The organism is Aeromonas sp. FDAARGOS 1411, from assembly GCF_019047125.1.
Classification (GTDB): domain Bacteria; phylum Pseudomonadota; class Gammaproteobacteria; order Enterobacterales; family Aeromonadaceae; genus Aeromonas; species Aeromonas veronii.
Genome location: NZ_CP077214.1, coordinates 57672 through 288357 on the forward strand (window position 1 = coordinate 57672; position 230686 = coordinate 288357).

A 230686-nucleotide genomic window follows, 5' to 3' on the forward strand; every position below is an offset into this window, starting at 1 on the left:
TAAGGGAACGGCGGGTGGAATGAGGGTCTCCTTACTGACGCTGTTGCCGTTTTTTTCGTCACTCAGTGGCGCCGCACGGCATATGCGCGGCCCGCTTTTTAGGGTATTCTGAGCCCGTTTTTTTCTATCCGCAGGATCCTGACATGAAAGTAGCTCCTCTGAGCGTGGTTACGCTGGAATACACAGTCACCGACGAGCACGGTGAAGTCATCGACAGCACTGTCGGCAAAGAGCCGCTGGTCTATCTGCACGGCACCCGTTACCTGGTCTCAGGCCTGGAAGCCGAGTTGGAAGGTCGCGCGGTAGGTGAAGCCTTCGAAGTGACCCTGACCCCGAGCCAGGCCTACGGCGAATATGACGAGACATTGGTACAAGAAGTACCGGGCGAACTGTTCGACGGCATGGAAGTCTCCGAAGGGGATACTTTTGTGGCTGAAACCGACGATGGCCACCGTCCGGTGACCGTGGTTGAAGTGTCCGAAGAGTTCGTCAAAGTGGATGGCAACCATCCGCTGGCTGGCGTAACCCTGGGCTTCAAGGTCGAGATCAAGGACGTGCGTGCCGCCACTGCCGAAGAGCTGGCCCACGGCCACGTTCACGGTGCCGGTGGTTGCGGTCACGATCACGGTCATGACCACGATCACGGCGGCTGCTGTGGCGGTCATGGTCACGACCACGATGAGGATCACGGCCACGGCGGTTGCTGCGGTGGTGCTGGCCACGGTCACGATCATGGCCACGACCACGGTGATGACCATGGTCACGGCGGCTGCTGCGGTGGCGGCGGTTGTGGTGGCAAGGGCCATCACCACTGATCACGGCCATGCCGATGATAAAAAATCTGCCGTAGGAGTCATACCGAGCAATTAATGCTCATTAATTGCTCCTCCTTCGATGATGAAATCCGAAGCCGGTTGTTCTGGCTTCGGATTTTTTATGTCTGTCAAATAGGCTCGCGGCTTTTCCCAAGCTAACAGGGCTGCTTATTTTTGGTTAATGCTCAACATTATTCCCTCTCGGGTCCGCGATGGGGCTTTTGTACGGAGCGCAAACGTCATCTGCAAACGAGTCATCAAATCGGTGTCATCATCAGCACAATATGACCAAGTTACTTCATGCCCCAACAGCTATAACGAGCCAGCGTCAGTCTCTATTTGGTCTCGTTGTGCCCTATAAAAAAAGCCAGTCAGGCTTAACTGACTGGCTATTGTGTCTAGTGACTAACTGATTGGCGTGAAGCCTTACAGCTGCTCGATACCGACGATATGCCAGGGGGCATTGTTCTTGGCCAGATCGCGCTCGAGGTGCCACACCTCTTTGATGTCTTCTTCGACCTGCTCCTGACGGTCCATGTAGCGGCCGCTGAAGCGCACGCTCACCTGGGCCCAGTCGCTGCCATAGTCAGCACGTACCAGCTGGGTGTCGACATACATTACTTCTGTGTGCTGGTCGCCAGTCAGTTCGGCGCGCTCGGCTTTAAGCTGCTCAAACAGCTCGGGGCTGACGTACTCGCGCACCTTTTCCAGATCGTTCTTGTTCCACGCATCTTGCAGGGTGCGATAGTGATCGCGGGCACCGGCCAGGAAGCTGTTCATGTCAAAGCCCGGCGGCAGGCGGAACGGCACGTCGCTGTCGGCAAAGCCGGTGGCTTGCGGTGCGCTGTTGCTCTGCTCAAACTGTTGCGGGGCCGCGGATTGCGGTGGCTGATAGCCCGCATAGGCCGCCTGTTGTGGCTGTGGCGTCGCGACCTTGCCCTTGCGCAGGGTTCGGATCAGGAACACGGCACCCAGCGCCAGCAGGGCGATCAGCAGGAAGTCCATTCCTTGCAGACCTTCAAAGGCACCGCTGCCCAGCAGGTAGGCAAACAGGCCACCGGCCAGCAGGCCGCCCAGCAGGCCGCCCATCATGCCGCTCTTTTTCGGCGGAGTCTGGGCATTCAGTGTCGGATTCTTGTTGTCGACCGGTTTGGCCGCAGGCTGGGCCGGCGCAGTTTTGTAACTTTTACCAAAGGATTTGCCGCCGCCAAATTTCTTGGCTTCGGCGTGAGGTGCCCCCAGGCCAATGGCCAGGATCACGGCAAACAGGGTCAGCATCTTTTTCATTTTGACTCTTTTCACTCTCGTCTGTGGGTGGGGCATGCTCCGCTTTGGCAAGCTCAGCAAGGCGCATGGCAGGCTGCCTGTCCCTAATTGTGTCGCAGCTTGTATTCATCAATATCACCTCTGGCATGAATTATTCATGAACGAGGTTGCCGCGATGCGGCGTCAAACAAGAGGAGTAAACCGGATGAAAAGCAGAAGATTGAGTCGCAAGGAGCGCAAAATGCGAAGCAAAATCAAAATGGTCAAGGTAGAGCAGACTCTGGTTTGGCCGTTTATGATGGTATGAGCCGCCAGATAGGGCTCGCCGTAGTTGGCTTTCTTTTGTAAAATTCCCGTCCCCTTCCCGCTGCGGTTTTTATGTGTATGGCAGAGCAAGTGACGGCGAAAAAAGACGCCAAGACACAACAGCTGAAAGTTCCTCCCCACTCTTTTGAGGCCGAACAGTCCGTACTGGGCGGCCTGATGCTGGATAACGATGCTTGGGATCGGGTTGCCGAACGGGTGATCGATCAGGATTTCTACAGCCGTCCGCACCGGTTGATCTTCCAGGCCATGACCCGCCTCTCCAACGCGGGCAACCCCATCGACCTCATCACCCTGCAGGAGGAGCTGGAACGCTCCGAACAGCTGGAAGAGGCGGGTGGCTTCGCCTATCTGGTGGAGATCGCCAAGAACACCCCGAGTGCCGCCAACATCAACGCCTACGCCGAAATCGTGCGCGAGCGGGCGGTGGTGCGGGAGATGATCTCGGTCGCCAACGAGATAGTCGAAGCAGGCTACGAGCCACAGGGCCGTACCTCCGGCGATCTGCTGGATCTTGCCGAGAGCAAGGTATTCAAGATTGCCGAGCAGCGCACCAGCGCCAACGAGGGGCCCCAGCCCCTGAAGCTCATCCTCGAGCAGACCGTCGACAAGATTGAAGAGTTGTTCAAGACCCCGCACAACGGGGTGACCGGGGTATCGAGCGGTTACAACGATCTGGACAAGATGACCGCCGGTTTGCAGCGTTCGGACTTGATCATCGTGGCAGCCCGTCCCTCCATGGGCAAGACCACCTTTGCCATGAACCTCTGCGAGCACGCGGCGCTCACCGCCGACAAGCCGGTGCTTATCTTCTCGCTGGAGATGCCCTCCGAGCAGATCATCATGCGTATGCTCGCCTCGGTCGGTCGCATCGATCAGACCAAGGTGCGTACCGGTCAGCTCGACGACGAGGATTGGGCCCGTCTCTCCTCCACCATGGGATTGCTGCTGGAGAAGGGCAAGATGTATATCGATGACGCTTCCGGCCTCACCCCGACCGATGTGCGCTCGCGCGCTCGTCGGGTGGCGCGCGAGCATGGTGGCCTATCCATGATCATGGTGGACTACCTGCAGCTGATGCGGGTACCGGCGCTCTCCGATAACCGTACCCTGGAGATCGGTGAAATCTCCCGTTCCCTCAAGGCCTTGGCGAAAGAGCTGCAGTGCCCGGTGGTGGCGCTCTCTCAGCTGAACCGAAGCTTGGAACAGCGGGCCGACAAGCGCCCGGTCAACTCGGATCTTCGTGAATCGGGCTCCATCGAGCAGGATGCGGATTTGATCATGTTTATCTATCGTGATGAGGTTTATCACGATGACAGCCCGGACAAGGGGATTGCCGAGATCATTATCGGCAAGCAGCGTAACGGCCCTATCGGCCGGGTGCGCCTCACCTTTCAGGGTCAGTTCTCCCGGTTCGACAACTATGCCGGTCCGGCGTTTGATGACGATTATTGATAAGTAACAATCAGGGCAATCCTGTGGTCAGGATTGTCACTACCGCTCTGACCCGTTTGCCATTTATTGAGAGGCAGCCCGTCAGAGCATGTTTTCCCGGTTCGACAATTATGCCGGTCCGGCCTTCGACGACGATAAGTGAGTGGCGGTCTTCTGCCCGATGAGGGGGAGACCATTTGTGCCCTCGTAAGGGAAAACCATGAAAGCGGCTACTGCCCAAATCAACACTGCGGCCTTGCGCCACAACCTCGCCGTGGTCAAGCGCCACGCCCCCGCTTGCAAGATCATCGCTGTGGTCAAGGCCAACGCCTATGGCCACGGACTGCTGCCGGTCGCCCGCACCCTGGTGGATGCGGATGCCTATGCGGTGGCCCGTATCGAAGAGGCGCTGATGCTGCGCTCCTGCGCCGTGGTCAAGCCCATTGTGCTGCTGGAGGGCTTCTTCTCCGCCGACGATCTGCCGGTGCTGGCGGCCAACAATCTGCAGACGGCGGTTCACACCTGGGAGCAGCTCGAAGCGCTGGAGCAGGCCGAGCTGCCAGCCCCCGTGGTGGCCTGGCTCAAGCTCGACACTGGTATGCACCGGCTCGGGGTACGTGCCGACGAGATGCCCGCCTTTATCGAACGACTCGGCAAGTGCAAGAACGTGGTGCAGCCGTTCAACATCATGACCCACTTCAGCCGCTCCGATGAGCTGGAGCAGCCCACTACCCGCGAGCAGATCGATCTCTTTAGTCGCCTGACGGCGCCGCTGGCGGGCGAGCGGGCCATGGCCAACTCGGCGGGCATTCTGGCCTGGCCAGACTCCCACTGCGACTGGGTTCGCCCCGGTGTCATCCTCTATGGCGTGTCGCCCTTCCCCAACACGGTGGCGGCCGATTACGACCTGCAGCCGGTGATGACCTTGAAAACCCAGCTGATTGCTGTGCGGGATCACAAGGCGGGAGAGCCGGTGGGCTATGGCGCCAACTGGGTGTCGGATCGCGATACTCGGCTCGGGGTGATCGCCATCGGCTACGGTGACGGTTATCCGCGCATGGCGCCCAATGGCACTTCCGTGCTGATCAACGGCCGCATCGTGCCGCTGGTGGGGCGTGTCTCCATGGATATGAGCACCGTCGATCTGGGCCCGGGCGCGACCGACAAGCCCGGCGACGAGGCGGTACTGTGGGGCGAGGGGTTGCCGGTGGAGCGGGTGGCCGATGAGATTGGCACCATCCCCTACGAGCTCATCACCAAGCTAACCTCCCGCGTCTTTATGGAGTACGTCTGATGTGGCAGCAGTGCCTGCTGACGTTGAAGCCCCGTTCGCGGGGCTTTCATCTGGTGACGGACGAGCTGGTGGCCAAGCTGCCGATGCTGGCCGATTACCGGATCGGCATGGCGCACCTGCTGCTGCAACACACCTCCGCCTCGCTCACCCTCAACGAAAACTGCGATCCGAGCGTGCGCAGCGATATGGAGGCCCATCTGCACCGGCTGGCGCCGGAGGATGCCCCCTACTATCGCCACACCTGTGAGGGGCCGGATGACATGCCCGCCCACATCAAATCCTCCCTGCTCGGGGTGAGCCTGCTGCTGCCAGTTCGCGATGGTCAGCTGGCGCTCGGCACCTGGCAGGGGATCTGGCTTGGCGAACATCGCGTCGATGGCGGTGCCCGCAAGGTACTGGTGACCCTGCAGGGTGAGTAATCAGGCTGCAACCAGCTGAAAGATGACGACAAAAAGAGGGATGGCATTGAGCCATCCCTCTTTTTTTGCGCTTTCGCGAGCTATCCGCTTGCCAGTGGCACGGCGCTCTGCGTGGCTCAGCTGACCTTGAAGGGGGTCAGCTTGGCCAGCGGGGCGGCGTCCATAAAGGCTTGCGGCTCCTGACCGTGTTTGAAGATCTTGAAGTCCTGCTCGCGGGCGCTCCAGTACTCCAGATGCTCGCTGCCGTTTTCTCCGGTGATTTGCAGCAGGCTCGCTTCGCGCAGGGCCACCACGTGCTCGCTCGGGTTGATGGCGCAGAACTCGGCCAGACGTTCGTCGCGGGTCTCGCCCATGTGGCCGCTGATGCTGGCGTCCAGATAGTGCGGGTTGATCTGCAGCGGGAACAGGCCCAGCGCGGGCAGCACGGCGGCGCTGCAAACCGGCATGTCGTTGGTGGTGCGGATGCTCGGGGTCGCCACGTTGCAACCGGCGCTCCAGCCCACATAGGGGACGCCCCGCTCGCGCACGGCACGCTGGATCGGCACGATCAGGCCGTTTTCATGCAACATCTGGTTGAGGCGCCAGGTGTTGCCGCCACTGATAAAGATGGCATCGGCCTGATTGACGGCCTCGACCGGATCATCGAAGTGATGAATGCTGATGGTCTCGATCCCGAGGCTCTCGGTAAGTTCGTTGGCGCGGGCATCCCAGTCGCTGCGGATCACCGCGTAGGGGATGAGCAGGATGCGCTTGACCTGTTTGCGCGCGAGCAGGCTTTGAACCCGATCGCGGGCCCAGCCGAGCAGACCCGGAAATTCGTTGGCTTTACCGTTGCTAAGCAGAAGCAGTTCCATCAGATACGTCCTCAAAAAGTGAAAGCGGAGGAGGGAGGGCCACCGGAGCCGCCGTGCGGCCGGATGGCAAGAGGAGGCATGCTACCACCATTGGCGCGGCGGTTCTGTGATCGCGAGGCCCATTCAACGGCCATGGAGGAGTTATGGATGGATAACTCAATGCCAAGCGGTGGATTAATGGGCCGTGGTCAACTCGCCACCCATTGCCAATAAAAGACCCCGCCGCAGCGGGGTCATGGCAGAGTTAGTCGAGTTTGAGATCGACCCACACCATGCGGTGATCCGAACTGACTCCCTTGGCGATGCCGAGTTTCGCATCATAGACCAGGTGATAACCGGCCTCGAAGCTGGCAGGCCAGTAGACACCGCTCTTCACCGCGTTGAGGTTGGCGGAGGGTATGACGTGATCCAGCTGCAGCACGCTGGAGTTGGTGATGCGTTCCGGGTTGGGGCGAGTGAGGTTGCGTTTGCAGTCGGTCCCCTTGCTGACACACTCCGAGCCCCCTTCGCTGACCGGGATCAGGGTGCCATTGGTGATGGCCTGATTCATCAGCGGGTTGTTTAGCAGATCCTGAATGGCGGTCAGGTCGCCGTCACCGGTGAGCGGATCGGCGTTGAGATCACCCGCGATAACAAACTTGGCGTTTTTGGCCAGCCCACCCTTGGTGCCCTTGTCATCGGTCATGTAGTTGAGACCCTTGACGTAGTCATTCCAGAAGGCGATCTCGGCGCGGTTGTGTTTGACGGTGTGGCGCGCCGCATTGGCAAAGATTGGCGGGGTCGGGTGGGAGATCAGGAAGTGGATCACCTCTTCCCCCTTCTCGGTCTTGATCCGTACCGGCACATCGGCGTGGTTCTTGGAGGAGAGCGGGTACTGCTGCCAGGCTGCGTCTGAATACCAGGCATCGCCACACTGGCGGCTGGCCGGGATCTTGACCTTGGGATTGTTGCAGTCATCGATGATGGGGTTCTGCTCGCCCGGCATATCCTTCCACTTGAAGTTCTGGAAGGTGCGGATCTGCTTGGTGTCGATGGGGTATTTGGACATTACCGCAAAGGCGTACTGGCCGTGGTAGTTGCCAAAGCCCCAGGCATCGTCGGGGCCGCTGTTGACCTTGCCATCCAGATTGAGGTCATAACCGCTCATCAGGCCGGTGTTGGTGGCGAAGTTCTGCATCACCGGATAGCTGATGGCGGTCACTTCGGCGTGCTGGGCGTGAGCCAGATAGTTGTCGTTGAAGGCTTTCAGATCGGCGGTGCTCTCGCCTTTGCCGTCGTTGTCGAACTCGTTGAGCAGGAACACATCCGGACGGGTGCGCTGGATGATCTCCGCCACGTTGCGGATCTGCTGCACGTTCTTGGCTTTGGTTTCAGTGGCGCCGCTCAGGCTCCCTTCGGCGAGGCGGGCCAGAAGGGCATCCTGCTCGGTGCGGGTCAGCGCCAGCTCACCGGTCAGCATACCGGCGGCAGTGCGGTCAAAAGAGAGGTTGAAGGTGGCAAAACGAACCATGGGATCAGCTGCCTTTGAGTCGTTGTCGCTGTTGCAGCCAGCCAGCATCCCGAGGGAAATTGCGGCAGCCAGTAGGGTCTTGTTGATATTCTTCATTGTAATTATTCCGTAGCATCAATGAGTTATGCCTTCTGTGAGGCGGCGTCATTATAAGTAGACGGTGATGCTGCGGGGGTTTTGCCTGAGCAAAGTGTGAGGATATTCACACCACATATCTGGCGATGATGAATGTTAGCAGGGCGATATGGGGTGTGAAAAACCGATTTATACGCTGCAGTTTTCGGGATGAATAGCGCGCGCTGCCAACCATTACCGCACTCTGAATTTGTCACACCACCATCGGCAGGCCGCTCTCGGGGTGGTGGATCACCTGTGCCGGATAGTCATAGAGACGGGCGATGAGCTCAGGGGTGAGCACCTCGGCAGGTGTGCCATCGGCCATCAGCTTGCCCCGTTCCAGCATCACCAGCCGATCGGCATAGCGCGCCGCCAGATTGAGGTCGTGCAGCACCACCAGCACAGCTGTATTGCGGCTGGCCAGGGCGCGCGCCATGGTGAGCAGCTGATGCTGGTATTTCAGATCCAGCGCCGAGGTGGGTTCGTCGAGCAGCAGCAGGCGGGGTTGCTCGGCTTGCTCGGTCGGGGAGGGGGCCTGCCAGATCTGCGCCAGCACTCGGGCAAACTGCACTCGCTGCCGCTCGCCGCCGGAGAGTCCGGGATAGAGCCGTTTGGCCAGATGCTCGACCCCGGCATGGGTCATGGCCGCCGCCACAATCTCGTCACGCCGCGCCGCCGGTTCACTGTGGGGCAAGCGCCCCATGGCGACCACCTCCTCGCAGAGAAAGGGGAAGTTGAGGGAGGAGCTTTGCGGCAATACCCCGAGCCGGTGGGCCAGCAGGCTGCTGTCCCACTGCTGGCGATCCGCGCCAAACAGGGTGATGGCGCCCTCATATTCCAGCTCGCCGGTCAGGCACTTGAGCAGCGAGCTCTTGCCCGCCCCGTTGGGGCCGAGCAGCGCGGTGAGGGTGCCGCTCTCGAGACTAAGATCGAGCCCATCCAGGATCTGGCGCTGGCCACGGCGCAGGCTGAGTCGGCTGCAGCTCAACAGGGGGGCGGAGAGTGAGGATGAGAGTGGTTGCATAACAGTCCGTATCACAGGGCGCGGCGGCCTTTTACCAGCAGCCAGATGAAGAAGGGGGCGCCGAGCAGGGCGGTGATGATGCCCACCGGCAGCTCGGCAGGGGCCAGCAGGGTGCGTGCCAGCATATCGGCTGCCAGCAGCAGGGCGGCGCCAAGCAGGGCCGAGAGCGGCAGCAACCTGACATGGTTGGGGCCCGCCAGCAGGCGCACCAGATGGGGCACTACCAGCCCGACGAAGCCGATCATCCCCGATACCGCCACCGCCACCCCGACGCCTGCGGCGGTGAGCAGAATCAGACGACGTTTGAGGGATTGCACATTGACCCCCAGATGACGAGCCTCCCCTTCACCCAGCAGCAGGGCGTTGAGGGGATTGGCATCGCGCATAAAGAGCCACAGCAGGGCCGCCAGGGTGAGCAGGGCCAGCGCCACATCGGCCGGTTTGCCTGCCGCCAGCGTTCCCATCTGCCACAGGCTCAGGTTGCGCAACATCTGATCGTCCGCCAGATAGGTGAGCAGGCCGATCACCGCACCGGAGAGCGCCGTGATGGCGACCCCGGCCAGCAGCATGACAGTGACCGAGGTGCCCCCCTCACGGGTGCCGAGCAGATAGACCAGGGTGGTGGTGAGCGCGCCGCCGAGAAAGGCGAGCAGCGGCAGCAGACCAACCCCGATGGTGGCTTGCAGCTGCTGGCCGAGGGGGGCCAGCAGCACGATGGCGAGCGCCGCGCCGAGCGCCGCACCGCCGGAGACACCTATGATGCCTGGGTCAGCCAGGGGGTTGCGAAACAGTCCCTGCATCACGGCGCCACAGAGCCCGAGGATCCCCCCCACTGCGATGCAGAGCAGGGTGCGCGGCAGGCGAATTTCCTGAACGATCAGCAGCTTGTGTGACTCAATCCCGCTCTCCTGCCCGGCAAACAGCGCCCGCAGACTCTCGCCCAGGGTGAGGGTCATGGGGCCGGTTGCCAGCGAACCGAGCAGCAACAGCGCCAGTGCGGCCGTGGTGAAGGCCAGCAGCCAGGAGAGGGGCAAGCGCATCATGACCCCTGCTTGATCCACTGGGCGATCTGGTTCGCCTGTTGCAGGGAGTTGAGGCTCAGGCCCCCTTGCAGGGCGTGACCGTCGATAGCGTGAATGGCGTTGCGCTTGCCTGCCGGGGTAGCCGCCAGGGCGGGCACTTCGGCCAGCACCTTGGCCGGGTCGGCATACTGCTGCCAGTCACGACCGCTGACCAGCACCAGATCGGGCTGCATCTCGATGAGGGATTCGGCGGATACCGGCTTGTAGTTGCGCAACTCGGCGACCGGATTGATGCCGCCCGCCAGCGAAATCAGCGCGCTGGCGGTGGTGTCCCCTCCGGCGATGCTGGTGGGTTGCCCCTTGTGCAGCAGCAGGAAGGCGACCTTGAGCGGTTTGTTCTGTTTGGCTTGCGCCGCCAGCTGATCGGTCTGAGCCTGGATCTCTGCCTTCAGGCGATCGCCAGCGGCTTTATCGCCCAGCAGGCTGGAGAGGGTGTCGATGCGCTGATTGAGGTTGGCGAGGGTCGGCGCGGTATCCAGCACCTCCACCTTGACCCCGGCACGACGCAGCTGATCCAGGGTCGGGGCCGGGCCCATCTCGTCGCTGCCCACCAGTCGGGTGGGGGAGAGGCTCAGGATCCCTTCGGCGGCCAGCGCCCGGTGATAGCCCACCTTGGGCAACCCTTTTGGCAAGGGGCTGCTGACATCGGTGGCGATCAGGCTCGATTCACCGCCAAGGGCCAGAATGAGTTCTGTGGTGGCCGGGCCGATACTGACGATACGCTCTTTCTGTCCGTCGGCGGCAACGGCAGAGAAGGGAGAGAGTGAACTGCAGAGCAGGGTGATGGCGAGGGCAAGACGACGGCCCATGCTAACCTCCGAAGGGGTGAATGAAACGGGTGTGCCGCCGAGAATATCAAGGCTTTGGAAAAAATGCACTGATAATGATAGCAATTATCAATTGCATTGGTTTCGGTGCTTTATTAGAGTAGCCGCCATGATAAACAGCGGGACAAGATGGTCCCGCAGAGGGAGAAAACATGAGCATTGCACAACGCATTCACGCGCTGCTGGAGCAGGATCCCGGCGCTCATCCGTCCACCCTGGCGGCCCAGCTTGCCATCAGCGAATGGGAGGTGGTTCGCCATCTGCCCTCCGAGCTGGTGACCCTGCTACCCGCCGATCGCGCACAAGGTCTGCTGGAAGATCTGGCCGACTGGGGCCCGGTGACCACCATCGTCGAATCAGAAGGTTCCATCTTCGAGGTAAAAGCCCCCTTCCCGAAAGGCAAGGACGCACGCGGTTACTACAACCTGATGGGCCGCGACGGTGAGCTGCATGGTCACCTCAAGCTCGACAACGTGGCGGGGATTGCGCTGGTCAGCAAGCTGTTCATGGGCAAGGAGGGGCACTCCTTCCAGTTCTTCGGTCACTCCGGCCGCTGCATTTTCAAGGTCTATCTGGGTCGCGACGAGAAACGCCAGCTGCTGGCCGATCAGGTCACCCGTTTCATGGCGCTGCGCCACAACTCTCAAGAGGAAGTCAAAGCATGAGTGAACGTCAGGAGCGTCTGCAGAACCGCCTGCAACCGGAGATCCGCGAGTTTCGCGACAGCTGCCGTACCCTGCAGCTCGCCACCGTCGATGGCGAAGGCAATCCCAACGCCAGCTATGCCCCGTTCGTGCTGCAGGAAGATGGCTACTATGTGCTGATCTCCGAGATCGCCCGCCACGCCCGCAACCTGCAACAGGTGCCGCGGGTATCCCTGATGCTGATCGAGGATGAGAGCGGTGCCCGCGAGCTGTTTGCCCGCAAGCGCTTGACCTTCGATGCGGTGGCTGAAGTGGTGGCCCGTGACGACGCCCGCTGGAGCAAGGCGGTGGCGGCGCTGGAGGGGCGTTTTGGCGAGATCATCAAGGGTCTCTCCAACCTCAAGGATTTCAAACTGTTCCGCCTCAAGCCGGAACAGGGGCTGTTCGTCAAGGGCTTCGGACAGGCGTTCGCGGTTTCCGGTGACGAGCTGGTGGATTTCGTCCATCTGGTGGAAGGGCACAAGCGCATCGACAACGGTGCCGAGCTCACCAGCCCGGCCGATGCGCCGGTCTGACGATCCCTGTCGACCACGACAGCCGTCATAACAAAACGGGCAGCCAATTGGCTGCCCGTTTTTATTGCGTTATCTCATCCGGCCTGTTCAATCCTGCCAGCTGGCCTTGTTGGGAAAAGCGCGACGATCGGCGTCGGTGGCCGTTTCGTTGCACTCCCCCCGCACCTTCCAGGAGGTCTGGCTTAGCACTATGTAGCCCTGGCGGCAATACTGCTTGGTCGCCAGGGTCTCGGTCAGCAGGTTCTCCTGCAACGCCTCCCGCTGTTCCAGCAGCCGCTGGCTCTGGGCCGCCGAGAGGCCGCGCGGCAAGGTTTCGTTGGGCGCGGCTTCAAAGGTGAAGCGCTTGCTTCCCTCCTCGTTGATGTGGGTCAGAAACAGAGGTTCCGGCCCGTCATACTTCTGTCCGGGCAAGCTGGAGCAGGCCGACAGCAGGGGAACAATCAACAACAGGGTGGCAGACAACAGGCGCACGACAGACTCCAGTGAGAAACGAGGCGAGGTTCGCAGATTAGCACGGCTGCAGGGCGGGTGTTACTGCCAGCAGCTCGTCGGTGGTGAGCAGGGTCACACTGCGCCCCTCCGGCAGGCTGAGGTGGCGCCACATCCAGTGATGGTGCTCGGTGATCTGGGCCGCGCTAAGGTGGGGGCGATCGGCGGTGGTGTGACCATCGCTCAACACCAGCACCTCGTACCCATGGGAGGCTGCACTGCGCACTGTGGTGTCGACGCAAAAATCGGTGGCGCAGCCACAGAGAATGAGTCGATCGACCGGCTGCTCGGCCAGCAGGAAGGCAAGCTCGGTATCGAGAAAGCTGTCACAGGCCGTTTTGCGCACCCGGCTCTCTCCCTTGGCCGGTTGCAGCGCACTGTGCAACTGCCAACCCGGGGTGCCCGGTTCCAGTTCGGTACCGGGGGGCGAGTCATGCTGGATATAGATGACCCGTCCCTGTTGCTGCCTGACATGGGCCGCAGCCCGATTGATATTGGCCAGCACTTGCTCCTGGCGGTAACGGGGCTCGTTGAACAAGCCTTGCTGCACATCGATGATCAGTAACACATCCATTTTCTTACCCGCCGTTTCCTTGAAGATTAGGGTTGCAGCCACTGGCTGCAGTCACGACTGCGGGATTGATGCAGCGCGCCCATATCTTGCTTCATCTCGTCACTGTTTTGCCAGCGCTTAGGCAGCGGCATGATGGTTACCTGCACATCGGCTGCGGGATCTGCAACAGAGGTCTCATCTGTGCGGGGCACCACCAGCGCCACCTTGAGGGCAGGATTGCGGCTGGCGATGCGACTGGCGAGTCCAAGCCCCCCCTCGACGTGGAAATTGCCGGCGATATGCATGATCTGCTGGCCCGGGTGCTTGGCGAGATAATCCACCATGCTCTCGGCCATGGTGTCATCCCAACTGGTCTGGGCGGCGAAGCGGCGGGCGTTGCTGTCGGCATCGCCATGGTGCATGGAGGCCATAAATTTCTGTTTATAGGGATCATCCCCTAGCGTCAGTTGGCGGGCTAGCTGGCTGCGGCGCGACGCGGGCAGTTTGTCGAGCCACTCAGCCCCCTCCTGACCGACACAGCTCACCAGCGGTTTGGGGGCGTTGGCGGCGATCACCAGCATCTGGTGCGCTTTGGCAAACTCCACCAGCGGGCGGTAGTCGCTCGGATAGTTGGGCCAGGCGTTGCCTTCGCGGATCAAGGCCGCTTCACCAATCTGGTTCGCCAGATAGGCATCCAGCGTCTTCTGATCGGCGCGGCTGAACTGCTCCATGGAGAGGGCCAATGGCCGACCGTGCTGCTGACCTGCGGTGTAGAGCCCGCTCAGCAGGCGCGATTGCAACAGATGCACGGCGGGATGGCTGTGCAGCTCACCCACCAGAATGATGTCGGCGTCGGCAATGCGCGCGATTGCTTGCTCCAGCGTCAGGTCTGCGTCTCCCTCGCTGCTTAGCCGGTAGTCATAGAGCGTCTGCAACTGTGATGACTGGGTCGGTTGGGGGGGGGTGGCACAGGCTGCCAGTAGCAGCGGCAGGGCGAGCAGGGGAAGTCGTCTAATCATGGGATCTCACGGCTGATATGCCCGGATGCCGGTGCATCTCGGGGGGCTAATAGAGAATAAGGGCAACACAGGGCGACAGTGTAAAACCAATTTGGTTCAAAACAAATGAGAATGATTTCGTTTCTTGTTGATCTTTGTCAGGAGCTGGGTAATATGCGGCCTGTTTGATAACAGTTCTCAATAAGGATTCGCTGTGACCCATCATAACGCACTCTCTCTGGTTGCCCTCGCCGTGGCAGCCGGTCTCTCTTCCCAGGTCTTTGCTGCCACCCAGAAGGCGGATGAAGTCGTGGTCGTCAGCGGCTCACGGATGGAGCAAAAACTGGAAGATGTCTCCGGCCCCATCTCGGTGATCACCGCCAAGCAGATTGAAGAGCAGGTCGTCACCAACGTTGCCGACCTGTTCCGCTACGAACCCGGTGTGACTGTGCTCGGCGGTCAGGGGGATGCGCAGACCTTCATCATCCGCGGCATGGGGGAAAACCGGGTCAAGGTGGTGCGCGACGGTGTGCGCCAGAACGATGCCTACAGCAAGGGCGGGGTTGGCCAGAGCTACTTCGATACCGACATGATCAAGCAGGTCGAAGTGGCCAAGGGGCCGGCGTCTGCCGCCTACGGCTCCGATGCGCTGGGTGGCGTGATTGCCATCACCACCAAGGATGCCAGCGACTTCCTCAAGGGCAAGGATAGTTATCTGGACGTGACCAGCGGTTACGCCTCCAGCAGCCACCAGAAGATGGCGGGCTTTACCGGCGCCTTGCGCACTGGTGAAGTGGAGAACCTGCTGCGCTACACCTGGCGCGATGGCGGTGTGACCCAGAATTTCGATTCCACCAAAAACGACTTCGATATCGGTACCCACGCCCTGCTGCTCAAGAGCAAATGGAACCTCTCCGATGAGCAGTTCCTCAAGCTGACCGTTGACTACCTGACCGATGGCGAGGAGCCGGATGCGGTCAAGCTCAACAAGGTCGGTACCGGCACTGCCCGTGTCTTTGATCAGCCCATCACCGACAAGCAGACCGACAACCTCTCGCTGGTGCTGGATCACGGCATCGCGCTGAATCAAGGCTGGGCCGATCGGATGGATAGCAAGGTTTACTTCTCCCGCACCAAGCAGACGCTGGATCAGTACGCCTCATCCAAGTATCCGGTCAGCCCCGGCAACCCTTATGTGACCAAAAACTCGCTGGATCACAACGTGTTCGATCAGAAGAACATCGGCGCCCAGCTGCAGTTCCACAAGGCGGTCGCCAACCACCGCCTGGCCTGGGGGGCTGAATACGAGCACACCGACAACGAACGTACCCGTTACAAGGGGCCGACGACTCCCGGTGATTTTGTCGGCTACAACGAGCTGAGCTTCCCGGCTACCACCAGCGAGCGCAGCGCCCTGTGGGCCTTTGACGAGATCAAGTTTGGCGAGCGCTGGGTATTGACCCCGGGTGCCCGTTATGACTACTACCGGATGACCCCGGACAACGATCCGGCCTACACAGGCGACAAGCTGCACAAGTTCTCCGAAGGGGAGTTGTCACCAAAGCTGGGTCTGGTGTTCAAGGCCCACGAGGCGGCCAACCTGTTCGCCCAGTACAGCCACGGCTTCAAGGCTCCCATGTATGACAGTGCCTTCTCCACCCTGAACCATCAGGCGTACGGCTATCGCATCGAGCCCAACCCGAACCTCAATCCGGAGAGCAGCGACGGCATCGATCTCGGCGTGCGTGGCAGCAGCAACGGCTTCAGCTATGAAGTAGCCAGCTTCTACAACAAGTTCGAAGATTTCATCGAGATGGTGGAAGTGGGCAAAGAGGGGCGCACCGCCGTCTACCAGTACCAGAACCTGAGCAAGGCGACCACCAAAGGGGTCGAAGCCAAGGCGGATTACTGGCTCAACGACATCGTCAATGTCTGGGGCAACCTCGCCTACATCGAAGGCAAGGATGGGGATGGCAACTACATCAACAGCCTGAGCCCGCTGAACGGCTCCGTCGGTGTGCGTCTGGAACAGGCCCAATGGAACTTCAACACAGCGCTGCGCTTTGCTGACGACATGGACAAAGTCCGTAAAGACAGCAAAGGCAACGATTACGTGAAGAGCGCCGGTTGGGGTGTGGTGGATATGTACGCCCAGTTCAACCCGATGACCGACCTGCAGCTCAACGTCGGGGTCTTCAACCTGTTTGACAAGGAGTACACCAGCTATGAGCGTATCGCCGGTCGTGCCGAGGGCTCCGATAACAGCATGATGACCGAACCGGGCCGCAACCTGAGTGCACGGGTCAAATACGTATTCTAAAGAGCAAACAACAGACGCAGATGATCAAAGGGGCTTCGGCCCCTTTTTTGTCGCCGCCATGTTGTGACGATGGAGCAGAGCAAATGTTTGCCTAAAAAAGAAACCCGCCATGGGCGGGTGGAAGGATTGCAACACTAACCAGGAGGAGGTGTTATCAAGTAGACCCCGCTTCTTCGGTAATAGTTCAATTTTATTGAAGTTTTTTCGATTTCTTCGCGGGGTTTCCATCGGGATCTGCGGGGGAGGATAGGTTATCATTCTGCTCCAGTCATCCGGTTGCAGAGGATCTATGCCCGCGTTCTCCTGGTTAGCGCTCTTTTTCGGCGCCTTCTATTTTGTCTACGGCGCTTACTTGCCGTTCTGGTCGCTCTGGCTGGAGGGGGTGGGCGTCAGTGCCGAGATGATTGGTCTCCTGCTGGGGGCGGGGATGGCGATCCGCTTTGCCGGCAACCTGATGGTGATGGGGCAGATCAAGGGGGCGGGCCATCTGCTGCCGGTTACCCGGTTGCTCTCCCTGCTCAGTCTGCTGGCGTTTCTCGGTTTCTATCTCAGTCATAACCTCTGGTGGCTGGTGGGTTTGACCCTGCTGGCGAACTTTATCTATCCGACCCTGATGCCGGTGGGAGAGGCGCTGGCGACCCGCATGGTGGTGCAGGCGCACCTCGATTACGGCAAGGTGCGGCTGTGCGGCTCCTTTGCCTTTATTGTCGCCTCGACCTTGGTGGGGGCGCTGGTGGGGAATTTTGGTAGCGACTGGATTTTGCACACCATGGTAGCGGGGCTGGTGCTGATGCTGCTGCTCAGCTGGCTGCCGCTCTATCCGGCGCCACAGGATAGTCAGGGCGAGCGGGCCAAGGCCTCTTTGCTGGCGACTCTGCGCAGCGCACCGGTGCGCCGTTTCCTGCTGCTGACAGCTCTGCTGCAGGGGAGCCACGCCGCCTATTACGGTTTCAGCGCCATCTACTGGAAGGCGCAAGGATATAGCGGCACCATCATCGGCTATCTCTGGGCGCTCGGGGTGGTGGCGGAGATCTGTATGTTCGCCGCCGACAAGCGTTTCTTGCAGCGCTTTGGCGCCCAGAGTCTCTTTATCGCCGGTGCCATCGGTTGTGTGGTGCGCTGGGTATTGCTGGGTGCCTCGACCGAGTTGTGGGTGCTGGTACTGGGGCAGTTGCTCCACTCGGTGACGTTCGGTATGAGCCATCTGGGGGCGGTGCGCTTTATGACCCGTCAGCTACCGGCCGAGCAGTTGATCCCGACTCAGGCGCTCTATGCGGCCCTTGGCCTCGGCATGACGGTGGCGGCCCTGATGGCACTTTGCGGCGTGCTGTTCGAGCCTCTCGGCGGTGGCATCTTCTTCCTGATGGTGCTGGTGGTCTTGCCGGTGTTCTTCCTGCGGCTGCGCCCCTTTGCGCCCTCTACGCAGGAGAGTGCTCCAGCCTGATATTTGTCTATTTGAATCATCACCTAACAAAAGGGAGAGCCACGGCTCTCCCTTTTTCGTTGCTGCGGTTTGCGGCGTTACTGCTGCTCGCCAAGATAGAGGCGGCTGAGGCGGCGCCAGGTATCCGAGCCGATGGTGCCGGCAAGCAGTTCATTGGAGGCAGCATCAAAGCGGCCATCCGGCAGCCAGCCCAGTTGGGGCAGCAGTTGCGCCAGCGTCACGTCATTGTGTTGCAGCTCCCGCTCCAGCGCTTCCCAGAAGGCGCTCCCCTTGACGTAAAAGAGCGGGTAGTAGGAGCGATCGCCCGCCAGCACCTCGCGAGCTGCCCGATAGAGGCCGCTATCGCTATGGGGCAGCTGGTTGCCCCGTTCGGCCAGCTCGTTGACCGCCGTGACTTGATGCAGCCGAAAGCGGCGCAGCGCCTTGATGGCAAGGTATTCGGCGAGGCTCTCGTTGACCCAGGTGGGTTGTGGAGCAGAGTGGCGAGCGCTGAGGATATGCACCGCCTCGTGGGCCGAGGTGCGCAGCAGGCGCAAGGGGGCCTGTGGCGTCGGTTTGCCAGCCTCGGTGGGGTAGTTGGCGACAAACACCTGATCTCCGGCGGCACCGCCGAGGGAGCGGGTTGCCACATCCCGCCCCAGCCACACCAGTTGCCACGGGTGAGTGGGCGGATCCACATCGAGCTGGAAGGCCAGATAGTCGATGATCTCATTCAGTTGCTGCTGCAAGGCCGGCAGATCGAGCTGGTTGGCGGTCTCGTCATGGCTCAGCACCAGCCGCGGATCCGGCTTGGTGACGGGCACTGTGTCCAGACCAAACGGCAGGATCAGCGGCGGTTGGTTGACATCCGGCAGCGGTTGGCAGCTGCCATCCGGCAGACACACCTTCCCTTGGCGGCTCCCCTGCTGGCGCACAAAATTACCCCACTCGGTCAATAGCCACTGGTTGGGAGCGAACAGCAGCGACTGTTGGGCCGAGGCATCAGCACCCACTGTCGGAGCCGGTGTGAGCGTGATCTGCCAGCCGATCTCCTTGCAAGAGAAGGGCTGGTTGAGGGCAACCGGCTGGTTGTCTGCAAGGCAGATCAGCGCGGGGGAAACCGGCGCGGCACTGCCCGGCAACTGGCGTGCGGGGAGCAGGGTAAAAGGGGGCTTGCCCTGCATGGTGAGGCGCACTTGCAGCACATTGGCGCTGGCGCCCTGCTCGATATGGTAGCGGGGGCCGTTCGCGTCATTGCCAGCGCAGGCCCACAGCGGCAGCAGCCACAGGGCAAACAGGGTGATATGACGACTCATAAGAGGGTTAGCGCTCCTGCTCGTAGCCCAGCAGATCGCCGGGCTGGCATTTGAGTTCACGGCAGATGGCCTCCAGAGTGGAGAAGCGCACCGCCTTGGCGTGGCCATTCTTGAGGATCGAGAGGTTGGCCTCGGTGATGTCGATGCGCTGGGCCAGCTCGCGGGCGGTCATTTTGCGCTCGGCCAGCAGGGCATCGAGGCGGATGATAATGGGCATACGTTCCTCACACCGTCAGTTGCTGTTCATCGGCCAACAGTTTGGCCTCGCGCATGACCAGCGCCAGCGCCAGTACGATCAGTCCCGCCAGCAGTACCCGAAAATCTGAGGTACTCAGCGCTATGGTACCGAGTACTTCCGGGCCTCTCATGGTGAGCACCGTATCCAGCAAGGGGGTCAGGATCAATTCGACCAGGAAGGTTGTACAGAGCAGCAGTCCGATCTGCCGATAGCGGCGGATCTGCTCGAAGGTGAAGAGCAGACCGGCGCGGTAGCCACGAAACAGCTGACGCAGTTGCCAGAGCATCATCATAAAGACCAGATCCGGCAACAGCTGCACCAGGGTGCCGAGCAGCCGAGTGGAGAAGTGAAGGGGATAGTCGGCAGGATTGATGCCGGGGTGGCTCAAGATGGTGTTGAGCTTTTCCTGCAGAAAATCGGCACCACCGAAGGGGGTCCACACCTCCAGCAAGGTGATCAAAGGGGTAGCCAGCAGTGCCAGCAGCAGCAGCCATTCGATCAGCATGCTCGAGCGTTCGAGTTTGTTGGAGATCATCTCATTCCTCACTGTGATGGTTTTATCTGAAAGGTAAAGTTTATCGTTTATCAATATTCACACCATAATGTTTATTGTTTTGCGATATACAGTCAAGATAAAACTTATTGAAAAACGATAATTTCAATCTGTCCGAAGGGGATGACTTTTGGCTGCTGCCTCTCTAGACTGGCGAGGCTGTATACAAAAACTCAACATGGACAAGGAGTTATCGATGCACCAGGGATGGCTGCTGATCGGATTGTCGCTCACCTATCTGGGGCTGCTGTTTCTGATCGCCTTCGTGGCAGACAAGCACAAACGGCACCGTCTCAAGGGGCAACCGCTGCTCTACAGCCTGTCGCTGGCTGTCTACTGCACCTCCTGGACCTTCTTCGGCACCGTGGGGCAGGCGAGTGAATCCCCCTGGTCGCCGGTGCCCATCTACCTTGGCCCCATGCTGGTCTTTCTGTTTGGCTGGCGGCTGCTGGCCCGCCTTATTCTGGTGGCCAAGCGCGAGCACATCACCTCCATCGCCGACTTTATCGCCGCCCGTTACGGCAAATCCCAGCGGCTTGCCATGGTGATCGCCCTCATCGCCATCATGGGGATCCTCCCCTATCTGGTGTTGCAGCTCAAAGCCATCGTCACCGGGCTGGATCTGCTGATGGTCAACAGTGGCGGCATCAGCCCGACCAGCAACACCAGCGAGTTGGCGCTCGGGGTCACCCTGCTGCTGGCGCTGTTCAGCATCCTGTTCGGCACCCGCCATCTCGATGCCACCGAGCACCACAGGGGGATGGTGGTGGCCATCGCTTTCGAGTCGGTGGTCAAATTGCTGGCCTTTATCGCGGTGGGGGGCTTTGCCCTCTGGCTGATCCTGAGCAAACCGGGCGAGACTCACGAGCTGGTGACCCGCGACTTCTTTGCACAGGTGGTGGCGGTGAGCCCCGGCAACCTGTTGGAGCTTGCCATCTATACGGTGTTGGCGATGTGCGCCGTCATCTGCCTGCCGCGCCAGTTTCATGTGACCGTGGTGGAGAACAATCAGGGGCAGGATCTGCACTGGGCGCGCTGGATCTTCCCGCTCTACCTGTTCGTGATGGGGCTCTTTATCTGGCCGTTGGCGCTGGCGGGCAAGCAGTGGGTGGGGGCCGACATGGCCTCCGACACCTATGTGATCAGTTTGCCGATGGCCCTCGGGTTCGATGGCATGGCGATGCTGGCGTTTCTCGGCGGCACCTCGGCGGCTACCGGCATGGTGATCGTCTGCACCATAGCGCTGGCGATCATGGTGAGCAACGATCTGGTGCTGCCAGTGTTGCTGCGCCGCTTCTGGCGGCAGGGACGCGACGAGCGGCTGGTGCGGCTGCTGTTGCAGGTGCGCCGTGGCGCCATCCTGCTGATCTTGCTGGCGGCCTGGGGGCTCTACCTGTGGCTCGGCGATCTCACCAGCTTGTCGCGCATCGGCTATCTCTCCTTTGGCGCGGTGGCCCAGTTTGCGCCAGCCCTGCTGCTCGGCCTCTACTGGCGCCACGGCAATCGCAAGGGGGTCTATCTTGGGTTGAGCCTCGGAGTGAGCCTCTGGTTCGTCACCCTGCTGGTGGAGAGTGGCTTGCTGGCGGGCTCGCCCTTGGCCGAGCTGCTGGCGCCGCCGGACTGGCCCGCGTTTCGCGAGCTGAGTCTCGGGGCCTGGTGCATCTTCCTGAGCCTGCTCTTCAACCTGCTCGGCTATGTGGCTGGTTCCTTGCTATCGCGCCCTGCGGTGAGCGAGCGGCTGCAGGCGGCCAACTTTGTCGGCAAGCCGAGCCGCGATACCGCCGCCCTCTATCAGGCGCGGGTCTCGGTCAAGGAGCTGGAGATGCTGGCGGCCCGCTTTGTCGGCTCAAGCCGGGTCAAACGCGCCTTTGGTCGCTTCGCCGGTGAGCGCGGCGGCACCCTGGCGCCCCAGATGCAGGCCTCGGCCGAGCTGATTGCCCACACCGAGCGGCTGCTGGCGGGGGTGTTTGGCACCTCGTCGGCACGGCTGGTGCTCGCCTCTGCCCTGCAGGGGCGCAACATGCAGCTCGAGGAGATCGCCACCATAGTCGATGAGGCCTCCGACGTGTTTCGTTTCAACCGCGGCCTGCTGCAGGGGGCGATCGAGCATATCGGACAGGGGATCTCGGTGGTGGACAGGGAGCTTCGGCTGGTGGCCTGGAACCGCCGTTACATCGAGCTGTTCCACTATCCGCCGGGGCTTATTCAGGCAGGGCGTCCCATCGAGGAGATCATCCGCTACAACGCCCAGCAGGGGCTCTGTGGCCCCGGCGATATCGAGGATCACGTGGCGCGGCGCGTCGCCTTTATGAAACGCGGCAGCGCCCATATCTCGGCGCGGGAGCGCCCGGACGGGCGGGTGATCGAGATGCAGGGCAACCCCATGCCCGCCGGTGGTTTCGTCATGACCTTTACCGACATCACTCCGTTTCGCGATGCGGAGCGGGTGTTGCGCGAAGCGAACGAACATCTGGAGGCGCGGGTGGCCGAGCGCACCCGTGAGCTCTCCGAACTCAACCGCCAACTGCTGCTGGTGAACCAGCAGGTGGAGCGGGCCAATCAATCCAAGAGCCGTTTTCTGGCGGCGGTCAGCCACGATCTGACCCAGCCCCTCAATGCCGCCAAGCTGTTTACCTCCTCCCTGCTGGAGATGTTGCCCGATGCTGGCGAGCAGGCGCGCATCGCCCGCCATATTGACGATGCGCTGGGGGCGACCGAGGATCTCATCACCGATCTGCTCGATATCTCGCGGCTCGAAGCGGGCAAGTTCAAAGCCAAGAAGCTCGACTTTGCCCTGCGCGATCTGCTCGACAACCTCAAGGCTGAGTTTGGCGTGTTGGCGCAGGCGGGGGGGATCCACTTCTCGGTGGTGGAGAGCAAGCACGCGGTACACAGCGATGTGCGGCTGCTGCGTCGGGTGCTGCAGAACTTCCTCACCAATGCGTTTCGCTACAACCCGGGGGGCCGGGTGCTGCTCGGTTGTCGCCGGATGGGGGAGAAGATCCGCATCGAGGTGTGGGACAACGGCCCCGGCATCCCGCAGGACAAGCAGGAGGCTATTTTTGACGAGTTCTCCCGTCTCGATCACTCCCGTACCGCCAAGGAGCAGGGGCTGGGTCTGGGGCTTGCCATCGCCCGCGGCATCTCGCAGGTGCTCGGTCATCAGCTCACATTGCAGAGCTGGCCGGGCAAGGGATCGGTCTTTGCGGTGACCCTCAATCTGGCGACCCGGCCGGTCACGGCCCATCAGCTGGCGGCGCCGGTGGTGCGTGACAGCCAGCTGGAGGGGGTAGCCGTGCTCTGTATCGACAACGAGCGGGACATTCTGACCGCCATGAGCACCCTGCTCGGCCGTTGGGGCTGCGAGGTGCGCTGCGCCGTCGATCTGGCCGAAGCCGAGGAGCTGGTGGCACAAGGGTTTGTGCCGAGACTGGTGCTCTCTGACTACCACCTCGACGACGGCAAGACCGGGTTGGAGGCGCTCGCTGCCCTGCAACGAGTGTGTGGCGACGAGCTGGGAGGCATCATCATCAGCGCCGATCGCAAGAGCGAGCTGCAGGCGCAGATCCGCGAGCGGGGGTATGGCTACATCAGCAAACCGGTCAAACCGCTCAAACTGCGGGCCCTGATGAACAGCCTGCTGCTGCGCTAGCCGCAGCCGGGGCGGCTAGCCGTGAACCGGCTCACAAAACCGCGCAATGATCCCGTGGACCCTGGTCATGGATGAATGCCGAAAACAGAGATTTATTGGCGAAGATCTCTTCATCTTCCCGCGCAATCGCCGCCAGTTACAGTATTGGCTTGCCACTGTCGGTGAACGCCGACAGTGGCAGACCGGATTGGCTCACTCTATAGTCGGGATGCGATTTTTTGCATCGCAAATGAAGTAACCGAAGGGCAAACCGATCGCAAGATCGGGACGCAAAGCTTCCGGTCCAGGGATGAGCCGTACTTGAGATAGCGGGGCCACCACAGGTTGTTGTGCACCTTTGCCAAGAGGCCGCACTGCCGTCTGCGTTACCTGTCAGGGCGTAGCCCTTTTCGTTGCCAACATAACGAAATAGGGAAATATAAAAATGCTAAGTCCAAAGCCTACCATGCTGGCCCTTGCGGTCGGTCTGTGCTGCGCCTCGTCCGCTTATGCTGCGGCACCCGGCAAGCCGACCATCGGATGGGGCCCCACCAAGTTTTCCATCGTTGAAGTCGATCAGGCGGCCACTGCCTACAACAATCTGGTCAAGGTAAAGGATGCCGCCGATGTGGAGGTGAACTGGAACCTCTGGAGCGGTGATCTGGGCCAGAGTGCCAAGGTGCTGCTCAATGGTCAGGAGGTGTGGTCCGGTCCCTCGGCTGCGGCGGGCAGCGCCAAATTCAAGGTGAAGAAAGGGGGGCGCTACCAGATGCAGGTGGCGCTGTGCAACACCGATGGCTGTACCCTCTCTGATGCCAAGGAGATCGTGGTGGCCGATACCGACGGCAGCCATCTGGCGCCACTCAAGGCGCCGCTGCAGGAGAACAACAAGCCCTACGCCAACAAGTCCGGCAAGGTGGTGGGGACTTACTATGTGGAGTGGGGGGTCTATGGCCGCAAGTTTACGGTTGACAAGATCCCGGCCCAGAACCTGACCCATATCCTCTATGGTTTCACCCCCATCTGCGGCGGGGATGGCCTCAACGACAGCCTCAAGGAGATCGAAGGGAGCTTCCAGGCGCTGCAACGGGCGTGTGCCGGCCGCGCCGACTTCAAGGTGGCGATGCACGATCCCTGGGCCGCCATCCAGATGCCGCAAGGCAACCTCACTGCCCATGACGAGCCCTACAAGGGCAACTTTGGCGCCCTGATGGCGCTCAAGCAGGCCTATCCGAACCTCAAGATCCTCCCCTCGGTCGGCGGTTGGACCCTCTCCGACCCCTTCTACTTCCTCGGTGACAAAACCAAGCGTGACGTGTTTGTCGGCTCGGTGAAAGAGTTCCTGCAGACCTGGAAGTTCTTCGACGGTGTGGATATCGACTGGGAGTATCCGGGCGGACAGGGTGCCAACCCGAAACTGGGTAGCCCGAGTGATGGTGCCACTTATGTGGCCCTGATGAAGGAGCTGCGTGCCATGCTCGACGAGCTGGAGGCCGAGACCGGTCGCCAGTATGAGCTCACCTCGGCCATCGGGGCGGGGGGCGACAAGATCCAGGATGTGGACTACAAGGCGGCCCAGCCCTACATGGACCACATCTTCATGATGACCTATGACTACAACGGCGCATGGAGCAACACCGAGCTGGGCCACCAGACCAACCTCTATGCGGCGAGCTGGGACCCCGATACCAAGTACACCACCGACAAGGCGGTGAATCAGCTGCTGGCGCAGGGGGTTGAACCGGGCAAGCTGGTGGTCGGGGCCGCCATGTATGGCCGTGGCTGGACCGGGGTGAGCGGTTATCAGGGCAACAACCCCTTCACCGGCAAGGCGACCGGCAAGGTGAAAGGCACCTGGGAGGACGGGGTGGTGGATTACCGCGACATCGTCAACAACCGAATGGGGGCGGGCTGGGAGAAGGGCTACGACGAGGTGGCCGAGGCGCCCTATCTGTTCAAGGCGGCGACCGGCGATCTCATCACCTATGACAACGAGCGCTCGGTCAAGGCCAAGGGGCAGTATGTGCTGGCCAACAAGCTCGGTGGCCTCTTCTCCTGGGAGATCGACGCCGACAACGGCGACATCCTCAATGCCATGCACGAGGGTCTGGGTCACGGCGAGGGAACCACTCCACCAGCCAACAAGCCGCCGGTGGCCAACGCGGGCAGTGACCTCAAGGTGACCGGCCCGACCGAGGTGACGCTGGATGGGTCGGCCTCCCACGATCCGGAAAACAGCGCGCTCAGCTACAGCTGGAAGCAGATCTCCGGCCCGCAGGCTGCCCTGCTCGATGCCACTCAGGCCAAGGCCCGCGTGGTGCTGGATGCTGTGACTGCCGACATCAATCTGGTGTTCGAGCTGACGGTGACCGATGACCAGCTGTTGAGTGCCAAGGATCAGGTGGTGGTGACCAACAAGGCGCCGCAGGCCAATCTGGCGCCGGTGGTGAGTGTACCTGCCACGGCCTCTGTGGAGGCGGGCAAGCAGGTGACCATCAAGGCGACTGCCTCTGATCCGAATGGTGATCCGTTGACCTATCAGTGGAGCGTGCCGGCAGGCATCACCGCAACGGGCCAGAACAGCGCCACCCTGGTGGTGACTGGCCCGAACGTCACCAGCGACACCGGCTATGACCTGAGCGTCACCGTCTCCGACGGCGGGCTGGATGCCAGCGCGGCAACCCGTCTGACGGTCAAACCGGCCAGCAGCGGCGGTGGTTGCACGGCGACCGATCCGGATGCGGCCAACTGGCCAGTCTGGCAAGCGGCCAGCACCTATAACAGCGGCGACAAGGTGAGCCACAACCAGCTGGTGTGGCAGGCCAAGTACTGGACCCAGGGCAACGAGCCTAGCCGCACCGCGGATCAGTGGTTGCTGGTGAGCAAGGTGCAACTGGGTTGGGATGCCAATGTGGCCTACAACGGTGGCGAGCTCACCACCCATAACGGCCGTCAGTGGAAGGCGCAGTACTGGACCAAGGGCAATGAGCCCGGCAAACACGACGTCTGGCAGGATGTGGGGGCCGCCAGCTGTAAATAAGCATTGAATGGTGGCGGGGCATGCCAGTCATGCCCCGTTTTTTCTCCCCGCTTCGCCACATTCTGGCGGGTCTGCCAATCGGTTTCCCCACCCAGATTCTCTTTTGTGCCTGCAAAGCAGCCCTTCCGGGCTAGTGATTAATGCTCTCCCCGATAGCTGGCATCTGTGCCGCACGTTGCTCTTTGTGGTGCCGCTTGTGTTGGTACATGTCGGCATCGGCTCTGGCAAACGCGGCGGCAAAGTCGCCGCGATAGGGGGCCATCCCCATGCTGCACGAGATAGTGGGGGAGGCGCTGGCCAGCATGGTGGTCAGCCTGGCCATCGCCTGTTGCAGTTCGGTCAGTGTCAGAGTGGTGAGCAGCACAAACTCATCCCCGCCGAAGCGGGCGGCAATCACCCCCTGACCGAAGTGCTGGCGTATGCCGTCTGCGATAAGGCGCAGGGCCTGATCACCCGCCAAATGGCCACTGCTGTCATTGAGCTGTTTGAGATTATCCATGTCGATCAGCAGCAGGGTGCCTTCCGGCTGCCCCTGCATAGCGAGTTCGAATTGCTGGCGATTGGCGAGCCCGGTCAGCTGGTCGGTATTGGCCAGCTGATAGATGCGGCGGGACTGCTGATAGATGGTGATGGCGTGGCGAATATCCCGCGCCAGGATCGCCATCAGGTGGCTGTCATAGCGGGTAAAGGCATTACGTTTGCTGCTGTCCATATTGATCATGCCGTAGAGCTGACCATCGATATGGATCGGGGTCGCCAGCGTGGCCTGGATGGGCAGGTCGGTGCAGTTGACCAGCAGCTCTCTGTCCTGCTCGGACAGGGGCATGGTGGCATTTATCTTCGACAGGTCGTTGATCAGCAGTGTTTTGTTGCAGCGCCCCTGAGTCAGCTTGTACTGAAAGGTGTGCTCCAGCGGCAGATTGATCCGCCGCAGTTTCACCAGATCCATGCCGATGGCGGCTTCATACCTCAACATGCCTGTGCCCGGCAGCAGCTTGATCAGGCAGCCCATCTCGGCTCCTGGGATCAACATCACTGCTCGTCTGAGCAGATCCTCCAGAAAGGCCTCTTCGGTCTGGTATTGCGCCGAGTTGCGGGCCAGTTCGGCGGTGGTTTCGTTGATCTTGAGCGCCTCACTCAGATGCTGCCACTGGCGGTGCAGATGGTAGCGGTAGTGGCGATAGAGCCAGAAGGTGCAGATAAGGTAGCTCTGGACTAGCAAGGTGCTGGCAAGCGGCGCCCTTTGCCAACCATTGAGGCTGTTGATAAGCCAGATCATCCCGGCCAGTGGCAAGGCATAAATCGTCAAACGAACAAATTTGTCGTATCTGGATAACCGGGTGCGTGAGGGCAATTCGCTGGGCATGAAGACACCTGCTGGCCATGCAAAGCGGCGATTATAAATTCATTAGTTGCGATACAGATGGGTCTTTTGTCGCATATTGTTCTTACTCATTGATTTTTCTCAATTTGGTGTGATGCAGATCAAAAAAATGGTGTGAGGTATCTGGTTGGAGGTGATGAGATTAGGTCTGCATATCCGGCTGTTTTTTAAACATTAATTTCTTGAAAGTGGGTAATTGTCGGGGTTGGTAACCGGTGGGCTGGCAATGGTCCGATTTGCTTACTTATCAGAATTACCCTACAGTCAATCGACGATTATTTATCGCCAGAAATAACGTTGTGACAAGGGCAAACCGATTGAAAAGTCGGGACGCAAAGCTTCCGGTCTAAGGGTCAAGACGACCTAGGATAGCGGGGCCACCACAGTAGAATGCAGGCTGCCTTTGCCAAGGGGTGGCCGTTTTTGTGTCACCTGTCGTGTTGCGTTGCCCTTTCGTTTTTCCCATAACGAAACGAAAAGGAAAGCAATATGCTAAGTCCAAAACCTGCACTGCTGGCCATGATGGTCGGCACCCTGCTCGCCTCCTCCGCCGCTTATGCGGCAGCTCCCGGCAAACCCGCCATCGGTTGGGGCCCCACCAAGTTTGCCATCGTCGAAGTCAACCAGTCCGCGACCGCTTATAACGAGCTGGTCAAGGTGAAGGATGGCGCCGATGTGACCGTCACCTGGAATCTCTGGAACGGCGATATTGGCCAGAGTGCCAAGGTGTTACTGGATGGCAAGGAGGTGTGGTCCGGTCCCTCTTCCGCCGCGGGTACCGCCACCTTCAAGGTGCACAAGGGGGGCCGCTATCAGATGCAGGTCGCGCTGTGCAACGGCGATGGCTGCACCCTGTCTGATGCCAAGGAGATCGTGGTCGCCGATACCGACGGCAGCCACCTCGCACCGCTCAAGCCAGCCTTGCAGGAGCACAACAAGCCTTACGTCAACAAATCCGGTAAGGTGGTAGGTACCTACTATGTGGAGTGGGGGGTCTATGATCGCAACTTCACCGTGGACAAGCTGCCAGCCCAGAACCTGACCCATATCCTCTATGGCTTCACCCCGATCTGTGGCGGTGATGGTCTCAACGACAGCCTCAAAGAGATTGCTGGCAGTTTCCAAGCGCTGCAACGAGCCTGTGCCGGGCGTAAGGATTTCCAGGTCGCCATTCACGATCCCTGGGCCGCGCTGCAAAAAGGGCAGGGGTCACTGGTTGCCTGGGATGAGCCCTACAAGGGCAACTTCGGCAATCTGATGGCTCTCAAGCAGGCTTATCCGGACCTGAAGATCCTCCCCTCAGTCGGTGGCTGGACCCTCTCCGACCCCTTCTTCTTCATGCATGACAAGGCCAAGCGTGACGTGTTCGTCGCCTCGGTCAAAGAGTTCCTGCAGACCTGGAAGTTCTTCGACGGTGTCGATATCGACTATGAATTCCCGGGCGGCGACGGTGCCAACCCCAATCTGGGGGACAAGACCAAAGATGGGGAAACCTATGTGCTGATCATGAAGGATCTGCGCGCCATGCTCGACGAGCTGGAGGCCGAGACCGGTCGCACCTATCAGCTCACCTCCGCCATCGGTGCCGGTTACGACAAGATTGAGGATGTGGATTACAAGGCTGCCCAGCAGTACATGGATCACCTCTTCGTGATGAGTTACGACTACAACGGTGCCTGGAGCAATACCTCCCTGGGTCATCAGGCCAACCTCTATCAGGCTACCAACGGCTCGGCCAGCAAGCGCTACAACACTGATGCAGCGGTGCAGCAACTGCTGGCGCAGGGGGTCGACTCCGGGAAGCTGGTGATCGGTGCCGCCGCCTACGGTCGCGGCTGGAAAGGGGTGAGCGGCTATCAGGGCAACGATCCCTTCACCGGCACCGCCACCGGCAAGATCAAGGGCACCTGGGAAGATGGCGTGCTGGATTATCGCCACATCGTCAACAGCCATATGGGCTCAGGCTGGGAGTACAACTACGACGAGACTGCCGAAGCGGCCACCCTGTTCAAGCCCTCCACCGGCGAGCTGATCACCTATGACGACGAGCGCTCGGTCAAGGCGAAAGGCCAATACGTGCTGGCCAACAAGCTGGGCGGGCTCTTTTCCTGGGAGATCGATGCCGACAACGGTGACATCCTCAACGCCATGCATGAAGGCCTCGGTCACGGCGAAGGGGTCACTCCGCCCGCCAACAAGCCGCCGGTCGCCAATGCGGGCAGCGATCTGAGTGTCACCGGCCCGACCGAGGTGACGCTGAACGGCTCCGCCTCCCACGACCCGGAAAATGGCACCCTAACCTATAGCTGGAAGCAGGTCTCCGGCCCGCAAGCCACCCTGCATGATGCGACTCAGGCCAAGGCTCGGGTTGTACTCGATGCCGTGTCCGCCGACATCAATCTGGTGTTCGAGCTGACGGTGACCGATGACCACAACCTCACCGCCCGCGATCAGGTGGTGGTGACCAACAAGGCGCCGCAGCCCAACCTGCCTCCGGTGGTGACTTTGCCTGCCAGCGTCAAGGTGGAAGAGGGCAAGCAGGTGACCATCACTGCCAAGGCATCCGACCCCAACGACGACGAGCTGATCTATCAATGGCAAGTGCCTGCCGGTATCACGGCGACCGGCCAGAACAGCGCCACCCTGGTGGTCACCGGCCCGGCGGTGGATACCGAAACCGGTTATGACCTCTCTGTGACCGTCTCCGATGGCGCACTCGATGCCAACGCGGCCACCCGTCTCACCGTCACGCCAGTCAACGAAGGCGGTGAGGGGGGGTCTTGCAACACCACAGATCCGGAAGCGGCCAACGTTCCCGCATGGCAGGCCAGCAAGGTCTACAACGGCGGTGACAAGGTGAGCCATAACCAGCTGGTATGGCAGGCCAAGTTCTGGACTCAGGGCAATGAGCCGAGCCGCGCCGCCGATCAGTGGGCGCTGGTGAGTCAGGTTGATCTGGGCTGGAACGCAGCCGTTGCCTACAACGGCGGGGATCTCACCAACCACAACGGCCGTCAGTGGAAGGCCAAGTGGTGGACTCAAGGCAACGAGCCGGGCAAGCACGATGTCTGGCTGGATATCGGGGCAGCAAGCTGTAACTGAGGCCTCCTCACCGATGACGGGGCATGGCGACATGCCCCTCATTCCCGGTAGCAATATGAACGAGAACCCGACAATGACCACAAATGTGACCCGAATCGCTGCCCTCATCATGGCAACCCTGGCGGCTGGCCCCCTGTCTGCCGCCACCTCGCCCCTGATATTCAATGACACGACACCGCAAAGCGATCTGGCGGGTAGCCTGGCTGCCAGAGTGCAGTTTGCCCAGAGCCAGATCCTGCCATCCCATCCCAAGGAGGGGGATCGCCAACCCATCCTGACCAGCCTGCGCAAGAGCCTGCTGCTGGTGAAACCGCTCCAGGCCGACGGGGTGACCCCGATGACGGTGGAGGCCCGTGACGGCAGCGGCAAGCTGCTTGGCACCCTGACCTTGTCACCGCCATCGGTGCTGCCCGAGACGGTCTACCACCTCGCGGGGGTTCCCGAAGGGGGAGTGAGCTTCGTCCCGGAGAGCGGCACCACTGCCGTCATCAGCAGCAGTGCTGATTTGGCCAAACTGAGCGACAAGAGCGGCTCCTTCCTCAAGGACCGGCTGACTGGTCGCGCGCTGGTGGAGATCCAGACCGCCGACGGCCGCTGGGTTCGGGATATCTACCTGCCCGTGAGCCCGGAGCTGGAGGGCAAGATGGTGCGGATCCGCTCCAGCGCCGGTTATAACTCGACGGCCTTCTATGGCGAGCGACAGGTGACCGTCTCCCGTGGCCAGACCCTGCAGTTCAAGTTTGCCAATGGGCAGTGGTTCCGCGAGGGGGAGCTGGAGAACAACCGCATCACCTATGCAGCGGATACCTGGAGCGGCGAGCTGCCCGCCGGGTGGATCCAGTCAGGATTGAATCTCTCCGTTCGTCAGGGCAATCTCAGTGGTGAACTGCGTGACATCAAGGTCGGCGCCCCCGGCGAGCTGCTGCTGCACACCATCGACATCGGCATGCTCACCACACCACGGGATCGCTTTGCCTTTGCCAATGACAAGGAGGCCCATCGCGAATACTTCCAGACCATTCCGGCCAGCCGGATGATTGTCAGTCAGTATGCACCGCTCTCCCTGCCTGAGGTGATGCTGCCCAATGGCATCTTGCTGACCGATTTTGACCCGAGCGAGGGGGGTTGGCATGGCGGCACCATGCGCCAGCGCATCGGCAAGGAGCTTATCTCCCACGGCATCGACAATGCTAACTACGGCATCAACAGCAGTGCCGGTGAAGGGGAGGGGAGCCATCCCTTTGTGGTGGCCCAGCTGACGGCGCACAACAGCCGCGGCAAATATGCCAATGGGGTTCAGGTGCACGGTGGCTCCGGCGGCGGTGGCATCGTCACGCTGGACAGCTCCCTTGGCAACGAGTTCAGCCACGAAGTGGGCCATAACTTCGGCCTTGGCCACTATGTGGATGGTTTCCGCGGCTCGGTTCATCGCAGTGCCGATCAGCTCAACTCCAGCTGGGGCTGGGACAGTGACAAATACCGTTTCATCCCCAACTTCTCCCCGACCCGCACCAATGAGGATGCCTGTCTGGATGGCCAGTGCCAGCCACCGTTCGATGGCCGCAAGTTTGGCTACGATGCGATGGCGGGCGGCAGCCCTCTCTCCGGTGCCAACCGTTTCACCCTCTATACCCCCAATTCCGCCGCCATCATCCAGCGTTTTCTGGAGAGCAAGGCGGTGTTCGATGCCAACTCGGCCACCGGCTTTAGCAAGTGGAACAGTGCGACGGCCAGGATGGAGCCCTATCAGCACACAATCGAGGGGATCGAGAAGGTCGATGCACCCATGGATGCCCTGAGCGAGGCCGGACTGAGTGCCCTGCTGGCGGATTACGGCTTGGTCAGGGTCGCCATGTGGGACGGTCGCTGGACTCGTGATATCCGGGTGCCGGTTGCCTCTGCGGACAACCGGGGGCGCAGTCTGACCATCGATCATGGGGCCGGTTACAACAGTCGCCTCTTTATCAACGGCAAGGAAATTGTGGTGAACCGGGGCTTCAAGAAGAGCTTCACCTCGGATGGCCAGAGCTGGGTGGAGGTCTCCCTCATCGATACCAAGGTTGCGCGCAAGCCCGAGCAATTCGGAGTGCCGGTGACCACTCTGGTGGGCTATTACGACCCGCAGGGGAGTCTGCCCAGCTACATCTATCCGGCGCTGCATGGCGCCTACGGCTTCACCTACCCGGATGACAGCAACACCCTGTCCGGCAATGACTGCCAGTTGCAGGTAGAGACTCGCGATGGTCTGCAGCGCTTCAGGCTGGCCAATCACAGAGCGGCCAGCAGCGTCATGAACAAGTTCCACATCAACCTGCCCACCGCCAGCGAGCCCGGTCGCGCCACTATCCAGTGTCGTGACCAGACACTGGTACAGCAGATCTTGTTGCCACCGCAGCAGACCCTCTCCTTTACCGTCAACGGGCGGCCGCTGGAGCAGGGCGTGGTGGAGAACCAGCCTCCGGTGGTGACCGTGCCGGCGCAGCTTGGCGGCATCGGCGGTGAGTGGCTGACTATCACCGCCGAGGCGAGGGATCCCGAGGGCGATGCGCTGAGCTACCGCTGGCACTTCCCGGCGGGCTGGCAGGCGGAAGGCGAGACCAGCGCCAACCTGCGTCTGTTACCGCCGGTTGTCACCACCAGCGAGCAGCATGAGCTGAGTGTGAGTGTCTCGGACGGGGTACACCAGAGCGAAGGGCGCGTCGTGCTGACGCTGGCGCCCGTGGTCGACGGCTCTTGCAACACCACAGATCCGGAAGCGGCGAATGTTCCCGCATGGCAGGCCAGCAAGGTCTACAACGGCGGCGACAAGGTGAGCCACAACCAGCTGGTATGGCGTGCCAAGTATTGGACTCAGGGCAATGAACCGAGCCGCGCCGCCGATCAGTGGGCGCTGGCGAGTCAGGTTGATCTGGGCTGGAGCGCGACCGTTGCCTACAGCGGCGGGGAGCTGACCAACCACAATGGCCGTCAGTGGAAGGCCAAGTGGTGGACTCAAGGCAACGAGCCGGGTAAGCACGATGTCTGGCTGGATGTCGGGGCGGCAAGCTGCCCCTAGGTTGAGTCCATGATGAAGATGGCGGAGTCTGTTCAGGCGGGTTCTGCCTTTTGCCACAAAACCATAGAGAGCAACAATAATGAAAAAAAACCGCATCACCCTTCTGCTTGCCAGCATGATGCTGAGCGGCCACCTGTGGGCGGCCGAGGCATACGACATCAACAAATCCTATCCGGGCGGCAGCCAGGTCAATTACAACGGCCAGGTTTTTGAGGCCAAGTGGTGGGTCAACCCGGGTCAGACTCCGGGCATGGCGGCCGCCAATAAGTGGGATACCCCGTGGAAGCTTGTCGGCGAAGGGGAAGTGACCCCGCCGGATACCGGCGGCGATGACAAGCCCAATCCGCCGACGCCTACCCCGCCGGATGGCAGCACTACCCCCGTCTATATGAGCCAGGCCGAGCTGGATGCCAAAGAGAAGGCGCTGACCAACTTCCCGGCGATGGAAGCGGTCAAGGCCTCCATCGCTACCCGGGACAATCTGGTGGTCGAGGCGGTGCTGCCGGGCCGTGCCGACAACCCTGGCAACGTCAAGCGGGTCGAAAGCCTGCTGAGCGAGAGCCAGTTCAACTACCTCTTCCCGCTGCGCGCCCCCGAGTACACCTATCGTGGCCTGTTGCAGGCGGCGGCCAAGTTCCCGGCCCTGTGCAGCGACTACAGCGACGGCCGCGATGCTGACGCCATCTGCCGCAAGACTCTGGCGACCATGTTCGCTCACTTCGCTCAGGAGACCGGCGGCCATGAAAACTGGCGCCCGGAAGCCGAGTGGCGTCAGGCGCTGGTCTACGTGCGCGAGATGGGATGGAATGAGACCATGCGCGGCGGTTACAACGCCGAGTGCCGTCCCGATGTGTGGCAGGGTCAGCAGTGGCCGTGCGGTACGTTCGACAATGGCGAGTTCAAGAGCTATTTTGGCCGCGGCGCCAAACAGCTCTCCTACAACTACAACTACGGCCCCTTCTCCGAGGCGATGTTCGGCACGGTGCGCACCCTGCTCGACCGCCCCGATCTGGTGGCCGACACCTGGCTGAACCTCGCCAGTGCGGTGTTCTTCTATACCTATCCGCAGCCGCCCAAGCCCTCCATGCTCCATGTCATCGATGGTACCTGGCAGCCGAATGACCATGACAAGCAGAACGGTCTGGTACCGGGCTTCGGGGTCACCACTCAGATCATCAATGGCGGGGTGGAGTGCGGCGGCCCGGTCGAGCATGCCCAGTCCCAGAATCGCATCAACTACTACCGCGAGTTTGCCAACTACCTCGGAGTGGCGGTGCCATCCGACGAGGTGCTGGGTTGCAAGAATATGAAGGTGTTTGATGACAATGGCGCCGGTGCCTTGCCCATCTATTGGGAGCAGGACTGGAGCTATGTGGCAGAGAACCCCAACGGTGGCAAGAGCTATGCGTGCAAGCTGGTGGGCTACCAGACCCGTTTCAGCGCCTTCAAGGCAGGGGATTACAGCCGCTGCGTTCAGCACTTCTATCCGGAGGTGGTGATCGAGGATAACGGCGGTGGCACCAACCTGCCGCCGGTGGCCAATATCACTGGCCCGGCGCAGGCCGAAGGTGGCAGCAAGGTGACTCTCTCTGGCCAGCACTCTAGCGATCCGGAAGGCCAGCCGCTCTCCTATGCCTGGACTATCCCGGCTGGAGCCTCTGCCCCGGCACTGGATCAGGTCACTCTGGAGTTGACCCTGCCCAAGCCGGCCAGCGATACCAAGCTGGAGATCAAACTGACGGTCACAGATGAAGGTAATCTGAGCCGCAGCACCCCCCATAGCCTGCTGGTGAAAGGAGAGGAGGGGGGCGTAACGCCGCCTGACTATCCGGCCTATAAAGAGGGGACTCCCTACAAGGCGGGCGAGCGGGTCAGCAACGGCGGTGCCAGCTACGAGTGCAAACCGCACCCCTACACCGGCTGGTGTGCAGGTGCTGCCTGGGCTTATGAGCCGGGCAAGGGTACGGCCTGGGCCGATGCCTGGATCAAGCTCTGAGCCGTTTCAGGGTTACAAGGCTTGCCGACAAGCCAGCGCACTATTCAGTGCAATGACAATCCGGAGCAATAAAAGATGGGGCCTGCGGGCCCCATTCTTGTTTGGTGGAGTTCAGGTTTGGCCGTGGAACATCTGGCCCGGACAGGACAGCGCCTCGAAAGGGCTGTGTGATGATGTGTGTTGTTTTTTTATTACATTTTCCGTGAAAGGCTTTCAGCAATTACTTGCCGTAGCGGAAGTAGTATTCACGGGTGGAGGGGGCATAGGCATCTTTCTCTACAACGCCGTTCTTGGTAGTTGCACCGCGCAGGTGGAACAGGACTGCCAGATTCTCAAACATGGTTTACCTCATCGCTCTGTCATTTATGGTTATGGTGTGTGACCTGGGTCACGGTTTGATCCTATGGTCATTTGTGAGCCAGATCAACTTTCTGTGTTGTAAATTTACAAAAATCATGGAAAGGGTTTTCAAATGCAATGCCCTTTATGGAAAGGCTTTCCCGAGGTGACGGGGGAGAAGCTGATTACCAGCCAGCATAGAGAGGTCTGAGAGCGGGGGGCGTTGCACGGGGAAAGGGGCTTGCTGCACGGCCTCTCCTTTATAGGTGCTTGAGCTGATTTGTGACATAAAACAGAGAGATAGCACGCGCCTTGCTGGTAAAAACAGCGAACTGCTGCAATTTTGACTAAACGAATCAGTCGCGGTTATTTTAGGGTTGACAGCAAAGCGGGTGATGCCTATCATGCGCCTCCGTTGCCGGAGATAACTTCGGTGGCGCCGAGGTGAGTTGGGGTTATAGCTCAGCTGGGAGAGCGCTTGCATGGCATGCAAGAGGTCCGCGGTTCGATCCCGCGTAGCTCCACCAAATTCTCCTCGAACAATCTGGAATCAAAGGGGTTATAGCTCAGCTGGGAGAGCGCTTGCATGGCATGCAAGAGGTCCGCGGTTCGATCCCGCGTAGCTCCACCAGATTCTTGATTGACATGAAGTACCCAGGGCAGTGTGGTGTGTATCACCCAGGCCGACCTTTGTGGGGTTATAGCTCAGCTGGGAGAGCGCTTGCATGGCATGCAAGAGGTCCGCGGTTCGATCCCGCGTAGCTCCACCATTATTTAGGATGAATGGCCGCCAGAACCATTCATTCAGTACCGAATTTGGGGTTATAGCTCAGCTGGGAGAGCGCTTGCATGGCATGCAAGAGGTCCGCGGTTCGATCCCGCGTAGCTCCACCAAATTCAGAATGACTACCGGTCATTCACAAAAATCGGGGTTATAGCTCAGCTGGGAGAGCGCTTGCATGGCATGCAAGAGGTCCGCGGTTCGATCCCGCGTAGCTCCACCAAATTCTTGTTACAAGAAGCAAAAAGGCCACCGCATCGCGGTGGCCTTTTTGCTTTCTCCATCATTTATTTTCTCCATACGTCCGCGCCTTTCATTTGTAAATCCAATGACCTGAATGAAAAAGCCCGCGAGACTCGCGGGCTTTGCTTGCACGATTCAGATACGCCAGTGGTTAACGGCGACGTCGCCAGGCCAGTGGCAACAGGGCCAGCAGGCCGAGTCCCAGTGCACCACCGCCTGAGGAGGTGTCCGGTTTGGTGGCATCGCTCTCCAGTCTCAGGTCGACGATGATGGGGTCATGGTCGGAGGCACTGAAGGGGTTGTCAGACTTGAGCAGGGAGCCGGTGTACTGGCTTCCGTACTCGAACAGGGAGCTTTCGAAGGAGTTGATGTGCCAGTCGGCGACACCTGCCACCTTGCTGGCCAGCGCCGGGTTGGCCAGGGCATAGTCCAGGGTGCCCAGCTCCCCGTCGTAGCTGTAGGAGATGGCTTTCTCCTTGTTGAATTTGACGTTGAGATCGATCAGGCCGTAGCTGCGAGTCACTTCGCGACCGAGCTGTTCATAGGACTGCTCACCGATAAAGGTGTGGGAGGCTGATACGATCTTCCGCTCGCTGGTGGCCGGGTTGTAGTCGGTCAGTACCCGGATCGGATCTTCCTTGGCGTAGGAGTTGAAGTCGCCCACCAGCAGCACCTGGCCCGGCAGTTTGCTGACCGCTTCACCCAGCACCTTGGCGGCAGAGACTCGGAACTCGGTGCACTTGCCCTGCAGATCGGCCGGTTCTGTCTTGCCATCGCCATTTTCGTAGCAGCCTGACCCCTTGGATTTGAGGTGGTTGACCACCAGCGTCAGCGGCTCCTTGCTCTTGGCGAGGGTGAAGGTCTGAACCAGAGAATCGCGCTGACCGGCTGTCTTGGCCACACCACCAGTGGTGTAGCGTTGCTCCGGCAGCTTGATGACGCTGGCATCTCCGCTGGGGGTGAGCAGGGCAGGACGGTAGATCATCGCCACCATGATGGCGTCGCCGCCGAAGAACTTGCCATTGGTAAGGGCAGTGACCGGCAGACGCACATAGGCGTAGTGTTTGCTCGCATCCTTCTGCTGTTCGTTGAGGCGGGTCACCAGATTGTGGAGGGCCGAGTTATCCTCGAAGCCGTTGTTCTCCATCTCCATCAGGCCGAGCAGATCGGCATCCATTGCGGTGATGGCATTGACGATCTTGGTGCGCTGTTTCTCGAACTCGGGCTGGCTCTTGGCACCCCGGTTGCAACCTTTGGCGTTGTCGGCATCCGCCTGATCCTTGCACAGGATATTGAGTGCGCCGCCGATGCTGGAGTGACTGGTGAAGTAGTTGAGTACGTTGAAGCTGCCGATCCGCAGATCGCTGCCAGCGAGGCGAGCCGGCGCGTCTTGACGATCCTCTTCAGGGCTGCGCAGCAGAGCACCGGCAGTCAGGGTGATATCGCTCGGTACCACCAGACGGAAGGCATCCTTGTTGTATACGATCACCCCCTCCAGCCCGGTCAGTTGATCACCGATGCGCAGATATCCCTGATCGGCATCCCAGCTCGGGAACCAGGGCAGTACGCCATCCGGTGCTTTGTAATCAGACTCGACCACCAGACGGTTGCTGCCATTTTTGGTGGCCAGTGCGACAGCGTCCGCACTGTTGGCAACATGAAGTTGGGTCGGTTTGAGCAGAGGCGCCTTGTGGGATAGTTCGACGTTGTTGCGATATACCTTGTAGTCGAAGCCGTAGTTGCGGGTCAGGTGCAGGTCACTGCTGCTGTCGAGCCGTACCCGCATCCCTTCGTGGCGATTGAGCGCTTGCGCCAGCGTCTCCCCTTCATTGACCCGCAGTACGCTGGTCGGCACATTCAACCCTTGTGCGGTGACTTGCAGGCGGGCTTTGCTGGATTCGAAGGTGGGTTTGAGCTGGGTGCCGCCGTAATACTCCTCGACCTTGGCTTCGAGGCAGAGTTCAGCCCCCGGTTTGATGTCTTTATATTTGGTCGCGAAGTCCTTGTCGTTCAGATAGACAAAGATGCCATCAGAGGTGGCCGGATTGCCATCTCCCACCGGGTCAGTCAGATAGAAACCCTTGGTCAGGCTTTGGCCCAGCGTCGTCACGATACCGCGAACGTTGAAGGTGCCCGTGCTGATTTTACCGGTCACATTGCCGTTCTTGTCGGTCACGGTCTGGGTGGCCAGCGCGCTGGCGGAGCCTGTGCCCTGAATGGTCGGGATGGGGGTGAGTTGAGCCGGATCGGACGGGCAGACAAATGCCGCATGGGCGCCTGAGGATGCAAGTGCCAGCCCCACGGCCAGCGACAGCAGGGTACGAGTACCTTTCATAGGTGTTCCTTTTTTATTTTTGCCAGTGATTCCATAGCCTTGGCTCGTTGACCAAGGGCGCGCATTGTCACATTTCTGGCATGTCATACCAGTGAGCCAACGCACATTAAATGAATCTGGGAAGGTGTGGGAAAGCGTTTTTATGATCCCAGTAACGATATGATTTTTTTGATAATTCAATCAATTTTAACCCTGTGATCATGACGCTTTCGTGGCTGGGGATAATTCTCTTTGAGAATAAAGATTGAGGGGATCTTGTCGCCTTCCTATACTGGGTTCGTTCCTCACGGAACCCAGGTAAAGGGCAAACCGGCAGTGATGTCGGGGCGCAATGCTTCCGGTCTCGATCGTGGATCCAGATAGCGGGGTTTCCCTGGGTGAGGGGTTGTTTTTGTGGCAGGTCCATTGCCAGTTGTCTGCGCCCATCATGCAGGTTGCGATTGTTCTTTGCCTTGGTGACCAAGCCAAGACAAAACAAGGAAGATAACAATATGCAACAGCTCTTCAGACCCAGCAGGCTTGCCATGCTGGTCGCCCTTGCGGCTGCGCCCGCCTGGGCTCAGGCCGCTTATCCCGCCTATAAATCCGGTACTGCCTACAAGGCTGGCGATATCGTCAGCAACGTCGGTGCCCTCTATGAATGCAAAGAATTTCCCTATTCAGGCTGGTGCGGGGCATCCCCCTATCACTATGAGCCGGGGGTAGGTGTAGTCTGGGCAGATGCCTGGAAGCCCTATGGTGGCGAGGTGCCCCCTCCTGCACTCGGCGTAGCCGTCAGCTCGCCAGCTGCTGGCGCCAGCTTCAACGAAGGTACCAGTGTGGCGCTGGCGGTGACCTTGAGCGGCCCGGTGACGGCGCTGGTTAAAGTGGAATACCTTGTCGACGGCAAGCTGGTGGCCACGGCCAGCGCCTCGCCCTGGAGTGCCAGCTGGAGCGCCGCCGGAGTGGGGGCCCATACCCTCAAAGCTCGCGCGCTGGATAAAGATAGCAAGGTGCTGAGCGAAGCGGATTCGAGCTTCAACGTCGCCGCCGTGGTCGCGCCAGAGGCGCCCAAGGCGAGCATCAGCAGCCCGGCCAATGGCGCCAAGGTGACGCTGGGTCGCAGTGTGGCGGTGAGCGGTAACGTTACCGATGCCAACAACGATGTGGCCAAAGTCGAGCTCTATGTCGACGGCAAGAAGGTGGGCGAAGATACCACTGCCCCCTGGCAGGTGAACTGGACGCCGGATGCCAAAGGCAGTGCCGCCCTCAAGCTGGTGGCTACTGACAAGAGCAATCTGAGCGGTGAGTCGGCGGCGGTGACCGTCAATGTCGAGGAGGCCGCGCTGCCGCCCACCGGTGGCAACCTCTCTTGTGACATTCGCCAGATCTATCGTCCGGATGGTTACGAGTGCATGGGGGATGACCATGCCCGTCGGGTTATCGGCTACTTCACCTCCTGGCGCACTGGCAAGAACGGCCTGCCTGCCTATCTGGTGAGCGATATTCCATGGAACAAGATCACCCACATCAACTACGCCTTCGCGGCGGTGGATGAGCAGAGCTACACCATCAAGGTGGACGATGCTGCCACCAAGATGACTTGGGATGGCGTGCCGGGTGCCGAGATGGATCCTGAATTTGCCTACAAGGGCCACTTCAACCTGCTGTCGAAATACAAGAAGCAGTATCCGGACGTGAAGACCCTCATCTCGGTCGGGGGCTGGGCCGATACCCGCGGTTTCTACACTGCCACTACCAAGGGTGACTGCTCGGTCAATACTGCCGGTATCAACACCCTGGCTGACTCGGCGGTGAGCTTTATCCGCCAGTACGGTTTTGACGGGGTCGATATCGACTACGAATACCCCACCTCGATGAAGGATGCGGGCAACCCCAACGACTTCCCGCTCTCCAACCAGTGCCGGGCCAAGCTGTTTGCCAATTACGAGGTGCTGATGAAGACCTTGCGGGCGCGGCTCGACAACGCCGGTAACGAAGATGGCCGCAAGTATATGCTGACCATCGCCTCACCGGCTTCGGCCTATCTGCTGCGCGGGATGGAGAACTTCCAGGTCACCCAGTACCTCGATTACGTCAACCTGATGACCTATGACTTCCACGGTGCCTGGAACCACTTTGTTGGTCACAACGCGGCCCTGTTCGACAACAATGCCGACCCCGAGCTCTCCCATTGGGGCGTCTATACCCAGACCCAGTTTGGCGGTATCGGTTACCTCAACGCCGCCTGGTCTGCCCACTACTTCCGCGGTGCGCTGGCGGCTGGCAAGATCAACGTCGGTGTGCCCTATTACACCCGCGGTTGGCAGGGGGTGAGCGGTGGCAGTCATGGGTTGGGTGGCAAGGCAGCCCTGCCGAGCCAGAACGAGTGCCAGCCGGGCACAGGTGGCAGCACCATTCCGTGCGGCAACGGGGCGGTCGGCATCGACAACATCTGGCATGATCTCGACAAGAACGGCAAAGAGATCGGCGGTGGCGCCGTGCCCATGTGGCATGCCAAAAACCTGGAGCACGCGGCCAGCCTCGGCATCACCACGCTGCCGAGTTACGGCACCGCCTGGGGTCTGGACCCCAACAACCCGGCCCACGTGATGCAGGGCAAGTATGTGCGTTACTACGATGACAAGGCCCACGCGCCCTGGTTGTGGAATGAAGAGAAGAAGGTGTTCCTCTCAACTGAAGATGAAGAGTCCATGGGCCACAAGCTCGACTACATCATCAAGCGCGGTCTGGGTGGCGTGATGTTCTGGGAGATGGCGGGTGACTACGCCTTTGATCCGGCCAAGAACGAGTACGGCATGGGCAGCACCTTGACCACCCTGGCGTACGAGAAGTTTGCCAAGGCAACTCCGTACAACACCAAGCAAAACGATCTGGCCGCGCCGAGCGCCCAGCTCGACATCCAGGTCAGCCTCTCCGGCTTCAAGGAAGGAGACTCCAACTACCCGATCAACCCGAAACTCAAGCTGGTCAACAAGTCGACCCAGACCATTCCGGGCGGCGCGCGCATCGAGTTTCTGGTGCCCACCTCCACCTCTGACACCATCACGGATCAGAGTGGCATGGGCCTGAAAGTGGTGGAGAGCGGTGGCAACGACAACTCGGAAGGCATTGCCAATGAGAAGGACTTCCACAAGGTCGCCATGAACCTGCCGGGATGGCAGACCCTGGCACCGGGGGCCGAGATTGAAGTCGCCATGACCTACTACCTGCCCGCCGCTGGCGTGCCGAGCGGTATGCGCATCATCAGCGGCAGCCAGACCATTGGTCTCAAGGCCGAGTTCCCGACCCTGCCGGAGGCCGTGCTGGGCTCGGGTGGCGGCGAGAATCCGGGTACCAACTGCAGCAGCCAGAACGTTAATCCGGCGGCCTATAAGGCCTATCCGATCTGGCCGCAGGGGGATCATGCCAATGGCGGCGATCGCATTACCCATAACAAGGTGGTGTGGCAAGCAAACTGGTGGACCAGCAGCGAGCCCAAGGCAACCGATGGCAGCTGGAAGTCTGTCTGTAGCTATTGATTTTAAAATCAATGAGATAAGTGAGGCTTCGGCCTCACTTTTTTTGTCTGGTTGGTCGCTCTGGTTGAAAATGCGCCTGCCTTTCCTGGCGGGCAGCCTCTATAATAGAGTCGATTAATAATCAGATGGATATCAGCGTATGGCGAGTATATTGGATTCCGTTGATCAACGAACTCAACTGGTGGGGGAAAACCGCCTCGAGTTGTTGATGTTTCGTCTCGGCACCCGTCAGATGTTCGCCATCAACGTCTTCAAGGTACGGGAAGTGGTCAAATTGCCCCATCTGAGCAAGATGCCGGGCTCCCATCACAATATCAGCGGGGTGGCCAATATCCGCGGTACCTCGATCCCGGTGATCAACCTGCGTAGCGCCATCGGCATGCGTCCCATGCCCATCGACAGTGAATCCAACCTCATCATCACCGAGTACAACCGCACCATTCAGGGCTTTCTGGTGGGGCAGGTGGCCAATATCGTCAACATGACCTGGAAGGATATACTGCCGCCGCCGCGCTCCGCCGGGCGCGCCAACTACCTCACTGCCATCACCCGCATTCCCGAAGATGGAGTGGAGCAGATCGTCGAGATCATCGATGTGGAGAAGGTGCTGGCGGAGATCATCACCTATGACATCCGCATCTCCGAAGAGGTGCTGGACCGGGAGATCCTGCCCGAGATGCATGGACGCAAAGTGCTGATCGTCGATGACTCCAGCACCGCCCGCAATCTGGTGCGCGAGACCCTGGGCCAGCTTGGGCTTGAGGTGATCGAGTGTCAGGATGGTTTGCAGGCGCTGACCCTGCTCAAGGGGTGGTGCGATGCTGGCAAGAAGGTGACCGACGAGATCCTGCTGATGATCACCGATGCCGAAATGCCGGAGATGGACGGCTACCGCCTGACCCACGAGGTGCGCAGTGATCCGCGTATGTCCGATCTCTTTATCACCCTCAACACCTCCCTGAGCGGCAACTTCAACGAAGCCATGGTCAAGAAGGTAGGGTGCGACCGCTTTATCTCCAAGTTCCAGCCCGACTTGCTGGTCGGCGTGGCGCAGGAGCGGCTGCGCCAGGTACTGGAAAGCTGAGAAGTTGCCTGCCGGTTATGCTAAATCAATAACAACACATCCCGCTTCGGCGGGATGTGTTGTTATTGGATATTGGCGATGGATTGGTTGAATCAAGGTGCCACGCAGAGATCGTCTACTACCCAAAACATCCAAGTTTGGCGGGATATTTTGTTATGGGATATTGGTGATAGACGGCGGGCTTATTGGCTGAGCAGCGGCTCCATAAAGCGGGCAACTTTATCGCGGATTTGGGGCTGGGCCGCCGGGGTTGGGTGAATGCCATCGTTCATCATAAGTTCAGGGCGTAGCGCAATATCATCCATAAAGAAGGGCAGCAGTGGCAAATCGTTAGCCTGGGCCAACTCGGGAAAGATCTGTTCGAACTGGCGCAGATAGCGGGCACCGTAGTTGCGGGGCAGCTGGATTTGGGTCAACACCACACGGGTTTGCTGCTCCTTGGCGAGCGCGATCATGCTGGCCAGATTCTGGCGGGTAATGGTCGGTGCGAAGCCGCGCAGGCCGTCGTTGCCTCCCAGTTCGATCAGCAGCCAGTCCGGTTTGTGCTCCTTCAGCAGAGCGGGCAGACGGGCCAGCGCCCCTTGTGTCGTTTCACCGCTGATGCTGGCATTGAGCAGGGTGTGTTTGCCCCCCTCCTCCTGCCATTTCTGGCTGAGCAGGGCAGGCCAGCTCTGCTCAACCTGCATCTGATAGCCGGCGCTCAGGCTGTCTCCCAGCACCAGCAGGGTTTGGGCCTGAGTCGACGAGAGCAGGCTGCCGAGGCCAACAAACAAGGCAAACAGAATACGCACCATCAATTCAACTCCCGCTATGGATTGTCATCAAGGGATTGGAACAAAGGATACAGAGCATGAGTTCAACCCCCATTATTGTCGTCAAGGGCCTCGGCAAATCGGTTCGCCTCGGCCAGGAAAGCCTCACCATCCTTGAAGGGATCAATCTGCAAGTCAATAGTGGCGAGACGGTGGCACTGGTCGGCGCCTCCGGCTCCGGCAAGTCCACCCTGCTGGGGCTGCTGGCCGGGCTCGATCTGCCGAGTCAGGGGGATATCGAGATCCTCGGCAAATCCCTTGGCGAGCTGGATGAGGAGGGGCGGGCCCGATTGCGCGCCGAGCAGATCGGTTTTGTGTTCCAGTCGTTCCTGCTGCTCCCGACCATGACGGCGCTGGAGAATGTGATGCTGCCTGCCGAGCTGCGCGGCGAGCGTGATTGCGAACCAAGAGCTCGCGAACTGCTGGCTGCGGTCGGGCTTGGCGAGCGGTTGCACCATCTGCCGCCACGGCTTTCCGGCGGTGAGCAGCAGCGGGTGGCCATCGCCCGTGCCTTTATGACCCGCCCCAGTCTGCTGCTGGCGGACGAGCCGACCGGCAACCTCGACAGCAAGACCGGCGAGAAGGTGATCGAGCTGCTGTTTGAACTCAATCGCAAGCACGGCACCACGCTAGTGGTGGTAACCCATGACCATCAGTTGGCCGAGCGTTGCCAGCGGCAACTGGTCATGACGGCGGGTCGGCTGGATCGCGAGGTGGCCCATGATGTGGTGTAACGGGGTGAATTGCGGATCAGGCGGGAGATGCAAGGGATGATGCAGTGGCGATTGGGATGGCGACTGCTTCGCCGGGAAGGTTTCAGCGGCGAGCTGCGCTGGTTTGTGCTGGCGCTGGCCCTGAGCGTGGCGTGCGTCTTGAGTGTGGCGCTGGTGGCGGATCGGCTCGATGCCGGACTCAAGGCGTCGGGCCGCGACTTTATCGGGGCGGATCGGGTGTTGCGCACTGCCGCTGCTCTGCCGGATGGCTGGCTGGCCCGAGCGAAACAGGATGGCTTGGCGGTGCAGACCACCGTCAGCTTCAACAGCATGCTGTTTCACGGTGATGCGTTGCAGCTTGCCTCCATTCGGGCGGTGCCCGATGGTTTCCCCTTCTACGGCAAGCTCACTCTGGAACCTGCCCGTGCCCCTGCTCCCGGCGAGATTTGGCTCTCCGCCCGGGTGATGCAGCTGCTTAAGGCCAAAACGGGGGATGAGCTGGAGGTGGGCAATACGGTGCTCAAGGTGGCAGGCCTGCTTGGCGAGGAGCCGGATCAGGGCTTCAGCCCCTTCCTGCTGGCGCCGCGGGCGCTGATCCACAGTGCCGATATCGAGGCGACCGGTGCCCTGCTCCCCGGCAGCCGCCAGCAGTGGCGCTATCTGTTCAAGGGGCAGCGGGAATCGCTGGCCCGTTACGAGCAATGGCTGCTGCCACAACTACAGGCCGGACAGAAGTGGATCAAACCGGATGACAGCGAATCCCAAGTGGGCCGCTCGCTGGCCAATGCCGAGCGTTTCTTCCGGCTTGCCTCGCTAAGCGGGGTGTTGCTGGGGGCGTTGGCGATGGGGATTGCGGTGCGCCACTTTGCCGAGCGCCAGACCAATATGGTGGCGCTGCTCAAGACCCTGGGGGCATCACGTCGCTCGCTCTGGCAACTGATGGGAACCTTGCTGCTGTCGCTGACGCTGATCGGTGCGCTGCTGGGTCTGGTGGCGGGCACAGCCATGCAGTGGATCACCTTGCAGCTGCTGGGGGACCTGCTGCCGCCGGATCTGCCGCCCCCCTCCTGGCGCCCCTTTGCGCTGGGGGTGGCGGTGGCGCTCTTTATCACCCTGCTGCTCGCTTTTGTGCCCTTCTTGCGTCTGCTGAAGGTGCCGCCGCTGCGGGTATTGCGCCGGGAGCTGGAGGCGGGTATTCCCCCCTGGCTGGCCCTGCCGGTCGGCCTGTTCGGGCTGTTTGCGCTGGTCTGGGGCTTTACCGCCGATGTGCGGCTGGCGCTGGGTCTGGTGGGGGGCATGGGTTTGCTGATGGGGCTGTTGGCCCTGCTGGCAGCCCTGATGTTGCGGCTGGGGACGAAAGTGAGCGGACCTCATGCCTTGCGGCTGGCGCTGGCCCACCTGTCGCGCGAGCGCAGCAGCGGTCTGTTCCAGCTGGCGGGCTTTGCGCTGGCATTGATGCTGTTTGGCTTGCTCTGGGCGGCCAGGGTCGATCTGCTGGATGAGTTTTCGGCCCGTCTTCCCGTCGATGCACCCAACCGTTTTCTGGTCAATGTGGCCGAGAACGAGCGGGAGGAGATCCTGAGCGAGCTGGCGGCAGCCGGGGCCACCACCTCCGACTTCTACCCCATGGTGCGCGGCAGGCTGACCCATATCGCCGGTGAGGCGGTGGGCGAGGGGGCCAGCAGTGGCCGCGAGGGGGTCGATCGGGAGCTCAACTTCACTACCACCGCAACTCTGCCAATCGACAACAAGCTGGTGGCCGGGAAGTGGCTTGCCGGACCCGGCGAGGTGTCGGTGGATAGCGAACTGGCCAAGCGGCTCGATATCAAGCTGGGGGACATGCTCGCTTTTACCATCGAGGGGCGCAGCTTCGGCGCCAGGGTCACCAGTTTGCGCAGCATCAAGTGGGACAATATGCGGCCCAATTTCTACATGATCTTCTCCGGGGATATGCTGGCCCCCTTCTCAAGCACCTGGCTTGGCAGCTACCGGCTGCCCGAGGCGGGGCGCTCTGCCGAGGTGGAGTTGATCCGCCGCCACCCCACGGTGAGCCTTATCGATGTGGATGACCTGATTGCGCGGCTCACTCAGGTATCGGAGCAGGTGAGTAGGGCGCTGGCGCTGATGCTGGGGCTGGTGACAGTGGCCGCGTTGCTGGTGCTGCTGACCCAGACTCAGGCCAGCATGGCTCAGCGTCGGCGCGAGCTGTTGCTGATGCGCACCTTGGGTGCCAGCAGCGACCTGCTGAAAAAGATGCTGCGCTGGGAGCTGGTGGCCAGTGGTGCGCTGGCGGGGCTCTGTGCCGCCATGGTGGTGGAGCTCTGCTCCTTTGGCCTGCAGTGGTGGTGGTTCGAGGGGCAGTGGCAGTTCCACTGGGCCATCTGGCTCGGTCTGCCGACGCTGGGGGCCTTGCTGGTGACGCTGGCGGGGCAGGGGATGCAGCGTCAGCTGCTGGCTGGCACCCTGAGCGATCGGCTGCGAGGGCTGGGTCAGGGGTTGTTGTAATCCCGCCAGCGCGAGCCGATGCACACAAGGTGCAATAGCGCAGCCACCATAAACAAGCAGCCCGGCCATTGGCAGGGCTGCTTGCTATGTGGGGCGCTGACGAGTGGACGCAGCGAGCGGGTGTGAGTTAGCGGGGCTCACGCAGAAGATTGGTGAGGGCGCTCGGCAGCTCGGGATAGCTGAAGTGAAAACCGGCCTGTTGCAGCCGTGCTGGTATCACCTTTTGTCCGGTCAGCAGCAGATCTGCCGCCTCCCCCATCAACAGTTGCAACAGCGGCGCTGGGACGAAGAAGAGGTGTGGACGGTGCAGCGTGGTGGCAAGGGTCTGGCTGAACTCCCGGTTGCTGACCGGATGGGGCGCAGTGCCGTTGAAGATGCCGTTGCACTCCTCGTGCTCCAGCAGGAACAGCATGGCGCGTACCAGATCCTGCACATGGATCCAGCTCATCATCTGGCTGCCTGACCCCATAGGGCCGCCGAGTCCGAGTCGGTAGGGGGGGAGCATTTTGGGCAGGGCGCCGCCATCCATGCCAAGCACCAGCCCGATCCGCACGATACAGACCCGGGTTTGGCGGCTTTGTGCCTCCTGCGCCAGGGTTTCCCACTGCTGGCAGAGCTGGTGGGTAAACTCGTCGCTGGGAGAGCGGCACTGCTCGTCGAGGGTTTCGGTGCCCTGTCTGCCATACCAGCCGATGGCGGAGGCGTTGATCAGCACCTTGGGCGGCGTGCTGGATAGCTTGATGAGATCTACCAGTTGCTCGGTCAGTAGCCAGCGGCTATCGCAGAGCAGCTGTTTGCGCGACTCGCTCCAGCGTCCGGCGGCGATAGGTTCACCGGCCAGATTGATCACCGCATCCACGTCATTGAGGTCATCAAGCCGGTCGAGGTTATCCAATACCTTGATATCGTGGCCGAGCAGGGTGTAAGCGCGGCTCCCCTGTCTGCTCAATACCACGACCTCGTTATTGACCTTGAGATGGGCAACCAGCTTGCGGCCGATAAAGCCGGTCCCTCCGGTAATAAGAATCTTCATCGCTGCACGCTCCTGCTGCCGTTTGCTCTACTCTAATGGCGTCGTCCTCCTGCAACAAGTGGACGAGCTTGGCATGTGTTGCTCACTAGACTGGTTTTAACTCTATCCTCTTCTTACGACATATTGTTGAACAATAGTTTGAATTGATTGATTTTTGTTGGGTGGAGATTTGTTGAACAATCGCTATTATGGCGACCCTTTTCGCCTGTCCAACGAGGCTGTCACCCATCATCCGAGCATCAAAGAGGCCGCTATGCCATTTCGTCGTTTGAAACTTCGCCAGCTTTACTCGAGGATTCTGTTGGCGCTGCTGATGGGGGGCGGGATCCTGCTGCTGGGGGTTGTTGCCGTTATCTGGCAGACGGTGACGGAGATAGAGCGTGATGCCGATTCACGGTTGCAGCATGCCCGTATGATGTTTGATCGCTCCATCGGCCATGCCCGGCAGGCGGCCATCAATGTGGAGGGGATGCTTGGTCACTCCTGCAAGGAGGCGGCACAACTGCTGCGCGAACAGGTGGCCACTGTGCCTGATGTCCGTTCCGCCAATCTGGCTGTCGGCAGCCACATCTACTGCACCTCGCTCTATGGTGACTACGATGGCCCCTTCAATCCTGACAGTTATGTGGATGGCAGGCTGCAATTGCTGCCTGGCAATGAGGTCACACCGGATCGCCCCTTGATCGTGCTGCGTCATGAAACGGACAAGGGGAGTGTGCTGATCGGTGTAGATGGCTACTACCTGCGCAATACCCTGGAGATCTCCAGCAAGAACTCCCCGATGGCTCTGGTGGTGGGGCAGAGGGCTCTGTTTGGTTCAGGCCAGGTCGGGGCGGCGCCCTCTCCGACAGAAGAGGGTTATATTGCCCTCGCTTCGGCCGATTTCCCCTATCAGGTCGTCACCCGGGTCACGGTGCATGACTACTGGAGTCACGCATGGCGCTACTCCAGATATACCTTGTTCCTCTCTCCGTTGCTGGCGCTGCTGATTGGATTCGGCACCTTCAGGCTGATGGGGCGTAGCAGCTCACCAGCGGAGGAGCTCAAGCGGGCATTGATCGAAGAGGAGTTTATCCCCTACCTGCAGCCGGTGGTCTCAGGTGAGGATGAGCAGTGGCGTGGCTGTGAGGTGCTGATGCGCTGGCAGCATCCCAAGCAGGGGATGATCTCGCCGGATCGCTTTATTCCGCTGGCGGAAGATAGCGGGTTGATCGTGCCCATGACCAGCCTGTTGATGGCGCAGGTGCGCGACCACTTCTCCCCTTATGCCCGCAAGCTACCGGCAAAGTTTCATTTTTGCTTCAATATCAGCGCCAAACACTTTCAGGATCTCGACCTGTTGGCTGACTGCAAGGCGTTTCTCGACGCGTTTAAGGACAATCCCGTTGATTTGGGGCTGGAGCTGACCGAGCGTGAACTGCTGGTAGCTGATGAGACAACCGCTCGGATGTTTGCCGAATTGCGTAAACTGGGCGTGTTGATCTCTATCGATGATTTTGGCACCGGTCACTCCAGTCTCACCTATCTGCAACAGTTTCAGGTCGATGCACTCAAGATTGATCGGAGCTTTGTAGAGATGATCGGCACGGATGCACTCTCCAGCCATATCGTTGAAAACGTGATTGATCTGGCGAAGCGACTTGAATTGATCCTGATCGCGGAGGGGGTCGAGAAGCAGTCGCAGGCGGACTACCTGCGGGCTCGCCACGTTGACTATCTGCAAGGGTATCGTTACAGCCGCCCCATCCCGATGAAGCAGTTTTGCAAGACCCTGTTTGGCTGAACGGTTGAACGGTTGAATGGTTGAACGGTTGAATGGGGGAGCATAAAAAAACCAGCGATCGCTCGCTGGTTTTTTGTTGGTACGGTTTGGCTTGGGCGTTCAGAGCATGCGCTGGAGGGCGCGGGCCAGGCGTTTGACCCCCTCCTCGATGGTCGCTTCATCGACGCAGGAGAAGCTCAGGCGCAGGGTGTTCTTGATCTCGGGGCGCACGTAGAAGGGGGCGCCGGGCACGAAGGCTACCTTCTCCTTGATCGCCTCATCAAACAGCGCCATGGCGCTGATGTGGGCTGGCAGAGTCAGCCAGAGGAACATGCCCCCTTCCGGTCTGGTGTAGCTGACGCCGGGCGGGCAGTGACGGGCCAGTGCAGCCTCCATGGCGGCACGCTGGCGACCATAGACCTCCTTGATCTTCTCCAAGTGAGCGTCGAGGGAGTTGTCGGTCAGGAAGCGGTGCAGCACCTGCTGGCTGAAGGCGTTGCTGTGCAGATCGGTCGCCTGCTTGGCGATGGTCACCTTCTTGCGCAGCCAGTCCGGCATTACCATCCAGCCCAGCCGGAAGGCGGGCACCACGGTCTTGGAGAATGAGCCGAGCAGCACGGTATTGTTTGGCGCCAGCTTGGCAATGGGGGGCAGATGCTCGCCCTCGAAGCGCAGCTCGCCGTAGGGATCATCTTCCACCATCAACAGCTCGTGGCGCACCAGTCGCTCGGCCAGTGCCTCGCGGTTGGCACGGCTGTAGGAGACACCGCTCGGGTTCTGGAAGTTGGGCACGCCGTAGAGCAGCTTGGCATTGGATCCGCTTGCCAGCAGCGCATCCAGCGCAGCCAGATCCAGTCCCTCTTCTTCAAGGGTGATCGGCTTGAAGGTGGGCTGGTAGACAGAAAAGGCCTGAATGGCGCCAAGGTAACCCGGCTCTTCGATGATGAGATCCTGACCCTCGTCGATCAGCACCTTGCCCAGCAGATCCAGCGCCTGCTGGGAGCCGCTGGTGATGAGGATGTTGTCCGGATTGATATGCATGCCGTGGCGGGCCAGATAGCGGTCGGCAATATATTGGCGCAGCGGGGCGAAGCCCTCGGTCGCCGCATATTGCAGGGCAGCAGCCCCCTGTTCGCGCAGTACATCCTGACAGGCCTGATCGATCGCCTTGACCGGAAACAGGTGGGGATTGGGCAGGCCACCGGCGAAGGAGATGATCTCCGGATTGGCGGCAACTTTGAGGATTTCACGGATAAAGGAAGGTTCAACCTTCTCGAAGCGCTGGGCAAAAAACGGCTGCATAGACAATTCTCTCGGCATGTGGGCGGTCGCTCCATTCGACCGCCAGGTTATCCGTTTGTATCAGATTTCAGAAATGAGGCAATGATTGTCACAAAAATCGCCAAAAAAGGGCTGGAACGACTCTACTGCGGATTATATTGGACGGTTAGTCGGTATGGTGATGCCAGTGAGGGAGCAGGGAAGTGGATGGCCGGAATATTTGTTGCGCGAAACACTTGCGCCTTGGGCCTATCTTGGGATAATTCGCTCCCCTGTTTTCGCGGGTCGATGAAATGCCGAGCCGCGAGCGGTCCCGCTCGGGATCGGACACAAGATGTATTACCCGGATTGATGAAATAACGAGACCATTATGCCTGTGACCCAAGATGTATTTAACGAAGACGGCAAGTTCATGCGCAAGATCCGCAGCTTTGTCCGTCGCGAAGGCCGCCTGACCAAAGGGCAGGAGAAGGCCCTGGAAGAGCTCTGGCCGGTCATGGGCATCGATTTCGAGCCAAAGCAGCTCGATCTGGTCGCACTGTTTGGCCGTGAAGCACCTGTGGTGCTGGAGATCGGCTTTGGCATGGGCGCCTCTCTGGTTGAGATGGCCAAGAATGCCCCCGAGAAGAACTTCATCGGCATTGAAGTACACTCCCCGGGCGTGGGCGCCTGTCTGGGCACTGCTCAGGAAGCGGGCGTCACCAATCTGAAAGTGATCTGCCACGATGCGGTCGAGGTGCTGGAGCACATGATCCCGAACGGTTCACTCTCCTGCCTGCAGCTCTTCTTCCCGGATCCCTGGCACAAGAGCCGTCACCACAAGCGTCGCATCGTACAGCCTGCGTTTGCCCAGGATATTCGCCAGAAGCTGGCCATCGGTGGCGTGTTCCACATGGCGACCGACTGGGAAAACTATGCCGAGCACATGCTGGAAGTGATGAGCGCCGCCGAGGGTTACGAGAACACCTCTGCCACCGGCAACTGGGTGCCCCGTCCGGACTGGCGTCCGCTGACCAAATTTGAACAACGTGGCCATCGTCTGGGGCACGGGGTTTGGGATCTGATTTTCAAGCGTGTCAGCTAAGCTGGCACGTCAACACACCTAGCGTATCAACTAACTTGAGGAGCTATCATGGCCAATCGTAGCCGCCGCCTGCGCAAGAAACTGCGCGTCGATGAATTCCAGGAAATGGGTTTCGACATCAGTTTCAACTTCCCGGTCGGCACTGCCGAAGAGACCATCGATGCGGTAGTCGATGCGATGATCGATGAGGTTGTTGAACCCCGTAAACTGGCTTTTGCCGGCTCCGGTCACCTGGCCTGGGAAGGGATGATCTGCACCCAGCAACTGGGCAAGTGTACCGAAGAAGACCGCGCGGCCGTCAAATCCTGGTTGGAAGGCAAGGGGATGGAAGCCGTGGTCGTTACCGAGCTGTTCGACCTCTGGTACGGTGAACCGGCCTGATACAAGGCTGCCGCATCTGGCGCCTTGTTGTGGGTAACTGAAAAATCCCGCCGCTGGCGGGATTTTTGTCAGTGGGGATGGGATCTCCACCGCTGTTTTAGTCATGGAATCGCTTATGGTGTTGTCATCCGAATTACTGGCCAGCATCCTTGAAGAGGTGCGCCCGTTGCTGGGACAAGGCAAGGTGGCCGACTACATTCCGGCACTGGCTCAGGTACCGGCCGATCGGCTTGGTATTGCAGTCTGTACCGTCGAGGGGGAGCTGTTCACCGCCGGTGACGCTTTTGAACCCTTCTCCATCCAGAGTATCTCCAAGGCCCTGAGCCTGACTCTGGCACTCACTCTCTATCAGGAGGAGGAGATCTGGGCCCGGGTTGGCAAGGAGCCCTCCGGCCAGCCCTTCAACTCGCTGGTACAGCTCGAGTTCGAGCAGGGGATCCCCCGCAACCCCTTTATTAATGCCGGGGCGCTGGTGGTGAGCGATCTGCTGGAGACCCGCCTCACCGCACCGCGTCAACGTACTCTGGAGCTGGTGCGCCGCCTTTCCGGCAATCCGGCCATCATGGCGGATCAGGTCGTCGCCCGCTCCGAATATCAGCACTCTGCCCGCAACGCCGCCATTGCCTATCTGATGAAGGCCTATGGCAACTTCGAAAACGAAGTGGACAAGGTGCTGCAAAGCTACTTCAATGCCTGTGCCATCCGCATGAGCTGCGTCGATCTGGCGCGGGCATTCATCTATCTGGCCAACCGTGGTGTGCCACTGGGCGAGAGCGTGCCGCTGCTGCCTGCCCGCACCACCAAGCAGGTCAACGCCCTGCTCGCCACCTGCGGCCTCTATGACGAGGCGGGCGATTTTGCCTATCGGGTCGGCATGCCGGGCAAATCGGGTGTCGGCGGCGGTATCATCGCCCTGATCCCGGGCGAGCTCTGCGTCTGTGTCTGGTCGCCCGAGCTCAACAAAGCCGGTAACTCGCTGGCGGGCACGGCGGCGCTGGAGCTGCTGGCCGAGCGGCTGGGTCGCTCCATTTTTTAACCTTGTTCACTATGAATCGAGAAATCACCATGAAACGACATCTTCGCTTCCTGCAGGCCGCGCTGGCGACCTTACTGCTCTGGTGTGCCCTGCCCGCCGTGGCAGGGGAGTTGCCACCGCTCTCGCTGGCCGATGCCAAGGCCAAACAGGCTGTCATCCTGGATACCCGCGCCAGCTACTTCTATCAGGGGTGGCCGATGGAAGGGGAGAAGCAGGGCGGCCATGTGGCGGGCGCCGAGAACCTCTCAGCCGAGTGGAAATACAGCGATGAAGAGTGGCCAAAGGCGCTCGAGATCAAGGGGCTGAAGGCCGATCGTCCGGTTGCCCTCTACGGTGCGTCCCGCGAAGTGGCCGAAGTGGCCCGTCTGCTGCGCAAGCAGGGGATCAAGCAGCTGTTCGAGCTGCAAGGGTGGCAAGCCGCACCGCGCGAGTCGCTGGCACGCTGGCAGCAGCTGGTCTATCCGCGCTGGTTGGCTGACCTGCAAGAGGGCAAGCCGGTTGCCGCGGCGCCCAAGGGGGACTGGAAGCTGTTTGAAGTGGATTGGGGTTCACCCAAGGCCTACCTCATCAGCCACATCCCGGGGGCCGGTTATATCGATACCAACAGCCTCGAAGAGGAGCCGCTGTGGAACAAGGTCTCTGACGAAGCGCTCAAGAAGCTGTTGCTGGACAACGGCATCCGTCACGACACCACCGTCATCCTCTATGGTCGCAACACCATGGCGGCCGCCCGTGCCGCGCATCTGATGATGTATGCGGGGGTGGAAGATGTGCGCCTGCTGGACGGTGGTCTGGATGCCTGGTTTATCCAGCACCTGCGCACCGAAACCGGTCTGCCCAACAAATATGAGCCGGTGAAGGAGTTTGGCGTGGCCATTCCTGCTCACCCCGAGTACTACACCACGCTAAGTCAGGCGAAAGAGCTGCTCAAGAAGCCCGATAGCGCCCTGGTCAGCGTGCGTACCTGGGACGAGTTTGTCGGCAACACCTCAGGTTACAGCTACATCAAGCCGAAGGGCGATATCCCGGGGGCCAAGTGGGGTCACGGCGGGGTGGATGCCAACAGCATGAGCGACTTCCACAACCCGGACGGCACCATGAAGCCGGCCCGCGAGATCCTCGCCATGTGGGAGCAGTGGAACATCGAGCCAACTCAGCAGGCTGCGTTCTACTGCGGTACCGGCTGGCGCGCCTCCGAGGCCTTCTTCTACGCCTGGCTGATGGACTGGAAACAGATCAGCGTCTACGACGGCGGTTGGTACGAGTGGAGTTCCGATCCCAAGAACCCGACCGTGACCGGTGAGCGCCAGCCTGCCAAGTCATGATTGCGTACTTGCTCTGAACAGAAGAGGCCGGACAGAGATGTCCGGCCTTTTTCATTGCGCTCGCCACCCGGCCAGATAACTAGGCTAAGTCGCTGATTATTGACGGCGATCCCGCTTTGCTCATCGCACCATCCCGTGCCGTGCGATTGAACTAGGCTTCAAGAAACATCCTCGTGGTGAGGATGATCGCAGAAGAGGCCGCAATGAAAAAACTGATGATGATCCTGGTGTGTGCCCTGGGGCTGGTGGCATGCAGCTCCCAATACATCATGAGCACCAAGGATGGCAAGATGATCACCACAGAGAGCAAGCCCAAGCTGGATGAGAGTACCGGCATGTATCGCTATTACGATCATGAAGGGCGCGAGGTAATGATCAAGAAAGATGACGTGACCCAAATCATGGAGCGCTAAGCGCTCTCTTGCCGCAAGGGCCGCTATCTGCGGCTCTTCTCTTTTTGCCGAAAAGTCGCGCTGTTTTCTCTGTTGATCCCCGCACATTCGCAGCAAATTCAGCTGTGATACAGCTTCCGTTATGGTTTAACCCTTATCATCACACTCCATTTTTTATTGGAGGTGTTATGTCCTTGATGTCTATCTGGAATTCCCGTTTTTCTGCACGCAGCTTGCTGGGTGGTGCCTTGCTGGTGGTGGCGTCAGCCAGCCATGCCGGTGACGATCAGTTCACGCTGGGGCGGACTATTTTGCTGGGAGCCGGTGATCATGGTGCGACAATTCCTTTGGTGGTTTGCCGTCAGACCAAATATATCAAGGTGAAGGCAGAGCGTGATTTGACCCTGGATCGGGTGGTGGTGACCTATGGTGGTGATCGTACCAAGACCATTCGTTTCGATCGGGAAATGAGCAGTGATAAAGAGACCGAGTGGAAATCACTGGGCTCGCGCCGTTGTGTGAAAAAAATCGAAGTGTACGGTAATTCAGAGCGCAGCAAAGCGGGCGTAAAAGTATTCGGCCGCAAATAATTGATGTGGTTTTTCTGCGCAGGCAGATGAGTTAAAAATAATGGCGAGCCGTGGCTCGCCATTATTTTTTATGGTCGGGTTCGCTATTTTTTCGGCCGAAACGGCTTGATGACGGTTTCATCGCACTCGAGATACGGCCCTTCCATCAAATCGATACAGTAGGGGATGGCGGGGAAGACTGCATCCAGACATTCGCGGATTGATTTGGGCTTGCCCGGCAGATTGACGATCAGGGTATCGTCGCGCAGTCCAGCAGTCTGGCGCGACAGAATGGCGGTCGGCACAAATTTGAGGGATTCGGCCCGCATCAGCTCGCCAAAGCCAGGCATCATGCGATCACATACCGCCTCGGTCGCTTCCGGCGTGACATCCCGCTTGGCCGGGCCGGTGCCGCCTGTGGTGACGATAAGGCAACACTGCTCCTCATCCGCCAGCTGGATCAGGGTCGCTTCAATCAGCTCCTGCTCATCGGGGATCACCTGATAGACAGGTTCCCACTCCGAGGTCAGATAGGCGTTCAGGGTGTCGATGATGGCCTTGCCGGAGAGGTCTTCATAGATGCCCGCGCTGGCGCGATCGCTGACGGTGACGATACCGATTTTTGCCTTGCTCATGGTCTGCTCTTGAATGTCCGATAAAAGTGGCAATTAAAATAACATAATCAGTGAGATATGTTAAACCGTCAGGAGATGACGCGGGTCGGTGAGGGACGAATAAAGTGTCGAATGAAGCAAAATAAGGCCACCCGGATTTTTATTTGCAATAAAAAACAGAAAATCACAACCTAAAATGTATAAGTGTTTTATCCCGCTTGAATTAAAAACAATCGCTTGTTTCCAAACACAATTAAAATAGATATACACCCTCGTAGTGACCATTGTCCGGTTTAGTCGCCAGTGGATGGATTGAACCCTTTTTAGCCGCGTCGTATATACAGATTTATATGGCTGGGACGTGATGGTGTGGTACCGCAGTGTGTTGCCAGCAATAGTCGCCAAGGAGGGCATATGGAGTTGCCTGATTTTGACACCCTGAAGGAGTTGGCTGCGAGTGAGCCCTCCCGGCTGGATGCGATTCTGGAGCAGCAGATCGACCAGTTGATGGCCCGAGCGAGCCCCGATCAGCAGCGCCGTCTGCGCGGGTTGCAGTTCAAGATTGATGGTCAGCGCCGTCTGGCGAAAAACAATCTTGATAGCTGTATCCGGATTACCAACATGATGCGGGAATCTTTTTATTTGATGCGCAGCGAAATGAGCCAGTTCAGAGAAGAGGGGGACCCTCCGCCTGAAAGCGATGGCAGTGGTAAAATAATCCATCTGGCGGACTATCGACGTCGCAAATAATCTGCAATAACCCCCTTGGTTGATATTTCAGTCAAATCGGTGAAGCCATAATAAAGGGAATTGCTGGCGACCTGATTGTTATGGTTTTTAATGTTAGTCGTAATGTATTTGTGATGTAACCTCTTTTCTCCTTCTTGTAATAACTAATTAGTCAGGTTGTGATAGGGGTGGATGAATAACAGTAAAAGTTAGGCTAATATGGCCGAAATTTTTATTGCTACGACTCGAAGGGATTATGAGAAGTATCACACCAAGACGGGTGTTGTCGCGGGAGCAACAGACAGAGATCACCCGCATTATCGTCAAGGTGGGTCAGATGTTGGCCCAGTTCGGGGCGGAGAGCCGGATCATCGAGCAGACCACGGTGCGGCTGGGGATGGCGCTGGGGCTGGAGAGTGTCGAGATGGCCATCTCTTCCAGTGCCATCGTGCTCACCAGTCTCTATCAGGGGGGCTGTGTTACCACTACCCGGCGGGTGCGTGAACATGGCATCAACATGCAGGTGGTGTGCGAGATCCAGCGGATCTGCATCATGGCGGAGAAAGAGCTGATCGGTGCCCGTGAAGTGCGCCAGCGGCTCGAGGCCATCGTCCCCTTCCACTATCACCCCTGGCTGGTGGTCCCCATGGTGGGGCTCTCTTGCGGCGCCTTCAGCCTGTTGTTTGGTGGTGACTGGCCCATCTTCCTAGTGACATGTTTCTCGTCTGCCGTGGCGATGCGGGTGCGCCAGCTGATGGCTCGCCATCACCACAGCCCGCTCATCAACTTTGCCGCCACCGGCTTTATCGCTACTTTGCTCTCCTCCAGCGCCACCTTCTTTAACTGGGGTGACCAGCCCTATCTCGCCATGGCGGCCAGCGTGCTGCTGCTGGTGCCGGGCTTTCCGCTGATCAATGCCGTCTCCGACATGGTGAAGGGCTACTTCAACATGGGGCTGGCCCGCTGGGGGACCGCGACCCTGCTGACCATCAGCGCCGCCATAGGTATCATTTTGGCCATGTCGGTCACCGGGATCTGGGGGTGGAAAGTATGATGGATTTGCTCTGGCTACTGGCCAAGGATGCCTTCTGGTCCTCCATTCCGGCGGTGGGTTTTGCCATGCTGTTCAACGTGCCGCCACGGATGCTGAAGTATTGCGCCATGGGCGGCGCGCTGGCTCACAGCTTGCGTACCCTGCTGATCCACTATGGCATGCCTATCGAGTGGGCGACGCTGGCGGCGGCGACCACGGTCGGCTTTGTCTGCGTCTACTGGTCGCGCCGTCTGCTGGCACCGCGTCCGGTGTTCAGCGTTGCCTCCATCATTCCGATGATCCCGGGCAGTTATGCGTTCAAGACCATGATTGCGGTGGTAGAGCTCAACATCAACGGTGTGACCATGGAGTTGATCCAGAGTGCGGTGGAGAACGGCCTCAAGGCGCTCTTTATCGTCGGTGCCCTCAGTTTCGGTTTGGCGATCCCCTCTCTGGTCGTGTACCGTAACCGCCCCATAATCTGACAGACGGTGAGAGGCCCCATGAAGATTTCCATGATTGCCGCCATGGCCCACGACAGGGTGATCGGCAAGGACAACCAGATGCCCTGGCATCTGCCTGCCGATCTGGCTCACTTCAAGCGTGTCACCCTCGGTAAACCGGTATTGATGGGGCGCAAAACCTTCGAATCCATCGGACGACCGCTGCCCGGACGGCGCAATCTGGTGATCAGCCGCAATCCCGACTATCAGGCCGAGGGCATTGAGGTGGTGGGCTCCGTCGAGGCGGCGCTGGCGCTGTTGGCAGGTAGCTCGCTGGAGGAGTTGATGGTGATCGGTGGCGGTCATCTCTATGCCGAGATGTTGCCGAGCGCGGATTGTCTCTACCTGACCCGCATCGATCTGGCGGTGGAGGGGGATACCCGCTTCCCCGCTTTTGACGATGGTCAGTGGCAACGCGTTGATTGCGAGAGCCACCCTGCCGATGAGAAGAACCCGTACCCTTATAGCTTCGAGACCTGGCAGCGCCGCTGACGGGCGAATGCTAATTTGCAAATAACAACAAGGGCATCTTCGGATGCCCTTGTTGTTCTGTTGGGTTTTCAAGATGGAATTAGATGCCTGAGCCGTCGTTCTCGCCATTTTCCTCGTGCAAACCGCACTCGCGTTTGAGGCCGAAGAAGCGGGTCTGCTCCTCGCTCATGCCCGGCTCCCACTTGGCGGTGGTGTGGACATCGCCCACCGAGAGATAACCCTGCTCCCACAGCGGGTGGTAGGGGAGGTCGAACTCCTTGAAGTAGTAGAAGACATCCTTGTTGCTCCAGTCGATCACCGGCAGGAACTTGAAGCGGCCGCGCTGGATGCCCAGCACCGGCAGCTTGCCACGGCTGCCGGACTGCTCCCGGCGCAGGCCGGAGAACCAGGTCTGGGCCCCCAGCTCACGCAGGGCGCGGTCCATCGGCTCCACCTTGTTGAGCTGGTTGTAGCGGGTGATCCCCTCCACCCCCTGCTCCCACAGGAGGCCAAATCGCGCCTCCTGCCAGGCTGGGCTGAGCTCGGCCCGATAGATCTTGAGATTTAGCGCGAGGCGCTCGGTCAGCTCGTCGATAAAGCGGTAGGTCTCCGGGAACAGATAACCGGTATCGGTCAGCACCACCGGCACATCGGCCCGCTCGCGGCTTACCAGATGGAGCATCAGCGCCGCCTGAATGCCGAAGCTGGAGGAGAGCACATGCTCCCCCGGCAGATTGGCCAGAGCCCAGCGCACCCGCTCGGGGGCGCTCATGGTATCCAGCTCGCGGTTGAGGGGCGCCAGTGCCTCGACTTGCTCCTCACGGCCGAGGGCCAGCAGCGCCTGCAGGTCAAGGCGGCCATCTTCAGTGACATTAAGCGGCAGATTAAGCGGCATAGAAGTCCCTCGCAGAATCGATAACGGGGGCAATTACCCCAACCCGGATCACGAAGTCGCCGAAGCACTCACCCTGATTTCGCTCGGTGGCCCAGCGGCCGATCAACGCGTCCAGTTCGGCCAGGATCTGCGGCTCGGTGATGTTCTCCTGATAGAGGCGCGGAATGCGGGTGCCTTCCAGGTTGCCCCCCAGATGGAGGTTGTAGCGGCCAGGCGCCTTGCCCACCAGACCCACTTCCGCCAGCATGGCGCGGCCGCAGCCGTTGGGGCAGCCGGTGACCCGGAAGATGATGGCGTCATCTGCCAGCCCATGTTTGGTTAGCAAGCCCTCGATGTCGGTGACAAACGCCGGCAGCATGCGCTCGGCCTCGGCCATCGCCAGCGGGCAGGTGGGCAGGGCCACACAAGCCATGGACTGCTTGCGCTGCTCGCTCACGCCATCATCCAGCAGGCCGTATTGGCGCGCCAGCCCTTCGATGCGGGCTTTCTCGCTGGCAGGTACCCCGGCGATGATCAGGTTCTGGTTGGCGGTCAGGCGGAAGTCACCCTGATGCACTTTGGCGATCTCCAGCATGCCGGTCTTGAGGGGCTTGCCCGGGAAGTCCAGCAGGCGGCCATTCTCGATAAACAGGGTGAGGTGGTGCTTGCCGTCGATCCCCTCGACCCAACCGAAGCGATCGCCCCGGCTGGTGAACTCATAGGGGCGAACCGGCCCGAACTGGATGCCGGCGCGGCTTTCCACCTCGGCCTTGAAGGCCTCCACTCCCACGCGTTCGAGGGTGTACTTGGTCTTGGCGTTCTTGCGATTGACCCGGTTGCCCCAGTCGCGCTGGGTGCTGACCACGGCGGCCGCCACCTCCAGCACGTGGGAGAGCGGAATAAAGCCAAAGTCGCTCGCCTTGCGCGGATAGGTGCTGGTGTCGCCGTGGGTCATGGCCAGGCCGCCGCCTACCAGCACGTTGAAGCCCACCAGCTTGCCGTGTTCGGCAATGGCCACGAAGTTGAGATCGTTGGCGTGGATATCCACGTCGTTGTGAGGCGGGATCACCACGGTCGTCTTGAATTTGCGCGGCAGGTAGTTGGAACCCAGGATCGGCTCTTCGTCACCTCCCAGCTTCTCGCCGTCCAGCCAGATCTCCACGTAGGCGCGGGTCTTGGGCAGCAGGTGCTCGGAGATCTTCTTGGCCCACTCGTAGGCCTCCTGATGCAGCTCGGACTCCACCGGGTTGCTGGTGCAGAGCACGTTGCGGTTCACGTCGCCCGCGGTGGCAATACTGTCGATACCGGTGCTGTTGAGGGTCTGGTGCATCAGCTTGATGTCGCGCTTCAATACCCCGTGGAACTGGAAGGTCTGACGGGTGGTCAGGCGGATGCTGCCGTAGAGGCTGTGCTCTTCGGCGAACTTGTCGATGATCTGCCACTGGGCCGGGGTGATGATCCCACCCGGCAGGCGGGCACGCAGCATGACGTTGTGCAGCGGCTCCAGCTTCTGGGCGGCACGCTCCGGGCGGATGTCGCGGTCATCCTGCTGGTACATGCCGTGAAAGCGGATCAGCTGGAAGTTGTCGCCGTTAAAACCGCCGGTGAGCGGGTCCTGCAGATCCTGCTCAATGGTGCCGCGCAGGAAGTTGCTCTCGCGCTTGAGGCGCTCGTTGTCGGCCAGCGGCCCTTCGACCGGTCCCGCTTTTGGGTGAGAAAGAGGTTGTTTGCTCATCAATAGACATCCCTTTGATAACGTTTGGCACGACGCAATTCGCTCAAATACTCTTCTGCTTCCTCACGGCTCTTGTGACCGTGTTCGGCAATTACATCCAGCAGGGCCTCCTGCACATCCTTGGCCATCTTGTTGGCGTCACCACACACATAGAAGTGAGCGCCTGCTTCCAGCCACTGGTAGAGCTCCTGGCCCGCTTCACGCAGACGGTCCTGCACATAGATCTTGTTGGCCTGATCCCGGCTGAAGGCTAGGGAGATCTTCGACAGCAGCCCAGATTTCACATAACGCTGCCACTCCACCTGATAGAGGAAATCCTGGGTAAAGTGGGGGTTGCCGAAGAAGAGCCAGTTCTTGCCCTCGGCCCCCTGCGCTTCCCGCTCCTGCATAAAGGCGCGGAACGGGGCGATGCCGGTGCCCGGGCCCACCATGATGACGGGGGTGTCGGGGTTTTGCGGCAGGCGGAAGTTGTCGTTGTGCTCCACGAATACCCGAACCTCGCCATCCTCAATCAGCCGATCTGCCAGATAGGAGGAGGCTGCGCCAGAGCGCACTGTGCCATCTTCCTGTGGATAGCGCACCACGCCGACGGTCAGGTGCACCTCCTCTTCTACCTCGCTCTGCGCGGAGGCGATGGAGTAGAGGCGCGGGGTGAGGGGGCGCAGCAGGCCAACCAGCTGCTCGGCCGTGAGCGCGGTCGGGAAGCGTTTCAGCACATCCACCACCTGAGCAGAGGCGACCAGTGCATTGACCTGGGCCTTGTCGCCAGCCAGATCTTTCAGCGCTGCGTTGTCCGATATATCAGCGAGCCCTGTGATAAAGCCGCCGTGCAGCCGGGTCAGTTCGAAGTGACCGGTCAGTGCGGTGCGCAAGGTGCCGTGGGCTGTGGCTTCATCACCAGAGAGGCCGGTCAGGGCCAGCACTTCGCCCACCAGTTCGGCGTCATTGTCGAACCAGACACCGAGGGCATCCCCCGGCTGATAGGTGAGGCCTGAGTCGGCCAGATTGATCTCGATATGGCGGATATCCTTGGTGGAATCCCGGCCGGTGATCTTCTGATTGACCGACAGGCGGGCAGGGAAGGGGTTCTCCTTGCTGTACTGGCAGTGACCAACCGCCTGCTGCACCGCGCTGGCTACGCTGCTGCTGGCCGCACCGGTAGAGAGGGTCGCGGTGATGGCGTTGAGTGCCTGTTCGCCCCACGCCTTGGCTGCATCCTGATAATCCACATCAAGGCTCGCGAGCTCATAAACCCGCTCGGCCCCTGCTTTGGCGAGGAAGTCGTCAAAATCTTTGCCGGTCTGGCAGAAAAATTCGTAGGAGCTGTCACCCAGCCCCAGTACCGCGAACTTGAGCCCGTCCAGCTTGCCAATCTTGCCTTTTTTAAGCTGCTCGAACAGATCGACGGCGCTCTCCGGCGGTTCACCCTCCCCGTAAGTGCTCACTACCACCAGCAGGTGGCTCTCTTTCTTCAGCTGCTTGGGTTTGTAGTCGGCCATCGACGCAAGGGTGACGGGGAGGCCGCGGGCTTCGGCCTGCGCCTTGATGGCAATGGCGACACCTTTGGCGTTGCCAGTCTGGGAGCCGTAGAGAATGGTCAGGCTACCGCTGGGCGCAGCCACGGCAGCGCTGGCTGCAACGCTTTGCTGACCTGTCTGGGAGAGGCCGTAGAGATATCCGCTCACCCAAGCCAGTTGCTGGGTATTAAGGGTCGAGAGTACCTGGCCCAGCTGACGTTGCTGCTCGTCAGAGAGGGGGGATAGGTTGAATGGGGAATCCTTCAATTGCATCACACGCGTCTTCCATGGTCTGATTTTTGGCCAGATTAAAGGGCGTGTTGTCTAACAACAAAGAATAAAAATATCTTCTTTATTCCATTATTGAATTTATAAAGTGATTGGGTGGTAAAGGAGATAGAAAAACGCCCCGCAGTCGCGGGGCGTTTTTATTGGCTATCACGCTCGGGATTGACCCAAGGGATGTAGCTGACTTCTGTGGGCCTTACTTCTGCGGATCTTACTTTTGTGGACGTAAGGCCGGGAACAGAATGACGTCACGGATAGTGTGGCTGTTGGTGAACAGCATGACCAGACGGTCGATACCGATACCCTGACCGGCAGTCGGCGGCAGGCCGTGTTCCAGTGCGGTGACGAAGTCGGCGTCATAGAACATGGCTTCGTCGTCGCCTGCTTCTTTCTGATCAACCTGATCCTGGAAGCGCTTGGCCTGGTCTTCTGCATCGTTCAGCTCGGAGAAGCCGTTGGCCAGCTCGCGGCCACCGATGAAGAATTCGAAGCGGTCGGTTACGTCCGGGTTCACGTCGTTGCGGCGAGCCAGCGGAGAAACGGCGGCCGGGTACTCGGTGATGAAGGTCGGTTGCAGCAGCATGTGCTCCACGGTCTCTTCGAAGATCGCGGTGATCACGTGGCCCAGCTCCCAACCCTTCATCAGCTCGATGTGCAGACGCTTGGCAACGGCCTTGGCGCTCTCGAGGGTAGCCAGATCGTCCAGAGTTACATCCGGATTGAACTTCAGGATGGACTCGACCATGGTGAGGCGCTGGAACGGCTGACCGAAATCGATGGTCAGGCCCTCTTCGCCCTCTTTGGCGTAACGGATCTTGGTGTCGCCCAGAATGTCCTGCGCCAGGGTGCGCAGCAGCTCTTCGGTCAGGTCCATCAGATCGATGTAGTCGGCGTAGGCCATGTAGAACTCGATCATGGTGAACTCGGGGTTGTGACGAACCGAGATACCTTCGTTACGGAAGTTGCGGTTGATCTCGTAGACACGCTCGAAACCACCAACCACCAGACGCTTCAGATAGAGCTCCGGAGCGATACGCAGGTACATGTCGATGTCCAGCGCATTGTGGTGAGTGACGAACGGACGCGCGGAGGCACCACCCGGGATGACTTGCATCATCGGGGTTTCCACTTCCATGAAGCGCTTTTCGTTGAAGAACTTGCGGATACCGGCAACCACCTGGGTGCGGATCATGAAGGTCTTGCGGGACTCTTCGTTGGCGATCAAATCCAGGTAGCGCTGGCGGCAGCGAGCTTCCTGGTCGGTCAGGCCTTTGTGCTTCTCGGGCAGCGGACGCAGCGCCTTGGTCAGCAGGCGGATATCGGAAACGTGAACGGAGAGCTCACCGGTCTGGGTCTTGAACAGGGTACCTTCGACACCCACGATGTCGCCCAGATCCCACTTCTTGAACTGCTCGTTGTAGAAACCTTCCGGCAGGTCGTCACGGGTGACGTAGACCTGGATCTTGCCGGCCATGTCCTGCAGGGTGGCGAAAGAAGCCTTGCCCATGATCCGGCGGGTCATGATGCGACCGGCAATCTTCACCCGTTTACCCAGGCTCGTCAGCTCCTCGGCGCTTTTGTCGTCGAACTCTGCGTGCAGATCGCCAGAGAGGCTGTCGCGACGGAAGTCGTTGGGGAAAGGATTACCCTGGGCGCGCAGGGCGGCCAGCTTGGAACGACGCTCGGTCATCTCGTTGTTGAGTTCGAGAGTTTGGTCGACTTCCGGAGTGATGGTTTGTTCAGACATGGTGATTCCTGCTTGTTTACAGACCTGATTTCAGGCTGGCTTCGATAAACTTGTCCAAGTCACCGTCGAGCACCGATTGGGTATTACGGGTTTCGACGCCGGTGCGCAGATCCTTGATACGGGAGTCATCCAGCACATAGGAACGGATCTGGCTGCCCCAACCGATATCAGACTTGGTCTCTTCCAGGGCTTGTTTCTCAGCGTTCTGCTTCTGAATTTCCAGCTCGTAGAGCTTGGCTTTCAGCTGCTTCATACACTGGTCTTTGTTTTTGTGCTGGGAACGGTCGTTCTGGCACTGTACCACGACACCGGTCGGAACGTGGGTAATACGCACCGCGGATTCGGTTCGGTTAACGTGCTGACCACCGGCACCGGAGGCACGGTAGACGTCGATCCGCAGATCCGCCGGGTTGATCTCGATATCGATATCGTCGTCGATCTCGGGGTAGACGAACACAGAACAGAAGGAGGTGTGACGACGGCCACCGGAATCGAACGGGGACTTGCGAACCAGACGGTGTACGCCGGTTTCGGTACGCAGCCAGCCGAACGCATATTCGCCGGTGAACTTGATGGTGGCGGATTTGATGCCGGCCACGTCGCCTTCGGAGCATTCAATCAGCTCGGGCTTGTAGCCGTGGGCATCGCCCCAGCGCAGGTACATGCGCAGTACCATGTTGGCCCAATCCTGTGCTTCGGTACCACCGGAGCCGGACTGGATGTCGATATAGCAGTCGGAGCCGTCGTGCTGACCGGAGAACATACGACGGAACTCGAGATCCACCAGCTTGGCTTCCAGCTGTTCGGATTCGGCGATGGCTTCGTTGAAGGTCTCTTCGTCTTCCCCTTCCACGGCTAGGCTCACCAGCATCTCGACGTCATCCACGCCCTGGGTCAGGGTGTCGATGGTGCCGACCACGTTTTCCAGCGCAACGCGCTCTTTGCCCAGCGCCTGTGCGCGCTCGGGTTCATTCCATACGTCCGGCTGTTCCAGCTCGGCGTTGACCTCTTCTAGACGCTCTTTCTTGGCGTCATAGTCAAAGGTACCCCCTAAGAAGCTCGGTCCGCTCAGACAGCTCCTTAAGTTTATTTAATACGGGATTAACTTCGAACATCGTGAAAACTCTCAGGGTCGATGTGATTTAAAAACGGGATATTCTAGCCAATTGTGGAAGGAATAAACAGGGTTGCCTTGGCTTGTGCGGCTCATGCCGTCAATTTCTGGTGCACTTTTCTCCACCTCGGTAGAAAATATCGCCCGCAGACCCATTTTCAGGTTCAGTTTTGGCCATTCGGGTCGCTAATGACTACGTGTAGTGTTGTGCAATTTAGGGAAAAACCCGCTCCTCACCTCAATAAGAAGAACACATGATGAAAAACCTGTCACTCAAGCAGAAGATACTGTTGTCAGTGGTGATCGCCCTTTCGTTGGTGATTTTGTTGCTCTCCTGGCAGAGCTATAGCAGCCAGAAGTCCCTGTTGCTGCAAGGCAGCCAGGAGCAGTTGCAACGGCTGGGTACCCAGCAGGCCGAGCGTGTCAGCGACTGGCTCGCCGCCCGTCGCGACGTGATCCAGGCGCTCGGCAACAAGGCCGGTGCCGAACCCCTCAATGCCTTGCAACAGGCACAAGTTTCCGGCCGTTTCCAGCTCACCTATTTCGGTGAGAGCAGCGGCAAGATGAATGACTCCGATCCTTCCATCAACCGCGATGGCTACGACCCGCGCTCCCGTGGCTGGTACCAGGAGGCGATGAGCAAAGGTGGCCTGATTGTCACCAAACCCTATCTCGATGTGGCTTACAACATCATGGTGGTGACCCTGGCCCAGCCGGTTTCTGGCGGGGTAGTCGGTGGTGACCTCTCCATCGCCTCGCTGGTGGAAGACGTGACCAAGATGCAGCTGCCTGCCGACGGTTTCGCCATCATGATGCACAAGGATGGCACCATCATCGCCTACAAGGATGCCGCCAAGGCGATGAAACCGGCCAGCGAGATCGACAACGATCTGACCAACGCGCTGATCGAGCAGAGCAAGTCGAGCAAGGATCTGGTGCCGGCCTACTTCGACAGCGAAGGTCGCGACAAGCTGCTGTGGGCGGCTGATATCCCCGACACAGACTGGGAACTGGTGCTGGTGCTGGACAAGGCCGCGCTGGAAGCGCCGCTCTCCTCCCTGCTGATGACCCAGCTGGGGATGGCGCTGCTGGTGCTGGTGGGGAGCATCCTCGCTATCTCCTGGCTGGTCAGCATGCTGCTTGGCCCGCTCACCAAGGTCTCCCAAGCACTGGCCCGCATTGCCGATGGTAATGGCGATCTGACCCAGCGCATCAAGATCGACGCCAACGACGAAGTGGGCCAACTGGCCAACAGCTTCAACCGTTTCGTCGGCAGCCAGCATCAGCTGATCGGCAATATCCGCCAGCTGGCCAACGAGCTGAACGCCGATGCGGAGCGGAGTCTGGTGACCAACCAGGCCGCGGTGGACGAGCTGCAGCGTCAGCAGCAGGAGGTGACCATGGTCGCCACTGCGGTCACCGAGATGGCGAGCGCCACCATGGAGATCGCCGGCAACGCCGAGAACACCGCCGCCGCTGCCCAGCAATCTGCCCAGAGCAGTGAGCAGGGCAAGATGCTGGTCAACAAGACCCGCCAGTCCATCAATGGTCTGGCCGAAGAGGTGGGGCAGGCGACCGAGGTGATCGGCGAGCTGAGCCGTCACGCGCAGGCCATCACCAGCATTCTCTCCACCATTCAGGGGATTGCCGAGCAGACCAACCTGCTGGCGTTGAACGCAGCCATCGAAGCGGCTCGCGCCGGTGAGCAGGGTCGTGGTTTTGCGGTGGTCGCGGACGAGGTGCGGGTGCTGTCGCGCCGTACCCAGGACTCCACCCAGCAGATCCAGTCCACTATCGAGACCCTGCAGCAGACCACTGCCCGTGCGGTGAGCCTGATGCAGACCAGTCAGGGGCTGGCGGACAACAGCGTGCAGGATGCCGATCAGGCGGTACGCGCACTGGAAGAGATCACCAGCGCCATCTCCCTCATCTCCGACATGGCGGGTCAGATCGCCACTGCCGCCGAGGAGCAGACCCAGGTGACCGGCGAGATCACCCAGAACACCACCGCCATCAAGGATGTGAGTGACGAGATCACCGCCGCCGCCATGCGCGATCTGGATCAGGCCCACAGCCTCAAAGGGCGTGCTGCTGACCTGAACCAGCAGGTGTCGACCTTTATCCTGTAAAGTGCAACTCTCGGCCTGTTCCGGCTGAGATAAACAAGCCCCGCCCTCTGTCGAGTGCGGGGCTTTTTGTTGTTCGGGGGAGTGCGGGATGTGGGGATTAAGCTTCGTCCGGGTTGCTCGTGGGTCACCCTGGTACCGGATACGTGCCACGGCTCTGCCTGCGTCAGCTGGCGAGTAGAGAGCAAGCAAAGAGCCCACCGAAAGGTGGGCTCTGATCATATACGTCTGACGGAAAGGGAATTACAGGAATGGCATCGCCATAAACAGCTTGATCACCATGGCGTTGATGATGTCGATAAAGAAGGCGCCCACCATGGGCACCACCAGAAACGCCAGGTGGGAGGGACCGAAGCGCTGGGTGATGGCCTGCATGTTGGCGATGGCTGTCGGGGTGGCCCCGAGGCCAAAGCCGCAGTGACCTGCCGCCAGCACAGCCGCATCGTAATTTTTGCCCATGACCCGGAAGGTGACGAAGATGGCGTAGAGCGCCATCGCCACTGTCTGGGCGGCCAGCAGAATGAAGATGGGCAGCGCCAGGCTGGCCAGATCCCACAGTTTCAGGCTCATCAGTGCCATGGCGAGGAACAGCGACAGGCTGACGTTACCCAGCAGGGAGACCTCGCGATCGCTCACTTCATGCCAGTTCAGCAGGGTCAGGACGTTGCGCAGCAGCACGCCGACAAACAGCACGCAGACGAAGATCGGCAGCTCGAAGGCGCCCCCTTTGAGCGAGGCGGAGAGCAGCTCGCCGCCCTTGAGGCTGATGGCGATCAGTGCCAGCGTCTCGATGACGCTGAAAGTGGTGAGGGGGCGCTCCATGTCGGGCATTTCGAAGCCCTGTGGGGCCTCATCCTGATTGTGCTCCTCACCGGGCACCTGCACTTTCTTCACCAGATAGCGAGCGACGGGGCCGCCAATCAGGCCGCCCAGCACCAGACCGAATGTGGCACAGGCGATGGCGAGCTCAGCGGCGGATTGCACGCCGTATTTCTCGGAGAAAGTAGCACTCCAGGCCGCCCCGGTGCCGTGGCCGCCGGAGAGAGTGATGGAGCCTGCCAGCAGCCCCATGTGGGGATCCAGACCGAGCAGGGTCGCCAGACCGACACCCAGACTGTTTTGCACCAGCAGCAGGCCGGTGACCACCATCAGGAAGGTAACCACCGCCTTGCCGCCGCGTTTCAGGCTGGCGAGATCGGCGGAGAGACCGATGGAGGCGAAGAAGGCCAGCATCAGCGGGGTTTGCAGGCTGGTATCAAATTGCAGCTCCATCTGCAGGGTGGAGCGCAGCAGTAGCAGTACCAGCGCGACCACCAGGCCGCCGGCTACCGGTTTGGGGATGTTGAAGGTACGCAGCAGCCCGACTCGGGTAACCAACACCCGGCCAAGCAGCAATACCAGAGTGGCAGCGACCAGCGTTGCGTAGGAATCAAGTTGTAACATTCAGTACTCCCATGTTGATTGGCTGTGTCTTTCATAGCAAAAGACTTACAGATTCAGCCGGGATGAAAACAGTGTGGCTTATGTGCCAGCAAAGAAGGGGAAACATCTCCCCGCCCCAGGAAAGATGGGGCTTGTGCGGGCCTGAAATGCTCAGGCATCCAGATGAGATTTTAGTAAAATCCGGCGGATTGTAGCAAAAAGCATCGTTTAATTCCATCTTTGTCGTATTAATGCTCGTTTTAGTCGTTTATTGTGACATTTAACACTATGTAGGTAGAGGGCAGAAAAGCCGAAAAGGGTGCATGGAACGGCTGTCATTTGGGGCGCCAGTCTCTATAATTCGCCGGTTTCCGCTGCACGCAGAGGCGCTGGCGGGCGTTGACATTGTGGTTCACCCCGACATGGTTCATGTTTTGGCGGTGTTCACTTCATCAAGAGGAGAGGGTGTGAAGAAGTCTATCTACATTGCCTACACAGGCGGCACCATTGGGATGCAGCGTTCCGATCACGGCTACGTGCCGATGGCGGGCTTTATGGAAGACTGTCTGGCGCGGATGCCCGAGTTCCACCGCCCCGAGATGCCGGATTACCATATCCACGAATATGCGCCCCTCATCGACTCCTCCGACATGACCCCGGCGGACTGGCAGCGTATCGCCGAGGATATTCGCGACAACTACGAGAAATACGATGGCTTCGTGATCCTGCATGGCACCGACACCATGTCGTTCACCGCCTCGGCGCTCTCTTTCATGCTGGAAGATCTGCACAAGCCGGTCATTATCACCGGCTCCCAGATCCCATTGGCCGAGCTGCGCTCCGACGGTCAGCAGAACCTGCTCAACGCCCTCTATATCGCGGCCAACTACCCGATCCACGAGGTGACGCTGTTCTTCAACAATCAGCTCTATCGCGGCAACCGTAGCAAGAAGGTGCACGCCGACGGCTTCCACGCCTTCGATTCACCCAACTATCCGCCGCTGCTCAACGCCGGGATCGCCATCTCGCTGGAAGCGGGTGAGCTGGGCGTGCCGTCCGAGCGGCCGCTGGTGCTGCACGACATCACCCCACAGCCCATCGGCGTGGTGACCCTCTATCCGGGTATCTCCAGCGAGGTGATCGCCAACATCCTGCAACAGCCGGTGAAGGCGCTGATCCTGCTGTCATTCGGGGTCGGCAATGCGCCGCAGAACCCGGCCATGCTGGCGCTGCTTTCCGAGGCTTCGGCCCGCGGCGTCATCATCGTCAACCTGAGCCAGTGCCTGCACGGCAAGGTCAACATGGGGGGCTATGCCACCGGCAATGCCCTGTCGCGGGCCGGGGTGATCTCGGGCTTTGACATGACCGCCGAAGCGGCGCTCACCAAGCTCCACTTCTTGCTGAGCCAGGATTTGCCCTCCCACCGCATTCGCGAGTTGATGCAGCAGTCGCTGCGTGGGGAGCTGACCCCCTGACTGGTTTCCCCCTCACCCTAACCCTCTCCCGGCGGGAGAGGGGATAGATTGAGGTGCGGTTGGCCACGAGGCTTGCCATGAAGAGCTTTGGCAGGTGGCCCGTTCACTGTTCGCAGGTGCGAGCCTGCTCCCTTCTCCCCCTGGCGGGAGAAGGGTTGGGGATGAGGGGGATGAGTCACCCGGCATCGATAGGAAAAAAGAGGGGAGCCATCATGGCTCCCCTCTCTGTTGTGGCCGCTGCGAGCGGCCTGCCGAGTCAGGCTCAGTGGTTGAGGTCGACCCGGACTATCTCTTCCTCATCGCGATACTGACGCTTGAGCTCGCTCTTGCTCTTCATCACAATCTCGCCGTCACGACCTATGTTCATGTGCTCGGGATTGTCGAGGTGCATCGCCTGCCAGGCCATCACGGCTTGCAGGGAGGTGGCCTTCTGCTCGTCGGTGAGGGGCTTGCCATCGGGCCACTTGCCCAGCTCGACTGCGGTTTTGAGCCGCTCATACACCTCTGCGGGCATCTGCCTGATTGCTTGCAAAAACTCACCCTGTTGAAACGACATCCGGCCTTCTCCTTGAACTATTGAGCTATAAACTTCGGGGTCAGCCCGGCAGATCCTGGCGAGCTGTGCAGGTAGACCCTATCGGGGTCTATGCAGGTAGATCCTGGCGGACTACGCCAGCCATCTGCTCCATCACCCGCACTACCTGACAACTGTACCCGAACTCGTTGTCATACCATACGTAGAGCACGCAGTGATCCCCTTCGGCGATGGTCGCCTGGGAGTCGACGATGCCCGCATAACGGGAACCTACCATGTCGGAGGAGACCAGCTCGGTGCTGGCGCTGAAGTCGATCTGGCGGTGCAGGGCCGAGCTTAACGCCATCTGCTGCAGATAGGCGTTGAGGCTCTCCCGATCGGTGGCCTGCTCCAGCGACAGATTGATAATCGCCAGCGACACATTGGGGGTCGGCACCCGGATGGCGTTGCCGGTCAGCTTGCCCTTGAGTTCCGGCAGCGCCTTGGCCACCGCCTTGGCGGCGCCGGTGCTGGTCATCACCATATTGAGGGCCGCGCTGCGACCGCGGCGCTCGCCTTTGTGGTAGTTATCGATGAGGTTCTGATCGTTGGTGTAGGAGTGGACCGTCTCCACGTGGCCGTGGCGGATGCCGAATCGCTCCTGCATTACCTTGAGCACCGGGGTGATGGCGTTGGTGGTACAGGAGGCGGCGGAGATGATCCTGTCATCCGGGCCTATCACCTCATGGTTGACCCCGAACACCACGTTCTTCATCTCCCCATTGCCGGGAGCGGTCAGCAGCACCTTGCCAGCACCGCGCGCTTTCAGGTGCCCGGAGAGGCCTGCCTCGTCACGCCATACCCCGGTGTTGTCGACGATCAGCGCATCGTGAATGCTGTAGACGGTGTAGTCGATGTCGGCCGGGCTATTGGCGTAGATCACCTGAATGAAGGTGCCGTTGGCGATGATGGCGCTGCGCTCCACATCCACCTCGATGGAGCCGTTGAAGGGGCCATGCACCGAGTCGCGGCGCAGCAGGCTGGCACGTTTCTCCAGATCTCCGTCGCGACCACCGCGTACCACGATGGCGCGCAGGCGCAGCGGATTGGCGGCGCCGGTACGCTCGATCAGCAGGCGGGCCAGCAGGCGACCGATACGGCCAAAGCCGTAGAGCACCACGTCGGTCGGCTGCGGCATCTGGCTGCGGCCAAGGGCCGGTGCCAGTCGCGCTTGCAGATAGTCCTCGATCCCCGCCTCATCCTGATGATCCTGCCAGTAACCAACCGCCAGCTTGCCAAGGTCAACCTCGGCGGCGGTGGGTTTGAGGGCAACGATGGCCTGAAGCAGGGGGAAGCTTTGCTGGATGGGGAGGGGCGCGCCCTGGTGGCGGCGGACGACCCGGTGGGCCTTGAGGATATCGATGGTGGAGGCGTTTTGCAGCGGGCGGCCGTAGAGGGTGATCTCGACACCTTGTTGTCGGTAGAGGCGACCAATCAAGGGCTGCATGGCTTCGGCGAGCTCCTGGCTCTCCTGCCACGCTTGCAAGTAGTGCTCGTGGGTCATTGACCAGATCCTTTATTTCACGTTGTTGGTGTAAATAGAAAATTCGTCGAATGCAGATCAGTGTAGGGGTGTATATTTCGTTATATTATTCTGCAATCGCGGCCTTATATGGCGCGCGCATTGTAATGGATATGTAACCGGTTTGCTAGCCGGAGGTGGCCCGTAAAGGCGCCAGTTGTTACCAACCCGCGTTACCAACAAGATGTGAACCATGGCCAATTTCCCCCTGCGACAGACCTTAATCATGCTTTCAGTCGGCCTTGCCGTGGCTGGCTGCAATGACGACCGGATCCACAACATCTGTGGCAATCATCCCGAGCTCTGCCAGGATCTGGTGGACGATGGCTGGTGTCGCTACGAGCGTACCGATGTGATCCGCAGTCGCTTCTATCTCAAGGAGGAGGGGACGGATCGGCGCAAGTACGAGCTGATGCGCAACCTTGAGCGCTATCTCAAATGTGCCGAGCGCTCCACCAGCATTGAATACAAGAATGCCCGCGAGCAGAAGAGTCCACGGGTCGAGGGCATGCTGGCGGCCGGGGATCAGTTGGCCCAGCTCGATGCGGCGACCCGCAATTCACAAGATCCCTACCTGCTGCTCTGGCACTGGACCAACAACACCAACGAGCTGGCTCGTCAGCAGTTTATGGCGCTGGAAGGCACCAAGGCGCTGGATGAACCCGAGCTGCAACTGGCGCTCGGCGGTATCTACGCCAAGAGCGACCCCGAAAAGGCCATTGCCACCCTGCAGCACGGGCTCTCCCTCTATCAGGAGGGGGATAAGGTGAACAGCCGCATATTCACCTCCCTCAGCACCCTCTATATGGGCCAGAAACAGTACGGGCTGGCCTATCTGTGGGGCAAGGTGAGCGAGTCGTTTCAGGATAGCCCCGAGGTCTCAGCCAAGCGTTTTGGCATCTACCACACCCTGAGCAAGACAGAGCAGGATGGCTACGATGTGCGGGCGGCCGAAATTGTCGAGCAGCTCAAGCATGGCAACTACCGGCCCTGAGGCAGTGATGACGATGCTCTCCCCGGCCAGCTGCTGGCCCAATCCGTTCGATCTCTCTTTCATTCATGGCGAGGTACGTACCGATGGCCGCACCCTGGAGCGCCTCACGGTGCGTGCCGTAGTACTCCATGGCGACGAGTTGCTGCTGGTTCACTCCCGGGTTAACGGTGATCTGATGTTTCCTGGCGGCGGCGTTGAAGCGGGGGAAAACCACCATGTGGCGCTGGCCCGCGAGCTGAAGGAGGAGTGCGGTGCCGAGTTGCTGGAAGTAGGGACCCTGCTTGGCGAGACCCGGGAATACCGCGCCGCCCGCGAGCCGGGGTTCGATGCCTACTGCATCCGCTCGCTCTACTACTTGTGCCGGATTGGTGATCAACTGGTGGAGCCACAGCCACAGCCCTACGAGATCCGCCTTGGCTTCGTGCCCGGCTGGTTTGCCCTCGACGAAGCGCTGCAGACCAACAAGACCCAGCTGGCGGGGCCCTGTCCCCAGTGGACGGCGCGAGAGACCCGGGTGCTGACCCAGTTGCAACGCTGGCATCAGCAGGGGGTCTTCGACCACGGCTGATGAGTAGATCAAGCTGCAACGGTCAGTGACACCAACAGAAAGAGCGCCAATAGGCGCTCTTTTTCATTGCGAGGGTGGCGGTTACTGGCCGCTCTATCGTGCGAGGTTACTTGACCTCTTCGCCCTTGGCTTGCAGATCCGCGTGATAGGAGGAGCGCACGAAAGGACCGCAGGCGGCGTGGGTAAAGCCCAGCTCCATGGCGACATCTTTCAGCTCGTCAAACTCTGCTGGCGGCACGTAGCGTTTGACCGGCAGGTGGTGGCGGCTTGGCTGCAAATACTGACCCAGGGTCAGCATGTTGACGCCGTGAGCGCGTAGATCCTTGAGCACCTCGACGATCTCTTCGTTGGTCTCGCCAAGGCCCATCATCAGACCGGACTTGGTCGGTACATGGGGGTGCATCTCCTTGATACGGCGCAGCAGCTCCAGCGACCACTTGTAGTCGGCACCCGGGCGAGCGACGCGATACATGCGCGGCGCAGTTTCCAGGTTGTGGTTGAAGACGTCCGGCGGCGTTTCGCGGAACACCTCCAGTGCCTGCTCCATCCGGCCACGGAAGTCCGGGGTCAGGATCTCGATGCGGGTCTGCGGGCTGTGCTCGCGGATCTCGCGGATGCAGTCGGCGAAGTGCTGGGCACCGCCGTCGCGCAGATCGTCGCGGTCCACCGAGGTGATCACCACATACTTGAGGTTCATCTCCTTGATGGTCAGCGCCAGCTTCTTCGGCTCTTCCGGATCGAGCGCCAGCGGGCGGCCGTGGGCCACGTCGCAGAAGGGGCAACGGCGGGTGCAGATGGCGCCCATGATCATGAAGGTGGCGGTGCCGTGGTTGAAACACTCCGCCAGGTTGGGGCAGGAGGCCTCTTCACACACCGAGTGCAGCTTGTTCTTGCGCAAGGTGCTCTTGATGTGTTCGATCTTCTGGCTGGAGGGGGGCAGCTTGATCCGCATCCAGTCCGGCTTGCGAAGGAGTTCTTCGTTGGGATCCGGCATGAATTTCACCGGGATCAGGGCCATCTTGTCGCCATCGCGCAGCTTGACGCCCGGCTCCATACGAACGGGTTTGCTCATGATTCACTCTCGGTGTTTGTTATTGTTTGGTAGCCAATCAGGCGGGCCAGCTCGGCCACCAGAATGGATTGCGCCTCGGCCACGCTTTGCGGGCCGCCCAGAGCGCTGGTCTGGGTCATGGCCATGCCCGCATAGCCGCACGGATTGATGTGCAGGAAGGGGGTCATGTCCATGTTGATGTTGAGGGCCAGCCCGTGGAACGAGCACCCCTTGCGGATGCGCAGACCGAGCGAGGCCAGTTTTGCCTCCATGCCAAGGTCATTTTTCACATAAACCCCGGGGGCATCGGCCTTGGCATAGGCCTGGATATCGCTTTTGGCGAGGGTGTTGATGATGGCTGTCTCCAGCGCGGTCACCAGCTCGCGAACCGAGAATTTGCAGCGGCGGACATCCACCAGTACGTAGAGCACCAGCTGGCCCGGGCCGTGATAGGTCACCTGACCGCCGCGATCGCTCTGCACCACCGGGATATTGCCCGGATTGAGCAGGTGTTCGGCCTTGCCGGCCTGACCCTGGGTGTAGACGGGATCGTGCTCGACCACCCAGAACTCGTCCGGGGTGTCGCTGGTGCGGTTGTCGGTGAAGGCTTTCATGGCGTCCCATACCGGCTGGTAGGGGCGGCGACCCAGCTGCCTGACAATCAGGCTGGACTGGGCGGGGATCTGGGATGACATGGCGTCCTCGCGGCGTGCTGCGGCCAAAAACAGTCGCCCCGCAGAACGGGGCGAGAGAGAAATTACAGTACGTATTTCACCAGCTCGATCTTGCCAAGGGCGTGGTACATCGCTTCGATGTGCTCTTTGCTCTGGGCAGTCACGGTCACGCGAACCGAGTGGTAATTGCCCTTGGAGCTGGGCTGGACTGTCGGGCTGTAGGTGCCGGGGGCGTGCTGCTGCAGCACTTCAACCACCATTTCCGGCAGTGCCGGGTCGGCAACGCCGAGTACCTTGAACGGGAATTTGCAGGGAAACTCCAGCAGTTCATCAAACTTGGTATTCATTTACTCACCTTTTGCGTCATCACCGGGATGACTTCATCTTGGATGGCTAGTGGCCGATGGCCCGTGGAGGCCGCCATTTCAAGTCTATATGGGCACGGCTCATAACTATATGGGCGCTGCCCGGACCGGGATCAAGGCCAGGATCGGTCAGACAAGGATGGAAGTGCTGCTTTTTACCACAAATCAGGGTAAGGCGGAACCTGCAGTTTACAGGGTTATTCACTGCCTTTGTCCGTCACAGACAGCAGCGGCGCCTGTTGGCGCCGCTGTTTGGTGAGGATTGTGCGTTGGATTACTTGAACCAGCTGGTGACCAGCAGTACCAGATAGTCCCACAGACGGCTCATCAAGCCACCTTCCTGCACCTCTTCCAGGGCAACCAGCGGCACCTGCTTGATCTCTTTGTCGCCCTGTTTCAGGAACACGGTACCGACGCGCTGCCCCTTGGCCAGCGGCGCTTTCAGTTCGCTGTCGAGCTGGAAGTCAGCCTTCAGGTTGTTGCCCTGACCGCGGGTGACCAGCACGGAGACATCTTTGTCGACGCCCAGTTTCACTTCCGGTTTGTCGCCCATCCAGATCTTCTGGGTGACCAGCTCGGTGCCTGCCTTGTACGGGGTCAGGCTCTGGAAGAAGCGAAAGCCGTAGGTGAGCAGTTTTTTGCTCTCGGCGGCGCGGGAGGCTTCGCTGCTGGCGCCCAGTACCACGGCGATCAGGCGCATGCCTTCGTTGTTGGTGGCAGAGGAGACCAGGTTATAGCCGACCTGGCTGACGTGGCCGGTCTTGATGCCATCCACTTGCAGGGATTGATCCCACAGCAGGCGGTTGCGGTTGTGCTGGGTGATGCCGTTGAAGACGAAGGATTTCTGGGAGTAGATCTTGTACTCCTCCGGCAGGTCGCGGATCAGCGCCTGACCCAGACGGGCCATGTCGTGAGCGGTACTGTAGTGACCTTCCGCATCCAGACCGTGCGGGTTCATGAAGTGGCTGTCGTTCATGCCGAGCTTGGCGGCCCAGCTGTTCATCAGGCTGGCGAAGGAGTCGGTGCTGCCCGCCAGGAACTCGGCCATGGCGACGCAGGCGTCGTTGCCGGACTGGATGATGATGCCCTTGTTGAGATCATCGACAGAGACCTGCTTGCCCACCTCGATAAACATCTTGGAGGAGTCGGAGTAGTTCTTGGACCAGGCGTTCTGGCTGATGGTCACCATGTCGGTGCGCTTGATGTTCCCCTTCAGCAGCTCCTGGCCGATGATGTAGGAGGTCATCATCTTGGTCAGACTGGCAGGCGGCAGACGCTCTTCGGCGTTCTGCTCGGCCAGCACCTGACCTGAGTAGTAGTCGATCAGAATATGGGCCTTGGCGGAGATCTCCGGCGCGGCGGGAACCACCATGGGCATGGCATTCGGGGTTGGTGTCGGCACCGGCGTATTGGCCTGGGCGGTTACGCTGATCAGTGAGGCCAGAAGAACTGAACGGGCAAATTTGGACATCTTGAAATTCCTGCGAGCCAGATGGGGATAAAATGCGGGCCTAACTATACCAGATGCGCCCGCAGGTTATAGCCCGAGATGGCGATCAGAACTGGTTTTTTATCCATCACTCCCTGTCATCACGCCATAAAACGACGTGATGACAGTGAGTAAGCGGTTAGTCACATCCGCGGCAAAAGGGGACGATCAGGGCACGATAAAGGCCTGTTCCAGTCCGCCCTGACGTACTTTTTCCAGCACACTTGCCTGCTGGTCGGCGGCGACCGGGCCAATCAGCACCCGGAAAATGGCGCCATGAGCATCGATCCGGTAAGGCACGCCGTAACGCTGGGTCATCACCTTGCCCATCGCCTCTGCCCGATCCCGGGAGCCGCTGGCCAGTACCTGGATCATCTTGCCATCACCACTGCTGGCGGGCGCTGCGGCCTTGGCCGGAGCTGACTTGACCGGTGCCGCTTTGGCGGGTGTGGCCGCGGGCGCCTTGACGGGAGCCGGATCGGCGGCGGGAGTGGTCATCGCCAGTGCGGTTGGTTCACCCAGGAAGCCATCTTGCGACAGCGTGCTGGAGGCCGCAGCCGGAGTGGTCGGAGTCATTTCGATGGGCTTCATTGGCTCCATGATCACCATCTGATCCGGAGTGTCGCTGATCAGCTCCAGCCGTACTCGGGCCTCACCGCTATCGACCATCTCCAGCTGCTTGGCCGCTGCGTAGGAGAGGTCGATCAGGCGCGGGCTGTTGAACGGGCCGCGATCGTTGACCCGCACTATGGTCTCCAGCCCGTTGTCCAGATTGGTGACCCGCACATAGCTCGGGATGGGCAGGTTGCGGTGGGCGGCACTGAACAGCTTGCTGTCCAGCACATCGCCGTTGGCGGTCTTCTGGCCGTCCAGATCCGGCGACAACCAGCTGGCGGTGCCCTCTTCGCTGTAGTGTTTGATGTCGCGCCACACCTCGTGCTTCTGCTTGCCGATCCAGTAGTCCCGGTTGCCGCTGGCACTCAGGGGCTCGGGGCGCGGAATGGCGCCGGTGGCTTGCGGGATCTCGATAACGGGTGGCTTGCTGACCGGTGCTTGCGGCTCGACGGGGGCGCTCTGTTCCGGCTGGCTGCTACAGGCGGCCAGCAACAAGCTCAGGCTGAGCGGGAGGAGTTTGTGACGAAGATGCATACGCTTCCTGAATGGCTTGGCTAAGTTGATACACCGCCATCGCATAGAGTGGGCTGCGATTGTAACGGGTGATCACATAAAAGTTATGCCGTGCGACCCAGTATTCCGGTCCATCGGCTTGGGCAAACGCCAGCAACTTGACCGGCGTCTGTGGGGCCAGCGGCGTGGCGAGCTCAATCCCTGCCGCCGCCAGTTCTGACCACTGTTGTGTTAACTCGGGCTCAGGCCTGAGTAGAGGTTCGACTGCCATCAACCCGATCTGGGCCGGTTCCACCACGGATTCGCCCCAGCGCCACTGGTGGCTGGCAAAATAGTTGGCCACGCTGCCGATGGCATCGACCGGGTTGGCAAACAGATCCCGCTTGCCATCCCCGTCAAAATCGACGGCGTAGTGACGGTAGCTGGAGGGCATGAACTGCCCCATCCCCATGGCCCCGGCATAGGAGCCCTTGAGGGCATCGAGTTGCCACCCTTCCTCTTTGGCCAGCACCACCAGCTGGGCAAACTCCTTGGCAAAGAAGTCGCTGCGCTCCGGGTAGTGGAACCCCAGGGTGTAGAGGCTATCGAGCACCGGATGGCGGCCCATCTGGCGACCGTAGAAGGTCTCGACTCCTATGATGGCTACGATGAGCGAGGCGGGCACCCGATAGGTCTGCTCCGCGCGGGCCAGCGTCTCGGCATGTTGTTGCCAGAACTGCTGGCCATCACGGATGCGATCAGGGGTAACAAACAGCGGCCGGTAGCGATGCCAGGGTTTGGCCTCCCACGGCTTGCTGATGGTGTCGAGCACCTCCTGCCGTAACTGGGCGCGGGCGACGGCAGCCTGCAACTCCGCCAGCGGCACCTGCTGCTGTTCGGCGAGCAGGGCCAACCGATCCGGCGCCACGGCGGCGGTCGCCATCGTGGTGGCGAGAGAGAGCAGCAATCCAACCCGTCTCATCAGGCGAGCAGTCTTCTATGAGTCTGGATGGACATCAGGATACCGAATCCGGCCATCAGGGTCACCATGGAGGTGCCGCCATAGCTCACCAGCGGCAGGGGCACCCCTACTACCGGCAAGATGCCGCTCACCATGCCCATGTTGACGAACACATAGACGAAGAAGGTGAGGGTGATGGCGCCGCCCAGCAGTCGCTCGAAGCTGTTCTGGGCCTGCATCGAGATAAACAGGCAGCGGCTGATGACGTAGAGGTAGAGCACCAGCAGCAGGGCAACCCCCACCAGACCGAACTCCTCGCTGAATACCGCGAAGATGAAGTCGGTATGGCGCTCGGGCAGGAACTCCAGCTGGGACTGGGTCCCTTGCAGCCACCCCTTGCCGAAGACGCCGCCGGAGCCGATGGCAATCTTGGACTGGATGATGTGATAGCCGCGGCCGAGCGGGTCTTTCTCCGGGTCGAGCAGCATCAGCACCCGCTGGCGCTGGTAGTCGTGCATCAGGAAGAACCAGAGTACCGGCATAAAGGCCAGCATCAGCAGGACCGCCAAGCCGATCAGCCACCAGCTGAGCCCCGCCAGGAAGATGACGAAGAAGCCGGAGGCGGCCACCAGAATGGAGGTGCCAAGGTCAGGCTGGGCGGCGATCAGCAGGGTGGGCAGCAGCACCATGATGAGGGCGATCACCACATGGCTGAACTTGGGGGGCAGCGAGTGGCGACTGAGCCAGGCGGCCACCATGATCGGCATGGAGAGCTTCATCACCTCGGAGGGCTGGAACTTCATAAAGCCCAGATCGAGCCAGCGCTGGGCCCCCTTGCCGATGTGGCCGAATACGTCCACCGCAATCAGCATCAGCACCACCACGGCGAACAGCGGCACCGACCAGCGGGCGTAGAGGGAGGGGGGCAGCTGGGCCAGGCCGATCATCAGGGCAAAGGCGAGACCGCCGCGCACCAGCTGGCGCACGATGGAGTCCATATCCTGACCGGAGGCGGAGTAGAGCACCACCATGGAGAGGGTCATCACGGCCAGCAGACCGAGCAGCAGGGGCAAGTCGATATGCAGCTTGTACCAGATGCTCTGCTGGCGGGCAGAATTACTCATTGGGAGCGACCTCACTCGGTTGGGACGGCTTTTCCGGTGCCGGTGGCAGTTGCGGATCAGGGGGCAGCAGATAGGCATCCAGCATCTGGCGAGCAACGGGGGCCGCATTGGTACTGCCACCACCGGCGTTCTCCAGCACCAGCGCCACGACTGCCTTGGGGGTTTCATAGGGGGCAAAGGCGACAAACAGGGCATTGTCGCGATGCTCTACCTTCATGGTTTTGGCGTTGTAGACCTGATTCTCTTTCATGTTGACCACCTGGGCGGTGCCGGACTTGCCTGCCGCCACATAGGGGGTGTTGGCAAAAGCGCGACGGCCGGTACCCTCGTGGCCGTTGATCACTCGCCACATCCCCTCCCGCGCCACCTGCCAGTAGCTGTCACTCTTGGTTTTGAGCGCCATGTTCGGGTTGATCGGTGCATCGACCACCCCCGCCTGGGAGGCGGTGCTCTTGAGCAGGTGCGGGGTCACATCGTGGCCATTTTGGGTCAGGATGCTGATCGCCTTGGCCAGCTGAATTGGCGTGGCGCTCCAGTAACCCTGACCGATACCGATGGAGATGGTGTCCCCCTGATACCAGGGCTGGCGCCAGCGGGCCATTTTCCAGTCACGGGATGGCATTACTCCCTTGGTCTCTTCATAGAGGTCGACGCCACTGTACTGACCGAAGCCGAACTTGGTCATGTAGCTGTGGATCTTGTCGATGCCGACCCGATAGGCGAGATCGTAGAAATAGGTATCTGCCGAGACCTCGATGGCGCGATAGACATCGAGCCAGCCGTGTCCCCAGCGACGCCAGTCGCGAAACTTCTTGGTGGTGCCGGGAATGGAGAAGCTCGGGCCGCCGAAATAGCGGTAGCCAGGGGTAATGGCCCCCTCGTTGAGCCCCATCACCGACATCATGGGTTTGACGGTGGAGGCGGGGGCATAGATGCCCTGAGTGGTGCGGTTCACCAGCGGCCGCGCGGGATCGTTGAGCAGCGCCGAGTAGTTGGCGCTGGAGATGCCGGTCACGAACAGGTTGGGGTCATAGCTCGGGCTCGACTCCATGGCGATGATGGCGCCGGTTCTCGGATCCATCATCACGATGGCGCCGCGCTGGCCGGCCAGCAGTTGCTGGGCCTTGAGCTGCATCCGGACGTCGATATTGAGGTAGATATCCTTGCCGGGAATAGGCGGCTGGAACTTGAGGGTGCGGACAATCCGGCCGCGGTTGTTCACCTCGACCTCCTGATAGCCCGCCACGCCGTGCAGCTCATCCTCGTAATACTTCTCCACCCCCTGCTTGCCGATATCCTTGGTGGCCGCGTAGTTGGCGAGTTTTTCTTCCTTCTCGAGGCGCTCCACGTCACGGGTGTTGATCTTGGCCACATAGCCCAAAGCGTGGGTGAGGGTGTCACCAAACGGGTAGTAGCGTTTGAGGTAGGCCTCGATGCTGGCGCCCGGGTAGTTGTGCTGGTTGACCGAGAAGAGGGCTACCTGATATTCGGTCAGCTTCTCGTAGAGGGGGACCGGCTTGAAGCGGCGCTGGCGCTTCACTTCGGCGAGGAACTTCTCCTTGGTGCCCTCTGGCAGACCCAGCAGGGTGATCAGCTGGTCGGCAGTTTTTTCGAGATCTTTGGTCTCTTCCGGCACAATTTCCAGACTGTAGACCGGGCGGTTTTCCGCCAGCAGCACGCCGTTGGCGTCATAGATGAGGCCCCGTGGTGGTGCCACCGGTACCACGCGGATACGGTTGGAGTTGGAGCGAGTCTGGTAGGTGTCGTAGGACTCGACCTGCAGATAATAGAGATTGCCCAGCAGCACCAACATCAGCACGACGATACCGATGTAGGCTACCAGGGTGCGCCGGAAGAACAGATTGCCCTCGGCACTGTGATCGCGCATTTCGATGCGTTGTTTCAGCATGCCTTTACCTCAAGACCCTTGGGGGCAATAAGAGCAGGAACTGCATTGTTCACTCTCTGTGATAGGGGTGAATATGAGAGGTGAGACTCCAGAGACGCATGGCTCACTCTCTATGATACGGATGATTGGTGGTGATGCTCCAGGCCCGATAGAGGCTCTCGGCCACCAGCACCCGCACCAGCGGATGGGGCAGGGTGAGCGGTGACAGTGACCAGCTCTGTTCGGCGGCAGCTTTGCACTCGGGGGACAAGCCTTCCGGCCCGCCTACCAGCAGGGCCACATCGCGGCCATCGAGTTTCCACGCCTCCAGCTGGGTCGCCAGCTGCTCCGTGGTCCAGGGCTTGCCCGGAATGTCGAGGGTGACGATGCGCGAGCGCCCCGCAGCCGCCAGCATGGCTTCCCCTTCCTTCTGCAGGATGCGCGGAATGTCGGCATTTTTGCCCCGCTTGCCTGCGCCAATCTCGACGAGTTCAAACGGCATGTCTTTGGGGAAGCGGCGACGATACTCTTCGAAGCCATGCTCTACCCAGGCGGGCATCTTGGTGCCCACCGCAATCAACTGGATCTTCATGGTCGTTACACTTGTGCCCTTATTGCGTATTCATTTGAGCGGCACCGCTCCACAGCTTTTCCAGTTGGTAGAAGTCACGGTGTTCATCCTGCATCACATGCACGATCACCGAGCCCATATCTACCAGCACCCATTCACCGCTCAGTTGTCCTTCCACGCTCAGCAGATCCAGACCCGCGTGGCGGGCCTCGCTGGCCAGATGGTGGGCAATGGCGCTGACGTGACGACTGGAGTTGCCGGAACAGATGATCATGGTGTCAGTAATGCTGGATTTGCCGCGTACATCGAGGGTGATGATATCGCGGCCTTTCATGTCATCGATCTTGTCGATGATAAAGGCATGCAATTCTTGGCCTTGCAATGAGTCTCTCCTGTATTCCGGCGCGCAGCGTTTGCGTCAGGGCGGCGGATTATATCATGGTCACTCCCGTTTCCCATCGGGTGGGGCGGGATTACGACAGGGGCTAGCGGCGGTTGGCGCGGTAGAGCCCCTGTTGATCAATATAGTGCGCAACCGACTCGGGCAAGAGGTAGCGGGTGTCTTGCCCCCCATCCAGCAAGGCCCGCAGTCGGGTGGCTGACAGTTCGATGGGCTGGTTGTCCGCCAGCCAGATATGACCGGCCAGACGCTGATGCAGCGCGTTGGCATCCGTGGTGTGATGGCGCGCCAGCAGCTGCGCCACCTCGGCCGGATAATCCGGTTGCCAGCCCGGCCGTACGCTCACCACCAGATGGGCATGGTCGAGCAGCTCCTGCCAGCGGTGCCAGCTTGGCAGACTCAGCAGGGAATCCATCCCCATCAGAAAACAGAGTGGCGTATCGGGCAGTTCATGACGCAGCTCGATCAGGGTATCGATGGTGTAAGAGGGCTTGTTTCGTCTCAGCTCCCGCTCATCTACCACAAAGTGGTGGTTCTCCGCCGCCGCCAGTTTGACCATGGCAAGGCGCTGTTCGCTCGAGCAGAACGGATTGGCACGGTGGGGCGGGATATGGTTCGGGATCAGCCGCATCTCGGCCAGCCCGAGGGCATCGCGCGCCTCGATGGCCGGGCGCAAATGGCCGATATGGATAGGATCGAACGTGCCCCCCAGCAGGCCAATGGGCGCCTTCAGCACGGGCTGCTCTCCATCACCAGCGGCAGCGGGGTGCCATCACGAAAGCCGAGGGCAATGGTCTGCAGCATCAGCCAGGCCTGCTCGCTATCGAAGCGGCGCTGGGCATCGTCCAATTGTGCCATCAGTTGCCACAGTTGCTGCAACTTGGCAAATGGCAGTCGGGTCAGCGCTTGCTGAATGAGCTGCTGGCGGCTCTGCCAGATGCGCAGGCGGCTGAAGTGCTCCCCCAGCGGCTGGCCGTTTCGCATCGCCAGCGACAGCTCGGTCAGCTGCTCCAGCTCGCGGCAAAGGGTCCAGGCCAGCATCCCCGGCTCGGTACCTTCGGCCCGCAGGGCGGCCAGAATGCGCTGGGCCCGGTTCACCTTGCCCTCCAGCAGGGTATCGACCAGCTGGAACGGGGTGAAGTGGGCGTGGCGGATAATGGTCTCTTGCAGATAGGTGACGCTGATGGGCTGGGGCGGCGAGAGCAGGGTCAGCTTCTCGATCTCCTGGCTGGCGGCCAGCAGGTTGCCTTCGTAGGAGTGGCACATGAAGTTGATGGCATCCGGCAGCGCCTTGAGGCCGAAACGCGAAAAACGGGCGCTCATCCAGCGCGGGAAGAACTTGGGCTCCGGATGGTTGACCGGCACATAGGTGCCAATCTGGTAGAGCTTGTCGAACCAGGCTGCCTTCATCTGGGTCTGGTTGAGGCGACCGCCACTCAGCACCAGCAGCAGGTCGGGATGAAGCTGCTTGCCGATTTCGCTGATACGGGCGGCCAGATCCTTGTCCACCTTGGCGGGCAGCTCCAGCTCGATGATCTGGCGGGCGGAGAAGAGGCTCATGGCCTGACAGGCATCGTAGACCTGATTCCAGTCCAGCCCCTGTTCCACCACGAAGGTGTGGCGCTCATCGAAACCCTGCTTGCGGGCGACCTGACGGATGGCATCGATGGCCTCCAGTCGCAGCAGTGGCTCGTCGCCAAAAACGAGATAGCAGGGCCGAAGCCCTGCTTTGAGGTGGTCACCAAATTGTTCCGGGTAGATCCGCATCAGAAGCTGACCTGACTCAACTGCCGGATCACCTGATTGGCCGCCTGCTCCTGCATCTCGCGGTTGAGCTGCTCCTGCTCACGAGAAGAGGCGAGCGCTGCATCCGGTTTGTTGAGGAAGCTGCGGTTGAAGTTGATGGGGAAGACCTGAGTCGGCTTGCCCGGTACCGAGATGGTGAACTGGGTACCAAAGCCCAGCACATATTCGGTGTCCGTCCCCAGCGCGTTGACCGAGGCGACCTGACTGGTGCTGCCTACGCCGCCCAGAGTGAGCACCGGAATGCCCTCCTTGTCGGCCAGGGTCACGCCAGAGGCCTTCAGGCGGGTGGTAACCATCCGGTAGAAGTCGCTCTTGTTGTCGCCCACGACCTTCATGGTCATCAGCTCGCTCGGAATGCCGTTGCCGCGCATGTGAAAGCCGCAGCCTTGCAGCAGCAGACCAGCCAGCACGATGGCCATCCAGCGGGTGAAGATGGTGCCCATAGAAAATCCTCTTTGCATTAAGGGAAAGCGGCGGGCGCAGGGCCCGCCGTTATCATCCGTTTGCTGTCACAGATTGGCAATGATCAGTTGGTAACCAATCAGTTGGCCGCCAATTAGTTAGCGACAATATTGAGCAGCTTGCCAGGTACATAGATCACCTTGCGCACGGTCAGACCGTCGGTGAACTTCTGCACGGAGGCATCGGCCATCGCCAGCTTCTCGACGTCGGCCTGGCTGATCTCGGCCGGCACGGTCAGCTTACCGCGCATCTTGCCGTTGATCTGCACCACCACCAGCTTCTCGGTCTCGACCATGGCCGCTTCATCGGCCACCGGCCAGGCTGCGTGATCGATGTCGTTGCCCTTGCCCAGCATCTTCCACAGCTCGAAGCCGATGTGCGGAGTGATGGGGTAGAGCATGACTACCACAGCTTCCAGCGCTTCCTGCATCAGGGCGCGGTCCTGCTCGTCGTTGCCCAGCTTGGATAGATTGTTCATCAGCTCCATGATGGCGGCGATGGCGGTGTTGAAGGTCTGACGGCGACCCACGTCATCACTCACCTTGGCGATGGTCTTGTGCAGTTCACGGCGTACCGCTTTCTGCTCGTTGGTGAGAGCAGCCACATCCAGCGCGGCAACGGCGCCACCGGAAACGTGTTCGAAGGTGACGCGCCACAGGCGACGCAGGAAGCGCTGGGCCCCCTCTACGCCGGAGTCGGACCACTCCAGCGTCATCTCGGCCGGAGAGGCGAACATCATGAACAGACGGACGGTATCGGCGCCGTAACGCTCGACCATCAGCTGCGGGTCGATGCCGTTGTTCTTGGACTTGGACATCTTGGTCATGCCGGAGTGCATTACCTCACGACCTTCGTTGTCGATGGCCTTGGTGATGCGACCCTTTTCGTCACGCTCTACCTTGACGTCGGTCGGGCTGACCCAGACGTTGCCGCCCTTCTCGTCTTTGTAGTAGAAGGCGTCGGCCAGCACCATGCCCTGGCAGAGCAGGCGCTTGAACGGCTCGTCGCTGTTGACCAGACCGGCGTCACGCAGCAGCTTGTGGAAGAAGCGGGCATAGAGCAGGTGCATACAGGCGTGTTCGATACCGCCGATGTACTGATCCACCGGCAGCCAGTGGTTGGCAGCCGCCGGATCCAGCATGCCCTTGTCGTAGTCCGGGGAGCAGTAGCGCGCGTAGTACCAGGAGGACTCCATAAAGGTGTCGAAGGTATCGGTCTCGCGGAACGCTTCCTGACCGTTGTAAGTGGTTTTGGCCCACTCGGCGTCAGCCTTGATCGGGCTTTGGATACCATCCATCACCACATCTTCCGGCAGCAGCACCGGCAGCTGGTCTTCCGGCGTCGGCACTACGGTACCGTCAGCCAGGGTCAGCATCGGGATGGGGGCACCCCAATAACGCTGACGGGAGACACCCCAGTCGCGCAGACGGTAGTTGACGGTGCGTTTGCCCTTGCCGAGCCCTTCCAGCTTGCTGGCGATGGCATCGAAGGCGCCCTGGAAGTCGAGACCGTCGAACTCGCCAGAGTTGAACAGCACGCCCTTCTCGGTGTAAGCCGCTTCGCTCACGTCGACGTCGCCATCAACCGGCTTGATCACCGCCTTGATGTCGAGGCCATATTTGGTGGCGAACTCGAAGTCACGCTGGTCGTGGGCCGGAACCGCCATCACGGCGCCAGTGCCGTAGTTCATCAGCACGAAGTTGGCGACCCAGACCGGTACCTTGCGGCCATCCAGCGGGTGAATGGCATAGAGGCCGGTGGCCATGCCCTTCTTCTCCATGGTAGCCAGTTCCGCTTCGGCGACCTTGGTGTTCTTGCACTCTTCGATGAAGGCGGCCAGCTCCGGATTGTTCTGGGCTGCTTGCAGCGCCAGCGGGTGACCGGCAGCGATACCGACATAAGTCACGCCCATGAAGGTGTCCGGACGGGTGGTGTAGACCTCCAGCTGCTCAGCCTGACCCTCGATGGCAAAGCTGATGTTGACCCCTTCGGAGCGGCCAATCCAGTTGCGCTGCATGGTCTTGACCATCTCCGGCCAGCCTTCCAGATTGTCGATGTCGTTGAGCAGCTCTTCAGCGTAGTCGGTGATCTTGATGAACCACTGGGGGATCTCTTTCTGCTCCACCGGGGTATCACAGCGCCAGCAGCAGTTGTCGACCACCTGCTCGTTGGCCAGCACTGTCATGTCGTTCGGGCACCAGTTGACGGAGGAGGTCTTCTTGTAGACCAGACCCTTCTCGTAGAGCTTGGTGAAGAACCACTGCTCCCAGCGGTAGTAGTCCGGCTTGCAGGTGGCGATTTCACGATCCCAGTCATAACCCAGACCCAGCATCTTCAGCTGGTTCTTCATGTATTCGATGTTTTCGTAGGTCCAGGGGGCCGGCGCTGTGTTGTTCTTGATGGCGGCGTTTTCCGCCGGCAGACCGAACGCATCCCAACCGATGGGTTGCAGCACGTTCTTGCCATTGAGGCGTTGATAACGGGAGATCACATCACCTATGGTGTAGTTGCGAACGTGCCCCATGTGTAGACGACCAGACGGATAGGGGAACATGGAGAGGCAGTAGAACTTCTCTTTGTCTACTTTTTCCACGGCCTTGAAGGTTTTCTTGGCATCCCAGTGCTTCTGCACTGCTGGTTCGATTGATTGGGGAACGTATTGCTCTTGCATTGGTGACATCCGGATCTGTGAAATGAATAGATAAATCAGCTGGGAAATCGCAATAGAATACCCATATCCTGCGGCGGCAACAACCGCCAGCATCCGTCAAGCCTGAAGCCGGGCCAGAAAGGGATTTAGCAGAGGAGTAACAGCCATGGACAAACGTCAAAAAGGGTATGAAACCTTCATTGCCGAACTGCAAAAGCAGTGGCAAGAGACAGAGCAGTTCCAGGGGGAGCGCCTCAACCGGATGATTGCCAAGGTGCAGGCCTATCTGGAGGCAGCAAGTGACCTCACTCAGGACGAGCTGGCGCTGATCGCCGAGTATGTGAAGCGGGATCTGGGCAACTATGACGAGGGGCGCCATGACGATAGTGCGCAGATTGAAGAGTCTGCCTTTATGTTGGCCCTGAAAGACACAGCCTGGTCCTGGCTGGCGGATGTGACCGACCGCGCCCAGGTGGAGTGGCGCGAGCTGGCCGACGAGCTGGAGCATAAGGGTGTTTACGAAGCGGGTGACTGGGTAGGGCTCGGGGTCATGGTGTGCGACCAGTGTGGCTGGCGCCATACCGTGCTGCATCCCCAGCAGCTCGATACTTGCCCCGAATGCGGCTGCGCCGAGTATCATCGCGAGCCGCTCTCGCCCTGAGTCATGCCATCAAGGCGGACGAGATAACGAGCAAAAAGGCGCCATCAGGCGCCTTTTTCTTACTTGCAGGTTTCGTCGGGGCGTTTACTTGCCTGCGACGGAGAGGCCACCAAAACGGATAAGCGGGGAGTAGAAGCCCTTGCCGTCGTTGTGGTGCAGGGTATCCCCGACCGCTTCCAGCTCGCCCAGCAGGCGGTAGAAGTTGCCTGCTACCGTGATGCCGCGCACCGGCTGCAGTCGCACCCCATCGCGGCAGAGGAAGCCCGACGCGCCAAACGAGAAGTCGCCGCTCACCGCATCGGCACCCGAATGCAGGCCATCCAGCTTGACCAGCTCCAGATAGTCGCCGCTCTGCACTTCCGCTTCGCAGTGGGGGCCCGCGCCAAACACCAGATGGCGAGCGGTCACATCGAGGGCGCTGCGGGCACCGCGAGCGGCCGAGCCGTTGCTGGCGACGCCAAAGTGGTGGGCAGTGGCGCTGTTGTGGAGCAGGGTCTTCAGCTCCCCTTCGCCAATCAGCAGCAGATCAGAGCTGGCCGCCCCCTCGCCATCAAACGCCTTGATGTTCATGCCGCCCGGCATATAGACCCGGCTCTCCAGAGTAAGCCAGCGTGACGCTACGCTTTGGCCGACCTTGCTGCGCCAGGGGTTGATCCCTTGTTGGGCCCACTTGCCCGACAGCACCCCCTGAAAGCAGCCAAACAGGCTGGCGAAGCAGTTGGTGCTAAAGATGACGCTGTAGCGACTGCTCGGCACCGCTTCACCGGGCAGCAGACCATCGGCGATGGCGTAGATTTGCTCGATCAGGGCCTGACTGTTCAGCTCGTCGAAGCGACGGCCATACTGGCCCTGCGAGTGCATCGACTGGCGGCCATCCCGTTCCACCAGCGCCGAGGTGTAGCAGCCGACGCTGAACTCGCCGTGCTGGCAGAGGGTGCCCTGACTGTTGGCGAGCCAGAGCTGGCTCTCCCCTTCGAAGAAGCTGTTGTAGGGAGCGCCGCTCACATCGGGCATGGCCAGCATGTCAGATTCCAGGCGCAGGGCCAGAGCGATCTTCTCCTCAACCGGCGTGGTATCGGGCTGGTTGATCTCGGCGCAATCTGTGGTGATCCGGCTATTGGCCACCGAGATGCGCTGATCCGGGTCAACCTTGGCAAAGCGGCTGGCATCGAGCGCATCCTGCAGCATTGCATCCAGCGCCAGCTCATCGAGGGATTCCGAGTAGGCGATGCCGACCCGACCCTCTTTTATCAGGCGAATACCGAGTTGCTGGCTGCTGGTGACCTTGTATTCACCCAGCTCGCCCTTGTCTGCCTTGAGGGAGAAGGCCTTCTCCTGATTGGCGATGATGTCTGCCTCGGCGCCGAGGTCGGTCACTTTATCCAGCAGGCGGGTGAGCAGTTGGTTCATGTCGAGTTGGCTCATCAGGCGTTCCCTCCCACCAGGATATTGTCCACTTTCAGCGCCGGCTGGCCCACCGAGGTGGGCACCGAGCCCGAGACCGAGCCGCACATACCGGCGGCCAGCGCCAGATTGCGGCCCACCATGGAGATCTCTTTCAGCACCTGCGGGCCGGTACCGATCAGGGTGGCTGATTTGAGCGGTCTGGTGATTTTGCCGTGCTCGATGAGGTAGGCCTCCTGCACATTGAAGTTGAACTCGCCGGTGCCGGGCTGTACCGAGCCGCCCCCCATCTTCTTGGCGTAGATGCCGTGCTCCACCGTGGCCAGCATATCGTCGAGGCTATGGTTGCCCGGTTCGATATAGGTGTTGCGCATGCGCGAGGTGGGGGCGTACTTGTAGGATTCGCGCCGCCCGGAGCCGGTGCGGGCGTAACCGGTCTTGAGGGCGCCCATTCTGTCCACCAGAAAGCCGGTCAGTACCCCGTCCTTGATGAGCTGGGTATGCTGGGTCGCCATCCCCTCGTCATCGACGTTGATGGAGCCCCAGGCGTTGCCTTGCAGTCCCTCGTCCACCGCATTGACTACCGGATTGGCGATAAGCTGGCCCATCTTGTCGTGGAACACCGACGCCTTCTTGGCCACCGAGGTAGTCTCCAGCAGGTGGCCGCACGCTTCGTGGAAGATGACGCCGCCAAAGCCGTTCTCCATGATGACCGGCAGGGTGCCGCTCGGGCAGGGGGCAGCCCCCAGTTTCACCAGTGCCTGACGGGTGGCGGTGAGGGCCAGCTCGCGCGGATCGATGCGATCGGCATGCTCCCAGCCCATCAGGGCGCCGGGGGCCTCGTAACCGACGCTCTGCTCGCTCCCTTCCATGGCGATGGTCTGGGCCATGATGCGGTTGTAGTGGCGGCGATCGGCCACTTGCACCCCTTCGCTGTTGAAGATCTCCACCTCCTGCTCCCAGCCCAGCACATTGCCGGAGAACTGGCTCACCTTGTCGCTCTCGGCGCGGGCCGCCGCATCCATGGCGTGCAGATAGGCGATCTTCTGCTCCAGCAGCTTGTCTGCAGAGAGCGGCAGCGCCACCGGGTTGCGATCGCTCAGGCGGGTGAAATCGAAGGCGGTGGCGGTCACCACGGGGTCGCGGCGGTCTTTGGCCGCCAGCAGGGTGACGATGCGCAGCAGTTCGTCGCGGCTGGCCAGATTGGTATAGCCGTAGAGCACCTTGTGGCCGTAACAGAGGCGTACGCCGATGCCGAAATCGAGGCCGCCGCTGATGTTCTCTATCTGGCTGGAGAGCAGGCTGAGCTGGCTGCGGCGCTTGCGCTCGACAAACAGCTCGGCAAAATCGGCACCCAGCGCCAGCGCGTGATCGAGCACGTCACGGGCGATGGAGGGGGCCAACAGGGAGAATGGAGTCATAGAATATCCTTTTCTGGTCTGTCCGTTTGCTTCCGACATCCGGCTCTGATTGTTATGGGATGTCGAGTCCATTGTTGCAGACCAGCACAAAAAAGTCGCTATAGCGTCATGCAATGATACCGATTGAGAAAATCGGTGCGATAACTGCGCCCGGCGGCCAGGGCCAGGCGCTCAGGGTCGTTTTGCCAAAACGTGGGAAAGATCAGAGCAGGGCGTGAATTTCGCTCAGGATCTGCTCGACCCACTGCTCGATGCGCGGATCGGTCTGGTCATATTGGTTGGCATCATCGAGGGCCAGCCCGACGAAGTGACGGCCATCATCGATCAGTGCCTTGGAGGCATCGAATTCGTACCCTTCGTTGGGCCAGTAGCCCACCAGCTTGACCCCTTTTGGCACCAGCTGATCGTGCAGCATGCCGAGGGCGTCCTGGAACCATTCGCCATAACCGAGCTGATCGCCGAGGCCAAACAGGGCCACGATGCGCCCCTCCAGATGGAGGTCGGCGATATCTTCCCAGCGGGACTCCCAGTCCTCCTGCAGTTCGCCAAAATCCCAGGTGGAGATGCCGAGGATCAGGATCTCGTAATCCTCCATCCGGCGCAGGGAGACATCCTTGATATTGTGAATATCCACCAGCTCGGGGCCGATGAGGGCGCGGATCTTCTCGGCTGCCATCTCGGTGTAGCAGGTGGTGGAACCGTAAAACAGACCAATCTTCATCGCTCTTCTCTCTGTTGGCGCTTTCTCGCTTGCTTTTGGCGCGTTCTCGCATGCTCGTGTGGGCAGCGCCATGTTGGCAACACGATGGGTAACGTAAGGGGAGGGCGCCAGTCTAGCAGATTGCCATTCGACCTTCACCGCCCGGCAAGGGGCGTGGCAAACGTGCCTTATCTTTCCAATGAAAGTGCCTTGTCTTTCCAAGGAGTTGGCGCGTTACAATGGGCCATCTTTCCCCTGATTGCAGCGCACCATGAGCAAGCCCGATCCACATCCCCTGATTGAACCCTTTCTCGACGCCCTCTGGCTGGAGCGGGGATTGTCTGACAACACGGTCAGCTCCTATCGCAGCGATCTGGAGAAGTTCTCCCTCTGGCTCGACGAGCAGGGGAGCTCGCTGCTGCTGGCGGGGATGGACGAGATCCAGCACTACCTCGCCTGGCGGGTCGATCACCAGTTTGCGGCGAGCAGCACCGCCCGCTTTCTCTCGGCCCTGCGTCGTTTTTACCAGTATCTCAACCGCGAGAAGCTGCGCAGCGACGATCCGACCGTGCTGCTGGAGGGGCCCAAGCTGCCGAAAAAACTCCCCTCAGATTTAAGCGAAGCGGAAGTGGAGGCACTCTTGAGTGCGCCGCTGGTGGATGACCCGCTGGAGCTGCGGGACAAGGCGATGCTGGAGCTGCTCTACGCCACCGGCTTGCGGGTCTCCGAGCTGGTGGGGCTCACCGCCGAGCATGTCAGTTTGCGGCAGGGCTTGGTGCGGGTTATTGGCAAGGGTAACAAGGAGCGGTTGGTGCCGATGGGCGAGGAGGCGATGCACTGGCTGGAGCGTTACTACCGCGAGGCCCGCACCCTGCTGCTGGGGGGCACCAGCTCGGATGTGGTATTTCCCTCCAAGCAGGCCCGTATGATGACCCGCCAGACCTTCTGGCACCGCATCAAGCTTTACGCGCAGCGGGCCGGGATTAACGGCGAGCTATCCCCCCATACCTTGCGCCACGCCTTTGCCACCCATCTGCTCAACCACGGCGCCGACCTGCGGGTTGTGCAGATGCTGCTGGGTCACGCGGATCTTTCCACCACCCAGATCTACACCCATGTGGCCAACGAGCGACTCAAGGCGCTGCACGGGGAGCACCACCCCAGAGCCTGAGTGGCTGGCCTCCCAAAAACAAAAAACCGCCAGCAGGCGGTTTTTTTATCTCTACACGACAGGAGATGGCGCTTATTTCCCTTGCTGGGATTTCAGCAGATCACGGATCTCGGTCAGCAGCTCCTGATCCTTGGTCGGGCCTGCCGGGGCGGCGGCTTCCTCTTCCTGCTTCTTCTTCAGGGTGTTGATGGCCTTCAGTCCCATGAAGATGGCAAAAGAGATGATCAGAAAGTCGATGATGGTCTGGATGAACTTGCCATAGGCGATAACTACGGCGGGTGTTGTACCTTCTGCGGCCTTCAGGGTGACCGCCAGGTCGCTGAAGTCCACGCCGCCCAGGATCAGGCCGATGGGCGGCATGATCACGTCACCGACAAAAGAGGAGACAATTTTGCCGAAGGCGGCACCAATGATGATACCGACCGCCATATCGATGACGTTGCCGCGGGCGGCAAAGGCTTTGAACTCTTGAATCAGACTCATTATTTCCTCCGAAATTAAACAAGATAGCGCGTTGATTACCCTTGCCAAAGGGCGAACTCTTGTCAGGAAAAACAGAGGCTAAGCCGCGTTATTCCTGTCGTCCTGACTAGCTTGCGGGCGTTATGAGTCCTTGGCAATCGGGGGGAGCCATTTTTTTGGTACAAAGTGATATTAATTTTTTGGTAAGTAGCTGGTTGAATGATGAGCTGTGCTGCTGTAGTTTGCTGGGTCGATTCATTCATACCACGTGAGTAAACAAGTGAAGTATTTACTACTGGGAATGATGCTTTTGTGCACATTTGCTGCCAGAGCGGGGATGGATACCCAAGCCTTGAAACAGACCATCACGGCCCGGCTAGGGGTCCCCGTCTATCTGGTTGAACCGACCCCGATCGCGGGGTTGTATATGCTGGGCACCTCGCAGGGGGTGCTCTACAGCGATGCCAAAGGGGATTATGTGGTGCAGGGGGTCATGCTGGATATGACCCGCGACATGAAGAACCTGACCATCTCGGGTATGCGCGAGCAGCGCCGACTTGGCTTGGCACAGGTGGCCCATGCCCCCATCGTGCTCAAGGCCCGGGATGAGCGTCACCGGGTTGCGCTGTTTCTCGGTGAGCAGGATGCCAAACGTCGTCAGCTCTCCGGCACCTTGCAACACCTGCAGGCATCCGGGGTGAGCGTGGCTCTCTATCCGGTGATTGATCACGCCGAACGGGCCGCCGACTGGTGCAGCGATCCCCTGCTGCAAAATGATCCGTTAAAAGCCTATTTGCCTCAAACGGCATGTAGTGAGACCCTTATCCAAAATATTGGCCTGAGCCAATGGTTGGGGGTCAAGGTACTGCCGGCCTGGGTCTCCTCCGACGGGGATCTGGTGCGCGGGTATCAGAGCCCCGAACAGCTGCTCAAGATACTGGATCATATTGATGTCCCTGCAAATCCGTCGTCGTCCGCGAGTTGATGATTCCCATCTGCCTGCCACCTTGCATCCCCTGCTTCGCCAAATCTTCGCCAGTCGTGGCGTAGAGGATCCCGCCCTGCTGGAGCGCAGCGCCAGCCAGCTGTTGCCGCCCCAGCGCCTCTATGGCATGGAACAGGCGGTGCCGCTGCTGGCGGATGCCCTGACTGCCCAGAAACGGATCCTTATCGTCGGTGACTTCGACTGCGACGGCGCCACCAGCTCGGCGCTGTGTGTGCTGGCCCTGCGCGCCATGGGCGGTCGCCACATCGATTTTCTGGTGCCCAACCGCTTCGAGTTTGGCTACGGCCTCACCCCCGAGATCGTCGAGCTGGCGGTGGCCCGTGGCGCCGAGTTTCTAATCACGGTGGATAACGGCATCTCCAGCATCGCCGGGGTGGCGGCTGCCAAGGCGGCCGGCATGCAGGTACTGGTTACCGATCACCATTTGCCGGGTCAGGAGCTGCCTGACGCCGATGCCATCGTCAACCCGAACCAGCGCGGTTGCGACTTCCCCTCCAAGTCGCTGGCCGGGGTGGGGGTGGCCTTCTACCTGATGGCGGCCCTCAACACCCATCTGCGTCAGCTCGGCTGGTACGAACGGCAAGGGTTGCGAGCCCCCAATGTGGCGGATTACCTCGACCTGGTGGCCCTCGGCACGGTCGCCGATGTGGTGGCGCTCGATGGCAACAACCGCATTCTGGTCCATCAGGGCTTGCAGCGGATCCGGGCCGGGCGCTGTCGCCCCGGCATTCAGGCGCTGGTGGATGTGTCGGGCCGCGATGGTCGTCGCCTCACCGCCGCCGACCTCGGTTTTGCACTGGGGCCACGCCTCAATGCGGTGGGTCGCCTCGATGACATGTCCCTCGGGGTCGCCTGTCTGCTCTGCGATGATCTCAATCTGGCGCGCCAGCTTGCGGCCGAGATGGACAGCCTCAATCAGGAGCGCAAGGAGATTGAGCAGGGGATGCAGCAGGAGGCCCTCGCCACTCTGGAGCAGATCCGGTTTCGCGATGGCGAGGTGCCGTCGGGCATAGTGCTGCACCGCAACGAGTGGCATCAGGGGGTGGTGGGGCTGGTGGCCTCCAAGGTGAAGGAGAAGTACTACCGCCCGGTCATCGCCTTTGCCGAGAGCAGCGAGACCGAGCTCAAGGGCTCCGGCCGCTCCATCCCCGGGGTGCACCTGCGCGATGCACTGGAACTGCTCGATACCCGCTATCCGGGCCTGATGGGCAAGTTTGGCGGCCATGCCATGGCGGCGGGGTTGACCCTGCCCAAGGCCAACATCGAGGCGTTCGGTCGGGCCTTTGAGGCGGTCATCAGCGAGCTGGTGACACCGGAGCTTTTGACCGGGGTGCTGCTCACCGATGGCGAGCTGCTGCCGGACGAGCTCACTCTCGAGCTGGCGGAGCTTATTCGCGCCTCCGGCCCCTGGGGTCAGGCCTTCCCCGAGCCGCTGTTCGACGGCGAGTTCGTGCTGGTGCAGCAGCGGTTGGTGGGGGAGAAGCACCTCAAGATGATGCTGACAACCGATTCCGGTCACGCGGTGGATGCCATCGCCTTTGGCGTCGATCTCAAGCGCTGGCCCGATGCCTCGGTCAAGCGGGTGCGGCTTGTCTACCGGCTCGATGTCAACGAGTGGCGCGGTAACCGCAGTGTGCAACTGCTGGTGGAGCATCTGGAGGCGGCCGGTCTCTGAGCCGGTAGCATAGCTGCTCTATCGCCGCTTTATCACAGATAGCGCTGACAACGGCCATCCTCGGGTGGCCGTTTTTGTTGGCGGATCTCTGGAAAAGGGCGTTGACCTGTCTATAGCTTCACAGTTTAAGCTCGTCTCTATCGGGTCACCTGAGGGCCCGCACCGTGAGTGATTGCCATGAAAATATCCGAACTGGCCCGCCGCTGCGGCCTCGCCCGCTCCACCCTGCTCTATTACGAGAAGCTGGGGGTGATTGCTGGTACCCGGGCCGCCAACGGCTATCGCCACTATGACGAGGGGGATCTGCAGCGACTGCAGATGGTGCAGGCCCTGCAGGCAGGTGGTCTCAGCCTCAAGCAGTGCCTCGCCTGTCTGGCTGGCGAGATAGATCAGGCGGCATTGCAGGCCCGAGTCAGGGAGCTGGATGAGGAGCTGGTGCGGATGCAGCGCGCTCGGGATCTGCTGGCGGACTTGGCAGGGCTGCGCCCGCGCTCCGGTGAGGAATTCAAGGCCTGGCAGCTGCAACTGCAGCGCGAGGCACCGGAGGCCTACTTCGCGTGGGTGATGAAACAGGGTTTTAGCGAGAAAGCTCGCTACCACTTGCAATGGTTGAGCAAAGACATGAATGAACATGATCGTTACATCAAGGACTTTATCCAGCTGCTGGATGGCATGAGTTACTGGGGGCCGGGGGATCGCGCCTTCACTCAGCAGCAGTTTGCCGCCTTGCCCATCCGGCCGCGCCGGATCCTCGACATGGGCTGCGGGCGCGGGGCTTCAACCATGGCGCTGGCGCAGGTGACTGATGCCGACATTGTGGCCATCGATCTGGAAGAGGAGGCGCTGGCCGCCGTGGCGCACTCCGCCCGTGCGGCAGGCTTTGAGCATGTCTCCACCCTCTGCGCCAACATGGCGGCATTGCCGGACGATCTGGCCCCGGCCGACCTCATCTGGGCAGAGGGGAGCGCTTACGTGATGGGGGTTGCCAATGCACTGAAGGCGTGGCGTCCGCTGCTCGCGAGCCCGCAGGCTTGCATCGTGCTGAGTGATGCGGTCTGGCTGACCGATAACCCGCCCGAGGAGGCATTGGCATTCTGGCAGCAGGATTATCCCGCCATGCAGACGCTGGCGGGCCTGCTTGAGACGATACAAGCGGCAGGCTACCGCTGCCTGTCACACACTCCCTTGCCGATGAGCGCCTGGAACAACTATCTGGACCCTATCGAGGTCAATCTGGTGCGCTATCGAGACGAGCTGGGGGAGAGTGCTGCCTGGCAGGACTTGAGCCGGGAAGTGGCCATCCACCGCCAATATCTGGGCAGTTACGGCTATGTGATTTGCTGCCTGCAAAAAGATGCGTGATAAGTTGTCGTAAAAAATGAGGCGCCTGCGGGCGCCTCTTTGTTTATCGGGGATTGCGGGTGGTCATTACAGTTCGCGGGCCCAGGGGTGAGCCTTGGGGCGCAGCGCCAGCGCCAGACCCAGCAGCAGTACGGTCAGACCGTAGAGGGGCCAGCTGCCAAAGCGCATGTAGGGGGTCTCGCCGTGGGCGGGACGCACCTCGCTGCGCAGCACACCCGCTTCAAACTGCGGGATCTGGCCGATGATGCTGCCATCGATCTCGGTGACGATAGTGATGCCGGTGTTGGTGTCGCGCAGCAGCGGACGAGCCAGCTCCAGCGCGCGCATCCGGGCGATCTCCATATGTTGCCAGGGGCCGATGCTGGTGCCAAACCAGGCATCGTTGGAGACGGTCAGCAGGAAGTCGGTATCGGCATTGACGTTGCGGCGTACCTCCTCCGGGAAGATGATCTCGTAGCAGATGGCGGCGGCAAACTTGAGCCCCTTGGCGATCAGGTTTGGCTGCACTTCGTCACCCCGGCTGAAGGAGGACATCGGCAGGTTGAAGAAGGGGGCGATGGGGCGCAACAAATCTTCAAACGGCACGAACTCGCCGATGGGCAGCAGGTGGTACTTGTTGTAGCGGTTGGAGTGGTTGTAGAAGTAGGACTCCTTGCCATCCGCATCCTGCACCCCCATGCCGAGCACGGTATTGTAGAAACGCTGTTGCTGCTCGTCGTAGTGGATGATCCCCGCCAGCAGGCCGGTATCGTTCACCTTCATCGCCTTGTCCAGATTCTCCAGATAGGGGCCCATCGCCTTCTCGATGGCCGGGATCGCCGACTCCGGCCAGATGATGATGTCGGCATCCTGATTCTCGCGGCTCAAGTCCTGATAGGTGCGCACCGTGGGGGCCAGCGCCTCGGGATCCCACTTGAGGGACTGAGCAATATTGCCCTGCACCAGTGCCACCTTGACCGGCTCGCCACGGGTCACCCAGTTGAGCTGCATCAGGCCGTGAGCACCTGCCACCAGCAGGGCAGGCACCGCCAGCCAGAGCGGGGAGCGGGATTTCCACACCAGCCAGATAGCGGAGGAGGACAGCAACAGGGCGAGGGTGATGCCCTGCACCCCGAGAATGGGGGCAAAGCCCTTGAGCGGGCCGTCGATCTGGCTGTAACCAAACCAGAGCCAGGGGAAGCCAGTCATCACCCAGCCACGTAGCCAGTCAGCCATCAACCAGAGGGCGGGGAAGGCGAGCAGCCAGCGGCTCCAGTGACGGCCGCCAAAGAAGCGGGCAAAGACCCAGCAGGCGAGCGTCGGGTAGAGGGCCAGATAGGCGGAGAGCCCGGCCAGCAGGACGAAGGCGACCGGCAGCGGTATGCCGCCAAATTCGGTCATGCTGACGTGGATCCACCACAGACCCGGTAAGAACAGCCCCATGGCGTAGCCAAAGCCGCGCCAGGCAGCCTGTTTGGGGCTGGCCTTGTCCAGCAGGGCGTAGAGGCCGAGCAGGGAAGGAATAACCAGCGGCCAGTAGCCGAAGGGGGAGAAGGCCAGCACAGCGATGGCACCAGAGGCCAACGCACTGAGGCTTAACAGAATTTTTGAAGTAACAGGAGATAATCTCACGGGCGATGGTGCTCGTCTTGGTCTGCAACTGGGTCGAATGGCCGGTATCTTACCCTGTACGGTTGCCAACGGCGAGCCTCCTGCCGTCCGGATAGCACAACGCCCCGAGGTCGGGGCGTTGTTCAATTCGCTCGGGCGACTTACTGGGGCTCAGATTGCGCCACTGCATGGTTCTCGGGGATCTTCACCTGCAACTGCTGCAGGCGGCGCTTGTCGGCATGCATCACCTTGAACAGGTAGCCGTCCAGCTCGATCTCCTCGCCCTTCTTGGGCAGGTGGCTGAAGGCGTGCATCACCAGACCACCGACCGTATCCACCTCTTCATCGCTGAACTTGGTGCCGAAGAAGTCGTTGAAATCCTCGATCTCGGTCAGGGCGCTGATGGAGAAGACCCGTTTGCTGAGGCGGCGGATCTCGTCCGGCTCGTCCTCGATGTCGTCAAACTCGTCGTCGATCTCGCCAACGATAAGTTCCAGAATGTCTTCAATGGTCACCAGACCGGAGACGCCACCAAACTCGTCGACCACGATGGCCATGTGGTAGCGCTCTTCGCGAAACTCCTTGAGCAGGCGATCAACGCGTTTGCTCTCGGGGACGATCACCGTGGGGCGCAGGATCTTCTCCAGCTGCAGCGGCTCGCTGGCATGGTGGCCACCGAAACCGAAGGGGAGCAGATCCTTGGCGAGCAGAATACCCTCGACATGATCCTTGTCCTCATTGATCACCGGGAAGCGGGAGTGGCCCGACTCGATGATCACCGGCAGGATCTCGTCGATCGGCTGGGACTTCTCGATGGTGACCATCTGGGAGCGGGGGATCATGATGTCGCGTACCCGGAGATCGGCGATCTCCAGCACCCCTTCGATCATGTCCTTGGTGTCCTGATCGATAAGGTCACGCTCTTCGGCATCGGCTATCACTTCCACCAAATCATTGCGGTCTTTTGGCTCGCCCTGGAAGAGTTGGCTGAGCTTGTCGAGCCAGGTTTTCTTCGGCGAGCCGGTACTAGGGTGATCGTCGGTCATTTTTTCTCTTGGTTACTCATTGAATATACGGGGATTTCACTTCAGCTATATGAGGATGGCAGCCATCTGTTTCAAGCCGATGAACCGCCATGCTGCACATTACTCTTCGTCGCTCTGATAAGGGTCGGCAAAGCCCAGCTCCTGCATGATGTCGCGCTCGAGCGCTTCCATCTCTTCGGCTTCCTCATCCTCGATATGGTCATAACCTAGCAGATGCAGACTGCCGTGCACAACCATGTGGGCCCAGTGGGCCATGAGGGGTTTGCCCTGCTCCTGTGCCTCGCGCTCAACCACCTGACGGCAGATCACCAGATCGCCCAGCAGCGGCAGCTCCAGACCGGGTGGCGCCTCGAACGGGAAGGAGAGCACGTTGGTGGGCTTGTCCTTGCCGCGATAGGTGAGGTTGAGCTCGTTGCTCTCCGCCTCGTCGACGATGCGCACCGTCACTTCGGCCTCCTGCTGGAAGCCGAGAATGGTGCCGTCGAGCCAGCCCTGCAGCTGGGCCTCGCTCGGCAGGCCGTCGGTGCTGGCACTGGCCAGTTGCAGATCCAGGGTTACGCTCATTGCTCGCTCTCTTTGCTGGTGTTTGCTTGGCCGGCCACCTTCTCGGCTGCCTGCTTGGCATCGAATGCCTCATAGGCCTGCACGATGCGGGCCACCACCGGGTGGCGTACCACGTCGGTAGACTGGAAGAAGTTGAACGACAGACCATCAACGCCCTGCAGCACTTCCAGCGCATGGCGCAGGCCGGACTTGGCGTTGCGCGGCAGGTCGATCTGGGTGATGTCGCCGGTCACCACTGCCTTGGAGTTGAAGCCGATCCGGGTCAGGAACATCTTCATCTGTTCGGTGGTGGTGTTCTGGGCCTCATCGAGGATGATGAAGGCATCGTTGAGGGTACGGCCACGCATGTAGGCAAGCGGCGCCACCTCGATGATGTTGCGCTCCATCAGCTTCTCGACCCGCTCAAAGCCCAACATCTCGAACAGGGCGTCGTAGAGCGGGCGCAGGTAGGGGTCGACCTTCTGGGAGAGATCGCCGGGCAGGAAGCCGAGCTTCTCGCCCGCTTCCACCGCCGGACGGGTCAGCAGAATGCGGCGGATCTCCTGACGCTCCAGTGCATCCACCGCCGCCGCCACCGCCAGATAGGTCTTGCCGGTACCTGCCGGGCCTATGCCGAAGCAGATATCGTGGCGCACGATATTGGCGATGTACTGGGCCTGATTGGGGCTACGTGGCTTGATGAGACCGCGCTTGGTTTTGACCGTTACCTCCTTGCCATAAGGGATGGAGGGGGCCGGTTCGTCATCCTGCTCCAGCACCCGCGACTCCAGAATGGCCAGATGAACCATGTCGGGGGTGATGTCGGTTACCTTGCCACCCTTGAGGGGCTGGGTCTCCACATAGAGGTGCTTGATGATGACGGCGGCGGCATCCACCTGGGCCTGCTTGCCCAGCAGCTGGAAGTGGTTGTCACGGTAGCTGATCTCGATGCCGAGGCGGCGCTCCAGCTGCTTGATGTTGTCATCGAAGGGGCCGCAGAGACTGGCAAGACGCTGGTTGTCGGCGGGTTCGAGATGCAGGTTCAGGGTCGAGAGGTGTCGGCTCACAATATCCTCGTATCAGGGCGCTCCCCATCCGCCGGGCGGATGGGGAGGGGGAGATTAATGGGGGGTGAAGGCGGCCACGCCCAGCTCGTCCGGTACGTTATCCGGGCGACGGGCCAGGATTTCGCTCGGTGCCGTGGCGATCCGCAGGTTCATCTCGCTCTCGCCGCGGATGAACTTGCCGCGCAGGGAGTTGGGACGCACCTCGGTGATCTCCACGTCGGCAAAGCCGCCGATCAGGGTGTGCTGGCCTTCGAAGTTGACCACCCGGTTGTTCTCGGTGCGACCACACAGCTGCATCGGGTCGAGCTTGGAGGGCCCTTCCACCAGGATGCGCTGGGTGGTGCCCAGCATGGCGCGGCCAATCTGCATCGCCTGGTTGTTGATGACGTGCTGCAGGCGGGCCAGACGGGCTTTCTTCACTTCCATGTCGACATCGTCGGGCATGTCGGCGGCCGGGGTGCCCGGGCGCGGACTGAAGATGAAGCTGAAGCTCATGTCGAAACCCACATCCTCGATCAGCTTCATGGTCGCTTCAAAGTCTTCGTCCGTCTCGTTCGGGAAGCCAACGATGAAGTCGGAGCTGATGGTGATGTCGGGACGGGCGGCACGCAGGCGACGGATCTTGGATTTGTACTCCAGGATGGTGTGCGGGCGCTTCATCATGGTCAGGATGCGATCAGAGCCGCTCTGCACCGGCAGGTGCAGGAAGCTGACCACTTCCGGGGTATCTTTGTAGACTTCGATGATGTCGTCGGTGAATTCGATCGGGTGGCTGGTGGTGTAGCGAATGCGATCGATACCGTCGATAGCTGCCACCAGACGCAGCAGCTCGGCGAAGGTGCAGATGCCGTCATCAAAGGTCGGGCCGCGGTAAGCGTTGACGTTCTGACCGAGCAGGTTCACTTCGCGCACGCCCTGCTGGGCGAGCTGGGCGATTTCGTAGAGCACGTCGTCCAGCGGTCGGCTCACCTCTTCACCGCGGGTGTAGGGCACCACGCAGTAAGTACAGTATTTGGAGCAGCCTTCCATGATGGAGACGAACGCTGTAGCCCCTTCGGCGCGCGGTTCGGGCAGGCTGTCGAATTTTTCGATCTCGGGGAAGGCGATATCAACCTGTGCACCACGGCCCTCTTGCACTTCCTTGATCATGGCGGGCAGGCGATGCAGGGTCTGCGGGCCGAACACGATATCCACATAGGGAGCGCGTTGGCGAATCGCATCGCCCTCCTGAGAGGCAACGCAGCCACCCACGCCGATCACCAGACCGGGCTTGTTGGCCTTGAGCTTTTTCCAGCGTCCCAGCTGGTGGAACACCTTCTCCTGCGCCTTTTCGCGGATGGAGCAGGTATTGAGCAGCAAGACATCTGCCTCTTCGGGCTCTTCGGTAAGGGTGTAGCCATTGCTGGCATCCAACAGGTCGGCCATTTTGGACGAGTCATACTCGTTCATCTGGCAACCCCAGGTTTTAATGTGAAGTTTCTTGCTCATTGCTTCTCTTGACTTGTTTTGAAATCGGCATGGTCAAAGGACCGCGCATTTTACTCCGCAATCTGGATACTGCCTAGCTAATATCCAGCTGGCAATGGTGCTCACCCGATACCTGTTGCCAGCAAGCTCAATAAGCTTTCTCCTTGATTTGACGCAGCAATTCCCCGTTTGTCTCACTGTTTATCAGCCGCCCTTGCGCTATCATGCTGCCATCCGGTTCACGTCCGGGCGCTGTCGCCGGACGCACCCTTTCAGGAATAAATGTATGGAACAGTGTGATATCGCCATCGTCGGCGCTGGCATGGTGGGCGCCGCCACCGCCTGTCTGCTGGCGGCTCAGGGTCTCTCTGTGCGGGTCATCGAGACCCAACTGCCGGAGCATTACGCGCCGGAGCAGCCGCTGGATCTGCGGGTCTCCGCCATCAGTCAGGCCTCGGTGGCGCTGCTGGAGCAGGCCGGTGCCTGGCACCATCTGCAGCAGATGCGGCTCTGCCCCTACCGCCGGCTGGAGACCTGGGAGCTGGACGGTTTTGCCACCCGCTTCAATTCCGCCGATCTTGGCCTGCCCCAGCTCGGCTACATCATCGAAAACCGGTTGGTGCAGCTCGCCCTGCTCAAGCGGATGGAAGATTTTCCCACCATCCAGACCCACACCCCGGCGGCGGTGACCAGCCTGCGCCAGAGTGCGGATGAAGCTGTGCTGACTCTGGATGATGGCACTGAACTGGCCGCGCGCTGGGTGCTGGCCTGCGACGGTGCCGAATCCCACACCCGCAAGCTGGCGGGTATCGGCGTATCGCGCTTCGAGTACCGCCAGCACTGCATGCTGATCAATATCGACACCGACTTTGCGCAGGAAGATATCACCTGGCAGCAGTTCACCCCGAGCGGCCCGCGCGCCTTCCTGCCGCTGCCCGGCCAGCACGGCTCCCTGGTGTGGTATGACAACCCGGCCCGTATCCGCGCGCTGGCGGCCATGAGCAACGAAGGGCTTGCCGCCGAAGTGCGCCGCCACTTCCCGAGTCGGCTCGGCGGATTTACCGTCACTGGCAAGGGGAGCTTCCCGCTGGTGCGTCGTCACGCCAACAACTATCACGTCGGTCGGGTGGTGCTGCTTGGCGATGCTGCCCACACCATCAACCCGCTGGCGGGGCAGGGGGTCAACCTCGGCTTCAAGGATGTGGCCTGCTGGGCTGATCTGCTGCAAGGAGCTGGCGCCGACTGGCATCAGCTGGCGTTGGCCGAGCGTTACGAGCGACGCCGTCGTCCCGACAACCTGCTGATGCAGTCGGGGATGGATCTCTTCTACGGGGTATTCAGCAACGAGATTGGCCCCCTCAAGCTGGCCCGCAATCTGGCCCTCAATCTGGTGGACAAGGCGGGCCCGCTCAAGGAGATGGCGCTGCGCTATGCACTGGGGCTGGTTTGACAGGTAGAAACCAGATAGCACGGGCTGAATGCGCGAAGGAGCAAAGGTGATGAACAAGGCACTGCTGGTGATCGATTTTATCAACGATATTGCCCACCCCGACGGGCGCATTGCCGCCTCCGCAGCCCATGTGCTGGAGCAGGATGCCATCGCGCATGCCAATCAGGCGCTGGCCCATGCCCGCGCCCACGGCTGGCTGGTGGTGCTGATCAAGGTGGGCTTTGACGGCGGCTATCAGCTGCAACCCAAAGGCTCCCCCATGTTTGGTCGCGCTCACCAGCAGGGTGCGCTCTCTTTGGCTGACAGCGGCACCGACTTTCATCCTGATCTGGATGTGCAGCCCGGCGATCTGGTGCTGACCAAACCCAGGGTCAGTCCCTTCTATGGCACGGCGCTGGAGCCTGCGCTGCGGGCCAATCACATCGACCACCTCTATCTGTGCGGGGTGAGCACTAGCTGGGCCATTCAGGCGGCGGCGCGGGATGGTCACGATCGCGACTACGCCATCACCATTCTGGAGGATGCCTGCGCCGCCGCAGATGCCACCGAGCATCACACCTCGCTGCGGATGCTGGGCCGTATCGCCGAGATCATCAAGGTGTCCCGGCTGGCTTGATCCTTAACGCAGGCAGCACCCGAGCACCGTGTTGAGATTGACTCAGCGGCCCTCTGTCGGGCCGCAGCGCTTTTGGGCAACATGATTGTCGGGCAATATAGTGCTCACATGGATAACAACAAGGATGGACAGATGCGTTATCAGGGACGGATCGCGAGCTGGAACGAGGCGCGCGGCTTTGGATTTATTACGCCGGAGCAAAATGGCGCCGAGCAGATAATCAATGGATCACGCAGTGCAGGGCTGTTTGTGCATGTTACGGCGCTGCAATCAGATGGTCGCTTGCCCGAGCCGGGGGAGCGTGTCACCTATCTGATCGGCAGTGGCCAGGATGGCAAACCGAGGGCGTTACAGGTTTTTTTCCCCGATCGCCCGCTCACGTTGGCGGATGCAGTGCCGTCGGCCGCATCATCGGCGGCGCCATCGTTTCGGGCGGCAAGTCAGCCGCCACGACCCACCTCGACCAGAGAGCGAAGTAACCCCTATCGACGTCGCAAGAGCAGTTGGAGTGGCAAACTGATCCCCCTGCTGGTGCTCGTCGGCCTCTTTTCCATCTATTCCCGTTTCTCGGCCGAGTCGATGGCGCCATTGCCGGTCTCATCTTTCAATCAGGAGGAGATCAGCACCTCGGTCAGCACGCCACAGACAACGACCTTTATTCGTCAGTGTGATGGTCGGCAGCATTGCTCCCAGATGACCTCCTGCGAGGAGGCAACCTGGTTTTTACAAAACTGCCCTGGTACCAAGATGGATGGGGAAGGAGATGGCATCCCCTGTGAAAATCAGTGGTGTGGTCATTAAATGTGACTTATCAGAGACATATGCTCATGATGTGCTCTTGTTATCCGGAACAGGGAAACTGGCCTGAAACCTTGCCGGATAGTGTTCGATGGTGAAATTTGGTCTCAGTTGGCTAAGTGGGAATGGGGTGCTTCACTCTATCTGCTGACTTAATTGTTAATAGATGGCGGTATGCCACTTTTGCCACAGGATGGCCATCATGGCGGATGATATACAGACACGGCAGAGTCACTTCGCCGAGCGAGCCCATCATCTGGCTGCGCTGCTGGATTCGCTGGAAGACCAGATATCGGTGATAGATCGGGATGGCGTGATCCATTACACCAATCTCGCCTGGGATCTGTTTGCCGAGCAAAACGGCATGCCCAGGGGATATAACTGGATTGGGGTCAATTACATGGGGGCTTGTGACGATGAATCCGAGCCCTCTGGATTGGCTGCCGTGGAGGGGATCCTCCGGGTTATCCGTCATCAGCAGGAGAAGTTCTATCTGGAATACCCCTGCCACAGCCCCGACACCCAGCGCTGGTTTATGATGCGAGTAGCGCCGGTACCCGGTCTTGATGCTGAATATTTTTCCATCGCCCATATCAATATCACCGAGCGCAAGCTGCTGGAGCTGGAAGTGGAAAGCCTCTCCCTCCACGATCCTTTGACCGGACTGGCTAATCGGCGGCTGTTCAACAGTTTTTTGCATAACGAGTGGCGGCGCAGCATGCGGGAACATACCCCGCTCTCCCTCATCATGCTGGACCTGGATAACTTCAAGGCGTGCAATGACCATCTTGGGCATCAGATGGGAGATGGCTCGCTCCAGCTGGTGGGCCATCTTCTGCAATCTTTCTGCCAGCGTCCTGCGGATCTGCCCTGCCGTTTTGGTGGTGACGAATTTGCCCTGATCCTCGGCAATACCGACCAAAATACGGCCCAGCGGATTGCGGAGGAGATCCGCCAGGCCATCAACGATCTCGACATCGTGGTGGCAAATAATATTCAGCTTAGCGCCAGCATTGGCATTGCCACCTACACGGCAGAGCAACCGCTGGAGGGGGAAGGGGCGTTGCTGGCCGCGGCCGATGCTGCGCTTTATTGCGCCAAGGGGGCGGGTAAAAACCGTAGTCACTGCGCCAGCTGTTGAGCCGCATTGCCGCTTTTGTCCGGGCGCACTGTTTTGACGTGGCACGATGTTAGCTACCAGCGAGCGTTGGTTTCAGCGCTCGGGCGTGGCCGACACCGGCAGGGGATAGCTGGCGATCACCTGCCTGACGAAGTGATCCCGGATGGGGTCGGCAAAATCCGGATTCCATACCATGCTGACCTCCCACTCGGAGCTGGGGCCTGAGAGGGGATAGAGGGTGACATCGGGCCCTGCGATAAAGCTGACGCTGCGTGGCAGGATGGCGTTGCCGATGCCCGCCGCGACCAGCGCCACCAGCGTCTGGATATCTTCGGCCTCCTGAACCATGCCGGTCAGCCGATTGGCGCCGAGAAAACCGGCGATCTGCTGGCTGAGACCGGGGCAGCGGTGGCCCACCATCTGCAACAGGGGTTGACGGGTCAGTGCCTGCTGGACGTCGAATGCGGCCGGGTCTGGTTCGGTCATTCGTGTCGGCACCGCCAGCACCAGTCGGTCGATCAGCAGTCTGTGCTCCTGTAACTGGGGCGTCTGAGGTCTGCGCATAAAGCCAAGCTGCAACTGGCCGGAGAGCAGCTGCTCCTGCTGGATCGCGGAGGGCATATCCTGCAGATGGACCATCACGTCCGTGACCTGCTGCTTGAAGCGGGCCACCAGCGCAGGGGCCAGCGCGAAACTCGACAGACCGAAGCCAATCTTGAGCCGACCGGCCACGCCGCTCGCCACTGCCAGCGCATGGCTTTCGAACTCCCGACCGTGCTCGACCAGCGCACTCGCCTGAGTGAGCAGCTGGGCACCGAGCGCTGTCAGCTCGGCACCGTGGCGGCCCCGTTTGAACAGGGTGCAGCCCAGCGTCTGCTCCAGCCCCTGGATCTGCTTGGTGAGGGCCGGCTGGGTGATAAAGAGGCGGCTGGCCGCTTCCCGGTAGTTGGCGGTGTCGGCCAGCGTCACAAACGCCTGCAGTTGCCTCAAGTCGAATCTCATTCCAATTGGTTATCCAAAGTGGCGATTTATTGATTATAAATTATCTAATCGCCTTGTTCTAATGGCTCTGCAAGGGGGGAATCGCCCTCCTCTGAACCGGAACAAGGAGCCATATCATGTCCACTCAACGTTATCTTTTTTTGATCAAGGGCAAGCTGGTGCTGGCCCAGCCATTGGCGGCCCCGGAGACGGGGGAGCTGCTCGCCAGCCTGCTGCGACAGGGTTTTGTGGTCGGCCCCTTGCAAGTGTGGGCAGGCAGTACCGAGCAGGCACTAGCCTGTTATGAGCGTGCCGCCCAGCAGCAGGCCTTTGCCGATGCACTCTCTGGCTCTCTGCCCGAGCTGGCCGGGGTGCCTGTATGAGGGCTGGCATGAACACGATCACCCTGTCGGTATCCGCCCTGCTGCTCGATATGGATGGCACCTTGGTCTGCTCGACCGGCGATGTGGAGAAGGTGTGGCGGCTCTGGTGTCAGCATCATCAGCTTGCCCCAGAGCCGGTACTGGCTATGTGCCACGGTATGCGCTCACGTGAGGTAATCCGGGCGTTGGCCCCGCAGCTGGATGTGGAGCGGGAGGCCGCGCGCCTCGACGAGCTGGAGATGCTGCATACCGGCGGCGACGCCATCTTTGGGGCTGGCGAGTTGCTGCGCCGCTTGCCGCCAGAGCGTTGGGCCATCGTGACCTCCGCCAGTGAGCGGGTTGCCCGCCATCGCCTGCGTTGTGCCGGTTTGTTGCTGCCCAACCTGCTGGTGGGGGCCGAAGCTGTGATCAATGGCAAGCCCGCTCCCGAGCCCTATCTGCTGGGGGCAGAACGGCTTGGCGTCTCTCCCGCTCGTTGCTTGGTGTTCGAGGATGCCTCGGCCGGTATCGAGAGCGCCCTGCGTGCAGGTTGCTCCGTGGTGCAGGTAGGGGGCGATGCGCCGCTCAATCCGGCGGTGGTGGCGGTGATCCGCGACTGGTACGAGGTGAAGGTGGAGTTGGGGGAAGGCGAGTCCCTGCTGGTGACGCTGCTCGCCTGAGCGGTGGATAGAGCGCGTTATGACCGCAGATTGCGGTATGAACCATCGCCATCAACACTGTATGCCGCAATAAAAACGCCCCCGAGATGCGGGGGCGTTTTGCTATCTCAACGGTTATTTGAAAACACGGAAACGGGTAGCGTCGTCGATAAAGGTCTTGTCGCCGGCCGGTTGCTTGATGCTGCCAAAGGGCATCTGGGCACGCAGCAGCCAGCTGGCGGGCAGGTTCCACTCCTTGCGTACCGCCTCGTCGATCAGCGGGTTGTAGTGCTGCAGGGAGGCACCGACTTTCTCCTGCGCCAGCGTCGTCCAGACCGCAAACTGGGCGATGCCGGTGGCATGTTCCGACCAGATGGGGAAGTTGTCGGCATAGAGGGCAAATTTTTGCTGCAGATCCTTGATGACGTCGGTGTCTTCGAAGAAGAGCACGGTACCGAAGCCTGCGCGGAAGCTGCCATCTACCTTGGCCTCACTCTGGGCGTAGGCCTCCGGCGGCACAATCTTTTTCAGCTCGGCTTTGACGATATCCCACAGCTTGTGGTGCTGGGCGCCAAACAGGATGACGGCACGGGAGCTCTGGGAGTTGAAGGAGGAGGGGCTGTGCCTGATGGCATCCTGGATCAGGGCCGTCAGCTGCTCCGGCGTGTGGGACACCTGGTCGCCCAGGGCATAGATGGTACGACGTGCTTTGATCTGTTCGATAAACGGACTGCTCATAACATCTCCTTGTTCTGCTTGGCGTTGCAGCCGGTGATGGACGGTTTGTCCAGCGCCTGCCGAATCAGGTATAGACTATAACACCCACGATGCAGAGCGGGGTTAACCCGGGGTAACTAGCGTTTTTCCTGTCAGTTGATATTCGTTTGCGAACCCTGACGTTTCGTTAATGTTGGAAATGTCATTTAAGGGGCGCGAAAGTGATATTAATCAATGATTCACTCTCCTTTCTCTCCCACAATCCCCGTATGTTTTCTTGGTTCGGATGTGATGTGAGCCGTTCGTATCTCAATAAACGCTACTATGTGCTGGTCCCCCTCTCTGCATTGATTGGTTTGATGATCCTGATAGTGACGATCATCATGGCTATTGCCAGCTATCTGAGGGATATCGAGATGACGGTATCCGGCTTCGGCCACATGGCATCCTCTGTTGAAGCGTCCCTGATCCACGAGATGGTGAAGGTCAATGAGCGGCAACTGGCGGTGCTGGAGGCCTCGCTCGACAAGGAGAAGATCGCTCGCGGCGGGCTGGCCGACTCCCCCATCTGGGCCATTGCGCACAAGATCAAACCAGGCAACCACTACATCTACTTTTACAACCTGAACGCGGATCGTATCGACAGCTACCCGGACTGGCTACCGCCCCCCGGTTATCAGGCGGCGCTGCGACCCTGGTATCAGGTGACCACCATGCCGGGCGACGAGCTCGTCTGGTTTGGCCCCTACCCTGAATACAATACCAATGAACTGATACTCAGCCTGATCAAACGGGTGCGGGACGATCAGGGGCAACTGCTGGGTCTGCTGATGGTCGACATGTCGTTCGACTCGCTGCAGCAGGCGCTACAGCGGACGGTTGGCGGCAATCAGGCCGCACTCTATCTTACCTTGCGCGACAGCGGCCAGCTGGTGGTGGGCAGCAATATGGATCTGCTGGCAGATCACCCCATCGAGCAGCATCAGGGCCAGCAGTGGCTCGGTCTGGATGTGTTGTGTCATGGTACTTTCCTGAAGCGCGAGCTGGCGGATATTGGCTGGGATCTCAATATCTATCTGCCGCCCGTGCTGTTTCGCAACAGCCTCTATGAGGCGCTGCAGATGGTGGTTTTGCCATTGATCTCCCTGTTTGCCATCTGGTGTTGCACGCTGAGTCTGCTGGTGCGGATCTTCCGCCAGGAGCAGGCGCTGGTGTCGGGTTCACTGACCGGTATCGTGCGCAATCTGGAGAGTTCTCCCCCCATCACCAAGGCCAATACCTGGTTTGTGCGTCGCAGCCTGAACGAGATCGATCAGGTCAGGGCCAGCTTCCTCAAGGGGCAGGATGCGCTGTTGCGGGACCCTCTGACCGGTATCATGAACCGGCGAGCCTTCGAGCAGCACAAGAGCGCGCTGGAGCTGAGGTGGGAGCGCTTCTGGCTGCTGCTGTTTGATATTGATCACTTCAAAGGACTCAATGACAGTCGGGGTCATGCCTTCGGCGATCAGGTGCTGTGTCGGGTGGCCAATTGCCTTGCTGATGTGCTGGGGGTGAGCACGGTTTACCGGATTGGTGGCGATGAGTTTGCCGCTCTGCTGCAACAGCCGCAGGATGAGTTGGCGGAGAAGCTCAATTGTCTGCTTGACGTGGTGCGACATCAACAGTGGCGTGAGCACAAGGGACAGGTCACCTTGAGTATCGGCGGCGCCTGCCATTCACCCGTTGCCGACCCCATCTTCGAGCGTGCTGATGCAGCCCTTTATCGTAGCAAGGAGGCTGGCCGGGACTGCTGGCATCTGGCGGATGAGGCTGCTGACTGACAGCTTTTGTCCCAGCGCGGCGGGTCTGTGTCGGGACACGACAACCAGATTGTGGGTCACCCTGCCGTAATAGTTTGGCTTTTTGGTGATTTTAATCTTTAAATTCAATCGCTTGATTTTACTCTTCCATTTTTGGCAGTAGCCGTGCGGCCATTGACTGTCGCATCCCTCATTTCTGCTGGCTGGCGAACCCCGTGGCGCTTTGTATAGTGCCGCTGAATATTAATCAGGTTTGACAGGAGTACCCATGGAGATGAATTCGTGTGCTCTTCGCGCACTGGCACTGCTGGGCGCCTTGCTGGCTGGCAGCACGACCGTGTACGCCTCCGAGACCCTCAATACCATTCTGGGTGGCGGCGCAGGCGGTGTAGCGGGCACCATGATCGGCAAGGAGCTGGGTGGCGATACCGGTGCGTTGGTGGGGGCTGCATTGGGCGGTGCTGCCGGTGGGGCTGCGACGGCCAACAAGGGCAACAAGAATGAAGCGGCCCTTGGCGGCGCGGTGGGGGCGCTGGGTGGTGCCGCCATCGGCAAAAGTGTCGGTGGCGATACCGGCCAGCTGATCGGCGCCGGGGTCGGCGGGGCGAGCGGTTCGGCCATCGGTGCCAAGACGGGCGATGGCCACAAGAGCCAGGATCGCTATTACGATGATGACGACGATCATCACCATCACAAGCACCACAAGAAGTACAAAAAGCATAAGAAGCACAGATGGCATGACGACGATTGATGTGCGCGCAGTGAGTGCGGAAGATGCAAAACGGGGCCTGTTGGTCCCGTTTTGCATGGTGTGGTCACTCGATTTTACGGTTACTCGCTCGTGCGGTTACACCAGCCGGTGCTGGCGGCGACCGGCGGCATAGGCGTTGATGTTGTCGATCAGCTGATCGGCGAGACGCTGCATCGACTCTTCGCTGGCCCAGGCCACATGGGGGGTCAGAATGAAGTGGGGGTATTGCAGCGCTTTCATCAAGGGATGGTCGGGGGGCGGGGGTTCGACGCTCGCCACATCGAAACCGGCGCCACCGAGGCGGCCGTTGGCCAGCGCTTGCAGCAGCGCCTCCTCATCCACCAGCCCGCCACGGCCGACGTTGATCAGCAGGGCGCCCGGTTTCATCAGATCCAGCTCCCGCTCGCCAATGAGGTTGCGGGTGTAGGGGGTGAGCGGGCAGTGCAGGCTGATGACGTCCGAGCTTTGCAGCAACTCGTCGAGGGGCAAGCGATCCTCGTCGTGACTGGCGCCGACCTGGCTCTGGGCGTAACGCACTGTCATCCCCATCCCTTTGGCCCGCTCGCCGAGCGCCTGACCGAGTGTCCCTTTGCCGATGATGCCAAGCTGCTTGCCGTGCAGATCCATGATGTTGTGGTCGAAGAAGCAGAACTGACCGCTCTGTTGCCAGCGCCCCTCCAGCAACGACTGGCGCCAGCAGAAGAGGTTGCGCGACAGGGCCAGCATCAGCGCCATGGCGTGTTCCGGCACCGAGGGGCCCGAGTAGTTGCGGATATTGCACACCCCGACGTTGGCGGCGCGGCACGCCTCCAGATCCACGTTGTCGCTGCCGGTGGCGGCGAGCGCTATGAGTTTGAGCTCCGGTAGCTGGGCCAGCTCGGCGGCGCCGATCCGTACTTTGTTGATGATGGCAATACTGGCATCTTTCAGCCGCTCGACTACCTGTTCCGGGGCCGTGCTGGGATAACTCTGCCAGTGGTGGGGGAAGTCGGGATGACGCAGGGTGATGCCCGCATCCAGGGTATCGCTGTCGAGAAATACGATTTGCTGCATGGTCCTTCCTGCCATTTTTCCGGTGTCGAGGGATCATGATGCCAAACAGGATACAGTCATTGCCAGCTCGCCGCTGTGTCATGGCTGGGCTTTATCCGGCAGATGTGAGCTTGCGCGCTTTATTGCGCCACGCTAGCGGCCGGTTTAGAGCCAGCCCAGATGGTTGAGCCAGCCCTGAATGCGGGTGGGGGTCTCCTCCAGCTCCATCAGGGCGTAGGGGCGATAGTTGAGCTTGTTGCTGCGCCGGCTCTCGCTTTTGCGGGCCTCGGCGGCCAGCAGTGGCCAGCGGCCGCCATCCTCCTGATAGAGGTCCAGGGTGGGGATGGCCGCCTGAGCCACCTGTTTGGCCATGGTCTGGTTGCTCTGCTGATTGGGGAAGAAGCCATCGAGCAGCACCAGCGCGTCGGGGGCGGGCAACTGTTCGCTGGCGATGAGGTTGGCAGTCCAGGCGGCGCCGGTACCTTGCGCCAGGATCAGCTTGAAGCCCCCCTCCTGCAGCTTGGCATCGGCCAGCTTGCTGATCCGCTCGGCAAACTGCTTGCGAAACTCATCGCTGTTTTTCGCTTTTTTCTCGGCGGCTGGGTCCAGTTCGGTCTGCTGGGGGGAGGGCAGCAGCAGCAGGGTATCAAAGCCCAGTCGGCTGAGGGCGCGAGTCAGTTGCCAGAGTTGGCCGCTGCGCTGCCAGTCGGGCAGTAAAATGGCGAGCCCCAGATAGTTTTCACTGTCGTGTTTGGCGAACAGCACCGTCTGCTTGTCGATCTGGGTAGCATCGGGCAACCCTTTCCAGTCGCTGGCTTGCCAGTGGTCGAGGGGCATAGGTTCGGCAACGGGGGGGGCGACCTCGCTCGCCTCTGCCCCATGGCCAGCCAGCAAGGTCAATAACAGCAGTGATAAGGATAATCTGGCCATAGTGTGCTCCCCCGGTTATCTGGGTTAGCGGCGGCGGCGGGATTTTCTGAAGGCGGGCGGTGTGATGGCAACTCGGAGGCAATAAAAAAGCGAGCCGGTGGCTCGCTTTTTTGTAATCAATTCAAAGCGGTCAATTAGTTGACGCGACGCTTGAATTCGCCGGTGCGGGTATCGATTTCGATCTTGTCACCGATCTCTACGAAAGCGGCAACAGCCAGCTCGTAGGTAGTGCCTTTCAGACGGGCAGGCTTGGTCACTTTACCGGAGGTGTCGCCACGGGCAGCCGGCTCGGTGTACTCAACTTCACGCACGATGGTGGTCGGCAGTTCTACGGAGATGGCTTTCTCGTTGTAGAAAGTCACTTCGCAGATGTCTTCCATGCCGTCTACCAGGTAGTTCAGCACGTCACCCAGGTTGTCTTTCTCTACGTCGTACTGGTTGTACTCGGTGTCCATAAAGACATACAGGGGGTCGGAGAAGTAGGAGTAGGTGCACTCTTTACGTTCCAGCTGAACAACGTCCAGCTTGTCGTCGGCCTTGAAGACGGTCTCGGTAGCGCTGCCGTTCAGCAGGCCCTTCAGCTTCATTTTGACCACGGCGGAGTTACGGCCGGATTTGTTGAATTCAGCCTTTTGAACCACCATCGGCTCGGTGCCGATCATGACTACGTTACCAGCGCGGATTTCCTGTGCGGTTTTCATGTAAAAAATTCCTGTTCGTGAAACGGACGGATAAAAACTGCCAGATTATATACGGCTTTCTAAAAATTTCACCAACCGTGTGACGAGATCCCCATCCCGGAGCAACTTCTGTGACCAGCTTCGCCCATGTTGCTGCCAAATGGCGCTATATCGTGGCCATTGGGTCCAAAGTTCGCGGCAATCTTCACCACGGTTGAGAGCCAGATTAAAGCGGCGCAGCCATTGGCCGCACTCGGCGGGTAGATCGGATAAGTAGTGGTCAAGGAACTGCTCCAGCTTGACCAGATGGGCCTCCTCCTCCTGTTGGTAGATGTGCCAGAGGAAAGGACGTGCTGCCCACTGGGCCCGCACGAAGGAGTCCTCCCCGCGCACCAGATTGAGATCGCAGCTCCACAGCAGTCGATCGTAACCGGCCTGATCGGTCATCGGCAGCAGCTTGATGGTGAGGTTGCCCGAGTGGAGCAGATCCCCCGCCCTGGCGGTGGTGATGGTATCTTCAAGGCTCGCGCCGCGCAGCACATCTTGCAGCGAGCGCCCCAGCGGCAGCAGCAGGGTGACGGGCGTGGTGCTCTGGCACCAGCTCTCGACCAGGCTTTGCAGTGCATCGCTCTCGTAGGTAAAGAGGCTGACCCGCAGCTCGTTCTCTTGTCTGGGCGGCAAACCGAGGCTGGCCCAGTAGGCGGTAAGTCCCGCATCATCTTGCTGCCACCGCTCCTGTTCGGCGATGAGGTCGTGCTCGCACAAAAGGCCGCCGGTTTTAGCGGTAAAGCCTGGGAAGAAGAAGTATTTGTTGAGGCTTTTATTGCCAACCCGCTGGGGCGAGGCGAGGCCGTGGCAATCCTCTACCCAGCTCTCCGCCGAGAGGTACTCCAGATTGATCCAGCATGGGGGGCTGGGTTGGCTCGCCATCAGCTCTATGAAGAGGTTGGGCAGCTCGCAGGCAAAAGCCTCGATCACCACTCTGGCCGGGGTCATGTCGGTCGGCAGGGTCTCATGCCAGTGCTGGATATAGATGCCATCGACCCACTGGCCATCCTGCGCTGGGTCGAGCTTGGGGCAGATGCGGGCGAAACTTTCCAGATCGTCCACCCAAAGCCGCACCTGAACCTCATTGCCATGTGCCGCAATATTCCCCTCCCGCTTTAACTGGCGGGCAAGTCGCCAGGTGACGCCGATGTCACCGAAGTTGTCGACGACGCAACAGAAGATGTCCCAGTCAAACGGGGGCAGGGGAGTGGTCATGGCTTGGGATCCCAGATGCAAAAAAACCGGTGCGCAGGGTAGCACACCGGTTGACTGGCTTCTAACCGTCAGCGTGTGACGGCGGTCTGTGGCAGGTTACTCCTTGCCGTAGACGTTGTTCTCTTGCTCACGCACCCGGATAAAGGTGGTGCGTTTGGTGAGCTCTTTCAGCTGGCTGGCGCCCACGTAGGTACAGGTGGAGCGCACGCCGCCCAGAATGTCGCGCACGGCGTTCTCGACCGGGCCGCGGTAGGGCAGCAGCACGGTTTTACCCTCGGAGGCGCGGTATTCGGCGACACCACCGGCGTGCTTGTCCATGGCGCTGGAGGAGCTCATGCCGTAGAACTTCATGAAAGGCTCACCGTCTACATCGACGATCTCGCCACCGCACTCCTCGTGGGCTGCCAGCATGCCGCCCAGCATCACGAAGTCGGCGCCGCCGCCGAAGGCTTTGGCGACGTCGCCCGGGCAGGTGCAGCCGCCGTCACCGACGATCTGGCCGCCGAGGCCGTGGGCCGCATCGGCACACTCGATGATGGCAGAGAGCTGCGGGTAGCCGACGCCGGTCTTGACGCGAGTGGTACAGACAGAGCCCGGGCCGATGCCGACCTTGACGATGTCGGCGCCGGAGAGGATCAGCTCTTCGACCATCTCGCCGGTCACCACGTTGCCTGCCAGGATGACGTGGTTGGGGCAGGCTTCACGAATTTTGCGCACGAACTCGACGAAGTGTTCGGAGTAGCCGTTGGCCACGTCGACACAGATGAAGCGCAGCGCTTCGGACATGGCGAGGATCTGGCGGGTCTTGGCGAAATCTTCAGCCGAGGTGCCGGTGGAGACCATCACATGGCCCAGCAGCGCCGGATCGGTCTCGTTGACGAAAGCTTGCCACTGCTCAAGGCTGTAGTGCTTGTGTACCGCGGTCATCATCTCGAAACCGGCCAGCGTGCGCGCCATGGCAAAGCTGCCGACGGTATCCATGTTGGCGGCGATAACGGGTACGCCTTGCCATTGGGTCTGAGTGTGTTTGAAGGTGAACTGACGGGTCAGGCTTACTTGGGAACGGCTCTTGAGAGTAGAGCGCTTGGGGCGGAACAGGACATCCTTGAAACCGAGCTTCAAGTCTTCTTCGATACGCATTACAAATTCCTTATTGAGCCTTGTTGAAAGTCACTTTTGCAGTGGCAAATTTTCGGCAGGCGCAAAAAAACCGGTGGTTTTCAGGCCCTCCGGTTTACAACAGTGTAGGCAAAAATCCCTTCAGAACAAGACTGATAATTTGTAAATCCTTGTGGTAGCCTTTGGCGTCACAACCTGAGGTTAACCACCAGTTTCATCCAGCACCGTTCGGTGCCTTGCTCTCCTTCGATATGCCCGCTCGCTTGGGCCGCCGTTCGGCCACTCTTTGTCGTCTCTCTCCTGACCCGCCAGATATTATCCAAGTAGCTGAAATAAATCGGATTGACCCACAATAGGACTGTGGTAGATCTGGGCGCAGGATTGACAAGGCAGGGCAGTAAAATGGGCAAGATGATGGTGGGGATCACCCTGATGCTGGCACTGTGTGGCAGTGTGCTGGCAGAGACCCCGACCAGCTATGGCTGGATCGAGAAGGGACTTATTTTGCCCACCGGCGTGGTGGTGAAGATGAAACTCGACACCGGGGCGCTCACCTCTTCCCTCGATGCACGCGCCATCACCAGATTCAAACGGGATGGCAAGCCCTGGGTGCGCTTCATGCTGGTGGTGACCGATGCCGACAGCGGCAAACTGATCAAGCAGCAGTTCGAGCGGCGGGTCGAGCGCAGTGTGACGGTGCGCGGGGCGGGCGGTATGGAGCATCGACCAACGGTGACCATGTCCATCTGTCTGGGGGACAAGGTGTATGAGGAGTGGTTCACCCTGCGGGATCGCAGCAAGATGATCTATCCGGTACTGCTGGGCCGCCGTCTGCTGGCGGAGCTGGGCCCAGTGGACTCCAGTCGAACCTTTACCGTGCAGCCAGATTGTCATTGAAAGTAAAGAGCCCGCATCGCGGGCTCTTTACTTATCGCTTATCTTGCCGGCGGCAGCGGGAGCAGCACGCTCACCTCCAGCCCCCCTTCCGGCCGGTTGTGGACATCGAGGTCGGCGCCGTGCAACTGGGCGATACGCGAGACGATGGCCATGCCAAGGCCGACGCCATCCCCCTGCTGGGGATTGACCCGAAAGAAGCGTTCATACAGCCGGGGCAAGGCGCTGGCGGGAATGCCGGGGCCATTGTCGCTCACATCCACCCTCACCCGATTGCCCTCTCGCTGAACCCGCACCCTGATCTCGCCCTCCGGCTGGGTGTAGCGCAGCGCATTGTCGATGAGATTACTGAACAGCAGTTCGAGCAGGGTGGCCTGCCCCATCACCAGCTGCGGCAATTCACACTCCAGCGACAGCTGCTGATCCTTCTTGAGGGCAATGGGAGCCAGGGTCGCGAGGGTGCCTTGCAGCAGGTGGCCTATCTCCAGCTCGGTCAATACCAGCCCCTGCTGGTTGTCGATACGGGCCTGGGTCAGCAGTTGGCGGATCAGCCGATCGCTGCGGTCTAGGGCTTGCAGCATCTTGTGCAGGGATTGCTGGCGGCTCACTTCATCTTCGGCAGCCAGGGCATTTTCACTGTGGATCCGTAGTACCGCCAGCGGGGTGCGCAGCTCGTGGGCCGCCTCGTTGGTGAACTGTTTCTCCCGCTCTATGGTCTCCGCCAGCGCCTGCATCAGCCGGTTGATCTCGTTGGTGAGGGGGGTCAGCTCCTGAGCGCTTATCTTGAGGCTGAGGGGGCTCAGATTAGCGGGGTGACGTTCGCTGATGGCCTGGGCCAGCTGGCGCAGGGGGGCCAGCCCGCGGGTGATGAGCCACCAGAGCAGGGCCAGCAGGAAGGGGAGAGTGATCAGCAGCGGCAGCATGGTGAGGGTGGCCATCTTGCTGGCCAGTTCGCTGCGCTCGTCGTCCCGCTCGGCTACCACCAGCCAGGTCTGTTCCTGCTGGTTGTAGAGAGTGAAGGTGCGCCACTGGTGATGATCTTTTTCGACCGTGTCGAAGCCGATAGCCAAGGTGACCAGCGGCTGCTCCGGGGCGCTGGGGGCGCGCAGCAGCAAGCCGCCCTTTTCATCGAGCAGCTGGAAGTAGAGATTGCGTTCGAACTCGTGGCCGTAGGGGGTGATCTCCCGATCTTCGCCGGTCAGGTTGAGGCTGGGGTCTTTTTGCCACTCATCGGGATTTTGCGCTTCCCACTCCTGATAGACGGTGCCGTTGGCGGGCAGCTGCCCCTGCTGGGCCATATAGCGAGCCAGCAGCTGGTTGGTGATGCGGGCCGACTGGGCGAGGCGGGCATCAAACAGCTCCTCCATTTCGTGGCTCGCCTCCATGTAGCCGATAAAGGCGCTGATGGTGAGACTCAGGCTCACCAGCGTCAGGATACCGGTGAGCAGAAAGCGGCGAATGGAGCGCGGACGTTTCATCGTGCGGGTGTCCGGCTTGGTTGTTCGAGCTGGGGAATGATGTAGCCGACCCCGCGAATATTGCGGATGAGGTCGCTGTAGAACTTCTTGCGCAGATGGTGGATATGCACCTCTACCGCGTTGCTCTCGGCCCCTTCATCCCAGCCGTAGAGGCTCTGTTGCAGCTGATCCTTGCTCAGCACCCGGCCGCTCTGGCTGATCAGCTCCTGCAGCAACTTGTATTCGTGGGGGGTGAGTTTGACCGCCTCCCCCTGATAGGTGACCTGCTGGGATTCTGGATAGATGAGGATGTCGCCATACTCCAGTACCGCCTGAGCCTGCCCCTTGCTGCGGCGAACCAGGGCGCGCAGGCGGGCGTTGAGCTCCTGCAGGGCGAAGGGCTTGACCATGTAGTCGTCGGAGCCGGCATCAAGGCCGACCACCCGATCATCCAGCGCATCGCGGGCGGTGAGGATCAGCACCGGCAATTGGTGTCCTTCACGCCGCAACTTGCGCAGCAGGCTGAGGCCATCGATGTCGGGCAGATTGAGATCGAGGATCAGGGCGGCGAACTCGTCGCTCTTGAGGGCTGCCAGAGCGGGCAACCCCTGTTGCAGCCAGTCCACCGTGTAGCCGCTATGGCGCAGTGCATCCTGCATACCATCCCCCAGCATCACATCATCTTCCACCAGCAGGATCCGCATTCTTTTCTCCCTGTTTGTTGGGTGTGGCGATCTGGCTCAGCGCCAGGGCGTGCCGTGGCATAAACAACCCTGCCCACCAGTATGCAAGCTGGTGGGCAGAGTTTAAATAGTTCTTTGATCCATCAGGGTTTTATAGCTTGGCCAGCCGATCGCGGATTTCCATTCTGCGCCCTTCGTCGGCCACTTCGCGGCCCGGGCGGGCCGGGGCGGCCAGCGCCTTGTCGAGATAGGTTTTGGCCTCGGCCTTGCGACCCTGATCCAGCAGGAAGTCGCCATAGAAGAAGTTGGGGTCGATGCCATCCGGATTGATGGCCAGCGCCTGCTTGAGCAGTTGCTCCGCCTTCTCGTCATCGCCAAAGCCGACCGGCCACCCGGGCACCTGATAGTAGAGGGAGCCCAGACTGGTGTAGGCAGAGCCGTCCAGCGCCTTGGGATCCTGCTTGAGCGCAAGCTCCAGCTTGGCCTTGGCCTCTTTCACCAGACCCAGCGCTCCCAGCCCCCCTTTGGCCCCCGCCCAGGTGCTCTTGACGATGGCAGACCAGATCAGCAGGTCGGCGCGAAAGGGCTCCTTGGCGCTGGCCGCTTCGGCCTGGGTGCTCAGGGTTTCGAGGCAGCTCTCTTTCGCCTTGCCGGTCTGTTGATACTGGCAGACGGCCCACTGTTGCTGGATGGGGACGAGGGCATCACCCGCGGCCATGACCGAGGAGGACCCCAGCAGGATGGCGATGGCACAAGAGGTCACTGATTGACGGACAAAATTCATATTAATGCTCCTTCTTGGTCGGGATCGGGCGGGACAAGTCTGGTTGTGGCGCACTGTTGGCGCCGGCATCAGCCGTCCCTGGCTGAAGATGACGGGCATAACGTTTGATGATTGGCAGCTGTTTGGCCAGCGCCTTGTCGACGATGCCGGGCAGCAGGGCATTGAGCCGCACGAACAGTTTTTCCGGCCAGCCGAGCCAGCTGCGGCGGGTTTCGTTGCACAGGGCGATGACCGCCTCTTCGGCCACCTCCTGCGGGCTGTCGGTCTGGGTGCCGAGCGCCGCATTCATCTCGTAAGCGGCTTCGGAATTGAGCTTGGTGCGGGTGGCGCGGGGGGCAAAGTGCAGCACCTTGATACCACTTCCCTCCAGCTCCCGTCCCAGCGCTTCGCTAAAGCCGCGCAGGGCAAATTTGCTGGCGCAGTAGACGCTGTAACCGGGGTAGCCGATGCTGCCCAGGCTCGAGCCCATGTTCATGATGATCCCCGGTTTGCGCAGGCGGGGCAGCAGGGCGCGGGTCAGCTGGATTGGCGCCTCGATATTGAGCAGCAGCTGGCGCTCGACCTGCTCGCTGCTCTGATCTTCCAGCCAGGCAAACTGGTTGCAGCCGGCGTTGTTGATCAGGATGTCGAGCCCCTGCTCCAGTGCCGGGTGTTGCAGCAGCTTGGCCCGCTCGTGGGACACGCCAAGATCGGCGATCACCACCTGATGGCGCTCGGGGTGCGGCAGCGACTTGCACAAGCGCTCGAGCGCCGGGGCGCGGCGGCCGTGCAGCAGCAGATGGGCGCCCTGAGCGGCCAGCTCCTGGGACAGCTCCTCGCCAATCCCGCCGCTGGCACCGGTGAGCAGCACCGTTTTTCCTTCAAGTTTCATGATGCGGATTCCTTCTGGTCAGTGCGTGGCGGTGAGGTTGTAGAGCATCTCGCCGTAGAGGCGATAGACCACCTTGGTGGAGTGGATGATGGCGGCCTGATCTGCCGGGCTCTCGACCTTATCCATCAAGGATTCAAAGAACTTGAGGTGCTCCTGATCCAGGGCGCCGTGGGAGCTCAGGTAACTCATCGCCTGCGGTGGCAGGCCGAGTCCCTTTTTCAGCTGGTCGGCAACGGTGAGGGCGATGGCGACGCTGGTGCCTTCCAGTACCTGCACCATGCCGAAGAAGCCCATGGGGTTGCCGCGCTGGATCTGGTCGTAGAGGAAGGCGACCATCAGCTCTATGGGCAGCCCGGGCTGGCCGTGGCGCACCGCCTCGGCATCGCCGCCACAGGCGCGGATGTCGTTGAGGATCCACTCCTGATGGCCATACTCCTCGTCGATGTACTCGGCAATGGCGCCGCGCACCCACTCGTAATCCTGACTCAGCTTGCCGCCGGTGGCCATCAGGAGCGGAACTGTGTGGCGCACGTGGTAGTAGGCCTGCGCCAGAAAGGCGAGATAGGTGTCACGGCTGATATCGCCACGGCGACAGGCTTCGATAATAGGGGCGTTGAACAGATGCTCACGCTCCTGAGCAGTGGCTTGTTGCAGAGTCTGGTAGAAGCTCATGACGATTCTCCTGTAAGGCATTGGCTGATTTGCCGGGAAAAGTGTTGGTAAATCTCGTTGCGACGGGGGCGCCCGTTGGCGGTCAGCAGGCCGGGATGCTGGTCGAGTGCCACCGGCAACCAGTGGTGCAGCCGGGCATAATCGGGCAGCCGCTGGTTCAGACCTGCGATCTGGCGGGGCAGATCCGCCTCTTTGCCCGGCAGGGGCTGGATCAGCGCCACGTTGGCGGGTTGACCATCGCCAAACACCACGATGCGGGCGACGGCGGGGCAGAGCTGTGCTTCGGCCTCCACCCACTCGGGGGAGAAGTTGCGGCCAAAGGCGGTGATCTGGACATTCTTCTTGCGCCCGGTGATATGGAGGTAGCCTTCATCATCCAGATGACCCAGATCTCCAGTGGCGATCTGTTCGGGAGTCGGTTCGTTGCTGCCGAGATAGCCCAGCATGGCACTGCCGCTCACCATAATTTCGCCGTCGCTGGCGATGGTGACCTGACAGTGGGGCAGGGGGCGGCCGACGCTGCCGAGCTTGTCAGCATCCAGGCTGTTGAGCGCCACCACGGAGCCACACTCCGAGAGGCCATATCCCTCATACACCGGCAGGCCGAGCTGACGGGCGTGTTTGATCAGGTCGGGGGCCACCTTGCCGCCACCGACGGCAATAAAGCGCAGGCTCTTGAGCTGCTGGGCCAGCGTCGGTGTGCTGGTGCAGAGCGCCAGCAGCAGGCGCAGCAGTTCGGGTACCAGCACCAGACTGTGGGTCGGCCAGCGCAGCAGCGCCTCCCCCAGCATGGCTGGATTGAGCGAACTGGATCCGGTGAAACCGAGCTCCCCGAGGGACGGAATGCGGCTGCAGGCGCCGGTCAGCAGCGGCACATAAAGGCCGGTGATGTTCTCAAGCAGGGTCGCCAGCGGCAGCAGGGTCAGGTGTTTTTCCACCTTGGTTGACGCGACTCGCTCGGCCAGCGCATGGCTCACCGCCATCATCTGGGTCAGTGACAGGCAGACGCCCTTGGGCTGGCCCGTGGTGCCGGAGGTGTAGGTGATCTTGGCAGTGCCCTTGGGCAGCGCCGGTCGATTGGCCGGGATATAGCGCCAGAGCGGCAGCTCGCCGGTGATCAGCGAGAGCGGCTCGGCGGCATGCCACCCCTGATGATATGGGCCGACCAGCGCATCGGCGCCGCTGCTCTCCAGCAACCAGGCCTGCTGGGCCTGACTGAAGAAGTGGGGCACCGGGATCACCACGATACCGGCGCGGGTGCAGGCGAGATCCAGCAGCGCCCAGGGCAGGCCGTTGTCCAGTTGCAGCGCCAGACGGCTGATGTCGAGCTGTTGCAGCTGGCTGGCCAGACGCTGGATCTGTTGCCAGAGGCTGTGGTAGTCGAGCCGCTGCTGGCTGCTCAGCAGCGCTGGGGATTGCGGATTCTCGCGGGCATGTTTGGCGATGGCGTCGAACAGGCTCATTGGGCGCACCTTTTTTGATGGGTCTGGTTATCACTGCTCTTGCCGGCATCGTCAAACAGGGTCGGCATGGGGGCCAGCAGATTGAGCAGCAGGCTGCTCTGGGCCAGCACCTCGCGCCCCTGATTGATGTCGCCCACCATCACCTTGGGTTGGCAACGGTAGTACTCACCCCAGGCGTCGGCGTCGGCTCCCACCTGATGGGCCTGGGCGGGGGCCAGCTCCACCGGATTGAGTTGCAGGCGGGCAAAGCTGTTGCGCAGCTTGGCCGTGCCGGTAAAGACCACGTAGTCGAGGGCGTTTTCACACAGCAGACGACACAGGGCCGCGAACATCAGGCGGGCATTGCCCGGTTCGCTGCAGGCCAGATTGCCCACTTCGATAATGCGGTTGCGTGCCGGATAGACCCCGAGGCGGGTGTTGATGGCGGCTTCGATGGGTTGCTCCAGATACTGTTCCAGATAGAGAGGCCCCTCACTGGCATGATTGAGACCACAGGCACCGACCAGCGTCCCGTCCGCCCGATAAAGCCCCAGCAGGCAAGGGAGGAAATGGGGGATGCGGGCGTTGAACTCGAGGGTGTAGGCTGCCTGGATATAGGCTTGCAGCGCCATGACCTGCTGCGGGGACTTGGCTAGCAGCAATCGGTAGGGGGCCTGGATCTCGATGGTCATGGGTGACTCCTTCTCTTGCGATGGTTTGAGAGTAAAAGGGCAAACTTAAGAAACCCTTAAGGAGCAAAAAAAGTTGTCAGCGAGGCAGCGGGCAGGCAATCTGCGCCGCTGTTATCCAACAGGAAGCCCCCAAGAGGAACCGTCATGTCATCCACCGTCAGCTGCCCCCTGTGTGCCAGCCATCGCAGTTATCCTCTGCCGGTGGCTGGCAAGCGCTATCATCGCTGCCTCGCGTGCGAGCTGGTCTGGCTGGATGAGGCGGATCATCTGGATGAGGCGGCGGAGAAGGCGGTCTATGACGGTCACGACAACCGGGTTGATGATCCCCGTTATCGCACCTTTCTGATGCGGGCATTTGGCGAGGTACTGAGTCGGGTGCCAACCCCTGCCAGTGGCCTCGATTTTGGCTGCGGTCCCGGCCCTGCGCTGGTGGCGATGGGGCGTGAGGCGGGTTACGACATGGTTGGATATGACAAGTTCTATGCCGACTTTCCCGAGTTGTTGACGCGTCAGTATGACTTCATCACCAGTACCGAGGTGATCGAGCATATCGCCGAGCCGCGCACGGTGCTGGCGCAGTTGTGGGATTGCCTCAAGCCCGGTGGCCTGCTGGTGCTGCAGACCCAGCGGGTGCTCCGTGACGAGAGGTTTAAAAACTGGCGCTATCGCCACGACCCGACCCACATCGTCTTCTTTGCCGAGGCATCGTTTCAGGTGTTGGCCGCCAGCTGGCAGGCCGAGCTCAGCTTTCCCCACGCCGATGTGGCGGTATTGCAGAAAGGCACGCCTTAAGGCGTGCCTTCATCTGTTACTCGTCGGGTTCGCACGGCGCTACTCCTTGTAGCCCTTGTCCTGCCACTGGTAGTACATCAGGGCAGATTTGACGCCGATTGACTTGAATGGCTCTGGCGGCAGCCACATCGGCAGCGTCTGCTCCGCGTGGTTGAACCAAGGGTGATCCTTGCCTTGATAGAGGCTGGCCACGATGTCGCCAAACAGGAAGGAGAGGTTGATGCCGTGGCCGTTGTAGCCGAGGGCGTAGTAGATGTTGTTGTGATCCCCCATTACCCCCACCGCTTCAGTGCTGTCGCCGGTCATGCCGAGCACCCCGTCCCACACCTGTTCAAATTTGATCCCCTTGAGGGCCGGATAGAGGGTCACCAGCTCGGTCATCATCATCTCGCTGACCCGATTGAGATCGCCCTTGTAGTTGAGGCCGTCGTTGAAGACGTACTCGGCATTGCCGCCACCGATGACGATGCGGTTATCCGGGGTCAATACCAGATGGAACAGGATGTTGCGGGTGTCGTAGTAGGGCACCCGGCTCTGCCACTGGATGGCGGCCAGCTGCTTTTTGGTGAGCGGCTCGGTGACGGCGCTCTGGGCGTGTACCGGAAAGACTCGCCCGCTGAAGTAGCCAAGTTTTGAGGTATAGCCGTTGGTTGCCAGCACTATGCTGTCGGCGGTCACCTTGTACTTGTCGGCTACATTGAGCTCGATCTGCTTGCCCTCCTTGATACCCAGCACCGGGCTCTGCTCGTAGATGGTGACGCCCGCCTGCTCCACCGCCTTGCGCAGGGCATTGACCAGTTTCATGGCGTGTACCTGACCGCCATTGGGGTCGTAGACCGCCCCTACGTAGCGGTCGGTGCCGAGCTTCTCTTCGGTGGTATCGGCGTTCCAGTACTGGAGCGGGATGCCGAGGTGATTGGCGGTTTTCACATAGTCGCGGTACTCGGCGATATCCTCCTCATCGAGGATCGCCTCCACATAGCCATCGAGCTTGAGATCGGCCTCGACGTCGGTTGAGGCCACCAGCGCCTGCAGCTTGCGCATGCTGGCGACGGTGAGGTCGTAGTGGCGCTTGCTCGCCTCCCCCTCCTCGTAGAGATCCATCACCTCGGAGCCCGGCAGCACCATGCCGCCATTGCGCCCCGAGGCGCCGCTGCCCACCTGCTTGGCCTCGAAGATGGCGATCTTGAGCGACGGATTGGCCTTGGCCAGATGCCAGGCGCTGGAGAGGCCGCTGTAGCCGCCACCTATGATGGCGATATCCACCTTCATGTCTTGTGCCAGCGGGGCACTCTCCTCTGCCGGTTTCTCCTTGAACCAGTAGCTGGTGTTGGGCTCAAAGTCGCTCATCTTGGGGCCGCAGGCGGCGAGGAAAAAACAGCTGATGCACATGGTCAACGCTCGTTGGCAAAGGGTGGTCGGATTCATTTTCTACTCCGGTTACAGATACAAAATGTCAAATTATTTCATCGGGTTGGGCGGTATTGACCCGGCGGCCTATGTCTCGCAGCCGGGCCAGCTGATCGGCAAGACCGGGCCCCTCATCCAGGCTGGTGACAAAGTTCCAGAGGTAGGTCATCACAGCATAGACATGGCCTGCGGAGACCTGGGGTTGGGCCATCAGCATGGTGATGGCCAGCAGGAACAGCAGGGAGGCGCTGATGCCGACCACCAGAAAAGCGAGTGCCTCCCGATCCGAAATCCTGATGCGCAGCCAGGCCAGCGCGCGGTAGTGGCGGGAGAGGCTGGCTGATTGGGCATGGGTGACCAGTTTGACTTCGTGTTCCAGCCGATCGTTGAGCCGCTCGTGCAGCAGCTGGTTTTTGCGTGAAAAGCCGGGCAGCAGCAGGCCGAACAGCAGCAATACCCCCATGCAGGCGATGCCGACCCAGAACTCGATCACCATCAGCATCACGGCCGCACCGACGATGGAGATCAGGCTGGTGGCCAGGATCGGGATATGTTTCTCGAAGAAGTCGACAAACTCCCGCGCCAGGGTGACCCGCGCCACTATGGTGGATTGCCCCTCCTGCTGCTGGCGTTGTGTCAGGATCACCGGCACCGCCAGTGCCGCATAGATATGGGTAAAGGTGCGGGTATCGACCGCTCGGCGCAGGGCGCCGATGAGCCAGAACAGCAGCACGATGAGGGCGTAGCTTGAAGCCTGCCACCACTGGCCCTTGACGATGGCGTCGATGGCAAAGCCGGCGAACAGGGGATAGACCACCAGCAGGATGTTTTCGAGGGCCACCAGCGAGAAGGTGCCCGCCAGCTTGAGGGGATTGGCCCGCGCAATCGCCCCCAGCGAACGACCGGCCGAGTGTGGCAACGGCGTGGCCTGCTCGTCGCAACTGGCTGCCGAAGTGGTTGGTGTTGTCATGGGTTATCTCCTAAGATGTCGGAAACGCTAAGTTTGAGCGAGTGCTCAAAGTTTGTTTGAGCGACCGCTCAAAGTCAAGCAGATCGATTGATATCGCAGGAGGTCAGATGGCACGCCCATCAGCAGAACAGCGCAAAGAGATGATCATCGAGGCCGTATTGGCCCTGTTTCGAGAGAAGGGGATGGCGGCATCGTCAACCCGTGATGTGGCCGAGCGCACCGGTCTGGCGCGCAGCCACGTCTACCACTACTTCAAGGATTGGAAGGAGCTCTGCCTCTGCGCCGTGGAGCGTTTCACCTATCAGGAGATCGCCGAGCAACGGGAGTGGCTGTTGCCGCTGCCAGCCCGCGAAGCGTTGCCGCTCTTCGTGCGGGACAACCTGCCGACCAGTCAGGATGCCTCCTGGGCCATCTATCTGGATGCCTGGAACGAGTCACTGCGCGACCCTGTGTTTGCCGAGAGCTACCGCAAAATCATTCTGGCGTGGCGCGAGGTGCTGGAGCAGATCCTGCAAAAGGGGATCGACAGCGGCGAGTTTGTGGCGGGCGATGCCCGGCGACTGGCGCGTCAGATCACCTCCCTCATCAACGGCTATGCCGATGACCTTATTCTGGAGCCGACCCCCGAGACGGTCGAGGCCACGTACCAAGAGATCATGCTGGTGGTCAATCAGCTGGTCTTGCCCCCGACTCACTCATAGCGGCGCAGGCAAAAAAGGGTGGGGAGGCATGCCAGCGTGGGGCCTCCCCCGGTTTCGTTGGCCATCCGCCGGGCGCGCGATGGTCAGATACCAAGGAGCGGTTGTTGATGTCGATTACCCATTTGTCACTGCAAGATGCCCGTCATCTGCAACTGGCGGCGCAAGGGCTGCTTGCCCCCCGTCGCAGCAAGGCGACCCCGGCTGATCTGCTGGCCACCATTCGCCGCATGGCGCTGCTGCAGATCGATACCATCTCGGTGGTGGCGCGCAGCCCCTATCTGGTGCTGTTCAGCCGGCTTGGCCAGTACGAACCGCGTTGGTTGGAGCAGCTGCTGGCTGACGGCGAGATCTTCGAATATTGGGCCCACGAGGCCTGCTTTGTGCCCCGCGAAGATTACCGGCTGTTGCGCCATCGGATGCTCGACCCCGTCGCCATGGGCTGGAAGTTTTCGGCCAACTGGCTTGCCACCCATCTGCAGGAGGTCGGTCAGCTGATCGAGCGCATTCGTCAACATGGCCCGGTGCGGGCGGCCGACTTTGAACGCACAACCGGCAAGGGAAACGGCTGGTGGGACTGGAAGCCGGAGAAACGTCATCTGGAAGTGCTCTTTACCACAGGTCAGCTGATGGTGCGGGAGCGGCGCAACTTTCAGCGAGTCTATGACCTGGCCGAGCGGGTCATCCCTGAGTGGAGCGACCAGCGGGACCTGCCGAGCGTCGAGCAGGCGCAGCGGGATATGGTGCGCGCCAGTTGCCGGGCGCTGGGGCTGGTCAAAACTGGCTGGGTGGCTGATTACTACCGGCTGCGGCGTGGCAAATATGACGCCTTGCTCCATCAACTGGCGGACGAGGGGGAGCTGCTGCCGGTATGTGTCGAGGGATGGCTGCACGGTGCTTTCGTGCACGCATCTCTGGCCGATGAGCTGGCAAGGGCGCAGGCGGGTAGCCTCAAGGCAACTCATACCACCGCCCTGTCGCCGTTCGATCCGCTGATATGGGATCGCAAGCGAGCCAGTGAACTGTTCAACTTCGACTATCGTATCGAGTGCTATACCCCGGCACCCAAGCGTCAGTACGGCTACTTCGTGTTGCCGCTGCTGCATCGTGGCAAGCTGGTGGGCAGAATGGATGCCAAGGCCCATCGCCAGCAGGGGATCTTCGAAATCAAGAGCCTCTATCTGGAAGCCGGGGTGAGAGTGACCCGCACGCTTGCACAGGATCTGGCGAAAGCCCTGCAAAAGTTGGCTGACTGGCACCAGACGCCGCAGCTTCGTTATGGTGCCATTCCGGCCAATTTGCTGGCGTTGTGGCATGAAAGCGCCCCTGCAAAGTGAGCAAAATCCCTTCTGGGCTAAGCTGCAAGAGGGATCAACAGTCCGGGAGCGGGAGATGAAACTAGTGGCAACATGGTGGGCGGGATTGGCGATGGCCATCTTGTCCCCCGCGCTATGGGGGCAAGAGCCGCCAGTGAAGATCTGTCTGGGGGAGGGCAACGAGTGGGCCCCCTTTACCTACTGGGAGCGCAAGGACGGGGTGCCCGATACCAGCCGCCTGACCGGTTCGGCGACAACGCTGGTGCTCGATGCCCTGCAACAGAGCGGGCTCTCGCACCAGATCCGCTATCTGCCCTGGGCGCGGGTGCAGCAGGAGCTGGCGGATTATCGCCAGAATGGTCTGTGCGAGCTGACCTGGGATGCCAGCTACAAGCCGGAGCGGGCCGAGTTTGCCTTCTACAGCGTTCCCCTCTACTACACCCACCTCGGTTTCTTCTATCTCAAGCGCCGCTACCCCGAACCGCCGGATCTGCAGACGGTCAATCGTTCCCGGGTGTGCGGCGTGATTGGCTACAACTACACCCCCTACGGGCTTGCGCAGGAGCCACGCCGGGTCAAACAGTTGCAGCAGGCGCTCGATATGCTGGAGCGGGATCGCTGCGACTTTCTGCCGAGCGAAATCGAACCTCTGGTAGCAGGCATCAGCCTTGGCATCTACCGCAGCGAGAGCGGGTTGCTCAATCTCGCCCTGCCCAGCCGCAAGGGATTCTATCTGCTGGTGAGCAAGGGCTCCCCTCGCGGCCACGAGCTGGTGAATATCCTCAATCAGTCGCTGGTGGCATTTCAGGAAGGGGGGCATACGGATGAGGTGATGCGCCTCTTCTTGCCGCCGATGGAGTAATAGCGAAGGGTTGCTGTCATTCAGGGGGAGCAGATAAACAGAGGGCCAGCCGGTGTAAACCGGCTGGCCCTTTTTTACGTGAGAGCTTGTCAGGCCGCCAGACGGGTCAGTACCTTCACCAGCAGCTCGATGCGCGGGGCAATGCTGGCCAGATCCAGATACTCCTCGTCACTGTGGAAACCGGCGCCGATAGGGCCCAGACCATCCAGAGTGGGAATGCCGAGGGCGGCGGTCAGGTTGGCATCGGAGCCGCCCCCCACCTCCTGCCAGCTGATCGGCAGTCCCAGTTCGGCGCCACACTCTTCCACCAGCAGCATCAGTGCCTGGGTGCCCTCTGACGGCACCATGGCCGGTTTGTGGGCCTCGCGGGTCAGCTGGATGGTGACGCCATCCAGATGGGGACGCTCGGCCAGGGTCAGCAGATGATCGTTGATCTGGTGGTACTCCTGATTGTCCCAGAAGCGGACGTCTACCACGGCGCTGGCATGGGCCGGCACTATGTTGGCGCCGTTGCCCCCCTCGACAATGCCGATGTTGAGGGTGGTGCCGCTCTCGAAGTTGGTCAGGGCGTTGATGGCCAGGATCCAGTGGCCCAACTCGGTGATGGCGCTGCGCCCCTTCTGCGGTTCGTTGCCCGCGTGAGCCGCCTTGCCGGTGAAGTCGATGCGATAACGGGCCATCCCCTTGCGCGCCTTGACCAGCGAGCCATCGGCGCGGGCCGCTTCGGCCACCAGCACTTGTTTTGCCTGTTTGGCCACCGCTGCCAGCCAGTCGCTGGAGTGCAGGGAGCCAATCTCCTCATCCGGGTTCATGCAGACGCAGATGCTCAGGCGATCGCGCACCTCGCGGGGCAGTTCACGCAGGGCATAGACGATGTTGAGCAGGCCGGATTTCATGTCGGAGACACCGGGACCGTAAGCGCGCTCACCATCGATGCTCATCGGGCGGACGGCGGCGGTGCCGAGGGGGAAGACGGTATCCATATGGCCGATCAGCATTACATCGATCTGCGCCGCATCAGGCTGATTGCGGATCTCCAGTCCCACCCCGGCTGCGCCACAGTCGATCCGCTTGATCTGCCAGCCGCCCATCGCCTCATATTTGGCGGCCATCAGGTCGGCCACCGCCGCAATGCCCGGCTGGTGCAGGGATCCGCAATCCAGATTGATCAGCGGGGCCAGTTCGGTCAGGTATTGATCCAGAGAAAAAGTCATTGTTTGTTCCACTATCAGGTTCGGGTCAGAGAAGGATGTTCATCACCAGCATGGCGCCGAAGGCGTTGAGTACCGAGATGGCGACCATGATGGGGATATAACGCCCTTCGGTGCCGATACAGCCGAGGATGCGGCCCATGTATTGCACCTGGGAGCCCATCAGGTAGATGGCTGGCGCCAGAATGGCGATGTGGGTGCCGTTGAGGATCCCCTGATCGAACAGGGTGATGACCACACCGACTGCACCGCCCATCGACATCCAGGCGCCGATCAGCACGGCTGCCGCCTCACCGGGCAACCCGAAGATGGCCATGACGGGGGAGAAAATGGCGCCCATGGCATCCAGCGCGCCGGTGATCTGCAGCGCCTTGATGATGACAAAGGCCATCAGTACGTTGGGAACGGTGGAGGTGGTGGCGATGACCCAGCCCTTCTTGGCCCCTTCGACGAAGATATCGGTGACGATGGGTTTCTTGATGTTGGCCTGGCTCATTTGGCTTGCTCCTGAGTGTTGAGGGTCTGCTGGGTGTTGTTATCGGTCTGCTTGCCTTCGCTCATATTGAGGTAGACCCGAAACAGGTTGGCCCCGACAAATTTGAAGGCGAACATCACGATGACAGCCAGACCGATGGAGGAGCTGACCGCCGGGCTGCCATCTGCCAGTGTCAGGGTGAACAGCACGGCGCCGGAGGAGAAGAAGTTGACGATGGTGGCACCAGCGGAGAACTGGAACATGGTGAACACGTCGGTTTCACGCTTGGTGATGAGCCCTTCATCCTTGAGCTGACGAGTCATGGCGGCACCGGCATCTGTGCTCTGCAGGGAGGCGATCAGTGCCAGACCGGTATTACCGGGGATCCCCATCAGCGGACGCAGCAGCGGGGTCAGCAACTTGCGGGCCGCTTCCAACGCGCCGTAGTGTTCCAGCACATTGATCATACCGAGGGCAAACATCACGGTGGGGATCAGGGTCAGGGCAAACAGAAAGCCATCGCGAGCGCCGTTGCCCCCCTTGCCGCGCATGTCGGTCATGGCGGTCTTGATGCCGTCACCATTCTCGCTGACGCTCTGGACCATGGTGCCGAACGAGCCGTTCAGTGTGGTGAAATCGAATACCCCATACCACTCGCCGGATTGCAACAGTCCGGAGAAGAAGACCACGGCGAAGGCCAGTGCCAGGTAACTGCCTATACTCACCGAGCGTGTTTTGTCTGTCATTAGCTAGCTCCATATGAATAATTATTTAATCTGAATAATTGTAATTGATATGGATGTTACTAAATTGATGGTGGTCAAAATGGTTTGCTACAAATGACGAATGTATTGGGGTTATGTGACTGTGATCGCCATATGATTGGACGATAATCTGGTTTTTATCGAATTGTTTGAGTGAATAAAAAGCAGGGCGGGATAGCGGGGCAATAAAAAACCGGGCACGAGGCCCGGTTTGGTCAATCAGTCAGATGTGATTACTGGAGTACCAGTACCATCAGCAGGCCGACACTAATGGCAGATACCAGGAAGGCAAAGCCATAGAACACATAGTGGTGCAGCTTGGTGGTGTGGATCCCCAGATCGTGCAGACCGTGGTAGATACGGTGCATGCCGTGCCAGACTGGCAGGGCGATTATCACCAGCAGGATGCAGGCACCCCACCAGGAGCTGGCGAACGCGTGCACGCGGTCATAGCTCATGGTTTCCACGTCCATGATGCCCATGGGCACCAGCAGACCGGTGATGAGGACAATGACCGGCAGCAGCATGGCAACGACCATGCCACCCGCACCAAACAGACCCCAGTAAATTGGTTCGTCAGAACGTCTCATTGTTTTCTCCTCAGGCCACGATGATCAGGACAAGCAGGGACACCACCGCCAGCGCCACATACTGGGCGAGAACGATCGGCTTCTCCGGTACCAGGTCTTCACCACGGAAGATACGCATGGCTTTCGGCGCCAGGGCGAACCAGGTTTTGGCATGGAACAGGCACGCCGCCAGAGCGACGACATGGAACAGGATAGCGATCGGGCTTTGCAGGGATTCCAGCCAGCCGTTGAACGCTTCCTGACCCTGAACCAGGCGCATCAGACCCCACATCAGCACAACGGCGTAGATGGAGACGAAGATACTGGTGCCTTCACGGATCATGTAACCGGTGTAGAAGGCGTTCTTCAGCCACCAGTCTTTCTTCATTTCGCGGACGTAAGGTTTACGTTTGCTATCAGTGTTGTTCATGGTCTCAATCCTGCTCTCAATCTGGCTTGAACATGGCGATCATGTAGTCCTTGGCGCTTTCGACCTTGCCAAGCTGGATGGCCGCCGCCGGATCGACGCCCTTCGGGCACACTTCGGAGCAGTAGCCCACGAAGGTACAACCCCAGACGCCTTCGTCCTGGCTGATGATGCGCATACGCTCTTTGGCACCAGCATCACGGTTATCGACGTTGTAGCGATAGGCCAGAGCCAGTGCCGCCGGACCGGTGAACTTCTTGTTGATGCCGTACTGCGGGCAAGCCGCGTAGCAGAGACCACAGTTGATGCACTGGGAGAACTGCTTGTACTGCGCCATCTGGGCCGGAGTCTGGATGTACTCGCCATCACACAGGCTGCGCGGCTCGCTCGGGATGATGTACGGCTTGATGCTTTCCAGCTTCTCGATGAAGTCGGACATGTCGACCACCAGATCGCGCTCGATCGGGAAGTTGTTGAGCGGCTCGACGGTCATCTTGCCCGGCAGGTAGTCGCGCAGGAACGCCTTGCAACCCAGCTTGGGCACACCGTTGACCATCATGCCGCAAGAGCCGCAGATCGCCATCCGGCAGGACCAGCGGAAGCTCAGGGTAGAGTCCAGGTGATCCTTGATGTACTGCAGGGCGTCCAGCAGAGACATCTCTCTCTGGTATGGCACCTGAAAGGTTTGCATCCAGGGCTCGTTATCCTGTTCCGGACGGTAGCGCAGGATTTCAATTTCAATCATCTCAGCCATTCTTCTTAGCCTCGTCTTGTTTCTCACCCTCGGAGCCGTACACGCGTTTTGCCGGCTGGGACTTAGTGATCTTCACATCGGAGTAATCGATGGAGGGCGTTTCGCCATTTTGGTAGAACGAGAGCGTGTGCTTGAGGAAGTTCACGTCATCACGCTCTTCGTAACCATCCAGACGCTGGTGGGAACCGCGGGACTCTTTACGATTGATGGCGGAGTGAGCCATGGCTTCTGCCACGTCCAGCATGTAGCCCAGTTCGATGGCGTACAGCAGGTCGGTGTTGAAGACAGAGGACTTGTCGTTGATCTTGACCTTTTTGTAACGGGCTTTCAGCTCGTTGATCTTGTCGATGGTGCCCTGCATCAGCTCTTCGGTACGGTAGATACCGACACCGGCTTCCATGGACATGCCCAACTCGTTGCGAATATCGGCCGGGTTCTCGGTGCCATCGATGTCGAGCAGGGAGAGGTGCTGCTTGATGAGCGCCTCGGCCTTGGCAGCCAGAGCTTCGGTGTTGCCGTGTTTCTGAGTCTTGGCGAATTCACCGGCCTGTTCACCCGCCAGCTTGCCGAATACCACGATCTCGGACAGGGAGTTGGAACCCAGACGGTTGGCGCCGTGCAGACCGACGGAGGCACATTCGCCAGCGGCGTAGAGGCCGGCCAGACGGGTGGCACACTTGTTGTCAGTCTCGATACCACCCATGGTGTAGTGGGCAGTCGGACGTACCGGAATAGGCTCTTTGGCCGGATCCACGTTGACGTAGGCTTTGGCCAGTTCGCAGATGAACGGCAGACGCTCTTTCAGGTACTTCTCGCCAAGGTGACGCAGGTCGAGGTGAACCACATCGCCCATCGGGCCCTGAATGACGCGGCCTTTCTGCTGCTCTTGCCAGAATGCCTGGGAAACGCGGTCGCGCGGACCCAGCTCCATGTATTTGCTCTTCGGCTGGCCAATCGGGGTTTCCGGGCCCAAGCCGTAGTCTTGCAGGTAGCGGTAGCCATCCTTGTTCAGCAGGACGCCACCCTCACCACGACAACCTTCGGTCATCAGGATGCCGGTGCCCGGCAGACCGGTCGGGTGATACTGGACGAATTCCATATCACGCAGCGGTACGCCGTGACGGTAGGCCAGTGCCATGCCGTCGCCGGTGACGATGCCACCGTTGGTGTTGTAGCGATAGACACGGCCAGCGCCGCCGGTTGCCACGATCACGGATTTGGCCTGGATGAAGCGGGTGATACCGTTCTGGATGTCGAAGGTCAGTACACCCTGAACGCGGCCGTCGTCCACGATCAGATCAAGGCAGAAATGCTCGTCGAAGCGCTTGATGCTCGGGTATTTGACGGAGGTCTGGAACAGGGTGTGCAGAATATGGAAACCGGACTTGTCTGCGGCGAACCAGGTACGCGGAACCTTCATGCCACCAAACGGACGCACGTTGGCTTTACCATCCGGCTTGCGGCTCCAGGGGCAACCCCAGTGCTCCAACTGGATCATCTCTTTGGTCGCGTTGTTGACGAAGTATTCCACTACGTCCTGCTCGCACAGCCAGTCACCACCGGAGACGGTGTCGTTGAAGTGGTTTTCGAGGGAGTCGTCATCACGGACGACACCGGCGGCGCCGCCTTCGGCAGCAACCGTGTGGCTGCGCATCGGGTAAACCTTGGAAATCAGGGCGATGTCCAGGTCTGGCTGTGATTCGGCTATAGCGATAGCGGCGCGTAAGCCGGTACCGCCAGCACCGATGATGGCCACATCGGTCTTGATAATATCCACATCTGCCTCCTTAGGGATAGATTTGCTGGGCACGATTTTGCTCTATGAAAAAAATTCAGGCTTGATGCAAGTCAAACTGCTAGGTTTTATTCCCTTTTTATTGGTTATTTTTCTATAAAACACCCAAATCCCTGGATGAAAATGTCGTTATTATCGTAATTTTTTGGTGTTACTGAGCAGTTGAACACCTAGCTACGAGCACTTTAACTTCTGGATTGTACGTAGTTTTCTTTCAATAAAATGCGAATCACCTCTCTTTTTAGGTACTCGCGAAAAAAATTTTAAGTTTTTTATTGTAATTTTTTAATGAGAATTATTGGCATTTATGTATTCGGATAGAAATAGGTAATCCGAAATGCTGCGGTGACTACGGCGGTGATCTGATAATCCCAAACGAATCACAAGGATTTCAAGGCGGGGTATTTGGCGGGTAATGTGAGGTTACTCACTGAAAATTAAGCGCTATTTAGAAAAATAAAAGGGGCCTGTACGGCCCCTTTTGCTCATGCTCAAATGCGGAACATGCCGACCTGATTGCTCAGTTCACCCGAAATATTTTTAAGTTGTTCAGAGAGATGGCGTGAGCTGTCTGCATCTACTGCCAGTTCGTCCGAGACATCTTTCACCGCCTGAATGTTGCGGCTTACCTCGTCGGTGACGGCCCGCTGCTCTTCAGCCGCGCTGGAGATCTGGGTCGCCATGTCGGAGATCTGGTTGATCGAGGTGGTGATCTGTTCCAGCGCATGGGTGGCGTTGTTGGCGTCATCCACGCTGTTCTGGGCCAACAGCTGGCCTTCGTGCATGGTGCTGACCGCTCCCTGGGTATTGCGTTGCAGGGTTTCGATCATATTGCGGATCTCGACGGTGGAGCTGTGGGTACGCTGTGACAGGACGCGCACCTCGTCGGCTACCACCGCAAAGCCGCGACCCTGTTCACCGGCACGTGCCGCTTCGATGGCGGCGTTGAGTGCCAGCAGGTTGGTCTGCTCGGCGATGCCCTGAATGGTGGAGAGGATGGTGTTGATCTCCTGAGCGTTTTTCTCCAGTTCCTGAATGATGTTGGAGGCCTGTTCCACCTGGGTGGCCAGATCGGTGATGGAGCGCTGGTTGCGGGCGATCACCTGTTTGCCATGCTCGCAACTGCTGGAGGAGCTGCGGGCCGCTTCGGCGGTCTGCTCGGCGTTGCTGGCGACCTCGACCGCGGTGGCCGACATCTCGTGTACTGCAGTGGCGATCTGGGAGATCTCGTTTTGCTGGCGTGCCAGCCCCTGATTGGCCTTCTCCGCCATGCTGTGGGAGGACTTGGCCTGCTGGTTGAGTTGACCGGAGGAGTTGGAGATATCCTGCACCATCACATGGATCCGCTCGATGAAGGTGTTGACGTGTTTGGCAACCGCGCCTACTTCATCCTCACGTTCAATCTTGATGCGGCGGGTCAGATCGCCGTTGCCACGGGAGAGATCGGCAATCGCTTCGCCCAGGGTTTTCAGAGGGGCCAGTGAGCCGTTGATGGCGACATAGGAGAAGCCTGCCACGATCAGTATGGTGATAAGCCCCTGAATGAAGGAGGAGGTAACCATGCGGCGTACCGACTGGTAGGCGATCTCTTCATCCACCATCATGCCGTAATACCAGTTGGTATTGGGAATGGCATTAAAGTCGTAGACCTCTTTCTTGCCGCTGATCACCAGCTCGTTGATCATGCCGTCATGGGCGACCTGATTGATGTAGGCGGCAGTCAGTTCCGGTGCCAGAGCGGTGGCGGATTTCAGGCTCAGGGAGGCATCGGGGTGCGCGATGATGGTGCCATTGCTGTCCACCAGCATGGCGTAGGTGCCCTCGGTGGTGACCGCCAGAATGTCCGAGATCAGTGAGCTGATGGAGACGTCACCGGCGATGACCCCCTGGGTATTGCCACGCTGGAACGGCTCGGCAATGGTAACAATCAGCTGGCCGGTGGAGATATCGGCATAGGGGGCAGTGATGACCAGTTTGCCTGCGGCGGCCGCGTCCTTGTACCAGGGGCGTTGACGGGGGTCATAACCGGCTGGCAGGTCGGTTGGTTTGCTCTGGATCATTTTGCCGTCTGCGGTACCGGCATAGACCAGGTCGAAGCCACCGGCATTCATGGACTGGGCCAGATGACTGATGGGCTCGTCTTCTTTGGCGAACGCTTCCTTGGTGGTACTGACCATGCTGATCCGGGAGTCGACCCAGCGGGAGATCCCCTTGACGTTGGCCATGGAGCTTTCGTCGATGATGTTCCAGACCAGTCGCTGGGTCTCGCTGCGCAGTTGCGAGGTGTTGTACCAGACCTGCAGGCAGGTGATCACCAGAATGATGACCCCGATAGCCAGGACAAGCTTGTTTTTAATGGATAAGTTCATAGTTACATCCTTGTGAGCGTCAGTCTGAAGTGTGTGGAATCTAGTTATTGTTATGAGCCTCTGTTTATCGGCTGAAGTTGAACTCTTTGTATCCCGGTCAGCTATTTAAAGTTAGTGCCTAAATCAGTGGTTATCCATGCGCGTATCCCCCCCCCTTACTGCGCCAGAAAACGATCTGGTCGATTGGTGAAGATTCCATCGATCCCCATGCTAGAGAGCGTTTCATAATCTTCTGGATAATCAACGGTATAAACCAGAACTTTGAGCCCCCGGCGATGTGCATCATCGACCAGCGCGGCGTCGATGAAATCAACATCGCAATTGATGGACCAGCCCCCCAGCTCGTCGGCAAACTGCGCCAGGTTGAGCGGTAGGTTGGCGGTCAGGGCACCGAGCCGGATATCGGGCCGCAAGGCGGCAAATCGTGCCAGCTCCGGGTGATGGAAGGAGGAGACCACCCACTGCCCGGGAGTAAAGCCCAGCTCGGCCTCTGCCCGTCGGGTCAGGGCTGCCACCGCATCGGCGGTATGAGCCCCCTTGAGCTCGATATGCAGTTCGCAGCGTCCGGCGATGATCTCCATCACCTGCCACAGGGTCGGGATCACCTCTCCCTCACCGGCATCGAGCTGCTCCAGATAGGAGCGGGATTGCTCGGTCAGCACCCCCTTGCCATTGGTGCAGCGCTCCAGCCGCCGGTCGTGGAAGACCCACAACTCGCCATCGGCTGCCTGCACGTCGATCTCGATGGCTGATGCGCCCAGCTCCAGCGCTTTGGCCATCGCCTTTAGGGTGTTCTCCGGTGCCAGACCGCTGGCGCCACGATGGGCAATAATCTGCATGTTCTGCTCCTTTTACCTCGCGGATCAGCCGCGGCTCAGGTGAATGTCGATCTGTTGATGGGGCAGGGGAAGTCCCTGCTGCTGCATCTTCTCCAGCACCAGCGAGTGAACCTCGTGGGTGATGGGCATCCGGTGATCCATGTTGTTGACGTAGAGGCGGATCTCGTAGATCAGTGCCGAGTCGGTGAATTCGATCAGAAAGACCTCGGGCGTCGGCGTCTCCAATACCAGGGTCGATGCCTGGATGGACTCTTCCAGAATGCGCTGCACCAGTTTCGGATCCCGGGTCAGGCCGATCCGGATCCGCAGTTTGACCCGGGTGATGGCATCGGAGAGCGACCAGTTGATGAACTGTTCTGTGATGAAGGCCTTGTTGGGCACGATGATCTCCTTGCGATCCCAATCCACGATAGTCGTCGCCCGGGTCTTGATCTTGGTGACGGTGCCGGTGAGATCGCGGATGGTGACGGTGTCACCGAGCCGGATTGGCTTCTCAAACAGGATGATGAGGCCGGAGACAAAGTTGGCGAAGATCTCCTGCAGACCGAAACCCAGTCCCACCGAGAGGGCTGCGACCAGCCACTGGGTCTTCGACCAGTCGATGCCGAGCATGGAGAAGCCGGTGAGGGCACCGATCAGGATCACCAGATACTTGCTGGTGGTGGTGAGGGCAAAGCCGGTACCCGGGGAGAGGCTGAGGTGCTGCAGCAGGGTCAGCTCCATCAGCCCCGGCAGGTTGCGGGCTGTCACCACGGTCAGAATGAAGACGAAGGCGGTCAGCATCAGATCCTGCAAGGTGATGGCCGAGAGCTGCTCGATGCCGCCAATCTTGCTGCTCACCTGCCACACCTCGATATTGCTGAGGAAGCTGAAGGCGGAGTTGAGATCCGACCATTGCACCACCACCAGCATGGTAAAGCCCAGCATCAGCAGGGTGCGCACCAGTCCCAGCGACTGGGCGCTGATGGTATCGAGATCCAGCTCAGTCTCTTCCACCACGTCCGGGGTCTCGGAGCTGAACTCGTCATGCCCCTCTTCCCGGCCGCGCTGGGCCAAGATCTCGGCCCGCTTGCTCTTGGCACGCTCGAAGGCGAGGCGGCGGCGCTGGATCAGCATCCAGCGTCTGGCCAGATAGTAGACCAGCAGGCAACCCAGCCCCATCAGCAGGCTAAGCTCCAGCTGGCGTAGCAGGGTGCGCGAGGTATAGAAGTAGCCAAACAGGGCGCCAATCACCGCCAGCAGCGGCGCCAGCATCAGGCTGTTCCAGATGAAGTGGTGCAGCAGATGGGGCTTGGTCATGTCGGTCTGGCCCCAGGTGAGTGGCAGCCGCTCCCGGTTGAGGCGGGCAAAGAAGAGCAGCAGCCAGAGTGCACCGATCATGAAGGCCATCCGGCCGAGGGAGTCGTAGAAGGCGTGTTCCTGATAGCTGTTGGCCATCCCCTGCACGAAGAAACTCGGGATCAGCACCAGCAGCAGGGTGCGAAACTGCCCCCACACCTTTTGCACCTGTTCTCGGGGCCAGCGGAAGTGGTGGATCAAAATCCCCCGCTCCAGCGTCAGGTGGCGGGCCATCACCAGTGCCAGCAGCAGAAACCAGATCTCGCCAAGGCCGCGTGCTACCGCCACCGCAAACGGGTATTGCCAGGCCCCTTCGAGCAGGCCGCGCACCATCAGCACCATGGCGGGCAAGGGGAGGGCTGCAAGCAGGGAGCGCAGCAGCAAGCGGCTGGTGAGGCTGAATTTGTCCTGAGTTACCTTGCCGATCCGCGGCGCAATATGGTCGCAATAGAGGTTCAGGTGACGGGCCAGTTTGAACCAGCTCCAGGCCAGCACCAGCAGCCCAATACCGGCCAGCGTGAGGCTCAGCGGGCTGTTTTCGGCGATGGCGTAGGGCAGTTGCAACCAGTTGTCCGGGTTGAAGGCCAGGGTCAGCGCGGCGGGAATGCCGAGCATCACCTGTGGGGTAAAGGGGCGCACATCGGGCATCCAGAACAGGTGGCTGGCGCTGATCTCACGGATCTCGTCGATCTTGCTGTTCTGACGGCTGTAGAGCAGTTTGAGGCGGGTCTGCTCCTGAATGAGGGTGTCGGAGGCGTCGTTGAGCCGGGTCAGCAGCTGGCGCCGGGCTTTGAGCAGGTTGTCGAGCACCGCTTGCTGTGGCCGATCGAGCGTCACCTCCTCTTCGGCCATCAGCTTGTCGCGCAGCTGGCGGGTATCCTTGAGCCCATCCTGCTCGCTCTCGTACTGGTACTTGGCCATGCGGGCGCTGACGATGGCGGACTCCAGCTTGTCGAGGGGGAACTGGGGAGGCAGATCGGAGAGTTTGCTGCGCAGGTTCTCGCCGTAGGCATTACTGATCTGCAGCCACTCCAGCTGTTCGCGTACCGAGTTGACCAGCTCATTCAGTTCAAACAGATTCTTGTCGACGCTGCGCTGCTCATCCTGCACCCGCTCAATCTGATCCTCCAGCGTGCCGAGCTGGATGGAGAGCGCCTGATTCTGCTGTTGCTGCTCCAGCAGCAGCGGCATGTCGGTGGTGAGTTGTTTGCGCAGCCTTTCGCTCTCCTCCAGCGCCTGCTCGGTCTTCTCCCGCCGCAGCTGGTTCTGCTGGGTCAGCAGGCTGGCTTGCCACTCATCCTCGTCGGCGATGGCCAGATTGAGCTCCTGCAGTTTCAGCTTGCCGAGATCGTTGCGCTGCTGGGCAGAGAGCTGCTCCAGCTCCAGCATCTGGATCCGGTCGGAGAGGCTCTGCTCCTTCATTCTGGTCAACAGCAGCTGTGCCTCCTGCTGGCGATCCGATTCGCTGCTGAAGCTCAGTCGCTCCAGCTGGCTGCGGGTCAGTTGCAGCTGTTTGCGCAGATCATCCACCCGCAGGTGATACTCCTGCCCGGTACTCTCCAGCTGGTTGAGGCTGTCCATCACCCCCTGCCGCTCCTTGCGCAGGTTGAGCTGGCGGTTGCTGCTCAGGCCAATGGCCTGGCGCAGCGCCTCCTCCTTGAGGCTCGCCAGCGGCGGGCGAGCGGCGGGCTGATAGTTGTGCAGGCTCTCCTTGAGCCGTGCCGACTCCTTGGGGTAATCGATAAGGATCTGCTGATAGGCTTTACTCTGCTCCCGGTAACGCTCGGCCTCTCTGGCAAATTGCAGCGCCTGCTGGTAGCTCTCCCGCAGTTTCTGGTTTTCCGGGGTATCGCTCTTGGGCACGCTCTGCAACAGGGATTCGGCCTGGGCAATGGCATCGTCGGCGCGCACGGCTGGCGGCAACAAGATAAGGGAGAGCAGCAAGAGGGTGAGCAGGCGTTGCAACATGAGGCTCGTTTCCGTTCAGAAGAGGTGGCCCTAGCCTAAAACAGGGCAGGGAGGCGGGTAAAGCAGTCTATATTAATGATTCATAACACAAATAACAGGAAGTCGTGCTGCCGTTTCGCTATGATCCCGGCCGCTTTCTCTCCACCGAGTCGAATATGTCAGCTGTTGATCTGGGCACAGCCCCGCTATCTCGCCTTTTCTGGCGTTACGTAACCCCGACAGTGGCGGCCATGCTGATCACCGGCATCTATGTCACCATCGATGGCATCTTCGTTGGCCATGTGCTGGGTCAGGATGGCATGGCCGGTTTGATGCTGGCTTATCCCATCTGCGCCGTGCTCTATGCGGTGGGGGCGCTGATCGGCATGGGGGCCTCGTCGCTGGTCTCCTTCTATCTGGGGCAGGGCAACCCGGCCAAAGCCCGCCATATCGTCGGCAATGCCCTGGTGATGGTGTTGCTTGCCTCGGCACTGCTCAGTTTTATCGGGATCCGTTATGGCGAGCCCATGCTGGCCTGGATGGGAGCGGAGGGGGAGATCTTCACCGCCGGGCTCTCCTACCTGCAGGCCTACGCCTGGCTGGGCGTCTTTGCGGTGCTGTCGATGGCGTTCAGCTCGCTGCTGCGCAACGATGGCCGCCCCGGGTTTGTCACCCTCATCATGGTGGTCGGGGGGCTGCTCAACGTGCTGCTCGACTATCTGCTGATGGTGGTGTTTCCGTTCGGACTGGCCGGGGTGGCGACGGCCACTATGCTCTCCCAGGCAGTGACGGGCCTAGCCTGCCTGTGGCACTTCTTCACGCCGCGCAGCCAACTGCGGATAAGCTGGGACACCTTGCGCCCCGATCTGCGGCTGATGGGTGAGACGGTGCGCCTCGGGATCTCCAGTTTTCTGATGTACCTCTATCTCTCTGTGGTGCTGGCGCTGCACAACAAGGCGTTGCTGGCGGTCGGCACTTCGCTGCACGTGGCGGCCTACGGGGTGATCAGTTACACCGAGGCCTTCTTCTATCTGGTGTTTGAGGGGATCGCCATGGGTATCCAGCCCATCGCCAGCTTTAACGCGGGCGCCGGTCACTGGCGGCGGGTGCTGCGGATCCGCAATCTGGCACTCGGAGTGACGTTGGGGATCGCCCTGTGCGCCATGTTCCCGCTTTATCTGTGGCCGGAGGCGGCGGTCTATCTGTTTGCCGGCGACAACGCCACCTTGCTGCCGGTGGCGAGCCTCGGGATCTGGCTCTACTTCTGGGGGCTGCCGATGGAGGGCTTGCTGCTGGTGGGGGCCACCTACTTCCAGGCCATCAACCGGGCCCGCATCGCTTCCCTGCTCACCGGTGGCAAGCTGGTGCTGATCGGCGGTTTCTTGTGGGGATTCTCGACCCTGTGGGGCGTGCCCGGGGTCTGGCTGGCATTGCCAACGTGCAGCTCATTGCTGGTGTTGGTGATGTGGCGGGCGATGCGTCGGGAGTCCGGCGCCCACGCGCTGGCCGGATAGGTAATCAGGTTCGACGTGCAGATAGCAGACAGGCAGCCATGGGCTGCCTGTTTTGTTAGAGGATGTTTTGTTAACGGGCTCTGCCGATTCAGGGCTTGAAGGCACCGATAAAGATGGCGGGATCGACCCGGGTGTCGTTGAGGCTGACGTTCCAGTGCATATGGGGGCCGGTAGCGCGACCGGTCGAACCGACTCGCCCGACGATGCCGCCCCGCGGCAGGCTCTGGCCTAGCTTCACATCTACCTTCGACATGTGGCAGAACATGCTGATGAGCCCCTGACCGTGGTCGACAAAGACGGTATTGCCATTGAAGAAGTAGTTGCCGATCAGGATCACCTTGCCTGCGGCGGGGGACTTGATCGGGGTGCCGGCGCCCACTGCGAAGTCGAGGCCGGAGTGGGGATTGCGCTCCTCGCCATTAAAAAAGCGACGCAAGCCAAACGGGCTGGAGAGGGGGCCGTTGACCGGCTTGTCGAACAGCAGGTTGCTTGGCTGGTTGGGGCTGAAGGTCTGGTAAGCCCGGGTCTGCTCCGCCAGCTCGCGGTTGATACGTGTCATATCCTCGGCAAGCGGATTGACCTGACGGCTGTTCTTGAGCTTGATGTGCTGCTCGCGGTAGTGCTTGGGGGTCACGGTGAAGCCGAGAGTACGGCCATCACCTGTGTTCAGTTGTTGGGCGCCGGGCATGCTTTTCAGAGAGATGCCGACGATGGCGATCCACTGGTTGTCTTCGCGCACCACCAGCACAGGTTTGTCATGATAGCGGGCCGTGGGGGCAGTGGGTGACGCGCCAAGAGGGATCACTGCAACGCCACCCGGCACCGGATGGTTGAGCAGGCGACTGATAAAACCCTCGGCCAGGGCTGACTGGCTGGCCAGTAACAACAACAGACAACACACAACTCTCATGACGATACCACTCGATGTTAAAGCGCCCGGGATGGCGGGATGACAACCCCCTGTCCGGTATTCGTCGATCACTAAAGTGTGATCACGACACGTAGGACACGACAGGCGCGGCTGGGGAAGGGGGCAGATTGTGCCTCGTTATGGTCGGGGCAGCCAGAGGCGGGGCGTGGCTGACGCCCCTTTTGTGCATAGCTGCGTCAGGTTTTATGTCGTGGTCGGGCCGCTTCGCCATTGAGTCGCCCCCGCCCTGGCTCTAGAATCGGCTTCCGGCACTGATGCCACCGACACTCCGAGGAGACGATATGAACGGATTACCCCCTTTGCGCACCACTCCGGCCCGGTACACGACAGGTCGTGGCTGGCTCTGGGTTCGCAGCGGGTTCGATATCTTCAACAAGGGGATGGGGATCAGCGTGGCTATGGTGCTGGTCTGGTTTATGGTGGGCATGCTGCTGGAGCAACTGCCGGCGGGTGGCCTTATCTCCCAGCTGCTCTACATGGTGTGGGGCGCGGGTTGGGTGGCGGTCGCCGCTCGGGGTTATCGGGGGGAGCCGCTGCAGTTTGCCGATCTCTTCGCCGGTTTTCGCCACAAGCTGACCCCGCTGATGCTAGGCGGTCTGCTGGTGTTGCTGCTGTTCAGCCTGGTGGGCCTCGTCTGTCTTGGTCTGCTCTCCATGTGGGGGCTGCTCCCGCTGTTGACGCAGGATCCCGAGAGCATGGTGGTCTCAGCCAGCCAGTTGCAACAACTGCTGCTGGTATTGCTGGTGGGGATGCTGCTCATTATTCCCGTGCTGATGGGGGTCACCTTTGCGCCTGCGCTGATCTACCACCACGATATCGGCATCATTCAGGCGGTACGGCTGAGCTTCTTCGGCTGCTGGCGCAATATTTTTCCCTTCTTCTGGTGGGGGCTACTCTCAGCTATTTTGTTGTTGTTTGGCGCTGTGCTGTTGCTGGTAGGTCTGCTGGTGGTGATCCCGGCGCTCAACTACTCCATCTATGTGGCTTATCGGGATATTTTCCTGGACGAGAGTGCGCAGCCGGAAGCGCCGCACTCAGAACCATTCGGATTTGAAGCCTGATCAAGGGATCAGAGTGAAGAAGGGGCCCGCAGCGGCCCCTTCTTCATGATCGGGTTTGAGGTGTGCTCACTCCTGCCAGATGGGATCCGCCGCCATGCGGGCCAGCAGAAAATCGAGGAAGCTGCGCAGCAGTGGCGACATCTGCTTGCGGGTGGCATACACCCCGTAGACCCCGAGGCGCTTGGGTTGCCAGTCGGTCAGCAGGGGCACCAGTTCCCCACGCTCCAGATAGGGTTGTGCCGAGTAGCGGGGTTGCAGGCTGATCCCGGCACCTTCAAGCGTTGCTTCCAGCAGCAGGTTGGAGATATTGGCGCTCAGGTTACCGCTGACCGGCACTGACTCGGGACCGTTCGGTCCATTGAACTCCCACAGGCTCTTGCCGAAGTAGGTGTAGGTGAGGCAGTTGTGCAGCGCCAAATCCTGCACCTTGTGTGGCATTGGATGACGGGCCAGATAGGCCGGGCTGGCACAGACTACCGAGTGGCAGGTGCCGAGACGGCGTGCCACCAGATTGGGGTCGAGGTCGTTGGTGATGCGCACCGCCAGATCGATCCGCTCCTCTACCAGATTGACGGTTCTGTCGAGCAGCAGAATGTCGATGGCCGTCCCCGGGTATTGCGCCAGATAGTCGTTGGCAGCACCGACCAGCAAGGCTTCCGACAGGGAGTAGCTGCTGGTGATCCGCAGTTGTCCCTTGGGGGCGTCATCTCCCTTCACCGCGATCTGCTCCATCTCCTCGCCGAGTGCCAGCATGGCGCGGGCCCGGTTCAGCGCCTCCTCTCCTGGCCCTGTCAGGCTCAGACGACGGGTGGTGCGGTGCAGCAGGCGGGCACCCATCCAGCTCTCCAGCTCGGCCAGATAGCGTGACACCATGGCGCGCGACATATCCAGTTTCTCTCCGGCGCCGCTCAGGCTCCCTTGTTCGACTACGCTGACAAAGACCCGCAAGGCGGTCAGTCGATCCATGTCTGGCTCTCTATATGTTCGATGTGTGCAACAGTGATGCGCTTTTTATGCTGTATTTGCACCTTAAGTGATCCAATACACTGTGTCCATCAAATGAACCCCCGAATACTTAATGAGGAATAGATGATGAACAACACCCTGATCCGCAACCTGACTCTGGCGACTACCTTGTTGAGTGGCGCCGTACTGGCCGCCCCCCTGAGCGTGACCGTCTACAACCCTGGCGAGAAGGCGATCTTCCCGGTCTCCTCCTCACTGGTGACCGGTGACAAAGAGGCCATCCTGATCGATGCCCAGTTCGACGTGCAAAATGGTCAGGCGCTGGTCGACATGATCAAGAAGAGTGGCAAGAAGCTGACCACAGTCTATATCAGTGCCGGTGACCCCGACTTCTACTTCGGTCTGGAGCCGGTCATGGCGGCGTTCCCGGATGTCAAAGTGCTGGCCGATCAGCACGTGGTTGACCACATCAACCAGACCAAGGATGCCAAGCTGAGCTACTGGAGCCCGATCCTCGGCAAGGGCGCACCGAAGAGCCTGACCGTGCCGCAAGTGATGACCGCCAGCCACCTGACGCTGGATGGCGAGAAGATTGAAATCAAAGAGATGAATACCCCGAATGCCTACCTCTGGGCCCCTTCCATCAAGACTGCTTTTGGTGGTGTGCCGGTCTACCACGGGGTGCATGTCTGGATGGCGGACAGCCAGACCAAGGCGGCCCGCAGTAACTGGGTCAAGGCGCTGGACAACCTGCTGGCCCTGAAACCCGAGCGCGTGGTACCGGGCCACTTCCTGGGCACTGCTCCCAAAGGCACTGCTGCTGTGACCTTTACCCGTGACTATGTAGAGCGTTTCGAACAGGAGCTGGCCAAGGCGAAAAATTCCGGTGAGCTGATTGAGGCTCTGAAGAAGGCCTATCCGGCACTGCCGGTTGACGATGGTCTGGCCATCGGTGCCAAGGTCAATACCGGCGAGATGAAGTGGTAAGCCACTGAGCCTGCTTTCCCTGTGTTTTTTTACCGGGCCTAAGGGCCCGGTTTTTTATCCGAGATCGAAGTGAGAATGAAGATGAGCGAACAACAAACCACCCTCCATTATGTCTATGACCCGCTCTGTGGCTGGTGCTACGGTGCCGCCCCCCTGTTGCAGGCGGCAGCAACTATTGCCGGACTCAAGATCGAGCTGCATGCGGGCGGTCTCTGGCTGGGTAGTCGCCGTCAGCCGATGGGCGAGGCATTGCGTGATTATGTGCGACCCCATGATCAGCGGATCGAAGCGCTGACCGGCCAGCATTTTGGCGAACGCTACTTTAACGAACTGCTGCTGCGGGAAGGGTGTCTGCTGGACTCCGAGCCGCCGATCCGTGCGGTTTTGGCCGTCACGGCGTTGGGGGGCGATGGGCTGGTCATGTTGCACCGGATCCAGCAATCCCACTATCGGGACGGGATCTGGATTGGTGAGCCTGCGTTTCTTGCCACGCTAGCGGCAGAGCAGGGGATTGCAGCCGAGGCATTTCAGCAAGCTTATCTGCAGGCCCCCTTGCTGCAACATCTGGCAGATAGCCAGGGCTGGATGAAACGGCTGGGTGGTCAGGGTTATCCCACCCTTGGGTTGATGCACAACGGTAAGGTGAGTGCTGTGCGAGTGGCTGACTTTTTGGGCGATCCTGCCGGGTTGCGTCAGCATCTTCTTGAGTTGATGGAATAGTTATTAGAATGTGAACGGACAAGGTCTCTTTAGAAGTGGAGTGAATGGGCCGATATTCCTGTATGCAGAAGCGATATGAAAGCCTTCGACTTTCTGCTTGCAGACTATGCTCTATGTGACCATTCCCGGCGGATGTTGCGGGAGTGCAGACTCATTTCAAGGAAGCCCCCATATGTTCAAAAACATGTCTATCGGCCAGAAACTGAGTGCCGGATTCGCCATCCTGGCACTGCTGGTACTGGGCTTGGCCTGGTTCTCCATCAGCCAGTTGGCAAAGCTCTATGGTGATACCGAAACCATTACTGACAACCTGCTCCCGTCAACCCGCTATGCCAGCCAGATGCACGTGGCCATTCTGGATGCGCGCCGCTCCGAGCTGTCTCAGGTGATTGCGGGGCTAAACAAAGATGATCAAGAGGTAAGCGAGCGCACCCTGACCTTCAATAAGGCCAGGCAGGAATTTGAACAGGCCGCCCAAAAATACGGTGCTTTACCTTTCACTACTGGTGAAGAGAAACAGGTTTATGAGCAGGTGGTTGCGGCGGGGGCCAAGTATTTTGCGGTGCATGACCAACTGTTGAGCGCCTTCGCTGCTGGCGATCTGGAGCGAGTCAGAAGTCTGCGCAAAAACGAAACCCGGGTCGCGCTGGAGGAGGTGGGAGCAAAATCCTTCCGCTTGCGGGAAATCAATAACGAGATTGCGGCCCAGATGACAAAAAATGTGGAGGCGCTCTACAGCAGTGCCAGAACCATGAGCGTCATCGTCAGTCTGGTGACGCTGGGTTTTGTGGTGGCAATTGCATGGCTGCTGACTGGTCAGATCCGCAACCCCGTGATGGCGTTACTGGAACAGACCCGTCGTGTCTCCTCTGGTGATCTTACCTCCCGTATCGATATGCAGCAGTTCAACAATGATGAACTGGGAACCCTTGCCAAAGGGTTTGGTGAGATGCAGACCAATCTGCGCACTCTGGTGAGTGAAGTGTCGGGCTCTGTGGTTCAACTGAGTTCCGCTGCGGAGGAGATCAGCTCTGTTGCCAGCCAGTCAGCCAACAATATGAATGCTCAGCAACATGAGCTGAACCAGCTGGCGACGGCGATGAACGAGATGCAGGCTACGGTGCAGGAGGTCTCTCGCAACACCAGCGATGCGGCCAGTGCCGCCACCTCGGCCAGCGAAACGGCAGAGATTGGTGCGCAAACGGTGAATGACTCCATTCTGCGCATCGAGCGGGTCGCCGGTGCTATCGAGAGCACTGCGGTGGTGATCCGCCAACTGGGCGATGACAGCCGCAATATCGGTATGGTGCTAGAGGTGATCCGTGGCATTGCCGAACAGACCAACCTGCTGGCATTGAACGCAGCCATTGAAGCGGCCCGTGCCGGTGAGCAGGGGCGGGGGTTTGCGGTGGTGGCCGATGAGGTGCGTACTCTGGCCAAGCGCACTCAGGATTCCACCTCCCAGATCAACACCATTATTGCCGAGTTACAGCAGCGTGCCGAACAGGCCGGCAGTACCATGCAACAGAGTCAGGAGCTGATGAACACCACAGTTGCTACCGCGCGGGAAGCGGGCGAGTCTATCTCCCAGATCAGTGGCTCGGTCAGCAGCATCTCCCACATGAACATCCAGATTGCAACGGCCACCGAAGAGCAGGGAGCGGTTAGCGAGGAGCTCAACCGTAACGTGGTCAATATCAGCCATGCTTCCGAAGAGGTGGCCGCCGGTGCCACCCAGATGGCTCAGGCGTGCAACGAGTTGAACCACCTGGCTACCCAACTGCAGGATATGGTGCGCCGTTTCAGGGTGTAATCCATCGGCGAGTCAAACAGCCCGATTACCGCAAGGTGGTCGGGCTTTTCTGTTTTGGAGGGGCAGCCAGAGAGGCTCACTGCAAGTGGATGACTTGTCCCGCCGGACGATATTGTGCATGCTGATGGCCCATTTTCCAGGCAGGACTCTTGCTGTATGAATCTTCGCGATCTCGAATATCTGGTGGCGCTGGATGAGGAAAAACATTTTCGCAAAGCCGCTGAACGCTGCTTTGTCAGTCAACCCACCCTGAGCGGCCAGCTGCGCAAGCTGGAAGATGAACTCGGGGTCATTCTGATCGAACGTACCTCGCGCAAGGTGCTGTTTACTCCGGCTGGCGATGCCATGGCCCATCAGGCGCGTCGGGTGCTCAAGGAGGTGCGCGAGCTCAAGAGCATCGGTCAGCACTTCTCCGAGCCGATGTCCGGGGAGATCCATATCGGTTTCATTCCGACCGTGGGCCCCTACCTGTTGCCCCGCATTATCCAGACCCTGCGTGAGCGTTTCCCCCAGCTGGAGTTCTACCTCTATGAGGAGCAGACCCAAACCCTGCTCAAGCGGTTGGAAGAGGGGGAGCTGGATTGCGTCATTCTGGCCGAGATGCCGGGGATGGAAGGGTTTGGTTCAATCCAGCTCTATCATGAGCCGATGTGGTTGGCTGTGCCTTGCCATCACCCCGAAGCACAGGCCAGACAGGTGCCACTCGGTAATCTCAAGGGCAAGAAATTGCTGATGCTGGCCGATGGCCACTGTTTGCGGGATCAGGCGATGGGATTCTGTTTCGCCGGCGGGATAGGTGAGGATCAACGCTTCAAGGGGACCAGTCTGGAGACGCTGCGCAACATGGTGGCCGCCGGTAGCGGCATGACCCTGGTGCCAAAGTTGGCCGTACCTGCCGATCATGATGAAGGCGGGGTGAGCTATCGACCTGTGGTTGACCCTGTGCCGGGGCGTACCATCTCGCTGCTCTATCGCCACTACTCGGTGCGTCGCCCCTGCTTCAATGAGCTGGCGGCCTCGATCGCCACGCTGATGAGCAAGCAGTTGGCCCAATAAAAAAACCGGCAGCCAAGGCTGCCGGTTTTGCTTCTGCCGTAAGAGCAGCTTAGAAGATATCGTCGGTTGAGACAGGCCCTTCCACATCGGGGTTGTCACCGCCGTAGACCTGATTGCCATCCGAGCTCGGTGCTGCATAGCGGGTCGGCTCGGTCCCTTCCTTGAAGTATTCGTCGGTGCCGCCACTGGTTGCCAGCAGGCCGGTTTCGCTATCAATCTTCACTGTCATGATCCCTTCGGGAACCGGCATCTTGTGCTCCGGCAGCTTTTTGAGGGCGACTTTCATGAAGTCGATCCAGATAGGCTGCGCGGCGCCACCGCCAAATTCGGCACGGCCAAGACCACGCTGGTGGTTGTCAAAACCGATCCAGGAGGTAGCTACGATGTCCGGGGTGTAGCCGGAGAACCAGGCATCCCGCGATTCGTTGGTGGTACCGGTTTTACCGGAGATGTCGTGACGTTTCAGGTCGCGGGCTGCACGCCAGCCGGTACCACGCCAGCCGTTGCCCCCCCAGATGGCCGTGCTCAGGGTGTCAGTGATCAGGAATGCGCTCTGGGCACTGATGGTATGCGGGGCGATGGTTGGCGCGAGAGGGGTCTGCGTGCCATCTTGTGCGGCTCCATCAACAGTTGGCTCTGGCAGTGTGCTCTGCTCGGGCGCGGCCTGCTGCTCGCAGGTGGTGCAAGCAATAGCAGGATTGGCCTGATAGAGGGTGTTCTCTAGGCTGTCGGTCACTTTGTCAATGAAGTATGGGGTCACCAGGAAGCCACCGTTGGCCAGTACCGAGTAACCACGCACCACTTCGAGAGGGGTGAATTCGGCAGCGCCCAGTGCCAGCGACTCATGGGGAGAGATGAAGTCGCGGGGGAAGCCAAAGCGGGTCAGACCGTCGATATAGGTATCCAGACCGATGGCGCGCATCAGTCGAACCGACATCACGTTCTTGGACTTGGCCAGACCCAGACGCAGCGGGGTGGGGCCATCATAAACGGCCGGGGAGTTCTTGGGCTGCCACATGGGCCCTTTGGATGGATCCCACTGGTTGATCGGCGCATCGTTGATGAGCGACGCCAGGGTATAGCCATGTTCCAGAGCGGTCGCATAGAGGAAAGGCTTGATATTGGAACCGATCTGGCGACGCGCCTGATCGACCCGGTTGAATTTGGAGAGTTCGAAGCTGAAACCACCGACCAGTGCTTCCAGAGCCCCATTTTTCGGGTTCATGGCAACCAGCGCGGCGTTGACGTCCGGGATTTGGGCCAGCAGCAACTCTTCGCCCTCTTCCCGCACCCAGATCTGGGCGCCGACTTTCAGCACATCTCGCGCCGATTTCGGGGCATAGCTCTGACGGTCGTCGGTAATAAAGGAGCGAGCCCATTTAATGCCGTTCCAGCCGAGCTCTGCTTCCTTGCCATTTTTCAGTACCAGCGTGGCGCTGCGATCACCGAGCTTGGTCACGACCGCCGCCATCAGCGGATCGTAAGTGGGTTGTTTGCCAAGGTGAGCGACGATCTGCTCGTAATCCCAGGCTGTCTCGCCAGCCTTCCACAACTGAGCCGTCGGGCCGCGATAGCCGTGGCGCATGTCATAGGCAAAAACGCCATCCAGCAGTGCCTGTCTTGCCGCCCGCTGACGTTCGGCAGAGACGGTCGTGTAGACGTGCAGGCCCATGGTGTAGGCATCTTCACCGAACTGCTCGACCATCTTCTGGCGCACCATTTCCCCCAGATAGGGGGCGTGCAGGGTCACTTCGGCGCCGTGAAAACGGGCCTTGATCGGCATCTTGGACGCTTCGTCAAACTGGGCTTGGGTGATCTTGCCGGTTTCCAGCATCCGGCCCAGCACAACGTTGCGGCGCGCAAAGGCGCGCTCGGGGGAGCGGATGGGGTTGAGCATGGAGGGGGCTTTCGGCAGACCTGCAATGATGGCGATCTCGTCCAGTCCCAGATCCTTGACCTCTTTACCAAAGTAAACCTGTGCCGCAGCACCGATCCCGAAGGAGCGATAACCGAGGGGGATCTTGTTGAGGTACAGTTCGAGGATCTCGTCTTTTGAGAGATTCTGCTCGATCCGCCAGGCCAGGAAGACCTCCTTGATCTTGCGGATGATGGTCTTCTCATTGCTCAGGAAGAAGTTGCGGGCAACCTGCTGGGTGATGGTACTGGCCCCCTGACGGGCATGGCCGGAAACAGCCCAGACGGATGCGGCTCGAATGATACCAATCGGGTCAATGCCCGGGTGCTCATAGAAACGTGCATCTTCGGTCGCCAGTACGGCATCGATCATGGGTTGCGGAATTTCGTCCAGACGCAGCGGAATGCGACGAATTTCGCCATATTGGGCGATCAACTCCCCATCCCGGCTGTAAACCCGCATCGGGGTTGCCAGCTTGACGTCACGCAGTGCGGTGACATCGGGCAGTTGGGGTTTGATATAGAAGTAGATACCGATGAGGCTGGCAACACCCAGCACAGCACCCAGCATCATGACAATAAACAGGCGAACGAGCCATTTCAGCATGGAAGAACTACCAATCGTCTTAAAATTAGCCAACGGGCGCAGAGTATAGCCCTTTTGCCATCGGGAATTCGAGGTTTTCCTGTGGCGAGCCACCCACCTCAAAAGGATGCGAGAGGTTAGCACTACGGGGAGCAATAACCAAGGAGGGCCACTTGCCATGAAGAAAGCGAGATGGGTCACTTTTCGGCATAAACTTTATGACATTGATAGTTAGAGCATTTAGGATGAGTGAAGCACTCCTCTGATCGGGTGTCCTACACTCTGTTCAGGAATAAAACCAAATAACGCATGGATGTGTATATGTTTGGGCTTTTTAACAAGGGATCCCTCCTCCCTCTGGTGGGCATTGATTTTGGTAGCCAGACCATCAAGGCCGTTACCCTCAGTGGCCGACCTGGCAAGCTTCATCTCGAGTCGGTCGCCGATATTGCCACCCCGAAAGGGACGCTGGTTGACTATCAATTGCAGGATATCGAGCGTGTCAGCCAATCTCTCAAGAGCCTCAAGCGCCTGATCCCTGCTCACAGCGACTATGCCGCCACTGCGGTGACCGGCTCCAACGTGATAACCAAGGTGATCCAGATTGATGCCCGCCTCAGCGACAAGGAGCTGGAGAGTCAGGTGCAGCTGGAGGCCGAGCAGATCATTCCCTTCCCCCTTGATGAAGTGAGTCTCGATTTTGAGGTGCTGAGCACCAACAATAGCGAAGATCGTCAAGATGTGCTGCTGAGCGCAGCCCGCACCGAGAGTGTCAACGGCCGGGTCAGCGCCCTTGCCGAAGCCGGTATTGCCGTCAAGGTGGTGGATGTGGGCGCCCATGCGCTGGGCCGTGCCGTGGTGGCCTGTCTGCCCGAATTGCAGGAGAGTGAACGGCCGATCGGGGTGATAGATATCGGTGCCAGTGCTATGACCTTTGCGGCGCTGGTCAAGGGAGAGGTGATCTACTCCCGCTTGCAAAACTTCGGCGGCGATCAGTACAGCCAGGCGCTCTCCTCCTTTTATGGCATGACGCTGGATGAGGCTGAGCAGGCTAAAACCAAAGGTACCTTGCCTGTTGACCATGAGCTGGATGTCTTGATGCCCCACATCAACTCGCTGCTGCAGCAAGTGCGGCGCAATATCCAGCTGTTTTGCAGTTCATCCGGTTATCGCGACATCGCAAAACTGGTGCTGACGGGGGGAGGCAGTCTGCTACCCGGTTTGTTGGTACAGGTAAAAGAAGAGGTCAATTGCGAGGTGTTGCACCCGGATCTGTTCGCCCTGTTTGGCAAGCCGAAAGGGGAGGCCGAGCTGGTACATGGTGCTAAATATATGACGGCATTCGGGTTGGCTCTGAGGAGTTTCACACCATGTCAAATATAAACCTTTTACCCTGGCGTGAAGCCCGGGCCCAGCGCCAAAAGAAACAGTTCGGGGCCTTGCTGGGGATTTTTGTGCTGGCCACGGTCGCGCTGGGATTTTTTGCCAACTGGCTGGTTGATCGCCAGATCGTCGCCCAGCAGCAGCGCAACCAGCGGCTGGTTCAGGAGATGACTATTCTCGATGCCCAGCTGGGGGAGATCCGTCTGCTCAAAGAGCGTCGCAAGGAACTGATCGATCGGATGCAGCTCATCGAGCAGTTGCAGATGCGCCGCAATGTGCCCGTTCGCCTCTTTAATCAACTGCCTTCATTGGTACCCAACGGGGTTTACCTCAACACCCTTTCGATGCAAAACAATATTATTGATGTTAATGGCAAGACTGAAGCATATGGTCGGGTGGCCAGCATGATGCGGCGGATTGATGGTTCCGGTTGGTTGGGTCAGGCAAAGATAAGCACTATTTTTGCGGCTGATGTTGCGCCAGTGTCATTGAGCCAGTTTTCCATGATGTTCCTGATCGCCAACAATGCTGCGGCTGCAGGGAATGTGGCCAAGGAGCAACAATGAACCTTCAGCAACTCAACGAGTTGGATATCAATGACATAGCAAGCTGGCCAAAATGGGCAAAAGGGGTCTTCATCTTTTTCTGCTGCGTGTTGACCGGCGGCGCCATCTACTACTACGTGATTGCCAACTCACTGACCAGTTTGACTCAGGAAGCGGGGAAAGAGACCGAACTGAAAGCCCAGTTTGAAAGCAAGGCGATGCTGGCTGCCAACCTGGGGGCATACAAGGCGCAAATGGTTCAGCTTGAGCAACTGGTTGATACCCAGCTCAAGCAGTTGCCCAATACCCATGAGGTCGCCGGTCTGCTGGACGATATCAGCTTTATTGCTACCGACAATGGCTTGAAATTGAACCGGATCAACTGGGAACCCGAGGTCAAGCACGAGTTTTCGACAGAGCTACCGATGCGTATCGAAGTCGTGGGCACTTACCATGAAATTGGCAAGTTTACCGCTGACATGGCTGCCTTGCCCCGTATCGTCATCCTTGACTCCTTCACTCTGGGCCAGAGCAAGGATGAAGGGGAGCTGATTTCGATGTCGATGCTGGCCAAGACCTACAAGTACAACGGTAAAACAGTGGAGCCGAAACAATGAGACGCATCTGCTGGTTGTTGCCTGCCCTCTTGCTGGCGGCGTGTGGTGGTCAGGAGGACATGGATAGCTATGTCGCCCAGACCAAAGCAAGGCCGCCCATACCTATCGAGCCCTTGCCCGAGCTGAAGCCTTTTGCCCCCATGCACTACCAGCAACGCGAGTTGCGCAGCCCCTTCATGGTTCCTCAGCCTGAGGCGACGGTCGGAAGTACAAGCACTGCCAAGGCCCAGCCGGATTGTGCTCAGACCCTGATGGATCGTGAGAAAGAGGTGCTGGAAAATTATTCGCTGGCCAGTCTGTCGATGCATGGTTCTTTGGGTAAGGCAGGTCAGTTGTGGGCCTTGATCAGCACCCCGGATGGCAAATCGATGCGGGTCGGACTCAACCAGTATATGGGGCTTGATCAGGGTCGAGTCATCAAGATCACTGACACTGCCGTGGATTTGCTGGAAACCATTCCGGACGGGAAGGGGTGCTGGGTAACAAGAGAAACCCAGTTGGCGATGGCCAATGTGCAAGAAAAACAATAATCAGGGACGAACAGCAATGAGAACAACAATAGAGAGTGTATCCAAAGTAGCTTTGCTGTTTTGCGCCAGCGCCCTCAGTCAGGCGTGGGCAGTGGCAACCCTGCAGGAGATCAAGGTCAATCCGCTGCTTGCCGATCAATTGCTGGTGGAGCTCAGTTTCAGTGAGCCGGTCACAGGCTTTACCGATCGTCTCTCTTACCAACCCAATCAGCTGTTGTTGCATGTTCCCGGTGCGGTAGGGGCGCTGAAAGTGAACCCGCTGCCGATCCAGCGCCTGGGGGTAGATAATATCAAGGTTGAGGGTAAGGGCGCAGGTCTGGATATCAAGATCTCACTCGATCAGCTGGCCCCCTATCAGGTTCAGCAACAGGGGAACAAATTACTGGTGTCATTGGGCGAGGGGGCCTCTTCCGGGCTCATCAATGGTGAGAGCGCCCTGATTGCACCCGCAACCTCGGCTACTCCTGTGCCAGCGCCCTCTGCGATGGTGGCCACACCCTCTCCTTCGGCACTGCTCAATCCTCAGGTCGTCGCCCGGTCGATGCCTGTTGCGCCCGTGACTACGCCGGTAGCCACACAGCCTGCCAGCAAGCCGGTGCTCAACAACTATCAAAGCAGTGGGGGTGGCGCCTATTTCAACTCGGTTACCGGTGTGGATTTTCGTCGTGGCAAGGATGGTCAGGGGGAGTTTCTGGTCACGCTGGATAACAGCTCGGCCGCCGTCGATGTGAGCAGCCGAGGCCAGACCGTACTGGCCAAGTTTCATGGCACTCGGGTACCGGATGGCTTGCTTAATCTGATCAATGTGCAGGATTTCGCAACGCCGGTCTCTCAGGTTGAAGTCTCCCGGCAGGGCAGTGATACCCTGTTTGAACTGTCGATCAATGGTCAGTTTGATTACCGTTACGATCAGGCGGACAAGCTCTTCATTATCGAGGTAAAAAAGCGGACGACGGCCACGGCATCCAAGCAGTATCAGGGCAAACCCATCTCATTGAACTTTCAGGATATTCCAGTCCGTACCGTATTGCAGCTTATTGCCGATTTCAACAACCTTAACCTGGTAACCACAGATTCGGTATCAGGCAATATTACCCTGCGTCTGGATGGGGTGCCGTGGGAGCAGGCGCTCGACATTATTTTGAAGGTGCGGGGTCTGGATAAGCGGCTGGATAACAACATCTTGCTGGTAGCGCCTGCAGAAGAGATCGCAACACGCGAGAAGCAACAGCTGGAGAGCCGAAATCAGGTTGCCGATTTGGCTCCGCTCTATACCGAGTATCTGCAGATAAACTATGCCAAGGCCTCGGAAGTGGCTGCCCTGCTCTCTTCCGAAAGTACCAAGTTGCTGTCACCCCGTGGTGCGGTGAGCGTGGACGAGCGAACCAACGTGCTGGTGGTCAAGGATACCGCCGATGTCATCAGCAGCATCAAACGGATGCTCGATATCCTCGATATTCCGGTCAAGCAGGTGGTGATCGAGGCGCGGATGGTGACCATTGACGACGGCTTTGATGAAGCGCTCGGGGTACGGTGGGGAGTGACCAAAAACGATGGTCATGGCAACAGTACGTCCGGTTCCATCGAGGGGAATGATGGTTCTGGTAACAACAACGGCAGTTCTGCGATTAATCCCAGCCCGCGGCCATCAGCAGACGATCGGTTGAACGTCAATCTGCCGGTGACCAATGCGGCCGGTACTTTGGCCTTCCAGGTTGCCCGTTTGGCTGATGGCACCTTGCTGGATCTCGAGTTGTCGGCGCTGGAAAAAGAGAGCAAGGCCGAGATTATCGCCAGTCCGCGGGTGACCACGGCGAACCAGAAACCGGCATTGATCGAGCAGGGGACCGAGATCCCCTATGTGGAGTCATCTTCCAGTGGCGCCACCTCGGTCACCTTCAAGAAGGCGGTATTGAGCCTGAAGGTTACCCCGCAGATCACCCCTGACAACCGGGTGATTCTCGACCTGACCGTGACCCAGGATACCAAGGGTGAAACGGTACCGACCGGTACCGGTGATGCTGTTTCCATCAACGCCCAGTCCATCACCACTCAGGTGCTGGTGAACAATGGCGAGACCCTGGTGCTGGGCGGCATCTATCAGCAGACCATCAAGAGCGATGTGACCAAGGTGCCGTTGCTCGGTGACATTCCCGGATTGGGGGCCTTGTTCCGCAAGACCACCAGCGAGAACAAAAAGCGGGAGTTGCTGATTTTCGTGACGCCCAAGATAGTCACCGACGCCTTCTGAATGCTTTACATGTGAGGGTAAAACACATATAACCTTACGCCCCAATGAGGCTGGGGCGTAAGGGCTGCGGTTGCCAGTCCCGATATCTATTGAGATAATCCCCCTCCTGATCCATCGCAAGATAAGGTTCATAGGTACCCCGATCCAGTATTCATCGGGGTCGTACAGTTTGTAATTACTAACGAAAAGACATGGCTGAGAAACGCAATATTTTCCTGATAGGTCCCATGGGTGCGGGCAAGAGCACCATAGGTAGACATCTGGCAGAACAACTGCATATGGAGTTTTTCGACTCAGATCATGAGATTGAGCGCCGCAGTGGTGCTGATATCGGCTGGGTGTTCGATGTTGAAGGCGAAGAAGGTTTCCGGATTCGCGAAGAGAAGGTGATCGGCGAATTGTCAGAGCAGCAGGGTATCGTGCTGGCGACGGGTGGCGGTGCCATCAAGAGTCGCGAAACCCGCAACAAGTTGTCTGCTCGTGGCATCGTGGTCTACCTCGAAACCACTATCGAAAAGCAGCTGGCGCGCACACAGCGAGACAAACGCCGCCCTCTGCTACAGACCGAAGAACCGGCACGCGAAGTGCTGGAACGTCTGGCACAAGAGCGCAATGCCCTGTATGAAGAGGTTGCCGACTTTGTTGTGCACACCGATGACCAGAGCGCAAAAATCGTTGCCAATCAAATTGTAAAGCTGATCGGTATGTAATCTAGAGGACGTCCATGGAACGGTTGAAGGTCGAACTGGGTGAACGCAGCTATCCCATCGAGATAGCTGCTGGGTTGTTGCAGCGCCCCGAGGCGCTGGTATCGACCATCAAGGGCAAGCGGGTGATGATAGTGACCAACACGGTCGTTGCTCCGCTTTATCTTGAACGGGTAACCGCTCTGCTGTCGGGTTTTCAGGTTGAACACCTGATCCTGCCTGACGGCGAGGCGTACAAGAACCTGGCGACCTTTGAGCAGATCATGTCTGCTCTGCTTGAAACCAACCATGGGCGCGATACGACACTGATCGCTCTGGGGGGCGGCGTGATCGGGGATGTGGTGGGCTTTGCGGCAGCAAGCTATCAACGTGGCATTCCTTTTATCCAGATCCCGACCACCCTGCTCTCCCAGGTTGACTCCTCTGTTGGCGGTAAAACTGCTGTCAACCACCCCCTCGGCAAGAACATGATTGGGGCTTTTTATCAGCCCAAACAAGTTGTTATCGATACCGAATGTCTGAGTACCTTGCCCGCCCGCGAATTTGCCGCAGGGATGGCCGAGGTGATCAAGTACGGCATCATTTGGGATGCTGATTTCTTCAGCTGGCTGGAGCAGAACATGGTGCGTCTGCAACAGCTGGAACCTGCCGCGCTGGCCTACGCCATCAAACGCTGCTGCGAGATCAAAGCCGATGTGGTCGGTCAGGATGAGACCGAGCACGGCGTCCGTGCGCTGCTCAATCTGGGTCACACCTTTGGTCATGCTATCGAGGCCGAGCAGGGGTATGGCAACTGGCTGCACGGTGAAGCAGTATCCGCTGGCACCATGCTGGCTGCCTGGACTGCGCAGGCCCGTGGCGATATGAGCGAAGCGGACGTTGCGCGAGTGCGCGCCCTGCTGCTGGCCGCCAATCTGCCCATTCATGCACCTGCCGAGATGGATTTCGCCGCCTTTATTCGCCATATGCGCCGTGACAAGAAGGTGCTGGAAGGCAAGCTGCGTCTGGTGTTGCCGGTTGGCATCGGCCATGCGCAGGTGGTGGGGGATGTGTCCGATGCCGAGTTGCTGGCGGTGATCGAGTCTGGTCGTGACGAATAAACTGCTAAAACTTCCTTCCCAGCGGCAGCTGGTTGACCGGCTGCTGCATCTGATTGAATTCAATCACCCTTTCATTTTTCTCTCCGGTAAACCCGGGTGTGGTCGCGGTACCCTGTGCGAATCCCTGCTCGGCGTGTTGCCGGAAAAAGTGCGGGTGGTAAGCCTGATTGGTACGCCTGCCATGAAGATGGTGGATGTGCGTCAGCTGTTGCTGCCACAGGTGGTGGCGCGCCCGCTCTTCAATCCACAGGATGCGCTGGCGGAGAGCTTCTTTCGCATGCTGGAGGGGAGCAAGCCAGTCACCCTGTTGCTGCTGATAGAGCGGGCCGACCAGTTGCCAGCTGAATTGCTGGGAGAGTTGTGGGCGATCATACGTCATAACGATACCCTGGCGGCGCCCCATCAGCTGGCCATTATTGTCTCGGGCAGTGACGTCTGGTGTCGTACCCAACGACCGCAGCTCAAAGGGCGTGCCATGCCAGCCCTTGAGCTGGAGGTGCCGCCACTGAGCCCGCCCGAGCAGCGCATCTTCTTGTATGAGAAAGCCAAAGAGCTCAAGATCCCGGCGACCCTCTTGCCCAAGCCGCAAGTGGAGGAGATCCTGAAAACGGCGAACGGACATCCGTCCACCATCATGCAGTTACTGGAGGATATCATGACCGACAGAAGGCCCAAGAAGCGTCAGGCGGAGTTGCCTGTCAAGAAGATTGCCACCGCTATCGCGCTGGTCGCTGGCGGCCTGCTGGCGTTGAGCTACCTGCTGCCTGCGCTGTTTGACAATGAAAGCAAACCGGCACTGCCGGATCCGGCGCAGAACACGGCATTGCCGATCCCGGTAGCGGGAGGCGATCCCCTCACCGCAGGCGGTTCGAATACCGATGCCGCTGCACAAGGCGCGCAAAACAGCGATGCAGCCAGCAATCCCAACGGGGTTGTGAAAGATTGGCAGCCGGAGGCGAAAGTGCTGCCCAAATCGGTGGAGAGCGAAACTGTGACTACCGAATCAACCAATTACGAAGGGCGTCGGGTGGTGATCTCTGACGAAGTCGTGCAAAAGCTGATGACCGAACCCAAGGTGAGCGGCGCACTGCCTACTGACGTGGTGGACGAGCTGACCGGCAAGAACCCGAGTGGCACAGCCCCCAGTGGTGCAATTGCAACTACGGCGCCAGCCAGTACCTCCAAAGCACTGAATCCGGCGACAACCGCAACGCCTGCGGCCACCACCAAAACCGCCAGCAACGAGCCGGTTGCCGCGCCAGCACCCAAGGTGGCCCTGACACCGGTCGCCACCTTGAACAAGAAGCCGCGTAACCACTACAGCGTCCAGCTGATGGGGGCGAGCAACACCAAGGCGGTGGATCAATTTGTCGCCGAGCATGGTCTGGCGGGCAAGGTATGGGTCTATCAGACCAAATTCCGTGGCAGCCCCTGGTATGTGGTGCTGCAAGGGGATTATGCCGGTCTGACCCAGGCCAAGAGTGCCATTCGCAAGCTTCCGCCAGCCTTGCTGAAAGGCCAGCCCTGGCCCAAGTCGTTTGCACAGGTACAAAAAGAGCTGAAGCAATAGCCTTGATACCGGATAAGGGGGTAGAATCGTCCCCCTTTTTGGGTCTTGCCTTCTTACACACCGGATTTCCATGAAAAAAACACGCGCTTTTTTAAAATGGGCCGGGGGAAAATACTCCCTGGTTGAAGAGATTGCCGAGCGCCTGCCGGCCGGGCGTGTGTTGCTGGAGCCCTTCGTCGGGGCCGGGTCTGTGTTTCTCAACACCGACTACGACGCGTATGTGCTCAACGACATCAATCCGGATCTGATCTGCCTGTACAACCACCTCAAGCTGACGCCGGACAGTTTCATTGCCGAGGCGCGAAAGCTGTTTGTGGCAGAACACAACCACAAGGCGGCCTATTACCGGCTGCGTACCCAGTTTAATCAGACCGAGACCACCTTCGAGCGGGCACTCTTGTTCCTGTTTCTCAACCGTCACGGTTTCAACGGACTGTGCCGCTACAACAAGAAGGGCGGCTTCAACGTGCCGTTCGGTTCCTACAAGAAGCCCTATTTCCCGGAAAAAGAGCTGTGGGCCTTTGCCGAAAAGGCGCAGAAGGCGACCTTTATCTGCGAGAGCTACGCCGACGCCATCAAGCGTGCCGAAGAGGATTGGGTTATCTATTGTGATCCACCCTATGCGCCGCTCTCCACTACGGCGAGCTTCACCACCTATGCCTCCGGTGGGTTTACCCTGGATGATCAGGCGATCTTGGCGCGATTGGCCCGCCACACAGCCGCTCACAAAGGGGTGCCGGTGCTGATCAGCAACCACGATATCGAGCTGACTCGTGAGCTTTATCGCGGTGCCCGCCTCGACGAGATCCTGGTCAAGCGCACCATCAGCCGCAACGGCGGCACCCGCAACAAGGTGGCCGAGTTGTTGGCGCTCTATCCCCCCGGTATCGAGCCGGAGCAGGGCTACTATCCCAGCGACAGTGAACTACTGCCACTGACGTAACAGACCATGCGGCGCCCAGGGGCGCCGTTTTTTATGGGCGAGTCCGCGCCCGTGCCGATGCCCCAAAACCCAGGTTGCTGGGGGAGGGGAGGTGATTGCCCCATTTACCCCGCATTCGAGTCGTTTTCGCCCGCCTTTTACGTTAAAATTGCGCCGCTTTTTCTCCCTGGCTGCCAATGGATGATGCTGATGAAAGACTTTCTGATTGCCCCCTCGATCCTCTCTGCTGATTTTGCCCGTCTGGGTGACGATGTAGCCAAGGTACTGGCTGCTGGTGCCGACGTGGTTCACTTCGACGTGATGGACAACCACTATGTCCCCAACCTGACCATTGGCCCCATGGTCTGTCAGGCGCTGCGTGACTACGGTATCGAGGCCCCCATCGACGTGCACCTGATGGTCAAGCCGGTGGATCGCATCATTCCTGATTTTGCCAAGGCCGGTGCTTCCCTCATCACCTTCCATCCGGAAGCCTCTGATCACGTTGATCGCTCTTTGGGCCTCATCAAGGAGATGGGCTGCCAGGCGGGTCTGGTGCTCAATCCGGCTACCTCGCTCTCCTGCCTCGAGTATGTGATGGACAAGCTGGATGTGATCCTGCTGATGTCGGTCAACCCGGGCTTCGGTGGCCAGAGCTTCATCCCCGGTACCCTCGACAAGCTGCGTCAGGTGCGTCGTCTGATCGACGAGAGCGGTCGCGATATCCGCCTCGAGATCGATGGCGGGGTGAAGGTCGACAACATTCGCGAGATCGCCGAAGCGGGCGCCGACATGTTTGTCGCCGGCTCTGCCATTTTCAGCCAGCCTGACTACAAGGCGGTGATCGACAAGATGCGTGCGGAGCTGGCTCATGTCACACGCTGAGCGCGCATTTGATTTGGTGCTGTTCGATCTGGACGGCACCCTGATTGACAGCGCCGCCCAGTTGGCGCTGGCGGTCAATCTGACTCTGGCAGACCTCGGTCTGGCGCAGGCCGATGAAGCGGTTATCCGTACCTGGGTCGGCAACGGAGCCGACAAGCTGATCCAGCGTGCGCTCGCCTATCGCGAGGCCGATCCCGAGCTGTTTGCCAAGGCCAGACCGATTTTTTTCCAGCACTACAACGCTTGCCTGCTGCAAGGGTTGGAGATGTATGACGGGGTGGCCCAGAGTCTGCGTCGCTTGCAAAGCCTGGGCTACAAGCAGGCGATCGTCACCAACAAGCCGAGCGATTTCGTGGCACCCATCCTCGATGCCCTTGGCATCAGCGATTGCTTCGAACTCTGGCTTGGCGGCAACTGCGTGCCGGTCAAGAAGCCGAGCCCGGAGCCCTTGCTGCACGCCTGCCAGGAGTTGGGGGTGAGCCCGGCTCGCACCCTGATGGTGGGCGACTCCGAAAATGACGTGCTGGCGGCCAAGGCGGCTGGCATGAAGGTGGTGGGTCTTACATACGGCTACAACTATGGCCGTCCCATCGCCGACTCCCATCCCGACTGGGTATTCGAGCAGTTTGCCCAGCTCGATGCACTTTTGGTCTAATAGCGCAACTGGGCTGGCTGAATAACAAGGATTAACACTCTCATGACTAAACCAATCGTATTGAGCGGAGCGCAACCCTCCGGTCAACTGACCATCGGCAACTACATGGGGGCCCTGCGTCAGTGGGTCAACATGCAGGATGAGTTCGACTGCCTCTACTGCATCGTCGACCTGCACGCCATCACCACTCGCCAAGACCCGGCTGCCCTGCGCAAGGCTTGTCTGGACGCGGCTGCCCTCTATCTGGCGGTCGGTATCGATCCCAAGAAGAGCACCGTTTTCATCCAGTCTCACGTGCCGCAGCACGCCGAGCTGGGCTGGATCCTCAACTGCTACACCCAGATGGGTGAGCTGTCGCGCATGACCCAGTTCAAGGACAAGTCCGCCCGTTTCGAGAACAACGTCAACGTCGGCCTGTTCGGTTATCCGGTGCTGATGGCCGCTGATATTCTGCTCTATCAGGCCAATCAGGTACCTGTCGGCAACGACCAGAAGCAGCATCTGGAGCTGACCCGCGACATCTGCACCCGTTTCAACAACCTTTATGGTGAGGTGTTCACCATGCCGGAGCCCTTCATTCCGACTGAAGGGGCACGGGTGATGAGCCTGCAGGATCCGACCAAGAAGATGTCCAAGTCGGATGACAACGAGGCCAACTTCATCGGCCTGCTGGAAGATCCCAAGCAGATCGTCAAGAAGATCAAGCGTGCGGTGACCGACTCCGACGAGCCGGCGGTGGTGCGTTTCGATCCGGAAAACAAACCGGGTGTCTCCAACCTGCTGACTCTGATGTCCGGTGTGACCGGCCGCTCCATCCCCGAGCTGGAGCAGCACTTCGAAGGCAAGATGTACGGTCACCTCAAGACCGAGACCGCCGAAGCCGTGGTTGCGCTGCTGGAACCAATCCAGGCCCGTTTCCACGAGTTGCGTCAGGATGAGGCCCATCTGATCGCGATTCTGGCAGAAGGTGCACAAAAGGCGCGCGAAAGAGCTGAAAAAACCCTGACCAGCGTATATGATGTAGTCGGCTTCGTTCCTCGAGCCTGACATACTGGGAAGGTGTAGTAGAAGAGAGCTGGGTATTTGCCTGGCTTTCTTTATTTTCTGCCCGGCTATTTTGTTTAATTTCTTTATTTCAACCTGGGTAATATCCCCAAGAGAAAGCATGCCTGTTCAACCAACTATTTCTGCTGAAGAGCTGAGTGACAAAGGTCACTGGCTACGTAAATTTCGCAAGGCGAAAAACCTCAATACCCTGCAGTTGATGGTCTCCAATGCCATCGACAAGCACCATAAAACCCCTGCCGTTGCTGCCGCCATCTATCTGGCCGAGTGTCAGCGTGAACGGGAAATGGAACAGGGTCGTTATCTCGATCGTTAATTCTCCGCTGTTGGTTATCTCATGCTGTTGTTGATCGATAACTACGACTCTTTTACCTGGAACCTGGTGCAATATTTCGGTGCCCTGGGACAAGAGGTTGTGGTCAAGCGCAATGATGAACTGACGCTTGATGCCATAGCGCAGCTCTCCCCCCGTTTTCTGGTGATCTCTCCCGGTCCCTGTACGCCCAATGAGGCGGGGATCTCTCTCGATGCCATCAGCCACTTTGCTGGCAAGCTGCCCATTCTCGGCGTCTGTCTCGGTCATCAGTCGCTGGCGCAGGCCTTTGGCGCCCGCGTAGTGCGTGCCCGTCAGGTAATGCACGGCAAAACCTCGCTCATCCGCCATCGCAATGAGGGGGTGTTCAAGGGGCTCAACAACCCTCTGCGGGTGACCCGTTACCACTCCTTGGTGGTGGAGCGCGACACGCTGCCCGACTGCTTCGAGGTCACCGCCTGGAGCGAGCATGCCGATGGCTCGTTTGACGAGATCATGGGGCTGCGCCACAAGACGCTCCCTGTCGAGGGCGTTCAGTTCCATCCGGAGAGCATTTTGAGCGAGCAGGGCCATCAGTTGCTGGCCAACTTTCTGGCGCGTTCATAAAAAGTTGTGATCGCCTTCTCAAGTTCGAGAGAAGGCAAAAAAAATTTCCCTGACACTTTATTCACCCCCTCTCCTGCCCAAATTATCTCTTGCCAAGCCCCCCTGAGTCGTTATGCAATGCGGTTGCCTAAAATCTCAAGAGCAATCGAACATTGTTCCTTATAGGCCGTCTTATTACAGACTTTTTACTTTATTTCTGTGATAATCCCGTCACGTTTACACGGATTTAACTTTTGGGCGGTGGATTATTCTGTCGCCGAATCGAAGGAGAGCTATATGTCAGAGTTGTTGGCAGTGACACGTGAAGTGTTTGATGAAGTGATGGTTCCCAACTATGCGCCCGCCAAGATCATCCCGGTGCGTGGTGAAGGGTCACGTGTCTGGGATCAGGAAGGGCGCGAGTATGTCGACTTCGCCGGTGGCATCGCCGTCAACGGTTTGGGTCACTGTCACCCCAAGCTGGTCGAGGCCCTGAAAACCCAGGGCGAGAAGCTGTGGCACCTCTCCAACGTCATGACCAACGAGCCGGCCCTGCGTCTGGCCAAGAAGCTGGTCGCCGCCACCTTTGCCGACAAGGTCTACTTCTGCAACTCCGGCGCCGAGGCAAATGAAGCGGCCCTCAAGCTGGCTCGCCGCTACGCCATCGAGAAGTTTGGTGAGCAGAAGACCCAGATCATCGCCTTCAATCAGGGCTTCCACGGTCGTACCTTCTTTACCGTCAGCGTCGGTGGCCAGGCAGCCTACTCCGATGGCTTCGGTCCCAAGCCCGGTGACATTACCCATGTTCCCTACAACGATCTGGCGGCGCTGGCCGAGGTGATCTCCGACAACACCTGCGCCGTGGTGATGGAGCCGCTGCAAGGGGAGGGGGGCATCATTCGTCCTACCGACGAGTTTGCCAAAGGGGTACGCGAGCTGTGTGACAAACACAATGCCCTGCTGGTGTATGACGAAGTGCAGTCCGGCGTCGGCCGGACCGGTGATCTCTATGCCTATATGGGGCTGGGCGTCACGCCGGACATCCTCACCAGCGCCAAGGCGCTGGGTGGCGGTTTCCCTATTGGCGCCATGCTGACTACCAACGAAATCGCCTCTTACCTGAAAGTGGGCACTCACGGCTCTACCTACGGCGGCAACCCGCTGGCCTGTGCGGTAGCGGAAGCGGTGATCGACGTGATCAACACTCCGGAGGTGCTGGCGGGCATCAAGCAGCGCGAGCAGCTGTTCCGCGATGGTCTTGAAGCCATCAACGCCAAATACCACTGCTTTAGCGAGATCCGCGGCAAGGGTCTGCTGCTGGGCGCGGCCCTGAGCGATGCCTATAAGGGGCGTTCCCGCGACTTCCTGCTGGCCTCTATCGATCAGGGGCTGATGGCACTGGTGGCCGGTACCAACGTGGTTCGTTTTGCCCCTTCACTGGTGATCCCGGAAGCGGACATCAAGGAAGGGTTGGCCCGCTTCGAGAAGGCGGTTGCCCAGGTGGTTAAAGCCTGATTCCAAATTGAGGTGGGGAGCTCTCCCGGCAGGAGCCGGGACCCCACCTGTCGTCAATGAAAGGGAGTTGTCATTTATGTTGGTTATCCGTCCCATCGAGCAAAAAGATTTTGCCGGGCTCAAGACCTGCGCCATCGAGTCCGGCACCGGCATGACCTCGTTGCCCGTCAACGATGAGCTGCTGCAGCGCAAGATTGACGCCTCTACCCAGACTTTTTCCGACAAGCCCGCTGGCAAGGGGGACTGCCTCTACTTCTTCGTGGCCGAGGATCTGGAGACCGGCGAGATGGTGGGCACCTGTGCCATCGATGCTGCGGTTGGCCTCTCCCAGCCGTTTTACAACTACCACATCGGCAAGGTGGTGCACTCTTCTCCCAAGCTCGGCATCTACAACGTCGTTGAAACCCTGACCCTCTCCAACGACTACACCGGCAACTCCGAGCTCTGCACCCTGTTCTTGCGCGAATGTGCCCGCGAGGGGCTCAACGGCCGCCTGCTCTCCAAGCACCGCTTTCTGTTTATGGCCGAGCACCCCGAGCTGTTTGACGAGACCGTCTTCGCCGAGATGCGCGGCGTCTCCGATGCCAACGGCCACAGTCCCTTCTACGAGTGGCTGCAAACCCACTTCTTCTCGATGGATTTTCCCACCGTCGACTATCTGACCGGCATCGGCAAGAAGCGTTTTATCGCCGAGTTGATGCCCAAGTACCCCATCTACGTCAATTTGCTGAGCAAAGAGGCGCGGGCCGTCATTGGTCAGACCCACGAGAAGACCCGTCCGGCCATCAAGATGCTGCAGGACGAGGGCTTCGTGAACCGTGGCTACGTCGATATTTTCGATGCGGGCCCCACCGTCGAGTGCGACGTGAAGAATATTCGCAGCGTGCGCCGCAGCAAGAAGCTGCGGGTGCTGGTGGGCGAGCCCATCGGTGGCAAGACCCACCTTATCTGCAACAGCCGTTTCGAACATTACCGCGCCTGCTACGGCAATATCCGGGTCGATCTCGACAAGCACGAAGCCATCATTCCGCCCAAGATGGCGGCGGCACTCAAGGTGCAGGATGGCGACATGGTGCGGGTGGTCGACCTCGACTGAGACAAACAGGACAAGCAAACCGATTATCAGACAGGCAGCCGAGGCTGCCTGCCAGCGACAGGGAGTGAATGGATGAGCCAGTTAGTGCAATTTATCGACGGTCAGTGGCTTGCCGGTGAAGGCAAGCCGTTCGAGTCAACCGATCCGGCCAAGAACGAGGTGATCTGGCAGGGGGCTGCCGCCAGCGCGGCGCAAGTGGATGCCGCCGTCAAGGCCGCCCGTGCCGCCTTTTACCACTGGGCGGACATGAGCCTTGAGGATCGTCTGGCCATAGTGCGTCGTTATGCCGACCTGCTTGGCGAGCAGAAAGAGGCGCTGGCCCTGACCATCGCCCGCGAAACCGGCAAACCGCTGTGGGAGACCCGTACCGAAGTAGCCGCCATGCAGGGCAAGATTGCCATCTCCATCCGGGCGCACGACGAGCGTACCGGCACCGTTGAAAATGCCATGCCGGGCGCCAAGGCGTTTGTCCGCCACAAGCCCCACGGTGTGGTGTCGGTGTTCGGCCCTTACAACTTCCCGGGTCATCTGCCCAACGGCCATATCGTACCTGCACTGATCGCGGGTAACGCCGTGGTGTTCAAACCCTCCGAGCTGACCCCCATGGTCGCGGAAGCCATGGTCAAGGTGTGGCAGCAGGCCGGATTGCCCAAGGGGGTGCTCAATCTGGTGCAAGGGGAGGTCGAGACTGGCAAGGCGCTGGCTGGCAACCCCGACATCGACGGCCTCTTCTTCACTGGTTCATCCCGCACCGGCCATTTCCTTCATCAGCAGTTTGCCGGTCAGCCGGGCAAAATTCTGGCGCTCGAGATGGGCGGCAACAACCCGCTGATCGTGAAAGACGTGAGCGACATCGATGGCGCTGTGCATGCCATCGTCCAGTCGGCGTTCATCACCTCGGGTCAACGTTGTACGTGCTCCCGCCGTCTGTTTGTCGAGCGCGGCGAGCGTGGCGATGCGCTGGTCAAGCGACTGATCGAGGTGGTCAGCCAGATCAAGGTCGGCTTCTATGACGCCGCCGAGCAGCCTTTCATGGGTTCGATGATAAGCGAGAAGGCAGCACTGGGCATGGTCGAGGCGCAAGCCAACCTGCAGCGCCTCGGTGGTGAGAACCTGCTTACCCTCAAGCACCTGGAAGCGGGTACCGGCTTTGTCTCCCCGGGCATTATCGACGTGACTGCAGTCAAGGCGCTGCCGGATGAAGAGTACTTCGGCCCGCTGCTGCAGCTCATTCGCTATGACGATTTCGATGCCGCCATCGATCAGGGCAATGCTACCCGTTATGGTCTCTCGGCCGGTCTGCTGGGGGACAAGGAGGCGGACTGGCACCACTTCTTCAAGCGGATCCGCGCCGGTATCGTCAACTGGAACAAGCCCATCACCGGTGCCTCCAGTGCCGCGCCGTTTGGTGGCATCGGCGCTTCCGGCAACCACAGGGCAAGCGCCTACTACGCTGCTGACTATTGTGCTTATCCGGTTGCCTCTGTCGAAGACAGCAAAGCCGCCATGCCGGATCAGCTGTCTCCTGGTTTGATGTTTTAAGAGCAAACGGGGATGCCAATGCAGCAGAGATGGCTCAACGCCGCCGACTACTGTGCCATATCCCCGGTTGCCTCTGTCGAAGACAGCAAAGCCGCGATGCCGGATCAACTGTCGCCTGGCCTGCGCTTCCAATAACGACACGGGGCATCCAGCGGTGCCCCCATCTGTACCCGCAATCAAAGGAAAGAGAGATGCAAAAGGATATCGACACCCTGTTCAGCCATCTGTGGGACAACTACATCAAGGTGACCCCGAGCGCCCTCAAGGTGCACACCCTGCTGGGTGGCGGCGAGCCCATCGTCAACGATCACGTGGCGTTTCGTACCTACAACCTGCCCAAGCTGGGGCTGGAGAAGCTGGCGGCCCACTTTCTGGCGCTCGGTTACGAGCAGAAGGGCGAGTACGTTTTCAAGGCCAAGAAGCTCTACGCCAAGCACTTCGAGCATCAGGATCCGGACGCTCCCAAGGTGTTTATCAGTGAGCTGAAGGTGGAAGAGCTCTCTCCGGCTGCCCAGGCCATCATCCACAAGCTGGCGGATCAGGTGCCCGATCATCTGACCGATACCCCGGCATTTCTCTACACCGGCGCCCCCTGGCAGGTCTCCTATGCCGATTATCAGACTCTGCTGGCGGAGAGCGAGTACGCGGCATGGATGGCAGCATGGGGCTATCGTGCCAACCACTTCACGGTCAATATCAACAAGTTGAAGGATTTCGACACCATCCATCAGGTCAATGCTGCGCTCAAGGCGGCGGGTTTTGTGCTCAACAGTGTGGGTGGCGAGGTGAAAGGGGACCCGCAGGTGATGCTGGAGCAATCCTCCACCATGGCGGACAAAGCAGAGGTGCCGTTCAGCGATGGGGTGCGTACTATCCCGAGCTGCTTCTACGAGTTTGCCCTGCGCTATCCGCAGGCCGATGGCGTGCTCTATCCGGGCTTTGTCGAGGCCTCGGCGGACAAGATCTTTGAATCGACGAATGCCATGTAACGGGAGCCACCCTGTTTCAGTCGCAACGCCTCTTTTGTGGAGGCGTTTTGTTTGGCGCAGAGTGACGGTATCGGGTGTTGTCTGACGCCGCGTGAAGAGGGGATTTGGACGGCGCCTAACAGGTGAAAATTTGTTGATAAAAATGTGAACGAGATCACTTGAGACGACACAGATTGACGATGGCGGCGGAGCAAAAAGGAGTAGAATGGCGCTTTATTTTTGCGGGGCCAATCGATGCCTAACTATCACTTTTTCAAGCAGGGTCAGTCGCTTACCTATCTAGATGCCAATGCACCCAGCTATAGTGATGAGCGTCGTCAACTGGTCGAACAGGGATTTGCCGCCATCGCCGCCCCCACCTTTGCAGATACTCCGGCCGAAGCCCTTGAGCTGCTTCGCACTCATCAGGCACTACAGGATGAGGCGCAGGCCAACGCCCTTTGTCTGACGGTTGCCACTATTCCGGCTGCGATCGCAACTCTGTCCGGGCACTGACGCTGCCGCTATGCTCACCTGAATAAAAAATGGTGCCACTGTCATGACACCATTTTATCGGTTTGCCTGCTTGCCCCTGAGCCGTTTAGCGCTGGTGCAGGTCACCTTCGATAACCAGCACGGTATACATTCCTGCCGCCTTGCCAGCCTCAAGCCCGATCCGGGTATCTTCAAACACCAGACAGTGGGCGGGATTGGCGCCGAGCAGTTCGGCCACCCGCAAAAAGGTGTCGGGATGCGGCTTGTGGTTGGTGACGTCATCGGCACTGACCACCACAGAGATATAGGCATCGAGCCCGGTGCTTTTCAGGATGGAGTCCGCTTGATTGCGCGGTGAGCCGGTGCCAATCCCCATCTTGACCTTGCCGTGATAGTGCCTGACCAGCTCCCACATCTTGGGAAAGACGCTGACCTTGTCGATATGTTCCATATAGAGGGCAATCTTGCGACGGGTAAAAGCCTCGACATCCACCGTCAGCCCCTGCTGCTCGGCCAGCATGGCGATGATCTTGCGGGTGGGAATGCCGCCGTACTGATAGAGCTGTTCCCGCTCGAAGGGGATGCCGAATTCGGCGCAGGTAAGCTCCCAGGCATCCAGATGAAGGGGCATGGAATCTACCAAAGTGCCATCCATATCGAAAATCAGGGCATCGTAGTGATCAAACCCATACTGCTCACGCTCGCTCATGGGGGCTCCTCGAATCAAATAGAGCAGGCTAGCAGAAACGGTCGGCGTTTTGTGGGATCGGCCTCATGGTTGGGCATATTGTGGCCGCCGTTTTTTCTATCTCTTGCTGATTTGTGAGATAATAATCCGTTCATTGCCGGATACTTTGGCATATCAGATCTGCGAGTCCGCTTATGACCTCGAGAATATCCCCCAAAACCATTTTCTCCAGTGTGGCGCTGGTGATCGCGCTCGGTTCACTGGAAAAGAGCATAGTCACTACCCCGCTGCCCATGATTGGTGCTGAGCTGCATGCCGGTGCCGCCCTCACCTGGGTGGTCACCGCCTACCTGTTGGCGGCCACCGCTGTACTGCCCCTCTACGGCAAGCTGAGCGATCTCTTTGGCCGGGTGCGGATGCTTAATATCGGCATCGGCCTGTTTCTGGCGGGCTCGGTGGCCTGCGCCCTCTCCCAGGATCTGCAGACCCTGCTGGCAGCGCGTGTGCTGCAAGGGCTGGGGGGCGGCGGCCTGATTGCCCTCGCGTTTACCGTGATTGCCGACACCATTCCGCCGCGGGAGGTGGGCAAGTATCAGGGCTACATTTCGGCGGTCTATGCGGTCTCCAGCATCGCCGGCCCCTTGCTCGGCGGCTACTTCACCGAGCAACTCAGCTGGCGCTGGATCTTCTGGATCAATCTGCCGCTCGGGGCGCTGGCAGTCTTTCTCATCAACCGCAACCTCAAGCAGCTCAACGTGCGCCGCCACAGTCGCTTCGACTGGAAGGGGGCGGGTCTGCTGATTACCGTCACCACGCTCACCCTGTTGCTGCTCTCGCCGGAGGCGGCGCTGCCCGCCGTCTGGCTTTCGGCGGCGCTGGGCGTTGCACTGCTGCTGCTCATTCTGATTGAGCGGCGCGCCCACGACCCCATATTGCCTGCCCATCTGGCCCGGTTGCCCGGCTATCTGGTGAGCGTGCTGCTGGTGATGCTCTCCCAGCTGCTGATGTTTGCCGTGCTGGTCTATCTGCCGTTGCAGATGCAGTGGCAGAAGGGGATGAGCGCCAGCGAGAGCGGCGCCATCATGGTCATCTTCATGATTTGCATCACTGCCGGCGCTTTTGTCGGCGGTAAGCTGATTGGCCGTACCGGTCACTACAAGAGCTTTGTCGCGGTGGGCTTTGGCCTCGCAGCAGTGGCGCTCTGGCAGATCCACTTCGATGCCTGGGTCAAGCTGGCCCTCGGGTTTGCCGGTATCGGTCTGGGTCTGGTGCTGCCCGCCCTCTCGGTGGTGGTACAGAATGCCCTGCCACGGCAGGATCGTGGCATCGGCATGTCGCTGTTCAACTTCGGGCGGGAGCTTGGCGGTGCCGTCGGCGTGGCCATCTGCTCCATGCTGTTTCACTTCCGCCTGCCAGCCGGCAGCGATGGCGATCTGAGCCGACTTGCCCCCGATCTGCTGGCCCCGGGCTTCAGCGCGACCTATATCGGCATGGCACTGATCGCCACGTTGGCGCTGCTCATCACATTGCTGGCGTTGAAGCGCCATGAGCTGGCCTCTATCAGCGCCTGATCAGGCCTGCGCCGGACTCTCCTTGCCTGCCAGCTGGCTCAGCCAGGCGAAGCGGCGATTGGCCTCCTGCTCCGCCTCTTCATAGAGCTGGCTGGCCACCTCCGGCAGCTGGCGTTCCAGCCGCTGGAAGCGGGGCTCATGGCGCAAGGTCTCGGCCAGCGAGGCATTGGGTGCCCGCGAGTCGAGCGCCAGCGGCAATTTACCCTCGTCAGCGCGGCGCGGATCGAAGCGGTAGAGCGGCCAGAAGCCGGTGGCGGTCAGCTGCTTCATCTGCTCATGGCTCTCGGCCATGTCGTAGCCATGCTCCTCGCAGGGGCTGTAGGCGATGATGAGCGAGGGGCCCGGGTAGGCTTCCGCCTCCTGAATCGCCTTCACCGTCTGGTTCATCTGGGCGCCGAGGGAGATTTGCGCCACATAGACGTGGCCATACATCATCACGCTGGCCCCGAGATCTTTGCGTGCCTTGCGTTTGCCCTGCTCGCCAAACTTGGTGATGGCACCGAGTGGCGTCGCCTTCGACTGCTGGCCGCCGGTGTTGGAGTAGCACTGGGTGTCGAGCACCAGCACATTGATGTTCTCCCCCAGACTCAGCACATGGTCGAGCCCGCCAAAACCGATGTCGTAGGCCCAGCCATCGCCGCCGATGAGCCAGACCGATTTTTCCACCAGATAGTCCGCATCGCGAGCCAGCTCTTGGGCTGCCGGGGTCTGGCTCTCCTGCAGCAGCGCTCGCAACTGCTGGATATGGGCCCGCTGCTCGGAAACCGGCAGGGTGGCATCGCCGAGCGCCTCGCGCAGCGCTGCCGGTATGGTGTCGCCGAGGCTCGCCAGCAGACGGCGCACCCGCTCCCTGTGCTGATCGACGGTGAGACGGAAGCCCAGTCCGAACTCGGCGTTGTCTTCAAACAGCGAGTTGGCCCAGGCCGGCCCGCGCCCGTCGGCGTTGGTGGTGTAGGGGGTGGTAGGCAGGTTGCCGCCATAAATGGACGAGCAGCCGGTGGCGTTGGCAATCAGCAGCCGATCGCCATAGAGCTGGGTCAACAGCTTGATATAGGGGGTCTCGCCACAGCCGGAGCAGGCGCCCGAGTATTCAAACAGCGGCGAGATGAGCTGGGAGGTGCGGATGTCGATGCGCTCCAGCTGCTCGGCGCTGCGCTCTGGCAGGTCGAGGAAGAAGTCGTAGTTGGCCTTCTGCTCGTCGAGGTGATCGAGGCGCGAAGCCATATTGATCGCCTTGCGATCCGGGTTGCTGCGATCCTTGGCCGGGCACACCTCGACGCAGAGATTGCAGCCGGTGCAATCCTCCGGTGCCACCTGCAGCACGTACTGCTGGCCGCGCATGTCACGGGATTTCACATCCAGCGCATCGAGAGTGGTGGGAGCAGCGGCCAGCGCATCCGCTTCCACCACCTTGGCGCGAATGGCCGAGTGGGGACAGGCGGCGACGCAGTAGTTGCACTGGGTGCAGAGCTCCGCCTCCCAGATGGGGATCTCCTTGGCGATATTGCGCTTTTCCCAGCGGGTGGTGCCGACCGGCCAGGTGCCATCCGGCGGGAAGGCGGAGACCGGCAGGCTGTCACCCAGTCCTGCCAGCATGGCGGCGGTGACGGTCTGGACAAAGTCGGGGGCCTTGGCCGAAACCACCGGTGGGCGGGGGCGGCTGGCGGGATCCAGCTCACCCAGCGGCACCCGGGTCAGGGCGGCGCAGGTTGCCTCCAGTGCCTGCCAGTTGCGTTCGACCAGCGCTTGTCCCTTGCTGCCATAGCTGGTGGCGATGGCCTGCTTCAGCAGGCTGGTCGCCTCTGCGGGGGGAATGATGGCGCTGAGCTGGAAGAAGGCCATCTGCATCACGGTATTGATGCGGTTGCCGAGCTGGCAGTCGCGGGCAATTTTGGCGGCGTTGATGATGTAGAAGCGCGCCTCTTTCTCGCGCAGGGCATGCTGTACCTCGCTGGGGAGGCGCTGCCAGATCTCCGCTTCGCTGTAGGGAGTGTTGAGCAGGAAGATGCCACCTGCTTTCAAGCGCTCCGCCATCCGGTACTTGTCGACAAACTGCCACTGATGGCAGCCGATAAAGTCCGCCTCTTCCACCAGATAGGCCGATTGCAGCGGCCGCTCGCCCACCCGCAGGTGAGAGACGGTGAGGCCGCCCGCTTTCTTGGAGTCGTAGACGAAATAGCCCTGCGGATAGAGGTCGGTGTGGTTGCCGAGGATCTTGATGCTGTTCTTGGCCGCCGAGACGGTGCCATCGCTGCCAAGACCGTAGAAGAGCGCCTCCAGCTTGTGTTGCTGGCTGTGAATGGGGCTTGAGGTGTCCAGCGCGTTCAGCGGTAGCGAGAGACCTGTGATGTCATCGAATATACCGACGGTAAAGCGCGGGCGCGGGTTCTCCTGTGCCAGCTCGGCAAACACCGCCAGCGCGCAGGCGGGGCCGAACTCTTTGGAGGAGAGGCCGTAGCGGCCGCCGATGACCCGCGGCAGGCTTGCCCGCTCGCCCCGGCTGAGCGCTTCGGCAAGCGCCGTCATCACGTCGAGATAGAGGGGTTCGGCCTGTGCGCCCGGCTCCTTGGTACGATCCAGCACGGCGATGGTGCGGGCACTCTCGGGAATCGCGGCCAGCAGGTGCCCGGCCGAGAAGGGACGGAACAGCCGCACCTTCACCAGCCCCACCTTCTCCCCTTGGGCCAGCAGGCGTTCGATCACCTCTTCACAGGTGCCGATGGCCGAGCCCATCAGCACCACAATCCGCTCCGCCTGCGGGTGGCCGACATATTCAAACGGTCGATAGTGGCGGTCGGTCTGCTCGCCAAAAGCCTGCATCGCCTCACTCACATGGCCATAGGCGGCGTCATACCAGGGGTTGCTCGCCTCCCGGCACTGGAAGTAGGTGTCCGGGTTGGCGGCGGTGCCGCGAATGACCGGTTTGTCGGGGGTGAGCGCCCGGTCACGATGGGCACGGATGGCATCTGCGGGCAGCAGGGCACGCAGGGTGTCGTCAGCGAGCGGCGCTATCTTGGCGATCTCGTGGGAGGTACGAAAGCCGTCGAAGAAGTGGATAAAGGGGAGGCGGCTGTTGAGGCTCGCTATCTGGGAGATCAGGGCGAAATCCTGCGCCTCCTGCACATTGCTGGCACAGAGCATGGCGCAGCCGGTCTGGCGCACTGCCATCACGTCCGAGTGATCGCCAAAGATCGATAGCGCATGGGTCGCCACGGTACGCGCCGCCACATGCAGCACGAAGGGGATGAGCTGACCCGCCAGCTTGTAGAGGTTGGGGATCATCAGCAGCAAACCCTGCGACGAGGTAAACGAGGTCGCCAGCGCGCCGGTCTGCAGGGCACCGTGGACGGCAGCGATGGCGCCCCCTTCCGACTGCATCTCGACAACCCGGGGCACATCCCCCCACAGGTTCTTGCCCCGTTCGCTCGACCAGGCCGACGACTGCTCAGCCATGGCCGAGCTGGGGGTGATGGGGTAGATGGCGATGACTTCGCTGGTGCGGTACGCCACCGAGGCGACTGCGTTATTCCCGTCTGTGGTGATCATGTGTTTTCCACTTTGCTATGCCAGTTTGAAGGCCGATAGTTGCATCGGCAATGGATAGGTCGCTGGCATAGTAAGAGGGGCAATGAGAGCGTATCAAACGGGATAAATAATCAATTAATAAGTCAGTAATAGTGGTTAATTTAATCCCACCGCGTGGGGGCGTGATTTTATGCTGGTAACCAACGGGAGGTGGCTGACGGGCCATTGGTATGGCCCCTCAACACGGGGTTAACCCTGCTCCACTTGCAGCCAGATGGTGCACTGATAAGGGGCGAAGAGCGGCAGTGGTTCACTTGGGTAATTGGCCAGCAGCAAACGCATCTTGTCTGTCACCTTGTCGAAGTGGGGCATCGGCAAGGGGGTCGCCGTGAGATTGGCGAGCAGCAGCAGGGTGTGCCGCTCTCCGCTGGCCGGATCCTGCCAGTGGCGGCGATAGCTGATGCGCTCGGGGTCGTCCCCATCCAGCAGCTCGAAATTGCCGTGGCGAACGACAGGGTGGGCCTTGCGCAGGGCGATAAGCTGGCGATAGCAGTGAAACGGCGAGTCGGGGCGGGCCAGTTGCTCGGCGGCATTAATCTCGATGTGATTGGCGTTGAGGGCAATCCAGGGTGTGGTGGCGCTGAAACCGGCGTGGGGGCCGGCGTCCCACTGCATCGGGGTACGGGCGTTGTCGCGGCCGATGGCATCGAGCCGCCGACTCAGCTCGGCAGGATCCAGCCCTGACTGGCTGGCGCGGTAGTTGATGGCCTCCACATCGCGCAGCTCGCCCGGCTGCCAGTGGCGGTTGGTCATGGCCAGCTCCTCCCCCTGATAGATGAAGGGAGTGCCCTGCATCATATGCAGCACCATGGCCCACAGGTTGGCGCTGGTTTCACGCCACTCTGACCTGTCATCGCCAAAGCGTGATACGGCGCGGGGCAGGTCGTGGTTGCCGAGAAACAGGCTGTTCCAGCCCTGACCGTGCAGCCCTTGCTGGTGGCGGGCCATGGCTCGTTTGAAGGCGAGGGGATCGAAGCGGGATGACCACTTGTCACTGCCGAGCCCCAGATGCTCGAAGTTGAACACCATGCTGAACTCGCTGCCGTCGTGGTTCGAATAGTTCTGCATATGGGCGAGATCGGCCCCCCAGGTCTCCCCCACCGTGATGATCCCCCTGCCGCCGAAGCTCGCGGCATTGAGCTCGCGGATATAGCCGTGCAGGTGCGGGCCGTTGCTCATGGCCAGCCGGTCCCACTCCTTGCTCACCATATCGATCACATCGAAGCGAAATCCCTTGATCCCTTTGCCCAGCCAGAAGTTGATCACCGCCGCCATTTCGGCCCGCACCGCCGGGTTGTCCCAGTCCAGATCGGCCTGACTGGGATCGAAGTTGTGCAGGTAGTAGCGATCAAGCGCTGGCACATACTGCCAGCCGCTGCCGCCAAAAATCGAGGTAATGGGGTGGGTGTCAACGAAGGCCTGGTCGCGAAACACGTAATAGCCCTGATAGCGGGGATCTCCGGCCAGTGCCTTCACAAACCACTCATGCTCGGTGGAGGTGTGGTTGGCGACGATATCCATCATGATGCCGATGCCGTGGGCGGCCGCTTCGGCTATCAGCTGCTCCATCTCGGTCAGGGTGCCGAAGGCGGGGTCGATGGCACGGTAGTCCGCCACGTCATAGCCGTTGTCCCGCTTGGGGGAGCGATAGATGGGGGTGAGCCAGAGCATATCGACCCCGAGGGTGGCCAGATAACCGAGGCGCTGACGAATACCGTTGATATCACCCATTCCGTCGCCATCGCTGTCCTGAAAGCTCATGGGGTAGATCTGGTAGATGACGCAGCTCTCGAGGTCGATATCGGGTGTGTGGAGGGTATGCGGGTTCATCAGCTTGGCCGGTTGGGGGAAGAGATTTTCTATCTTACGCAGATGAGCGGGCAGTCAACAGGGCTGAGGAAACCTTGAAAAGGGTTCCATTGTTGGCTGATTACCAAAAGTGCGGGAAGGGTCACAAAGGTGCCATCCCGGGACACGGCTATGGTCGGGATGGCACGGCACTTAGCACTGATACTCTGCAGAAATACAGGTTATTGAGCAGCCTTGGCCTGCTCGCTGCGCTGCTCCTGCTGGCGTTCTGCCTTCTCTTGTTGGCGCTCCGCTTGTGCTTCCAGCTCCTTGCCGAGGAAGTAGTTCAGGAAGGTGCGGATCACCGCGATGATGGCGAGGCGGATCAGCTCCTCCTTGCTCGGTGCGACCGTGGTGGCCAGGATGTCGGCGGCGAGCTGGAACTCCAGCGCCAGAATAAGCCAGCTGCCAAAACAGAGGCGAATGCGCGGAAAGCCGGGTTGGTGATCCCGCACTCTTGCCGCCAGCCAGAGGGTCTTGCCAAGGCCAATGACCACACAGGCGATGGAGATGATCTCCAGCAGCAGCTGGAACAGCTCGACCCCGTGCATCATCCCCTCTTTCAGGCTTGCTATCTCAAACACTCGGGTCACCTCCCTGATTCAAAAGAGGACACTATTAACACATCGCTCGACAAAGGCCAAATCCGGCTCAGGCAATCATTTTGAATTCAATCACATAGAGCGGCGACAGAGCGGGGTAGATATCGCGGATCACCTGTTTGAGCTCGGGGAGGGTCATGTTCTCCTGACGGGCGTGCTCCTCATTCAGTTCATCGAAGGCCACTGCGTTGACGGAGAGCACTTCTATGGTGCCAAAGGGCTGGTGTTCCGGGTTGGTAAACAGCGCCAGACGTTGGCCGGGCTGCCAGTTGGCCTCGCTCTCGTCGCGGATGGTGATGGTCTTGCGGCCCGCCTGAATATCGGCGACGAAGCGGCTGAAGAAGGTGAATTCGGGATAGGGATGGGCAGACATGGTGACTCCTGACAGGGTGAATCGAAATGAGGTGAATGGAAATCAAAGATCGAGATAGGCGCGCAGTCTGGCCAGATCGGCGATAACGGGGCCATCGCTGCCGTCGGCAACTATGCCCTGTTCGACCAGCTCCTTGAGGGCGCGGCGGTAGACCCGCTCTGTGGTGCCGAAGCGCGCCGCCTCATGGGCCCGCTTGCGCGATCCCAGCATCGGAGTGCGCTGGCGTTCTCGCCACAACTCGTAGGCGATGTTGTAGGCAATAGGGTGGAGCAGCCGGCTGGTGGTGATCTCCAGGGTATCAAGATAGTCGCTGGCAAGTGCGGCGGCGAAAAAGAGGGTCAACTCAGGTTCTGCCAGCAGGCGCTGGGCCAGCTTGTGGGCGCAGATGACCCGGGCATCCAGCTCGGTCTCGGCCGCCACGTTCCACTGCACCGAGGTGGCGCTGAAGAACTCCATCTCGCCGAAGATCTGGCTGTGACACTCAATCTCGCCGAGCTGGAAGATGCGGCCCGAGTGCACCGTACTGTTGAGGGAGACCCGGCCATGTTCGACCAGATAGAGCTGCTCGCTCTGCTCCCCCTGCCGCATGATCAATTCGTCCGGCAGGTAGCGGCGCAGAAACAGGGTGCACGCTTCCAGCGCCGCCGCAAAGCGGGGTTCCAGTTTGGCGAGTTCGGCGTGAAAACGGCCGAGGGGATAGGGCTGTTGCTGCATGACGTACCTGTCGCACCGATGACGAGGGCCATGAGGCTAGCAAGAGTGCGGGCCGGATACCAGCCCGCACGGTAGCGGATGTGCCGTAGTTAACGGTTTGCGGTTTATTGTGCCAACGCGTGGAGGGCGGCCGCGATGGCTTGCTGCTCACCGGCCATCATCGCCTGCTCGGCGTTGGCGTACTCCTTGACCCCATCTTGCACATCCTGTTCGAACAGCACCACGTTGCAGAGCACGGCGGCGACCCGCACCTTGCGCAGGCGACCCACGGTCAGCAGGGAGGCGGTCTCCATATCGGCACCGAGCACGCCACGGGCATGCCAGTAGCGGCACACCTCCTGCTCATCATCCCGATAGAAGCTGTCGTGGGAGCGTACCAGCCCGTGCCAATGAGGCTGGCTGCTAGTGGCCACATGGTTGAGCAGGGCCGCTTGCAGCCAGATATCGGCGCAGGCGGGGTACTCGGCGGGCAGATAGGCCTGTGAAGCGCCCTCATTGCGTACCGCCCCTTCCACCACGATAAGGTCGCCAAGGCCGATGTCGTGTTGCAGGGCACCGGCGGAGCCGACCCGAATGAGCGAGTGGGCACCGGCTTGCACCAGCTCCTCCAGCGCGATGATGGCCGAGGCGCCGCCAATGCCGGTGCTGCAAACCGTGATGGGCAGCCCCTGATAGCGGCCGTTGATGAGGCGAAACTCCCGGTTTTGCCCCAGCACTTCACACTGTTCGAGCTGGCTGGCGATGCGATCGACCCGGGCCGGGTCGCCGCACAGTACCACCCGCTCGGCAATCTGGTCGGGGCGGCACTGGAGATGGGGTAACAGACTCATGGCTTACAGACCTTGTGGCTGGCGCTTGGCGGCAATCACCCAGAGGCGAGTGCCGTTGGTGGCGATAAACAGCAGGAGCAGGTATTCGAGCGACATGGCGTAGACGCCCTGCGCGGCATAGACACCGATGCTGATGATGTTGATGACGACCCAGAGGATCCAGTTCTCCACGTATTTGCGGGTCATCAGGATCTGGGCGACCACCGAGAGCACCGTCATGCTGGCATCCCAGAACGGGAAGGCATCGGGGGATGGCTCGGGGGTAGCAAGGTTGGCACCAAACAGGTTGAGCAGGGAGACCGAGGTGCGTGCCAGGGTGGCGAAGACCGGGTCGATATAGCGGGTCAGCAGAGCGATGGCCAGCACGCTCACGGCGGCGGTCACCATCAGTTTGGATCTGCTGAGCCAGCGGATCTGCAGGGTATCCCCCTGATCGTTGGCCGGGCGGGTCCAGGCGTACCAGCCGTAGACGTTGGCGCAGAAGAAGAACAGCTGCAGCATCAACAGTCCGTAGAGCTGGATCTGGAAGAAGATGATGGCAAACAGGGTGACGTTGATAAGACCGAACAGGTAGTTGATGGTCTTCTCCTGACTGGCGAACCAGATGCAGGCCAGCCCGAACAGGGTACCGATGGCTTCAATCCATGACATGGCATAGCCGCCACCCAGCGGGATGGTCACTAGGGTGTTATTGATGCTGAACAGCTCGAATATGCTCATTTTCTGATCCTTGGGCATGAGGGTTAGTATGCGAGGGCGCCATTCTAAGGGGTGAGGGGGAGGAGGGGCAGGACTTTTGTCCGCCCCGTACTTGGCCCATATCAAAGAAATCGCCGCTGCTGCCCGGTTATTCCAGCAGTGATGGGTTATGGGGTCCCGATGGGCCGGACTTTATTGATATTTAGCAAGATGATAGCGCCGTGGCTGTGGTCTGATAGAGTCCACTCTCCGGGAGGAGAATCACGTGATAAAAGGAGGTTGTATTGAATTCCGAGCTTGTCTGGGTGCTCTGTCTGCTGGCTGGCGCCATCTATCTTTTTATGACCAACAAGGTGCGCATGGACGTGGTCGCCCTGTTGATCATTATCCTCTTTGTGCTGAGCGGCACCCTCACCCTGCCGGAGGCGCTGGCGGGCTTTAGCGATCCCAACGTCATTCTGATTGCCGCCCTGTTTGTGGTGGGGGAGGGGCTGGTGCGCACCGGCATCGCCTATCAGGTGGGGGATGCATTGGTGAAGGTGGCGGGCAGCAGCGAGACCAAGCTGCTGGTGTTGCTGATGGTAGCGGTGGCGAGTCTGGGGGCTGTGATGAGCAGCACCGGGGTGGTGGCCATCTTTATCCCGGTGGTGCTGAGCGTGGCGAACCGGATGGGGATCCCGGCTGGTCGCCTGATGATGCCCCTCGGCTTTGCCGGGCTGATCAGCGGCATGATGACGCTGGTGGCCACGCCCCCCAACATGGTGGTCAACAGCGAGCTGATGCGCCACGGCATACATGGTTTCGGGTTTTTCGATTTCACCCCCATGGGCGTGCTGATCCTGGGACTGGGCATCCTCTACATGCTGCTGGTGCGCGGCTCCCTGGTGGGCGAGGGGGAAGAGGGCAAGGGCAAGCCGACCGGGCGCCGCACCCTGCGCGATCTGATCCGAGACTACCGACTGGCCGGTAGGGCCCGTCGTCTGGCGCTGCGGCCGGACTCCCCACTGATTGGTCACACCCTGGACGAGCTGCAACTGCGCGCCCGTTATGGTGCCCACGTCATCGGGGTGGAGCGCTGGCGCAAGTTCCGCCGGGTGATGGTGCCGGTGTCGGGGATCAGTGAATTTCAGGCCAAGGATGTGCTGCTGATCGACATGTCAGACCCCGAGGTGGATGTGCGGGCGTTTTGCACCGAGGCGCGGCTTGAACCCATGATCCTGCGCGGGGAGTATTTCTCCGAGCAGGCGCGGGAGGTGGGGATGGCCGAGGTGTCGCTGATCCCTGAGTCCAAGCTGCTGGGTAAAAGCGTGCGTGAGGTGACCTTCCGCTCCAGCTATGGCCTGAGCGTGGTGGGGCTGCGCCGCGATGGTGAGGCACTGGCAGGCAAGCTGGTGGATGAGCCGCTGCAGATGGGAGACACCCTGCTGGTGGTAGGGAACTGGAGCCACATCAGACAGTTGCAGACCCATAGCCGCGACTTTCTGCTGATGGGGCTGCCCGCCGAAGTGGACGAGATGGCCCCCGCCCGCAGCCAGGCTATTCATGCCCTCTTCTGTCTTGGAGTGATGATCCTGCTGATGGTGACCGATCCTGTGCCCAACGTGATTGCCGCGCTGATCGCCTGTCTGCTGATGGGCAAGTTTCGCTGCATCGACATGGAGAGTGCCTACAAGTCGATCCACTGGCCGACCCTGATCCTCATCGTCGGCATGCTCCCCTTTGCGCTGGCGCTGCAAAAATCCGGCGGGGTGGATCTGATCGTCGGTGGTCTGATCAATGTGGTAGGGGAGATGGGGCCGCGGGTCATGCTGGCCAGCCTGTTTGCCCTCTGCGCGGTGATCGGGCTCTTCATCTCCAACACCGCGACTGCTGTGCTGATGGCACCCATTGCGCTGGGCACGGCGCAACAGATGGGGGTATCACCCTATCCGTTTGCCATGACCATTGCCATCGCCGCCTCGGCCGCTTTTATGACGCCGGTCTCGTCACCGGTGAATACTCTGGTGCTGGGGCCGGGCAACTACAAGTTTGCCGATTTTATCCGTATCGGGGTGCCATTCACCCTGTTGGTGATGGCGGTCAGTGTGGTAGCGATCCCCTGGTTCTTCCCATTCTGATAACCGGGATGATGAATGTGTGCACCAGCGGCCTGCGGGCCGCTTTTTTATGGCCGGGAGACAAGAGTGGCAAGGCGTGCTCGGAATCAGTGAAGAGTGATGTGGACGGGAATTAACGTGGAGCTGGGTTAATAGAGGAGCGAGAGAAAAACTGGGGAGAGGCAAATTTCAGATACAAAAAAACCAGCGTGAGCTGGTCTGTTTGGTACTGCTATTAATGGTGCGGAAGGAGAGACTCGAACTCTCACGCCTAGGGCGCCAGAACCTAAATCTGGTGCGTCTACCAATTTCGCCACTTCCGCAATATTAATGGTGGCTATGACGGGATTCGAACCTGTGACCCCCGCATTATGAGTGCGATGCTCTAACCAACTGAGCTACATAGCCGTTTGTTATCGACCACTGATGTGGAAGAGAACAGAAAAATGGCTGGGGTACTAGGATTCGAACCTAGGGATGGCGAGATCAAAACCCGCTGCCTTACCGCTTGGCGATACCCCAACAGAAATAATGGTGGCTATGACGGGATTCGAACCTGTGACCCCCGCATTATGAGTGCGATGCTCTAACCAACTGAGCTACATAGCCGTTTGTTATCAACCACTGATGTGGAAGAGAACAGAAAAATGGCTGGGGTACTAGGATTCGAACCTAGGGATGGCGAGATCAAAACCCGCTGCCTTACCGCTTGGCGATACCCCAACAGTGATGCCTGACAGAAACTATCAAACACGTTTCAAAAATGGCTGGGGTACTAGGATTCGAACCTAGGGATGGCGAGATCAAAACCCGCTGCCTTACCGCTTGGCGATACCCCAACAGTGATGCCTGACAGAAACTATCAAACACCTTTCAAAAATGGCTGGGGTACTAGGATTCGAACCTAGGGATGGCGAGATCAAAACCCGCTGCCTTACCGCTTGGCGATACCCCAACTAGATATGGTGGCTATGACGGGATTCGAACCTGTGACCCCCGCATTATGAGTGCGATGCTCTAACCAACTGAGCTACATAGCCAACCTTGCTTCCGGTGAGTCGTTACCTCGTCACCGTGCGGGCCGAATTATGCGTATCTGGCTCTGGGGCGTCAACCCTTTTTTTGCCAGAAAAACGCAATTTGAGTGCGTTTGACCAGTTATTGGTCTCTGTTGCGCAAAAGCCCAACAATCTGGTTTTTTTTAAGACATAGCCATCATTGCCTCGGCAATGACAGATAAAAAAACAGGCCAGCAAATGCTGGCCTGTCATGGGATTAGACGTTGAACAGGAAATTCATGATATCGCCATCTTTGACGACGTAATCTTTCCCTTCAGCGCGCATCTTGCCCGCTTCCTTGGCGCCTTGCTCACCCTTGTAGTTGATAAAGTCTTCAAAGGCGATGGTTTGGGCGCGAATAAAGCCTTTTTCAAAGTCAGTGTGGATCTTGCCAGCCGCTTGCGGGGCAGTAGCACCGACCGGAATAGTCCAGGCGCGTACCTCTTTCACACCGGCGGTGAAGTAGGTCTGCAGGTTGAGCAGCTGGTAGCCGGAGCGGATAACACGGTTCAGGCCCGGCTCTTCGATGCCAAGGTCAGCCATGAACTCGGCGCGATCTTCGTCGTCCAGTTCGGCAATGTCGGCTTCAATAGCACAGCAGACGACCACGACAACCGCGTTCTCGGCGGCGGCGATTTCACGCACCTTGTCCAGATAGGGATTATTCTCGAAGCCATCTTCCGCCACGTTGGCGATATACATGGTGGGTTTCAGGGTCAGGAAGTTGAGGTGGCTCACGGCGGCCAGCTCTTCTTTATCCAGCTTCATGCCGCGGATCATCTGACCGTTTTCCAGCGCGACCTTGATCTTCTCCAGGGTTTCGACTTCCAGCTTGGCATCCTTGTCGCCGCCTTTGGCGCGCTTGGACTGACGGTGAATGGCGCGCTCGCAGGCGTCCAGATCCGACAGGGCCAGCTCGGTGTTGATCACTTCGATGTCGTCGGCAGGGGAGACCTTGCCGGCAACGTGAATGATGTTCTCGTCGTCGAAGCAGCGCACTACGTGGCCGATCGCTTCGGTTTCACGGATGTTGGCCAGGAACTGGTTACCCAGACCTTCACCCTTGGAGGCACCGGCAACCAGACCGGCGATGTCGACGAATTCCATGGTGGTCGGCACAACGCGCTGCGGATTGATGATGGCAGCCAGCTGATCGAGGCGGGGATCCGGCATCGGCACCACACCTGTGTTCGGCTCGATGGTGCAGAAGGGGAAGTTGGCGGCTTCGATACCGGCCTTGGTCAGCGCGTTGAACAGGGTGGATTTGCCTACATTGGGCAGGCCCACGATACCGCATTTAAAACCCATGGATTGTTACCTTACTTGATGGATGCTGTTGGGGGTCGCCCGCAGGCGGCCCATGTCATGCTTGTTCTGGTCGTTGCTCATGTACCGGCACAATGCCCGTACAGGGTCAAACCGACCTAACCCTTTTCAGCCTTGAAGCTGTGCAAGCGATTCATGGCCTTGGTCATATCTTGTTTGAACAGGATGTCGGTGGCGCGCAGAGACTCGTCCAGCGCGGCGTCGATCAGGTTCTGTTCACTGCTGGGGGCCTTGGTCAGGACGAAGCCAGCCACCTGCTCTTTGCTGCCGGGATGGCCGATCCCGAGACGCAGCCGGAAGAAGTTATTGTTGTTGCCCATCTTGGCGATGATGTCCTTGAGGCCGTTATGGCCACCGTGACCACCACCCTGCTTGAACTTGGCGATGCCTGGCGGCAGATCCAGTTCGTCATGGGCCACCAGCATCGCTTCCGGCTCAATCTGATAAAAACGTGCCAGTGCGGCCACCGCCTTGCCAGAGAGGTTCATATAGGTGTTCGGGATGAGCAGCCGCACATCCTGCCCCTCGACCAGGATGCGGGCAGTATGGCCGAAGAACTTGGGTTCTTCACGCAGGCTGACATTGTGCCAGCGGGCCAGTTGCTCCACATACCAGGCGCCCGCATTGTGGCGGGTCTTGGCATATTCCGGGCCGGGGTTGCCCAGTCCGACGATCAGTTTGATTTCGCTTGTCACGCTTGATGTCTTCACTCGCAGCTGCCGTGGGCACACTACCCAGGGCAATAGGACGCAATATTCTAGCCGCCGAGTGGCGATCACTCAACCAATGCGCATGTTATGGCGGGATTTGCAGCATTATTGCGGCCAATGGGTGGCTAACGGTGGGCAAACAGGCCTCTTGCAAGAGGCCCGTTTCATCTTACCGATGGATTATGCCCGGTTGACTACCGTCGTTATTTGGCACGCAGCAGGGTGACGGTCTCTTCATCCAGTGCGGTCAGGGTGGGACGGGCATCGCGCACATACTCCACGAAAGAGGCTGCATCGGTGCCGCAATCCACGCCGCTGGCTTTGCAATCGAGGGCCTGGCCCGGGGCATAGACGGCGCTCAGCAGTTCACCGTTTTGTGCCACCTTCAGCACAGGGAAGGCGGTCAGCTTGCCATTGACGCTGGCGATATCGACCCGCTCGCTCTGGTGGCGCTGGGCATTGGCCAGTGCCTGCCAGCCATCGTTGCCGTTGGCGCTGTAGGCGTTCATCACCACCCGATAGCGCTGGCTATCCACCAGATCCTGCCACTCGCCGCTTGCGGTCTTGCGCTGCAATTGGGTCAGGGTGCCCGCTTTGCCTGCGTCGGTCTCCTGGAAGGTGTAACGCAGGTGGCCGCCATAGGGGAACTTGCCGGCATGGGCGCTGGCGGGCAGGGTGGCTGTGATGGTCTCGGTCAGCAGGGCGCGCACCTCGGCGCCAGTCAGGGTCAGCACCGAGAGCTGGTTCTTGAACGGCAGCAGGGTGAGGGCACTATCCCCCTCGCGCCATTCGCCAGCAGGCAGGTCAGCGCGCACGCCGCCAACAGCCACCAGAGAAAAATCGACCGGGCCGCCGGTCAGGGCTTGCACTGCTGGGGTATTGGCCCAGTAGAACTCCCCTTCGGCAACCAGCGGCGCGACATCTGAGCCGTGGCTGTCGCTGCCGTTGTCACCGGGACGACGGGCATTTTGCAGCTGGGCGGGGATGGTGCCGATCACCGGGCCGTAGGCTTTCTCCAGCGCCGGTTTGTAGTGGCTGTCGATGATGCCGCGCAGGCGCGGATCTTCATCCACGGTCACCAAATTGGGCTGGTTGTCGACAAACTGGCTCGCCTCTTTGCTGCGGGCGTCGTCGAGTGCTTGCTTGCGCGCCGCATCGGCGAAGAAGTCGCGGCTCGCCAGCAGGCTGTTGTGGCCCTGGCAGTCGGTCACCTGACCCTGGCTGTCAAAGGTCACCTGTGCCAGACCGATGGCCTGGGCGTAGGAGCCTGCCTGCACCACGCAGGTTTTGCCGATGCCGTCCGGATTGGTCACCAGCTTGGCGTAATCGCCGGTCTTGCCCCAGCCGATATTGCGAAAATCGCCGAGCAGGCTGTGGGAGTGGCCGCCGACGATGGCATCGAGGCCGTTTACCTTGGCCGCCAGTGCCAGATCCCGCTCGTTGCCGATGTGGGTCAGCGCCACGATCTGATGGATCCCCTTGGCTTGCAGCATGTCGACCGTGGCCTGAGCCGAGGCGACCTCTTTGCCAAAGCGCAGCTTGCCGACGTTGGGGGCGATATTGCCCATGTCTTCCAGCACCAGACCGATGACGGCGACCAGCTGTTTGCCTTGCGGCAGGTTGTCGAGATCGGTGACCGGGCTCTTCTGGTTGCCGTCAAAGGCGTAGACCACGAAGGGCTTGAGGTTGTCAGCCTTGCTGAGGGCCGGATCGGCCTTGGTGTCGAGGTTGGCGGCCAGCACCGGGAAGTTGACCCCCTCGATGAAGCGGGCCAGCTTCTGGTTATCCAGATCGAACTCGTGGTTGCCCAGCGCCATGGCATCGAGGCCGAACTGGCTCAGCAACTCGGCGTTGGCCATCCCCTCGTTGAGCTTGAAGTAGCCGCTGCCCTGCCAGGCATCGCCACCGTGCAGCAGCAGCAAGGGCTGGTTCTTGGCCAGCGCATCGGCTTGATAGGCTTTCGCCATGGTCAGCAGGCGCGGATAACCGCCAAAGCGGGTATAGAGGGTGTCCGTCTCCCCCAGCGGGGCAAAGATCTGCCCTTTGATCTCCGCATTGACCGGATCAAACTGGGAGTGGGTGTCGTTCATGTGAGCCAGGGTCAGCACGAAGGGCGGGTTCTCTTTGGCGGGCTGACAGGCGAACAGGGCGGAGGTGAGGGTCGCGAGCAGGAGGGGACGCAAGCAATTCATGGGTAAATCCTTAAGCCTGCCGGGGGCAGGGTCGTACCAGATAGCAGAAAGTTGGAAAGAGAAGGTCCAGAAAGACGAAAACCGCCTGATGGCGGTTTTCGTTATTGCTGAATCTATCAATGCTCAAACATGGCAGAGATGGACTCTTCGTTGCTGATGCGACGAATGGCTTCGGCCAGTACAGTTGACAGCGTCAGCTGCTTGACCTTGCCGACCGCTTTCATCTCCGCAGTGAGCGGGATGGAGTCGGTGATGATCAGTTCATCGATCACGGAGTTCTTGATGTTCTCGACGGCAGAGCCGGAGAAGACCGGGTGAGTGGCGTAAGCGAATACGCGCTTGGCACCGCGCTCTTTCAGGGCCTCTGCGGCTTTGCACAGGGTGCCGCCGGTGTCGATCATGTCATCAACGATGATGCAGTCGCGGCCGGCAACGTCACCGATGAGGTGCATAACCTGGGAGACGTTCGGGCGGGGACGGCGCTTGTCGATGATGGCGATGTCGGTGTCATCCAGCAGCTTGGCGATAGCGCGGGCACGCACGACGCCACCGATGTCCGGGGAGACAACGACAGGAGACTCGAGGTTCTTGGACTTCATGTCTTCCAGCAGCACCGGGCTACCGAACACGTTGTCTACCGGAACATCGAAGAAACCTTGAATTTGCTCGGCATGCAGGTCAACGGTCAGCACGCGATCCACACCGACGCTGGAGAGGAAGTCAGCGACAACCTTGGCGGTGATGGGGACACGGGCGGAGCGGACGCGACGGTCCTGACGGGCATAACCAAAGTAGGGGATAACGGCAGTGATACGGCCAGCTGAAGCACGACGCAGAGCATCCACCATGACGATCAATTCCATCAAATTGTCGTTGGTCGGGGCACAGGTGGATTGAATGATGAAGATATCGCCACCACGTACATTCTCATTGATCTGTACGCTGATCTCGCCGTCGCTAAAGCGACCTACGGCAGCATTGCCGAGTTTGATAAACAGGCGATCTGCGATCTTCTGGGCTAGTTCCGGCGTTGCGTTACCAGCAAACAGCTTCATGTCAGGCACGGTTTGAAACCTCGGGGTTGCATCCAGTATGTGGGGGAGTCTGAAATCAGACCCTATCGTTTTGGGGCAAACGATTTATCAAGATAACGTACAAGGTGTCTGCTGCCCAATGATTGTGATGATACCGGTAACCCGAATCCGTGGCCGAGTGCAAAACCGGCCACGTTAATCACAACGCATCATTGATACTTGGGAATTGGCTGGGGTACTAGGATTCGAACCTAGGAATGGCGAGATCAAAACCCGCTGCCTTACCGCTTGGCGATACCCCAATCATTTGAACTGTTGCAATGTGGAGAAGAGAGGTGATATGTTCTCGCCCTTGGCGACAAACCCATCAAGTCCCTTCGGCACGCAGGCCAACACTTCCCGAGCAGTCACTTCGTCTTCAAATTGAGCAAAGACGCAGGCTCCTGTGCCCGTCATTCTTGACGGCGCGTATTCTAGCAACCAGCCGAGCGCATTGGCAACCTCGGGGTGGCGCTTTTTCACCAGTGATTCGCAATCGTTTTTCCACTCGCCTTCCAGCAGGTTGTCCAGCGCCATTTTTGGCGTGGCTCTCGGCAGGTCCGGATCCTGGAATACGGCCGCGGTCGCCACATGGCAATCGGGCTTGAGCACCAGATACCAGGCATCGGGCAGTTCGACCGGTTGCAGCCGCTCGCCCACTCCTTCGGCAAAGGCCGCCTTGCCACGGACAAACACCGGCACATCGGCCCCCAACTGGACGCCAAGTGCTGCCAGTTCATCTTCACTCAAACCCGCTTGCCAGAGGTGGTTAAGCGCTACCAGCGTGGTCGCTGCATCGGATGAACCGCCGCCAATGCCGCCCCCCATGGGTAGCACTTTCTCCAGCCGGATATGGGCACCTTGCGGGCTCGGCAGGGTTGCTTGCAGCAGGCGCGCCGCCCGGATAATCAGATTCTGCTCATCCGGCACCCCGGGAATGGCCGGCGTCAGGGTGAGAGTGTCGCTATTCGGTATCACCTCGAACTCGAGCCAGTCGCTGTGGTTGAGGAAGATAAACAGGGTCTGCAGCTCGTGATAGCCATCGGGACGACGGCCATTGACGTGTAGAAACAGGTTGAGTTTGGCCGGTGCCGGCCAGCGTGTGGAAGCCATTAACGTACAAGAGTCCATTGGTTGATCTGAAGCTTGAGGCGGCTGTTCTGGCCGGTCATGGTCAGCTGGTGCGGCAGGCGGTAGCCATCCTGATCCCGATAATCGCCATAGACGATCTGCCACTGGCCGTCGCGCACGCTGGCCAGACTGCTGTCGGGGTTGAGTTCAAACTCCGCCTGACCCGGCAGCCCCTTGATCCACTCCGGTAATCCCGCAACCGGAATATTCCAGCCGGTCAGTTGATAGATGAGCGCTTCGGCATCCTGGCTCTGGTGGCGATTGCCGTCGCTGTCGAGCAGGGTGATCTCCCCCTTGCTGCGGGAGAGCTCCAGAATGCTGGTGCCAATCAGACTGGTGAGGTTGAGGCGATAATCCTCGCCATCCTGCTGCCAGTTGAGACGGGCGCTGCCCTTTTGCTGGGGGGTGATGATGGCCATCTTGCCGGATAGCTGCCAGTGGGTCAGTTGCTCGAGACGGGTCCGCTCCTGGTTCCAGTTCACCTGGTCACGCTGGGGCTGGGTGGTGGCACAACCGGCCAGCAACAGCAGGCAGGTGAGGGTAAAAATACGTAGCAGCAAGAGACGGCTCCAGAGAGAGGAATTTGCCACAGTATACGGGGCGGCCGTATTGCTTTTAAAGACTTACCCTTTCTCGTACAATTGGCAGCCTTTGCACCCAGCGTATGAAATGATCGTCGCCCACTCATGAGTTTGCTTGCCCTCGGAATCAACCACAACACCGCCAGTGTCGCCTTGCGGGAACGGGTCGCCTTTGGCCCGGACTGCATCGATCGCGCCTTGCGTGAGCTGGTGAGCCAACCCGGTGTCAGCGAGGCGGTGATCGTCTCCACCTGCAACCGGACCGAACTCTATTGCAATCTGGAGGAGGAGCGGCAGGAGCAAGTGCTGCGCTGGCTGCAGCAGTTCCACGGGCTGGACGCGGCCGAACTGGTCACTGCCATCTATCAGCATCACGATGAAGAGGCGGTGCGCCACTTGATGCGGGTGGCGTGCGGGCTCGACTCGCTGGTGTTGGGGGAGCCGCAGATCCTGGGGCAGATCAAGCAATCCTACGCTCATGCCCAGCAGGCGGAGTCGGTGAAGGGGGCGCTGGAGCGGCTGTTCCAGAAATCCTTCTCGGTGGCGAAAAGAGTGCGTACCGATACCGAGATTGGCGCCAGTGCCGTGTCGGTGGCCTTTGCCGCCGTCAGTCTGGGTCGGCGGATCTTCTCCGATCTCTCCCAGACCAAGGTATTGCTGGTCGGGGCGGGGGAGACCATCGAACTGGTGGCCCGTCACCTGCGCGAGCAGAGCGTCACCAAGATGATGGTGGCCAACCGCACCTTGCAGCGCGCCCAGACCCTGGCAGCCGAATTCGGTGCCCAGGTGATGACGCTCGAAGAGATCCCCGACTATCTGCACGAGGCGGATATTGTCATCAGCTCGACCGCCAGCCCACTGCCCATCATCGGCAAGGGGATGGTGGAGCGCGCGCTGAAGGCCCGCCGCTTCAAACCCATGTTTCTGGTGGATATTGCCGTGCCGCGCGACATCGAAGCCGAAGTCGATGAGCTCTCCGATGCCTATCTCTACACGGTGGATGATTTGCAGGGGATCATTGAGCAGAACCTCGAAACCCGTAAACGGGCTGCCGCCCAGGCGGAAGTGATCGTGCAGGAAGAGCGCGACGAGTTTATGGGCTGGTATCGTGGCCAGAGCTCGGTCGACCTCATTCGCGATTACCGCCATCAGTCCCAGCAAGTGGCTGATGAAGAGTTGCAACGGGCCCTGCTGGCATTGGCGCAGGGCGAGAGTGCCGAACAGGCGCTCAAGGCGATGGCCCATCGCCTCACCAACAAATTGATCCACGCGCCGACCCAGGCGTTGCGCCAGGCTGCCTCCCAGGGGGATCAGAGCGAGCTCTCCCGCTTGCGGCAGGCGCTGGGGTTGTCACAAGAGTAATTTTTCGGGGCTACCATGCTGGTGGTCCCGTCCTCCATTTGAGATTGCAAGAGTTATGAATCCGTCACTGATCAGAAAGCTGGAAGGCCTCATCGAGCGCCACGAAGAAGTACAGGCCATGCTCGGCGAGCCGGATGTGGTCTCGGATCAGGATCGCTACCGCGCCCTGACCCGCGAATATGCCCAGCTGGAAGATATCGTTCACGCCTTCCAGCGTTACCGTCAGGCGCAGGATGATCTTGAGACCACCCAGATGATGCTGGAGGAGGATGATGCCGACCTGCGCGAGATGGCGCAGGAGGAGCTGCCGCTGGCCAAGGCCAATCTGGAGGCGCTGGAGCAGGAGCTGCAACTGATGTTGCTGCCCAAGGATCCCAAGGATGACAACAACTGCTATCTGGAGATCCGCGCCGGTGCCGGTGGCGACGAAGCGGCCATCTTTGCCGGTGACCTGTTCCGTATGTATTCACGGTTTGCCGAGCGTCAGGGCTGGCGCGTCTCCATCGTCAGCTGCAATGACGGTGAATACGGTGGCTACAAGGAGGTGATCGCCAAGATCGACGGCGAGCGCGTCTATGGCCGCCTCAAGTTTGAATCCGGTGGTCACCGGGTGCAGCGGGTGCCGGAGACCGAATCCCAGGGCCGGGTGCACACCTCCGCCTGTACCGTCGCCGTGCTGCCGGAAGTGCCGGAAGCCGAGCAGATCGAGATCAACCCTTCCGACTTGAAGATCGATACCTTCCGCGCCTCCGGTGCCGGTGGTCAGCACGTCAACAAGACCGACTCGGCCATCCGCATCACCCACCTGCCGACCGGTCTGGTGGTGGAGTGTCAGGACGAGCGCTCCCAGCACAAGAACCGCGCCAAGGCGATGTCGGTGCTCTCCGCCCGCCTGCAAGCGGCCGAGGATGAGCGCCACCGCGCCGCCGAGCAGAGCACCCGCCGTAATCTGGTGGGCTCCGGTGATCGCTCCGAGCGCATTCGTACCTACAACTACCCGCAGGGCCGCCTCTCCGAGCATCGCATCAACCTGACCCTCTATCGCCTCTCCGAAATTTTGGAAGGGGATCTGGACTGCGTCATCACCCCGCTGGTGCAGGAGTATCAGGCCGATCAGCTCGCCTCGCTGGCCGAGAACAACTGATGCAAATGGTGATTCGGCAAGCTCGCATTAAGTGTCGTGCCCATAAGGTGGAGTGGCACTGATGCAGATCCAGCAGGCCCGCGCCCATATCATGACCATGCTGGCTGGGGGAGAATCCCCCCGCGCCGACGCCGATGTACTGCTCTGTCATCTGCTCGATTGCCGTCGCAGCTATCTGATGACCTGGCCCGAGCGTGAGCTGGATGCCGCCCAGCAGGCCACCCTGCAGACGTGGCTGGCTCGTCGTCTCAACGGCGAACCTATCGCCCATCTCGTTGGCGAGCGGGAGTTCTGGTCGCTGCCCCTCAAGGTGAGCCCGGCGACCCTGATCCCGCGCCCCGATACCGAGGTGCTGGTCGAGCAGGCGCTGACCAGAATCCCGCAGGGGCCGTGCGCCGTGCTGGATCTCGGCACTGGCACCGGCGCCATCGCGCTGGCGCTCAAGTCCGAGCGGCCCGAAATCGATGTGTGGGCGGTGGATAGGATGGCCGATGCCGCGGCGCTGGCCCGCGAGAACAGCGCCGCACTGGGGTTACCCATCGAGGTGCGCGACGGCAGCTGGTTCGAGCCCCTTGGCGAGCCGGATCACGACGAAACGCCACGATTTGCGGTGATTGTCTCCAATCCCCCCTATATTGATGGCGCCGATCCCCATCTCGAGCAGGGGGACGTGCGCTTTGAACCCCGCTCGGCGCTGGTTGCCGATGACGCCGGGCTGGCTGATATCCGCCACATCGTGGCCCATGCTCCCGCTTATCTGCTGACCGATGGCTGGTTGCTGCTGGAGCATGGCTGGGATCAGGGGGAGGCGGTGCGTCAGTTGCTGCGCGATGGCGGTTACCGCGAGGTAGCCACGGTGCGCGATTACGGGGATAACGACAGGGTGACGCTGGGCCTCTGCCCGCTGCGCTGACGGTTCCTCACTGTTACACGGCGGGTTGCCTGTGCGCCCGCACGCAAGGATTGAATATGGTTTTTGTGCTCAAACACCTGCACCTCACCCTGATTGCCGGGGCCGTGCTGATGTTTATGCTCCGCTTCTACTGGGTACAGACCGCCACTGGCCGTGCCTACAGCGCGCCGGTGATGAAGGTCAGCGGCTGGCTCAACGGTCTGGTGGTGCTCTCCGGCGTATTGCTCTGCATGGTGCTGGATCTCAACCCGCTCAATAACGGAACGCCCTGGCTCAGCGAGAAGCTGATGGCCATTCTGGTGCTGGTATTTCTGGCGGCGATGGCGCTGCGGCTGGCCAAAAGCAATCTGGTGCGCTGGTGCTCCTTTCTGGGGGCGCTCGGCTGGATCTACTTTATTGCCAAGTTGGCAGTGCTCAAACAGACGAGTGTGTTCGGCTAAGGCATGAAGAGAATGTTACACATAGACGAATGGACCGATTTCGAAGCCCACGACATCACCGAGCTGGCGTTGTCGGTCAGTGACGAAATTTATGGCTCGGTCGAGGAGGGGATCCGCGAGTTGAACCTGCTGGACGAGTGGCTGGACGAGCAGATCGAAGAAGGAACTTGCGACGAGGTGCGCCAGCAGTTGCTGCAGGGCTTCTACCACAGCCTCGGTTTTCATGGCGACTGGCAGGACTATTTCTCTGCCAACAACTGCGATCTCAATCAGGTGCTGGTTCAGCGCAAAGGGATCCCGGTCAGCCTCGGTATTCTCATCATCCAGCTGGGACGCAAGCTTGGGCTCGATGTGGAGGGGATCTGCTTCCCCGGCCACTTCCTGGTGAGCTTTGCCGGTGGCGAGGGGGAGGTCTATGTCGACCCCTTTACCGGCGACGAGCTGAGCCTGGCCCGCATCGAGCTGCTGCTGCGCGGCGCGTTGGGGGACTTGGCGACCCTGACCCCCGACTACCTGCAACCCTCCGGCCAGTGGGAGATCATCGAACGGCTGCTCAACGTCAGCAAGGGTGCCCTGCTGCGGGAAGACCGCATGCCCGAGGCGCTGCGTTGCAGCGAGCTGTTGCTGCGGATGAAGCCCGGCGATCCGCTGGAGACGCGGGATCGCGGCTTTATCTACGAGCAGCTCGATTGCCCGCGCCAGGCCGCCGACGATTTTGAATATTTTATTGAACAATGCCCGGACGATCCGGTGGCCGATGTGCTGAAAGTGCAGCTGGCCGCGCTGGATCTGAGCCCCAAGCCCCTCCATTAAGGGCGGCTTGAAACTGAAACAGAAGAATATCAAGGCCGCAGCGCTCGGCTGCAACGGAGTAACTTGGCTTCAGGCCCCTTCATTAAGGAAGTCTTAGATGGAACAGAAGAATATCAAGATCAACCAGATCGACGTAGCCAACGACAAACCGTTCGTGCTGTTTGGCGGCATGAACGTGCTGGAATCCCGCGACATTGCGATGGCGGTGTGCGAGAAGTACGTGGAAGTGACCAGCAAGCTGGGCATCCCGTTTGTCTTCAAGGCGAGCTGGGACAAGGCCAACCGCTCCTCCATCCACTCTTACCGCGGTCCGGGTCTGGAAGAGGGGATGAAGATTTTCCAGGAGCTGAAAGCGACCTTCGGCATGCCGGTCATCTCCGATCTGCACGAACCCCATCAGGCCAAGCCGGTTGCCGAGGTGGTGGACGTTATCCAGCTGCCCGCTTTCCTGGCGCGCCAGACTGATCTGGTGGAAGCCATGGCCCGGACCGGCAACGTTATCAACATCAAGAAGCCGCAGTTCCTCAGCCCAAGCCAGATGAAGAACATCACCGACAAGTTCGAGGAGTGCGGCAACGACCAGCTGATCCTGTGTGAGCGCGGTGCCAACTTCGGCTACGACAACCTGGTGGTGGACATGCTGGGTCTGGGCGTGATGAAGAAGAGCACCGGTGGCTATCCGGTGATCTTTGACGTGACCCACTCCCTGCAGTGCCGTGATCCGCTGGGGGCGGCCTCCGGTGGTCGTCGCGAGCAGGTGACCGAGCTGGCGCGTGCCGGCATGGCGGTCGGTCTGGCCGGTCTCTTTATCGAGTCCCACCCGGATCCAAAAGTTGCCCGCTGCGATGGCCCGAGTGCCCTGCCGCTGGAGAAGCTGGAAGGCTTCCTCAAACAGATGAAGGCCATCGATGACCTGATCAAGGGCTTCGAACCCCTCGATACTTCGGCCTGATCCCGACGCTGTCATGCCTGATGAAAATGCCCCGCAATGCGGGGTATTTTTTGATAAGGATGCGGCGACAAGCACGCATAAAAAAACGGCCAATCGGCCGTTTTTTTTGTGCTGACACCGCGAGTATCAGCTCTTCACTGCAGGGCGCTGATTACAGGCTCTGGGTGAAAGTACGGGTAACCACGTCACGCTGCTGTTCCGGGGTCAGGGCGTTGAAACGCACTGCGTAGCCAGATACACGGATGGTCAGCTGCGGGTACTTCTCCGGGTTTTCGATAGCATCTTCCAGAGTTTCGCGACGCAGCACGTTGACGTTCAGGTGCTGGCCACCTTCAACAGCAGGCTCAGCCTGAACCGGCAGTTCGCGGTATTCGAACTGACCCAGGTCAGCCAGTTGCACTTCTTGATCGGCAGCGAAAGCATCGCCTTTGACGCAGATGCAGCGAGCTTGTTGCTTCTCTTCGTCCAGAAGCCAGAAAGAGTTCAGCAGAGCGGTGTTGGCGGCCTGGGTGATTTGAATGCCTTTGATCATGGTATGACTCCTCAATGGGAACGCGAATCCAACTGTAAGGAAATTACCCTGATGTATTTAAGCTACCGTCGATGGCGATGACTTAAAGGGCCCTTGCCTTACACCTTTTCTTTGATGGGGTCATATATACCACGGTGGTAATATTACCAAAATTGATTTAGATCAAGAAAATCCGACAAAGCGCCATTTCAATGGGATTAAATTCTTGAGTTGAATCAAAAATAGGTCATTTTTCTGATTTTGTAAGATATCCAAATTATGCATCTTTTATCTCGTTAATCTAGTAATTTAACTACATCTTTTCGGCTTTTTCTGAGGTTAATTGAGGGGTTGGCTACACTCAGCAAAAAAAGCGAGGAGAGTGCCGGGTGAATAATGGGTGGCGAAAGTGGGTATGGCTCGCCCTGTTCTGTTGCTGGGCAAGCAGTGTTGCGGTGCGGGCCGAGACGGTGCGTATTGCCGTGGGCGAGTGGCCGCCCTATATCAGTGAGTCGTTGCCCAATCAGGGCTTTCTCTGTGAGGTGGTGCGCCAGGCCTTTGCCGAAGAGGGGCTCGATGTCAGCTTTCACTTCTATTCCTGGGCCGAGGCTTACCGACTGACTCTGGAGGGGCGCTATGTGGTCACCATGCCCTGGTTTCGCTCCCGCGAGCGGGAGCAGCTTTTCTATCTCTCCGCCTCGCTCGGCCATTTCACCACTCGCCTGATAACGTTGACCGGTACACCCGTGGTCAATCTGGGTGAGCTGAAACACGAGCCGGTCGGGGTGACCCGTGGCTATTTCTATGGCGATGGTTTTGCCGCCCGCCAAGTCGGGCTCACCCTCGAGTGGTCAGATTCCGATGAGGAGAGCATGGGCAAGCTGCTCGACGGGCGGATCCACTATCTGGTGATGGATGAGCAGGTGGCACAGACTCTGTTCCAGCAGGCACTCGTTCGTCATCCCCAATCGCTGTCACTGACCGGTGCCGCCGACCCCATCTGGTCGCAACCGGGATACCTGCTGATGCGCAAGGCTGATCCCGAGGCACGCCGTCTGATGCTGCTGTTCAATACCGGCCTGCGCAAGCTGGAGCGCTCGGGACGCCTCGCCAGGCTCTGGAAAGCGTGAGCCACGGTTGCGTCTTGCGGGCTGGCCCCCTATCCTGAGCCCTTCGCCGTATCAAGTGAGGAGGCCGGGGTGCTGACCTGGAGTGATGTGATTGGCTCTGAGAAAGAGCAGGACTATTTCAAGAGTACGCTGGCAACTGTCAGAGCCGAGCGGGAAGCGGGCAAGGTGATCTATCCGCCAGCCACCGATGTGTTCAATGCCTTCAAGCTGACCGAGCTGGATCAGGTCAAGGTGGTGATCCTGGGCCAGGATCCCTACCACGGCCCCAATCAGGCGCACGGGCTCTGCTTCTCCGTTCTGCCCGGCGTGCGTACGCCCCCCTCACTGGTCAACATCTATAAAGAGATGCAGCGTGACCTGCCAGGTTTCGTCACACCCAATCACGGCTTTCTCGAATCCTGGGCCAAACAGGGTGTCTTGCTGCTCAACACTGTGCTGACGGTGCAGGCCGGTCAGGCTCATTCCCACGCCCATCTGGGATGGGAGACTTTTACCGATCGGGTCATCGAGCAGATCAATGCCAGTTGTCAGGGGGTGGTGTTCCTGCTGTGGGGGGCCCACGCCCAGAAGAAGGGACGTTTCATCGACCGCCAGCGCCACTATGTGCTGACCGCGCCGCACCCGAGCCCCCTCTCTGCCCACCGCGGTTTCATCGGTTGCGGTCACTTTAGCGAGACCAATCGCTTGCTGGAACAACAGGGCAAGAGTCCGATAGAGTGGAAATCTGTCTGCATCCCACTTGATTGAGTGCAAAGTTCGGGCGACAAATGACCGTATACTCAGGGACATAAGATTAATTCAGAGCCAAGGAGTGCCCATGTTATCCAGTCTGCACAAGGATCATCTCAACATCGCCCGACTTTTGGAGCTGCTCAAGCACAAGCTGGCAGCCATTCGTGCCGAAGAGCCCATCAGCTATTTTCTGGTGCGCGATGTCATCGACTACCTGCGGGAGGTCTCTGACAAGTACCACCATCCCAAGGAAGACCTCATCTATGACTACTACCTGAAATATCGGGTGGTGGAGGGTGAGGTCGCCAACCGCCTGCAGGAGGAGCACGTCAAGCTGCTGGAGGCCGGGGCCGATCTCAAGGAGATGGTGGAGATGATCCTGATGGATGCGGTGATCCCCCTCGAGCAGTTTACCACCAAGCTGGAGCGCTTCGTGGAGCTGCAAGAGGCACACATGAACTATGAAGAGGGGGTGATCTTCCCCCATCTGCGTGACTCCCTGACCGAGGATGACTGGCGTCATCTGGAGCAAAACTGGCAGAACCGCGCCATTGGCGACCCCCTGTTCGGGGCCGAGGTGAGCCAGCACTTCCAGGCACTGGCCAAACGCCTCTCTCTGCCGCTCACGACCGGCTAAGACGAGCCCGTACCTGCCGTGTGGCGGGTATTGTGTGAGTGCAACTTGAGTGAAAACAGAAAGGCCTCCATCCGGAGGCCTTTTGCATGGTGGAGCAAGCTTACGCCTGTGGTTTCAGGAAGTTGCGATAGAGCATATAGAGGTGGGCCGAGCTCCAGCTGAAGTTGCTTGCCCCCTGCATGGCGCCGGTCTCCGGATTGTAGTTTTCGCGGATGGGGCCGCTGCCCGCCAAGCCCTCTGCGTTGTTGAATAGCTTGTTGACCAGAGCCTCGGCATCGCTGCGGTAGCCGTAGTTCTCCAGCCCCTTCACCCCGAAGTAGAACTGATCGAGCCATACCCGGCCGCGCCAGTAGATATTGGGGTCGTAGGCCGGGTTGGTGAGTGCGGCTGTGCCCAGCGGAATCTTTGTGTTGAACTCCTGGGCGTTGAGCATCACCTCACGCACCCGCGCCGCTTTCTCCTTGTCTGCGACCTCTGCCCAGAGCGGGCTCCACCCTTCCGGACCACGGCCGCGAGCGGTCAGCAATTTGCCGACGCAGCCGTTGCCGTCAGCCACATCCCCCTGACCAATCTGACGATCGTAATAGAAGCCTGACGCCTCATCGAACATGCAGCTGTTGATGTAACCCGCCAGCTGGGCCGCGCCATCGCGGTAGCGGCTCGCGTCGTCCGGCTTGCCAAGCAGGTCGGCCATGTCTGCCAGAATGCGTTTCTCTTTGGCGAGGAAGGCGTTGAGCTCCACTGACTCCTGATCGATGGAGAAACCGATCAAATCGCCATTGTCCTGATGGTTTTCAAAGAAGGCGACGTTCCAGTCCTGACGTGCCTTGGCCAAATCTCCGCCATAGGTCTTGTCGGCATAGCGTTGCAGCTGGCCCGGTTCGATAAAGCCGAAGCGGGCGGCGTTGTCCATGCCTGACTCCCAACCGGCGCCGTGCTGGGCACCGATATCCATGTCGCTGTAACCGCCCACGTTCAACACCTGTTGATAGAGCGGCATACCGGCGCAGGCATACCAGCCATCCCCCTCACTGGTACAGCTGGAGAGATCCAGCCCGGCGGGAATACCGTTGGAGTACTGCACCTTGAAGGTGATATTGCCGTACTCGTCATTGTGCTCCACATGCTTGGTGGCGCCATATTCGATGATGCCGTTGCGGTTGTTGTCCCGCGCGCGGTACCACCAGTCGTGGTAGGCCTGCAGCTTGGGATACATCTCGGCGATAAAGGCCTTGTCCTTGGTAGCGCTGTAGATTTCCCAGATGGCCCAGGCGGAGAGGGGCGGCTTGGTATCGCGCTCGTTCCAGTTGCCGCCATCGCCACCGCGATCCGCCAGCTTGTTGTAGAAGACGGCGTCGATCACCATGCCCGCATCCTGCGGTCGTACCGGATCATCCGGCTGCACCTGATAGTCATACATGGCGCGCACGTTGTTCTTGGCTATCTCAGGGTTGAAGTGTGCCATGGCATAGGCGTGCTTCCAGCTGTCCCAGGCCCAGACGCCGTCGAACCAGCGGGCGGTATTGGAGGGGGTCACACCATCGTGGAGGATGGCGCCAGCCGGGGAGCGCCAGTTGCCGTTGAGGGTCTCCATCGCCTTGACGGCGATGCGACGCTCCGACTCGGGGATCCCCTGATTGGAGAGACCCTTGGCAAGGTAGCCCTCCCAGCGGCGGATGGAGTCGGCAAAATAGCTGGCCGGGTTGGCCAGCAGGGCTTGACGGCTCTGCTGATAGCGGCTGGCGTCATCTGCGGAGTGGAGATAGCTCTGCAGGGTGTAGATATCCTCGCTCCCCTTGGCGGCCAGGGTAATGCTGGCGTCGCTTTGGTAGCCCAGTGTCTTCTGGTCGAGGGTGGTGCGACTTGGCAGGGTGCGGTCGATTCGATAGCGGGCGCTGCCGCTCTGCATGATGTTCCAAGTGCTGCGCAGTTTACCGAACTGGAATTCGATTCCTTTGTCGCTCTCGCTGATGGTGCGTGTCCAGCCTGGATATTTGCTGGCAATCGTATCCTTGGCATCCCATTGATTGAGCAACTCGCCCTGCCAGTTGAGGTTGAGGGTGAGCGGTGCATCGGTCTGGTTGATGAGTCGGGTGCGGATAAGAGCGGTGCGGGCATCGCCATAACGCAGCTCCAGCTCCAGCGTAAAGGGCTCGAACTCGAAGCGTTGCACCAGTGCACCTGGAATGGCGTACACCTCCTGCTTGCGGGCGCTGGTGAGCGGGAACGGGCGGCCGCTCGCATCGCTGAGGGTAAGCTTGTCCAGCTCGCTGGCAAAGAAGAGGCTGTACTCCTCGGAGATGACCATGGGGCCGGTAAAGCCCCCCCACTCCTTGTCGCTGGCAGGCAGCAGGAAACCGTGCCATGCCCCCAGATCGAGCAGCGGGTTGTATTTGAGGTTGGAGTAGCTGTCAAAGTCGCGGAATTGGGTCGGAGTTCCCCGACGGTCGATCACGTCCTTGTACTGGATGGCCTGCTCCGGTTTGGCGACTGTGCTGCTCTCTGTCTGGTTATCGTTGCAGGCGGTCAGTCCGAACAGGGCGGTGCCTAGGGCTATCGAGAGTAAAGTTTTACGAAACATTTCTCGCTCCAATTCCGTTTATGTAGGTTAAAAGGAAGATTTTTTACGCTTATTTTTAGTGAAAAGGTGTTCGGTAGCCATTGTATGGCAAGGGGAAAGGGAGCGCTGGCGCGAGATCACACTCTGAAGAGGCGGCAATGTGAGCGGGATCACCGGGTTACATCAGGTTACATAGAATGGTATTTAAGTAATATTTTACTTTTCGTTGCTCGCCAATCTGGCAGGGCAGGTGTGCAGGTATTGGTGGGGCGTCAGGCCGAACTCCTGTTTGAAGCGGGCGGCAAAGCGACTGGGGGAGTCATAACCGCAGGCGAGGGCGACCTCCAGCGGGGTCAGGCCCTGTTGCAACAGGTTGAGGGCGTGGCTCATGCGTACCTGAGCCAGCAACTGGCGAAAGCTGCGACCTTCGGCGGCCAGCTTGCGCACCATGGAGGCGCGGCTCATGGAGAAGTGGGGGGCCACCGCCTCCAGGGTGTGGTCGATGCCGGGTTCCACCGCCAGGTAGCGTGCCAGCCGCTCTGCGAGGGTCATGGTGCTGGCGGGAAAGAGTAACCCGAGGGCGTTGGCGGCCCGCAGCTCGGCATAGAAACCGCGCAGCAGTTCGGCCTGGGTCGCCTCGCTCAGTCCCCGTTCGGCCATGGTGCTGATGAGCTCGAAGCAGAAGGCGAGCCCGGGGGTGACCTTGACGGCGGGTTCCTCCAGATCGGCGTGGGAAGGGGCTGACTCTGCCAGCCATTCTGGTGGCGGCGGAGTGAGCAGCGTGATGGCGTGGGAGCGAAACTTGCCCTGCTCCGGCTGATTGACGAAGGTGAGCTGGTGGCCTGCCGGGATCAGCAGCCACCGCTCCCTGTCAAACGACAGACGTCGCTCGCGCCACCATAGTTGCTTGCTCCCCTGGGTGACCCAGATAAGGGTCGGGGCGTAGATGAGCACCCGATGCAGGGGCTGTTGGCGGATCCCGAGATAGTGGCTCTGTTGCAGCAGGGGAGTGCTCATCCGGTTGGCTCCTAGGGGGTGACGAAGGTGGCGGTCAGGGTGGCTTTGCCGAGCGCCATGCTGTTGAGCATGTAGCCTACCATAGCGGGCGGGGTATCAGCCTTCACCTCGAGATCATGGGGCAGGGCCCAGGCGGTGAACTGATAGCGGTGCATGCCGTGACCTGCGGGTGGGCAGGGGCCGCCGTAACCCTGGCTGCCAAAGTCGGTGCGGATCTCCAATCCCTGCTTGAGCTTGCCGGAGGCATTGCTGGCCAGCTCGCTCTGGGTGGCAGGCAGGTTAACCACCAGCCAGTGCCACCAGCCGCTGCCGGTGGGGGCATCGGGGTCATAGGCGGTGATGGCAACGCTTTTGGTGCCAGCCGGCAGATCCTGCCAGCTAAGTTGGGGCGAGTGGTTGTCGCCGCTGCAGCCAAAGCCGTTGAAGCTGAACTGTTTGTCCATCAGCTGGCCTTCGTGAATATCTGTGCTCTTTAGGGTCATGGCAAAGGCTGGCATGGCCGTCAGGCAGAGCAGTGGCAACAAGGCACTCTGTTTGAGCAATTTCATCGGGTGACTCCTCGTGTGGTAACGGGTTCACTTTAGCGAGGGTGGGACAGGATTTTGTTGCAGAACGACTCAAGGTGAGGTCGATTGGTGAGTTAATTGAGCCTTTGGGTGGTTTTTATGGCGATAAGGTAAATAGCAGCCATAAAAAAACCGGCATCAGGGATGCCGGTTTTTTGTTTGACGATGAGAGGTGCGGCTTAGCGCAGGATCATCTCGTCACGGCCCGGGCCGACGGAAACCATCGGAACCGGTACGCCGAGCAGTTCTTCGATACGCAGCACGTACTGCTGGGCAGCGCGCGGCAGCTCTTCGAAGGTGCGGCAACCGGTGATGTCTTCGCTCCAGCTTTCCATCTGCTCGTAAACCGGCTTCAGGGCAGCGGTTTGCGGCCAAATCGGGTTCTCGGTGTGGGCACCTTCGTAAGCCACGCAGATCTTCAGATCCGGCAGACCGGTCAGGCAGTCCAGCTTGGTCAGGGCCACTTCGGTGGCGGCTTGCAGCTCGACACCGTTCTTGGTGGCGACCGCGTCGAAGTAACCGACATCACGGGGACGGCCGGTGGTGGCACCGAACTCGTTGGTGATCTTGCGGAACTCGTCCTGGTTCTCCATGGCGGTCAGCAGAGTGCCGGTACCGACAGAGGAGCTGAATGCCTTGGCCACAGCGATGACGCGCTCCGGGCGCAGACCCGGCAGACCGCCACCGATACCGGCGTAGGCGCCAGATACGTGGGAGGAGGTCACCCAGGGGTATTCGCCGTAGATCAGGTCACGGCCAGCGCCCAGCTGGGCTTCGAACAGCAGGGTCTTGCCTTCAGCCTGCAGCGCTTTGAGCGGCATGCTGACGTTGCACACTGCGTCGATCCAGGGTGCAGAGACTTCCAGCAGCCAGTCGGCCATCTCCTGGGCAGTCTGGGTGAATTCGAAAGAGGGGTAGATAGCCTTCATCTGCGGCAGTTTCCAGTCCAGCATGAACTGGATGCGCTCGACCAGCACGTCCGGCTGTTTCAGCCAGCCGACCAGGATCGCTTTCTTCATCACGCGATCGCCGTAGGCAGGAGCGATGCCCTGACGGGTGGAGCCATAGGCGCCGTCACCCAGACGTTGCTCTTCCAGGGTATCTTCCAGTGCGTGCAGCGGCAGGCAGAGGGTTGCGCGGTCAGAGATGGCCAGCTTCGGAGTCACGCCGGAGGCTTTGACTTCGTCGAGCTCGACGGTCAGTTTCTCGGGGCTGATCACCATGCCCGGGCCGAGGACAACCAGGCAATCCGGGTTGAATACGCCACTCGGAACCTGGTGCAGCTTGAAGGTGCCAAGGTCGTTGACCACGGTGTGGCCAGCGTTGTTGCCGCCCTGGAAGCGAATGCTGGCGCCAGCTTGACCTGCCAGATAATCCACGATGCGGCCTTTGCCTTCATCACCCCAGTTAGCACCTACGACTACGATAGACGACATGACTCTTTCTCCTAAGACGTTAGGCGTCCATCCTAGGAGCCTGATGCGGATTAGAAAAATTAATTATCTTTATAATTCCGATAAGAGAACCATATAATTATGGCCAATTAAGTGGCAAACTGCTCGATTTTGCCTGGCAAGCCCCGCACCTCGCGGGTTGAGGGACTCTTATGCTGGATATTCACTGGTTGCAAACCTTTGTCACCCTGGCCCGGTTGCAACATTTTGGCCAGACCGCCACCGAACTGCACATGACCCAGCCCAATGTCAGCCTGCATATCAAGCGGCTGGAGCAGGCGACCCGGGTGCGGCTTATCGAACGCAGTCCTTTTCGCCTGACGCAGGCGGGGGAGCGGCTGCTGCAAAGCGCCGAGCGCACCATTGCCGAGTTGCAGCTCTGCCAGTCCGATCTCAATGCCCTCAACCAGCTCAGTCAGGGGACGCTGGCCATCGCCGCCAGCGACATCATCTCCCGCCTGCTGCTTATCCAGCCGTTCCAGCGCTTCAAGCGGGAGTTCCCCGGCATCGACCTCACTCTGTTCAACACCACTTCGGATCAGGCCGCCGAGCTGGTCAAGGCGGGCAAGGCGGATCTGGGTTTTGTCATGGCGCAAAAGCGCAGCGAACCGCTCTTCTATACCGAGCTGCAACAGGTAACCTGGTGCGCGCTGGGCCACGGCCTTGCCCGCTGGCAGGCGCGGGCAGTGGCGGGGGAGAGCGATCCCCTCGATGAGCCGACCCTGATCCTGCTCGGTCACGACACCCGCACCCGGGCGCTGATCGACCCGTCCCTGCCGCTGCTGGCGCTCCCCCCTTGCCGCATCATGGAGGTGGGCAGCGTAGATGCCCAGCTCGATTGGGCCGAGGCGGGCTTTGGTGTCGCCATCGTGCCGGACTTCTCCCTGCATCCGCGCCTCAACCTCACCGCGCCGGTCACCAGCCTCGGCGACTTTCCCGGTACCAGTCTGGGCTACGTGGTGCGCCAGAATCAGGTGTTGTCGCGGGCCATCAAGCAGTTGCTGCACTGGGTGGAGGAGGAGATCCAGAAGCCCAATCCTTATCTGACCCGGGTGATGGAGCCGTAGCGGGGCGGCAAGGTGAGCAGGCCTATCGGGGTGACTGTGCCGCCATCAATTGCGTCACTATCGAACGCGCGTAAACAATCAGGGCAGCCGAGGCTGCCCTGATGCATTTGTGGGCGCTGACCACTCAGGGTTGCTGCGGTGTGGCTGCGCTGGTGGCAGGGGAGGGTGACATGTCGGCCTTATCCTGCGGTGGGGTTTCGTCAGCAACCGCGCTGCTGGCAGGCTGGGTTGCCTGCTCTTGCGGCGCAGTGGCCGCAGAGGCCGCAGAGGCGCTTTGCGGCCACTGAGTCGAAGCGGCAGCCGATGGTGGTGGAACCGGTGACGCTGCGGCAGAGGGGGCCACGCTCCCACCCTCGGTAGTCGGCGTAGCAGTGAGCTCGGAGGCGACCTCAAGCGCCTCTTCGGGTAAGGGATTAACCTCTGTGGCTTCTGTCGTCACTGCGGCACTGCTGGTGGCGGTCGCGTCAGAAGGTGCTTCAAGGGTGGCTGTCATCCCGTTGGCGGCGCTCACCTGCTCTGTCGTGGGCACCGCCTCCGAGGCCGATGGCGCTGGTGTTAACGGCTCCGGCGTCAGCTGTTCCGCGGTTAACTGCTCGGGGGTCAGTGACAAGTGAGCTGGCGGTTGATCCGACATCCCCGCATGGAGGGGCAGCTCGGTTTGCGCCTGCAACTGCTCGGGGGTCACCTTGCTCAGGGCGGGATGCAGCCGACTGAACTGTTTGACCCGGGCCAGCAGGGTATCGCGCACGGTACGGACGATGGGGTCCGGCAGGCTGGCCAGCGCCACCAGTTCGGCACTCATCCCGATATTGTTGATGGCGGTGGTCTGTCCCGGATAGAGGTTGGCGGCGATACGGCTGCGCTGGTAGTAGGGGTGTTGCTTGAGCAGCGTGTCGATTTGCTCCCCTTCGATGGGGATGAGGCGCACCTTGCAGCGGCTGATCAGATCGCCGACCGCCAGACTGGGGTGACCGGCAACCACAAACGCGGCATCCAGCGAGCCATCGCACAGCCCTTCCAGCGGTTCGCTGTCCGACTTGAGTTGATAGGCAGCAAACTGCCCGGGTTGCCATCCCATGGCTGCCATCAGGGCCTGGCTGGTGATCTGCTCACCGGCGCCCTTGTTGCCCGGATAGACCCGCTTCCCTTCGATATCTGCCAGGGTGGTGATGCCGCTATTGGGGGCGGCCAGCAGGGTCAGCGACTCCTGATAGAGGCGAAACAGGCTGCGCAGCTCATGGTTGGCCCCCTGCCCACTGAAGGGACCGGTGCCGTGCAGGGCGTGGTGCAATACATCGGATTGTACCAGTGCCAGCTGTACGTCCCCCTCGTCGAGTGCCTTGAGGTTGGCCATCGAGCCACGGGTGCTCTGCACGGAGCAGCTGTCCCCATGCAGGGCATGGCCGGCATTGAGCACCCGGCAGATGGCGCCACCGGTCGGGTAGTAGACCCCATTGAGCGGGCCCGTTCCGATAGTCAGCGCCTGGCTGCCAAAGGGGAGCAGCGCAGAGAGTGCACAGAGGGGGAGCAGAAGGTGATGCAAGATCCGTAGAGACATAATTGACCGTTGACTGAGTTGACCGCTGGCTGATGATACAGGGAAAAAGGGATGGGGCTTGCCCATCCCGTTGCTGGCTGATCAGGGCTTGCTGTGGTTGAGGATTGCCCGCTCCATCCGCGCCAGCGCGTCGGTCAGTAGTGCCCTGGTGCAGCCGAAGTTGAGCCGCACGAACTGGCCGTCGCCAAACTGGGCGCCGGGGGAGAGACCAACGCCGGCTTGCTCGAAGAAGGCAATGGGATCGGCAAGGCCAAGGGCGCTCACATCGATCCAGGCCAGATACGTCGCCTGATGACTGGCCAGCTTGACGCCGGGCCAGCGGGCAACCGCCTGCTGGATCAGGGCCAGATTGGCTGCCAGATAGTCGAGTTGCTCGGCCAGCCACTGTTCGCCACCCTCATAGGCCGCTTCGGCGGCAACAAAACCCAGCAGGTTGACGTCGGCGCTGATGCCGCGCATCGCCTGTTGCAGCCTGAAGCGCAGACGGGGGTTGGGGATAATGGCGAAGGAGCAGCAGAGACCGGCGATATTGAAGGTCTTGCTCGGGGCCATCATCACCGCGCAGCGCTCGGCTGCTTGTGCACTGATGGCGCCGTAGGGAATGTGGCGGGCGTTTTTATCCAGCAGCAGATCGCAGTGGATTTCATCGGAGCAGATCACCAGATTGTGGCGCGCGGCGATGGCATCGATGGCCAGCAGCTCGTCACGGGTGAAGATGGTGCCGCCCGGGTTGTGGGGGTTGCAGAGCAGCAGCAGATCAGCGGCGGGGGCCTGACGCTCAAGCTCTGCCAGATCCAGCACCCAGCGACCGGCTTCTTCAATCATCGGCACGGTGAGCAGGGGACGATCATTGAAGCCCGGCGCCTGCAGGAAGGGGTAGTAGACCGGCTTGGGGGTGATGATACCGCGGCCATGTTGGCTCCACGCCTTGCAGGCGAGGTTGAGCCCCGGCACTACGCCGGGCAGGAACACCAGCCATTCGGGCTCGATGGCCCAGCCATAGCGGGTCGCCATCCGTTCGATAATGAGTTCGATCAGGCGCGGCGAGGGGCGTGAATAGCCGAAAATGCCGTGGGCGACCCGTTTGGTCAACGCCTCGATCACGGACGGGGGGGAGACAAAGTCGGTATCGGCAACCCACATGGGCAGCACATCCTGACCCTTGTACTTGTCCCATTTCAGGCTCATGGTGCCACTGCGGTCTACTTCCTGATCAAAATCAAACATGCGAACTCCTTGTGCTGGCAGGATGGGCTTTCACTCTACGGGGTCGCGGCCTCCCTCGCAAGGCGCACACCTGCTTATGCATCCTTGAGCCCGCTCTTGATAGTGACATAAGATAGGCGCCGAATTTTCATACGGCTGCCGCCCGTTAGCCCGTATCGTCCCTCCAACCAGTGGTAACCCTATGAGCTTGTCGATAGCGGCGGTCAAACGCCCGGACCCCGTCTCTCTTTCGTTTCTTGCCGTGACCTTTATGACCGGCGTCGCGGTGGCACTGCAGGTGCCTACCTTAAGTCTGTTTCTGTCCGAAGAGGTGCAGGTGCGCCCCTTTCTGGTAGGGCTCTTCTATACCATCAATGCGGTAGTGGGCATTCTGGTCAGCCAGTGGTTGGGCCATCGCTCCGACAACAAGGGGGATCGCAAGCGACTGATCCTGCGCTGCTGCTTTGCCGGGGTGGTGCTCTCCTTGCTGTTTGCCTGGAACCGCAACTATTGGTTGCTGGCGAGCCTGGGGGTGATGCTGGCTGCGCTGGCGGCCACTGCCAGTCCCCAGCTGTTTGCGCTGGCGCGGGAGTACTCCGACAGCCGCAACCGGCGGGCGGACATGTTCAGCTCGGTGATGCGGGCCCAGTTTTCGCTGGCCTGGGTCATAGGCCCGCCCATCGCCTTCGCGCTGGCCATCGGCTACGGCTTCGAGCTGATGTATCTGGCTTCGGCACTGGCCTATCTGCTCTGTGCCCTGGTGGTGTGGCGCTGGCTCCCTTCTCTGCCTTTGCCCAAGATGGCTGAAGAGACAGAGCGGGTCAGCAGCTGGCGGGATCCGGCGGTGCGGGCGCTCTTTATCGCCTCCACCCTGATGTGGACCTGCAACAGCATGTACCTGATCAATATGCCGCTCTACATCACTCGCGAGCTCGGGATGGATGAGAAGCTTGCCGGTATCCTGATGGGCACGGCGGCGGCGCTGGAGATCCCCTTCATGCTGCTGGCGGGTTACTACACGGCCCGTTTTGGCAAGCGCCCCATGATGTTGTTGGCGGTGCTGGCTGGTGCGGCCTTTTACACAGGTCTGGTGACCCTCACCGACCAATACGCCCTGATCGCCTTGCAGCTGTTCAACGCCATCTTCATCGGTATCGTGGCGGGGATCGGCATGTCTTACTTTCAGGATCTGATGCCGGGGCGAGCCGGGGTGGCGACTACCCTGTTTGCCAACAGTATCCGCACCGGCTCCATCATGGCAGGGGCCATCGCCGGTGTGGTGGCGGAGGTGTGGAGTTTCCACGGGGTCTTTATGGTGGCGCTGGGATTGGCACTGGTGGCACTGGCCGCCAGCTGGCGGGTGCCCAACGTCTGACAGGGGGCTGGCTGTTATTTGTCGTGCCGGGGCTGGGCGTGCGGGAGTGGCGCTGATTCGCCCTGATATTCGTTGCGCAGGCAGCGCAGCAGCAGCTCGGTCGCGGGGCCGAGAGATTCGGGGGAGAGGGTCAGCAGATAGGTGTAGAGGTGGCGCTCGTTGCCGCTCTCCAGATCCAGCTGTATGAGTGAACCTTCCGCCAGCTCCCGCTCAACCAGATGGCGCGGCAGCCAGGCATAGCCGAGGCCGAGGCGCAGCATGGCGAGCACTTCGTGGTAGTGGGTCGCCTTCCAGCCGGTGTCATCCGCATCGTTCCAGTCCACCGAGCGGTGAATGGGAGGATGAAGGCTGATCTGGTTGTGGCTGGTCAGCACGTCGCTGCGGATGGCCCCCTCCTCCTGTGCCAGCGGATGGCTGGCGGCGCAGAGGGGCAGCAGGCACACCTCGTCCAGCAACAGGCCAGTGCGATCGCCGGGCAGGTGCTCGGAGAGCATCAGATCCCCCGGTTGCAGGGCGTTGAAGTGGCAGTGAATGCGTTCGTGCAGGTTGACCCGGCAACCCCGGCTGCGGGGATAGAAGCTGGCCAAGGCCCGATAGAGGCGATCCCTTGGTTGCAGCGCCGAGACATAGAGGTTGATCTGCGGCTCCCACTGCCGCTCCAGGTTGTTGGCCAGATTCTCCAGCTCCTCCACCTGCTGGCTCAGCTGACGGGCCCGCTTGAGGAAGATCTCGCCCGCCGGGGTCAGCACCGCCTTGCGGCCGCGCACCTCCAGCAAGGGCACCCCCAGACTCTGCTGCAACTTCGCAACCGCATGATTGAGGGAGGACTGGCTCTTGTTCAGCGCCTCGGCCGCCTGGGCGTAGCCGCCGCAGTCGACCACCGCCTGAAAGATCCGCCATTGCTCAAACGTGCTCTTGGGACGAAACATAGTTCAACCTGATTGGAGATAGGATGGTCAGTGGTTCGAACAGGGAGCCTGTGCCCCCTATTCAATTTAACCCCTGCCGCACAACACTCTGGGTATTTTATTGATTTATTTGGGCTGGGCCGCCTGTTTATTTTGGCTGAGCCACAAAGGTCTGGCCGGTTTTGCCGCGGCTGTCCGACCCCATCAGGTAGAGGTAGAGCGGCATCAGGTCGGCCGGAGTCTTGAGGTTCATGGGATCTTCCGCCGGGAAGGCGCTGGCGCGCATCTTGGTGCGGGTACCGCCCGGGTTTAGGGTATTGACCCGTACTCCGGTGTTCTCAAGCTCGTCGGCCAGCACTTCCATCATCCCCTCGATGGCAAATTTGGAGATGGCATAGGTGCCCCAGTAGGCGCGCCCCTTGCGCCCCACGCTGGAGGAGGTGTAGACGATGGAGGCATCGCCCTGCGCCTTGGCAGTCTGGCGCAGCAGCGGCAGCAGCGCCTGGGTCAGCAGGAATTCCGATTTGACGTTGACCTGCATCACTTCGTCCCACTCCTTCTCCTGAATATGTTCAAACGGAGAGAGGGTGCCAAGCAGACCGGCGTTGAACAGCACGCCATCGAGGCGGCCAAACTGCTGGGCGAAGGTTTCGGCCATGCCGCGGTAGTGGGCGGCGGTGGCCCCTTTCAGATCCACCGGCACGATGGCGGGCAGCGGATAACCGGCCGCTTCAATCTGGTCATACACGGCTTCGAGTTTGGCGCTGGTGCGGCCGAGCAAGATCACGGTGGCACCGTGAGCGGCGTAGGTGAGGGCGGCTTCGCGGCCGATCCCGTCGCCGGCACCGGTGACCAGAATGACTTTATCCTTGAGCAGATCGCGGGGTGCCTGATAATCGAGCATGACAACTCCTGTTAACAAATTCCGGCCATAAGTGCATGGCAATCGGCGCCAAGTGTACTGATCCGCGCGCCTGTTTGACCAGCCAGCGGCAAGAAAAATGTGAAGAAAATAGAGAGGTTGTGATGCTCGGGTTGGTTTTTCCTGGCACTGGCTGCGATTTTTTGCGCGCCTCCATCAAACTCCCTAGAATGTGACGAACACCGATCCATTCTGGAGTCCATCGTGACATTTCTGACCGAATATGGCCTGTTTTTGGCCAAGACAGTGACCTTCCTGCTGGCCATCGGCGCCATCATCCTGATGATCGTCAGCACTCGCCAGCCGAAAGCGCGCAAGGGTGAGCTGGTGGTGACCGATCTCTCGAGCGAGCTGGAGCAGGGGCAATTTGCACTCAAGAGTGCGCTCGTAAGCAAGGCCGAGCGCAAGGTGCTGGAAAAGCAGCAGAAAGAGGAGCAGAAAAAACGCGCCAAGGCGGGGGATGAGCGCAGTCGCCTGTTTGTGCTCGATTTCAACGGCAGCATGGATGCCAAAGAGGTGGCCTCCCTGCGCGAGGAGGTGAGCGCGGTGATTGGCGTCGCCCAGCCCGGCGACGAGGTGCTGTTGCGACTCGAATCCGGTGGCGGCGTGGTGCATGGCTATGGCTTGGCCGCTTCCCAGTTGCAGCGGCTGCGCGATCGTGACATCAAGCTCACCGTGGCGATTGACAAGGTGGCGGCGAGCGGTGGCTACATGATGGCCTGTGTGGCAGACAAGATCCTGGCTGCCCCCTTTGCCATCGTCGGCTCCATCGGGGTGATCGCCCAGATGCCGAACTTCAACAAGTTGTTGAAAAAGCATGACATCGAATTCGAGATGCACACCGCCGGTCAGTACAAGCGCACTATCACCATGTTCGGCGAGAACGACGATCTGGGGCGCGAGAAGTTTCGCGAGGAGCTGGCGGCGATCCACGAGCGCTTCAAGGCCTTTGTGGCCGAACACCGCCCGCAACTCGATATCGATCAGGTCACGACCGGCGAGCACTGGCTGGCGAGTCAGGCCAAGGGGCTGGGATTGGTGGATACCCTCTGCACCAGTGATGACTATCTGCTGGCGCAGGCCAGCCACCACAAGGTGATCGGCATCAGCTATCGCAAGCCTAAAAGTCTGACCCAGAAGCTGGGACAGCAGGGCGCGCAGGCACTGGAAGCCGGACTGGGGCGGCTGTGGCAACAGAGCCCCTGGCGCTAAGCGCTAGCCCGAGGGAAATCCCGCGATAAAAAGGCCAGCCGATGCCCATCGGCTGGCCTTTTTGCATCCGGTTGCACCTTGTCGGTGAGCGAGGGTTGTTTCTATTGAGGCCCTCTGTTACAAATGAATGCTTTCCCCGTTTATGACAGGATCTTGTGGTAAGAGCTGCGGGGCATGGAGCATAGCGATGTCATGGAGCACCTTCAGGCAATTTACCCCGCTGGTCTGGATTGTCATTCTGGGCACCTTTATGGTGCGTACCAGCTACTACATGGTGTGGCCCTTCCTCTCCATTCTGCTCTATCGGGAGTATGACCTTTCGGCCACCTTCATCGGCCTGTTGCTGGGTGGCTCAATGGCCCTCTCTACTCTGGTCAGTTTTTACGGCGGCTGGCTCTCTGATCGCTTCGGGCGGCGCAGCACACTGCTGGCCGGTTGTCTGGTGGCGATGCTCTGTTTCGGCCTGCTCGGTTTTTCGCACGAGGTATTCTGGCTCGGGGTCGGGGTGATGGGCAGCGGCCTCTCGTCGGGGCTCATCGATGCCCCCGGCAAGGCGCTGATGGCTGACAGTCTGGCCTCGGCCAAAGCGCGGGAGTTGGCACTGCACCTGCGCTATTTTTTGCTCAACCTGGGGGCCGCGCTGGGGCCGCTACTGGGGGTGACCCTCGGGAGCAACGCCCAGCAGGAGACCTTCCTGTTTCTGGTGGTGAGCTATTTGCTGCTGGCGCTGGCCTTTGTCTGGGGATTTCGCCGGGTTGGCAGCACAGGCAAGCCGGGTGCTGCTGGCCCCGGACTGCGGGATGCCATCAAGGTGTTGCTGGCGGATCGCGCCTTCCTGCTGCTGGTAATGGCCAATCTCCTGATGGTGCTGGTCTACTCCCAGTTTCACTCGCCGCTGGTGCAATACCTGACCCGGGCCGGTATGCCGCAGGTGGCCGAGCTGGTTGCCCTGCTGGTGGCGACCAATGCCCTGACCGTGGTGCTGCTGCAGTTTCCGCTGCTGCGGTTGTTGTCACGCTGGCCGGTACGGGTACGGCTTCATATCGGCATGGCGCTCTTTCTGGCGGCCCAATTGCTCTTCGCGCTGGGGGATCCGATGGTGCGTAGCCACTGGTTTGGCGCCGTGCTGCTGCTCAGCATCGGTGAGACCATCCTCTTCCCCCTGCTCAACGTGCTGATCGATCAGATGGCCCCGGCTCATCTCAAGGGGAGCTACTTTGGTGCCAGCGCACTGGCCGGGTTGGGAGGGGCCGCAGGTGCCCTGCTGGGAGGCTGGATCCTCGAGCAGTGGAGCGGTCAGTGGCTCTATGTGCTGATGGCGCTGCTTTGTGTGGCGATTTTTGCGCTCTATGAGTGGGGGGCCAGAGTACAGCGTCCCGCTGTGGCCACGTCTGTGGTTGAGCGGAGCTGACCCGGTTAATGCGGGGATCTGTGATGCTGAATGTTCAGTGCGTGCTACCCGGCGTCTTCTCTTTGAGCGCCTTCTTGGCTGCGTACATCCTCTCGTCGGCGAGGCGGATCAGGTTTAGCCCGTCGTCGTAGTGCTCCGGCCCGGTCTGCACTATGCCGATACTGAGGGTGAGATCGCCCAGCTGCTCCTTGACGGTGTTGACCAATCGTTTGAGATAGATATCCCGCGCCTGACTCTCGTTGCAGTTGGGCAGGATCAGGCAGAACTCATCTCCGCCATAACGAAAGCAACTGTCTTCGGCGCGAAAGACTTGACGGATGCAGTTGCCGACGATGCGCAGGATCTCGTCTCCGCGCTGGTGACCTTCGGTATCGTTGATTTGCTTGAAGTTGTCGATATCGAGATAGGCGATGGCCATGGGTTCGGCACGGCGCTGACAGGTGCGCAGGCTCAGCAGCAACAGCTCGTTGAGGTGGCGAACGTTGAGCAATCCGGTCAGGGCATCGGTGCGGTTCAGCTCCTCCAGTTGTTTGGTTCGTTCGCGTACTTTCTGCTCCAGACTCTTGGCATAGTTCTCCGATTTCTCTCTGGATGACTCTATTTCCGACACCAGACTGCGAATGTAGGTTTCGAAGACCAGAGTGATGTCGAACAGAAAGAGTTTGTCCAGTGCGGCCAGCATGACGAGGCGCTCCGGTTCATCGTGGATCTGCTCGAACATATCCTCGATCAGCAGGGCTTTGAGGGTGTTGATGGCGGCCAGATAGAGCTTGGGTTCGACCCCGATCCGCTTGTGAACCAGCCCGATCCGCAGCCGGTTGTTGACGTACTCCAGATCGTAATGGCCGCTGAAGAGATCGAGCACATAGCGCCGTTGTGCGGTGCGCAACCGTATGAGGGTATCGGCATCCCCGATCAACAGGGCGATCTCGGTGATGGCCGTCTGCTGCTGGTAGAAGCGATCCACCAGGGCGTCGATCCGTGGTTCTATTTTGCTGCAATAACTTGCCAGCCGCGCCACATCCTGTTCATTGAGCAGCAATAACTCCTTGCGATGGGCAATCTCGAAGTCGGTGATCCTCATCTGCTCAAGCAGGGTCTGTTCGGTCGGATTCATCGTCGTCCTCGGTTTATTACTGGGCGTTACGCTGTCCGTGAGGTGGGACAAACAAGCAGGTGTAGCAACTGATAGTGTAGTCAGTGAGACTGGCGGCGCGTGCAATGCCCCCGTATGGCGGGGGCCATGGAGGGTCAGATGAGGGCTAAAGGGGCAAGAGATCCGGAGGGGGAGGTCAGAACGTCAGCACCTTGTCGGCAGCCAGGGTCCATTGGGCCAGCATCGGCAGGGTGCCGACCTCAATGCCCTCGATCAGCGGCAGGGCGGTAATGCCACGGGCATCGGTGCAGGTCTTGCACAGGCGAATGGTGACGCCTTGCGCCAGCAGGATCTCCAGCATCTGGCGCAGGTTGTACCCTTCGGCCGGAGCCTGACCGGCCAGCGCTGCACTCACCGCATCGGACATCAGGAACAGCTTCAGGCTGGCACCACCCTGTTTGTTGAGGGCGATAGCGAGACGCAGGGCGTTGAACAGGGATTCGCTGCCATAGGGGGCGCCGTTGGCAATGACCACAATTTGTTGATTCATAACAGACTCCCGATTGGAAAGAGCGCCATTGTAGAACCAACGGGGTGCCAATTGCGTGATGTTGCACAACTTCTGTCGCACCTTTTTCCCGCTTGCTTGACCCTGCTGCCGATCGAGGTTTTTATGGTCAGCTCGCAAACAAGACCGGATGAATCGAGATGTGGAAAGTATTGGGAGCCGGCTTGCTGCTGTTGGCGGGTCAGGCCTTTGGCAGTGAGGCGGTCGGTTGCTGGGCCCGTCTGCAGGCCGTCAATGACCAGCTGGTGTTTGCCAAAGCACACAACAACGTTGGGCAGATTGCCGGGCTCGAACAGGCAGCGCGCAATATCAAGGCCAACTGTACTGATGAAGGTCTGCTCAAGGAGCAGAAAGAGCGGGTTAACAAACTGCGCGGCGAGGTGGACGAGCGCCTGCTCGAGCTGCAGGAGGCGAGAGTCAGTGGCAAACCGGAGAAGATTGCCAAGCGGCAGGCCAGGCTGGAGGAGTCCCAGACCCGGATGCTGGAGGCCCAGCGGGAGCTGGACAAACTGATCCGGCTGGTCGGCAAGTGATGCCCAGCAGCTGCACGCAGGATCAAAAAAGGCCGATTGCTCGGCCTTTTTTTCGTTTTACGGTCTGTGCATCAGCTACTACCTGTGCATCCGCACAAACTTCTCCATCAGCTGATCTTCAGTCTCCACATGGGCGGGATCCCAGATGATGCAGTCGATGGGGCAGACGCTGATGCAGGTCGGCTTCTCGTAGTGACCGACGCACTCGGTGCAGCGACTGGGGTCGATCTCGTAGATCTCCTCGCCGAGGCTAATGGCCTGGTTCGGACACTCGGGATCGCACATGTCACAGTTGATGCACTTGTCGGTGATGAGCAGTGCCATCTCAGGCGGCCGAGTGCGGCTGACGGGTATCCTGGCGCTCACCGAGGTTGCGCAGCAGGATGCCGTAGTCAACGTCCACTTCCTTCGGTACCGGCACATAGACCACGTGGCCGTTGCCCGGCGCGGTGTCGATGAGCTCGCCCTTGCGGTTCTGCATCTGCTCCAGATTGAAACGGACGTTGCCCTGCGGGGTCATCAGCTCCAGGTTGTTGCCCACCAGGAACTTGTTCTTCACCTCGACCTCGACCATGTCACCTTTGCGACCGGTGATCTCGCCGACAAACTGCTGGGTGTCGGAGACGGAGTAGCCGTAGTCGTAGTTCTGGTATTCGCTATGGTTGTGACGGCGCAGGAAGCCCTCGGTATAGCCGCGGTGGGCCAGATTTTCGAGGGTGCCCATCAGGCTGCGGTCGAACGGACGACCCGCTACCGCATCGTCGATGGCCTTGCGGTAAACCTGAGCGGTACGCGCGCAGTAGTAGAAGGATTTGGTGCGCCCTTCGATTTTCAGGGAGTGAACGCCCATCTTGGTCAGTCGCTCGACGTGCTCGACGGCGCGCAAGTCCTTGGAGTTCATGATGTAGGTGCCGTGTTCGTCCTCGAACGCGCTCATGTACTCGCCCGGGCGGTTGGACTCTTCCAGCAGCACCAGCGCATCGGTTGGTTTGCCAAGGCCTAGCGTGTTGTCCGGACGCACTTTGATCGGCTCCTGACGGTGAACGATCTGGCCCACATCATCTTCTTTACCTTCATGCACCTTGTACTCCCAGCGGCAGGAGTTGGTGCAGGTGCCCTGGTTGGGGTCACGCTTGTTGATATAGCCGGAGAGCAGGCAGCGGCCGGAGTAGGCCATGCACAGCGCGCCGTGAACGAACACTTCCAGCTCCATCTCCGGTACCTGCATGCGGATCTCTTCGATCTCGTCCAGCGACAGCTCGCGGGAGAGGATGGCGCGGGTCAGGCCCATTTGATGCCAAAACTTCACCGTGGCCCAGTTGACCGCGTTGGCCTGCACCGAGAGGTGAATGGGCATATCCGGGAAGGCTTCACGCATCATCATGATAAGACCGGGGTCGGACATGATCAGCGCATCCGGCTTCATCTCCACCACAGGGCGCATGTCGCGGATAAAGGTCTTGAGCTTGGAGTTGTGGGGCTGGATGTTGGCCACCACATAGAACTGCTTGCCCAGCGCATGGGCTTCGTTGATGCCCAGCTGCAGGTTTTCATGATCGAATTCGTTGTTGCGCACCCGCAGGCTGTAGCGGGGCTGACCGGCATAGACGGCATCGGCGCCATAGGCGTAGGCGTAACGCATGTTCTTGAGGGAACCTGCGGGGGAGAGCAATTCTGGTTTAAACATGGCGGACTCTTTATATCTGATTGCAAATCAGGACGATGCCACCTGATGGCATCGTAGTGGTTGAGTTGCGGTGCAAGATGCCCTCCGAGAGGAGGCTCAATGCAGCGCGACCCGATGACGGCATATCCGGGGCCTATCTACAGACGATGCGCCGGATATTCGGGGTGCGAGATTGTACTCGCCCCCACGTCATCATGCAATTTGGCAGGAAATTGTTGGCTGCGCGAGCCGACAGAATGCCGAAATGAAACAGCCGCTCAGGCCCAACGGGAGAGGGGGGCGGGCATGGCGTGGGCATAGCCCTGCTGATAGTCGCAACCTAGCTGGTTGGCGATCTCGATGTGAGTCAGGGTCTCGACCCCTTCGCACACCACCTTCATGCCAAAGCGCTGCAGATACTCCACCAGACCGCTCAGCATCCGCAAAGCATGGCTACTCTTGCTCGCCTGCAGCAGCAGGGAGCGATCCAGCTTGATGATCTCGTAGGGGAGCGCCATCACCCGCTGAAAATTGCACTCCTGGGTGCCGAAATCATCGCAGGCGATATGAGCGCCGTGGCTGCGCAGCACTTCGATCAGCTCCCGATGTTTGCGATAGAGCGGCGCGTGTTCCAGCACCTCGAACCAGATCGCTATCCCCAGCTTGCGAGCCTGCAGGATCACCAGCAACAGCAGGTTCTGGTATGTCGAGCTCTCAAGTGCAGGATTCAAGTTGATGGAGAGGGAGCAGGGCGCATGGCGTGCCAGTACGGGCAGGTCACGCCAGATCGCTCTCAGTATCACTATATCGATGTCCAGAGCTTCACCTTGGCTCAGCGTCAGGAAGTCGATGCCCTGGTAGCCCTGCCGGGAGGGATCCCAGCGTCTGGCCAGCGCTTCAAAGCCGATGATCTGGCGATCTCGGTTAACGATTGGCTGATAAAAGGGTACGGCAATGTCCGCTGTCGTCAGGGATGCCACGCCACTGACCGGAAGCTCTTCTTTGAACGCAAACATGGCACTCACCTGTTGACGGATATGGCTGTGAATAATACGAGGGACAATGGAAGTCTGGCTGTAGGAATTGTCCGATTATTGAGAGGAAGATGGAGAGGAGAATAGTTTGGCAATATCAGATTATTCCGATTAAGTTTGGTGCGAGCATTATTTAGACTGGCATCAATGACGAGCAATCAGACAGAGTATAGTTGTTGGTAAGTACAGGTTTAAATATTTCGTAGAACGTTGAGAGAGCTGTTTTCTATTTTAGTAGTGTGACAACACCCATGAATAAAATTTCAATCTTATTGCTGCTTATATTGAGCGGCAACGTATTGGCATCGCCAGATATCAGCGTTGGTACTTTATATGACTATATGTCGGCAGAGAAAAATACATTGCTCAAGCGGGTTAGAAATCTTGGTGATGAAACGGCATTTGTCCAAATAACCTTGGCCGAAATTATATATGGTGCCGATGGCGTGCCGAAGGAGCGGGAGTTACCTGAGGAGGGCGTTCGCCAGCTGGTGACAAGTCCATCACGGTTGATTATTCCTGCAGGTGGTATCCAGGCTACCCGCTTTATTTATATGGGAGTGCGGGAGCGAGAACGTTATTTTCGGGTGCGTTTTGTACCGGTCAAGCCACAGGGTGATGAAATAACCGAATTGCCACCACAGCAGAAAATAAGCGCCGGTGTCAGCATCATGACCGGTTTTGGCACCATTCTGTTTGTGGCACCCAAAGAGACCCGTTATGACACCCGGATTGGCCGCGATAACGGTGCCCTCTATGTGGAGAACCGGGGCAATGCCACCGTTATTCTCGATTATCTGGAGATGTGTGACAAAAAAGAGAGCTCATGCAGTCAACCGGAGAAGATGCATCTGCTGCCCGGTGTTAAGAAGCGGGTCAGTGAAGAGGCAACCCGGACTGTTCGTTTTGAACTGATCGAAGGGAAAAAATCGGTATTCAAGGAGTTCAAGCTCTGAATCCCGATCTATCACAAGACAGGTAATCACACCTGAAGGAGTAGTTATGAAGAAGTTATCGATCATCCCGGCCTTGCTATTGGCGAGCAATACGCTGATGGCGGCAGAGCGAGTCGAGCATACGGTAACGGTGACGGCGCAGATCCCGACTGACAAATTTTATGTGCAGCCGGTTGGGGACTGGATGAATACCCCGCAAAAGCTGACCTTCAACCCCTTTAGCCAGAAGCTGGATCCATTGGCGAAGCAGCTGGAGATGAAGAGCACCCTGGGCCCCATCAAGGGCTATCTGGTCTATCCCGCCACCATGGCGAGTGGCAAGGAGAGTATCGGCCTGACGGTCAAGGTGGCAGGTACGGCACTGACTACCGCGTCTCAAGATTTGTTGAACCAGGCGGACGCCAGTACCGGCAAACAGGTCGGGCTGGAGATCATCCCCGCTGCGGCGCCAGCCGGCGGCTACAAGCCCGGCAACTATCAGGGGATTGTCAGCATGATGTTTGAATCCGAGGCGCCGCCAGCCCCACCCGCTACCTAAATTCATTACAAATCAAGACCCAAGGGGCCGCGAGGCCCCTTTTTAGTGAGGCATCTATCTATACAGGTTGAACACCATGGTTCGAACTCCTCTTCTCCTGCTTGGGGTGTTGCTCTCGGCCCCTGTGATGGCGGCAGAGCCAGCACTGTTGCTGCAACAGGCGCGGCAATTGCCGAAAGGGTTTGAAGAGCACTTTTTTGGGGTGCCGCTGATGGTGCGGGTGACCGTCGACGGTCGCCTGCTGGGGGATGGCGAAGTGCTGCTCGGTCGTGATAACTCGGTGCAACTGCTCTCGCTGCTGGAGGTGCAGGAGAGCGAGTTTGACGAGGGGACGCGTGAACGCTGGTTGAACAAACTGGGTACAACACTGCCCCTTGGCGAGTGCGACCCGCGCTGCCCGGAGGGGATCCTTGGGCTGCAATACAGCCTGGAGGAGTCCCAGCTGTCTGTATTGACCAGTGAGGTGGAGCAGGCGGCGCGGGATCAACGTTTTATGGCGTTGCCCCAGGAGAGCAAGGGCTTGCTGGTCCAGAACCAGCTGAACCTGGTGCAGGGCAGCCAGCGCAATGGACACTACAACCTGCAGCTGGAGGGCAGCTGGGGACAGTGGACCCCTTTTATGGAGGGAGATGCCACCTGGCAGGAGGGGCAATCGAGTGAAGTCGGCCTGGCTCAGCTTTATGGCGAGCGGCTCCATGAGGCCAATTTTTATCGTCTCGGCTTCTTCTTTCCCTCGGCGCAGGGGTTGGTGCGTCAGCCCAACTACTACAGTGGCGCGACCCCCACCGTGCTCGGGATGATGTGGGGCAGCTCGGATCTGCTGCGCCGGGAGCGCGGGGTCCCCAGTCTGGCGCCGATCCAGGTGGCACCGGCCCGGCCGGGCATGGTGGAGATCTATCGTGATGGCAACCTGATCCAGTCCCAGCCGGTCGTATCGGGTTTGCAGGCGCTCGATACCCGCTCGCTACCCGGTGGTATCTACGAGGTGGAGCTGCGGCTGCTTGAGGATGGTCAGGAGACCCGCCGTTGGCGCGAAATGATCTACAAACCCTCCAACTGGCAGACACCGGAGGAACCGTGGCGTTTCAACCTCTTTGCCGGGCGTCAGACCCGCTGGCTGGTGCGGCAGGGAGATAGCGATTTGGAAGGCGCCAGTGGTGGTGCTGCGGTGAACCACCTGCTGCTTCCCTCGCTGGTGGTGGGGGCGGGTAGCCAGTATGTGGACAGACGTGCCCAGCATTCCCTCTCACTCGACTGGGAGGCTACCAGTCAGCTCCACGGCTTTGCCTCCCTCAACCAGAGTGTCGGCATGGGATGGGGTTACGATCTGCAGGGGATCTACTGGCATGGCAATAGCAGTCTGGTGGCCAGCCATTCACGCAATCTGCGAAAGCAAGGGGAGGCAAGTTCGGTGTCCAGCCTGTCACTACAGCAGTCGCTGGATCGGTGGGGCTCCCTCGGGGTCTATGTCTCTCACCAGTCTGGCCGTGGCAACGGCGCCGATGTGGGATGGCACTACAGTGACCGGCTTTGGGGGCGTTGGGTGACCTGGGGGGTGACCCTGTTCGATCGCCCCGGCAGCGAGAGCACGGCGCAGCAGCGGGATCGCGGTAGCACGCTGAGTCTCACTATCAACTTGGGGGGAGATGATCGCCAGTTGTCGCTGGGGCTGGGCAGCAATACCTCACGCTCGGGCGGTGCCCAGCGCAGTGCCTATCTCAACTACCAGCAGGAAGTGGATTGGGGCCCGTTGCGTCAGGTCAGCGTGGGCAGCACCCACGACAGCTATGGTACCGGTCTATCCGGCTATGGTCGTTTC

The 230686-nt window shown here is 59.9% G+C and carries 200 protein-coding genes, 14 tRNA genes and 3 riboswitches (1 of these 217 running past the window's edge); of the genes, 99 read left to right on the forward strand and 115 right to left on the reverse strand.

Annotated elements, in window-relative coordinates; all coding sequences use genetic code 11:
- The first annotated feature begins 143 nt into the window (after nt 1-143).
- On the forward strand, nt 144-815 hold the full coding sequence (gene slyD, locus I6L41_RS00205) for a peptidylprolyl isomerase (RefSeq protein WP_216961133.1): 672 nt from the start codon (nt 144-146) through the stop codon (nt 813-815).
- Nucleotides 816-1241: 426 nt separating this feature from the next.
- Here slyD and I6L41_RS00210 read toward each other — a convergent pair whose 3' ends face one another.
- Nucleotides 1242-2102: a Tim44 domain-containing protein gene (locus I6L41_RS00210; protein ID WP_203118732.1), complete on the reverse strand. Its 861-nt coding sequence runs from the start codon at nt 2100-2102 to the stop codon at nt 1242-1244.
- A gap of 363 nt (nt 2103-2465) precedes the next feature.
- Between I6L41_RS00210 and dnaB the strand changes: the two genes are divergently transcribed.
- The 3 genes from dnaB to I6L41_RS00225 all read left to right on the forward strand — a co-directional run bounded on the left by dnaB (nt 2466) and on the right by I6L41_RS00225 (nt 5552).
- Nucleotides 2466-3860, forward strand: coding sequence for a replicative DNA helicase (gene dnaB / locus I6L41_RS00215; RefSeq protein WP_026035132.1), 1395 nt, complete (start codon nt 2466-2468; stop codon nt 3858-3860).
- Between the two features lie 199 nt (nt 3861-4059).
- Nucleotides 4060-5133: an alanine racemase gene (gene alr / locus I6L41_RS00220; RefSeq protein WP_216961137.1), complete on the forward strand. Its 1074-nt coding sequence runs from the start codon at nt 4060-4062 to the stop codon at nt 5131-5133.
- Complete coding sequence (locus I6L41_RS00225) at nt 5133-5552, forward strand: secondary thiamine-phosphate synthase enzyme YjbQ (RefSeq protein WP_160881133.1); 420 nt, start codon at nt 5133-5135, stop codon at nt 5550-5552. The genes alr and I6L41_RS00225 overlap by 1 nt, the downstream gene beginning before the upstream one ends.
- A 116-nt stretch (nt 5553-5668) precedes the next feature.
- Here the strand turns inward: I6L41_RS00225 and pepE are convergent, their stop codons facing one another.
- The 5 genes from pepE to I6L41_RS00250 form a co-directional block, all read right to left on the reverse strand.
- Entirely contained in the window at nt 5669-6406 is a 738-nt protein-coding gene (gene pepE / locus I6L41_RS00230; RefSeq protein WP_216961140.1) for a dipeptidase PepE, read from the reverse strand.
- 244 nt (nt 6407-6650) lie between these two features.
- A complete protein-coding gene (locus I6L41_RS00235) occupies nt 6651-8012 on the reverse strand; it encodes an endonuclease/exonuclease/phosphatase family protein (RefSeq protein ID WP_216961143.1) in 1362 nt (453 codons plus the stop codon).
- Between the two features lie 232 nt (nt 8013-8244).
- Nucleotides 8245-9057, reverse strand: coding sequence for a heme ABC transporter ATP-binding protein (locus I6L41_RS00240; RefSeq protein ID WP_216961146.1), 813 nt, complete (start codon nt 9055-9057; stop codon nt 8245-8247).
- An 11-nt stretch (nt 9058-9068) separates the two neighbouring features.
- Nucleotides 9069-10100, reverse strand: coding sequence for an iron ABC transporter permease (locus I6L41_RS00245; RefSeq protein ID WP_005335261.1), 1032 nt, complete (start codon nt 10098-10100; stop codon nt 9069-9071).
- A complete protein-coding gene (locus I6L41_RS00250) occupies nt 10097-10948 on the reverse strand; it encodes a hemin ABC transporter substrate-binding protein (RefSeq protein WP_042080088.1) in 852 nt (283 codons plus the stop codon). Before I6L41_RS00250 ends, I6L41_RS00245 begins: the two co-directional genes overlap by 4 nt.
- 170 nt (nt 10949-11118) lie before the next feature.
- Here I6L41_RS00250 and hutX point away from each other — a divergent pair, with 170 nt between their 5' ends.
- Entirely contained in the window at nt 11119-11631 is a 513-nt protein-coding gene (gene hutX / locus I6L41_RS00255) for a heme utilization cystosolic carrier protein HutX (protein WP_216961149.1), read from the forward strand.
- Nucleotides 11628-12185: a heme utilization protein HutZ gene (gene hutZ, locus I6L41_RS00260; protein ID WP_005335257.1), complete on the forward strand. Its 558-nt coding sequence runs from the start codon at nt 11628-11630 to the stop codon at nt 12183-12185. The genes hutX and hutZ overlap by 4 nt, the downstream gene beginning before the upstream one ends.
- 87 nt (nt 12186-12272) lie before the next feature.
- On the opposite strand, the gene I6L41_RS00265 is transcribed toward hutZ, so the two are convergent.
- From I6L41_RS00265 to I6L41_RS00275, 3 genes are read right to left on the reverse strand one after another with little or no spacing between them, the layout of a single operon-like run.
- Nucleotides 12273-12656: a hypothetical protein gene (locus tag I6L41_RS00265; RefSeq protein ID WP_127005966.1), complete on the reverse strand. Its 384-nt coding sequence runs from the start codon at nt 12654-12656 to the stop codon at nt 12273-12275.
- 37 nt (nt 12657-12693) lie between these two features.
- Nucleotides 12694-13248: a cysteine hydrolase family protein gene (locus tag I6L41_RS00270; RefSeq protein ID WP_005348211.1), complete on the reverse strand. Its 555-nt coding sequence runs from the start codon at nt 13246-13248 to the stop codon at nt 12694-12696.
- A 26-nt stretch (nt 13249-13274) separates the two neighbouring features.
- Nucleotides 13275-14246 carry a ChaN family lipoprotein gene (locus tag I6L41_RS00275; RefSeq protein ID WP_216961152.1) on the reverse strand — a complete coding sequence of 324 codons (972 nt, stop codon included), beginning with the start codon at nt 14244-14246 and terminating at the stop codon, nt 13275-13277.
- Between the two features lie 193 nt (nt 14247-14439).
- Between I6L41_RS00275 and I6L41_RS00280 the strand changes: the two genes are divergently transcribed.
- The gene (locus I6L41_RS00280) at nt 14440-16545 is read left to right on the forward strand and encodes a TonB-dependent hemoglobin/transferrin/lactoferrin family receptor (protein WP_159164197.1); all 2106 of its coding nucleotides are present in this window, start codon (nt 14440-14442) and stop codon (nt 16543-16545) included.
- Nucleotides 16546-16834: 289 nt separating this feature from the next.
- Entirely contained in the window at nt 16835-17989 is a 1155-nt protein-coding gene (locus tag I6L41_RS00285; RefSeq protein WP_216961155.1) for a 3-phenylpropionate MFS transporter, read from the forward strand.
- Nucleotides 17990-18066: 77 nt separating this feature from the next.
- On the opposite strand, the gene I6L41_RS00290 is transcribed toward I6L41_RS00285, so the two are convergent.
- The 3 genes from I6L41_RS00290 to I6L41_RS00300 are packed head-to-tail and all read right to left on the reverse strand — an operon-like array spanning nt 18067 to nt 20057.
- Nucleotides 18067-19284, reverse strand: coding sequence for a hypothetical protein (locus tag I6L41_RS00290; RefSeq protein ID WP_216961160.1), 1218 nt, complete (start codon nt 19282-19284; stop codon nt 18067-18069).
- Nucleotides 19285-19291: 7 nt separating this feature from the next.
- On the reverse strand, nt 19292-19501 hold the full coding sequence (locus I6L41_RS00295; RefSeq protein ID WP_005335250.1) for a helix-turn-helix transcriptional regulator: 210 nt from the start codon (nt 19499-19501) through the stop codon (nt 19292-19294).
- A gap of 7 nt (nt 19502-19508) precedes the next feature.
- On the reverse strand, nt 19509-20057 hold the full coding sequence (locus I6L41_RS00300) for a DUF2975 domain-containing protein (RefSeq protein WP_216961163.1): 549 nt from the start codon (nt 20055-20057) through the stop codon (nt 19509-19511).
- Between the two features lie 214 nt (nt 20058-20271).
- Here I6L41_RS00300 and I6L41_RS00305 point away from each other — a divergent pair, with 214 nt between their 5' ends.
- Together I6L41_RS00305 and I6L41_RS00310 are read left to right on the forward strand one after the other, a co-directional pair.
- Entirely contained in the window at nt 20272-23727 is a 3456-nt protein-coding gene (locus tag I6L41_RS00305) for a PAS domain-containing hybrid sensor histidine kinase/response regulator (protein WP_216961166.1), read from the forward strand.
- Between the two features lie 234 nt (nt 23728-23961).
- A riboswitch (cyclic di-GMP riboswitch) is annotated at nt 23962-24049 on the forward strand.
- Nucleotides 24050-24151: 102 nt separating this feature from the next.
- Complete coding sequence (locus I6L41_RS00310; protein ID WP_216961169.1) at nt 24152-26746, forward strand: glycosyl hydrolase family 18 protein; 2595 nt, start codon at nt 24152-24154, stop codon at nt 26744-26746.
- Between the two features lie 130 nt (nt 26747-26876).
- On the opposite strand, the gene I6L41_RS00315 is transcribed toward I6L41_RS00310, so the two are convergent.
- The gene (locus I6L41_RS00315; RefSeq protein WP_216961173.1) at nt 26877-28112 is read right to left on the reverse strand and encodes a sensor domain-containing diguanylate cyclase; all 1236 of its coding nucleotides are present in this window, start codon (nt 28110-28112) and stop codon (nt 26877-26879) included.
- A gap of 315 nt (nt 28113-28427) precedes the next feature.
- A riboswitch (cyclic di-GMP riboswitch) is annotated at nt 28428-28515 on the forward strand.
- 104 nt (nt 28516-28619) lie between these two features.
- On the opposite strand from I6L41_RS00315, the gene I6L41_RS00320 reads away from it, so the two are divergent.
- From I6L41_RS00320 to I6L41_RS00355, 8 genes are all read left to right on the forward strand, one after another.
- The gene (locus I6L41_RS00320) at nt 28620-31232 is read left to right on the forward strand and encodes a glycosyl hydrolase family 18 protein (RefSeq protein ID WP_216961176.1); all 2613 of its coding nucleotides are present in this window, start codon (nt 28620-28622) and stop codon (nt 31230-31232) included.
- A gap of 73 nt (nt 31233-31305) precedes the next feature.
- On the forward strand, nt 31306-34287 hold the full coding sequence (locus tag I6L41_RS00325) for a M66 family metalloprotease (protein ID WP_254203364.1): 2982 nt from the start codon (nt 31306-31308) through the stop codon (nt 34285-34287).
- A 79-nt stretch (nt 34288-34366) separates the two neighbouring features.
- Nucleotides 34367-36283, forward strand: a complete 1917-nt coding sequence (locus I6L41_RS00330) for a glycoside hydrolase family 19 protein (RefSeq protein WP_216961178.1) — start codon at nt 34367-34369, stop codon at nt 36281-36283.
- Nucleotides 36284-37073: 790 nt separating this feature from the next.
- Nucleotides 37074-37149 (forward strand) — tRNA-Ala (locus I6L41_RS00335).
- Between the two features lie 28 nt (nt 37150-37177).
- Nucleotides 37178-37253 (forward strand) — tRNA-Ala (locus I6L41_RS00340).
- 63 nt (nt 37254-37316) lie between these two features.
- Nucleotides 37317-37392 (forward strand) — tRNA-Ala (locus I6L41_RS00345).
- Nucleotides 37393-37440: 48 nt separating this feature from the next.
- Nucleotides 37441-37516: transfer RNA gene (locus tag I6L41_RS00350), tRNA-Ala, on the forward strand.
- A gap of 34 nt (nt 37517-37550) precedes the next feature.
- Nucleotides 37551-37626: transfer RNA gene (locus I6L41_RS00355), tRNA-Ala, on the forward strand.
- A 171-nt stretch (nt 37627-37797) separates the two neighbouring features.
- On the opposite strand, the gene I6L41_RS00360 is transcribed toward I6L41_RS00355, so the two are convergent.
- Complete coding sequence (locus I6L41_RS00360) at nt 37798-39981, reverse strand: ExeM/NucH family extracellular endonuclease (protein WP_216961180.1); 2184 nt, start codon at nt 39979-39981, stop codon at nt 37798-37800.
- A gap of 293 nt (nt 39982-40274) precedes the next feature.
- Nucleotides 40275-40357, forward strand: a riboswitch (cyclic di-GMP riboswitch).
- Between the two features lie 148 nt (nt 40358-40505).
- Here I6L41_RS00360 and I6L41_RS00365 point away from each other — a divergent pair.
- Nucleotides 40506-43502: a glycosyl hydrolase family 18 protein gene (locus I6L41_RS00365; RefSeq protein ID WP_216963780.1), complete on the forward strand. Its 2997-nt coding sequence runs from the start codon at nt 40506-40508 to the stop codon at nt 43500-43502.
- A 139-nt stretch (nt 43503-43641) separates the two neighbouring features.
- Nucleotides 43642-44586 (forward strand): chemotaxis protein CheV, encoded by a 945-nt coding sequence (locus tag I6L41_RS00370; protein WP_005362471.1) that lies wholly within the window; start codon nt 43642-43644, stop codon nt 44584-44586.
- 182 nt (nt 44587-44768) lie between these two features.
- On the opposite strand, the gene I6L41_RS00375 is transcribed toward I6L41_RS00370, so the two are convergent.
- Nucleotides 44769-45380, reverse strand: a complete 612-nt coding sequence (locus I6L41_RS00375; RefSeq protein WP_199427355.1) for an arylesterase — start codon at nt 45378-45380, stop codon at nt 44769-44771.
- 56 nt (nt 45381-45436) lie between these two features.
- On the opposite strand from I6L41_RS00375, the gene I6L41_RS00380 reads away from it, so the two are divergent.
- Both I6L41_RS00380 and I6L41_RS00385 read left to right on the forward strand, forming a co-directional pair.
- Nucleotides 45437-46132, forward strand: coding sequence for an ABC transporter ATP-binding protein (locus tag I6L41_RS00380; protein ID WP_047438095.1), 696 nt, complete (start codon nt 45437-45439; stop codon nt 46130-46132).
- 36 nt (nt 46133-46168) lie between these two features.
- Nucleotides 46169-48616 carry an ABC transporter permease gene (locus I6L41_RS00385; RefSeq protein WP_216961182.1) on the forward strand — a complete coding sequence of 816 codons (2448 nt, stop codon included), beginning with the start codon at nt 46169-46171 and terminating at the stop codon, nt 48614-48616.
- 127 nt (nt 48617-48743) lie between these two features.
- Here I6L41_RS00385 and I6L41_RS00390 read toward each other — a convergent pair whose 3' ends face one another.
- The gene (locus I6L41_RS00390; protein ID WP_204383974.1) at nt 48744-49649 is read right to left on the reverse strand and encodes a TIGR01777 family oxidoreductase; all 906 of its coding nucleotides are present in this window, start codon (nt 49647-49649) and stop codon (nt 48744-48746) included.
- 253 nt (nt 49650-49902) lie between these two features.
- Here I6L41_RS00390 and I6L41_RS00395 point away from each other — a divergent pair, with 253 nt between their 5' ends.
- Complete coding sequence (locus tag I6L41_RS00395; protein ID WP_147746115.1) at nt 49903-51432, forward strand: EAL domain-containing protein; 1530 nt, start codon at nt 49903-49905, stop codon at nt 51430-51432.
- A 99-nt stretch (nt 51433-51531) separates the two neighbouring features.
- On the opposite strand, the gene I6L41_RS00400 is transcribed toward I6L41_RS00395, so the two are convergent.
- A complete protein-coding gene (locus I6L41_RS00400) occupies nt 51532-52713 on the reverse strand; it encodes a PLP-dependent aminotransferase family protein (RefSeq protein ID WP_216961184.1) in 1182 nt (393 codons plus the stop codon).
- Between the two features lie 349 nt (nt 52714-53062).
- Here I6L41_RS00400 and trmB point away from each other — a divergent pair, with 349 nt between their 5' ends.
- The 6 genes from trmB to I6L41_RS00430 all read left to right on the forward strand — a co-directional run bounded on the left by trmB (nt 53063) and on the right by I6L41_RS00430 (nt 57500).
- The gene (trmB, locus tag I6L41_RS00405) at nt 53063-53776 is read left to right on the forward strand and encodes a tRNA (guanosine(46)-N7)-methyltransferase TrmB (RefSeq protein WP_005335228.1); all 714 of its coding nucleotides are present in this window, start codon (nt 53063-53065) and stop codon (nt 53774-53776) included.
- Nucleotides 53777-53824: 48 nt separating this feature from the next.
- Nucleotides 53825-54157, forward strand: a complete 333-nt coding sequence (locus tag I6L41_RS00410; protein WP_005348158.1) for a YggL family protein — start codon at nt 53825-53827, stop codon at nt 54155-54157.
- A gap of 115 nt (nt 54158-54272) precedes the next feature.
- Nucleotides 54273-55193, forward strand: coding sequence for a glutaminase B (glsB, locus tag I6L41_RS00415; protein ID WP_005348151.1), 921 nt, complete (start codon nt 54273-54275; stop codon nt 55191-55193).
- Nucleotides 55194-55222: 29 nt separating this feature from the next.
- Complete coding sequence (locus tag I6L41_RS00420) at nt 55223-56518, forward strand: sulfurtransferase (protein ID WP_058057126.1); 1296 nt, start codon at nt 55223-55225, stop codon at nt 56516-56518.
- A 203-nt stretch (nt 56519-56721) separates the two neighbouring features.
- Nucleotides 56722-56931, forward strand: coding sequence for a YgdI/YgdR family lipoprotein (locus I6L41_RS00425; protein ID WP_005335219.1), 210 nt, complete (start codon nt 56722-56724; stop codon nt 56929-56931).
- Nucleotides 56932-57098: 167 nt separating this feature from the next.
- A complete protein-coding gene (locus I6L41_RS00430; protein WP_005335217.1) occupies nt 57099-57500 on the forward strand; it encodes a DUF2541 family protein in 402 nt (133 codons plus the stop codon).
- A gap of 83 nt (nt 57501-57583) precedes the next feature.
- On the opposite strand, the gene mog is transcribed toward I6L41_RS00430, so the two are convergent.
- Complete coding sequence (mog, locus tag I6L41_RS00435) at nt 57584-58114, reverse strand: molybdopterin adenylyltransferase (protein WP_021229718.1); 531 nt, start codon at nt 58112-58114, stop codon at nt 57584-57586.
- A gap of 393 nt (nt 58115-58507) precedes the next feature.
- Between mog and I6L41_RS00440 the strand changes: the two genes are divergently transcribed.
- The 4 genes from I6L41_RS00440 (at nt 58508) to folA (ending at nt 60850) form a co-directional block, all read left to right on the forward strand.
- Nucleotides 58508-58843, forward strand: coding sequence for a DUF3135 domain-containing protein (locus tag I6L41_RS00440; protein ID WP_021229719.1), 336 nt, complete (start codon nt 58508-58510; stop codon nt 58841-58843).
- Nucleotides 58844-59078: 235 nt separating this feature from the next.
- Nucleotides 59079-59876, forward strand: coding sequence for a threonine/serine exporter family protein (locus tag I6L41_RS00445; protein WP_005348133.1), 798 nt, complete (start codon nt 59079-59081; stop codon nt 59874-59876).
- On the forward strand, nt 59873-60340 hold the full coding sequence (locus I6L41_RS00450) for a threonine/serine exporter family protein (RefSeq protein ID WP_026035076.1): 468 nt from the start codon (nt 59873-59875) through the stop codon (nt 60338-60340). The genes I6L41_RS00445 and I6L41_RS00450 overlap by 4 nt, the downstream gene beginning before the upstream one ends.
- An 18-nt stretch (nt 60341-60358) precedes the next feature.
- Nucleotides 60359-60850 (forward strand): type 3 dihydrofolate reductase, encoded by a 492-nt coding sequence (gene folA, locus I6L41_RS00455; RefSeq protein WP_216961185.1) that lies wholly within the window; start codon nt 60359-60361, stop codon nt 60848-60850.
- Between the two features lie 79 nt (nt 60851-60929).
- On the opposite strand, the gene I6L41_RS00460 is transcribed toward folA, so the two are convergent.
- From I6L41_RS00460 to prfB, 5 genes are all read right to left on the reverse strand, one after another.
- A complete protein-coding gene (locus tag I6L41_RS00460; RefSeq protein ID WP_005335204.1) occupies nt 60930-61724 on the reverse strand; it encodes a phosphoadenylyl-sulfate reductase in 795 nt (264 codons plus the stop codon).
- Nucleotides 61714-63438, reverse strand: coding sequence for an assimilatory sulfite reductase (NADPH) hemoprotein subunit (cysI, locus tag I6L41_RS00465; RefSeq protein ID WP_216961187.1), 1725 nt, complete (start codon nt 63436-63438; stop codon nt 61714-61716). Before cysI ends, I6L41_RS00460 begins: the two co-directional genes overlap by 11 nt.
- The gene (locus I6L41_RS00470) at nt 63438-65228 is read right to left on the reverse strand and encodes an assimilatory sulfite reductase (NADPH) flavoprotein subunit (RefSeq protein ID WP_216961190.1); all 1791 of its coding nucleotides are present in this window, start codon (nt 65226-65228) and stop codon (nt 63438-63440) included. Before I6L41_RS00470 ends, cysI begins: the two co-directional genes overlap by 1 nt.
- 226 nt (nt 65229-65454) lie before the next feature.
- Nucleotides 65455-66933, reverse strand: a complete 1479-nt coding sequence (gene lysS / locus I6L41_RS00475; protein ID WP_223849333.1) for a lysine--tRNA ligase — start codon at nt 66931-66933, stop codon at nt 65455-65457.
- A gap of 73 nt (nt 66934-67006) precedes the next feature.
- Nucleotides 67007-68105, reverse strand: a protein-coding gene (gene prfB / locus I6L41_RS00480; RefSeq protein WP_100645262.1) for a peptide chain release factor 2 whose coding sequence is annotated in 2 segments (ribosomal slippage) — nt 67007-68029 and nt 68031-68105 — 1098 coding nt in all. Because the reading frame shifts where the segments join, the coding sequence is not laid out codon by codon here.
- Nucleotides 68106-68361: 256 nt separating this feature from the next.
- Between prfB and I6L41_RS00485 the strand changes: the two genes are divergently transcribed.
- On the forward strand, nt 68362-70233 hold the full coding sequence (locus I6L41_RS00485; protein WP_058057175.1) for a methyl-accepting chemotaxis protein: 1872 nt from the start codon (nt 68362-68364) through the stop codon (nt 70231-70233).
- Between the two features lie 240 nt (nt 70234-70473).
- Here the strand turns inward: I6L41_RS00485 and gltS are convergent, their stop codons facing one another.
- The gene (gene gltS, locus I6L41_RS00490; protein WP_005348115.1) at nt 70474-71673 is read right to left on the reverse strand and encodes a sodium/glutamate symporter; all 1200 of its coding nucleotides are present in this window, start codon (nt 71671-71673) and stop codon (nt 70474-70476) included.
- 446 nt (nt 71674-72119) lie between these two features.
- On the opposite strand from gltS, the gene ansA reads away from it, so the two are divergent.
- Nucleotides 72120-73127: an asparaginase gene (gene ansA, locus I6L41_RS00495; RefSeq protein ID WP_005335195.1), complete on the forward strand. Its 1008-nt coding sequence runs from the start codon at nt 72120-72122 to the stop codon at nt 73125-73127.
- A gap of 262 nt (nt 73128-73389) precedes the next feature.
- Here the strand turns inward: ansA and I6L41_RS00500 are convergent, their stop codons facing one another.
- A complete protein-coding gene (locus I6L41_RS00500) occupies nt 73390-73683 on the reverse strand; it encodes a YeaC family protein (protein WP_011707127.1) in 294 nt (97 codons plus the stop codon).
- Nucleotides 73684-73771: 88 nt separating this feature from the next.
- On the reverse strand, nt 73772-75205 hold the full coding sequence (locus tag I6L41_RS00505; protein ID WP_216961195.1) for a glyceraldehyde-3-phosphate dehydrogenase: 1434 nt from the start codon (nt 75203-75205) through the stop codon (nt 73772-73774).
- Nucleotides 75206-75416: 211 nt separating this feature from the next.
- On the opposite strand from I6L41_RS00505, the gene I6L41_RS00510 reads away from it, so the two are divergent.
- Nucleotides 75417-76217: a DUF2989 domain-containing protein gene (locus I6L41_RS00510; RefSeq protein ID WP_216961198.1), complete on the forward strand. Its 801-nt coding sequence runs from the start codon at nt 75417-75419 to the stop codon at nt 76215-76217.
- 7 nt (nt 76218-76224) lie between these two features.
- Nucleotides 76225-76785: an NUDIX hydrolase gene (locus I6L41_RS00515; protein WP_216961201.1), complete on the forward strand. Its 561-nt coding sequence runs from the start codon at nt 76225-76227 to the stop codon at nt 76783-76785.
- 106 nt (nt 76786-76891) lie between these two features.
- Here the strand turns inward: I6L41_RS00515 and lipA are convergent, their stop codons facing one another.
- From lipA to leuS, 14 genes are all read right to left on the reverse strand, one after another.
- A complete protein-coding gene (lipA, locus tag I6L41_RS00520; RefSeq protein ID WP_005335190.1) occupies nt 76892-77857 on the reverse strand; it encodes a lipoyl synthase in 966 nt (321 codons plus the stop codon).
- On the reverse strand, nt 77854-78531 hold the full coding sequence (lipB, locus tag I6L41_RS00525; protein WP_040066806.1) for a lipoyl(octanoyl) transferase LipB: 678 nt from the start codon (nt 78529-78531) through the stop codon (nt 77854-77856). The genes lipA and lipB overlap by 4 nt, the downstream gene beginning before the upstream one ends.
- Before the next feature lie 62 nt (nt 78532-78593).
- Nucleotides 78594-78857, reverse strand: a complete 264-nt coding sequence (gene ybeD / locus I6L41_RS00530) for a DUF493 family protein YbeD (protein ID WP_005335178.1) — start codon at nt 78855-78857, stop codon at nt 78594-78596.
- Between the two features lie 292 nt (nt 78858-79149).
- Nucleotides 79150-80346 (reverse strand): D-alanyl-D-alanine carboxypeptidase family protein, encoded by a 1197-nt coding sequence (locus I6L41_RS00535; RefSeq protein WP_005335176.1) that lies wholly within the window; start codon nt 80344-80346, stop codon nt 79150-79152.
- 186 nt (nt 80347-80532) lie between these two features.
- Nucleotides 80533-81513: a septal ring lytic transglycosylase RlpA family protein gene (locus I6L41_RS00540; RefSeq protein WP_216961206.1), complete on the reverse strand. Its 981-nt coding sequence runs from the start codon at nt 81511-81513 to the stop codon at nt 80533-80535.
- Entirely contained in the window at nt 81455-82453 is a 999-nt protein-coding gene (gene mltB, locus I6L41_RS00545) for a lytic murein transglycosylase B (RefSeq protein WP_064339577.1), read from the reverse strand. The genes I6L41_RS00540 and mltB overlap by 59 nt, the downstream gene beginning before the upstream one ends.
- Nucleotides 82453-83556 carry a rod shape-determining protein RodA gene (gene rodA, locus I6L41_RS00550; RefSeq protein WP_005335170.1) on the reverse strand — a complete coding sequence of 368 codons (1104 nt, stop codon included), beginning with the start codon at nt 83554-83556 and terminating at the stop codon, nt 82453-82455. Before rodA ends, mltB begins: the two co-directional genes overlap by 1 nt.
- Nucleotides 83549-85465: a penicillin-binding protein 2 gene (gene mrdA / locus I6L41_RS00555; RefSeq protein ID WP_040066816.1), complete on the reverse strand. Its 1917-nt coding sequence runs from the start codon at nt 85463-85465 to the stop codon at nt 83549-83551. The genes rodA and mrdA overlap by 8 nt, the downstream gene beginning before the upstream one ends.
- Before the next feature lie 103 nt (nt 85466-85568).
- Complete coding sequence (rlmH, locus tag I6L41_RS00560; RefSeq protein WP_005335166.1) at nt 85569-86036, reverse strand: 23S rRNA (pseudouridine(1915)-N(3))-methyltransferase RlmH; 468 nt, start codon at nt 86034-86036, stop codon at nt 85569-85571.
- Nucleotides 86037-86055: 19 nt separating this feature from the next.
- Nucleotides 86056-86397 carry a ribosome silencing factor gene (gene rsfS / locus I6L41_RS00565; RefSeq protein WP_005335165.1) on the reverse strand — a complete coding sequence of 114 codons (342 nt, stop codon included), beginning with the start codon at nt 86395-86397 and terminating at the stop codon, nt 86056-86058.
- A gap of 103 nt (nt 86398-86500) precedes the next feature.
- Nucleotides 86501-87151, reverse strand: a complete 651-nt coding sequence (nadD, locus tag I6L41_RS00570) for a nicotinate-nucleotide adenylyltransferase (protein ID WP_216961209.1) — start codon at nt 87149-87151, stop codon at nt 86501-86503.
- Complete coding sequence (holA, locus tag I6L41_RS00575; protein ID WP_216961212.1) at nt 87145-88182, reverse strand: DNA polymerase III subunit delta; 1038 nt, start codon at nt 88180-88182, stop codon at nt 87145-87147. Before holA ends, nadD begins: the two co-directional genes overlap by 7 nt.
- Nucleotides 88182-88664, reverse strand: coding sequence for an LPS assembly lipoprotein LptE (lptE, locus tag I6L41_RS00580; protein ID WP_005335160.1), 483 nt, complete (start codon nt 88662-88664; stop codon nt 88182-88184). Before lptE ends, holA begins: the two co-directional genes overlap by 1 nt.
- 113 nt (nt 88665-88777) lie before the next feature.
- Complete coding sequence (leuS, locus tag I6L41_RS00585; protein ID WP_216961216.1) at nt 88778-91354, reverse strand: leucine--tRNA ligase; 2577 nt, start codon at nt 91352-91354, stop codon at nt 88778-88780.
- A gap of 145 nt (nt 91355-91499) precedes the next feature.
- Here leuS and I6L41_RS00590 point away from each other — a divergent pair, with 145 nt between their 5' ends.
- Complete coding sequence (locus I6L41_RS00590; protein WP_216961219.1) at nt 91500-91994, forward strand: zinc ribbon-containing protein; 495 nt, start codon at nt 91500-91502, stop codon at nt 91992-91994.
- Nucleotides 91995-92078: 84 nt separating this feature from the next.
- Here the strand turns inward: I6L41_RS00590 and I6L41_RS00595 are convergent, their stop codons facing one another.
- The 3 genes from I6L41_RS00595 to fldB all read right to left on the reverse strand — a co-directional run bounded on the left by I6L41_RS00595 (nt 92079) and on the right by fldB (nt 95540).
- Nucleotides 92079-93419 (reverse strand): TldD/PmbA family protein, encoded by a 1341-nt coding sequence (locus tag I6L41_RS00595; RefSeq protein WP_216961222.1) that lies wholly within the window; start codon nt 93417-93419, stop codon nt 92079-92081.
- Nucleotides 93419-94819 carry a TldD/PmbA family protein gene (locus I6L41_RS00600; protein WP_216961225.1) on the reverse strand — a complete coding sequence of 467 codons (1401 nt, stop codon included), beginning with the start codon at nt 94817-94819 and terminating at the stop codon, nt 93419-93421. Before I6L41_RS00600 ends, I6L41_RS00595 begins: the two co-directional genes overlap by 1 nt.
- Before the next feature lie 202 nt (nt 94820-95021).
- Nucleotides 95022-95540 (reverse strand): flavodoxin FldB, encoded by a 519-nt coding sequence (gene fldB / locus I6L41_RS00605; protein ID WP_005335151.1) that lies wholly within the window; start codon nt 95538-95540, stop codon nt 95022-95024.
- Between the two features lie 250 nt (nt 95541-95790).
- On the opposite strand from fldB, the gene xerD reads away from it, so the two are divergent.
- The gene (xerD, locus tag I6L41_RS00610; RefSeq protein WP_120415816.1) at nt 95791-96690 is read left to right on the forward strand and encodes a site-specific tyrosine recombinase XerD; all 900 of its coding nucleotides are present in this window, start codon (nt 95791-95793) and stop codon (nt 96688-96690) included.
- A gap of 72 nt (nt 96691-96762) precedes the next feature.
- Here the strand turns inward: xerD and mscL are convergent, their stop codons facing one another.
- Complete coding sequence (gene mscL / locus I6L41_RS00615; protein ID WP_042054731.1) at nt 96763-97173, reverse strand: large-conductance mechanosensitive channel protein MscL; 411 nt, start codon at nt 97171-97173, stop codon at nt 96763-96765.
- 316 nt (nt 97174-97489) lie between these two features.
- Between mscL and I6L41_RS00620 the strand changes: the two genes are divergently transcribed.
- The 3 genes from I6L41_RS00620 (at nt 97490) to I6L41_RS00630 (ending at nt 101195) form a co-directional block, all read left to right on the forward strand.
- Nucleotides 97490-98137 (forward strand): disulfide isomerase DsbC N-terminal domain-containing protein, encoded by a 648-nt coding sequence (locus I6L41_RS00620; RefSeq protein WP_005335146.1) that lies wholly within the window; start codon nt 97490-97492, stop codon nt 98135-98137.
- A complete protein-coding gene (recJ, locus tag I6L41_RS00625) occupies nt 98103-99833 on the forward strand; it encodes a single-stranded-DNA-specific exonuclease RecJ (RefSeq protein WP_216961228.1) in 1731 nt (576 codons plus the stop codon). The genes I6L41_RS00620 and recJ overlap by 35 nt, the downstream gene beginning before the upstream one ends.
- 177 nt (nt 99834-100010) lie before the next feature.
- Nucleotides 100011-101195, forward strand: a complete 1185-nt coding sequence (locus tag I6L41_RS00630) for a MerR family transcriptional regulator (RefSeq protein ID WP_216961231.1) — start codon at nt 100011-100013, stop codon at nt 101193-101195.
- Nucleotides 101196-101261: 66 nt separating this feature from the next.
- Here the strand turns inward: I6L41_RS00630 and lnt are convergent, their stop codons facing one another.
- From lnt to miaB, 5 genes are all read right to left on the reverse strand, one after another.
- On the reverse strand, nt 101262-102806 hold the full coding sequence (lnt, locus tag I6L41_RS00635; RefSeq protein ID WP_216961236.1) for an apolipoprotein N-acyltransferase: 1545 nt from the start codon (nt 102804-102806) through the stop codon (nt 101262-101264).
- A 140-nt stretch (nt 102807-102946) separates the two neighbouring features.
- Nucleotides 102947-103831 (reverse strand): CNNM family magnesium/cobalt transport protein CorC, encoded by an 885-nt coding sequence (corC, locus tag I6L41_RS00640; RefSeq protein ID WP_033112698.1) that lies wholly within the window; start codon nt 103829-103831, stop codon nt 102947-102949.
- A gap of 99 nt (nt 103832-103930) precedes the next feature.
- The gene (gene ybeY, locus I6L41_RS00645; RefSeq protein WP_041209973.1) at nt 103931-104395 is read right to left on the reverse strand and encodes an rRNA maturation RNase YbeY; all 465 of its coding nucleotides are present in this window, start codon (nt 104393-104395) and stop codon (nt 103931-103933) included.
- Complete coding sequence (locus tag I6L41_RS00650) at nt 104392-105441, reverse strand: PhoH family protein (RefSeq protein ID WP_071913025.1); 1050 nt, start codon at nt 105439-105441, stop codon at nt 104392-104394. Before I6L41_RS00650 ends, ybeY begins: the two co-directional genes overlap by 4 nt.
- Nucleotides 105442-105495: 54 nt before the next feature.
- Nucleotides 105496-106929 carry a tRNA (N6-isopentenyl adenosine(37)-C2)-methylthiotransferase MiaB gene (gene miaB / locus I6L41_RS00655; protein ID WP_042082727.1) on the reverse strand — a complete coding sequence of 478 codons (1434 nt, stop codon included), beginning with the start codon at nt 106927-106929 and terminating at the stop codon, nt 105496-105498.
- A 265-nt stretch (nt 106930-107194) separates the two neighbouring features.
- On the opposite strand from miaB, the gene I6L41_RS00660 reads away from it, so the two are divergent.
- The 4 genes from I6L41_RS00660 to I6L41_RS00675 all read left to right on the forward strand — a co-directional run bounded on the left by I6L41_RS00660 (nt 107195) and on the right by I6L41_RS00675 (nt 110913).
- Entirely contained in the window at nt 107195-108358 is a 1164-nt protein-coding gene (locus tag I6L41_RS00660; RefSeq protein ID WP_216961238.1) for an FAD-dependent oxidoreductase, read from the forward strand.
- Between the two features lie 49 nt (nt 108359-108407).
- On the forward strand, nt 108408-108974 hold the full coding sequence (locus I6L41_RS00665; protein WP_216961241.1) for a cysteine hydrolase family protein: 567 nt from the start codon (nt 108408-108410) through the stop codon (nt 108972-108974).
- Nucleotides 108975-109106: 132 nt separating this feature from the next.
- Complete coding sequence (locus I6L41_RS00670; protein WP_216963783.1) at nt 109107-109775, forward strand: excalibur calcium-binding domain-containing protein; 669 nt, start codon at nt 109107-109109, stop codon at nt 109773-109775.
- 199 nt (nt 109776-109974) lie between these two features.
- Entirely contained in the window at nt 109975-110913 is a 939-nt protein-coding gene (locus I6L41_RS00675) for a sensor domain-containing diguanylate cyclase (RefSeq protein WP_216961245.1), read from the forward strand.
- 72 nt (nt 110914-110985) lie between these two features.
- Here the strand turns inward: I6L41_RS00675 and I6L41_RS00680 are convergent, their stop codons facing one another.
- A complete protein-coding gene (locus I6L41_RS00680) occupies nt 110986-111894 on the reverse strand; it encodes a LysR family transcriptional regulator (protein ID WP_216961248.1) in 909 nt (302 codons plus the stop codon).
- Nucleotides 111895-112010: 116 nt separating this feature from the next.
- Here I6L41_RS00680 and I6L41_RS00685 point away from each other — a divergent pair, with 116 nt between their 5' ends.
- Together I6L41_RS00685 and I6L41_RS00690 are read left to right on the forward strand one after the other, a co-directional pair.
- Nucleotides 112011-112256 (forward strand): hypothetical protein, encoded by a 246-nt coding sequence (locus I6L41_RS00685; RefSeq protein ID WP_139477364.1) that lies wholly within the window; start codon nt 112011-112013, stop codon nt 112254-112256.
- An 8-nt stretch (nt 112257-112264) separates the two neighbouring features.
- Entirely contained in the window at nt 112265-112915 is a 651-nt protein-coding gene (locus tag I6L41_RS00690; protein WP_216961251.1) for an HAD-IA family hydrolase, read from the forward strand.
- A 114-nt stretch (nt 112916-113029) separates the two neighbouring features.
- On the opposite strand, the gene I6L41_RS00695 is transcribed toward I6L41_RS00690, so the two are convergent.
- Complete coding sequence (locus I6L41_RS00695) at nt 113030-113632, reverse strand: nitroreductase family protein (RefSeq protein ID WP_005348028.1); 603 nt, start codon at nt 113630-113632, stop codon at nt 113030-113032.
- Nucleotides 113633-113880: 248 nt separating this feature from the next.
- On the opposite strand from I6L41_RS00695, the gene I6L41_RS00700 reads away from it, so the two are divergent.
- Both I6L41_RS00700 and I6L41_RS00705 read left to right on the forward strand, forming a co-directional pair.
- Nucleotides 113881-115431 (forward strand): sensor domain-containing diguanylate cyclase, encoded by a 1551-nt coding sequence (locus tag I6L41_RS00700; RefSeq protein WP_216961254.1) that lies wholly within the window; start codon nt 113881-113883, stop codon nt 115429-115431.
- Between the two features lie 247 nt (nt 115432-115678).
- On the forward strand, nt 115679-116161 hold the full coding sequence (locus I6L41_RS00705) for a YMGG-like glycine zipper-containing protein (RefSeq protein WP_216961257.1): 483 nt from the start codon (nt 115679-115681) through the stop codon (nt 116159-116161).
- 96 nt (nt 116162-116257) lie between these two features.
- On the opposite strand, the gene I6L41_RS00710 is transcribed toward I6L41_RS00705, so the two are convergent.
- The 5 genes from I6L41_RS00710 to I6L41_RS00730 all read right to left on the reverse strand — a co-directional run bounded on the left by I6L41_RS00710 (nt 116258) and on the right by I6L41_RS00730 (nt 121206).
- On the reverse strand, nt 116258-117214 hold the full coding sequence (locus tag I6L41_RS00710; RefSeq protein ID WP_216961260.1) for a D-2-hydroxyacid dehydrogenase: 957 nt from the start codon (nt 117212-117214) through the stop codon (nt 116258-116260).
- Nucleotides 117215-117358: 144 nt separating this feature from the next.
- Nucleotides 117359-118123: a DUF3530 family protein gene (locus tag I6L41_RS00715; protein ID WP_216961263.1), complete on the reverse strand. Its 765-nt coding sequence runs from the start codon at nt 118121-118123 to the stop codon at nt 117359-117361.
- A gap of 134 nt (nt 118124-118257) precedes the next feature.
- Nucleotides 118258-118824 (reverse strand): elongation factor P, encoded by a 567-nt coding sequence (gene efp / locus I6L41_RS00720; RefSeq protein WP_005362323.1) that lies wholly within the window; start codon nt 118822-118824, stop codon nt 118258-118260.
- A gap of 45 nt (nt 118825-118869) precedes the next feature.
- Complete coding sequence (earP, locus tag I6L41_RS00725) at nt 118870-120066, reverse strand: elongation factor P maturation arginine rhamnosyltransferase EarP (protein ID WP_216961267.1); 1197 nt, start codon at nt 120064-120066, stop codon at nt 118870-118872.
- Nucleotides 120067-120162: 96 nt separating this feature from the next.
- Entirely contained in the window at nt 120163-121206 is a 1044-nt protein-coding gene (locus tag I6L41_RS00730) for a GMP reductase (RefSeq protein ID WP_005348017.1), read from the reverse strand.
- 381 nt (nt 121207-121587) lie between these two features.
- On the opposite strand from I6L41_RS00730, the gene I6L41_RS00735 reads away from it, so the two are divergent.
- Nucleotides 121588-122082 carry a RimK/LysX family protein gene (locus tag I6L41_RS00735; protein ID WP_216961270.1) on the forward strand — a complete coding sequence of 165 codons (495 nt, stop codon included), beginning with the start codon at nt 121588-121590 and terminating at the stop codon, nt 122080-122082.
- A 38-nt stretch (nt 122083-122120) separates the two neighbouring features.
- Here I6L41_RS00735 and I6L41_RS00740 read toward each other — a convergent pair whose 3' ends face one another.
- From I6L41_RS00740 to I6L41_RS00770, 7 genes are all read right to left on the reverse strand, one after another.
- Entirely contained in the window at nt 122121-123557 is a 1437-nt protein-coding gene (locus tag I6L41_RS00740; RefSeq protein ID WP_216961272.1) for an ATP-binding protein, read from the reverse strand.
- Nucleotides 123554-124240, reverse strand: a complete 687-nt coding sequence (locus I6L41_RS00745) for a response regulator (RefSeq protein ID WP_005335091.1) — start codon at nt 124238-124240, stop codon at nt 123554-123556. Before I6L41_RS00745 ends, I6L41_RS00740 begins: the two co-directional genes overlap by 4 nt.
- A 130-nt stretch (nt 124241-124370) precedes the next feature.
- On the reverse strand, nt 124371-124937 hold the full coding sequence (locus I6L41_RS00750) for a tetratricopeptide repeat protein (protein WP_234704167.1): 567 nt from the start codon (nt 124935-124937) through the stop codon (nt 124371-124373).
- 67 nt (nt 124938-125004) lie between these two features.
- On the reverse strand, nt 125005-125874 hold the full coding sequence (locus tag I6L41_RS00755) for an SDR family oxidoreductase (RefSeq protein ID WP_216961275.1): 870 nt from the start codon (nt 125872-125874) through the stop codon (nt 125005-125007).
- A gap of 18 nt (nt 125875-125892) precedes the next feature.
- Nucleotides 125893-126546: a TenA family transcriptional regulator gene (locus tag I6L41_RS00760; RefSeq protein ID WP_216961278.1), complete on the reverse strand. Its 654-nt coding sequence runs from the start codon at nt 126544-126546 to the stop codon at nt 125893-125895.
- Complete coding sequence (locus I6L41_RS00765) at nt 126543-128009, reverse strand: AMP-dependent synthetase/ligase (protein ID WP_216961283.1); 1467 nt, start codon at nt 128007-128009, stop codon at nt 126543-126545. The genes I6L41_RS00760 and I6L41_RS00765 overlap by 4 nt, the downstream gene beginning before the upstream one ends.
- On the reverse strand, nt 128006-128680 hold the full coding sequence (locus I6L41_RS00770; RefSeq protein ID WP_216961287.1) for a thermostable hemolysin: 675 nt from the start codon (nt 128678-128680) through the stop codon (nt 128006-128008). Before I6L41_RS00770 ends, I6L41_RS00765 begins: the two co-directional genes overlap by 4 nt.
- Nucleotides 128681-128824: 144 nt before the next feature.
- Between I6L41_RS00770 and I6L41_RS00775 the strand changes: the two genes are divergently transcribed.
- On the forward strand, nt 128825-129472 hold the full coding sequence (locus I6L41_RS00775) for a class I SAM-dependent methyltransferase (RefSeq protein WP_216961290.1): 648 nt from the start codon (nt 128825-128827) through the stop codon (nt 129470-129472).
- A gap of 39 nt (nt 129473-129511) precedes the next feature.
- Here the strand turns inward: I6L41_RS00775 and I6L41_RS00780 are convergent, their stop codons facing one another.
- Complete coding sequence (locus tag I6L41_RS00780) at nt 129512-130900, reverse strand: FAD-binding oxidoreductase (protein WP_216961293.1); 1389 nt, start codon at nt 130898-130900, stop codon at nt 129512-129514.
- A 28-nt stretch (nt 130901-130928) separates the two neighbouring features.
- On the reverse strand, nt 130929-131852 hold the full coding sequence (locus tag I6L41_RS00785; protein WP_216961297.1) for an ABC transporter six-transmembrane domain-containing protein: 924 nt from the start codon (nt 131850-131852) through the stop codon (nt 130929-130931).
- 107 nt (nt 131853-131959) lie between these two features.
- Between I6L41_RS00785 and I6L41_RS00790 the strand changes: the two genes are divergently transcribed.
- From I6L41_RS00790 to I6L41_RS00800, 3 genes are all read left to right on the forward strand, one after another.
- Nucleotides 131960-132553, forward strand: coding sequence for a TetR/AcrR family transcriptional regulator (locus I6L41_RS00790; protein ID WP_110302587.1), 594 nt, complete (start codon nt 131960-131962; stop codon nt 132551-132553).
- Nucleotides 132554-132660: 107 nt separating this feature from the next.
- Nucleotides 132661-133887 carry a winged helix-turn-helix domain-containing protein gene (locus I6L41_RS00795; RefSeq protein WP_216961300.1) on the forward strand — a complete coding sequence of 409 codons (1227 nt, stop codon included), beginning with the start codon at nt 132661-132663 and terminating at the stop codon, nt 133885-133887.
- Between the two features lie 91 nt (nt 133888-133978).
- Nucleotides 133979-134728 (forward strand): ABC transporter substrate-binding protein, encoded by a 750-nt coding sequence (locus I6L41_RS00800; RefSeq protein ID WP_139398826.1) that lies wholly within the window; start codon nt 133979-133981, stop codon nt 134726-134728.
- Nucleotides 134729-134817: 89 nt separating this feature from the next.
- Here the strand turns inward: I6L41_RS00800 and I6L41_RS00805 are convergent, their stop codons facing one another.
- The 10 genes from I6L41_RS00805 to mscM all read right to left on the reverse strand — a co-directional run bounded on the left by I6L41_RS00805 (nt 134818) and on the right by mscM (nt 147237).
- Nucleotides 134818-135942 (reverse strand): M20 family metallopeptidase, encoded by a 1125-nt coding sequence (locus tag I6L41_RS00805; protein WP_216961304.1) that lies wholly within the window; start codon nt 135940-135942, stop codon nt 134818-134820.
- A 25-nt stretch (nt 135943-135967) separates the two neighbouring features.
- Nucleotides 135968-136435, reverse strand: coding sequence for a YjiG family protein (locus I6L41_RS00810; RefSeq protein WP_005335063.1), 468 nt, complete (start codon nt 136433-136435; stop codon nt 135968-135970).
- A complete protein-coding gene (locus I6L41_RS00815) occupies nt 136432-137160 on the reverse strand; it encodes a nucleoside recognition domain-containing protein (RefSeq protein ID WP_005335061.1) in 729 nt (242 codons plus the stop codon). The genes I6L41_RS00810 and I6L41_RS00815 overlap by 4 nt, the downstream gene beginning before the upstream one ends.
- Nucleotides 137161-137411: 251 nt before the next feature.
- Nucleotides 137412-137768: a fumarate reductase subunit FrdD gene (gene frdD / locus I6L41_RS00820; protein WP_005335059.1), complete on the reverse strand. Its 357-nt coding sequence runs from the start codon at nt 137766-137768 to the stop codon at nt 137412-137414.
- A 10-nt stretch (nt 137769-137778) separates the two neighbouring features.
- Nucleotides 137779-138177: a hypothetical protein gene (locus tag I6L41_RS00825; protein WP_005335058.1), complete on the reverse strand. Its 399-nt coding sequence runs from the start codon at nt 138175-138177 to the stop codon at nt 137779-137781.
- A gap of 16 nt (nt 138178-138193) precedes the next feature.
- Complete coding sequence (locus I6L41_RS00830) at nt 138194-138928, reverse strand: succinate dehydrogenase/fumarate reductase iron-sulfur subunit (protein WP_005335057.1); 735 nt, start codon at nt 138926-138928, stop codon at nt 138194-138196.
- Nucleotides 138921-140705, reverse strand: a complete 1785-nt coding sequence (gene frdA, locus I6L41_RS00835) for a fumarate reductase (quinol) flavoprotein subunit (protein WP_157162111.1) — start codon at nt 140703-140705, stop codon at nt 138921-138923. Before frdA ends, I6L41_RS00830 begins: the two co-directional genes overlap by 8 nt.
- A gap of 509 nt (nt 140706-141214) precedes the next feature.
- Nucleotides 141215-143092 carry a methyl-accepting chemotaxis protein gene (locus I6L41_RS00840; protein WP_005335052.1) on the reverse strand — a complete coding sequence of 626 codons (1878 nt, stop codon included), beginning with the start codon at nt 143090-143092 and terminating at the stop codon, nt 141215-141217.
- Nucleotides 143093-143247: 155 nt separating this feature from the next.
- Nucleotides 143248-143931 (reverse strand): glycerophosphodiester phosphodiesterase, encoded by a 684-nt coding sequence (locus I6L41_RS00845; protein ID WP_216950300.1) that lies wholly within the window; start codon nt 143929-143931, stop codon nt 143248-143250.
- Between the two features lie 24 nt (nt 143932-143955).
- A complete protein-coding gene (mscM, locus tag I6L41_RS00850; protein WP_216961308.1) occupies nt 143956-147237 on the reverse strand; it encodes a miniconductance mechanosensitive channel MscM in 3282 nt (1093 codons plus the stop codon).
- Between the two features lie 155 nt (nt 147238-147392).
- Between mscM and I6L41_RS00855 the strand changes: the two genes are divergently transcribed.
- Entirely contained in the window at nt 147393-148730 is a 1338-nt protein-coding gene (locus I6L41_RS00855) for an MATE family efflux transporter (RefSeq protein WP_100647208.1), read from the forward strand.
- Between the two features lie 88 nt (nt 148731-148818).
- Here I6L41_RS00855 and I6L41_RS00860 read toward each other — a convergent pair whose 3' ends face one another.
- On the reverse strand, nt 148819-149640 hold the full coding sequence (locus I6L41_RS00860; protein ID WP_201932412.1) for a peptidoglycan DD-metalloendopeptidase family protein: 822 nt from the start codon (nt 149638-149640) through the stop codon (nt 148819-148821).
- A gap of 302 nt (nt 149641-149942) precedes the next feature.
- Here I6L41_RS00860 and I6L41_RS00865 point away from each other — a divergent pair, with 302 nt between their 5' ends.
- Entirely contained in the window at nt 149943-150722 is a 780-nt protein-coding gene (locus tag I6L41_RS00865; RefSeq protein WP_042054576.1) for a BPSS1780 family membrane protein, read from the forward strand.
- Between the two features lie 66 nt (nt 150723-150788).
- Here the strand turns inward: I6L41_RS00865 and I6L41_RS00870 are convergent, their stop codons facing one another.
- The gene (locus I6L41_RS00870) at nt 150789-151688 is read right to left on the reverse strand and encodes a LysR family transcriptional regulator (protein WP_157162115.1); all 900 of its coding nucleotides are present in this window, start codon (nt 151686-151688) and stop codon (nt 150789-150791) included.
- A 126-nt stretch (nt 151689-151814) separates the two neighbouring features.
- Between I6L41_RS00870 and I6L41_RS00875 the strand changes: the two genes are divergently transcribed.
- From I6L41_RS00875 to oxyR, 4 genes are all read left to right on the forward strand, one after another.
- On the forward strand, nt 151815-152675 hold the full coding sequence (locus I6L41_RS00875) for a Vmh family MBL fold metallo-hydrolase (protein WP_042054609.1): 861 nt from the start codon (nt 151815-151817) through the stop codon (nt 152673-152675).
- Between the two features lie 75 nt (nt 152676-152750).
- Nucleotides 152751-153395 carry a DsbA family protein gene (locus I6L41_RS00880; protein ID WP_216961311.1) on the forward strand — a complete coding sequence of 215 codons (645 nt, stop codon included), beginning with the start codon at nt 152751-152753 and terminating at the stop codon, nt 153393-153395.
- A gap of 172 nt (nt 153396-153567) precedes the next feature.
- Complete coding sequence (locus tag I6L41_RS00885) at nt 153568-155208, forward strand: methyl-accepting chemotaxis protein (RefSeq protein WP_201987336.1); 1641 nt, start codon at nt 153568-153570, stop codon at nt 155206-155208.
- A gap of 156 nt (nt 155209-155364) precedes the next feature.
- Nucleotides 155365-156264, forward strand: coding sequence for a DNA-binding transcriptional regulator OxyR (gene oxyR / locus I6L41_RS00890; RefSeq protein WP_005354003.1), 900 nt, complete (start codon nt 155365-155367; stop codon nt 156262-156264).
- Nucleotides 156265-156313: 49 nt separating this feature from the next.
- Here the strand turns inward: oxyR and I6L41_RS00895 are convergent, their stop codons facing one another.
- A complete protein-coding gene (locus I6L41_RS00895) occupies nt 156314-158785 on the reverse strand; it encodes a penicillin-binding protein 1A (RefSeq protein WP_042054572.1) in 2472 nt (823 codons plus the stop codon).
- 300 nt (nt 158786-159085) lie between these two features.
- Between I6L41_RS00895 and tapM the strand changes: the two genes are divergently transcribed.
- The 19 genes from tapM to I6L41_RS00990 all read left to right on the forward strand — a co-directional run bounded on the left by tapM (nt 159086) and on the right by I6L41_RS00990 (nt 177529).
- Nucleotides 159086-160147 (forward strand): PilM family type IVa pilus assembly protein TapM, encoded by a 1062-nt coding sequence (gene tapM / locus I6L41_RS00900; protein ID WP_005362273.1) that lies wholly within the window; start codon nt 159086-159088, stop codon nt 160145-160147.
- Nucleotides 160135-160713 (forward strand): PilN family type IV pilus biogenesis protein TapN, encoded by a 579-nt coding sequence (gene tapN, locus I6L41_RS00905; RefSeq protein ID WP_005353997.1) that lies wholly within the window; start codon nt 160135-160137, stop codon nt 160711-160713. The genes tapM and tapN overlap by 13 nt, the downstream gene beginning before the upstream one ends.
- Nucleotides 160710-161309, forward strand: a complete 600-nt coding sequence (gene tapO, locus I6L41_RS00910; RefSeq protein WP_019446350.1) for a PilO family type IV pilus biogenesis protein TapO — start codon at nt 160710-160712, stop codon at nt 161307-161309. Before tapN ends, tapO begins: the two co-directional genes overlap by 4 nt.
- The gene (locus I6L41_RS00915; protein WP_005335020.1) at nt 161306-161839 is read left to right on the forward strand and encodes a pilus assembly protein PilP; all 534 of its coding nucleotides are present in this window, start codon (nt 161306-161308) and stop codon (nt 161837-161839) included. The genes tapO and I6L41_RS00915 overlap by 4 nt, the downstream gene beginning before the upstream one ends.
- Before the next feature lie 16 nt (nt 161840-161855).
- Nucleotides 161856-164090 carry a type IV pilus secretin PilQ family protein gene (gene pilQ / locus I6L41_RS00920; RefSeq protein WP_216961315.1) on the forward strand — a complete coding sequence of 745 codons (2235 nt, stop codon included), beginning with the start codon at nt 161856-161858 and terminating at the stop codon, nt 164088-164090.
- Nucleotides 164091-164281: 191 nt separating this feature from the next.
- Nucleotides 164282-164800 (forward strand): shikimate kinase AroK, encoded by a 519-nt coding sequence (gene aroK / locus I6L41_RS00925; protein WP_005335014.1) that lies wholly within the window; start codon nt 164282-164284, stop codon nt 164798-164800.
- Between the two features lie 14 nt (nt 164801-164814).
- Nucleotides 164815-165897: a 3-dehydroquinate synthase gene (gene aroB, locus I6L41_RS00930; RefSeq protein WP_021229792.1), complete on the forward strand. Its 1083-nt coding sequence runs from the start codon at nt 164815-164817 to the stop codon at nt 165895-165897.
- Nucleotides 165887-167467, forward strand: a complete 1581-nt coding sequence (locus tag I6L41_RS00935; protein WP_216961319.1) for an SPOR domain-containing protein — start codon at nt 165887-165889, stop codon at nt 167465-167467. The genes aroB and I6L41_RS00935 overlap by 11 nt, the downstream gene beginning before the upstream one ends.
- Nucleotides 167468-167537: 70 nt before the next feature.
- On the forward strand, nt 167538-168410 hold the full coding sequence (locus tag I6L41_RS00940) for a Dam family site-specific DNA-(adenine-N6)-methyltransferase (protein ID WP_005335008.1): 873 nt from the start codon (nt 167538-167540) through the stop codon (nt 168408-168410).
- A 189-nt stretch (nt 168411-168599) separates the two neighbouring features.
- Nucleotides 168600-169274: a ribulose-phosphate 3-epimerase gene (gene rpe / locus I6L41_RS00945; RefSeq protein WP_005335006.1), complete on the forward strand. Its 675-nt coding sequence runs from the start codon at nt 168600-168602 to the stop codon at nt 169272-169274.
- Nucleotides 169261-169929 (forward strand): phosphoglycolate phosphatase, encoded by a 669-nt coding sequence (locus I6L41_RS00950; protein WP_216961321.1) that lies wholly within the window; start codon nt 169261-169263, stop codon nt 169927-169929. Before rpe ends, I6L41_RS00950 begins: the two co-directional genes overlap by 14 nt.
- 42 nt (nt 169930-169971) lie before the next feature.
- Nucleotides 169972-170976: a tryptophan--tRNA ligase gene (trpS, locus tag I6L41_RS00955; protein WP_005362251.1), complete on the forward strand. Its 1005-nt coding sequence runs from the start codon at nt 169972-169974 to the stop codon at nt 170974-170976.
- Between the two features lie 118 nt (nt 170977-171094).
- Nucleotides 171095-171310 (forward strand): hypothetical protein, encoded by a 216-nt coding sequence (locus I6L41_RS00960; RefSeq protein ID WP_005334997.1) that lies wholly within the window; start codon nt 171095-171097, stop codon nt 171308-171310.
- 21 nt (nt 171311-171331) lie between these two features.
- Nucleotides 171332-171913, forward strand: a complete 582-nt coding sequence (locus I6L41_RS00965) for an aminodeoxychorismate synthase component II (protein ID WP_139441861.1) — start codon at nt 171332-171334, stop codon at nt 171911-171913.
- A gap of 276 nt (nt 171914-172189) precedes the next feature.
- Complete coding sequence (locus I6L41_RS00970; RefSeq protein ID WP_216961324.1) at nt 172190-173407, forward strand: aspartate aminotransferase family protein; 1218 nt, start codon at nt 172190-172192, stop codon at nt 173405-173407.
- Nucleotides 173408-173483: 76 nt separating this feature from the next.
- Entirely contained in the window at nt 173484-174503 is a 1020-nt protein-coding gene (astA, locus tag I6L41_RS00975; RefSeq protein ID WP_005334994.1) for an arginine N-succinyltransferase, read from the forward strand.
- Between the two features lie 72 nt (nt 174504-174575).
- Nucleotides 174576-176045, forward strand: a complete 1470-nt coding sequence (astD, locus tag I6L41_RS00980) for a succinylglutamate-semialdehyde dehydrogenase (protein ID WP_216961327.1) — start codon at nt 174576-174578, stop codon at nt 176043-176045.
- A gap of 191 nt (nt 176046-176236) precedes the next feature.
- Complete coding sequence (locus I6L41_RS00985; protein WP_021229798.1) at nt 176237-177034, forward strand: DUF1338 domain-containing protein; 798 nt, start codon at nt 176237-176239, stop codon at nt 177032-177034.
- A 234-nt stretch (nt 177035-177268) separates the two neighbouring features.
- Nucleotides 177269-177529 carry a hypothetical protein gene (locus tag I6L41_RS00990; protein ID WP_216961329.1) on the forward strand — a complete coding sequence of 87 codons (261 nt, stop codon included), beginning with the start codon at nt 177269-177271 and terminating at the stop codon, nt 177527-177529.
- 85 nt (nt 177530-177614) lie between these two features.
- Here the strand turns inward: I6L41_RS00990 and I6L41_RS00995 are convergent, their stop codons facing one another.
- Nucleotides 177615-178217 carry an HAD family phosphatase gene (locus I6L41_RS00995; protein WP_216961331.1) on the reverse strand — a complete coding sequence of 201 codons (603 nt, stop codon included), beginning with the start codon at nt 178215-178217 and terminating at the stop codon, nt 177615-177617.
- A 173-nt stretch (nt 178218-178390) separates the two neighbouring features.
- Here I6L41_RS00995 and I6L41_RS01000 point away from each other — a divergent pair, with 173 nt between their 5' ends.
- Nucleotides 178391-179767, forward strand: a complete 1377-nt coding sequence (locus I6L41_RS01000; protein ID WP_216961333.1) for an MDR family MFS transporter — start codon at nt 178391-178393, stop codon at nt 179765-179767.
- On the opposite strand, the gene nifJ is transcribed toward I6L41_RS01000, so the two are convergent.
- The 7 genes from nifJ to pnuC all read right to left on the reverse strand — a co-directional run bounded on the left by nifJ (nt 179768) and on the right by pnuC (nt 188439).
- Complete coding sequence (gene nifJ, locus I6L41_RS01005; protein WP_216961336.1) at nt 179768-183313, reverse strand: pyruvate:ferredoxin (flavodoxin) oxidoreductase; 3546 nt, start codon at nt 183311-183313, stop codon at nt 179768-179770.
- A 228-nt stretch (nt 183314-183541) separates the two neighbouring features.
- Nucleotides 183542-185182: an alpha-glucosidase gene (locus tag I6L41_RS01010; RefSeq protein ID WP_216961338.1), complete on the reverse strand. Its 1641-nt coding sequence runs from the start codon at nt 185180-185182 to the stop codon at nt 183542-183544.
- Nucleotides 185183-185382: 200 nt separating this feature from the next.
- Complete coding sequence (locus tag I6L41_RS01015) at nt 185383-185784, reverse strand: DUF1622 domain-containing protein (RefSeq protein WP_047437940.1); 402 nt, start codon at nt 185782-185784, stop codon at nt 185383-185385.
- Between the two features lie 67 nt (nt 185785-185851).
- Nucleotides 185852-186175, reverse strand: coding sequence for a N(4)-acetylcytidine aminohydrolase (gene yqfB, locus I6L41_RS01020; RefSeq protein ID WP_216961341.1), 324 nt, complete (start codon nt 186173-186175; stop codon nt 185852-185854).
- 42 nt (nt 186176-186217) lie between these two features.
- Nucleotides 186218-186889 carry a Crp/Fnr family transcriptional regulator gene (locus I6L41_RS01025; RefSeq protein ID WP_216961344.1) on the reverse strand — a complete coding sequence of 224 codons (672 nt, stop codon included), beginning with the start codon at nt 186887-186889 and terminating at the stop codon, nt 186218-186220.
- 104 nt (nt 186890-186993) lie between these two features.
- Nucleotides 186994-187719 (reverse strand): nucleoside phosphorylase, encoded by a 726-nt coding sequence (locus I6L41_RS01030; RefSeq protein ID WP_216961347.1) that lies wholly within the window; start codon nt 187717-187719, stop codon nt 186994-186996.
- A gap of 3 nt (nt 187720-187722) precedes the next feature.
- Complete coding sequence (gene pnuC, locus I6L41_RS01035) at nt 187723-188439, reverse strand: nicotinamide riboside transporter PnuC (protein ID WP_216961350.1); 717 nt, start codon at nt 188437-188439, stop codon at nt 187723-187725.
- A gap of 263 nt (nt 188440-188702) precedes the next feature.
- On the opposite strand from pnuC, the gene I6L41_RS01040 reads away from it, so the two are divergent.
- A complete protein-coding gene (locus I6L41_RS01040; RefSeq protein WP_216961353.1) occupies nt 188703-190535 on the forward strand; it encodes an SLC13 family permease in 1833 nt (610 codons plus the stop codon).
- Nucleotides 190536-190753: 218 nt separating this feature from the next.
- Here I6L41_RS01040 and I6L41_RS01045 read toward each other — a convergent pair.
- The 15 genes from I6L41_RS01045 to lolB form a co-directional block, all read right to left on the reverse strand.
- Nucleotides 190754-190837 (reverse strand) — tRNA-Leu (locus tag I6L41_RS01045).
- Nucleotides 190838-190845: 8 nt separating this feature from the next.
- Nucleotides 190846-190922: transfer RNA gene (locus I6L41_RS01050), tRNA-Met, on the reverse strand.
- 39 nt (nt 190923-190961) lie between these two features.
- Nucleotides 190962-191036, reverse strand: a tRNA-Gln gene (locus I6L41_RS01055).
- Between the two features lie 10 nt (nt 191037-191046).
- A tRNA-Met gene (locus tag I6L41_RS01060) sits at nt 191047-191123 on the reverse strand.
- Between the two features lie 39 nt (nt 191124-191162).
- Nucleotides 191163-191237, reverse strand: a tRNA-Gln gene (locus tag I6L41_RS01065).
- 41 nt (nt 191238-191278) lie between these two features.
- Nucleotides 191279-191353, reverse strand: a tRNA-Gln gene (locus tag I6L41_RS01070).
- Between the two features lie 41 nt (nt 191354-191394).
- Nucleotides 191395-191469 (reverse strand) — tRNA-Gln (locus I6L41_RS01075).
- Between the two features lie 8 nt (nt 191470-191477).
- A tRNA-Met gene (locus I6L41_RS01080) sits at nt 191478-191554 on the reverse strand.
- A gap of 235 nt (nt 191555-191789) precedes the next feature.
- A complete protein-coding gene (gene ychF / locus I6L41_RS01085; RefSeq protein WP_216961356.1) occupies nt 191790-192881 on the reverse strand; it encodes a redox-regulated ATPase YchF in 1092 nt (363 codons plus the stop codon).
- A 116-nt stretch (nt 192882-192997) separates the two neighbouring features.
- Nucleotides 192998-193594, reverse strand: coding sequence for an aminoacyl-tRNA hydrolase (pth, locus tag I6L41_RS01090; protein ID WP_005334960.1), 597 nt, complete (start codon nt 193592-193594; stop codon nt 192998-193000).
- Nucleotides 193595-193812: 218 nt separating this feature from the next.
- Nucleotides 193813-195801 (reverse strand): bifunctional UDP-sugar hydrolase/5'-nucleotidase, encoded by a 1989-nt coding sequence (locus I6L41_RS01095; RefSeq protein ID WP_216961359.1) that lies wholly within the window; start codon nt 195799-195801, stop codon nt 193813-193815.
- Nucleotides 195802-195917: 116 nt separating this feature from the next.
- Entirely contained in the window at nt 195918-196865 is a 948-nt protein-coding gene (locus I6L41_RS01100) for a ribose-phosphate pyrophosphokinase (protein WP_005343846.1), read from the reverse strand.
- A gap of 197 nt (nt 196866-197062) precedes the next feature.
- Nucleotides 197063-197137: transfer RNA gene (locus tag I6L41_RS01105), tRNA-Gln, on the reverse strand.
- 1 nt (nt 197138) lies between these two features.
- Complete coding sequence (ispE, locus tag I6L41_RS01110; RefSeq protein ID WP_118854712.1) at nt 197139-197987, reverse strand: 4-(cytidine 5'-diphospho)-2-C-methyl-D-erythritol kinase; 849 nt, start codon at nt 197985-197987, stop codon at nt 197139-197141.
- Nucleotides 197987-198565 carry a lipoprotein insertase outer membrane protein LolB gene (gene lolB / locus I6L41_RS01115; protein WP_149152391.1) on the reverse strand — a complete coding sequence of 193 codons (579 nt, stop codon included), beginning with the start codon at nt 198563-198565 and terminating at the stop codon, nt 197987-197989. Before lolB ends, ispE begins: the two co-directional genes overlap by 1 nt.
- Nucleotides 198566-198691: 126 nt before the next feature.
- Between lolB and hemA the strand changes: the two genes are divergently transcribed.
- The 6 genes from hemA (at nt 198692) to kdsA (ending at nt 204210) form a co-directional block, all read left to right on the forward strand.
- The gene (hemA, locus tag I6L41_RS01120) at nt 198692-199948 is read left to right on the forward strand and encodes a glutamyl-tRNA reductase (protein ID WP_216961363.1); all 1257 of its coding nucleotides are present in this window, start codon (nt 198692-198694) and stop codon (nt 199946-199948) included.
- Nucleotides 199949-200003: 55 nt separating this feature from the next.
- The gene (prfA, locus tag I6L41_RS01125; protein ID WP_005353897.1) at nt 200004-201092 is read left to right on the forward strand and encodes a peptide chain release factor 1; all 1089 of its coding nucleotides are present in this window, start codon (nt 200004-200006) and stop codon (nt 201090-201092) included.
- A gap of 61 nt (nt 201093-201153) precedes the next feature.
- The gene (prmC, locus tag I6L41_RS01130) at nt 201154-202005 is read left to right on the forward strand and encodes a peptide chain release factor N(5)-glutamine methyltransferase (RefSeq protein WP_216961367.1); all 852 of its coding nucleotides are present in this window, start codon (nt 201154-201156) and stop codon (nt 202003-202005) included.
- Nucleotides 202006-202061: 56 nt separating this feature from the next.
- Entirely contained in the window at nt 202062-202445 is a 384-nt protein-coding gene (locus I6L41_RS01135) for a SirB2 family protein (protein ID WP_005334939.1), read from the forward strand.
- A gap of 12 nt (nt 202446-202457) precedes the next feature.
- Nucleotides 202458-203258 carry a SirB1 family protein gene (locus I6L41_RS01140; RefSeq protein ID WP_005362204.1) on the forward strand — a complete coding sequence of 267 codons (801 nt, stop codon included), beginning with the start codon at nt 202458-202460 and terminating at the stop codon, nt 203256-203258.
- 97 nt (nt 203259-203355) lie between these two features.
- Nucleotides 203356-204210: a 3-deoxy-8-phosphooctulonate synthase gene (gene kdsA / locus I6L41_RS01145; protein WP_216961370.1), complete on the forward strand. Its 855-nt coding sequence runs from the start codon at nt 203356-203358 to the stop codon at nt 204208-204210.
- Between the two features lie 151 nt (nt 204211-204361).
- Here the strand turns inward: kdsA and grcA are convergent, their stop codons facing one another.
- Entirely contained in the window at nt 204362-204742 is a 381-nt protein-coding gene (gene grcA, locus I6L41_RS01150) for an autonomous glycyl radical cofactor GrcA (RefSeq protein ID WP_005334936.1), read from the reverse strand.
- A 368-nt stretch (nt 204743-205110) separates the two neighbouring features.
- Here grcA and I6L41_RS01155 point away from each other — a divergent pair, with 368 nt between their 5' ends.
- The 3 genes from I6L41_RS01155 to I6L41_RS01165 all read left to right on the forward strand — a co-directional run bounded on the left by I6L41_RS01155 (nt 205111) and on the right by I6L41_RS01165 (nt 207220).
- Nucleotides 205111-205851, forward strand: a complete 741-nt coding sequence (locus tag I6L41_RS01155) for an ABC transporter substrate-binding protein (protein WP_216961373.1) — start codon at nt 205111-205113, stop codon at nt 205849-205851.
- A gap of 69 nt (nt 205852-205920) precedes the next feature.
- Nucleotides 205921-206598 carry a uracil-DNA glycosylase gene (gene ung, locus I6L41_RS01160; protein WP_005353881.1) on the forward strand — a complete coding sequence of 226 codons (678 nt, stop codon included), beginning with the start codon at nt 205921-205923 and terminating at the stop codon, nt 206596-206598.
- 70 nt (nt 206599-206668) lie between these two features.
- On the forward strand, nt 206669-207220 hold the full coding sequence (locus tag I6L41_RS01165; RefSeq protein WP_167566992.1) for a hemerythrin domain-containing protein: 552 nt from the start codon (nt 206669-206671) through the stop codon (nt 207218-207220).
- A 100-nt stretch (nt 207221-207320) separates the two neighbouring features.
- On the opposite strand, the gene ygjK is transcribed toward I6L41_RS01165, so the two are convergent.
- The 4 genes from ygjK to I6L41_RS01185 form a co-directional block, all read right to left on the reverse strand.
- Nucleotides 207321-209801, reverse strand: a complete 2481-nt coding sequence (ygjK, locus tag I6L41_RS01170) for an alpha-glucosidase (RefSeq protein WP_216961377.1) — start codon at nt 209799-209801, stop codon at nt 207321-207323.
- 195 nt (nt 209802-209996) lie between these two features.
- Nucleotides 209997-210797: an AraC family transcriptional regulator gene (locus I6L41_RS01175; RefSeq protein ID WP_042054529.1), complete on the reverse strand. Its 801-nt coding sequence runs from the start codon at nt 210795-210797 to the stop codon at nt 209997-209999.
- Nucleotides 210798-210808: 11 nt separating this feature from the next.
- Nucleotides 210809-211345 carry a YbhB/YbcL family Raf kinase inhibitor-like protein gene (locus I6L41_RS01180; protein ID WP_005353872.1) on the reverse strand — a complete coding sequence of 179 codons (537 nt, stop codon included), beginning with the start codon at nt 211343-211345 and terminating at the stop codon, nt 210809-210811.
- A gap of 197 nt (nt 211346-211542) precedes the next feature.
- Nucleotides 211543-212799 (reverse strand): adenylosuccinate synthetase, encoded by a 1257-nt coding sequence (locus I6L41_RS01185; protein ID WP_005353870.1) that lies wholly within the window; start codon nt 212797-212799, stop codon nt 211543-211545.
- Nucleotides 212800-212969: 170 nt separating this feature from the next.
- Here I6L41_RS01185 and I6L41_RS01190 point away from each other — a divergent pair, with 170 nt between their 5' ends.
- Nucleotides 212970-213884, forward strand: a complete 915-nt coding sequence (locus I6L41_RS01190) for a LysR family transcriptional regulator (protein WP_005353868.1) — start codon at nt 212970-212972, stop codon at nt 213882-213884.
- 124 nt (nt 213885-214008) lie between these two features.
- Here the strand turns inward: I6L41_RS01190 and I6L41_RS01195 are convergent, their stop codons facing one another.
- Together I6L41_RS01195 and I6L41_RS01200 are read right to left on the reverse strand one after the other, a co-directional pair.
- Complete coding sequence (locus I6L41_RS01195; protein ID WP_216961380.1) at nt 214009-215442, reverse strand: TAXI family TRAP transporter solute-binding subunit; 1434 nt, start codon at nt 215440-215442, stop codon at nt 214009-214011.
- Between the two features lie 81 nt (nt 215443-215523).
- Nucleotides 215524-216669: a MalY/PatB family protein gene (locus I6L41_RS01200; protein WP_216961383.1), complete on the reverse strand. Its 1146-nt coding sequence runs from the start codon at nt 216667-216669 to the stop codon at nt 215524-215526.
- Between the two features lie 181 nt (nt 216670-216850).
- Here I6L41_RS01200 and I6L41_RS01205 point away from each other — a divergent pair, with 181 nt between their 5' ends.
- A complete protein-coding gene (locus I6L41_RS01205) occupies nt 216851-218023 on the forward strand; it encodes an MFS transporter (protein ID WP_216961386.1) in 1173 nt (390 codons plus the stop codon).
- A gap of 14 nt (nt 218024-218037) precedes the next feature.
- Here the strand turns inward: I6L41_RS01205 and I6L41_RS01210 are convergent, their stop codons facing one another.
- Together I6L41_RS01210 and I6L41_RS01215 are read right to left on the reverse strand one after the other, a co-directional pair.
- Nucleotides 218038-218952, reverse strand: coding sequence for a LysR family transcriptional regulator (locus tag I6L41_RS01210; RefSeq protein WP_216961389.1), 915 nt, complete (start codon nt 218950-218952; stop codon nt 218038-218040).
- Between the two features lie 127 nt (nt 218953-219079).
- Complete coding sequence (locus I6L41_RS01215; protein ID WP_005334909.1) at nt 219080-219835, reverse strand: YciK family oxidoreductase; 756 nt, start codon at nt 219833-219835, stop codon at nt 219080-219082.
- Between the two features lie 222 nt (nt 219836-220057).
- Here I6L41_RS01215 and sohB point away from each other — a divergent pair, with 222 nt between their 5' ends.
- On the forward strand, nt 220058-221065 hold the full coding sequence (gene sohB, locus I6L41_RS01220; protein WP_005334907.1) for a protease SohB: 1008 nt from the start codon (nt 220058-220060) through the stop codon (nt 221063-221065).
- A gap of 187 nt (nt 221066-221252) precedes the next feature.
- Nucleotides 221253-222476 (forward strand): MFS transporter, encoded by a 1224-nt coding sequence (locus I6L41_RS01225; protein ID WP_216961392.1) that lies wholly within the window; start codon nt 221253-221255, stop codon nt 222474-222476.
- Nucleotides 222477-222510: 34 nt separating this feature from the next.
- Here the strand turns inward: I6L41_RS01225 and I6L41_RS01230 are convergent, their stop codons facing one another.
- Entirely contained in the window at nt 222511-223593 is a 1083-nt protein-coding gene (locus I6L41_RS01230; protein WP_127005869.1) for a diguanylate cyclase, read from the reverse strand.
- Nucleotides 223594-223768: 175 nt separating this feature from the next.
- The gene (locus I6L41_RS01235) at nt 223769-224122 is read right to left on the reverse strand and encodes a DsrE/DsrF/TusD sulfur relay family protein (protein WP_216961395.1); all 354 of its coding nucleotides are present in this window, start codon (nt 224120-224122) and stop codon (nt 223769-223771) included.
- A gap of 158 nt (nt 224123-224280) precedes the next feature.
- On the opposite strand from I6L41_RS01235, the gene I6L41_RS01240 reads away from it, so the two are divergent.
- Entirely contained in the window at nt 224281-224673 is a 393-nt protein-coding gene (locus I6L41_RS01240; protein WP_216961399.1) for a DUF1090 domain-containing protein, read from the forward strand.
- Nucleotides 224674-224751: 78 nt separating this feature from the next.
- On the opposite strand, the gene I6L41_RS01245 is transcribed toward I6L41_RS01240, so the two are convergent.
- The 3 genes from I6L41_RS01245 to I6L41_RS01255 form a co-directional block, all read right to left on the reverse strand.
- Entirely contained in the window at nt 224752-224997 is a 246-nt protein-coding gene (locus I6L41_RS01245) for a YfhL family 4Fe-4S dicluster ferredoxin (protein WP_033115344.1), read from the reverse strand.
- Nucleotide 224998: 1 nt separating this feature from the next.
- A complete protein-coding gene (gene yegQ, locus I6L41_RS01250; RefSeq protein WP_216961402.1) occupies nt 224999-226360 on the reverse strand; it encodes a tRNA 5-hydroxyuridine modification protein YegQ in 1362 nt (453 codons plus the stop codon).
- Nucleotides 226361-226617: 257 nt separating this feature from the next.
- Complete coding sequence (locus I6L41_RS01255; RefSeq protein ID WP_216961405.1) at nt 226618-227355, reverse strand: EAL domain-containing protein; 738 nt, start codon at nt 227353-227355, stop codon at nt 226618-226620.
- Between the two features lie 269 nt (nt 227356-227624).
- On the opposite strand from I6L41_RS01255, the gene I6L41_RS01260 reads away from it, so the two are divergent.
- From I6L41_RS01260 to I6L41_RS01270, 3 genes are all read left to right on the forward strand, one after another.
- Nucleotides 227625-228329 (forward strand): hypothetical protein, encoded by a 705-nt coding sequence (locus I6L41_RS01260; protein WP_216961408.1) that lies wholly within the window; start codon nt 227625-227627, stop codon nt 228327-228329.
- Nucleotides 228330-228375: 46 nt separating this feature from the next.
- Complete coding sequence (locus I6L41_RS01265) at nt 228376-228867, forward strand: CS1 type fimbrial major subunit (RefSeq protein ID WP_216961410.1); 492 nt, start codon at nt 228376-228378, stop codon at nt 228865-228867.
- A 76-nt stretch (nt 228868-228943) separates the two neighbouring features.
- Nucleotides 228944-230686, forward strand: the 5' portion of a protein-coding gene (locus I6L41_RS01270; RefSeq protein WP_216961413.1) for a TcfC E-set like domain-containing protein. It continues 675 nt past the right edge of the window; 1743 of the gene's 2418 nt are visible here — the first part of the coding sequence; the start codon lies at nt 228944-228946; the stop codon falls past the right edge of the window.

Excerpts from the sequence above, each read along its gene's own strand:
- slyD (WP_216961133.1), top strand. The coding sequence starts at position 144 with ATGAAAGTAGCTCCTCTGAGCGTGGTTACGCTGGAATACACAGTCACC.
- I6L41_RS00210 (WP_203118732.1), bottom strand. The coding sequence starts at position 2,102 with ATGAAAAAGATGCTGACCCTGTTTGCCGTGATCCTGGCCATTGGCCTG.
- dnaB (WP_026035132.1), top strand. The coding sequence starts at position 2,466 with ATGGCAGAGCAAGTGACGGCGAAAAAAGACGCCAAGACACAACAGCTG.
- alr (WP_216961137.1), top strand. The coding sequence starts at position 4,060 with ATGAAAGCGGCTACTGCCCAAATCAACACTGCGGCCTTGCGCCACAAC.
- I6L41_RS00225 (WP_160881133.1), top strand. The coding sequence starts at position 5,133 with ATGTGGCAGCAGTGCCTGCTGACGTTGAAGCCCCGTTCGCGGGGCTTT.
- pepE (WP_216961140.1), bottom strand. The coding sequence starts at position 6,406 with ATGGAACTGCTTCTGCTTAGCAACGGTAAAGCCAACGAATTTCCGGGT.
- I6L41_RS00235 (WP_216961143.1), bottom strand. The coding sequence starts at position 8,012 with ATGAAGAATATCAACAAGACCCTACTGGCTGCCGCAATTTCCCTCGGG.
- I6L41_RS00240 (WP_216961146.1), bottom strand. The coding sequence starts at position 9,057 with ATGCAACCACTCTCATCCTCACTCTCCGCCCCCCTGTTGAGCTGCAGC.
- I6L41_RS00245 (WP_005335261.1), bottom strand. The coding sequence starts at position 10,100 with ATGATGCGCTTGCCCCTCTCCTGGCTGCTGGCCTTCACCACGGCCGCA.
- I6L41_RS00250 (WP_042080088.1), bottom strand. The coding sequence starts at position 10,948 with ATGGGCCGTCGTCTTGCCCTCGCCATCACCCTGCTCTGCAGTTCACTC.
- hutX (WP_216961149.1), top strand. The coding sequence starts at position 11,119 with ATGAGCATTGCACAACGCATTCACGCGCTGCTGGAGCAGGATCCCGGC.
- hutZ (WP_005335257.1), top strand. The coding sequence starts at position 11,628 with ATGAGTGAACGTCAGGAGCGTCTGCAGAACCGCCTGCAACCGGAGATC.
- I6L41_RS00270 (WP_005348211.1), bottom strand. The coding sequence starts at position 13,248 with ATGGATGTGTTACTGATCATCGATGTGCAGCAAGGCTTGTTCAACGAG.
- I6L41_RS00275 (WP_216961152.1), bottom strand. The coding sequence starts at position 14,246 with ATGATTAGACGACTTCCCCTGCTCGCCCTGCCGCTGCTACTGGCAGCC.
- I6L41_RS00285 (WP_216961155.1), top strand. The coding sequence starts at position 16,835 with ATGCCCGCGTTCTCCTGGTTAGCGCTCTTTTTCGGCGCCTTCTATTTT.
- I6L41_RS00290 (WP_216961160.1), bottom strand. The coding sequence starts at position 19,284 with ATGAGTCGTCATATCACCCTGTTTGCCCTGTGGCTGCTGCCGCTGTGG.
- I6L41_RS00295 (WP_005335250.1), bottom strand. The coding sequence starts at position 19,501 with ATGCCCATTATCATCCGCCTCGATGCCCTGCTGGCCGAGCGCAAAATG.
- I6L41_RS00300 (WP_216961163.1), bottom strand. The coding sequence starts at position 20,057 with ATGATCTCCAACAAACTCGAACGCTCGAGCATGCTGATCGAATGGCTG.
- I6L41_RS00305 (WP_216961166.1), top strand. The coding sequence starts at position 20,272 with ATGCACCAGGGATGGCTGCTGATCGGATTGTCGCTCACCTATCTGGGG.
- I6L41_RS00310 (WP_216961169.1), top strand. The coding sequence starts at position 24,152 with ATGCTAAGTCCAAAGCCTACCATGCTGGCCCTTGCGGTCGGTCTGTGC.
- I6L41_RS00315 (WP_216961173.1), bottom strand. The coding sequence starts at position 28,112 with ATGCCCAGCGAATTGCCCTCACGCACCCGGTTATCCAGATACGACAAA.
- I6L41_RS00320 (WP_216961176.1), top strand. The coding sequence starts at position 28,620 with ATGCTAAGTCCAAAACCTGCACTGCTGGCCATGATGGTCGGCACCCTG.
- I6L41_RS00325 (WP_254203364.1), top strand. The coding sequence starts at position 31,306 with ATGACCACAAATGTGACCCGAATCGCTGCCCTCATCATGGCAACCCTG.
- I6L41_RS00330 (WP_216961178.1), top strand. The coding sequence starts at position 34,367 with ATGAAAAAAAACCGCATCACCCTTCTGCTTGCCAGCATGATGCTGAGC.
- I6L41_RS00360 (WP_216961180.1), bottom strand. The coding sequence starts at position 39,981 with ATGAAAGGTACTCGTACCCTGCTGTCGCTGGCCGTGGGGCTGGCACTT.
- I6L41_RS00365 (WP_216963780.1), top strand. The coding sequence starts at position 40,506 with ATGCTGGTCGCCCTTGCGGCTGCGCCCGCCTGGGCTCAGGCCGCTTAT.
- I6L41_RS00370 (WP_005362471.1), top strand. The coding sequence starts at position 43,642 with ATGGCGAGTATATTGGATTCCGTTGATCAACGAACTCAACTGGTGGGG.
- I6L41_RS00375 (WP_199427355.1), bottom strand. The coding sequence starts at position 45,380 with ATGGTGCGTATTCTGTTTGCCTTGTTTGTTGGCCTCGGCAGCCTGCTC.
- I6L41_RS00380 (WP_047438095.1), top strand. The coding sequence starts at position 45,437 with ATGAGTTCAACCCCCATTATTGTCGTCAAGGGCCTCGGCAAATCGGTT.
- I6L41_RS00385 (WP_216961182.1), top strand. The coding sequence starts at position 46,169 with ATGATGCAGTGGCGATTGGGATGGCGACTGCTTCGCCGGGAAGGTTTC.
- I6L41_RS00390 (WP_204383974.1), bottom strand. The coding sequence starts at position 49,649 with ATGAAGATTCTTATTACCGGAGGGACCGGCTTTATCGGCCGCAAGCTG.
- I6L41_RS00395 (WP_147746115.1), top strand. The coding sequence starts at position 49,903 with ATGCCATTTCGTCGTTTGAAACTTCGCCAGCTTTACTCGAGGATTCTG.
- I6L41_RS00400 (WP_216961184.1), bottom strand. The coding sequence starts at position 52,713 with ATGCAGCCGTTTTTTGCCCAGCGCTTCGAGAAGGTTGAACCTTCCTTT.
- trmB (WP_005335228.1), top strand. The coding sequence starts at position 53,063 with ATGCCTGTGACCCAAGATGTATTTAACGAAGACGGCAAGTTCATGCGC.
- I6L41_RS00410 (WP_005348158.1), top strand. The coding sequence starts at position 53,825 with ATGGCCAATCGTAGCCGCCGCCTGCGCAAGAAACTGCGCGTCGATGAA.
- glsB (WP_005348151.1), top strand. The coding sequence starts at position 54,273 with ATGGTGTTGTCATCCGAATTACTGGCCAGCATCCTTGAAGAGGTGCGC.
- I6L41_RS00420 (WP_058057126.1), top strand. The coding sequence starts at position 55,223 with ATGAAACGACATCTTCGCTTCCTGCAGGCCGCGCTGGCGACCTTACTG.
- I6L41_RS00425 (WP_005335219.1), top strand. The coding sequence starts at position 56,722 with ATGAAAAAACTGATGATGATCCTGGTGTGTGCCCTGGGGCTGGTGGCA.
- I6L41_RS00430 (WP_005335217.1), top strand. The coding sequence starts at position 57,099 with ATGTCCTTGATGTCTATCTGGAATTCCCGTTTTTCTGCACGCAGCTTG.
- mog (WP_021229718.1), bottom strand. The coding sequence starts at position 58,114 with ATGAGCAAGGCAAAAATCGGTATCGTCACCGTCAGCGATCGCGCCAGC.
- I6L41_RS00440 (WP_021229719.1), top strand. The coding sequence starts at position 58,508 with ATGGAGTTGCCTGATTTTGACACCCTGAAGGAGTTGGCTGCGAGTGAG.
- I6L41_RS00445 (WP_005348133.1), top strand. The coding sequence starts at position 59,079 with ATGAGAAGTATCACACCAAGACGGGTGTTGTCGCGGGAGCAACAGACA.
- I6L41_RS00450 (WP_026035076.1), top strand. The coding sequence starts at position 59,873 with ATGATGGATTTGCTCTGGCTACTGGCCAAGGATGCCTTCTGGTCCTCC.
- folA (WP_216961185.1), top strand. The coding sequence starts at position 60,359 with ATGAAGATTTCCATGATTGCCGCCATGGCCCACGACAGGGTGATCGGC.
- I6L41_RS00460 (WP_005335204.1), bottom strand. The coding sequence starts at position 61,724 with ATGCCGCTTAATCTGCCGCTTAATGTCACTGAAGATGGCCGCCTTGAC.
- cysI (WP_216961187.1), bottom strand. The coding sequence starts at position 63,438 with ATGAGCAAACAACCTCTTTCTCACCCAAAAGCGGGACCGGTCGAAGGG.
- I6L41_RS00470 (WP_216961190.1), bottom strand. The coding sequence starts at position 65,228 with ATGCAATTGAAGGATTCCCCATTCAACCTATCCCCCCTCTCTGACGAG.
- lysS (WP_223849333.1), bottom strand. The coding sequence starts at position 66,933 with ATGACCGAGCGTCGTTCCAAGCTGGCCGCCCTGCGCGCCCAGGGTAAT.
- I6L41_RS00485 (WP_058057175.1), top strand. The coding sequence starts at position 68,362 with ATGAAAAACCTGTCACTCAAGCAGAAGATACTGTTGTCAGTGGTGATC.
- gltS (WP_005348115.1), bottom strand. The coding sequence starts at position 71,673 with ATGTTACAACTTGATTCCTACGCAACGCTGGTCGCTGCCACTCTGGTA.
- I6L41_RS00500 (WP_011707127.1), bottom strand. The coding sequence starts at position 73,683 with ATGTCGTTTCAACAGGGTGAGTTTTTGCAAGCAATCAGGCAGATGCCC.
- I6L41_RS00505 (WP_216961195.1), bottom strand. The coding sequence starts at position 75,205 with ATGACCCACGAGCACTACTTGCAAGCGTGGCAGGAGAGCCAGGAGCTC.
- I6L41_RS00510 (WP_216961198.1), top strand. The coding sequence starts at position 75,417 with ATGGCCAATTTCCCCCTGCGACAGACCTTAATCATGCTTTCAGTCGGC.
- I6L41_RS00515 (WP_216961201.1), top strand. The coding sequence starts at position 76,225 with ATGACGATGCTCTCCCCGGCCAGCTGCTGGCCCAATCCGTTCGATCTC.
- lipA (WP_005335190.1), bottom strand. The coding sequence starts at position 77,857 with ATGAGCAAACCCGTTCGTATGGAGCCGGGCGTCAAGCTGCGCGATGGC.
- lipB (WP_040066806.1), bottom strand. The coding sequence starts at position 78,531 with ATGTCATCCCAGATCCCCGCCCAGTCCAGCCTGATTGTCAGGCAGCTG.
- ybeD (WP_005335178.1), bottom strand. The coding sequence starts at position 78,857 with ATGAATACCAAGTTTGATGAACTGCTGGAGTTTCCCTGCAAATTCCCG.
- I6L41_RS00535 (WP_005335176.1), bottom strand. The coding sequence starts at position 80,346 with ATGTCCAAATTTGCCCGTTCAGTTCTTCTGGCCTCACTGATCAGCGTA.
- I6L41_RS00540 (WP_216961206.1), bottom strand. The coding sequence starts at position 81,513 with ATGCATCTTCGTCACAAACTCCTCCCGCTCAGCCTGAGCTTGTTGCTG.
- mltB (WP_064339577.1), bottom strand. The coding sequence starts at position 82,453 with ATGAGACGGGTTGGATTGCTGCTCTCTCTCGCCACCACGATGGCGACC.
- rodA (WP_005335170.1), bottom strand. The coding sequence starts at position 83,556 with ATGAGTAATTCTGCCCGCCAGCAGAGCATCTGGTACAAGCTGCATATC.
- mrdA (WP_040066816.1), bottom strand. The coding sequence starts at position 85,465 with ATGCTGAAACAACGCATCGAAATGCGCGATCACAGTGCCGAGGGCAAT.
- rlmH (WP_005335166.1), bottom strand. The coding sequence starts at position 86,036 with ATGAAGATCCAGTTGATTGCGGTGGGCACCAAGATGCCCGCCTGGGTA.
- holA (WP_216961212.1), bottom strand. The coding sequence starts at position 88,182 with ATGCGGATCTACCCGGAACAATTTGGTGACCACCTCAAAGCAGGGCTT.
- lptE (WP_005335160.1), bottom strand. The coding sequence starts at position 88,664 with ATGGGCACCATCTTCACCCGCTGGATGGCCATCGTGCTGGCTGGTCTG.
- leuS (WP_216961216.1), bottom strand. The coding sequence starts at position 91,354 with ATGCAAGAGCAATACGTTCCCCAATCAATCGAACCAGCAGTGCAGAAG.
- I6L41_RS00590 (WP_216961219.1), top strand. The coding sequence starts at position 91,500 with ATGGACAAACGTCAAAAAGGGTATGAAACCTTCATTGCCGAACTGCAA.
- I6L41_RS00595 (WP_216961222.1), bottom strand. The coding sequence starts at position 93,419 with ATGAGCCAACTCGACATGAACCAACTGCTCACCCGCCTGCTGGATAAA.
- I6L41_RS00600 (WP_216961225.1), bottom strand. The coding sequence starts at position 94,819 with ATGACTCCATTCTCCCTGTTGGCCCCCTCCATCGCCCGTGACGTGCTC.
- fldB (WP_005335151.1), bottom strand. The coding sequence starts at position 95,540 with ATGAAGATTGGTCTGTTTTACGGTTCCACCACCTGCTACACCGAGATG.
- xerD (WP_120415816.1), top strand. The coding sequence starts at position 95,791 with ATGAGCAAGCCCGATCCACATCCCCTGATTGAACCCTTTCTCGACGCC.
- mscL (WP_042054731.1), bottom strand. The coding sequence starts at position 97,173 with ATGAGTCTGATTCAAGAGTTCAAAGCCTTTGCCGCCCGCGGCAACGTC.
- I6L41_RS00620 (WP_005335146.1), top strand. The coding sequence starts at position 97,490 with ATGGATACCCAAGCCTTGAAACAGACCATCACGGCCCGGCTAGGGGTC.
- recJ (WP_216961228.1), top strand. The coding sequence starts at position 98,103 with ATGTCCCTGCAAATCCGTCGTCGTCCGCGAGTTGATGATTCCCATCTG.
- I6L41_RS00630 (WP_216961231.1), top strand. The coding sequence starts at position 100,011 with ATGAAAATATCCGAACTGGCCCGCCGCTGCGGCCTCGCCCGCTCCACC.
- corC (WP_033112698.1), bottom strand. The coding sequence starts at position 103,831 with ATGACCGACGATCACCCTAGTACCGGCTCGCCGAAGAAAACCTGGCTC.
- ybeY (WP_041209973.1), bottom strand. The coding sequence starts at position 104,395 with ATGAGCGTAACCCTGGATCTGCAACTGGCCAGTGCCAGCACCGACGGC.
- miaB (WP_042082727.1), bottom strand. The coding sequence starts at position 106,929 with ATGAGCAAGAAACTTCACATTAAAACCTGGGGTTGCCAGATGAACGAG.
- I6L41_RS00660 (WP_216961238.1), top strand. The coding sequence starts at position 107,195 with ATGGAACAGTGTGATATCGCCATCGTCGGCGCTGGCATGGTGGGCGCC.
- I6L41_RS00665 (WP_216961241.1), top strand. The coding sequence starts at position 108,408 with ATGAACAAGGCACTGCTGGTGATCGATTTTATCAACGATATTGCCCAC.
- I6L41_RS00670 (WP_216963783.1), top strand. The coding sequence starts at position 109,107 with ATGCGTTATCAGGGACGGATCGCGAGCTGGAACGAGGCGCGCGGCTTT.
- I6L41_RS00675 (WP_216961245.1), top strand. The coding sequence starts at position 109,975 with ATGGCGGATGATATACAGACACGGCAGAGTCACTTCGCCGAGCGAGCC.
- I6L41_RS00680 (WP_216961248.1), bottom strand. The coding sequence starts at position 111,894 with ATGAGATTCGACTTGAGGCAACTGCAGGCGTTTGTGACGCTGGCCGAC.
- I6L41_RS00685 (WP_139477364.1), top strand. The coding sequence starts at position 112,011 with ATGTCCACTCAACGTTATCTTTTTTTGATCAAGGGCAAGCTGGTGCTG.
- I6L41_RS00690 (WP_216961251.1), top strand. The coding sequence starts at position 112,265 with ATGAACACGATCACCCTGTCGGTATCCGCCCTGCTGCTCGATATGGAT.
- I6L41_RS00695 (WP_005348028.1), bottom strand. The coding sequence starts at position 113,632 with ATGAGCAGTCCGTTTATCGAACAGATCAAAGCACGTCGTACCATCTAT.
- I6L41_RS00700 (WP_216961254.1), top strand. The coding sequence starts at position 113,881 with ATGTTTTCTTGGTTCGGATGTGATGTGAGCCGTTCGTATCTCAATAAA.
- I6L41_RS00705 (WP_216961257.1), top strand. The coding sequence starts at position 115,679 with ATGGAGATGAATTCGTGTGCTCTTCGCGCACTGGCACTGCTGGGCGCC.
- I6L41_RS00710 (WP_216961260.1), bottom strand. The coding sequence starts at position 117,214 with ATGCAGCAAATCGTATTTCTCGACAGCGATACCCTGGATGCGGGCATC.
- I6L41_RS00715 (WP_216961263.1), bottom strand. The coding sequence starts at position 118,123 with ATGGCCAGATTATCCTTATCACTGCTGTTATTGACCTTGCTGGCTGGC.
- efp (WP_005362323.1), bottom strand. The coding sequence starts at position 118,824 with ATGAAAACCGCACAGGAAATCCGCGCTGGTAACGTAGTCATGATCGGC.
- earP (WP_216961267.1), bottom strand. The coding sequence starts at position 120,066 with ATGACCACTCCCCTGCCCCCGTTTGACTGGGACATCTTCTGTTGCGTC.
- I6L41_RS00730 (WP_005348017.1), bottom strand. The coding sequence starts at position 121,206 with ATGCGTATCGAAGAAGACTTGAAGCTCGGTTTCAAGGATGTCCTGTTC.
- I6L41_RS00735 (WP_216961270.1), top strand. The coding sequence starts at position 121,588 with ATGGGCAAGATGATGGTGGGGATCACCCTGATGCTGGCACTGTGTGGC.
- I6L41_RS00740 (WP_216961272.1), bottom strand. The coding sequence starts at position 123,557 with ATGAAACGTCCGCGCTCCATTCGCCGCTTTCTGCTCACCGGTATCCTG.
- I6L41_RS00745 (WP_005335091.1), bottom strand. The coding sequence starts at position 124,240 with ATGCGGATCCTGCTGGTGGAAGATGATGTGATGCTGGGGGATGGTATG.
- I6L41_RS00750 (WP_234704167.1), bottom strand. The coding sequence starts at position 124,937 with ATGGCCGCGGGTGATGCCCTCGTCCCCATCCAGCAACAGTGGGCCGTC.
- I6L41_RS00755 (WP_216961275.1), bottom strand. The coding sequence starts at position 125,874 with ATGAAACTTGAAGGAAAAACGGTGCTGCTCACCGGTGCCAGCGGCGGG.
- I6L41_RS00760 (WP_216961278.1), bottom strand. The coding sequence starts at position 126,546 with ATGAGCTTCTACCAGACTCTGCAACAAGCCACTGCTCAGGAGCGTGAG.
- I6L41_RS00765 (WP_216961283.1), bottom strand. The coding sequence starts at position 128,009 with ATGAGCCTGTTCGACGCCATCGCCAAACATGCCCGCGAGAATCCGCAA.
- I6L41_RS00770 (WP_216961287.1), bottom strand. The coding sequence starts at position 128,680 with ATGACCATCGAGATCCAGGCCCCCTACCGATTGCTGCTAGCCAAGTCC.
- I6L41_RS00775 (WP_216961290.1), top strand. The coding sequence starts at position 128,825 with ATGTCATCCACCGTCAGCTGCCCCCTGTGTGCCAGCCATCGCAGTTAT.
- I6L41_RS00780 (WP_216961293.1), bottom strand. The coding sequence starts at position 130,900 with ATGAATCCGACCACCCTTTGCCAACGAGCGTTGACCATGTGCATCAGC.
- I6L41_RS00785 (WP_216961297.1), bottom strand. The coding sequence starts at position 131,852 with ATGACAACACCAACCACTTCGGCAGCCAGTTGCGACGAGCAGGCCACG.
- I6L41_RS00790 (WP_110302587.1), top strand. The coding sequence starts at position 131,960 with ATGGCACGCCCATCAGCAGAACAGCGCAAAGAGATGATCATCGAGGCC.
- I6L41_RS00795 (WP_216961300.1), top strand. The coding sequence starts at position 132,661 with ATGTCGATTACCCATTTGTCACTGCAAGATGCCCGTCATCTGCAACTG.
- I6L41_RS00800 (WP_139398826.1), top strand. The coding sequence starts at position 133,979 with ATGGCCATCTTGTCCCCCGCGCTATGGGGGCAAGAGCCGCCAGTGAAG.
- I6L41_RS00805 (WP_216961304.1), bottom strand. The coding sequence starts at position 135,942 with ATGACTTTTTCTCTGGATCAATACCTGACCGAACTGGCCCCGCTGATC.
- I6L41_RS00810 (WP_005335063.1), bottom strand. The coding sequence starts at position 136,435 with ATGAGCCAGGCCAACATCAAGAAACCCATCGTCACCGATATCTTCGTC.
- I6L41_RS00815 (WP_005335061.1), bottom strand. The coding sequence starts at position 137,160 with ATGACAGACAAAACACGCTCGGTGAGTATAGGCAGTTACCTGGCACTG.
- frdD (WP_005335059.1), bottom strand. The coding sequence starts at position 137,768 with ATGAGACGTTCTGACGAACCAATTTACTGGGGTCTGTTTGGTGCGGGT.
- I6L41_RS00825 (WP_005335058.1), bottom strand. The coding sequence starts at position 138,177 with ATGAACAACACTGATAGCAAACGTAAACCTTACGTCCGCGAAATGAAG.
- I6L41_RS00830 (WP_005335057.1), bottom strand. The coding sequence starts at position 138,928 with ATGGCTGAGATGATTGAAATTGAAATCCTGCGCTACCGTCCGGAACAG.
- I6L41_RS00840 (WP_005335052.1), bottom strand. The coding sequence starts at position 143,092 with ATGAACTTATCCATTAAAAACAAGCTTGTCCTGGCTATCGGGGTCATC.
- I6L41_RS00845 (WP_216950300.1), bottom strand. The coding sequence starts at position 143,931 with ATGCAGATTATTGCCCATCGTGGCGCCAGCGGTCTGGCACCGGAGAAC.
- mscM (WP_216961308.1), bottom strand. The coding sequence starts at position 147,237 with ATGTTGCAACGCCTGCTCACCCTCTTGCTGCTCTCCCTTATCTTGTTG.
- I6L41_RS00855 (WP_100647208.1), top strand. The coding sequence starts at position 147,393 with ATGTCAGCTGTTGATCTGGGCACAGCCCCGCTATCTCGCCTTTTCTGG.
- I6L41_RS00860 (WP_201932412.1), bottom strand. The coding sequence starts at position 149,640 with ATGAGAGTTGTGTGTTGTCTGTTGTTGTTACTGGCCAGCCAGTCAGCC.
- I6L41_RS00865 (WP_042054576.1), top strand. The coding sequence starts at position 149,943 with ATGAACGGATTACCCCCTTTGCGCACCACTCCGGCCCGGTACACGACA.
- I6L41_RS00870 (WP_157162115.1), bottom strand. The coding sequence starts at position 151,688 with ATGGATCGACTGACCGCCTTGCGGGTCTTTGTCAGCGTAGTCGAACAA.
- I6L41_RS00875 (WP_042054609.1), top strand. The coding sequence starts at position 151,815 with ATGAACAACACCCTGATCCGCAACCTGACTCTGGCGACTACCTTGTTG.
- I6L41_RS00880 (WP_216961311.1), top strand. The coding sequence starts at position 152,751 with ATGAAGATGAGCGAACAACAAACCACCCTCCATTATGTCTATGACCCG.
- I6L41_RS00885 (WP_201987336.1), top strand. The coding sequence starts at position 153,568 with ATGTTCAAAAACATGTCTATCGGCCAGAAACTGAGTGCCGGATTCGCC.
- oxyR (WP_005354003.1), top strand. The coding sequence starts at position 155,365 with ATGAATCTTCGCGATCTCGAATATCTGGTGGCGCTGGATGAGGAAAAA.
- I6L41_RS00895 (WP_042054572.1), bottom strand. The coding sequence starts at position 158,785 with ATGCTGAAATGGCTCGTTCGCCTGTTTATTGTCATGATGCTGGGTGCT.
- tapM (WP_005362273.1), top strand. The coding sequence starts at position 159,086 with ATGTTTGGGCTTTTTAACAAGGGATCCCTCCTCCCTCTGGTGGGCATT.
- tapN (WP_005353997.1), top strand. The coding sequence starts at position 160,135 with ATGTCAAATATAAACCTTTTACCCTGGCGTGAAGCCCGGGCCCAGCGC.
- tapO (WP_019446350.1), top strand. The coding sequence starts at position 160,710 with ATGAACCTTCAGCAACTCAACGAGTTGGATATCAATGACATAGCAAGC.
- I6L41_RS00915 (WP_005335020.1), top strand. The coding sequence starts at position 161,306 with ATGAGACGCATCTGCTGGTTGTTGCCTGCCCTCTTGCTGGCGGCGTGT.
- pilQ (WP_216961315.1), top strand. The coding sequence starts at position 161,856 with ATGAGAACAACAATAGAGAGTGTATCCAAAGTAGCTTTGCTGTTTTGC.
- aroK (WP_005335014.1), top strand. The coding sequence starts at position 164,282 with ATGGCTGAGAAACGCAATATTTTCCTGATAGGTCCCATGGGTGCGGGC.
- aroB (WP_021229792.1), top strand. The coding sequence starts at position 164,815 with ATGGAACGGTTGAAGGTCGAACTGGGTGAACGCAGCTATCCCATCGAG.
- I6L41_RS00940 (WP_005335008.1), top strand. The coding sequence starts at position 167,538 with ATGAAAAAAACACGCGCTTTTTTAAAATGGGCCGGGGGAAAATACTCC.
- rpe (WP_005335006.1), top strand. The coding sequence starts at position 168,600 with ATGAAAGACTTTCTGATTGCCCCCTCGATCCTCTCTGCTGATTTTGCC.
- I6L41_RS00950 (WP_216961321.1), top strand. The coding sequence starts at position 169,261 with ATGTCACACGCTGAGCGCGCATTTGATTTGGTGCTGTTCGATCTGGAC.
- trpS (WP_005362251.1), top strand. The coding sequence starts at position 169,972 with ATGACTAAACCAATCGTATTGAGCGGAGCGCAACCCTCCGGTCAACTG.
- I6L41_RS00960 (WP_005334997.1), top strand. The coding sequence starts at position 171,095 with ATGCCTGTTCAACCAACTATTTCTGCTGAAGAGCTGAGTGACAAAGGT.
- I6L41_RS00965 (WP_139441861.1), top strand. The coding sequence starts at position 171,332 with ATGCTGTTGTTGATCGATAACTACGACTCTTTTACCTGGAACCTGGTG.
- I6L41_RS00970 (WP_216961324.1), top strand. The coding sequence starts at position 172,190 with ATGTCAGAGTTGTTGGCAGTGACACGTGAAGTGTTTGATGAAGTGATG.
- astA (WP_005334994.1), top strand. The coding sequence starts at position 173,484 with ATGTTGGTTATCCGTCCCATCGAGCAAAAAGATTTTGCCGGGCTCAAG.
- astD (WP_216961327.1), top strand. The coding sequence starts at position 174,576 with ATGAGCCAGTTAGTGCAATTTATCGACGGTCAGTGGCTTGCCGGTGAA.
- I6L41_RS00985 (WP_021229798.1), top strand. The coding sequence starts at position 176,237 with ATGCAAAAGGATATCGACACCCTGTTCAGCCATCTGTGGGACAACTAC.
- I6L41_RS00990 (WP_216961329.1), top strand. The coding sequence starts at position 177,269 with ATGCCTAACTATCACTTTTTCAAGCAGGGTCAGTCGCTTACCTATCTA.
- I6L41_RS00995 (WP_216961331.1), bottom strand. The coding sequence starts at position 178,217 with ATGAGCGAGCGTGAGCAGTATGGGTTTGATCACTACGATGCCCTGATT.
- I6L41_RS01000 (WP_216961333.1), top strand. The coding sequence starts at position 178,391 with ATGACCTCGAGAATATCCCCCAAAACCATTTTCTCCAGTGTGGCGCTG.
- nifJ (WP_216961336.1), bottom strand. The coding sequence starts at position 183,313 with ATGATCACCACAGACGGGAATAACGCAGTCGCCTCGGTGGCGTACCGC.
- I6L41_RS01010 (WP_216961338.1), bottom strand. The coding sequence starts at position 185,182 with ATGAACCCGCATACCCTCCACACACCCGATATCGACCTCGAGAGCTGC.
- yqfB (WP_216961341.1), bottom strand. The coding sequence starts at position 186,175 with ATGTCTGCCCATCCCTATCCCGAATTCACCTTCTTCAGCCGCTTCGTC.
- I6L41_RS01025 (WP_216961344.1), bottom strand. The coding sequence starts at position 186,889 with ATGCAGCAACAGCCCTATCCCCTCGGCCGTTTTCACGCCGAACTCGCC.
- I6L41_RS01030 (WP_216961347.1), bottom strand. The coding sequence starts at position 187,719 with ATGAGTCTGTTACCCCATCTCCAGTGCCGCCCCGACCAGATTGCCGAG.
- pnuC (WP_216961350.1), bottom strand. The coding sequence starts at position 188,439 with ATGAGCATATTCGAGCTGTTCAGCATCAATAACACCCTAGTGACCATC.
- ychF (WP_216961356.1), bottom strand. The coding sequence starts at position 192,881 with ATGGGTTTTAAATGCGGTATCGTGGGCCTGCCCAATGTAGGCAAATCC.
- I6L41_RS01095 (WP_216961359.1), bottom strand. The coding sequence starts at position 195,801 with ATGAATTGCTTGCGTCCCCTCCTGCTCGCGACCCTCACCTCCGCCCTG.
- ispE (WP_118854712.1), bottom strand. The coding sequence starts at position 197,987 with ATGGCTTCCACACGCTGGCCGGCACCGGCCAAACTCAACCTGTTTCTA.
- hemA (WP_216961363.1), top strand. The coding sequence starts at position 198,692 with ATGAGTTTGCTTGCCCTCGGAATCAACCACAACACCGCCAGTGTCGCC.
- prfA (WP_005353897.1), top strand. The coding sequence starts at position 200,004 with ATGAATCCGTCACTGATCAGAAAGCTGGAAGGCCTCATCGAGCGCCAC.
- prmC (WP_216961367.1), top strand. The coding sequence starts at position 201,154 with ATGCAGATCCAGCAGGCCCGCGCCCATATCATGACCATGCTGGCTGGG.
- I6L41_RS01135 (WP_005334939.1), top strand. The coding sequence starts at position 202,062 with ATGGTTTTTGTGCTCAAACACCTGCACCTCACCCTGATTGCCGGGGCC.
- I6L41_RS01140 (WP_005362204.1), top strand. The coding sequence starts at position 202,458 with ATGTTACACATAGACGAATGGACCGATTTCGAAGCCCACGACATCACC.
- kdsA (WP_216961370.1), top strand. The coding sequence starts at position 203,356 with ATGGAACAGAAGAATATCAAGATCAACCAGATCGACGTAGCCAACGAC.
- grcA (WP_005334936.1), bottom strand. The coding sequence starts at position 204,742 with ATGATCAAAGGCATTCAAATCACCCAGGCCGCCAACACCGCTCTGCTG.
- I6L41_RS01165 (WP_167566992.1), top strand. The coding sequence starts at position 206,669 with ATGTTATCCAGTCTGCACAAGGATCATCTCAACATCGCCCGACTTTTG.
- ygjK (WP_216961377.1), bottom strand. The coding sequence starts at position 209,801 with ATGTTTCGTAAAACTTTACTCTCGATAGCCCTAGGCACCGCCCTGTTC.
- I6L41_RS01175 (WP_042054529.1), bottom strand. The coding sequence starts at position 210,797 with ATGAGCACTCCCCTGCTGCAACAGAGCCACTATCTCGGGATCCGCCAA.
- I6L41_RS01180 (WP_005353872.1), bottom strand. The coding sequence starts at position 211,345 with ATGAAATTGCTCAAACAGAGTGCCTTGTTGCCACTGCTCTGCCTGACG.
- I6L41_RS01185 (WP_005353870.1), bottom strand. The coding sequence starts at position 212,799 with ATGTCGTCTATCGTAGTCGTAGGTGCTAACTGGGGTGATGAAGGCAAA.
- I6L41_RS01190 (WP_005353868.1), top strand. The coding sequence starts at position 212,970 with ATGCTGGATATTCACTGGTTGCAAACCTTTGTCACCCTGGCCCGGTTG.
- I6L41_RS01195 (WP_216961380.1), bottom strand. The coding sequence starts at position 215,442 with ATGTCTCTACGGATCTTGCATCACCTTCTGCTCCCCCTCTGTGCACTC.
- I6L41_RS01200 (WP_216961383.1), bottom strand. The coding sequence starts at position 216,669 with ATGTTTGATTTTGATCAGGAAGTAGACCGCAGTGGCACCATGAGCCTG.
- I6L41_RS01205 (WP_216961386.1), top strand. The coding sequence starts at position 216,851 with ATGAGCTTGTCGATAGCGGCGGTCAAACGCCCGGACCCCGTCTCTCTT.
- I6L41_RS01210 (WP_216961389.1), bottom strand. The coding sequence starts at position 218,952 with ATGTTTCGTCCCAAGAGCACGTTTGAGCAATGGCGGATCTTTCAGGCG.
- I6L41_RS01215 (WP_005334909.1), bottom strand. The coding sequence starts at position 219,835 with ATGCTCGATTATCAGGCACCCCGCGATCTGCTCAAGGATAAAGTCATT.
- I6L41_RS01225 (WP_216961392.1), top strand. The coding sequence starts at position 221,253 with ATGTCATGGAGCACCTTCAGGCAATTTACCCCGCTGGTCTGGATTGTC.
- I6L41_RS01230 (WP_127005869.1), bottom strand. The coding sequence starts at position 223,593 with ATGAATCCGACCGAACAGACCCTGCTTGAGCAGATGAGGATCACCGAC.
- I6L41_RS01235 (WP_216961395.1), bottom strand. The coding sequence starts at position 224,122 with ATGAATCAACAAATTGTGGTCATTGCCAACGGCGCCCCCTATGGCAGC.
- I6L41_RS01240 (WP_216961399.1), top strand. The coding sequence starts at position 224,281 with ATGTGGAAAGTATTGGGAGCCGGCTTGCTGCTGTTGGCGGGTCAGGCC.
- I6L41_RS01245 (WP_033115344.1), bottom strand. The coding sequence starts at position 224,997 with ATGGCACTGCTCATCACCGACAAGTGCATCAACTGTGACATGTGCGAT.
- yegQ (WP_216961402.1), bottom strand. The coding sequence starts at position 226,360 with ATGTTTAAACCAGAATTGCTCTCCCCCGCAGGTTCCCTCAAGAACATG.
- I6L41_RS01255 (WP_216961405.1), bottom strand. The coding sequence starts at position 227,355 with ATGTTTGCGTTCAAAGAAGAGCTTCCGGTCAGTGGCGTGGCATCCCTG.
- I6L41_RS01260 (WP_216961408.1), top strand. The coding sequence starts at position 227,625 with ATGAATAAAATTTCAATCTTATTGCTGCTTATATTGAGCGGCAACGTA.
- I6L41_RS01265 (WP_216961410.1), top strand. The coding sequence starts at position 228,376 with ATGAAGAAGTTATCGATCATCCCGGCCTTGCTATTGGCGAGCAATACG.